The 171,297-nt window shown below is 71.8% G+C and carries 144 protein-coding genes, 2 tRNA genes and 2 pseudogenes (1 of these 148 only partly in view); 57 read left to right on the plus strand and 91 right to left on the minus strand.

Translation table 11 applies throughout. The features are described from left to right. On the minus strand, nucleotides 1-655 hold the 5' portion of the coding sequence (locus ACFYNP_RS08340) for a sirohydrochlorin chelatase (RefSeq protein ID WP_388783731.1). The gene continues 470 nt to the left of window position 1, outside the view; 655 of the gene's 1,125 nt are visible here — the first part of the coding sequence; it begins with the start codon at nucleotides 653-655; its stop codon lies beyond the left edge, outside the window. A gap of 430 nt (nucleotides 656-1,085) precedes the next feature. Here ACFYNP_RS08340 and ACFYNP_RS08345 point away from each other — a divergent pair, with 430 nt between their 5' ends. Together ACFYNP_RS08345 and ACFYNP_RS08350 are read left to right on the plus strand one after the other, a co-directional pair. Continuing rightward, on the plus strand, nucleotides 1,086-1,802 hold the full coding sequence (locus tag ACFYNP_RS08345; protein ID WP_388783734.1) for a hypothetical protein: 717 nt from the start codon (nucleotides 1,086-1,088) through the stop codon (nucleotides 1,800-1,802). A 150-nt stretch (nucleotides 1,803-1,952) separates the two neighbouring features. After that, nucleotides 1,953-2,636 (plus strand): vancomycin high temperature exclusion protein, encoded by a 684-nt coding sequence (locus ACFYNP_RS08350; protein WP_388783737.1) that lies wholly within the window; start codon nucleotides 1,953-1,955, stop codon nucleotides 2,634-2,636. An 18-nt stretch (nucleotides 2,637-2,654) separates the two neighbouring features. Here the strand turns inward: ACFYNP_RS08350 and ACFYNP_RS08355 are convergent, their stop codons facing one another. Next, nucleotides 2,655-3,113 carry a gamma-glutamylcyclotransferase family protein gene (locus ACFYNP_RS08355; protein WP_388783739.1) on the minus strand — a complete coding sequence of 153 codons (459 nt, stop codon included), beginning with the start codon at nucleotides 3,111-3,113 and terminating at the stop codon, nucleotides 2,655-2,657. After that, nucleotides 3,110-3,439 carry a divalent-cation tolerance protein CutA gene (gene cutA / locus ACFYNP_RS08360; RefSeq protein WP_388407742.1) on the minus strand — a complete coding sequence of 110 codons (330 nt, stop codon included), beginning with the start codon at nucleotides 3,437-3,439 and terminating at the stop codon, nucleotides 3,110-3,112. Before cutA ends, ACFYNP_RS08355 begins: the two co-directional genes overlap by 4 nt. Before the next feature lie 202 nt (nucleotides 3,440-3,641). Here cutA and ACFYNP_RS08365 point away from each other — a divergent pair, with 202 nt between their 5' ends. Further along, the gene (locus ACFYNP_RS08365) at nucleotides 3,642-4,382 is read left to right on the plus strand and encodes a hypothetical protein (RefSeq protein ID WP_388783742.1); all 741 of its coding nucleotides are present in this window, start codon (nucleotides 3,642-3,644) and stop codon (nucleotides 4,380-4,382) included. Further along, on the plus strand, nucleotides 4,379-5,791 hold the full coding sequence (locus ACFYNP_RS08370; protein ID WP_388783746.1) for an ATP-binding protein: 1,413 nt from the start codon (nucleotides 4,379-4,381) through the stop codon (nucleotides 5,789-5,791). The genes ACFYNP_RS08365 and ACFYNP_RS08370 overlap by 4 nt, the downstream gene beginning before the upstream one ends. Before the next feature lie 218 nt (nucleotides 5,792-6,009). Here the strand turns inward: ACFYNP_RS08370 and ACFYNP_RS08375 are convergent, their stop codons facing one another. Beyond that, complete coding sequence (locus tag ACFYNP_RS08375; RefSeq protein ID WP_388783749.1) at nucleotides 6,010-6,609, minus strand: NADPH-dependent FMN reductase; 600 nt, start codon at nucleotides 6,607-6,609, stop codon at nucleotides 6,010-6,012. 69 nt (nucleotides 6,610-6,678) lie between these two features. Between ACFYNP_RS08375 and ACFYNP_RS08380 the strand changes: the two genes are divergently transcribed. The 3 genes from ACFYNP_RS08380 to ACFYNP_RS08390 all read left to right on the plus strand — a co-directional run bounded on the left by ACFYNP_RS08380 (nucleotide 6,679) and on the right by ACFYNP_RS08390 (nucleotide 9,008). Then, nucleotides 6,679-7,467: an aminotransferase class IV gene (locus tag ACFYNP_RS08380; protein ID WP_388783752.1), complete on the plus strand. Its 789-nt coding sequence runs from the start codon at nucleotides 6,679-6,681 to the stop codon at nucleotides 7,465-7,467. 120 nt (nucleotides 7,468-7,587) lie between these two features. After that, complete coding sequence (locus ACFYNP_RS08385) at nucleotides 7,588-8,277, plus strand: hypothetical protein (RefSeq protein ID WP_388783754.1); 690 nt, start codon at nucleotides 7,588-7,590, stop codon at nucleotides 8,275-8,277. A 41-nt stretch (nucleotides 8,278-8,318) separates the two neighbouring features. Next, nucleotides 8,319-9,008 (plus strand): class F sortase, encoded by a 690-nt coding sequence (locus ACFYNP_RS08390; RefSeq protein WP_388783757.1) that lies wholly within the window; start codon nucleotides 8,319-8,321, stop codon nucleotides 9,006-9,008. A 15-nt stretch (nucleotides 9,009-9,023) separates the two neighbouring features. On the opposite strand, the gene ACFYNP_RS08395 is transcribed toward ACFYNP_RS08390, so the two are convergent. From ACFYNP_RS08395 to ACFYNP_RS08420, 6 genes are all read right to left on the minus strand, one after another. Next, the gene (locus ACFYNP_RS08395) at nucleotides 9,024-9,803 is read right to left on the minus strand and encodes a sulfite exporter TauE/SafE family protein (protein WP_388783760.1); all 780 of its coding nucleotides are present in this window, start codon (nucleotides 9,801-9,803) and stop codon (nucleotides 9,024-9,026) included. A gap of 37 nt (nucleotides 9,804-9,840) precedes the next feature. Next, nucleotides 9,841-10,032 carry a hypothetical protein gene (locus tag ACFYNP_RS08400; RefSeq protein ID WP_388407720.1) on the minus strand — a complete coding sequence of 64 codons (192 nt, stop codon included), beginning with the start codon at nucleotides 10,030-10,032 and terminating at the stop codon, nucleotides 9,841-9,843. Between the two features lie 181 nt (nucleotides 10,033-10,213). Then, nucleotides 10,214-11,974, minus strand: coding sequence for a ferric reductase-like transmembrane domain-containing protein (locus ACFYNP_RS08405; RefSeq protein WP_388783763.1), 1,761 nt, complete (start codon nucleotides 11,972-11,974; stop codon nucleotides 10,214-10,216). Nucleotides 11,975-12,138: 164 nt separating this feature from the next. Beyond that, nucleotides 12,139-12,792: a response regulator gene (locus tag ACFYNP_RS08410; protein WP_388783765.1), complete on the minus strand. Its 654-nt coding sequence runs from the start codon at nucleotides 12,790-12,792 to the stop codon at nucleotides 12,139-12,141. A 77-nt stretch (nucleotides 12,793-12,869) separates the two neighbouring features. Continuing rightward, nucleotides 12,870-14,168 (minus strand): sensor domain-containing protein, encoded by a 1,299-nt coding sequence (locus ACFYNP_RS08415; protein WP_388783768.1) that lies wholly within the window; start codon nucleotides 14,166-14,168, stop codon nucleotides 12,870-12,872. 26 nt (nucleotides 14,169-14,194) lie between these two features. Next, entirely contained in the window at nucleotides 14,195-14,932 is a 738-nt protein-coding gene (locus ACFYNP_RS08420; RefSeq protein WP_388783770.1) for a sensor domain-containing protein, read from the minus strand. Between the two features lie 646 nt (nucleotides 14,933-15,578). Here ACFYNP_RS08420 and nirB point away from each other — a divergent pair. From nirB to ACFYNP_RS08445, 5 genes are all read left to right on the plus strand, one after another. After that, the gene (gene nirB / locus ACFYNP_RS08425) at nucleotides 15,579-18,047 is read left to right on the plus strand and encodes a nitrite reductase large subunit NirB (RefSeq protein ID WP_388784297.1); all 2,469 of its coding nucleotides are present in this window, start codon (nucleotides 15,579-15,581) and stop codon (nucleotides 18,045-18,047) included. After that, entirely contained in the window at nucleotides 18,044-18,382 is a 339-nt protein-coding gene (nirD, locus tag ACFYNP_RS08430) for a nitrite reductase small subunit NirD (RefSeq protein WP_388407707.1), read from the plus strand. Before nirB ends, nirD begins: the two co-directional genes overlap by 4 nt. A gap of 9 nt (nucleotides 18,383-18,391) precedes the next feature. Continuing rightward, complete coding sequence (locus ACFYNP_RS08435; protein WP_388783773.1) at nucleotides 18,392-18,976, plus strand: TetR/AcrR family transcriptional regulator; 585 nt, start codon at nucleotides 18,392-18,394, stop codon at nucleotides 18,974-18,976. 152 nt (nucleotides 18,977-19,128) lie between these two features. Further along, nucleotides 19,129-19,893 carry an SDR family NAD(P)-dependent oxidoreductase gene (locus ACFYNP_RS08440; RefSeq protein WP_388783776.1) on the plus strand — a complete coding sequence of 255 codons (765 nt, stop codon included), beginning with the start codon at nucleotides 19,129-19,131 and terminating at the stop codon, nucleotides 19,891-19,893. Between the two features lie 59 nt (nucleotides 19,894-19,952). Further along, a complete protein-coding gene (locus ACFYNP_RS08445; RefSeq protein WP_388783779.1) occupies nucleotides 19,953-20,876 on the plus strand; it encodes an oxidoreductase in 924 nt (307 codons plus the stop codon). A gap of 54 nt (nucleotides 20,877-20,930) precedes the next feature. On the opposite strand, the gene ACFYNP_RS08450 is transcribed toward ACFYNP_RS08445, so the two are convergent. After that, nucleotides 20,931-21,335 carry a VOC family protein gene (locus tag ACFYNP_RS08450; protein WP_388407695.1) on the minus strand — a complete coding sequence of 135 codons (405 nt, stop codon included), beginning with the start codon at nucleotides 21,333-21,335 and terminating at the stop codon, nucleotides 20,931-20,933. A 376-nt stretch (nucleotides 21,336-21,711) separates the two neighbouring features. Here ACFYNP_RS08450 and ACFYNP_RS08455 point away from each other — a divergent pair, with 376 nt between their 5' ends. The 4 genes from ACFYNP_RS08455 to ACFYNP_RS08470 all read left to right on the plus strand — a co-directional run bounded on the left by ACFYNP_RS08455 (nucleotide 21,712) and on the right by ACFYNP_RS08470 (nucleotide 26,759). Beyond that, nucleotides 21,712-23,460, plus strand: a complete 1,749-nt coding sequence (locus ACFYNP_RS08455) for an APC family permease (RefSeq protein ID WP_388784301.1) — start codon at nucleotides 21,712-21,714, stop codon at nucleotides 23,458-23,460. Nucleotides 23,461-23,713: 253 nt separating this feature from the next. Continuing rightward, nucleotides 23,714-24,967 (plus strand): ABC transporter substrate-binding protein, encoded by a 1,254-nt coding sequence (locus ACFYNP_RS08460; RefSeq protein WP_388783781.1) that lies wholly within the window; start codon nucleotides 23,714-23,716, stop codon nucleotides 24,965-24,967. A 5-nt stretch (nucleotides 24,968-24,972) separates the two neighbouring features. Beyond that, the gene (locus ACFYNP_RS08465) at nucleotides 24,973-25,881 is read left to right on the plus strand and encodes a carbohydrate ABC transporter permease (protein WP_388407687.1); all 909 of its coding nucleotides are present in this window, start codon (nucleotides 24,973-24,975) and stop codon (nucleotides 25,879-25,881) included. Beyond that, complete coding sequence (locus ACFYNP_RS08470) at nucleotides 25,881-26,759, plus strand: carbohydrate ABC transporter permease (protein ID WP_388783784.1); 879 nt, start codon at nucleotides 25,881-25,883, stop codon at nucleotides 26,757-26,759. The genes ACFYNP_RS08465 and ACFYNP_RS08470 overlap by 1 nt, the downstream gene beginning before the upstream one ends. Here the strand turns inward: ACFYNP_RS08470 and ACFYNP_RS08475 are convergent. The 3 genes from ACFYNP_RS08475 to dusB form a co-directional block, all read right to left on the minus strand. Then, nucleotides 26,717-27,766: an ArsR/SmtB family transcription factor gene (locus ACFYNP_RS08475; protein WP_388783786.1), complete on the minus strand. Its 1,050-nt coding sequence runs from the start codon at nucleotides 27,764-27,766 to the stop codon at nucleotides 26,717-26,719. The genes ACFYNP_RS08470 and ACFYNP_RS08475 overlap by 43 nt on opposite strands. Before the next feature lie 556 nt (nucleotides 27,767-28,322). After that, on the minus strand, nucleotides 28,323-31,046 hold the full coding sequence (ppdK, locus tag ACFYNP_RS08480) for a pyruvate, phosphate dikinase (RefSeq protein ID WP_388783789.1): 2,724 nt from the start codon (nucleotides 31,044-31,046) through the stop codon (nucleotides 28,323-28,325). A gap of 420 nt (nucleotides 31,047-31,466) precedes the next feature. After that, nucleotides 31,467-32,612, minus strand: a complete 1,146-nt coding sequence (gene dusB, locus ACFYNP_RS08485) for a tRNA dihydrouridine synthase DusB (RefSeq protein ID WP_100578376.1) — start codon at nucleotides 32,610-32,612, stop codon at nucleotides 31,467-31,469. 126 nt (nucleotides 32,613-32,738) lie between these two features. Here dusB and ACFYNP_RS08490 point away from each other — a divergent pair, with 126 nt between their 5' ends. After that, nucleotides 32,739-34,199 (plus strand): MFS transporter, encoded by a 1,461-nt coding sequence (locus ACFYNP_RS08490; protein ID WP_388783792.1) that lies wholly within the window; start codon nucleotides 32,739-32,741, stop codon nucleotides 34,197-34,199. On the opposite strand, the gene ACFYNP_RS08495 is transcribed toward ACFYNP_RS08490, so the two are convergent. After that, a complete protein-coding gene (locus ACFYNP_RS08495; RefSeq protein WP_388407669.1) occupies nucleotides 34,172-35,047 on the minus strand; it encodes a helix-turn-helix domain-containing protein in 876 nt (291 codons plus the stop codon). The genes ACFYNP_RS08490 and ACFYNP_RS08495 overlap by 28 nt on opposite strands. A 111-nt stretch (nucleotides 35,048-35,158) precedes the next feature. Here ACFYNP_RS08495 and ACFYNP_RS08500 point away from each other — a divergent pair, with 111 nt between their 5' ends. Then, a complete protein-coding gene (locus ACFYNP_RS08500) occupies nucleotides 35,159-36,622 on the plus strand; it encodes an MFS transporter (RefSeq protein ID WP_388407667.1) in 1,464 nt (487 codons plus the stop codon). A gap of 92 nt (nucleotides 36,623-36,714) precedes the next feature. On the opposite strand, the gene ACFYNP_RS08505 is transcribed toward ACFYNP_RS08500, so the two are convergent. Next, complete coding sequence (locus ACFYNP_RS08505) at nucleotides 36,715-36,903, minus strand: DUF6243 family protein (RefSeq protein WP_100578326.1); 189 nt, start codon at nucleotides 36,901-36,903, stop codon at nucleotides 36,715-36,717. Nucleotides 36,904-37,110: 207 nt separating this feature from the next. Between ACFYNP_RS08505 and ACFYNP_RS08510 the strand changes: the two genes are divergently transcribed. Together ACFYNP_RS08510 and ACFYNP_RS08515 are read left to right on the plus strand one after the other, a co-directional pair. Further along, on the plus strand, nucleotides 37,111-38,127 hold the full coding sequence (locus ACFYNP_RS08510) for an aldo/keto reductase (protein ID WP_388407664.1): 1,017 nt from the start codon (nucleotides 37,111-37,113) through the stop codon (nucleotides 38,125-38,127). Nucleotides 38,128-38,326: 199 nt separating this feature from the next. Then, entirely contained in the window at nucleotides 38,327-38,920 is a 594-nt protein-coding gene (locus ACFYNP_RS08515) for a TetR/AcrR family transcriptional regulator (protein WP_388408478.1), read from the plus strand. 47 nt (nucleotides 38,921-38,967) lie between these two features. On the opposite strand, the gene ACFYNP_RS08520 is transcribed toward ACFYNP_RS08515, so the two are convergent. Genes ACFYNP_RS08520 through ACFYNP_RS08530 form a run of 3 tightly spaced genes read right to left on the minus strand, consistent with a single transcriptional unit; the run spans nucleotide 38,968 to nucleotide 41,839 of the window. Then, on the minus strand, nucleotides 38,968-39,951 hold the full coding sequence (locus ACFYNP_RS08520) for a DUF4097 domain-containing protein (protein WP_388783795.1): 984 nt from the start codon (nucleotides 39,949-39,951) through the stop codon (nucleotides 38,968-38,970). After that, nucleotides 39,948-40,604: a response regulator gene (locus tag ACFYNP_RS08525; RefSeq protein ID WP_388407658.1), complete on the minus strand. Its 657-nt coding sequence runs from the start codon at nucleotides 40,602-40,604 to the stop codon at nucleotides 39,948-39,950. Before ACFYNP_RS08525 ends, ACFYNP_RS08520 begins: the two co-directional genes overlap by 4 nt. After that, nucleotides 40,592-41,839, minus strand: a complete 1,248-nt coding sequence (locus tag ACFYNP_RS08530; RefSeq protein WP_388783798.1) for a histidine kinase — start codon at nucleotides 41,837-41,839, stop codon at nucleotides 40,592-40,594. Before ACFYNP_RS08530 ends, ACFYNP_RS08525 begins: the two co-directional genes overlap by 13 nt. 179 nt (nucleotides 41,840-42,018) lie before the next feature. Between ACFYNP_RS08530 and ACFYNP_RS08535 the strand changes: the two genes are divergently transcribed. Further along, complete coding sequence (locus tag ACFYNP_RS08535; protein ID WP_388783801.1) at nucleotides 42,019-42,450, plus strand: hypothetical protein; 432 nt, start codon at nucleotides 42,019-42,021, stop codon at nucleotides 42,448-42,450. A gap of 315 nt (nucleotides 42,451-42,765) precedes the next feature. On the opposite strand, the gene ACFYNP_RS08540 is transcribed toward ACFYNP_RS08535, so the two are convergent. After that, complete coding sequence (locus ACFYNP_RS08540) at nucleotides 42,766-44,148, minus strand: glycine--tRNA ligase (RefSeq protein ID WP_388407651.1); 1,383 nt, start codon at nucleotides 44,146-44,148, stop codon at nucleotides 42,766-42,768. A 166-nt stretch (nucleotides 44,149-44,314) separates the two neighbouring features. Between ACFYNP_RS08540 and ACFYNP_RS08545 the strand changes: the two genes are divergently transcribed. The 4 genes from ACFYNP_RS08545 to ACFYNP_RS08560 all read left to right on the plus strand — a co-directional run bounded on the left by ACFYNP_RS08545 (nucleotide 44,315) and on the right by ACFYNP_RS08560 (nucleotide 47,737). After that, a complete protein-coding gene (locus ACFYNP_RS08545) occupies nucleotides 44,315-45,310 on the plus strand; it encodes a metal ABC transporter substrate-binding protein (RefSeq protein WP_388783804.1) in 996 nt (331 codons plus the stop codon). 191 nt (nucleotides 45,311-45,501) lie between these two features. Next, a complete protein-coding gene (locus ACFYNP_RS08550) occupies nucleotides 45,502-46,260 on the plus strand; it encodes a metal ABC transporter ATP-binding protein (protein WP_388407645.1) in 759 nt (252 codons plus the stop codon). 5 nt (nucleotides 46,261-46,265) lie between these two features. Continuing rightward, nucleotides 46,266-47,228, plus strand: coding sequence for a metal ABC transporter permease (locus tag ACFYNP_RS08555; protein ID WP_388784304.1), 963 nt, complete (start codon nucleotides 46,266-46,268; stop codon nucleotides 47,226-47,228). Between the two features lie 71 nt (nucleotides 47,229-47,299). After that, nucleotides 47,300-47,737 carry a Fur family transcriptional regulator gene (locus ACFYNP_RS08560; protein ID WP_100578319.1) on the plus strand — a complete coding sequence of 146 codons (438 nt, stop codon included), beginning with the start codon at nucleotides 47,300-47,302 and terminating at the stop codon, nucleotides 47,735-47,737. A 521-nt stretch (nucleotides 47,738-48,258) separates the two neighbouring features. Here ACFYNP_RS08560 and ACFYNP_RS08565 read toward each other — a convergent pair. Together ACFYNP_RS08565 and recO are read right to left on the minus strand one after the other, a co-directional pair. Next, nucleotides 48,259-49,107, minus strand: a complete 849-nt coding sequence (locus ACFYNP_RS08565) for an isoprenyl transferase (protein ID WP_388783807.1) — start codon at nucleotides 49,105-49,107, stop codon at nucleotides 48,259-48,261. Between the two features lie 33 nt (nucleotides 49,108-49,140). After that, nucleotides 49,141-49,890: a DNA repair protein RecO gene (gene recO / locus ACFYNP_RS08570; protein ID WP_382593669.1), complete on the minus strand. Its 750-nt coding sequence runs from the start codon at nucleotides 49,888-49,890 to the stop codon at nucleotides 49,141-49,143. Nucleotides 49,891-50,072: 182 nt separating this feature from the next. On the opposite strand from recO, the gene ACFYNP_RS08575 reads away from it, so the two are divergent. The 3 genes from ACFYNP_RS08575 to ACFYNP_RS08585 all read left to right on the plus strand — a co-directional run bounded on the left by ACFYNP_RS08575 (nucleotide 50,073) and on the right by ACFYNP_RS08585 (nucleotide 52,072). After that, complete coding sequence (locus tag ACFYNP_RS08575; protein ID WP_388783810.1) at nucleotides 50,073-50,264, plus strand: hypothetical protein; 192 nt, start codon at nucleotides 50,073-50,075, stop codon at nucleotides 50,262-50,264. 11 nt (nucleotides 50,265-50,275) lie between these two features. Then, the gene (locus ACFYNP_RS08580; protein WP_388783812.1) at nucleotides 50,276-50,866 is read left to right on the plus strand and encodes a hypothetical protein; all 591 of its coding nucleotides are present in this window, start codon (nucleotides 50,276-50,278) and stop codon (nucleotides 50,864-50,866) included. Between the two features lie 492 nt (nucleotides 50,867-51,358). Next, nucleotides 51,359-52,072, plus strand: coding sequence for a hypothetical protein (locus ACFYNP_RS08585; RefSeq protein WP_388783815.1), 714 nt, complete (start codon nucleotides 51,359-51,361; stop codon nucleotides 52,070-52,072). A gap of 108 nt (nucleotides 52,073-52,180) precedes the next feature. On the opposite strand, the gene ACFYNP_RS08590 is transcribed toward ACFYNP_RS08585, so the two are convergent. The 4 genes from ACFYNP_RS08590 to ACFYNP_RS08605 all read right to left on the minus strand — a co-directional run bounded on the left by ACFYNP_RS08590 (nucleotide 52,181) and on the right by ACFYNP_RS08605 (nucleotide 57,034). Next, nucleotides 52,181-52,885 carry a response regulator gene (locus tag ACFYNP_RS08590; RefSeq protein ID WP_388783817.1) on the minus strand — a complete coding sequence of 235 codons (705 nt, stop codon included), beginning with the start codon at nucleotides 52,883-52,885 and terminating at the stop codon, nucleotides 52,181-52,183. Further along, nucleotides 52,882-54,222 (minus strand): histidine kinase, encoded by a 1,341-nt coding sequence (locus ACFYNP_RS08595; RefSeq protein WP_388783820.1) that lies wholly within the window; start codon nucleotides 54,220-54,222, stop codon nucleotides 52,882-52,884. Before ACFYNP_RS08595 ends, ACFYNP_RS08590 begins: the two co-directional genes overlap by 4 nt. 241 nt (nucleotides 54,223-54,463) lie before the next feature. After that, entirely contained in the window at nucleotides 54,464-56,584 is a 2,121-nt protein-coding gene (locus ACFYNP_RS08600; RefSeq protein ID WP_388783822.1) for an MMPL family transporter, read from the minus strand. Between the two features lie 228 nt (nucleotides 56,585-56,812). Continuing rightward, nucleotides 56,813-57,034, minus strand: a complete 222-nt coding sequence (locus ACFYNP_RS08605) for a hypothetical protein (protein WP_161244629.1) — start codon at nucleotides 57,032-57,034, stop codon at nucleotides 56,813-56,815. Nucleotides 57,035-57,360: 326 nt separating this feature from the next. On the opposite strand from ACFYNP_RS08605, the gene ACFYNP_RS08610 reads away from it, so the two are divergent. Both ACFYNP_RS08610 and ACFYNP_RS08615 read left to right on the plus strand, forming a co-directional pair. Next, nucleotides 57,361-58,218, plus strand: coding sequence for a helix-turn-helix domain-containing protein (locus ACFYNP_RS08610; protein ID WP_388783825.1), 858 nt, complete (start codon nucleotides 57,361-57,363; stop codon nucleotides 58,216-58,218). After that, entirely contained in the window at nucleotides 58,200-58,481 is a 282-nt protein-coding gene (locus tag ACFYNP_RS08615; RefSeq protein WP_388783827.1) for a DUF397 domain-containing protein, read from the plus strand. The genes ACFYNP_RS08610 and ACFYNP_RS08615 overlap by 19 nt, the downstream gene beginning before the upstream one ends. Nucleotides 58,482-58,544: 63 nt before the next feature. Here ACFYNP_RS08615 and ACFYNP_RS08620 read toward each other — a convergent pair whose 3' ends face one another. After that, nucleotides 58,545-59,282 (minus strand): TerB family tellurite resistance protein, encoded by a 738-nt coding sequence (locus ACFYNP_RS08620; protein WP_388783830.1) that lies wholly within the window; start codon nucleotides 59,280-59,282, stop codon nucleotides 58,545-58,547. 882 nt (nucleotides 59,283-60,164) lie between these two features. Here ACFYNP_RS08620 and ACFYNP_RS08625 point away from each other — a divergent pair. Continuing rightward, on the plus strand, nucleotides 60,165-61,676 hold the full coding sequence (locus tag ACFYNP_RS08625; protein ID WP_388783833.1) for an MFS transporter: 1,512 nt from the start codon (nucleotides 60,165-60,167) through the stop codon (nucleotides 61,674-61,676). Between the two features lie 106 nt (nucleotides 61,677-61,782). Here the strand turns inward: ACFYNP_RS08625 and leuA are convergent, their stop codons facing one another. The 3 genes and pseudogenes from leuA to ACFYNP_RS08640 form a co-directional block, all read right to left on the minus strand. Beyond that, nucleotides 61,783-63,540, minus strand: a complete 1,758-nt coding sequence (leuA, locus tag ACFYNP_RS08630; protein WP_161244634.1) for a 2-isopropylmalate synthase — start codon at nucleotides 63,538-63,540, stop codon at nucleotides 61,783-61,785. Nucleotides 63,541-63,910: 370 nt separating this feature from the next. Beyond that, a pseudogene (locus tag ACFYNP_RS08635) lies at nucleotides 63,911-64,324 on the minus strand (contact-dependent growth inhibition system immunity protein); the annotation flags it as partial. A gap of 123 nt (nucleotides 64,325-64,447) precedes the next feature. Next, nucleotides 64,448-65,101, minus strand: coding sequence for a hypothetical protein (locus ACFYNP_RS08640; RefSeq protein ID WP_388783836.1), 654 nt, complete (start codon nucleotides 65,099-65,101; stop codon nucleotides 64,448-64,450). Between the two features lie 433 nt (nucleotides 65,102-65,534). Here ACFYNP_RS08640 and ACFYNP_RS08645 point away from each other — a divergent pair, with 433 nt between their 5' ends. The 4 genes from ACFYNP_RS08645 to ACFYNP_RS08660 all read left to right on the plus strand — a co-directional run bounded on the left by ACFYNP_RS08645 (nucleotide 65,535) and on the right by ACFYNP_RS08660 (nucleotide 69,368). Continuing rightward, the gene (locus ACFYNP_RS08645; RefSeq protein WP_388783839.1) at nucleotides 65,535-66,599 is read left to right on the plus strand and encodes a M4 family metallopeptidase; all 1,065 of its coding nucleotides are present in this window, start codon (nucleotides 65,535-65,537) and stop codon (nucleotides 66,597-66,599) included. A gap of 45 nt (nucleotides 66,600-66,644) precedes the next feature. Further along, on the plus strand, nucleotides 66,645-66,911 hold the full coding sequence (locus ACFYNP_RS08650) for a protealysin inhibitor emfourin (RefSeq protein WP_388407597.1): 267 nt from the start codon (nucleotides 66,645-66,647) through the stop codon (nucleotides 66,909-66,911). A 64-nt stretch (nucleotides 66,912-66,975) separates the two neighbouring features. Next, nucleotides 66,976-67,788, plus strand: coding sequence for a GNAT family N-acetyltransferase (locus ACFYNP_RS08655; protein WP_388783842.1), 813 nt, complete (start codon nucleotides 66,976-66,978; stop codon nucleotides 67,786-67,788). Between the two features lie 125 nt (nucleotides 67,789-67,913). After that, complete coding sequence (locus tag ACFYNP_RS08660) at nucleotides 67,914-69,368, plus strand: serine hydrolase domain-containing protein (RefSeq protein ID WP_388407592.1); 1,455 nt, start codon at nucleotides 67,914-67,916, stop codon at nucleotides 69,366-69,368. A gap of 113 nt (nucleotides 69,369-69,481) precedes the next feature. Here the strand turns inward: ACFYNP_RS08660 and era are convergent, their stop codons facing one another. From era to ACFYNP_RS08695, 7 genes are all read right to left on the minus strand, one after another. Further along, nucleotides 69,482-70,435: a GTPase Era gene (era, locus tag ACFYNP_RS08665; RefSeq protein ID WP_388407589.1), complete on the minus strand. Its 954-nt coding sequence runs from the start codon at nucleotides 70,433-70,435 to the stop codon at nucleotides 69,482-69,484. 190 nt (nucleotides 70,436-70,625) lie between these two features. After that, nucleotides 70,626-71,594, minus strand: coding sequence for a WxL protein peptidoglycan domain-containing protein (locus tag ACFYNP_RS08670; RefSeq protein ID WP_388407586.1), 969 nt, complete (start codon nucleotides 71,592-71,594; stop codon nucleotides 70,626-70,628). A 61-nt stretch (nucleotides 71,595-71,655) separates the two neighbouring features. Continuing rightward, a complete protein-coding gene (locus ACFYNP_RS08675; RefSeq protein ID WP_388783845.1) occupies nucleotides 71,656-72,975 on the minus strand; it encodes a beta-xylosidase in 1,320 nt (439 codons plus the stop codon). A 283-nt stretch (nucleotides 72,976-73,258) separates the two neighbouring features. Next, a complete protein-coding gene (locus tag ACFYNP_RS08680; RefSeq protein WP_100578299.1) occupies nucleotides 73,259-73,741 on the minus strand; it encodes a hypothetical protein in 483 nt (160 codons plus the stop codon). A 1,047-nt stretch (nucleotides 73,742-74,788) separates the two neighbouring features. Further along, on the minus strand, nucleotides 74,789-75,133 hold the full coding sequence (locus tag ACFYNP_RS08685; RefSeq protein WP_388783848.1) for a cytidine deaminase: 345 nt from the start codon (nucleotides 75,131-75,133) through the stop codon (nucleotides 74,789-74,791). Between the two features lie 43 nt (nucleotides 75,134-75,176). Beyond that, on the minus strand, nucleotides 75,177-75,833 hold the full coding sequence (locus tag ACFYNP_RS08690; RefSeq protein WP_388783851.1) for a hypothetical protein: 657 nt from the start codon (nucleotides 75,831-75,833) through the stop codon (nucleotides 75,177-75,179). Nucleotides 75,834-75,855: 22 nt separating this feature from the next. Next, nucleotides 75,856-76,677 (minus strand): helix-turn-helix transcriptional regulator, encoded by an 822-nt coding sequence (locus ACFYNP_RS08695; RefSeq protein ID WP_388784307.1) that lies wholly within the window; start codon nucleotides 76,675-76,677, stop codon nucleotides 75,856-75,858. Between the two features lie 139 nt (nucleotides 76,678-76,816). On the opposite strand from ACFYNP_RS08695, the gene ACFYNP_RS08700 reads away from it, so the two are divergent. Further along, nucleotides 76,817-78,292 carry an MFS transporter gene (locus ACFYNP_RS08700; protein WP_388783854.1) on the plus strand — a complete coding sequence of 492 codons (1,476 nt, stop codon included), beginning with the start codon at nucleotides 76,817-76,819 and terminating at the stop codon, nucleotides 78,290-78,292. A gap of 86 nt (nucleotides 78,293-78,378) precedes the next feature. Here ACFYNP_RS08700 and ACFYNP_RS08705 read toward each other — a convergent pair whose 3' ends face one another. The 6 genes from ACFYNP_RS08705 to ACFYNP_RS08730 form a co-directional block, all read right to left on the minus strand. After that, nucleotides 78,379-78,732, minus strand: coding sequence for an MmcQ/YjbR family DNA-binding protein (locus tag ACFYNP_RS08705; RefSeq protein ID WP_388407574.1), 354 nt, complete (start codon nucleotides 78,730-78,732; stop codon nucleotides 78,379-78,381). Further along, on the minus strand, nucleotides 78,729-80,027 hold the full coding sequence (locus tag ACFYNP_RS08710) for a hemolysin family protein (protein ID WP_388407571.1): 1,299 nt from the start codon (nucleotides 80,025-80,027) through the stop codon (nucleotides 78,729-78,731). The genes ACFYNP_RS08705 and ACFYNP_RS08710 overlap by 4 nt, the downstream gene beginning before the upstream one ends. Next, a complete protein-coding gene (gene ybeY, locus ACFYNP_RS08715; RefSeq protein WP_100578292.1) occupies nucleotides 80,024-80,521 on the minus strand; it encodes an rRNA maturation RNase YbeY in 498 nt (165 codons plus the stop codon). Before ybeY ends, ACFYNP_RS08710 begins: the two co-directional genes overlap by 4 nt. A gap of 13 nt (nucleotides 80,522-80,534) precedes the next feature. Further along, nucleotides 80,535-81,596 carry a PhoH family protein gene (locus tag ACFYNP_RS08720; RefSeq protein WP_351689206.1) on the minus strand — a complete coding sequence of 354 codons (1,062 nt, stop codon included), beginning with the start codon at nucleotides 81,594-81,596 and terminating at the stop codon, nucleotides 80,535-80,537. A 281-nt stretch (nucleotides 81,597-81,877) separates the two neighbouring features. Further along, nucleotides 81,878-82,927 (minus strand): PfkB family carbohydrate kinase, encoded by a 1,050-nt coding sequence (locus ACFYNP_RS08725; protein ID WP_388408471.1) that lies wholly within the window; start codon nucleotides 82,925-82,927, stop codon nucleotides 81,878-81,880. Nucleotides 82,928-83,172: 245 nt separating this feature from the next. After that, nucleotides 83,173-84,486 carry a glucarate dehydratase family protein gene (locus tag ACFYNP_RS08730; protein ID WP_388783856.1) on the minus strand — a complete coding sequence of 438 codons (1,314 nt, stop codon included), beginning with the start codon at nucleotides 84,484-84,486 and terminating at the stop codon, nucleotides 83,173-83,175. 308 nt (nucleotides 84,487-84,794) lie between these two features. Between ACFYNP_RS08730 and ACFYNP_RS08735 the strand changes: the two genes are divergently transcribed. Further along, complete coding sequence (locus tag ACFYNP_RS08735) at nucleotides 84,795-86,105, plus strand: MFS transporter (protein ID WP_388783858.1); 1,311 nt, start codon at nucleotides 84,795-84,797, stop codon at nucleotides 86,103-86,105. Nucleotides 86,106-86,255: 150 nt separating this feature from the next. On the opposite strand, the gene ACFYNP_RS08740 is transcribed toward ACFYNP_RS08735, so the two are convergent. From ACFYNP_RS08740 to hrcA, 8 genes are all read right to left on the minus strand, one after another. After that, nucleotides 86,256-87,290: an adenosine deaminase gene (locus tag ACFYNP_RS08740; RefSeq protein WP_388407562.1), complete on the minus strand. Its 1,035-nt coding sequence runs from the start codon at nucleotides 87,288-87,290 to the stop codon at nucleotides 86,256-86,258. 34 nt (nucleotides 87,291-87,324) lie between these two features. After that, entirely contained in the window at nucleotides 87,325-88,236 is a 912-nt protein-coding gene (locus tag ACFYNP_RS08745; protein ID WP_388407560.1) for a ribonuclease Z, read from the minus strand. A 101-nt stretch (nucleotides 88,237-88,337) separates the two neighbouring features. Then, a complete protein-coding gene (locus ACFYNP_RS08750; protein WP_388407558.1) occupies nucleotides 88,338-88,697 on the minus strand; it encodes a histidine triad nucleotide-binding protein in 360 nt (119 codons plus the stop codon). Nucleotides 88,698-88,800: 103 nt separating this feature from the next. Continuing rightward, on the minus strand, nucleotides 88,801-89,367 hold the full coding sequence (locus tag ACFYNP_RS08755; RefSeq protein ID WP_388783861.1) for a hypothetical protein: 567 nt from the start codon (nucleotides 89,365-89,367) through the stop codon (nucleotides 88,801-88,803). Nucleotides 89,368-90,194: 827 nt separating this feature from the next. After that, nucleotides 90,195-90,938, minus strand: a complete 744-nt coding sequence (locus tag ACFYNP_RS08760) for a 16S rRNA (uracil(1498)-N(3))-methyltransferase (RefSeq protein ID WP_388783864.1) — start codon at nucleotides 90,936-90,938, stop codon at nucleotides 90,195-90,197. Beyond that, nucleotides 90,935-92,026 carry a nitronate monooxygenase gene (locus ACFYNP_RS08765; protein WP_388407551.1) on the minus strand — a complete coding sequence of 364 codons (1,092 nt, stop codon included), beginning with the start codon at nucleotides 92,024-92,026 and terminating at the stop codon, nucleotides 90,935-90,937. The genes ACFYNP_RS08760 and ACFYNP_RS08765 overlap by 4 nt, the downstream gene beginning before the upstream one ends. Before the next feature lie 168 nt (nucleotides 92,027-92,194). Further along, on the minus strand, nucleotides 92,195-93,331 hold the full coding sequence (gene dnaJ, locus ACFYNP_RS08770) for a molecular chaperone DnaJ (protein WP_161245711.1): 1,137 nt from the start codon (nucleotides 93,329-93,331) through the stop codon (nucleotides 92,195-92,197). Further along, nucleotides 93,332-94,351, minus strand: coding sequence for a heat-inducible transcriptional repressor HrcA (hrcA, locus tag ACFYNP_RS08775; RefSeq protein WP_100578282.1), 1,020 nt, complete (start codon nucleotides 94,349-94,351; stop codon nucleotides 93,332-93,334). 155 nt (nucleotides 94,352-94,506) lie between these two features. Here hrcA and ACFYNP_RS08780 point away from each other — a divergent pair, with 155 nt between their 5' ends. Beyond that, the gene (locus tag ACFYNP_RS08780) at nucleotides 94,507-95,229 is read left to right on the plus strand and encodes an MBL fold metallo-hydrolase (protein ID WP_388783866.1); all 723 of its coding nucleotides are present in this window, start codon (nucleotides 94,507-94,509) and stop codon (nucleotides 95,227-95,229) included. Nucleotides 95,230-95,291: 62 nt separating this feature from the next. Continuing rightward, on the plus strand, nucleotides 95,292-96,113 hold the full coding sequence (locus ACFYNP_RS08785) for a DUF3097 domain-containing protein (RefSeq protein WP_388407546.1): 822 nt from the start codon (nucleotides 95,292-95,294) through the stop codon (nucleotides 96,111-96,113). Nucleotides 96,114-96,631: 518 nt separating this feature from the next. Here ACFYNP_RS08785 and hemW read toward each other — a convergent pair. Both hemW and ACFYNP_RS08795 read right to left on the minus strand, forming a co-directional pair. Continuing rightward, nucleotides 96,632-97,864 carry a radical SAM family heme chaperone HemW gene (hemW, locus tag ACFYNP_RS08790; protein WP_388407543.1) on the minus strand — a complete coding sequence of 411 codons (1,233 nt, stop codon included), beginning with the start codon at nucleotides 97,862-97,864 and terminating at the stop codon, nucleotides 96,632-96,634. Nucleotides 97,865-97,936: 72 nt separating this feature from the next. Further along, the gene (locus tag ACFYNP_RS08795) at nucleotides 97,937-99,934 is read right to left on the minus strand and encodes a SpoIIE family protein phosphatase (RefSeq protein ID WP_388783869.1); all 1,998 of its coding nucleotides are present in this window, start codon (nucleotides 99,932-99,934) and stop codon (nucleotides 97,937-97,939) included. Between the two features lie 119 nt (nucleotides 99,935-100,053). On the opposite strand from ACFYNP_RS08795, the gene ACFYNP_RS08800 reads away from it, so the two are divergent. Both ACFYNP_RS08800 and ACFYNP_RS08805 read left to right on the plus strand, forming a co-directional pair. Next, on the plus strand, nucleotides 100,054-104,175 hold the full coding sequence (locus ACFYNP_RS08800; protein ID WP_388784310.1) for a HAMP domain-containing protein: 4,122 nt from the start codon (nucleotides 100,054-100,056) through the stop codon (nucleotides 104,173-104,175). 10 nt (nucleotides 104,176-104,185) lie between these two features. After that, on the plus strand, nucleotides 104,186-104,773 hold the full coding sequence (locus ACFYNP_RS08805; protein ID WP_388407535.1) for a two-component system response regulator: 588 nt from the start codon (nucleotides 104,186-104,188) through the stop codon (nucleotides 104,771-104,773). Between the two features lie 66 nt (nucleotides 104,774-104,839). On the opposite strand, the gene ACFYNP_RS08810 is transcribed toward ACFYNP_RS08805, so the two are convergent. Together ACFYNP_RS08810 and lepA are read right to left on the minus strand one after the other, a co-directional pair. After that, complete coding sequence (locus ACFYNP_RS08810) at nucleotides 104,840-106,723, minus strand: AMP-dependent synthetase/ligase (RefSeq protein ID WP_388783871.1); 1,884 nt, start codon at nucleotides 106,721-106,723, stop codon at nucleotides 104,840-104,842. A gap of 237 nt (nucleotides 106,724-106,960) precedes the next feature. Continuing rightward, entirely contained in the window at nucleotides 106,961-108,826 is a 1,866-nt protein-coding gene (gene lepA / locus ACFYNP_RS08815; protein WP_388407530.1) for a translation elongation factor 4, read from the minus strand. A 226-nt stretch (nucleotides 108,827-109,052) separates the two neighbouring features. Here lepA and rpsT point away from each other — a divergent pair, with 226 nt between their 5' ends. Beyond that, on the plus strand, nucleotides 109,053-109,319 hold the full coding sequence (gene rpsT / locus ACFYNP_RS08820) for a 30S ribosomal protein S20 (RefSeq protein ID WP_100578273.1): 267 nt from the start codon (nucleotides 109,053-109,055) through the stop codon (nucleotides 109,317-109,319). A gap of 458 nt (nucleotides 109,320-109,777) precedes the next feature. Beyond that, nucleotides 109,778-110,392 (plus strand): DNA-binding response regulator, encoded by a 615-nt coding sequence (locus ACFYNP_RS08825; RefSeq protein WP_388783874.1) that lies wholly within the window; start codon nucleotides 109,778-109,780, stop codon nucleotides 110,390-110,392. Between the two features lie 153 nt (nucleotides 110,393-110,545). Here ACFYNP_RS08825 and ACFYNP_RS08830 read toward each other — a convergent pair whose 3' ends face one another. The 4 genes from ACFYNP_RS08830 to ACFYNP_RS08845 all read right to left on the minus strand — a co-directional run bounded on the left by ACFYNP_RS08830 (nucleotide 110,546) and on the right by ACFYNP_RS08845 (nucleotide 114,782). Further along, a complete protein-coding gene (locus ACFYNP_RS08830) occupies nucleotides 110,546-112,981 on the minus strand; it encodes a sensor histidine kinase (RefSeq protein WP_388783876.1) in 2,436 nt (811 codons plus the stop codon). 100 nt (nucleotides 112,982-113,081) lie between these two features. After that, on the minus strand, nucleotides 113,082-113,489 hold the full coding sequence (locus ACFYNP_RS08835; protein ID WP_388783878.1) for a hypothetical protein: 408 nt from the start codon (nucleotides 113,487-113,489) through the stop codon (nucleotides 113,082-113,084). Then, nucleotides 113,486-113,815, minus strand: coding sequence for a hypothetical protein (locus ACFYNP_RS08840; RefSeq protein WP_388783880.1), 330 nt, complete (start codon nucleotides 113,813-113,815; stop codon nucleotides 113,486-113,488). Before ACFYNP_RS08840 ends, ACFYNP_RS08835 begins: the two co-directional genes overlap by 4 nt. Nucleotides 113,816-113,861: 46 nt before the next feature. Further along, on the minus strand, nucleotides 113,862-114,782 hold the full coding sequence (locus tag ACFYNP_RS08845) for a hypothetical protein (protein WP_388783883.1): 921 nt from the start codon (nucleotides 114,780-114,782) through the stop codon (nucleotides 113,862-113,864). A gap of 621 nt (nucleotides 114,783-115,403) precedes the next feature. On the opposite strand from ACFYNP_RS08845, the gene ACFYNP_RS08850 reads away from it, so the two are divergent. The 4 genes from ACFYNP_RS08850 (at nucleotide 115,404) to ACFYNP_RS08865 (ending at nucleotide 118,195) form a co-directional block, all read left to right on the plus strand. Next, complete coding sequence (locus ACFYNP_RS08850) at nucleotides 115,404-116,225, plus strand: BTAD domain-containing putative transcriptional regulator (protein ID WP_388783886.1); 822 nt, start codon at nucleotides 115,404-115,406, stop codon at nucleotides 116,223-116,225. A 113-nt stretch (nucleotides 116,226-116,338) separates the two neighbouring features. Continuing rightward, nucleotides 116,339-116,509: a hypothetical protein gene (locus ACFYNP_RS08855; RefSeq protein WP_388783889.1), complete on the plus strand. Its 171-nt coding sequence runs from the start codon at nucleotides 116,339-116,341 to the stop codon at nucleotides 116,507-116,509. A 43-nt stretch (nucleotides 116,510-116,552) separates the two neighbouring features. Further along, nucleotides 116,553-117,482, plus strand: a complete 930-nt coding sequence (locus tag ACFYNP_RS08860) for an ABC transporter ATP-binding protein (protein ID WP_388783892.1) — start codon at nucleotides 116,553-116,555, stop codon at nucleotides 117,480-117,482. Continuing rightward, nucleotides 117,482-118,195 carry an ABC transporter permease gene (locus tag ACFYNP_RS08865; protein WP_388783895.1) on the plus strand — a complete coding sequence of 238 codons (714 nt, stop codon included), beginning with the start codon at nucleotides 117,482-117,484 and terminating at the stop codon, nucleotides 118,193-118,195. The genes ACFYNP_RS08860 and ACFYNP_RS08865 overlap by 1 nt, the downstream gene beginning before the upstream one ends. Nucleotides 118,196-119,083: 888 nt before the next feature. On the opposite strand, the gene holA is transcribed toward ACFYNP_RS08865, so the two are convergent. After that, on the minus strand, nucleotides 119,084-120,070 hold the full coding sequence (gene holA, locus ACFYNP_RS08870; protein WP_388407501.1) for a DNA polymerase III subunit delta: 987 nt from the start codon (nucleotides 120,068-120,070) through the stop codon (nucleotides 119,084-119,086). Between the two features lie 74 nt (nucleotides 120,071-120,144). Here holA and ACFYNP_RS08875 point away from each other — a divergent pair, with 74 nt between their 5' ends. Further along, nucleotides 120,145-120,411 carry a hypothetical protein gene (locus tag ACFYNP_RS08875; RefSeq protein ID WP_376213059.1) on the plus strand — a complete coding sequence of 89 codons (267 nt, stop codon included), beginning with the start codon at nucleotides 120,145-120,147 and terminating at the stop codon, nucleotides 120,409-120,411. Nucleotides 120,412-120,569: 158 nt separating this feature from the next. Here ACFYNP_RS08875 and ACFYNP_RS08880 read toward each other — a convergent pair whose 3' ends face one another. Then, nucleotides 120,570-121,457, minus strand: coding sequence for a YceI family protein (locus tag ACFYNP_RS08880; protein WP_388783898.1), 888 nt, complete (start codon nucleotides 121,455-121,457; stop codon nucleotides 120,570-120,572). Nucleotides 121,458-121,766: 309 nt separating this feature from the next. On the opposite strand from ACFYNP_RS08880, the gene ACFYNP_RS08885 reads away from it, so the two are divergent. Further along, a complete protein-coding gene (locus tag ACFYNP_RS08885) occupies nucleotides 121,767-122,231 on the plus strand; it encodes a pyridoxamine 5'-phosphate oxidase family protein (RefSeq protein WP_388407496.1) in 465 nt (154 codons plus the stop codon). A 173-nt stretch (nucleotides 122,232-122,404) separates the two neighbouring features. On the opposite strand, the gene ACFYNP_RS08890 is transcribed toward ACFYNP_RS08885, so the two are convergent. The 5 genes from ACFYNP_RS08890 to leuS form a co-directional block, all read right to left on the minus strand. Then, nucleotides 122,405-125,023 (minus strand): ComEC/Rec2 family competence protein, encoded by a 2,619-nt coding sequence (locus ACFYNP_RS08890; protein WP_388783901.1) that lies wholly within the window; start codon nucleotides 125,021-125,023, stop codon nucleotides 122,405-122,407. Continuing rightward, the gene (locus ACFYNP_RS08895) at nucleotides 125,020-125,748 is read right to left on the minus strand and encodes a helix-hairpin-helix domain-containing protein (RefSeq protein ID WP_388783903.1); all 729 of its coding nucleotides are present in this window, start codon (nucleotides 125,746-125,748) and stop codon (nucleotides 125,020-125,022) included. The genes ACFYNP_RS08890 and ACFYNP_RS08895 overlap by 4 nt, the downstream gene beginning before the upstream one ends. Before the next feature lie 691 nt (nucleotides 125,749-126,439). Further along, nucleotides 126,440-127,285 (minus strand): DegV family protein, encoded by an 846-nt coding sequence (locus ACFYNP_RS08900; RefSeq protein WP_388407487.1) that lies wholly within the window; start codon nucleotides 127,283-127,285, stop codon nucleotides 126,440-126,442. A 323-nt stretch (nucleotides 127,286-127,608) separates the two neighbouring features. Then, entirely contained in the window at nucleotides 127,609-128,361 is a 753-nt protein-coding gene (locus tag ACFYNP_RS08905) for a hypothetical protein (RefSeq protein ID WP_388783906.1), read from the minus strand. A 119-nt stretch (nucleotides 128,362-128,480) separates the two neighbouring features. Next, a complete protein-coding gene (leuS, locus tag ACFYNP_RS08910) occupies nucleotides 128,481-131,354 on the minus strand; it encodes a leucine--tRNA ligase (protein ID WP_388783908.1) in 2,874 nt (957 codons plus the stop codon). Nucleotides 131,355-131,770: 416 nt separating this feature from the next. Between leuS and ACFYNP_RS08915 the strand changes: the two genes are divergently transcribed. Further along, the gene (locus ACFYNP_RS08915) at nucleotides 131,771-133,003 is read left to right on the plus strand and encodes a hypothetical protein (protein WP_388783911.1); all 1,233 of its coding nucleotides are present in this window, start codon (nucleotides 131,771-131,773) and stop codon (nucleotides 133,001-133,003) included. A gap of 28 nt (nucleotides 133,004-133,031) precedes the next feature. After that, nucleotides 133,032-134,591 carry a ferredoxin gene (locus ACFYNP_RS08920; protein WP_388783914.1) on the plus strand — a complete coding sequence of 520 codons (1,560 nt, stop codon included), beginning with the start codon at nucleotides 133,032-133,034 and terminating at the stop codon, nucleotides 134,589-134,591. Nucleotides 134,592-134,663: 72 nt separating this feature from the next. On the opposite strand, the gene ACFYNP_RS08925 is transcribed toward ACFYNP_RS08920, so the two are convergent. Next, nucleotides 134,664-134,736: transfer RNA gene (locus ACFYNP_RS08925), tRNA-Ala, on the minus strand. Between the two features lie 120 nt (nucleotides 134,737-134,856). Between ACFYNP_RS08925 and ACFYNP_RS08930 the strand changes: the two genes are divergently transcribed. Next, nucleotides 134,857-136,056 carry a glycosyltransferase 87 family protein gene (locus ACFYNP_RS08930; RefSeq protein WP_388783916.1) on the plus strand — a complete coding sequence of 400 codons (1,200 nt, stop codon included), beginning with the start codon at nucleotides 134,857-134,859 and terminating at the stop codon, nucleotides 136,054-136,056. Here the strand turns inward: ACFYNP_RS08930 and ACFYNP_RS08935 are convergent. From ACFYNP_RS08935 to ACFYNP_RS08975, 9 genes are all read right to left on the minus strand, one after another. Then, nucleotides 136,025-136,258 carry a hypothetical protein gene (locus ACFYNP_RS08935; RefSeq protein WP_053726163.1) on the minus strand — a complete coding sequence of 78 codons (234 nt, stop codon included), beginning with the start codon at nucleotides 136,256-136,258 and terminating at the stop codon, nucleotides 136,025-136,027. The two genes, ACFYNP_RS08930 and ACFYNP_RS08935, sit on opposite strands and share 32 nt — an antisense overlap. 2 nt (nucleotides 136,259-136,260) lie before the next feature. Beyond that, nucleotides 136,261-136,431 carry a hypothetical protein gene (locus ACFYNP_RS08940; protein ID WP_388407468.1) on the minus strand — a complete coding sequence of 57 codons (171 nt, stop codon included), beginning with the start codon at nucleotides 136,429-136,431 and terminating at the stop codon, nucleotides 136,261-136,263. 283 nt (nucleotides 136,432-136,714) lie between these two features. Beyond that, nucleotides 136,715-136,787: transfer RNA gene (locus ACFYNP_RS08945), tRNA-Ala, on the minus strand. A gap of 112 nt (nucleotides 136,788-136,899) precedes the next feature. Then, entirely contained in the window at nucleotides 136,900-137,553 is a 654-nt protein-coding gene (locus ACFYNP_RS08950; protein ID WP_388408465.1) for a histidine phosphatase family protein, read from the minus strand. Then, complete coding sequence (gene rsfS / locus ACFYNP_RS08955; protein WP_100578254.1) at nucleotides 137,550-137,987, minus strand: ribosome silencing factor; 438 nt, start codon at nucleotides 137,985-137,987, stop codon at nucleotides 137,550-137,552. Before rsfS ends, ACFYNP_RS08950 begins: the two co-directional genes overlap by 4 nt. 207 nt (nucleotides 137,988-138,194) lie before the next feature. After that, nucleotides 138,195-139,940 carry an LCP family protein gene (locus ACFYNP_RS08960; protein WP_388783919.1) on the minus strand — a complete coding sequence of 582 codons (1,746 nt, stop codon included), beginning with the start codon at nucleotides 139,938-139,940 and terminating at the stop codon, nucleotides 138,195-138,197. A gap of 46 nt (nucleotides 139,941-139,986) precedes the next feature. Then, on the minus strand, nucleotides 139,987-140,604 hold the full coding sequence (gene nadD / locus ACFYNP_RS08965) for a nicotinate-nucleotide adenylyltransferase (RefSeq protein WP_100578252.1): 618 nt from the start codon (nucleotides 140,602-140,604) through the stop codon (nucleotides 139,987-139,989). 37 nt (nucleotides 140,605-140,641) lie between these two features. Continuing rightward, complete coding sequence (locus ACFYNP_RS08970) at nucleotides 140,642-140,803, minus strand: hypothetical protein (protein ID WP_167153229.1); 162 nt, start codon at nucleotides 140,801-140,803, stop codon at nucleotides 140,642-140,644. 81 nt (nucleotides 140,804-140,884) lie between these two features. Next, complete coding sequence (locus ACFYNP_RS08975; protein ID WP_159030427.1) at nucleotides 140,885-141,058, minus strand: hypothetical protein; 174 nt, start codon at nucleotides 141,056-141,058, stop codon at nucleotides 140,885-140,887. Nucleotides 141,059-141,168: 110 nt separating this feature from the next. Between ACFYNP_RS08975 and ACFYNP_RS08980 the strand changes: the two genes are divergently transcribed. Continuing rightward, nucleotides 141,169-142,287, plus strand: a complete 1,119-nt coding sequence (locus tag ACFYNP_RS08980) for a M48 family metallopeptidase (protein ID WP_388783922.1) — start codon at nucleotides 141,169-141,171, stop codon at nucleotides 142,285-142,287. Nucleotides 142,288-142,491: 204 nt separating this feature from the next. Here the strand turns inward: ACFYNP_RS08980 and ACFYNP_RS08985 are convergent, their stop codons facing one another. The 5 genes and pseudogenes from ACFYNP_RS08985 to proB form a co-directional block, all read right to left on the minus strand. Beyond that, nucleotides 142,492-143,595: a hypothetical protein gene (locus ACFYNP_RS08985; RefSeq protein WP_388783925.1), complete on the minus strand. Its 1,104-nt coding sequence runs from the start codon at nucleotides 143,593-143,595 to the stop codon at nucleotides 142,492-142,494. A 265-nt stretch (nucleotides 143,596-143,860) separates the two neighbouring features. Further along, nucleotides 143,861-144,457, minus strand: a pseudogene (locus ACFYNP_RS08990) (hypothetical protein); the annotation flags it as partial. A gap of 78 nt (nucleotides 144,458-144,535) precedes the next feature. Then, a complete protein-coding gene (locus ACFYNP_RS08995; RefSeq protein WP_388407455.1) occupies nucleotides 144,536-145,828 on the minus strand; it encodes a glutamate-5-semialdehyde dehydrogenase in 1,293 nt (430 codons plus the stop codon). A gap of 74 nt (nucleotides 145,829-145,902) precedes the next feature. After that, the gene (locus ACFYNP_RS09000) at nucleotides 145,903-146,361 is read right to left on the minus strand and encodes a hypothetical protein (RefSeq protein ID WP_388407453.1); all 459 of its coding nucleotides are present in this window, start codon (nucleotides 146,359-146,361) and stop codon (nucleotides 145,903-145,905) included. 153 nt (nucleotides 146,362-146,514) lie between these two features. Further along, nucleotides 146,515-147,642, minus strand: coding sequence for a glutamate 5-kinase (gene proB / locus ACFYNP_RS09005; RefSeq protein WP_388407450.1), 1,128 nt, complete (start codon nucleotides 147,640-147,642; stop codon nucleotides 146,515-146,517). 419 nt (nucleotides 147,643-148,061) lie between these two features. On the opposite strand from proB, the gene ACFYNP_RS09010 reads away from it, so the two are divergent. Beyond that, nucleotides 148,062-150,170, plus strand: a complete 2,109-nt coding sequence (locus ACFYNP_RS09010) for a PIG-L family deacetylase (protein ID WP_388783929.1) — start codon at nucleotides 148,062-148,064, stop codon at nucleotides 150,168-150,170. Between the two features lie 71 nt (nucleotides 150,171-150,241). Here the strand turns inward: ACFYNP_RS09010 and ACFYNP_RS09015 are convergent, their stop codons facing one another. The 3 genes from ACFYNP_RS09015 to ACFYNP_RS09025 are packed head-to-tail and all read right to left on the minus strand — an operon-like array spanning nucleotide 150,242 to nucleotide 154,253. Next, on the minus strand, nucleotides 150,242-150,670 hold the full coding sequence (locus ACFYNP_RS09015) for a GtrA family protein (RefSeq protein WP_100578246.1): 429 nt from the start codon (nucleotides 150,668-150,670) through the stop codon (nucleotides 150,242-150,244). After that, complete coding sequence (locus tag ACFYNP_RS09020) at nucleotides 150,670-151,659, minus strand: glycosyltransferase family 2 protein (protein WP_100578366.1); 990 nt, start codon at nucleotides 151,657-151,659, stop codon at nucleotides 150,670-150,672. Before ACFYNP_RS09020 ends, ACFYNP_RS09015 begins: the two co-directional genes overlap by 1 nt. Before the next feature lie 2 nt (nucleotides 151,660-151,661). Further along, complete coding sequence (locus ACFYNP_RS09025) at nucleotides 151,662-154,253, minus strand: YfhO family protein (protein ID WP_388783931.1); 2,592 nt, start codon at nucleotides 154,251-154,253, stop codon at nucleotides 151,662-151,664. A 307-nt stretch (nucleotides 154,254-154,560) separates the two neighbouring features. Here ACFYNP_RS09025 and ACFYNP_RS09030 point away from each other — a divergent pair, with 307 nt between their 5' ends. The 3 genes from ACFYNP_RS09030 to ACFYNP_RS09040 all read left to right on the plus strand — a co-directional run bounded on the left by ACFYNP_RS09030 (nucleotide 154,561) and on the right by ACFYNP_RS09040 (nucleotide 160,709). Beyond that, nucleotides 154,561-157,431 carry a CDP-glycerol glycerophosphotransferase family protein gene (locus ACFYNP_RS09030; protein WP_388407442.1) on the plus strand — a complete coding sequence of 957 codons (2,871 nt, stop codon included), beginning with the start codon at nucleotides 154,561-154,563 and terminating at the stop codon, nucleotides 157,429-157,431. Beyond that, complete coding sequence (locus tag ACFYNP_RS09035; protein ID WP_388783934.1) at nucleotides 157,428-158,594, plus strand: glycosyltransferase; 1,167 nt, start codon at nucleotides 157,428-157,430, stop codon at nucleotides 158,592-158,594. Before ACFYNP_RS09030 ends, ACFYNP_RS09035 begins: the two co-directional genes overlap by 4 nt. A 237-nt stretch (nucleotides 158,595-158,831) precedes the next feature. After that, complete coding sequence (locus ACFYNP_RS09040; protein WP_388783937.1) at nucleotides 158,832-160,709, plus strand: glycosyltransferase family 2 protein; 1,878 nt, start codon at nucleotides 158,832-158,834, stop codon at nucleotides 160,707-160,709. A gap of 92 nt (nucleotides 160,710-160,801) precedes the next feature. Here the strand turns inward: ACFYNP_RS09040 and galE are convergent, their stop codons facing one another. The 7 genes from galE to ACFYNP_RS09075 all read right to left on the minus strand — a co-directional run. Next, the gene (gene galE, locus ACFYNP_RS09045) at nucleotides 160,802-161,782 is read right to left on the minus strand and encodes a UDP-glucose 4-epimerase GalE (RefSeq protein WP_388407436.1); all 981 of its coding nucleotides are present in this window, start codon (nucleotides 161,780-161,782) and stop codon (nucleotides 160,802-160,804) included. A gap of 16 nt (nucleotides 161,783-161,798) precedes the next feature. Then, on the minus strand, nucleotides 161,799-163,433 hold the full coding sequence (locus tag ACFYNP_RS09050) for a glycosyltransferase family 2 protein (RefSeq protein ID WP_388407434.1): 1,635 nt from the start codon (nucleotides 163,431-163,433) through the stop codon (nucleotides 161,799-161,801). Between the two features lie 753 nt (nucleotides 163,434-164,186). Continuing rightward, entirely contained in the window at nucleotides 164,187-165,626 is a 1,440-nt protein-coding gene (gene obgE, locus ACFYNP_RS09055; RefSeq protein WP_388407431.1) for a GTPase ObgE, read from the minus strand. A gap of 145 nt (nucleotides 165,627-165,771) precedes the next feature. Beyond that, nucleotides 165,772-166,026, minus strand: coding sequence for a 50S ribosomal protein L27 (gene rpmA, locus ACFYNP_RS09060; protein ID WP_100578238.1), 255 nt, complete (start codon nucleotides 166,024-166,026; stop codon nucleotides 165,772-165,774). Between the two features lie 14 nt (nucleotides 166,027-166,040). Then, on the minus strand, nucleotides 166,041-166,361 hold the full coding sequence (gene rplU, locus ACFYNP_RS09065; RefSeq protein WP_010062939.1) for a 50S ribosomal protein L21: 321 nt from the start codon (nucleotides 166,359-166,361) through the stop codon (nucleotides 166,041-166,043). A 169-nt stretch (nucleotides 166,362-166,530) separates the two neighbouring features. Next, nucleotides 166,531-167,403 (minus strand): UTP--glucose-1-phosphate uridylyltransferase GalU, encoded by an 873-nt coding sequence (galU, locus tag ACFYNP_RS09070; protein ID WP_388783939.1) that lies wholly within the window; start codon nucleotides 167,401-167,403, stop codon nucleotides 166,531-166,533. Nucleotides 167,404-167,651: 248 nt separating this feature from the next. Continuing rightward, nucleotides 167,652-171,297: ribonuclease E/G (locus ACFYNP_RS09075; protein WP_388783942.1), on the minus strand; the 3,646-nt coding region annotated here is incomplete at its 5' end.

Genomic DNA, 171,297 nt, shown 5'->3' on the forward strand with positions numbered 1-171,297 from the left:
AGTCCGGATCACGCGATCCGGCCGCCGCGAGGACGACTCCGGTGCCGCGCACACTGCGGGCGTCGAGCTGCCAGCCCGCTTCGACGAGCCGCCCGTACAGCGCCTCGACGAGCAGCGGGTGCGGGCCGAGCGGCGCCGCGACGCGGGCCCGCAGGTGCCGGCCCGCGGTGGCGAGGGTGCGGGGGATGTCGTGCTTGACGTGCTGGCCCCGGCCCAGGAGCAGCGGCACGAGGACGGCTTCTCCGCAGAGTCCGGCCAGGGTGTCGGTCAGGGGCGGCCGGTCGATCTCGATGTGCCCGAGCCGCACGTCGAGCCCCGGCCGCAGTTCGCGCACCCGCTCCAGGAGCGCGGTGACCGTCCGCAGCGCGCCGGGGTCGCGACTGCCGTGCGCGACGGCGACGAGGGCGGGGCGGGCGGTGGGCGTCATGGGGGTGCGGGTTCCGTCCAGTCGTACGCGGCTGAGCTGACTGCTCAGTTGGACCGTGATGCGGGTGACGAGCTGCGCGGTGCTGATGAGCTGCGCGGTGCTGTCGGGCTGCCCAGTGCTGATGTCGGGCTGCGCGGTGCTGTCGGGCGGAAGGGTGTGCTCCGGCGAGGGCGGCCGCGCCGCCCCCGGGCCTCGCGCAGTGGGCTGCCTCAACTCCGGCTCCGTCATGAACCGATCGTGCCGGGCGCACGTTGCCGGGCCGTTGCGCGGGGGTTGCGGATGCTTGCCGGGGGTTGCGGATGCTTGCCGGGGGGTGCGGATGCTTGCCGGGGGCTCACGGGTGGGTCGTCGTTCGGCGCGGGCGCGGTGCTGGGGGTTCGACGCGGGTGCGGTGCTGGGGGGGTCGGCGCGGGCGAGGTGTGGGGCTCGCGGGAGGGGCGGGTCGACAGCGGCGGGCGGGGGCACGGGTCGCTCGCGGGGCCGGCTGCTTGCGGCGCCGCCGAGGTGCGGACGCTGCGACCGCCCACCGTGCCTGGCTTGTCGCGCGGTTCCCCGCGCCCCGGGCGGGCGGGCGGCTTGGGGCGTGGTCGGCGTGGTCAGCCGTGCGGGACACTCTTCGGGGCGACTCGAAGTTCCCCACTCCGGGCGGAGGCAGCGCATGGATTCCCTGGACCCCGTTGTCCGTGGCACGTTCGCCGCCGCGCTTCTCGGCGCCCTGCGCAGCGGCTGCCCCGGCTCGGACGCCGGGCTGCGGGGTTCGCTGGCGCGAGGGACGGCGGACGCGTACAGCGACATCGACGTGGCCTGGACCGTGCCGGAAGCGGGGTTCGGCGCGGCCTTGGTGCGGGTCCCGGTGATTCTGGGCGGGATCCGGCCGCTTGCCTCGCTGCGGGTCGATCCCGAGCTCCGGGACGCGCCCGACCGGCGTCTGTTCTTCGCCTCCTTCACCGGGTTGCCCCTCTTCTGGCGGCTCGACCTGGAGGTGCGGGCGACATCCGTGACGGGCCTCGGCGAAGCGGCCCGGCCGTGCGCCGCGGCCCCCGACTCCGACTCCGACCCGGGCCCCGACCCCGACCCCGACTCCGACTCCGGCCCGGGCCCCGACCCCGACTCCGACTGGTCGCTCGCCGCGAGCGCCCTCGCCAACGGTGTGGCCGCGGTCAAGGCCGTACTGCGGGACCGCCCCGACACCGCCCGCGGCCTCCTTGAACGGGGCTTCGCCCGCGTCGGCGCGCCGGCGTCCCTCACCGGCCGCTGGCCCGACGACATCACCCGGCTCGCGGACGCGGCGGCCCGCGCGGAACCCGCCCAGCGCGCCCTGGCCGAGCAGGTGCGGGCCCTGGCGTACGAGCACCTCGCGGAAGGCGGCGGCTGAGCCGGCAGCGGTCGGGAGCCGGCGGCAGAGCCGGGACCGGTCGGGCAGCGCCGTGTCACAGAGCTGTACGCGAGCGCCCTGCGGCGAACCGGCGCGCACGCCCCCGCGTCCCTCCCCTCGTACACCGACGGAGCTCACCGGGGGGACCACGTGCCACGCATCCGAGGGAAGCGACCGCGTCTGCCGCGCACCCGCGCGGGCCGGCGGCGTCTGCTGCGGAGCCTCGTCGCCGCGTGTGTGCTCGCGCTCGCCCCCGCCACCTGGCTGTACACGAGCACCGGCGACCGCGTCGGCACGGTCGCCGACGCCCCCGCCGCCGGGGTCGCCGTGGTGTTCGGGGCCGGACTGCGGGACGGGCGGCCCTCCCCCTACCTCGCCGACCGCCTGGACGCGGCCGTGCGGCTGTACCGGGCGGGCAGGGTCAAGGCGATCCTGGTCACCGGCGACAACAGCCGCCCCACCTACGACGAGCCGGACGCGATGCGCGGCTACCTCGTCCGGCACGGCGTCCCGGACCGGAGCGTGGTCAGCGATTTCGCGGGGTTCGACACCTGGGACTCCTGCGTCCGGGCCAAGAAGGTCTTCGGCGTCGACCGGGCCGTCCTGGTCAGCCAGGGCTTCCACATCCGGCGCGCGGTGGCCCTGTGCGAGGCCGCGGGCGTGCGCTCCTACGGCGTCGGCGTCGACGCCCCGCACGACGCGACCTGGTACTACGGCGGCACCCGCGAGCTCTTCGCCGCGGGCAAGGCCCTGCTGGACGCCGTGTTCCGGCCGGCCCCCACCTTCCTCGGCCCGAAGGAGCCCGGGGTGGCCCGGGCCCTGGAAGGCTCCTGAGGTCACACCGGGCCGGCCTCAGGGCGGGGGCGGTACCGGTGGGGCGGCCGGGGTCCGCCGGGTGAGCCAGTCGCCGCCGGGGATCGGCGTGCCGCCCGCGAGCAGCTCGCGGGCGAGGCGGGGTGCGGCGAGGTAGACCCAGGACCGTACGGGCCTCCCGTCGACGAGCGCCTCGCGCACCAGCCGGTCGTAGAGGTTGCGGGGATGTCCGGGACCCACGTACTCCTCCAACTCGTCCAGTGCGGCGAGGAGTTCGGGGTGGACGGCGGGGTCGAGCCCGATGAGGGTGCCGGTGACCGTGCCGTCACCCGGTATCGCGTACGGGTAGCCGGGCCCGTCGTACAGCAGCGCGCCGGTGAGCAGCGCGGGCCGCTCGGAGCGCGTACGGCCGGCCAGGAAGCGCCGGTGGTAGCGCTCGCCGGGGCGGAGCGTGCCGTAGACGAAGAGGGGCAGCGGGGGCTCGGCGGCGCCGGTCATCGGGCGACCGTCTCGGCGGTGATCCAGGACAGGTAGTCGGGGCTTCCGGCCACCACCGGGGTCGCGATGATCTCGGGGGTCTCGTAGTCGTGCGCGGCCAGGAGGTGGCGTTCGAGGGCCTGGTAGCGGGCGGCGGTGGTCTTGAAGAGGACCTGCCACTCCTGGGTCGTCTCGATGCCGCCCGCCCAGTGGTAGACGGACAGGACCGGCCCCACGATCTGCGCGCACGCGGCCAGGCGCGCCTCCACGGCGCCGCGGGCGAGCGCCGCCGCCTTGTCGGCGCTGTCGGTCGTGGTCCGCACGGTCAGCGTTTCGGCCGATGCCACGGCGTCCTCCCTCGGTGATCCGGCCGGGTGCGGCCGGGATTCTCGGTGCCGTCCGGCAGGGTCCTACGTCCCGAACCCGCCGGCCGGTGGGGAGCGTACGCACGGCTGTTACCCGTTGTCCCGAATTCCGTGATGGTCCGCTCCTAGTGTCGACGGTCGCGGCCGGGGTCCCGGCCGCCTTCCCCGACCCCGGCACCCCACCATGATCCAGACCTTTCGGATGGTCCGCGCCGTAGCCGTCGCGGGCATCGCCGCCCTCGGCGTCGCCGCGGTGGTGTTCGCCCTGTCCGGGTGCGGTGAGCGCTCGGGCCTGGTGGAGGGCGACCGGGCGTCGCCGGTCGCCCTCCAGCCCGGGCCCCAGAAGCTGTGGCCCGCCTGGTACGAGAGCGAGTCGCGGCGCGAGGGCGTGCGGGCGTCCGGCCGCGGGGAGCCGCCGGTTCCGCTCGCCGACGCGCCGAAGGTTCCGGCGGACGGGCTGCGCGGCCTGGATCCGGCGGCGGTCCTGAAGGCGGACCCGCGCGCCCGGTCGCTCATCCGGCTCCCCCTGATCCACAGCCCCGGACGGCCGGGGATCCGGCCGCCGGTCTTCCACGACCTGACCGGCGACGGCGGCCCGCCCGAGATGATCGTCGCGGCGGACCTGGAGAGCCGGCGCACGGCGGTCATCGTCTACTCGGTCCGCGACGGCCGGATCGTCCCGATCCTCTACACGGTGGGCAGCCGGCTCGCGGTGGAGGCCGTCGGCACCGACCTCGTGACGCGCGGCGCCGCGGACGACGGTGCCGAACAGGTCGTCCGCTACCGCTGGGACGGGGTCCGGCTCACCCCGGTACGGGACGAGAAGACGTACAAGAACGCCTCTCCCAGGACTTCGGGAGGCGCGGGCGCCCCGGACTCCCGCTCCGCGCCCGGCCCCGCGAAGACCGCCGGGGGCGCCCCGTGACCGCCGGCCCGCGCCCGCGCCCGGAGGCGCGCCGCCATCTCGCCGCCCTGCGCCGCCACTTGGCCGCCCCTCGCCGCCGCTTGGCCGCCCCGCGCGGCCGGGCCGACGGGCTGCGCGGCCGGGCCGACGGGCTGCGCGGCCGGGCCGGCGGGCTGCGCCGGGGCCTGAGCCTGCGGGTCAAGATCTCCCTGCTGCTCGCGGCGGGCTGCGCCCTGGTGGCCGTCGCCATCGGACTGCTCATCCACCAGTCCCGGGCCGCCCAGATCGCCTCGACCGCCCGCGAGTCCGCGACCGCTCAACTCATCCGCGTACGGCAGCTGTACGAGCTGACCGGACAGGTGGACCACAACGACACGGAGGCCGCACTCGACCATCCCGCGCTCCCCGAGCCGCTGCGCGAGTCCGCCCGGAACGGCAGGCGCAGCACCTACCTGGACCTGGACGGCCCGCACCCGGCGGTGTGGGCCGCGCGGCCCGTCGGCAACCGGGTGCTCTCGGTACGCCGCCCCCTCGACACCGCGGCGGATCAACTACAGGAACTCGACAGCCAGTTGGTGGCCTGGGGCGCGGTCGTCGTGGGGCTCGCGGCGCTCGGCGGCGCCGGACTCGCCAGCAGGCTCAGCCGCCAGCTGCGGACCGCCGCGGCCACCGCACGCCGGATCAGCCTGGGCGACCTGGACGCCAGGATCGGCGGGACCCCGGCCGGGCGTCAGGACGAGGTGGCCGAACTCGCCTGCGCCGTCGACACGATGGCGGCCTCGTTGCAGAGCCGCCTGGAGGCCGAGCAGCGCTTCACCGCGGACGTGGCGCACGAGCTGCGCACCCCGCTGACCGGCCTGCACACGGCCGCCGAACTCCTCCCGCCGAGCCGTCCGACCGAGCTCGTACAGGACCGGGTCGCGGCCCTGCGCACCCTGACCGAGGACCTCCTGGAAGTCGCCCGGCTCGACGCGAACGCCGAGGAACCCCATCTGGAGGTGCTCCCGCTGGACCGCACCGTGGAGCAGATCCTCCAACGCTGCGGCCTAGCAGTCGAGTTGGGGCGGCACGAGGTCTCCCACGGGCCGGACCCCGACGGGACCGACACGCTCGTACGCACCGACGCCCGCCGCCTGGAGCGGATCGTCGCCAACCTCATCGCCAACGCGCGGCGGCACGGCGCCGAACCCGTCGAGGTGACGGTGGACGGCACCTCGGTCGCCATCCGCGACCACGGGCCCGGCTTCCCCGGACACCTCCTGAAGGACGGCCCCCGACGCTTCGTGACCGGCGCGAAGGAACGCGGCCAGGGCACGGGCCTCGGCCTGACCATCGCCCTCGGCCAGGCCCAGGTCGTCGGCGCACGGGTGACACTGAGCAACGCGGAGGACGGCGGAGCGCTCGCGGTGGTGAGCCTGCCCGCCGCGTGACGCGCCGCCCGGCCGGTGTCCCGGTCGGGGCGGTGGACGGGCGCCTCCCCGGGTACGGCTCCGGCTGCACCCGCGTACGTACGCTCCGGGCCAACCGGTTCGCGGGGGTCCGCGGCTCACCCCGCGTACGTACGCGCCGGGCCAACCGGCTCGCGTGGGTCCGCGGCTCAACCCGCGTACGGGCGCGCCGGGCCAACCGGCTCGCGTGGGTCCGCGGCTCAACCCGCGTACGGGCGCACCTCCTTGGCGTCGCGCAGCGCCCACGCCCACCACGCCACCTGGTCGAGCATCTTCTTCACGGCCGCGTCCGCCTGCGAGGGCTCGCGGTGCTCGCCGTCCTCGTCGAAGAGGCCGTGCACCTGCGGGAAGCTGACGGTGTCCCGCACGGTGACGGCGTGCAGCTCGGCGAAGACCTGCCGCAACTGCTCGACGGCCCGCAGCCCCCCGGAGATCCCACCGTAGGAGACGAACCCCACGGGCTTGGCCTGCCACTGCGCGAAGTGCCAGTCGATCAGGTTCTTCAGGGGCGCCGGGAAGGAGTGGTTGTACTCGGGGGTGATCACGACGAAGGCATCCGCATCCGCCAACTTGGGTGTGATGACGGCGAGTTGGGCCGCCACGGCGGGCGAGGGGTCGCGCGAGAGGGCGGTCGGCAGTTCGGTGTCGGCGAGGTCGAGCACCTCGATGTCGAGGCCGTGGTGTGCACGGGCCCGGGCGAGGAACCAGTCGGCGACGACCGGCGCGAACCGGCCCTCGCGGTTGGAGCCGATGACGACGGTGAGCTTCAGAGCGGCCTGCTCGGCCGTGACGATGTCCATGCCGAGAAGGATTCAACCTCAAGCAAGCTTGAGGTCAAGCCGGGCGGGCCCCGAACTATCTTGAGATCCATGACACTTCCGTACGTCGAGGTCGACGGCCGCCCCGCCAATGCCGAAAACCTGCTCGTCCCCGCCCTGACCGGCGGCTACGGCCACTTCACCGCCCTACAGGTGCGCGACGGACGGGTCCGCGGTCTCGCCCATCACCTGACCCGCCTCGACCGGGCGACCCGCGAGCTGTTCGGGCCCGGCCTGGACGGCGGACGGGTCCGCTCGCTGATCACGCGTGCCCTCGGCGCCTGCGGTGCGTCCGACGCGGCGGTGCGGGTCTATGTGTACGGTCCGGCCGACGCACCCACCCCGATGGTCGTCGTACGCGACCCCGTCGACATGCCGTCCACCGCGCAGTCGCTGCTCTCCGTGCCCTACGAGCGGCCGGTCGCCCACATCAAGCACCTCGGCGGCTTCGCGCAGGCCCACTACGGGCGGCTCGCCGAGCGCCAGGGCTTCACGGAGGCCCTGCTGACCGGTCCTGGCGGCGTCGTCGCGGAGGGCGCGATCACCAACATCGCCTTCTGGGACGGCACTTCGGTGGTGTGGCCGGACCGTCCCGCGCTGCCCGGCGTCACCAAGGCCATCCTGGAAGAACGGCTCGCGGGGTACGGCCTGGAGTCGGTCCACCGCGAGGTGACCCTGGCCGGCCTCGACGCGTACAGCGCGGCCTTCGTGACGAACTCGCGCGGGATCGCCCCGGTCGGCCGGATCGACGAGCGGGAGTTCGCGGTCGACGCGGAACTCATGAAAAGGGTGTGGCGGGCGTTCGAGGAGACCCCCTGGGACGTGATCGACCCGGCGTGACGGCTCACCCGTACGGCCCGCCCGCCGTCACTCGTTCGCCCCCCGCCGGGGGGCGCGACGGCCACCGGCCCTCTTAGGTCGAAGGCAGAAGCTCAGCTCTGCCGCGTCCCCGGAGGATCCATGCGTACAGCCCGACTCCTGACCAGTGCCCTGCTGGCGGCCGCCGCCACGCTGGGCCCGGCGGCGTCGCTCGCGTACGCCAACGGCGATCCGGCCGCGCCCGGGTCCCTCGAACTGTGGCCGGCCAGCGCGTCGCCGGGCGCCACCGTGACCGCGAACACCACGGCCTGCGGGGCGGCGGGGCGCGCCACGGGCGACGCGAACACGGTGGGCGCCGGCGACTTCCAGCTGACCGCGTCCACCCACAAGGAAGTGCTCGCCGGCCAGTTCCAGGTCGCCCCGCACACCAAGCCGGGCAGCTTCCGCATCAAGGTGAGCTGCGAGAACGGCAAGACCGTCGAGGCACAGCTCACCGTCGCGGCGGGCGGCGACCGTGAGCGCGAACGGTGGGGCAAGGACGGCCAGTGGAACAAGGACCGGGACCAGTGGTCCAAGGACAAGCCGTGGGACGGCGGCGGCCAGTGGACGAAGGACAAGTCCTGGGACGCGAGCGACCGGGGCGACCAGTGGGGCCGTGACAAGTCGTGGGAAGGCCACGACCCGCGCGGCCATGTGAAGACCGGCGTCGGCGGCAGCGTCCGCCCCGACACCCCCTTGATCGCGGCGGGCGCGGCGGTACTGACCGCGGCCGCCGTGGGCGGCACCTGGCTGCTGCGTCGCCGGGCGAGCGGCGCGCAGGGCCGGGGCTGACCCCCTTGTCTGCCCCTGCGCCGGCCCCTGTGTCGGCCCCTGTGGCACGGCGCAACGCGGCCTGGCTGATGGTGGTCGCCGCGTTCGCCGGCCTGTGGCTGGTGGAACGGGGCTTCGACTCCGTGGAGCCGCCGCGGCCGTCGTCGGCCGAGGCGTTCGCGGCGGGCCCGGGCGCCTCCCACCGCGGCGGGCCGGCCGCACGGGGTCCGGCAGCGCGGGGCCGGGCCGAACTCCCGCCTCCCTCCGGCCTGTTGGCCTCCGATCCCGTACGGATCCGGATTCCCTCGATCCGGGTGGACGCGCCCGTCATGCGGCTGGGGCTCGGCCCCGACCACAGCCTGGTGGCGCCGCCGCCGGGCAACACGAACATGGCCGGCTGGTACGAGGACGGCACTCCGCCCGGAGTCCGCGGCACCGCCGTCATGGCGGGCCACGTCGACGACGCCCGCGGCCCCGCCGTCTTCTACGCGCTGGGCGCCCTGAAGAAGGGCAGCCACGTCGAGGTGACCCGCAAGGACGGCGTGACCGCCATCTTCGACGTCGACGCGGTCGAGGTCTACGACAACGACGCGTTCCCCGACGCCAAGGTGTACGGCTCCGCCCCCCGCCCCGAACTACGCCTGATCACCTGCGGCGGCCCCTTCACCAAGGGCTCCGGCTACCAGGCCAACGTGGTCGCCTTCGCCCACCTGACAGGGGTACTCGCCCCAACTCCACCCCGCCCCCTCTGACCCCCGGCGCAGCGACTACGCGTTCCACTGGTCGAACGCGAGCTTGGCCACCAGCGAGAACACCACCACCAACAGCACCCCCCGCACGAACTCACTCCCCTTGCGCAGCGCCATGCGCGCCCCCAGCATGCCCCCCGCCAGGTTGAACACGGCCATGATCCCGGCCAGTTGCCACATCACATTGCCCTGGTAGGCGAACATCGCCAACGCCCCCGCGTTGGTGCAGACGTTCACGATCTTCGCCGTGGCACTCGCCGTCACCAGATCCAGGTGCAGCACGGCCGTGAGCGCGAGGATCAGGAACGTACCGGTGCCGGGCCCGAAGAGCCCGTCGTACAGCCCGATCCCGCCCCCGACCAGCACGATCGCGGTGACCGTACGGGCCCGGGTGACCGGCTCCCCACTGGCCCCCGTACCGAACGCGGGCCGGAACATGACGAACCCCGCGACGCCGAGCAGCACCACGAGGATCACCGGCCGCAGCACCGCGCTGCTGATGCCCGCCGCGAAGAACGCCCCCGTCATGGAGCCCGCGAGCGCCGCGAGCCCGATCCGCACCGCCGTCCCCACCCGCACCGGCGCCTTGCGCACATAGGTCACGGCGGCTCCCGACGTACCGACGATGGCGACGGCCTTGTTGGTGCCGAGGATGTGGGCCGCCGGCACGTGCGGCAGGCCCAGCAGGAGCGCGGGCAGCATAAGCAGCCCGCCACCGCCGACCACGGCGTCGATCCATCCGGCGGCCCCCGCGGCCAGGCACAGCACGATGAGCATGGTCAGCGATATGTCGGGCATGATCGCGACTTTAAGGAGCGGCGGCTCGGTGCGTCCATTACTTTCCGGATGCTTGAGCGAGATCTGAGCCGGCGGCCGCGGCCCGGTCGGGGGCGGGCGGCGCGGCCGGCGTGACGGCGCCGGCCAGGAAGGTCGCCGCAAGGGCACTGACGGCGGTGAGCCCCGCGGCGAGCCGGCGCCGGGCACGGTCGAGGGGGACGGGGGTGGCGCACTTGCGGTGACGGGCCATGGCTGGGCGATTCCTCGGGGCTCGGTCGGGCGGGGCTCGGCGGGTGGGGCTCGTACGAACGGGGCTCGATTGGGCGGGGCTCGTACGAACGGGCTCGGTTGGGTGGGGCTGGTGCGAACGGGCTCGGTGGGTGGGGCTGGTGCGAACGGGCTCGGTGGGTGGGGCTCAGTTGGACAAGGCTTCAGAAGCTGAACTGCTCGGTGTGGATGTGCTGTTCGGGCACCCCCGCCTTGATGAGCGAGGCGGTGGCCACCTCCGCCATCGGACCGGGCCCGCACAGATAGACATCGTGCTCGGCCAGACCGGGCACGAGCTCGCGCAGGGCCTGCGGCGCGAGCGGGTCGAAGGCCGCGTCGGAGGGGCCGAGCAGATAGTGCAGTGCGGCCCCACGCGCCACGGCGATGGCCTCCAGCTCGTCACGCAGCACCAACTGCGCGGCGTTGCTGGCCCGGTAGAGCAGGGTCAGGTCACCCGGCGCCGCGGGCAGCGTCTCGAACAGGACCCGCATCGGCGTGATGCCGACCCCGCCCGCCAGGAGCAGTACCTTGCGGCGGGTACGGCGGTGCGCGGTCATCGCACCGAAGGGTCCGGTGGCCAGGACCCTTGTGCCCGGACGCAGCCGGCGCATCCGCCGACTGTGCACACCGAGCGCCTTGACGGTGATCCGTACGGTGTCGTCCCTGACCGGCGCGGACAGCGAGAACGGCAGCGAGGTGTGCCACAGCCTGCGCTGCACGAACCGCCAGCGCAGGAACTGCCCCGGTTCGGCGCGCAGCGCGTCAAGCCCCGTGCCGCGCATGACGACCGAGACGACATCGGGGCTCTCGTCACGCACCTCGACCACCCGCAGACCGTGCCGCAGCGCCTGCCGCACGGGGACGACACCCCGGTACCAAACGATCAGCACCGCGACCGTGGCGTGCAGCATCGCCCAGGCCCACACGGTGAGCGGGCTGCCGGACACATCGGGGCCGACGAGCTGATGCGCGAAGGCGAGCGCGGCCCCAAGGTAGGTGAGGAAGTGCAGGGCACGCCAGGTCTCCTGGGAGATCCGCGCCCGCGCGGCCCGCACCGAACTGACCCCGGCGGCACCGAGCGCCAGCGTCCCGAACGCGGCCGCCACAATGCCTCCGTAGCCCAGCAGTTGAGCCGTCGCCCGCAGCACATCGGTACCGGTGTACGCGGCGTATCCGCACAGCGCGAGCACCACATGCGCACCGACGAGGCTCAGGACATAGCGCCCGCCGAGCGAGTGCCAGCGGGCGAGCCGGTCGGCCCCCACCCCGTGCTCGACCGCCGGAACACGGGCCATGAGCAGCAGCATCACCAGGATGCCGTAACCGGCGAGCAGCCCGGACAGATGGGCCGCGCCGGCGAACAGCGCGTCCAGCCGCGCGGACGGCTCGGCCTGACTGCCCCACAGCAGGCTCACCGCGCCGGCCCCCGCGACCATCCCGCGCCGCATGACCCGCGGCCGAATCCGAAGCGCCCGCCCCGGCACGACCCCGGCCCCGGCCCTGGGCTCCCGGCCCGGCACGACCCCGGCCCCGGCCGCCGGAGCCCGCCCCTCGAAAACCTCCCGGGCGGGCCCGCCGTGCTTCGGCCGCGGCTGCGCCGGCTCCCACCGCGGCGGCTGTTGCCTCGCGAAGGCCGACTCCGGCTGATCGGGGTGGGCCGGGACCGGGTGGGCCACGTGAGCCGGGTGGGTGGGGTGCGAGTGCGGGGGCGGTGGTTGATCCGAGTGGGGCGGTTGATCCGAGTGGGGCGGTTGAGCCGGGTGGGCCGGATAGGCCGGGTAGGCCGGGGGCGCCTGCCCGGTCCGCTCGGTCTGCCCGGCCTGCCCGGTGTCCCCGGTCTGCCCGGTCTGCTGGGACTGGTGCGCGAGATAGGCGGACAGCGCTGGGTAAGCGGCAAGCTGCGGGTCGGTGGCCTCGATCGTCACGCCCGGCAGCCTAGGTCGGCAGCACCATCGAAAGGCCCTGGTCAGAGCCGGATCCGGGATCCTTAAGGCCCCCTTGAGGATGGGCTGACCACCGATTAAGCCGAGCCCACTCCGGGACTGCCCCAGCCGGGTCCCGGCCCGGTCGCGGCGGCGACCGCCGAGGGTCAGCCGCCGGCCCGGTCCAGATACCGCAGGACCGCGAGCACCCGCCGGTGCCCCGACTCCGACGGCGGCAGGTCCAGCTTGCTGAAGATGTTGGCGATGTGCTTCTCCACCGCCCGCTCCGACACCCCGAACCCCTCCGCGATGGCGTGGTTGGTGCGGCCCTCCGCCATCAGTCCCAGCACTTCCCGCTCACGCGGCGTGAGTGCGTCGAGCGCGGCGGCCCGCCGACTGGCACCGAACAGCTGGGCCACCACCTCCGGATCCAGCGCGGTTCCGCCCGCCGCCACCCGCTCCAGAGCGTTCACGAACTCCCCGATGTCCACGACGCGTTCCTTCAGCAGATAGCCGACCCCCGCCCCGCCGTCCCCAACGAGCTGCTCCGCGTACTTGGTCTCCACGTACTGCGAGAAGATCAACACCCCGGTGCCCGGCGCCGTCCGACGGATCTCCACCGCCGCCCGCAGCCCCTCGTCCGTCTGCGTCGGCGGCAGCCGGATGTCCACCACCGCCGCGTCCGGACGGTGCTCGGCGACCGCGGCAAGCAGCGCCTCGGCATCCTGGACCGCGGCCGCCACTTCCACGCCCCGCATCTCCAGCAGCTGCACGAGCCCGTCGCGCAGGATCGAGGAGTCCTCGGCGATGACGACCCGCATGAATGACCCGCCCCGTTCTCGGTGTTCACCTGTTCTCGGCGTCCACACAACTCATCTGTTCTCGGCGTCCGCACAGCTCATCGCAAGGGCAGCAGCACACTCACCACCGTAGGCCCACCGGGCGGGCTGTCGCAGTTCAGTGAGCCGTCCACGGTACGCACCCGGTCCCGCAACCCGGCCAGTCCACTGCCCGCCCCCACCAGCGCTCCCCCGCGCCCGTCGTCCTCGACGGCGAGCAGCAGTGCCTTCGCGTCGCCGTACACCGTGACCCACACCTGCGAAGCCCCGCTGTGCTTGGCCGCGTTGGCCAGCAGTTCCGCCGTACAGAAGTAGGCGATGGACTCGATCGCCGGACTGGGCCTGCCCTCGATCCGGCAGTCCACCCGCACCGGCAGCGCACTGTCCGCCGCAAGCGTGGCGAGCGCGGTGTCCAGCCCCTGGTCGAGCACGGGTGGATGGATGCCCTTCACCAGATGGCGCAGATCGGCTACGGCCTGTTTGGCATTGCCCTGCGCCGTCTCGACGACCTTCAGGATCTTGTCCTGCTCGGCACCTCCCGCCACCAGCTCGCGGATCATCGTGAGATGCATGCCCAGACCCACCAGACGGGCCTGCGTCCCGTCGTGGAGGTCGCGTTCTATACGACGTAGGGTCGCCGCCGCGCCGTCCACGGCCTGGGCCCGGGTCTCCTCCAGGGTGCGGATGCGCTGGTCCGCCCGGTCCGGCCCGAGCAGCCCACCGAGCAGCAGCCGGTGCGGGACCAGCGCGTGGCGAAGCAGCCACGGCGCCGCGTACAGAAGCACAAGTCCCAAGGCGAAGGGCAGCAGCCACCGCGGCCAGCTGTCCAACTCCACTCCCCCCACCTCCAGTCCCACCCTCCGTACGGAACCGTCGGGCCCCGTGATCGTGAAATTGTTCCAGCGCTTGAGCAGGGGATGCAGGGTCAGCAGTACCCCGTTCACCCAGCCGATGTACAAGGCGGCGAGCGGCAGCAGGGCGGTCAGCGGGGCCGCCAGTGCGCAGCCCACCGCCCGCCAGCCGGTCCGCCCACCGAGCACCGAGCGCCGCCAGTCGAACACTCCGCTCGTCTCCGGCAGCGTCGGCGGGTCGATCTCCAGGCCCAACAGGCGCTTCGCCAGGGCTCGTTGGAGCTCTCCGAGGGCGAGGGCCGCTCGGACCGCCGCGGCGATGAGCCACAGTCCCAGCGCGGTCCACGACAGCACCGCTCCGATCAGCAGGACCGCGACGACCAGGACCAGGCCGGCCAGGGCGAGCGGCAGCGCGATGAGCGAGTAGAGCGCGGCCCGGGCGACCGGGCCGCGCCGGTCCCGTCGGTAGGGGAACTCCGGGGAGCCCGGAAGACGCAGGCGGTGCATGGGCTACAACCCTAGGGGCGAGCCGGTCAGAGCTGGTGGATCACGGGTATGGACAGGAGCGCGCAGAGCCCGGTCACGGCCAGCGCGATCCAGGTGGCCTTGAGCAGCCCGGCCCGGTCGCCTCCGAGGAAGCCCCTGACGAGGCGGGCCTGGAGCAGGGTGAACCCCTTCATCACCCAGGGTGTGATGAGCAGGAAGGACACGCCGCCGCCTATGCCGTGCACTGCCCATGCCCCGGCCATCGTGGGACCGCCCCATGCCTGGGTCGGGTCGCTGTCCGGCCGCAGCGGATAGGCCAGGTTGATGACGACGACTGTCCAGAAGTAGGCCGACACCGTGAGCGCCACCAGGTTGAGTGGCAGGCTGATCACGGCGTGGACCAGGGCGAGTGGGCCGGTGTGCCGGGGATCCGTCACCTCCACGCCGAGCAGCCGCCGGGCGAGCCCACGCTGGATCCGGCCGGCCGGGCCGCCGACCAGGGCTATCGGGATACACAGGATGCCCACGGGCAGGGCGAGCAGGAGGTAGGCGAGCCGCAGCCATGTCACGGCCCGGAACGGCTCCCGGAGTATCGCCTTCCAGCCCACGCGGCCGGCACCGCGGTGCCGGGCGTGCTGGTCCGTCCCGGCCGGGGTCGCGGCCGTGGCGACCGGGCCGGAAGCGGGGCCGGCCGGGCCCGTAGCGGGGGCGGGTGGGCGGCCCGGGCCCATGCCAGGGCGGGTCGGCGTGTGGTCGGAGGCGGGGTGTCGCTGCGCGAGGTCCATGCGTCAAGGCTCCCGCCCGGGGCCCGCCGTTTCGATCGTGCCAGCACGGATCTTCAGGGTTCGGTTTACCCCACCCCCCGACCACTCCCTTCCGGAGTCGCCCCGCCCGCCCCGAGCCCGGAGCACACCATCCCCGACCCGGATCACTCGCTTCCCGCCCCGCCCCGCCCCACGCCCAGCCCGGATCCGTCCGTCTCAGGCCCGCGTCACCCCACGCCCAGCCCGGATCCGGCCATCCCCGGCCCGCGTCACCCCACCCCGGGCCGCCCCACTTCGCGCCCACGCCCCACCTCGGACCCGCCCACGTCCCGACCTCCGCCCCACCGCCCCATGGGCCGGCCGGTCGCGAAGGGCGCCTCGGCGCCTCACACCCCGTTCCCCGCCCCGCTGAGCGCAAGGTTCCGCCGTGGAAATCGGCGGGATGCGGACGGGTAACAGCCGTCACGCACGCTCGACGCATGAGTACGGACACCCTGGCGAGCGGCGGTACGGCGGGTGACCTCCGGACCCGTCGGACCGGCCGGGCCCCGGCCCCCCCGCCCCGGTGACCGTCAGCGGCGAGGAGGCCCACGCCGTACCACCGACGACGGAGGTTCCTGACGTGCCCAACGAACGCCTTTCCACGATCGTGGTCGTCGGCCACGGCATGGTCGGCCAGCGTTTCCTGGAGGCACTCGCCGAGCGCGGCGCGACCGGCCGGACCCGGGTGGTCGTGCTGGGCGAGGAACCCCGTCCCGCTTACGACCGGGTGCGTCTCACCTCATACTTCGAGGGCAGCACACCCGACGAACTGAGCCTCGTTCCGGCTGACTTCATGCGTCGGCACGGGGTGGAGCTCCACGTCGGCGACCCCGCCGTGTCGGTCGACCGGGCGGCGCGCACCGTCACCGCCCGCTCGGGGCGCACCTTCGCGTACGACACGCTCGTCCTGGCCACCGGCTCGTTCCCCTTCGTGCCGCCGGTACCCGGCAAGGATCTCGCCGGCTGCTTCGTCTACCGGACGATCGAGGACCTGCTCTCCATCGAGGCGTACGCCAAGACCGCGACGACGGGCGCCGTGGTGGGGGGCGGGCTGCTCGGACTGGAGGCGGCCGGGGCGCTGAAAGGGCTCGGACTCACCACCCACATCGTGGAGTTCGCGCCCCGGCTGATGCCGGTACAGGTCGACGAGGGCGGCGGCGCGGCGCTGCTCCGCACCATCGAGAACATGGGCCTCACCGTGCACACGGGCGTCGGCACGCGGGAGATCACCGCCGACGGTTCGGGACGCGTCAATGGAATGACACTTTCTGACAGCTCTCATCTGTCGACCGACCTCGTGATCTTCTCCGCCGGCGTCCGCCCCCGCGACCGGCTGGCCCGCGACTGCGGCCTCGCGGTCGGCGAGCGCGGCGGCATCGTCATCGACGAGCGGTGCCGCACCGGAGATCCCGCGGTCTTCGCGATCGGCGAGTGCGCGCTGGCCGCCGACGGCCGGGTGTACGGCCTGGTCGCGCCGGGCTACGACATGGCCGAGACCGCGGCCGACACCATCGTCGGCGCCGCACGACGCACCTTCACCGGAGCCGACTTGTCGACGAAACTGAAGCTCCTCGGCGTGGACGTCGCCTCCTTCGGCGACGCGCACGGCTCGACCGAGGGCTGCCTGGACGTCGTCTACGCGGACTCCCGCTCGGGGGTCTACAAGAAGCTGGTCGTGTCCGGCGAGGGTGTGCTCCTCGGCGGCGTGCTGGTCGGCGACGCGGACGCCTACGGCATGCTGCGTCCGCTCACCGGGCACGTACCGCCGGTCGCCCCGGAGCAGCTGGTGCTGCCCGCCGGACTCGGTGCGCCGGCCGCGTTCGGCCCCGAGTCGCTGCCGGACGACGCCGTCATCTGTTCCTGCCACAACGTCACCAAGGGTGCGATCGGCGCCTGCCCCTCGCTGCCCGAGGCCAAGAAGCGCACCAAAGCCGGTACGGGGTGCGGGAGTTGTGTCCGGACCATGGGAAGGCTGTTGCCGGAGTCCGGGGACGTCGGCCTGTGCGGCTGCTTCCCCCAGAGCCGTCAGGAGCTGTATGAGATCGCGCTCGCGCTGCGCATCACCACGTTCACCGAACTCCTCGACGACCACGGCCGCGTGCGGGCGCGTGGAGGGGAGGGCTGCGAGATCTGCAAGCCCGCGGTCGCGTCGATCCTGGCGGGCCTCGGCAACGGGCACATCCTCGACGGCGAGCAGGCCGCGCTCCAGGACACCCATGACCACTTCCTCGCCAACTTGCAGCGCAACGGCTCCTATTCGATCGTGCCGCGCATCCCCAGCGGCGAGATCACGCCGGACCGACTCATCGTGATCGGCGAGGTGGCCCGGGACTTCGGCCTCTACACCAAAATCACCGGAGGCCAGCGCATCGACCTCTTCGGTGCTCGCGTCGACCAACTCCCGTCCATCTGGGCGAGGTTGGTGGCAGCCGGCTTCGAATCCGGGCACGCGTACGGAAGGTCGCTGCGTACGGTCAAGTCGTGCGTGGGGCAGACCTGGTGCCGCTACGGGGTGCAGGACTCGGTGCGGATGGCCATCGATCTGGAGCTGCGCTACCGCGGACTGCGCTCGCCGCACAAACTGAAGTCGGCGGTCTCGGGCTGCGCCCGGGAGTGCGCCGAAGCCCGGTCGAAGGACTTCGGAGTGATCGCCACGGCCAACGGCTGGAACCTGTACGTCGGCGGCAACGGCGGCGCGGTCCCGCGCCACGCGGACCTCCTCGCCCAGGACCTGACGGACAATCAACTCGTCCGTCTGATCGACAGGTTCCTGATGTTCTACATCCGTACCGCCGACCGCCTGGAGCGCACCTCGGTCTGGCTGGAGCGGATCGACGGGGGCCTAGCCCACGTCAGGGATGTGGTGGTGAACGACTCGCTCGGCATCTGCGCCGAGCTGGAAGCCCTGATGACCGCGCACGTGGCGGGCTACCGCGACGAGTGGGCCGAGACCCTGGACGACCCCGATCGGCTTTCCCGCTTCGTGTCCTTCGTGAACGCGCCCGGGGCCCCCGACCCCTCGGTCCGGTTCGTGCCCGAACGCGACCAGATCAAGCCCGAACTCCCCCTCCTCACCCTGGGAGCCACCCGATGACGACCATTCAACTCAAGCTGGACAGCGGCTGGTTCACGATCTGCGAGGCCGCCCGCCTGACCCCCGGACGCGGCGTCGCCGCCCTCCTTCCGGACGGCCGCCAAGCCGCCGTCTTCACCGACCGGCGCGGGCGAACGTACGCGATCGACAACCGCGACCCGTCCACCGGCGCCTGCGTTCTCTCCCGCGGGCTGCTCGGTTCCACACCGGAGGGCCGCCCCTATGTCGCATCGCCGCTCCTCAAGCACCGCTTCGACCTGGAGACCGGGGCCTGCCTCGACGACGAGGCGTTGACCGTCCAGACTTACTTGACCGAGCGTTCCAGTCAGTTCTAGTGTCTGGGTGTGGCCAGGACCAAGGAATTCGATCCGGACGCCGCGCTGCGTTCGGCCCTGGAGCTGTTCTGGCGGCGCGGATACGAGGCGACATCGATGGCGGACCTCGTCGAGCACCTCGGCATCGGCCGCGCCAGCATCTACGCGACGTTCGGCAACAAGCACGAGCTGTACCTCAAGGCTCTCGACCGCTACGCCGAACACCGAGACGCCGCTCTGCTCGCCGAGCTGTCCGCGCCCGGCCCCGCACTGCCCGCCGTGCGCGGCGTGGTGCGGCGCTTCGCCGCCGAATCGACGGCCGAGGACTCCCGCCTGGCCGGCTGTCTCGTCACCAACACCGCGGCCGAACTGGCCCCGCACGACCACGCCGCGGCCCGCCGGGTCGAGCTCAGCTGGGGACACATCGAGACCCTGCTGCACTCCGCGCTCGTCCGCGCCCAGGCGCAGGGCGAACTGCCCGCGCACCGTGATCCACGCGGCCTCGCGCGGCTACTGCTCGTCTTCTTCCAGGGAGCACGGGTCGTCGGCAAGGCCTCGGCAGATCCGGGCCGGGTACGGGACGCGGCCGAGCAGATGCTGACGTTGCTGGACTGACCATCGTCGGGCGATATCTGACATCGCGCTGACATTTTCCCCTTTTCCCTTTTCCACTTCCGATCCCCCACCCCCCACCCCTCCGCCTCCCGCCAGACCGCCCACCCGGTCTCCACCCGCATGTCCAAATAACAGAACGATTGGTCAAGAATATGTCTGCTCGTTTCGCCCACAAGTCCGTCCTCGTCACCGGCGCCGGATCCGGTCTGGGCCGGGCCGTTGCGCTCGCGTTCGCCGCCGAGGGGGCGCGGGTCGCCGTCGCCGGGCGTACGGCCGTGTCCCTCGACGAGACGGTCGCCCTGATCACGGAGGCGGGTGGTACGGCGGCCGCGTTCCTCGCCGATGTGTCCGACTCCCCCGCCGTGCGCGCCCTCGTGGCCGATGTCGTCGAGCGGTTCGGCTCCCTCGATGTCGCGGTCAACAACGCAGGGGTCTTCCGCGGCGGGGCACCCGTTGTCGAGCTGTCGGAAAGCGACTGGCAGACATTGATATCTGTCAACGTCACCGGCGTCTTCCACGCCCTCCAGGCCGAGATCGCCCACATGCGTACCCAGCAGTCGGGCGGCGCCATCGTCAACATCGCCTCCAACCTGGGGGCCCACCGCCGCGCCCCCGGCCTTGCCGCCTACATCGCGTCCAAGGCCGCCGTCAGCGCGCTGACCAGGGCCGCCGCGCTCGACCACATCCAGGATGGGGTCCGCATCAATGCGGTGAGCCCGGGCCCCCTCGCCACCAGCATGTCGCTGCGCCCCGGCGAGAGCGAGGCCGAACGGGCCGTGCGCATGAAGGAGGTGCAGCCGCTCGGCCGGGTCTCGACGACGGCGGAGGCCGCCGCGGCCGTCCTGTACCTGGCGTCCGACGACGCCGCGTCGGTCGTCGGCACCGACCTTGTCATCGACGGCGGCGCGTCCGCCTGACCTCCCGCACGCCCCCGCGCCCGTCCCCGCCCTCACATACCCGCCGGTACGGTGGGGGCATGACTCAGGGTTGGAATGCTCAGGACATCCCCGACCAGAGCGGCCGTACGGCCGTCGTGACCGGGGCCAACAGCGGCATCGGGCTCGTCACGGCGCGGGAGTTGGCCCGCCGGGGCGCACGGGTGGTGCTCGCCTGCCGCAGCGAGGCGCGCGGCCGGGCGGCCGAGGAGCGCATCCGGAGTGAAGTACCGGACGCGCAGGCCGAGTTCCGTCCGCTCGATCTGGCCGATCTCGCCTCGGTGCGGGACTTCGCGGCGAAGCTTCCGTACGAGCGGCTCGATCTGCTGATCAACAACGCGGGTGTGATGGCGCTCCCGTTCGGGCGGACGGCGGACGGGTTCGAGACGCAGTTCGGCGTCAACCACCTGGGGCATTTCGCGCTCACCGGGCTGCTGCTGCCGAGGCTGCGGGCGGCCGGGGCGGCGCGGGTGGTGAGTGTGTCCAGTGGGATGCACGCGCTGTCCAATATTGATATCCGTGATCTCAACAGTGAACGCCGTTACCGGCGTTGGATCGCCTACGGGCGGTCCAAGTCGGCGAACCTGTTGTTCATCCATGAGCTGGCGCGCCGGCTTCGGGCGGCGGGCTCGGACGTGGTCGCCGCCGCCGCGCATCCCGGTTATGCCGCGACGAACCTTCAGACGCAGGCGGTCCGGATGGAGGGACGGCGGCGTGCCGAGCGGATCGTGGAGCTCGGCAACCGGATCATGGCGCAGCCGGCCGAGGCCGGGGCGCTGCCGACGCTGTTCGCGGCGACGGCGCCCGGGGTGCGGCCGGATTCGTTCACGGGCCCGTCCCTGATGATGTGGCGCGGTTCGCCCGCCCCGTCCTGGCGGGCGGGCTGGACGCTGAACGATGGGGCCGGTGAGCGGCTCTGGTCGGCTTCGGAGCGGCTCACCGGCGTCGCGTACGAGGCCGTGTGACGTACGAGGGGTGCGGTGCCGGACGGGGAGGGCCGGGGGCCGCGTCCGCGGTGCTCAGGCGTTGACCGCGGCCGGGTCCATGTACATGACCTCCCAGTGGTGCCCGTCGGGGTCCAGGAAGGAGCGGCCGTACATGGGCCCCTGTTCCATGGTCTCCTGGGCGGGTGCGCCGCCGGAGGCGAGGGCGGTGTCGACGAGGCGGTCGACCTCGTCGCGGCTGTCGGCGCTGAGGCAGACGATCGACTCGACGGTGGTGGCGGTGTCGGCGATCTGCCGCTGGGTGAAGCCCTTGAAGAACGGCTCGGTGAGCAGCATGGCGTAGATGGTGTCGCTGATGACCAGGCAGCCCGCGTTGTCGTCGGTGAACTGGGGGTTGAAGGAGTAGCCCAGTTTTCCGAAGAAGGTCTTGGAGCGTTCCAGGTCCTTCACCGGCAGGTTGACGAAGATCATGGTGGGCATGTCGTGCTCCCTCGTGGGTGGTGGCCTTGCTGACGAGGGGTAGACGGCTGCGGTTCCGGAAACTCATCGTCGCGCGGGGTGCTGTTTTTCCCGGCCTGTGGCGCCACTCGTCTCCCCGGCCTGTGACGCCACTCGTCTTCCCCGCCTGTGGCGCGGCCCGTACCGCCCGCGTCAAGGGTGCGTATGGATGCGGGCGTCGTCCGACAAGGGGGCGCCAAGGGCGGCCGGATCGGGGCCCGCGGGGTCGCACGCTGGGCGCATGCTCACCACGTCGAAGGCCGTCGTCAGCGACGCCGCCCCCGAAGAACCTCCTGGAGTGGTCGACCGGCACCGGCTGACCGCGACGCAGGGTCTGGCCGCGCTCTCCCTCGATGCGATGGCGTCGGTGGCGTACGGACCGGAGGCGGTGGTTCTGGTCCTCGCGTCCGCCGGTGCGTACGGGCTCGGTTTCACGCTGCCGGTGACGCTGGCCATCGCCGGGTTGCTCGCGGTGCTGGTCGCCTCGTACCGGCAGGTGATCGCGGCTTTTCCGAACGGCGGCGGTTCGTATGCGGTGGCCCGGCGTCATCTGGGGGCGCGGGCGAGTCTGGTGGCGGCGGCGTCGCTGATCCTGGACTACGTCCTGAATGTGGCGGTGTCCGTGACGGCGGGGGTGGCTGCGCTGACGTCGGCGTTTCCGGGGCTCTACGGTGACCGCCTGGTGATCTGTCTCGGGGTGCTGGTTCTGGTCACGGCGGTCAATCTGCGGGGCATCGTCGATTCGGCGAAGGCGTTCATCGTGCCGACCGGGGTGTTCGTCGCGGCGATCCTGGCGATCGTGGTGGTCGGTCTGTTCCGTTCGGCGCCCGTGTCCACGCAGGCCGCCGACGGCCATGCCTCGGTGCTGGCGGGGAACGCGACGAGCGTGGGGGCGCTGTTGTTGCTCAAGGCCTTCGCGTCGGGCTGTTCGGCGCTGACGGGGGTCGAGGCCGTGGCGAACGCGGTGCCGTCGTTCCGTGCTCCGGCCGCGCGGCGTGCCCAGCGTACGGAGGTGGCGCTCGGCGGTCTGCTCGGGGTGATGCTGGTGGGGCTGGCGGTCCTGATCGGCCGGTTCCATCTCCAGCCGGTGGAGGGGGTCACGGTGCTGGCGCAGCTCGCGGATGCGTCGCTGGGTCACAACTGGGCTTTCTATGTGGTGCAGTTCGCGACGGTGGTGTTGCTGGCGCTGGCCGCGAACACGTCGTTCGGGGGGTTGCCGGTGCTGATGTCGCTGTTGGCCCGGGACAACTATCTGCCGCATGTCTTCGGTCTGAAGGCGGACCGTCAGGTGCACCGGCACGGGGTGCTCGCGCTGGCGGCGGTCTCGGCGGTGCTTCTGGTGTTCTCCGGCGGTGACACCAACACGCTGGTCCCGCTGTTCGCGATCGGTGTGTTCGTCGGGTTCACGATCTGCCAGACGGGGATGGTGATCCACTGGCGTGGGGAGGGTTCTCCGGGCCGGCACGGGAAGGCGCTCCTCAATGGTTTCGGCGCGGTGCTGACGGGTGTCGCGGCGGTGGTGGTCGCCGCGTCCAAGTTCGCCGAGGGTGCCTGGCTGATCGTTGTCGCGCTGCCGTTGCTCGTGCTCGTCTTCGAGGCGGTGCACCGGGCGTACGGGCGGATCGCCGAGCGGCTCGATCTGGGCCGGGTGCCCGAACCGCCGCGCCGGGACCGGTCGTTGGTGATCGTGCCGGTGTCGCATCTGTCGCGACTGACGTGTGAGGCGCTGAACGCGGCGGTGTCGCTCGGCGACGAGGTGCGGGCGGTGACGGTGAGCCATCCCGATGAGGAGGACCGGCGGGACACGGAGGCGCTGCGCCGCGACTGGGAGCTGTGGAATCCGGGTGTCGAGCTGGTCGAGCTGGCCTCGCCGCACCGCAGCCTGGGCCGTCCGGTCGCCGACTACGTGAGCCGGGTGCACACGTATCATCCGCGGACCCGGGTGACCGTGCTGATACCGGAGGTGGAGCCGGCGCACATCTGGCAGCGGGTGTTGCAGAACCAGCGCGGGGCGGTGCTGGCGCACGCGGTGCGCAAGGACACGGATGCGGTGATCTGCCGGCTGCGCTTCCGGCTGGCTCCGGCCTCGGCGCGGTACGAGGCCTGAGGCTCCGGGTACCGGCGCCCCGGGCGCGGGCGGACGTTTGTGGGCTCGTCGGGCTTGCGCGGCGGGCCGGACGGTGGGGTCGGGTGGACTTCCACGGCGGGCCGGACGGTGGCAGGTCGGGCGGGCTTGCACGGCGGGCCGGACGGTGGCGGGTCGGTCGGGCCGACACACCGCCGCAATACCCCTGTCGTAATCCCCCTGCATGGTTGATCGTTGAGCCGTACAGCGGGATGACGAACAGGGGGCGTACGCCATGACGATCAGCCGCCGGACACTGCTCGGCAGCGGGGCCGCACTGGGCCTGCTCACCGCATGTGGCTCCAACACCGGCCGTGACAAGGCCAGTTCGCCGGACGGGAAGGTCGCGCTCGGCCACTGGTACCACCAGTACGGCGAGCCGGGGACCGAGGCGGCCGTGCGCCGCTATGCGGCCGCGTACGACAAGGCGAAGGTCGACATCCAGTGGCGGCCGGGCAATTACGACCAGCAGACGGCGGCCGCGCTGCTCACGGACTCCGGTCCGGACGTCTTCGAGGTGAACGGGCCGACGCTGGACCAGATCCAGGGCGGTCAGGTCGTCGACCTCACCTCGCTGCTCGACGGGGTGAAGGACGACTTCAACCCGGCGGTGCTGGCGCCGAAGACGTACGACGGCAGGATCTGGGGCATCCCCCAGGTCGTCGACACGCAGTTCCTCTACTACCGCAAGAGCCTGCTCGCCGCGGCGGGTGTGCGGCCGCCCACCACGCTCGACCAACTGGTTGACGCGGCAAAGGCGTTGACGCGGAACAAGATCAAGGGGCTCTTCCTCGGCAATGACGGAGGGGCGGGTGTGCTGGGCGGTACGCCGCTGTACGCGGCCGGGCAGAGTCTGGTGACCGCCGACGGCGCGGTGGGTTTCGACGATCCGGCGGCCGCGCGCACGCTCGGCAAGCTCCACCGGTTCTACGCCGACAAGTCGCTGCTGCTCGGGGCCCCTTCGGACTGGTCGGATCCGGCCGCGTTCACGCAGGGCCTCACGGCGATGCAGTGGTCGGGGCTGTGGGCGCTGCCCGCGGTGCACAAGGCGCTCGGTGACGACTTCGGGGTGCTGCCGTTCCCGGGGGACGGGCCGGGCGGGAAGCCGTCGGTGCCGGTCGGGGCGTATGCCGCCGCGGTGTCGGCGCGTTCGAAGCATCAGGCGGAGGCGAAGGCGTATGTGAAGTGGCTGTGGGTCGAACGGGCCGATTTCCAGGAGGACTTCGCGCTGTCCTACGGCTTCCACATTCCGGCGCGGCTCTCGCTGGCCAGGAAGGCGGCGAAGCTGCGCGAGGGTGCGGCGGCCGATGTGGTGTCGTTCGTGACGGACCACGGGTACGCGCAGCCGTTGCTGTGGACGCCGGCGCTTCAGACGGCGTATCAGGACGCCTTGAACCGGATCATCAAGGACGGGGCGGGTGCGGACGGCGAGCTGAGGGCGGTCGTGCGCAAGGCGAAGGACGAGCTTCAGCGGGTGAAGAAGCACTGAGCGCCGTGCGACGTCGGGTTTCGGACAACACGCTGTGGTTCTGGGTCTTCGTCGGCCCCTTCGCCGCGGGTCTGGCCCTGTTCACGTATGTCCCGTTGCTGTGGAGCGTGTACCTCAGCTTCTTCGACGCCCACAACACGGTGTCGCCGACGGACTTCGTGGGGTTCGGCAACTACACGGCGATGCTGAGGGACGGCGCGTTCACGTCCAGTCTGGGGACGTTCGCGGTGTTCTCGCTGTTCATCGTGCCGGCGACGTACGCGCTGTCGCTGGGTCTGGCGCTGATGGTGCACCGGGTGCGCCGTTTTCAGGCGTTCTTCCGGTCGGTGTTCTTCCTGCCCGCGGCCTGTTCGTATGTGGTGGCGGCGCTGATCTGGAAGATGTCGCTGTTCAGCGGGGTGCGGTTCGGTCTGGTGAACACGGTGCTCGGCTGGTTCGGGGTGGATCAGACGGCGTGGCTGTCGACGACGCATCCGCCCTGGTACTGGCTGGTGATCGTGACGGTGCGGCTGTGGTTGCAGGCCGGGTTCTACATGGTCCTGTTCCTGGCCGGGTTGCAGCGGATCAGTCCGCGGCTGTACGAGGCGGCGGCGGTGGACGGGGCGCGGCCGGGCTGGCAGGTGTTCCGGCACATCACGTTCCCGCAGTTGCGGGCGACGTCGGTCGCGGTGGTGCTGTTGCTGGTGATCAACGCGTTCCAGGCGTTCGACGAGTTCTACAACCTGCTGTCGGACGCGCGTGGCTATCCGCCGTACGCCCGTCCGCCGCTGGTCTACCTGTACTACACAGCACTGGGGCAGGGGCAGAACCTGGGGATGGGCAGTGCAGGTGCGGTGATCCTGGCGTTGGTCATCGCGGTGGTGACGGTGTTCCAGGCCCGCTGGTTCGGCCTGGGCCGGAAGGAGGCCGACTGATGCGTGTGCCGCGAGCCGGTGGTGCCCCGCGCGGGAGGCGGCCCGAGGATCCTCTGCTGCGGGTGGGGCGGGCTCTTCGGTGGGTGATCCTGGTGGCGCTGGCGCTGCTGTTCCTGGTGCCGTTCTATCTGCTGGTGCGCAATGGCCTGTCGGCGGAGCGGGACATCACGTCGCCCTCCTGGACGTTCTTCCCTTCCAGCGTGCACTGGTCGAACGTGCGGGAGCTGTTCGACGATCCGGCGGTGCCGATGGCGCGGTCGTTGCTGAACTCGGCGCTGATCGCGGTGGCGACGACGGTGGGCACGCTGCTGCTGGCTTCGCTTGCGGGGTACGGGCTCGCGCGGATCCCGTACCGGTTCGCCAACCAGGTGTTCTACGCGGTGATCGGGACGTTGATGGTTCCCGCGGCGGTCACGTTCGTACCAAGTTTCGTTCTCGTTTCGTCCCTCGGCTGGGTGTCGAGCTTGCGCGGTCTGATCGTTCCGACGCTGTTCTCCGGGTTCGCGTGCTTCGTCTTTCGCCAGTTCTTCACGGGATTTCCACGAGAGTTGGAGGATGCGGCCCGGGTCGACGGGCTCGGATATTGGCGGACGTACTGGCGGATCGTCGTGCCCAATGCGCGTCCGGTCTTCGCGGCGGTCGGCACGATTGTGTTCATCGGTGCCTGGAATTCCTTTCTGTGGCCGCTGGTCATCGGCCAGGACCGGGACGCCTGGACGGTTCAGGTGGCGTTGTCCACCTTCACCACGGCCCAAGTGGTGAATCTGCACGAGCTGTTCGTGGCGGCGGCCGTGTCCATCGTCCCGCTGGTCCTGGTCTTTCTGCTGCTCCAGCGCTACATCGTGGCGGGTGTGGAGCGTTCCGGGATCGACGACTGAGGCGACGGGGACGGCCGGCGCGGCCGCGGCACGTGCGGGGTTCCGCCGCACAGCAGGGCGGAGCCGAGCGGGGTCAGCGTATGCAATACGGAGTTGCCGTGCCGCAGGGTGACCAGGAGGCCGGCGTCGCGCAGGACTGCTGCGTGCTGGCTGGCGGAGGCGAGCGATACGCCTGCCCTGCGGGCGAGTTCGCTGGTGGTGCAGCCGTTGCCGATGGCCATGAGCACGCTGGAGCGGGTGTGTCCGACGAGCCGGCCGAGCGAGGTGGTGCGGCCGGGTCCGGGCGGGGACTCGTAGGGCGCCTGGGTGTGGGTGACCGGGTAGACGAGGACGGGCGGCAGCTTCGGGTCGTGGAGGGCGACGGGGGTGCGGCGGCAGAAGAACGAGGGCTGGAGCAGCAACCCCCGTCCGTTCAGGTGGAGTTCGCGGTCCACCGGGTAGTCGGCCTCCAGGACGGGGGCGCGCCAGCGCAGCATCGGCGGCAGGGAGTCCAGGAGTTCGCTGGCGCCGCCGTCGAGCAGGGCCCGGCCGCGGGCGGCCCGGTCGGCGTCGACGCGGGCCTGTATGTGGGGCCAGTAGGGGGAGACGGCCGCCTGGTGGTAGGCGGCCAACGCGTCGGCGAGGCGGCCGAGTTGGGTGGTGCAGCCGTCGGCGAGGGCGGCGGCCCAGCCGGTGGTGGGGCGGCCGCCGGGGAGGCGGGAGAGTTCGGCGTCGAGGCGCTCGGGTCCGGTCTCGCGAATGCGCATCAGGCCGGCGTCGAGGGAATGCGGGCCGTGTGGTGGGGTGAGAAAGTCGGGGAAATATCCGCGGCACGGAACGACTGCGGAGAGCAATCGTGTTTCTCCGCTCAATCGGCCGCGGGTTTCCTGTCGCCATTCACCGAATACGGAGGCGCCCCGCCGGTCCCTTAAGCGGTGAAAGCTGAGAATCGTTTCCCACAGCGTGTCGGGACCCGGCGCCATACGGAGCCGGGCCAGATCCTCGCCGGTGAAATGAATGCGCAGCACCGAAACCCCACCTGTCCACTGTCTGCAACGTGTTGCCTTGTTGTTGCATCCGCAATTGATCCCCCGACCGACTCGACTGAGTATGCCTCCCGTCACTGCCCGTGACCACGGGCCTTTCAGCCACAGTTGAAAGGCCTCGCGGAAGGGGTGCCCGGGGCGAAAGGCTGTACCGCGTCGGGCACGACACCGAGCCGACCGGAAAGATTCTGCGAAGACCGTGGGGGGCTTCACAGTGTCTGGCGGCGGTGGGCGTAGGTGGCGGCTCCGTGCTCGGCGTGGTTGACAGAGTGCGGTTCACGGGTGGGGATCCGTGAACCGCACTCTGTATTTCCGGCCATGACGTCGTTAAATGTCCGCCCTTCAACAGGAATTAAGCGCTCGCACACCTGGAACGTGTAGCGCGTTGCCTGTGAGGCAAACGCTTACCGCGCCCGTGAGGGGCCGGGAAGGCAAAAGGGGCGGCACCCCCGCACAGGGTTGCCGCCCCTTCTTGGTGTTCCGGAGCCGCCGCCGGATCGGTGGTGAGGGTCGGGGACCCGGCGGCGGCTCCGGGGCTCTAGCGCGAGTCGCTGCCCTTCGACTCGGCTGCCGCGCGGCCCGCTTCGAGGCGGGCGACGGGGATGCGGAACGGTGAGCAGGACACGTAGTCCAGGCCCACCTCGTGGAAGAAGTGCACCGACTCGGGGTCGCCGCCGTGTTCGCCGCAGACGCCGAGCTTGAGGTCGGGGCGGGTGGCGCGGCCGGCCTCGACGGCGGAGCGCACGAGGGAGCCGACGCCGTCCTTGTCGATGGTCTCGAACGGGGAGACCCCGAAGATGCCCTTCTCCAGGTACGCGGTGAAGAAGCTGGCCTCGACGTCGTCGCGGGAGAAGCCCCAGACGGTCTGGGTCAGGTCGTTGGTGCCGAAGCTGAAGAACTGGGCGGCTTCGGCGATCTGACCGGCCGTCAGGGCGGCGCGGGGCAGCTCGATCATGGTGCCGATGGTGAGCTTGAGCTCGGTTTTGGTGGCGGCCTCGACCTCGGCGATGACGGCGTCGGCCTCCTCGCGGACGATCTCCAGCTCCTGGACGGTGCCGACCAGCGGGATCATGATCTCGGGGCGCGGGTCGCCCTTGGCGTTCTTGCGCTCGGCGGCCGCCTCGGCGATCGCCCGTACCTGCATGGCGAACAGGCCGGGGATGACCAGGCCGAGGCGGACGCCGCGCAGGCCCAGCATGGGGTTCTGCTCGTGCAGCTTGTGCACGGCCTGGAGCAGGCGCAGGTCGTTCTCGTTGGCGTCCTTGCGGGACTCGGCGAGTGCGACGCGGACCGACAACTCCGTGATGTCGGGGAGGAATTCGTGCAGCGGCGGGTCCAGCAGGCGCACGGTGACCGGGAGTCCGTCCATCGCCTCGAAGAGCTCGACGAAGTCCTTCTTCTGGAGCGGGAGCAGGGCACTGAGTGCCGTCTCGCGCTCGTCGTCGGTGTCGGCGAGGATCAGCTTCTCGACCATCTCGCGGCGCTCGCCGAGGAACATGTGCTCGGTGCGGCACAGGCCGATGCCCTGGGCGCCGAAGCGGCGGGCCCGCAGGGCGTCCTCGGCGTTGTCGGCGTTGGCCCGTACGCGCAGGCGGCGGACCCGGTCCGCGTACGCCATGACGCGGTGCACGGCGCCGACCAGTTCGTCGGCGTCGTCGGCGCCGGCGTGCATGCGGCCCTCGAAGTACTCGACGACCGGGGACGGCACGACGGGGACCTCGCCGAGGTAGACCTTGCCGGTGGAGCCGTCGATGGAGACGACGTCGCCCTCCTCGACGACGGTGCCGGCCGAGGTGGTCATGCGGCGGCGCTTGGTGTCGACCTCCAGTTCCTCGGCGCCGCAGACACAGGTCTTGCCCATGCCGCGGGCGACGACGGCGGCGTGCGAGGTCTTGCCGCCGCGCGAGGTCAGGATGCCTTCGGAGGCGATCATTCCGTCGAGGTCGTCGGGGTTGGTCTCGCGGCGGATCAGGATGACCTTCTCGCCGGAACGCGACCACTTGACGGCGGTGTAGGAGTCGAAGACGGCCTTGCCGACCGCGGCGCCGGGCGAGGCGGCGATGCCCCGGCCGATCAGGTCGCTCTTGGCGCCGTCGTCGAAGCGCGGGAACATCAGCTGGGCGAGCTGGGCGCCGTTGACGCGCTGGAGCGCCTCGGCCTCGTCGATGAGGCCCTGGTCCACGAGCTGGGTGGCGATGCGGAAGGCGGCGCCCGCGGTGCGCTTGCCGACCCGGGTCTGGAGCATCCAGAGCTGGCCGCGCTCGATGGTGAACTCGATGTCGCAGAGATCCTTGTAGTGGGTCTCCAGGGTCTCCATGATCTGCATGAGCTGGTCGTAGGACTTCTTGTCGATCCCCTCCAGCTCGGCGAGGGCCACGGTGTTGCGGATGCCGGCGACGACGTCCTCGCCCTGCGCGTTCTGGAGGTAGTCGCCGTAGACGCCCTGGTGGCCGGAGGCCGGGTCGCGGGTGAAGGCGACGCCGGTGCCGGAGTCGGGGCCGAGGTTGCCGAAGACCATCGAGCAGATGTTGACCGCGGTGCCGAGGTCGCCGGGGATGCGCTCCTGGCGGCGGTAGAGCTTGGCGCGGTCGGTGTTCCACGACTCGAAGACCGAGCGGATCGCGAGGTCCATCTGCTCGCGCGGGTCCTGCGGGAAGTCGCGCCCGGCCTCGGCCTTGACGATCTTCTTGAACTGCTTGACCAGCTTCTTCAGGTCGCCCGCGTCGAGGTCGGTGTCGACGGTGACCTTCTTGGCGGCCTTGGCGTCCTCCAGGGCCTCCTCGAAGAGCTCGCCGTCCACGCCGAGGACGGTCTTGCCGAACATCTGGATCAGGCGGCGGTAGGAGTCCCAGGCGAAGCGCTCGTCGCCGGCCTGGGCGGCGAGGCCGGCCACCGACTCGTCGGAGAGCCCGATGTTGAGGACGGTGTCCATCATGCCGGGCATCGAGAACTTGGCGCCGGAGCGTACGGAGACGAGCAGCGGGTCGTCGGCCTGGCCGAGCTTCTTGCCCATCGTCTGCTGGAGGGCGTCGAGGTGCGCGCTGACCTCGTCGCGCAGCTCGGCCGGCTCGTCGCCGCTGTCGAGGTAGACCTTGCACGCCTCGGTGGTGATCGTGAACCCGGGAGGGACCGGGAGACCGAGGTTGGTCATCTCGGCGAGGTTCGCGCCCTTTCCGCCGAGGAGGTCCTTGAGGTTCCTGTTCCCCTCGGTGAAGTCGTAGACGAACTTCTGGGTGTGCTGGAGGTCTTTGTCTTCCGACACGGGTCTCGACTCCTCGAATCCGCGGTGGCTGCCCTGACGGCGAGGAACATACCCAGATCGAAGGTGTCTGGGTACGTCCACTTGCGCGTCACGTGGTCGTAACCACTCGTCCGCCACCAGATCGAAAGTGACTGGCGCGTAAGAGACCCTCCCCCGGCGTCTTCATCACTTGAACGGAGTAGGTCAAGAGAGGGTTTAGATCCTCTCATGTGAGCGGGTGTTCGTTCAGGTGAGTTCATTACTTGAACGCGAAAGGGGTGGCACTGAGTGCCACCCCTTTCAGAGGTGCAGCCACCTGAAAAACGCTCATCTGAGCGCAACCCCTATCAGGGGTGGCGAGAATCACGCGCTCGATCGAGCGGGATTCCAGCCTTCGGACGGCTCTTTGGACGGATCCGGGCCCCTGAGGGGCGACGCGGATCAGCCGCCGGAGGTGTCCAGCTCGGCTTCCATGCTGATGCCGGAGCAGTCGTAGGGGTCCTTCAGCCAGCCGTCGGGCAGGACGACCCGGTTGTTTCCGGACGTTCTGCCGCGCGGGCCGTCCGCGCCGTCGGGCCACGACTGGTCCAGATCGAGCTCGCTCAACTGAGCGCCCAGTTCGTCCAGTGACGAGGTGACCGCCAGGCGCTTGCGCATCTCGGAACCGACCGCGAAGCCCTTCAGGTACCAGGCGACGTGCTTGCGGAAGTCGATCACACCGCGGGTCTCGTCGCCGATCCACTCGCCCAGCAGCGTCGCGTGCCGCAGCATCACCTCGGAGACCGTGCGCAGCGTGGGGCGCGCGAAGGAGTCGGTGCCCTCGAAGGCGGCCACCAGGTCGCCGAAGAGCCAGGGCCGCCCGAGGCAGCCGCGGCCGACCACGACGCCGTCGCAGCCGGTCTCCTTGACCATGCGCAGCGCGTCCTCGGCGGACCAGATGTCGCCGTTGCCGAGCACGGGGATCTCGGGGACGTGGTCCTTGAGGCGGGCGATGGCGTCCCAGTCGGCGGTGCCGCCGTAGTGCTGGGCGGCGGTGCGGCCGTGCAGGGCGATGGCGGTGACGCCCTCCTCGACGGCGATGCGGCCGGCGTCGAGGAAGGTGATGTGGTCGTCGTCGATGCCCTTGCGCATCTTCATGGTGACGGGCAGGTCCCCGGCGTTCGTGACGGCCTCGCGCAGGATCGCGCGCAGCAGCGGCCGCTTGTAGGGCAGGGCGGAGCCGCCGCCCTTGCGGGTCACCTTGGGCACGGGGCAGCCGAAGTTGAGGTCGATGTGGTCGGCCAGGTCCTCGGCGACGATCATGCGGACGGCCTTGCCGACGGTGACCGGGTCCACTCCGTAGAGCTGGATCGAGCGCGGGGTCTCGGTCTCGTCGAAGTGGATGAGCTGCATGGTCTTCTCGTTGCGCTCGACCAGCGCCCGCGTCGTGATCATCTCGCTGACGAACAGGCCCTTGCCGCCGCTGAACTCGCGGCACAGGGTGCGGAACGGAGCGTTGGTGATGCCGGCCATGGGTGCGAGCACCACGGGCGGCTGCACGGTGTGCGGGCCGATGGAGAGCGTGGTCATCTGTTCATTGTCGCGCATGCCGGCCGCGGCCCGCCGGGGGCTGTGGACAACCGGGGCGCGCGACCCCGGTGGCGCCGCTACCGGGACCGCCGGCACCCGGGTCGGGTGGACCGGGGTTCATTAGTTAGGCGTACTATCGAAGCCATGTCCGAGCCCACCCACCGCCGACGGATGCTCATCCTGGCGATCTGCTGCATGAGCCTGCTGATCGTCAGCCTCGACAACACCGTCCTCAATGTCGCCCTCCCCTCCATGCAGAAGGAACTGCACGCCGATGTCTCCGGCATGCAGTGGACGATCGACGCCTACACCCTGGTCCTCGCCTCGCTCCTGATGCTGTCGGGTTCGACCGCCGACCGGATCGGGCGCCGACGGGTCTTCAAGGCGGGCCTGATCCTGTTCACCATCGGCTCGGTGCTCTGCTCGCTCGCCCCCAATCTGGAATCCCTGGTGGTCTTCCGGATGGTGCAGGCGGTCGGCGGCTCGATGCTCAACCCCGTCGCGATGTCGATCATCACCAACACCTTCACCGACCCGCGCGAACGCGCCCGCGCCATCGGCGTCTGGGGCGGCGTCGTCGGCATCTCCATGGCCGCGGGCCCCATCGTCGGCGGCGTCCTCGTCGAGACGGTCGGCTGGCGCTCGATCTTCTGGCTCAACCTGCCCGTCGGCCTGCTCGCCCTCTTCCTGACCTGGCGCTACATCCCCGAGTCCCGCGCCCCCAAGCCGCGCCGCCCCGACCCGGTCGGCCAGCTCCTGATCATCGCGCTGCTCGGCTCGCTGACGTACGCGATCATCGAGGTGCCCAGCGCCGGATGGACCTCGCCGCAGATCCTCGGCTTCGGCGGGCTCGCCCTCGCCTCGCTCGCCGCTCTCCTGGTGTACGAGCCCCGGCGTGCCGAACCCCTCATCGACCTGCGGTTCTTCCGCAGCGTCCCGTTCAGCGGCGCCACCGTGATCGCGGTCTCCGCGTTCGCCGCGCTCAGCGGGTTCCTCTTCCTCAACACCCTGTACCTCCAGAACGCGCGGGGCCTGAGCGCCCTGAACGCCGGGCTCTACATGCTGCCGATGGCCGCGCTCACCTTCGTCTGCGCGCCGCTGTCGGGACGCCTCGTCGGCAGCCGCGGGCCGCGCCTTTCGCTGCTCGTCGCCGGAGTCGCGATGGCCGCGAGCGGGCTCCTGTTCGCGGTGTTCGACGCCGAACGGACCACGGCCCTGCTGTTCACCGGGTACGTCCTGTTCGGCCTCGGCTTCGGCATGGTGAACGCGCCCATCACCAACACCGCGGTCTCCGGGATGCCCCGCTCCCAGGCGGGGGTGGCGGCGGCCGTCGCCTCCACCAGCCGCCAGATCGGCCAGACCCTCGGGGTCGCGGTGATCGGCGCGGTGCTCGCGGGCGGCATGGCGGGCGTGGCCCCCGGCGCGTACGCCGACGGCTTCCCCGGGGCCGCCCGGCCCGCCTGGTGGATCATCGCGGGCTGCGGTCTGAGCGTGCTGTGCGTGGGGCTCGCCACCAGCGGGCGCCGGGCGCGGGAGTCGGCGCGGCGGACCGCGGAGCGCCTGGAGGCGCCCGCCGTTCAGACTCCGGCGGACGCCAACGCCTGACCGGACCCGGTGAGCGCCTGCAACCGCTCCAGACGCTCGCGCGTCTCCTCGTCGGCCGGTACGTACATGACCACGCGCGGGCCGGCCGACGGGCCGAGCCACAGATTGGTGTGCTCGACGCGCAGCAGGCCGACGTGGGCGTTGTCCAGGTACTTGGTCTTGCCGCCCTGGTTGACCACCTCGTGCCGGGCCCACACCTCGCGGAACTCCTCGGAGGCGCCCTCCAGCCGGGCGAGGAGCGCCTTCCAGGCCGGCTCGGTGAGGTGTTCGGCCATCGAGGCGCGGAACTTGGCGGCCATCACCCGGTTCATCTCGGCGACGTCCACCACCGAGGCCCGCCACTGGGGGTGGGTGAAGGCCAGCCACAGGCAGTTGCGGTCCTCCGGCGCCAGGGCGTCGAGGTCGCAGAGCAGCCGCCCGTACGTGGGGTTGTAGGCGAGGATGTCGTACCGGCTGTTCTGGATGCAGGCCGGGATCGGACCCAGCTGGTCGAGCATCGCGCGCAGCGCCGGGGTGATGCTCGGGCAGGTCGCGTTCGGCGCCGGGTCGAGGGCGCCGGCCAGCGCGAAGAGGTGGCTGCGCTCGCTGGGGTCGAGCAGCAGGGCGCGCGCGAGGGCGTCCAGGACCTGCGGGGAGACCTGGATGTCGCGGGCCTGCTCCAGCCAGGTGTACCAGGTGACTCCGACGGCGGAGAGCTGGGCCACCTCCTCGCGGCGCAGGCCCGGGGTGCGGCGGCGCCGGCCCGGAGGCAGGCCGACCTCTTCGGGGGTGATGCGTTCACGGCGGCTGCGCAGGAATTCGGCCAGCTCGTGACGGCGGACATCGCTCGCCGGTGCCACAGTGCTCATGGTCTCAGGGTGCCGTACCGGCCGGTGCTTGTCAGCCGGTTGCCAGGTAGTGCTTGTACCAGGATAAGGAGACTCTGGTACCAGGCTAAAAACGGGAGGATCGTCTTCTCCGTGAGCGAAACAACGGTACGGACGACCTCCACGCCCTCCCCCACTCCTTCCCTTTCCCCCACTGTCCCGGTCACCCACCACGGGGCGGTGATCGGGCCGCTCGGGCTGTTCACGGTACTGCTCGGCGCGGCACTCCCCCTGATCGACTTCTTCATCGTCAACGTCGCCCTGCCGTCCATGGACAGCGACCTCGCGGCGGGCCCGGCCCTCCTGGAACTCGTGGTCGCCGGATACGGCGTCGCCTACGCCGTACTGCTCGTGCTCGGCGGACGCCTCGGTGACATGGCGGGCCGGCGCCGGCTCTTCCTGACCGGCATGGCCGCCTTCGGCCTCACCTCGCTCGCCTGCGGCCTCGCCCCCACCGCCTGGACCCTGGTCGGCGCCCGGGTGGCACAGGGTGCCGCGGCCGCGCTGATGATGCCCCAGGTACTCGCCACCATCCAGGCCACCACGCAGGGCCCGCGCCGTGCCAAGGCGATGAGTCTGTACGGGGCGACCGCCGGCCTGTCCATGGTCGCCGGGCAGATCCTCGGCGGCGTCCTGGTCGCGGCCGATGTGGCCGGGTCCGGCTGGCGTTCGGTGTTCCTGGTGAACGTGCCGGTCGCCGTCGCCGGCCTGCTCCTCGCGGTCCGCACGGTGCCCGAGACCCGCTCGGACCGGCCGGCCGGCATCGACGTGGCCGGCACCCTGCTCCTGGCGCTCTCGCTGCTTTCGCTGCTGCTGCCGCTGACCGAGGGGCGGGCCGCGGGCTGGCCGCTGTGGACATGGGTCTCGCTCGGCGTCTTCCCGTTCGCGGCCGTCGCGTTCTTCCTGGTGGAGCGGCGTGCCGACCGGCAGGGGCGGACTCCGCTGGTGCCGCCGAGCCTGCTCGACATCCACTCGCTGCGGCGCGGCCTGGTGATGGTGGTGCCGTTCTCGATCGGGTTCAGCGGCTTCATGTTCGTGGTCGCCGTGGTGCTTCAGCAGGGCCTGCGCATGGGTCCGGTCGCGGCCGGTCTCGCCCTGGTGCCGATGGCGCTCGCGTTCTTCGCCGCCTCCCTCGCCGGGCCCCGGCTCATCGGCCGGTTCGGCACCCGTGTGGTGACGGCGGGCGGCGTGATCCAGGCGGTGGGCATCACCCTGCTCACCCTGACCGTGTGGCACGGCTGGTCCGGCCTGACCGTCGCCGAACTCGCGCCGGGCGTCGCCGTCGCCGGCCTCGGCCAGGGCCTCCAACTCCCGGTCCTCATGCGCCTGATGCTCTCCGACATCCCGGCCGACCGGGCCGGGGTGGGCGGCGGCGTGGTCGTCACCACCCAGCAGTCCGCGCTCGCCCTCGGCGTCGCCACCCTGGGCACGCTCTTCCTGGCGCTCGCCCCCTCGGCGGGCATGCGCGACGCGCTCGTGGTCACTCTGCTCGTACAGCTCGGCCTGGTCGTGGTGACGGCACTGCTGAGCCTGCGGCTGCCGCGTGTCATGCGGTGAGCGGCTGAGTCCGCCGACCGAACGGCGAAGGGCCCGGAACGTGTCTCACGTTCCGGGCCCTTCGCCGTTCGGTCCCTGCGGGACGCTCCGGATCAGCTCTCGCTCGGCTCCGGCACCGCGGGGTTGGCGCGCTCACGCATCTTGCGCAGCAGCTCCTCCTTCTTGTCCACGGCCGCCTTCCGGTCGGCCGCACTCCCCTGGACCGAGCCCTGGTCTCCGTTGCGGGACACCTTCTTGCGCTGTCCACCGACACCGAGCAGGTTGTTACGACTCTTAGCCATGAGGGCGACGGTACCCGGCCGGAGGGGGTGGCTCGTACCAGTTTTCGGCGCGTGCGGGGGTGTGGCGGCGCGGCACGGACGGCGGGGTGAGAGCTGACAGCTGACAGATATTGAAATCTGTCAGCTGTCATGCCATGGTGGAGGCACACCCCGATCCACCCCTCGGATCCCACCTCCCCCACCCCCAACCCCCCAGGGAGCCCCCTCATGCGAACCCTCACCCTCGGCACCAACGGCCCCCGGACCGCCGCGCTCGGCCTCGGCTGCATGGGCATGTCCGCGCTGTACGGAGAAGCCGACCGGGACGAGTCGATCGCCACCATCCACGCCGCGCTGGACGCCGGTGTCACCCTGCTCGACACCGGCGACTTCTACGCGATGGGCCACAACGAGATGCTGATCGGCGAGGCGCTGCGTTCCGCGCCCGCCGCGGCCCGCGAACAGGCCCTGACCAGCGTGAAGTTCGGGGCGCTCCGCGACCCGGACGGCGGCTGGTCCGGTTATGACGGGCGGCCCGGCGCGGTCAAGAACTTCGCGGCGTACTCGTTGCAGCGGCTGGGCGTCGACCACATCGACATTTACCGGATCGCCCGGATCGACCCGGACGTACCCATCGAGGAGACCGTCGGCGCCATCGCCGAACTGGTCCAGGCCGGGCACGTGCGGCACATCGGCCTGTCCGAGGTGGGCGCGGCCACGCTGCGCCGGGCGGCGGCCGTGGCCCCGATCTCGGACCTCCAGATCGAGTACTCGCTGATCTCGCGCGGCATCGAGGACGAGATCCTGCCGACCGCGAGCGAACTGGGCATCGGCATCACCGCGTACGGGGTGCTCTCGCGCGGTCTGATCAGCGGGCACTTCACGCGGGACCGGCAGTTGGCCGCGGGCGACTTCCGCGGGATGAGCCCGCGCTTCCAGGGCGAGAACCTCCAGCACAATCTGGACCTGGTGGACGCGCTGCGCAAGATCGCCGAGCAGAAGGGGGTCTCGGTCGCGCAGACCGCGATCGCCTGGGTGCTGGCGCAGGGCCCCCGGCACGGGGCGGACATCGTGCCGCTGGTCGGCGCGCGGCGCCGGGACCGGCTGACCGAGGCGCTGGGCGCGCTCGATGTGGAGCTGACGGCGGCGGACCTGGCCGCGATCGAGGCGGCGGTGCCGGCCGGTTCGGCCGCGGGCGACCGTTACCCGCAGGCGCAGATGGCCCACCTGGACAGCGAGCACTGAGTCACGGACGGGACCGTGCGCCCGGCATCACAGGCGGATCGTCGCCCGGCATCGCCGGCGGGACCGTGCGGCCGGCAGCACGGGCGGGACCGTGCGCCCGGCAGCACGGCCGGATCGTCGCCCGGCGTGGCCTGTGGACAAGCCCGTCACCCGGGTTGTCCACAGGCCGGCCGGGCCGTTTCGAGCGGCAGGTAACGTCATGGCCATGAGTACGGAACCACTGACCGCCGAGCGCATCCTCGTGGCGACCGAGGAGGTGCTGCGCCGCCACGGCCCGGCGAAGGCCACGGTCGTCGATGTGGCGCGCCAGCTCGGGGTGAGCCATGGCAGTGTCTACCGCCATTTCCGTACGAAGGCCGCGCTGCGCGAGGCGGTCACGGAGCGCTGGCTGAATCGTTCGACGGATCTGCTGCGGGGAATCGCGGCCCGCCAGGATCTGGAGTCGGGGGTGGTGCTGCGGCTGTGGCTGAGCGAGCTGTTCCTGGCCAAGATGGCCAAGGCGGGCGATGATCCGGAGCTGTTCCAGACGTACGAGGTGCTGCTGCGGGAGAACAGCCGGGTGGTGGAGGAGCACATCGGTGAGCTGGTGGGCCAGCTCACGGCGATCATTCAACTGGGCGTGGAGCGGGGCGAGTTCAGGATTCCCGATACGCCGGGCAGCGCGGCGCGCGCGGTGTTCGACGCGACGGGCCGCTTCCATGATCCGGTGTATGCGGCGGAGTGGTCCCGGCCGTCGATCCGGGACGATTTCGGCGCGGTGGCGGATCTGATCCTGAACGGGCTGAAGCGTTAGGGCCCGTCCGCCGAGTCCTGGCGTGCCGTTCCGGTCGCCGGCCGGGCTCAGTGGCCGGGGTAGCCGATGTTCACCGAGCCGGAGCCGGTGTTCGCGTCGATGACGCGGTCGGAGCCTTTGTCGATCAGGTCGTCCTGGACGCTGCGACTGCCCGAGCCGGACTGCCCGGTCACCCGGTAGCGGGCACCCTGGGGCACGGTGAGGTCGACGCTGCCGGACCCGGTGCGCGCCTTGAGGTACTGGGGCGCGGTGGCGAAGTCGGCTTCGATGGTGCCGGATCCGGCCTCCAACGAGGCGTTGGGGGAGGCGAGTTGGACGGCCCGGAGTTCGCCGGAGCCGACGCTCGCCTTGACCGGGCCCTTGAGTCCGTACAGTTTTATGCCGCCGGAGCCGCCGTGCAGGTCTACGGGGCCGGTCAGGTCGCGGACCGTGGTCTCGCCGGATCCGCTGTGCACGGTGAGGCCGACTCCTGCGGGGACGGCGAGGTCGAGGTCGACCTGGCAGTTCTGGAGGTAGCGGTCCACGAATCCGGTGCAGCGGGTCTTCAGCTTGAGGGTGTCGCCGTCCCAGGTCTGCTCGACGACGGGCCGTTTCATCGCCCAGGTGAGACGGCCGTTGACGGTGACGTGTCCGACGGGGCCGCTGGTGACGGTGATCGCGGAGACTCCGGCGTCCACTTCGACGGCCGTGACGGGGTGGGCACGGCCGTTGTCGGGGCTCGCGTACCGCTCCGTGCGGCTGATGGCACCGGCCACCGTGTAGACGACGCACGGCACCACGATGCCCAGGGCGCCGGCGATCGCCACGGCGATCCAGGCGCCGCGGTGACGCGGCCGCTCCCCCGCCCGGTTCGTGTCCCCCGTCCTTTTCGTCTTGTCCGTCGCGTCCGTGTCTCGCGGCGGGCGCGCCTGCTCGGGCCGGCTCGTGGCGCGCCGCCCGGCGGCGTCCTGCTGCCCGGTTGCGGTGCCGCGCTGCCCGGCGGAGGCGTCGTGCTGCTCGGCGGAGGCGTCGTGCTGCCCGGTGGCGGTCACGCGGGGCCGCCGTCCAGGAAGCGCAGGACCGCGAGGACGCGGCGGTGGTCGCCGTCGGCGACGGGCAGGTCGAGTTTGGCGAAGATGTTGTTGATGTGCTTGGCCACCGCGCTTTCGCTGACGACGAGTTCGGCGGCGATTCCCGCGTTGGAGCGCCCTTCGGCCATGAGGGCGAGGACTTCGCGTTCGCGCGGGGTGAGGCGTTCCAGCGGGTCGGGTCCGCCGCCTCGGCGCAGCAGCAGCTGGGCGACGACCTGCGGGTCGAGGGCGGTGCCTCCGGCGGCGACGCGTTTGAGGGCGTCGACGAACTCCTCGACGTCGGCGACGCGTTGCTTGAGGAGGTAGCCGATGCCGCCGGTCTGGGTGGCGAGCAGGTCGGCGGCGTAACGCTCCTCGACGTACTGGGAGAGGAGCAATACGGCGGTGTCCGGCCATTGCTGACGGATCATCAGAGCTGCGCGGACGCCTTCGTCGGTGAATCCGGGGGGCATCCGGACGTCGACGAGGGCGAGCCCGGGCCGGTGTTCTTCCACGGCCCGCAGCAGTCCTTCGGCGTCCTCGGTCTCGGCCGCGACGTCGAAGCCGGCCATTTCGAGGACTTTGACGAGTCCTATCCGCAGCAGTACCGAATCCTCGGCGATCACAGCCCGCACGGCAGCTCCACAGTGATGACGGTCGGGCCCCCGTGGGGGCTGTTGATCCGGATGGTTCCGTCGACCGACCCTACGCGCTTGCGCAGGCCGAGCAGTCCGGTGCCGCCGGCCGGGTCGGCGCCGCCCACGCCGTTGTCGCCGACGGTGATCGTCAGGAGCTGGGCGCGGCGGATGACCTGGACGGAACAGCGGGTGGCGCGGGCGTGCTTGGCGACGTTGGCGAGGGTTTCGGAGACGACGAAGTAGGCGACGGCCTCGACCGTGGGGGTGGGGCGCTGGGGGAGGTCGACGGTGAGTGCGACGGGGAAGGGGGCGCGGGCGGCGATGCCGGAGATCGCGGCGTCCAGGCCGCGGTCCTCCAGGACTGCGGGGTGCAGTCCGCGTACGAGGTTGCTGAGTTCCTCGATGGCTTCCTTGGCTTCGCGGTGGGCCTCGTCGATGACGGCCCGGGCTTCGGGCGGCAGGTCGGTGAGGGTGGCGCGGGCGATGCCGAGGTTCATGGCGAGGGAGACGAGGCGTTGTTGGGCGCCGTCGTGGAGGTCGCGTTCGATGCGGCGGCGCTCCAGGTCGGCGGCGTCGAGGATGTCGGCGCGGCTCTCGGCGAGGTCCTCGACGCGGCGTTCGAGTTCCTTGGCCCGGTTGGGGCCGAGCAGGACGGTGGCGGCCCGGTTGTCGAAGTGGGCGACGAGGGCCGCGATCCAGGGTGTCGCGATGAGCAGGACGACGCCGAGGACGGTGAAGGCGGTGTACTGCTCCGTCCAGCCGGGCGGCCGGTAGTCCTCGGGCAGTGCCCACACCCAGGAGTAGACAAGGGTGCAGCCGGCGCCCGCGGCCCAGCCGAGGACGACGAGAGCGCCGCCGAGTGCGGTGAGCGGGGAGACGAGCAGGTGGTAGCCGTACTGCCGCCAGGTCGACTCGGCGCGTAGCCGGGGCAGGATTCCGTGCGGGTGGTACCAGCGGTGGGCCCAGGGAATCTTCGGGATGTCGAGCCCGGCCAGCGACCAGAGGCGGCCGCGCTGGAGGGTGGTGAGCAGGGGGCGCAGCAGGAGGACGAAGCCGAGGGTCTTGAGGAGGTGCCCGAGGTTGGAGAACGTGTAGCCGAGGGCGAGCACCGCGGGGACCGCCACGGGTATGGACGCGGCCACGAGGGCGGTGTTGCGCCAGGCCCACGCCGACCACGGCGCGTGCGCGGCGGTCCAGTGGTACGCGCGCCGCAGCGGGCCGGGAGTTGCCATGCGCACAGGGTAGTTGGGCTGGTCAGGGCGTTGCCATCATGGTGGTGCCAGGTGGGGGGTATAGCTGGCACCACCCCGGGTTCGGACAGCCGCGTTACTGACCTGGGCGGCCCGGCGGGCGAGGGTTGTCACTGTGCTCGGGCGGAGGGTCCGCCGGGCCGGAGAAGGAGCCCGCCGCCATGACTCTCGTCGCCCCTCAGGTCCGTACGAGCCGTTCGCCCCGTGCCGTCGTGGGTGCCGCGGGGGCCTTGCGTCGTCCGCGCCTGGCGACGGTCCTGACGGGGGCCGGTCTTGCGCTGGTGCCGTGGATGGTGGTGCTGGCCAGGACGCTTCCGCAGACGACGCAGGTGTCCAACTGGTCGACGGCGTGGGTGGGTCTGGACGCGCTGCTCGCGGTGGGTCTGACCGGTACGGGGGTGCTGTTGCGGCGGAACGATCCGCGCGCCGCGCAGGTGGCCGCGGCGACGGCGGCGGTGCTGCTGGTCGACGCGTGGTTCGACGTGACAACTGCCGCGCCGGGCTCGGAACTTGCCACGGCCTTGACCCTGGCCCTGGCGGCGGAGCTGCCGATGGCGGTGACCTGCGCGGTGGTTGCGCTGCGGAAGCCCTGATGCCCGTGCCGGCCAAAGGGCCTGATGCCCGTGCCGGCCAAAGGGGCAGATGCCCGTGCCGGCCAAAGGGCCTGATGCCCGTGCCAGCCAAAGGGGCAGATGCCCGTGCCGGCCAAAGGGTCGGATGCCGTTACCGGCCAAGGGGGAAGCCCCGGGTTCCTGGTGGATCCCGGGGCTTCGCCGTTCCGCTGGGGCGCGCGGGGAGCTGCGCGGCCGGTCACGCACGGCCCGCGGCCGAAGTGCGGGGGTGCGGGGGTGCGGGGGTGCGGGGGTGCGGGGGTGCGGGGGCGGGAACCCCCGGCGCCCCAACTCCCTTCAGCAGCCGAGCAGTCGGCTGCCGAGGTACTGCTGGATCTGGTCCAGGGAGACCCGCTCCTGGGCCATGGTGTCGCGCTCGCGCACGGTCACCGCGTTGTCGTCGAGGGTGTCGAAGTCGACGGTGACGCAGAACGGGGTGCCGATCTCGTCCTGGCGGCGGTAGCGGCGCCCGATCGCACCGGCGTCGTCGAACTCGATGTTCCAGTTCTGCCGCAGGTCGGCCGCGAGGCCCTTGGCCTTCGGGGAGAGCTGGGCGTTGCGGGACAGCGGCAGGACGGCGACCTTGACCGGCGCCAGGCGCGGGTCGAGGCGCATCACGGCGCGCTTTTCCATGACGCCCTTGGCGTTGGGTGCCTCGTCCTCGCTGTAGGCGTCGAGCAGGAACGCCAGCATCGCGCGGCCGACACCGGCCGCGGGCTCGATGACGTACGGCGTCCAGCGCTCGCCGGCTTCCTGGTCGAAGTAGGCCAGGTCGTGGCCGGAGGCCTTGGAGTGGGCGTTGAGGTCGTAGTCGGTGCGGTTGGCGACGCCTTCGAGCTCGCCCCATTCGCTGCCGCCGAAGCTGAAGCGGTACTCGATGTCGGCGGTGCGCTTGGAGTAGTGGGAGAGCTTCTCCGCCGGGTGCTCGTACCAGCGCATGTTCTCTTCACGCAGGCCGAGACCGGTGTACCAGTTCCAGCGCTGCTCCATCCAGTATTCCTGCCACTGCTCGTCCTCGCCGGGCTTGACGAAGAACTCCATCTCCATCTGCTCGAACTCGCGGGTGCGGAAGATGAAGTTGCCGGGCGTGATCTCGTTGCGGAAGGACTTGCCCATCTGCGCGATGCCGAACGGCGGCTTCTTGCGGGACGTCTGAAGGACCTGGCCGAAGTTGGTGAAGATGCCCTGGGCGGTCTCGGGGCGCAGGTAGGCGACCGAGCCGGAGTCCTGGGTGGGGCCGAGGTGGGTGGAGAGCAGGCCGGAGAAGCTCTTGGGCTCGGTGAAGGTGCCCTTGTTGCCGCAGTTGGGGCAGTTGAGGTCGGCGAGGCCGTTGACGGGGGCCTTGCCGTGCTTCTCCTCGTACGCCTCTTCGAGGTGGTCCGCGCGGAAGCGCTTGTGGCAGGAGGTGCACTCGGTGAGCGGGTCGGTGAAGGTGGCGACGTGGCCGGAGGCCTCCCAGACCTCGGAGGCCAGGATCACCGACGAGTCGATGCCGACGACGTCCTCGCGCGAGGTGACCATGTAGCGCCACCACTGGCGCTTCAGGTTCTCCTTCAGCTCGACACCCAGCGGCCCGTAGTCCCAGGCGGCCCGCTGGCCTCCGTAGATCTCGCTGCACGGGTAGACGAAGCCACGGCGCTTGCTCAGGTTGACGATGGTGTCGATCTTGTCGGCGGCCACGGTGCTCTCTTCATTAACGACGACGTGAACGGGGGAACGGCGAATGCCTCAGATTACCGGCGGCCGCACCCCCTCTATCAAATCGGTTCCGGCCCGGGGCTCCGCGCAGGGGTCCACCCGTACTGATTATTGACAATCGTTTCCATCTTTGTTGAAAATGGATGTCATGAACGTACGACGCCTCATACCCACGGCCGCCTTGTCCTGCGCCGCCCTCCTCGGCCTCACCGCCCTCACCGCCTGCGGTTCGGGCTCCGCCACGGAGCGGAAGGACGGGAAGCTGGACGTGGTGGCGTCGTTCTATCCCCTGCAATTCCTGACCGAGCAGATCGGCGGCGACCACGTCGCGGTCACCGGCCTCACCAAGCCGGGCGTCGAGCCGCACGACCTGGAGATCAGCGCGCGCCAGACGGCGAAGCTCAACGACGCGGACGCGGTCGTCTACCTCAAGGGCCTCCAGCCGGCCGTGGACGCGGCCGTCCAGCAGGCCGACGTCAAGACGAAGGTCGACGCCTCGACGCTGACGGCGATGGAGAAGCACGGCAACGAGGTCGGCGGGCACGCGGCCGCCCACGACGACGCGGCCGGCTCGGCCGGCGAGGACGACCACGCCGGCCACGGCCACACCCACTCCGAGAGCGGCGACGACCCGCACATCTGGCTGGACCCGGTGAAGTACGCCGAGGTCGCCAAGGGCGTCGGCGCGGCCCTCGCCAAGGCCGACCCGGCCCACGCGGCGGACTACGCCAAGAACACCGACACCCTGGTCGGCAAGCTCGGCGGCCTCGACAAGGAGTACGCGGCCGCGCTGAAGAACACCAAGGCGAAGGTCTTCATCACCACCCACGCCGCCTTCGGCTACCTCGCCGAGCGCTACGGGCTGACCGAGGAGGCCATCAACGGCCTCGACCCGGACTCCGAGCCGAGCCCGGCGCGGATCAAGGACCTCCAGAAGATGGCGAAGGCCGACGGCGTCACGACCGTCTTCTACGAGACGCTGGTCAGCGACAAGACCGCCAAGACCCTGGCGTCGGACACCTCGCTCAGGACCGATGTGCTCGACCCCCTCGAAGGGATCACCGACCGGTCGAAGGGCACCGACTACTTCTCGGTGATGCGGTCCAACCTGACCGCCCTGACCACGGCGCTCGGCACCAAGTGACCACCGGACCAGGCGACTTGAGCGCCCGGCACCAAGTGCCCACCGAGCCGTCCGACTTGAGCGCCCGGTACCAAGTGACCACCGGAACAGCCGACTTGAGCGCTCGGCACCGAGTGGACGCCGGACCAGCCGACTTGAGCGCCCGGCACCCGCAACCGACCCCCCGCCCACCCGCTTTGGAGGCACCTGCCATGGAGCCCGTCATAACGCTCACCAAGGTGACGGCCGAGCTCGGATCGCGCCCCGTCCTGCGCGGCATCGACCTGGCCGTGCACCGCGGCGAGGTCGTCGCGCTGCTCGGCGCCAACGGCTCGGGCAAGTCCACCGCGATCCGCACGATCATCGGGCAGGTGCCGCCCAGCGGGGGCACGGTCGAGATCTTCGGCACCCCGCGGCGCCGCTTCCGCGCCTGGGGCCGGGTCGGGTACGTACCGCAGCGCACCACCGCCGCGGGCGGCGTCCCGGCCACGATCCGCGAGGTCGTCTCCTCCGGGCGCCTCTCACGCACCCGCTTCGGGATCCTGCGCAAGGCCGACCGCGAGGCCGTCGACCGGGCGATCGCGGCCGTCGGCCTCGCCGACCGGGCCAAGGACTCCGTGGACGCACTCTCCGGCGGCCAGCACCAACGCGTCCTGATCGCACGGGCGTTGGCGGCCGAGCCCGAACTCCTGATCATGGACGAGCCGATGGCGGGCGTCGACATCGAGAGCCAGGAGATCCTCGCGGCGACCCTGCGCGAGCAGGTCGCGGCCGGCGCCTCGGTGCTGCTCGTGCTGCACGAGCTCGGCCCGCTTGAGCCGCTGATCGACCGGGCGGTGGTGCTGCGCGACGGCTGCGTCGTGCACGACGGGCCACCGCCGAGGGCTGTCGGCCAGCACGCGCTGCCCGGCCACGACCACGTACATCCGCACACGGCCGCCGAGCCGGTACGCACGGGACTGCTGACCTGACCATGATGGAAATCCTGAACTCCCCTTTCATGCAACGGGCGTTGATCGCCGCGGTGCTCGTCGGGATCACCGCTCCCGCCGTCGGGATCTACCTCGTCCAGCGCCGCCAGGCCCTGATGGGCGACGGCATCGGCCACGTGGCGATGACCGGCGTCGGCCTCGGCTTCCTGCTCTCGACCTCGCCGGTGTGGATGGCCACGCTGATCTCCGTACTCGGCGCGGTCACGATGGAGCTGATCCGCTGGTACGGCAAGACGCGCGGCGACATCGCGCTGGCCATGCTCTTCTACGGCGGCATGGCGGGCGGGGTGCTCTTCATCAACCTCGCGCCGGGCGGCTCCACCGCCAACCTCAACTCCTACCTCTTCGGCTCCCTCTCCACCGTCTCGCAGTCCGACGTCTGGGCCATCGGCCTCCTGGCAGCCTTCGTCCTCGTCGTGACCGTCGGCCTGCGCCGCCAGCTGTTCGCGGTCAGCCAGGACGAGGAATTCGCCCGGGTGACGGGTCTGCCGGTGCGCGCCCTGAACCTCCTGACGGCGGTCACGGCGGCGGTCACGGTGACCGTGGCCATGCGGGTGGTCGGTCTGCTCCTGGTCTCCGCCCTGATGGTGGTGCCGGTCGCGGCCGCCCAGCAGCTGTCCCGCAGCTTCGCCCTGACCTTCGCGATCGCGGTGGCGATCGGCGTGACGGTGACGCTGAGCGGCACGGTCGTCACGTACTACGAGGACGTGCCGCCCGGCGCCGTCATCGTGCTCTTCACGATCGCGATCTTCATTGTCCTGACCGCGCTGGCCACCCCCCTGGCCAAACGGCGGGCCCGGGCCGGGGCGGCCGCGCCGGCCGAGGGCGAGTGCGGGCTGGACGTCCCCGCCCCGGCCTCCGCGGCCCCGGCCTCCGCCGCCCCCGCCACTGTCCCCGCCCCGGCCCCCGCCGCCGTCCCCGCCCCGGCAAAGCCTCAGGCCGGCTAGGTCACGGCCCGAGCGGGAGCTGGCACAATGGCCCGAGGAAGGTTTGTACGGGTCAAGGCTTGGAGGCACCTGTGACGACAGCGCCACTCGGCGGGTCGAATACCGCCCCCGTACGAGGCCGGTCGACCCGGCAGCGTGCCGCGGTGGCGGCGGCGCTCGACGAGGTGGACGAGTTCCGCAGCGCGCAGGAGTTGCACGACATGCTCAAGCACCGGGGCGACTCGGTGGGCCTGACCACCGTCTACCGCACGCTCCAGTCCCTCGCGGACGCGGGCGAGGTCGATGTGCTGCGCACCAGCGACGGGGAGTCGGTGTACCGGCGCTGCTCGTCGGGCGACCACCACCATCATCTGGTGTGCCGGGTGTGCGGCAAGGCGGTCGAGGTGGAGGGGCCGGCGGTCGAGAAGTGGGCGGAGTCGATCGCGTCGCAGCACGGGTATGTGAACGTGGCGCACACGGTGGAGATCTTCGGCACGTGCGAGTCCTGCGCTGCCTCTCCAGCGCCCTAGCGCCCAACCCGGGCCCCGCGTTTGCTGGGCCCTGCCCCGCTTCCCTTGGGGCCGCCCCACCCCTCCCGTTTGCCCGGGGCCAGCCCCAGCTCCTCGTTGGCCTGGGGGCCGCCCGCCTGGGGCCCGGCGCTGCGCGCGCGGGCCTCTCCTCTTTTGCCCGCGGCCCGTGCGTGGCTGGTCGCGCAGTTCCCCGCGCCCCTGACCCCGTTTTCATCCGTCCACCGTGCGTGGTTGCTCGCGCAGTTCCCCGCGCCCCTCGATGCCTCGGTGCTGGGGCACCTACAGCCCGTCATGGGGGTCCCCCCTGGCCCTTAAGGCCTTGGGGGAGATTGAGGACGAGCGCCGTTCAGGCACGAACGGGGGTGCGGGGGCGGAGCCCCCAGGGTCCCTTCCCCCCGGAGGGTTGCGGGAAGGGGCGGGGCGGGGCGACTCCCGGGGTCTGGGGCGGAGCCCCAGGGGCCTGAACCAGCCAACCCCGGGCAACGGGCGGGCGGGTGGGCAAACCCCCCGGAGCCCGGGGCTCACGGGCGGGGGAGGTCGCCCGACTTGTCCAGCGCGGCCAGCGCCTCGTTCGGGATGGCGCCGCCGAACCGCCGGTCGCGGGAGGCGAATTCGAGGCAGGCCCGCCACAGGTCACGCCGGTCGAAGTCGGGCCACAGCACGTCCTGGAAGACCATCTCGGCGTAACTGGACTGCCAGATCAGGTAGTTGGAGGTGCGCTGCTCGCCGCTGGGCCGCAGGAACAGGTCGACGTCCGGCATGTCGGGGTAGTACAGGTACTTCGCGAAGGTCTTCTCGTTGACCTTCGACGGGTCGAGCTTGCCCGCGGCGACATCGCGCGCGATGGCCTGCGCCGCGTCGGCGAGTTCGGCCCGGCCGCCGTAGTTGACGCAGAAGTACAGCGTCATCGCGTCGTTGTCGACGGTCTGCTCCTGGGCGACCTGGAGCTCCTGGACGACCGACTTCCACATCTTGGGCATGCGGCCCACCCAACGGATGCGGATGCCCAGGTCGTTCATCTCGTCGCGGCGGCGCCGGATGACGTCGCGGTTGAAGTTCATCAGGAAGCGGACCTCTTCGGGCGAGCGCTTCCAGTTCTCGGTGGAGAAGGCGTACAGGGAGAGGTTCTTGACGCCCATCTCCAGGCAGCCCTTGAGCACGTCGAGGACGACGCCCTCGCCGACCTTGTGGCCCTCGGTGCGGGGCAGCCCGCGCTCCTTGGCCCAGCGGCCGTTGCCGTCCATGACGCAGGCGACATGGTTCGGCACCAGCTCGGCCGGGATCTTCGGCGGCACCGCGCCCGAGGGGTGCGGCTCGGGGGTCTTGTAGTCGCGCCTCGACCGCCCGCCCAGGATTCCGCGTACTGCCATGTGGAGCTCTCTCCCTAGATGCTCTGGTGCTGCTCAGTTCTTCTCTACGTACCGCAAGGAGCGCAGGCCGCGCTCCAAGTGCCAGTGCAGATAGGCCGATACGAGCCCGCTGCCCTCCCGCACATGCCTCGGCTCGCTCGCGTCCGCGGTCTCCCAGTCCCCCGTGAGCAGCGCACTGAGCAGGCCGATGGCCTCCGCAGAGGGTACGACGCTGCCGGGGACGCGGCAGTCACCGCATATGACGCCGCCGCCCGCGACGGAGAAGAACCGGTTGGGGCCGTGGATGCCGCATTTCGCGCAGTCCTCGAAACTCGGGGCGTACCCGTTCACGGCGAGCGAGCGCAGCAGGAAGGCGTCGAGGATGAGGTGCGGGGCGTGCTCGGCGCGGGCGAGGGTGCGCAGGCCGCCGACGAGGAGCAGGTACTGCTGGACGGCCGGTTCGCCCTCGTTGTCGGTGAACCGCTCGGCCGTCTCCAGCATGGCGGTGCCGGCGGTGTAGCGGGCGTAGTCGCTGACGATGCCGCCACCGTACGGAGCGATGGTCTCACTCTGGGTGCACAACGGGAGCCCGCGGCCGACCAGTTCGCTGCCGCGCGCGAAGAACTGCACGTCGACGTGGCTGAACGGTTCGAGCCGCGCCCCGAACTTGGACTTGGTGCGCCGTACGCCGCGGGCCACGGCCCGTACCCGTCCGTGGTTGCGGGTGAGCAGCGTGATGATGCGGTCCGCCTCACCCAGCTTCTGGGTGCGCAGCACGATGCCGTCATCACGGAACAGACTCATGTGCCCATTGTCCTGCACGCCGCACGGGCCCCGGCGCACCCCCTGGGGACCCGGCCCGGGCTCCACGGCAATGTCCGGTCATGAGTAGCAGTACTCATGCCGACGAGCCTCCTGATCACTAATCTGTGGCGCTCACGGCATGGCGAATTCCAGGCCGGATGGCCAGGGGGTGGGACAACGGTATGTCGACGCCGATAGGCGGGACGCATGGGGCTTTGCGTTCACTGGCCGGCCTGGTGGAGGAGGATTTCGCCGCTCAGCAGGGCAGGCTCAAAGACGCGCTCGACCCGACCGACGGCGGCGATTCCCTGAGCAGCATCGCGAGCGTCGTCACCGGTCACGGCGACAAGGTCACGGCGGTGGCTCCGCGATGAGATGCAGGGCGGTGCGAGCGCTGGGTTGTGTGCTGGTGGCCGCGGTGCTCGCGGCGTGCGGGGGCGGCGGGGAGCAGGGCCGGGAGAAGGAGAAGAGGAGGCCTGCGGTGGACATGCAGCAGGCGGGCGAGCGGGCGGAGGCGATTCTGGACGGCACGATGGCGGCGATCCAGCCGGCCGTGACGTGGTCGTACGGGTACCCGATGAAAGAGGCCTGCACCAACGGGCTGAACCGCCCCACGGGGGCCACCAGCATCAACCGCACCCGGCACGTCCTCACAGTGATCTCCGCGCGGCGCCGCGGCAACCTGCTGGGGGCCGTCCAGCGCTACTGGGAGCAGCACGGCTTCACGATCCAGAGCGTGACACCCGATCCGGGCATGCCTGCGATCCGCGGCAGGAGCTCCGACGGCTTCACGGTGGCTCTGGCGGTCGGCACCATCGGGAACGTCCACGTCAGCGCCGGGTACAGCTGCGCCGAGGACGCGCCCATGACCTATCCCAAGGGCGCGCCTGGAGAGCCCGGCGGTCCGAAGGGGGAAGACCTGAAGCCGCGGGTGCGGTCCGACTTCTGGTCGTCGGAGCGCCCGGTCGCCCCGTAGTGGCGGGGCCCCTCCCTCTGCGCCCCCGGCCGCGTCTGAAGGGCGCTCGTCCTCAAGCTCCCAAGACCTTATGGGCCAGGGCTCCCAATCACGGGCCGGCATGCATCTCACGCGGGCCGGCACCGACCAGCCGGACGGGCTGAAGATGCTCGTCCTGGCCGGCGCCAGTACACCTGGGGGCGCGGGGAACTGCGCGAGCAGCGACGCGCGGTGCGAGGCCGAAGACAGGGGCGCGGGGAACTGTGCGAGAGCCACCCACGGTCCGGGGCCGAGCAACGCACCCCCGCCCCACCCCCGCGGAGCCACGTGGCAGGGATCACCCCGCCTCCCTCCCCCCTTGCTCCTCAAGTGCTCCACCCCTCCCCCACACCGCACGCACTCCTCATTCCCGGGGTACGCACAGAGGGATAGGGCACCATTGCGGCAGCAGGACCCTCTTGTCCTGTGGCAGGGCTTCGCCTGCCGATGACTTCGCCCCCTGGACGGACCGGAATGCCGCTGCCCACGCCCGCCCGCCACGCCCGCGCCGCGGGTTACGCGCTCGCCGTGCTGGCGCTCGCGGGGTGTTCGGCGGGCGAGGGGGTGCGGGACGACGGGCCCGCACCCACGCCTTCCGCTTCGGCGACCGCCTCCCCGCTCTGGCCCGACCACACCGCCGCCGTCACGCCCACCAAGCCCGGCCAGGGGTTCCGTGCGCGCGGGCCCGTGCCGGGGGTGACCGTGCCGGGCGGGGATCTGACGCAGGTGCAGGGGGTGCGGCTGCTGGCCGCGGACCCCGCCACGGACCGAACCGTGCAGAGCGGTCTGAAGGAGTGCCCCGACGGCCCCTCGTGCCGGCTGCGGCCACCCGCGTACGCCGATCTCACCGGCGACGGAAAGCGTGAACTGGTGCTGGCCTACGACGACTTGGGCCGCACCATCCTGTGGGTGTACACCGCCGTCGGGGAGCGTGCGCACGCCGTGCTTGAGTACGCGGGACGGCCCGGGACGAGTGCCGCGACGCTCGGCACGGATCTCGTGGTCACGGAACCGGCGGGTGGCCGCAACCGCGAGTCCGCCACGACCCTGCGCTGGAACGGCACCGAGCTCGCCCCGCTGCCGGCCGCCTCGGATCCGGCCAAGGGTGCCTCCAAGGCGCGGCCCTCGCGGCCCTCGGACGACTCCCTGATCCAGCCCGCCGGCACGGATGCCCCGGGGCGCGACTGACCCTCGGGCGTCCAGCACCCCGAGCCCCGGCCAACCCGTCAGGCCCCCGGCACCACCAGCCCCGGCCGACCCCTCAGGCCCCCGGCACCACCAGCCCCGGCCGACCCCTCAGGCCCCCGGCACCACCAGCCCCGATTCGTACGCGAGGATCACCAGCTGGGCCCGGTCGCGTACCCCGCACTTGCCCATGATCCGGCTCACGTGGGTCTTCGCGGTGAGCGGGCTCAGGGCGAGGGCGTCGGCGATCTCGGTGTTGTTGAGGCCCCGTGCCACCAGGGTGAGGACCTCTCGTTCCCGGTGGGAGAGGGAGGTGAGAGCGTCGAGCGTGGCCGGGCCGGCGCCCGTGGCGGGGCCGGGGGCACGCAGTACGCGGGCGATCAGGCTTGCCGTCGGGCCGGGCGAGAGCAGCGCCTCGCCGCCCGCCACCGTGCGGATCGCGTCGAGGAGTTCGGCCGGACGGGTGTCCTTGACCAGGAATCCGGAGGCCCCGGCCCGTAGCGCCGCCAGTACGTTCTCGTCGGTGTCGTACGTCGTCAGGACGAGCACCTTCACCCCGGCGAGGTCCTCGGCGGCGGCGATCCGGCGGGTCGCCTCGATGCCGTCGGTGCCGGGCATCCGCAGGTCCATGACGACGACGTCGGCCCGGGACGTATGGGCGAGCTCCACGGCGTGCGCACCGGTACCGGCCTCGCCGACGACGATCATGTCGGGCGCCGACTCGACCAGCATCGCGAAGGCCGAGCGTACGAGGGTCTGGTCGTCGGCGAGCAGCACCCGGATGGGGGCCTGCTCCGGCACGGCGGCGGCGGTCATGCGGTCCTCTCCACGGAGTGGCTCCCTACGGAGTGGCTCCCTGCGGGGCGGCTCCCTGCGGAGTGGCTCCCTGCGGGGCGGCTCCCGCCGGGGCAGTTCTCCCCTGTCCGGTCCCCGGCCGCCCGGCCGCCGGTGGCACCCGGCACGAGCGGCAGCTCCGCGGCGACCCGGAAGCCGCCGTCCGGGCGCGGCCCCGCCTCCAGGGTGCCGCCCACGCTGCGGGCCCGCTCACGCATCCCGAGGATGCCGAAGCCTCCCCCGGCCGGGCCGCCGCCCCGCCCGTCCCCACCGCGCCCGTCGTCGGTCACGGTGACCCGCACCGAGGGCCCCGCGCCCATCTCGACGCGGACCCGGACCGTGGCGTCGGGTCCCGCGTGACGGACCGCGTTGGTCAGGGACTCCTGGACGATCCGATAGGCCGCGGCCCCCACGGCGGGCGGCACATGCGTGTCCCCGGTGGCCACGGTCAGCTCGGCACCGGCGCTGCGGACCAGGTCGGGCAGCGCGTCGAGGTCGGGCAGCGGGCCGTGCTCGTCGGACAGGGGGCCGTGGTCGTCGGCGCGCAGCACGGTCAGGGTCGTGCGCAGTTCGGCGCGGGCCTCGCGGCAGGTGTCGGCGATGGAGTCCAGGGCGGCCGCGACCGCCGCCCGGTCGAGCCGGTCGGGGGACGCGGTCAGGACGTGGGCGGCGACCGAGGTGCGCACCCCGATCAGGGTGATGCTGTGGGCGAGGAGGTCGTGCAGGTCGCGGGCGATGCGCAGGCGTTCCTCGGTGAGTTCGCGTTCGGTCTCGCGGGCGGCGGCGGCCCGCTGTTCGGCGAGGTAGGCGCGGGAGTTGTGCACGGCGACGCCGAAGACGAGCGCGGCCACCAGCCAGCCGGAGGTGCGGAACAGGTCGAAGGCCCGGTGGATGCCGTTGAACGACATGCCGGTGACCGCGACGGCCACCACGCCCGCGCCGACGGTCGCGGTCCGCCGGACCGTGCCGGTCGCGGCGACCGTGTACAGGGCGGTCATCGCGATCGGCATGGTCCCCATGTGGGCGTTGTTGAGCAGTTGGTACGGGGCGATGCAGGCCACGATCGCGGCGAGCACCGCCATCGGGTGGCGGCGCCGCCAGACGAGGGCGAGCGTGGCCGCGGCGAACAGCGTCCAGCCGAGCGCACTGGGCCGCAGCGCGGTGTCGGCGTAGGCGATGGCCGCGCCGAGCAGACCGGCGCCGAAGGCGAGGGCCGCGTCCGCGCGCAGCGGGTGCGCGCTGTCCCCGGGGGCGCGGAGCAGCAGTGCCGCCGCGCGCTCCCCCAGGCCCGGCAGCCCCGGGCCGGTCGGTCGGTTCACGTCTGCCACCCTGCCATCCTCGCCCTTGCCGTGCTCACCCTTGTCCTGCTCGCCCTTGCCGTGCTCGCCCTCGCCCTGCTCACCCTTGCCGTGCTCGCCCTTGCCGTGCTCGCCCTCGCCCTGCTCACCCTTGCCGTGCTCGCTCCCGCCCTGCTCACCCTTGCCGTGCTCGCTCCCGCCCTGCTCGCCCCTGCCCTGCTCCCCCTTGCCATCCTCGCCCTCACCCTTGCCATCCTCGCCCTCACCGGCCGGTGCCGACCAGTTCCGGCGGCGGTTCGGCGGACGCCCGCGGGGTGCGCGAGAGGCGGCCCGGCCACCACACCAGACGGCCGAGCAGCAGGTTGGCGCTGGTCACCAGGTAGGTGCGGACGAAAAAGGTGTCCAGGAGCACTCCGACGGCGATGATCGTGCCGAGTTCGACGAACATGACGAGCGGCAGCGAGGCGAGCACCGCGAAGGTCGCGGCGAGCACGATGCCCGCGGAGGCGATCACGCCGCCGGTGGTCCGCAGCGCGGTCAGCGTGGCCTCGCGCGGCCCGGCGCCGCGCAGGGTCTCCTCGCGGGTGCGGTGCATCAGGAAGATGCCGTAGTCCACGCCGAGGGCGACGAGGAAGACGAACGTCAGCAGGGGAAGCCCCGGGTCGAGCCCGGCGAAGCCGAGGACCGGCCCGAAGACGAGGCCGCCGATGCCCATGGCCGCGCCCCACACCAACACGACCGCGGCCACGAGCAGCAGCGGGGCGACGAGGCTGCGCAGCAGCAGCGCGAGGACCAGCAGGACGCAGCCGAGGACGAGCGGGATGACGACGAGCCGGTCGTGGGAGTTGGTGTCGGCCAGGTCGAGGGCCTGGGCGCTGGCGCCGCCGACGTGGGCGCCGGGCAGCCGGTCGCGCAGCCGCTCGATGGTGGCGCTCTCGCCCGCCGATTCGGGGGCGGCCTGCGCGGTGACGGCGATCTCGGTCCAGCCGCCGCCGCTGCGGCCGCGTGCGGCGCTCGCGACGCCGTCGACGGCGCGGGCGTCGGCGAGCGCCTGGCCGGCGCGGCCGGTCGGGGTCATGACCTCGATGGGCCGGCTGCTGCGGTCGGGGAAGGCGGTGGCGAGGGTGCCCATGGCGACGGTCGAGTCGGGTTTGGTGGTGTAGCTGTCCTCCTGCTTGAGCGGGCCGGGCAGGTTGAACGTGCCGAGCGCGAGGGCGCCGAGCAGGACAACTCCCGTGAGCAGTACGGCAGTCGGGCGCTTGGCGGCCGAGCCACCCATGGCAGCGAACAGGTCCCGGCGACGCCGCTTCGGTTCGCTGCCGTACGCCGGGATCAACGGCCAGAACACGCGTCGGCCGAGCAGCACCAGGATCGCGGGCAGCAGGGTCAGCATCGCGACGAGCGCGCAGACCACCCCGACCGCGCCGACCGGTCCGAGCCCCCTGATGTTGTTGAGGTCGGCGGCGAGCAGGCAGATCAGACCGGCGACGACCGTGCCGGACGAGGCGAGCAGCGCGGGTCCGCAGCCGCGCAGCGCGGTACGCATCGCGTCGTACGGGAGCGGGGTGCGGCGCAGTTCGTCGCGGTAGCGGGCGACGAGGAGGAGCGCGTAGTCGGTGCCCGCGCCGAAGACCAGCACGGTCATGATCCCGGCGCTCTGGCTGGTGACGGTGATCCCGGTCCAGGACGCGAGCCCGTACACGGCGGCCCGCGCGCTCACCGCGCCCGCGCCGACCACGAGCAGCGGCACCAGCCACAGCACGGGGCTGCGGTAGGTGAGGATGAGGAGGAGTGCGACGACGAGGCCGGTGGCCAGCATCAGCGTCCCGTCGAGGGAGCCGAACACGCCGCGCGCGTCGACGGCGAGCGCGCCGTCCCCGCCGACCTTCACGCTCATGCCGTCCGTGTCGGCGGCCCGCTCGCGCACCGCCTCGACGAAAGCCTTCTTCGCGTCGTCGTCCTTGCCCGGCGCGGCCGTGGAGAGCGCGTACATGAGGGTGGCGCCGTCCCTGGAGGTGACGCCGGGCCCGTTGCGTACGGCTGCGAAGTCCTTGGGGTCGGTCGCCGCGCCGAGCTCGCCCACGGGCTTCGCGGCCGAAGTGCCGGGCGCGACGGTCACCGCGTCCACCTGCCGGGCGGCGGCGGCCCGGTCGGCGGCGCTCAGGCCGCCGTCGCGGTGGTAGACGAGGACGAGGCCGGTGATCTCGCCGCCGGGCAGTTTGTCCTGGAGCTTGGCCACCTGGGTGGAGTCGGCTCCGGCCGGCAGGTAGTCGGCGGTCTGGTCCCGCTGTACGTCACCGAGCCTGCCCGCGAACGACCCGGCGACGGCGAGCACGATGATCCAGAGCGCGAGCGCGCCCCACGGAACTGCCTTGCGGCGCAAGGTGGTTGACGTGCTGGTCGCTCCTGGTATCCCTGACCCCACGGCGGGCCCCCTCCGGCCGGACGTTTCGGAAGGGCCCCTGCGGCCTGCCCGGCTGCGTCCAGCGTCCCGCCGGAACGGGCGGGATCCGTCCCGCCCACGACCGAGATCGTCCGTACGCCCCCGGGTGTCCCGGCCGCCCCCGTTACTCCCCCGGGAGTAACGCCGCCACCCGGGGAGTGCCACGGCTCAGAGCACCTCGCCCCGGCTGCGCGCGTTGGCGTACGCCGTCGCCGCCCGCAGCCACTCCACGGTGGTGGCGGCCCGCACCACCTCCGGCAGACACTCCCACTCCCGGCCCCCGCCATAGGGCCGCAGCAACAGGTACGGGCCCGCCCGGCCCATGACCCGGCCCACCTTGCCGCTGCCCGTGTCGACGGCGTACGCACCCACGGGCAGGGAAAGGCTCACGGCTTTTCCGCCGCAGGGCCGGGCAGAACGGAAGCCAGCCGGCGGGCGGTGTCGGGGGTGCAGCGGCCCAGGTCGATCAATGGCCCGAGTTTCTCGTTCGTGCACGTAATGGGGTCCAGACCGAGCGACGGCAACGTAATTCCGGACCGGGCGAGCGCGCCCCTCAATTCCCTTACGCCCGACTCCGCTTCCGCGATTCTCCCGGGTACACCCATGGCCAAAGCCTCCCATTCCCTTTCCGTTCCGACGCCTCTACATTGACCTCTCGGACGGGGAGACCGACAGAGCGGGCCGACTACAACGGCAGCGCTGCGCAAGGGAGTTGCATGGTGGGCGATACAGGCAGGAGGCGGCGATCCGGACCACGGCAGGCCGCCTGGGAATTCTTCGGGGCGGAGCTGAAGAACCGCCGCGAGGAGGCCGATCTGACGCAGGCCGAGCTGGGTATGCGGGTGTTCGTGTCCGGCGGTTACATCGGCCAGTTCGAACAGGCGATTCGCAAGCCGCAGTTGGACGTGGCCCAGCGGATCGATCACATACTGCAAACCGATGGCTTTTTCGAGCGGATGTGGCGCAAGCTCATCAAGGACTCGCCGTATGCGGATTACTTCGCTGCGGCGGCCGAGCTTGAAGCGCTGGCGACCCAGATCTGCGAGTTCGCCCCGACGGTGGTTCCGGGCCTGCTTCAGACGGCCCCGTACGCCCGGGCCGTCACCATCGCGACCAATCCGCTCGCCGCGGACGAGTACGTGGAAAAAAAGGTCGCGGCGCGGCTGGAACGGGCACACATCCTCAAGGACGCTACAAGGCCCGTGTATTGGGCCATCCTGCACGAGGGAGTGCTCCGCCTTCCGGTGGGCGGACGGGCCACGATGGCCGAGCAGTTGGATCACATCGCCACCCTCATGCGCACCCGGAAGGCGCTGGTCCAAGTGCTGCCGAACGAGGAGGGAGCGCATGCGGCGCTGGGCGGAATGATCAAGCTCATGGAGTTCGAGGACGCGCCTCCAACTGCCTATACGGAGACGCAGTTCGCGGGGAATCTGGTCGACGACCCGGCAGTGGTGAAGCGAGCGGAGCGCGCCTACGATCTGATCAGGGCCGCCGCGTTGTCGCCGGAGGCGTCCCTCGCCCTGGTCGAATCGGCGGCTGAGGACTACAGACGATGCGCGAGTACGACCTGAGTTCGGTTCAGTGGCGCAAGAGCAGCTACAGCAACGGCGAGGGTGGCGATTGCGTCGAGGTCGGCCACGGCTTCATCGGTGCGGCGCGCTGGCGTAAGAGCACGTACAGCAACGGCGAAGGCGGTAGTTGCGTCGAGGTCGCCGACGGGTTCCCCGGCATCGTCCCCGTGCGGGACAGCAAGAACCCCGCCGGGCCCGCTCTCGTCGTCGCGGGCGGGGCGTGGCAGGGGTTCGTGAACGGGGTCAGGAGCGGCGCGCTCTAGCAGGCGTACGGGAGTTGGGTCGGCTGGGTTCGTCGGCACAACTCCCTTGCTCTGTTGGCTGGTTCAGGACGGTGTGCGCGCGGCCGCCGCGAGCAGGCGGGCGGTGTCGTCCGCGCAGAGCGACAGGGCGCCGCCCACCGTGCTGAGCACTTCGCGTTCGGCGGGGCTGTACGGGCCGTCCGCGAGGGCGATTCGCGCGCCCTGGAGCAGGATGGACTCGCGGCCGGCGGGGGCGAGGTGCGGGGCGAGCGGTTCGAGGGCCTCGTGGAGTTCGATGGCCAGGGCCGCGCCGCACGGGTCGGTGTCGTCCACGGGGTCGGCGAGGAAACGGCCGGTGTCGGCGGCGAGGGCCGCGATGAGGGCGACGAGTTGGTCCTCCGTACAGTCCTCGAACCCGGCGGCCCGGACGGCGGCGACTGCGGTGCCGGTGACCGTACGGGACGAGGTGCCGCCCGCGGCGAGGACGGCGAGGGCGACGGTGTGTACGGCGTCGCGCAGCATCGCGGAGAAGCGGGTGGTGGTGGGGTGGTCCAGAGTCTCGGTGCCGAAGTGGCCCAGACAGGCGGCGCATTCGACGACGGGGCCGGTGCTGCCGCGGGCGACCAGGGGGATGCCGAGGACCGCGAGGCGCCTGCGGCCGGTGCGGCGCTGGTAGTTGCGGTCGCCTCCGCAGTCGGGGCAGAAGAACTCGCCGTCTCCTACGGTGTGCCACTGGGTTCGGGTGGACCACAGGCGGGGGCGGAATCCGGGCTGCGGCCCGGTGCTGAGGTTTGTGCCGTTCTGTCCCCGTGCTGGCCGCACCGCGCACCTCCGTAACGCTCCGGCAACGTTGCCGCGTTGACGTGATGTTAGCCACATCGACGCGGTGGCGTCAGCTCCCCGGAAGGAGGAGGTGCCCGCGCTTGGCGAATTCCGGCCCCCTGGGGCTCCGCCGCCCCGGACCCCGGGGGGGTTTGCCCACCCTCCCCCAAGCTCTTAATGAGCAGGGGGCACCCCCATCCCGTATGCGCGGGGTTGGTTGGTTCCGGGTCCCCCTGGGGGCTCCGCCCCCAGACCCCCGTCGCGCCTTAAGGGCGCTCGTCCTCAATCGCCGGACGGGCTGTAGGTGCCCCAGCACCGCTACCGCCAGGGGCGCGGGGAACTGCGCGAGAAGCGACCACGGTGCGCGGACGAAAGCGGATTAGGGGGGGGCGAGGAACGGCGCGACCAGCCACCCCCGACGGACGGACGAAAACGGGGTTAAGGGGCGCGAGGAACGGCGCCACCAGCCACCCCCGACGGACGGACGAAAACGGGGTTAAGGGGCGCGAGGAACGGCGCCACCAGCCACCCACGGCCCGGGGCCGAAAGGGAGCCCAAGCGGCCGCGCATGGGCCGCGCCGAGGGGATGACGTACCGTGGAGGGGCCGTCGCTCCGGCAGTCGCGGCACGCATACTCCCCGTTCCATCTGTGGCGACTTCGAGGTGTTTTTATCCCCCAGGCCCGGTAGCGGTCCGCAGTTCCCCCACGTGCCGAGCGTTCGCACGTGTGCGGGGGCGGACTCGCGTTGGCTTGAGTTGCGTCGCCCATAAATTGGTCGTTCCCCGGGTGCAGCTCTGCCGTCCGCCCCGGGTGTGATGTGTGTCGGTCCCCGCGCGGCTGAGGGCAGGACTCCCCGGTTCCCTGGATCAGGAGTCCCTCCCGTGTCTTCCCACGCGCTCGGCAACGAGCCGCAGCACACCACCGAAACCCCGTCCCCGTCCCCCTCCCCGTCCCCGTCCCCCACTCCCTCTCCGTCGCGCCCACCGCAGAAGATGGCCCTGGTCGCCCGGATCGCGCTCGTGGTGCTCTTGGTCGCCGAGCTCATGGACATTCTCGATCAGTCAGTTGTCCTCACGGCCCTGCCCGCGATCCAGTCGTCGACCGGGGCCGGCCCGGCAGCGGTGCAGTGGCTGACCGCCGGCTACTCGTTGACGGTCGCCGTCGGTCTGATCACCGGGGGGCGCCTCGGCGACCTCCACGGCCGGCGCAGAATCCTGCTCATCGGTACCGTCGTGTTCCTCACGGCCTCGCTGCTGTGCGGCCTCGCCACCGGACCCGCGGTACTGATCGGCGCCCGTGTGCTCCAGGGCGTCGGCGTGGCTCTGATGATCCCGCAGGTCCTGGCCACCCTCCACGTCACCTTCGACGGCGAGAACCGCAGCAGGGCCTTCGGCCTCTACGGAGCGGTCCTCTCGCTCGCGAACGTGCTGGGCCCGGTCCTGGGGGGTCTGCTCACCGAGGCCGACCTGTTCGGCCTTTCGTGGCGGCCGATCTTCCTGATCAACGTTCCCGTCGGCCTTGCCGTGATCGTCCTGGGACGCAGGGTGATCCCCGAGTCGACCGCGGAGCGGGCCGACCGGCTCGACCTCACCGGCATGCTGCTGTCCGCGCCGGCCATCGTCCTGGTCCTCTTCCCACTCACCGAGGGCCACACCCATCACTGGCCGCTGTGGTGCTTCGCCATGCTCGGTGCCGGACTTCTCGTCCTCGGTGTCTTCCTCCGCCACCAGCGGCGCAAGCAGAACCGTGCCCCGCTGGTGCCGCTGTCGCTCTTCCGGGTCAGGCAGTTCTCCGGCGGGCTGTCCGCGCAGCTGACGCTCGGCCTGCTGTGCGGCCTGTTCTTCATGACCTGGACGCTCTACCTCCAGCGCGGTCTGGGCATGAGCCCCTTTCACGCGGCGCTGGCCTTCGTGCTGCTCTCCCTCGGAGAACTGGCCGGCGCGACGATCGCGGCGAAGAGCGCCGGGCGCTTCGCCCGTCGGCTGCCCCAGGCCGGAGCCTTGGTCGCGCTCGCCTCGATGACCGCGTACGGAGTCCAAATCGGCAGCCGCCAGGCCGACTTGACCCTGGGTGCGATGACCGGTCCGGTGGTGCTGATCGGCTTCGGCCTCGGCATGGTCGGCGGCCCGCTCGCCGACATGGCGCTCGCCGGCGTCCCGCACGAGAAGGCGGGTTCGGCCTCGGGGCTCTTCAACACGGCGATGCATCTGGGCATCGCCCTCGGGACCGCGCTGACCGCCGTCGTGTTCTTCGCCGCCACCGGCGGCTCGCCCGACGGCGCGGTCAACCGGGGCGCGTTCACCGGTGTGCTGTGGTGGGTCGGCGGCAGCCTCGTCCTGATGTGGGGCCTGATGTTCTGCCTGCCCCGGCGGACGACCGGGCGGAACGGCTGAAGCAACCGGGCCGCCGCCCCTGCCCTGAGGGCGGGGGCGGCGGCCGGGGATGCAACGGCGTTGGCGGGCGCGGCAGTTCACTGCGGGGCCCGGCGTCGCGACGGGGTCAGCGGGCCGCGCGGTTCACCGCGGAGATGACCGCCTTCAGCGACGCCCGCGTCGTGTTCGCGTCGATGCCGATGCCCCACAGCACGACACCGTCGATCGCGCACTCGATGTAGGACGCGGCCTGCGCGGACGCGCCCTCGCTCATCGTGTGCTCCTGGTAGTCCAGCAGCCGCGCGTCCACACCCGTCGCGGCCAGCGCCTCGAAGAAGGCGGAGATCGGACCGTTGCCGGTGCCGGTCAGGACCGTGTCCGTGCCGTCGACGACTGCCTCGACGGTCAGGGTGTCGCGGCCGTCCGTGTCGGTCGTCGTCTGGCCGGAGCGCAGCTGGATGCGGCCCCACGGGTTCTCGGGGTTGGGCAGGTACTCGTCCTGGAAGACCGACCAGATCGCGGTGGGGGTGACCTCGCCGCCCTCCGCGTCCGTCTTCTGCTGGATGATCTTCGAGAACTCGATCTGCATGCGGCGGGGCAGGTCCAGCTTGTGGTCGTTCTTCAGGACGTAGGCGATACCGCCCTTGCCGGACTGGGAGTTGACGCGGATGACGGCCTCGTAGGAGCGGCCGACGTCCTTGGGGTCGATCGGCAGGTACGGGACGGCCCACTCGATGTCGTCCACGGTCTTGCCCTGCGCCGCCGCGTCCGCCTCCATCGCGTCGAAGCCCTTCTTGATGGCGTCCTGGTGGGAGCCGGAGAAGGCGGTGTAGACCAGGTCGCCCGCGTAGGGGTGGCGCGGGTGGACCTCCATCTGGTTGCAGTACTCGGAGGTGCGGCGGATCTCGTCGATCTGGGAGAAGTCGATCTGCGGGTCGACGCCCTGGCTGAACAGGTTCATGCCCAGGGTCACCAGGTCGACGTTGCCGGTGCGCTCGCCCTGGCCGAACAGGCAGCCCTCGATGCGGTCCGCGCCGGCCATGATCGCCAGCTCGGCCGCCGCGACGGCGGTGCCGCGGTCGTTGTGGGGGTGCACGGACAGGCACACGTGCTCACGCCGGGTCAGGTTGCGGCTCATCCACTCGAAGCGGTCCGCGTGCGTGGAGGGGGTCGAACGCTCCACCGTGGCAGGCAGGTTGAGGATGATCTCGCGGCCCTCCTCGGGCTGCCAGACGTCACACACCGCCTCGCAGACCTCCAGGGCGAAGTCCAGCTCGGTGTCGGTGAAGATCTCCGGCGAGTACTGGTAGCCGAAGATCGTCTCGTCGCCCAGGATCTTGTCCGCGTACTCCATGACCAGCCGCGTGCCGTCGACGGCGATCTGCTTGACCTGTTCCTTGGTGCCGCGGAAGACGACCCGGCGGAAGGTGGGGGCGGTCGCGTTGTACAGGTGGACCGTGGCACGGTGGGCGCCGCGCAGGGACTCCACGGTGCGCTCGATCAGCTCTTCGCGGGCCTGGGTCAGGACGGAGATCGTCACGTCCTCGGGGATCGCGCCCTCTTCGATGATGGACCGCACGAAGTTGAAGTCGGTCTCGCCGGAGGAGGGGAAGCCGACCTCGATCTCCTTGTAGCCCATGCGCACCAGCAGGTCGAACATCTCGCGCTTGCGGGCCGGGCTCATCGGGTCGATCAGCGCCTGGTTGCCGTCGCGCAGATCGGTCGACAGCCAGCGGGGGGCCTGGGTGATGCGGCCGTCGGGCCAGGTGCGGTCGGGGATGTCCACGGCGTCGTACTGGCCGTACTTGTGGACCGGCATCCCGGACGGCTTCTGCATCCGGGTGGCGTTGGTGACGGGGGTCGGGCGACCAACGGGCTGGGACATGGCGTGCGGCTCCTCGGGCGGTGAGAGGGACGGCCGACTGTCGAGCGCAACACCAGATCCCGCGGGGAGGGGGTCGGCCTACGACTACAGGCCCTCGCCGCGGCAGCTAAGAAGAAGCAGCCCGATACGCATGATGCCGCAGCCTAGCCGAGGGCCGACGGGAGCGCCGGACCCGTATCAGTATGCGGGACGCCACGGCATACCAGGACAAAAAGTGACCAATGCCATGCGCGGGCCTTCACTCCGATCTGCACTTCTCTCGCTCGACCCGGCCCAGGCCCAGCAGGCATCCGCCCGCCCCGCGAGGCCTCACGGTCACCCTTGCTCCGGCTTGCGCACAGCGCCGGCGCCCGATCGCGGTGGAGATCCCTCACTCGTCGAGTCGTGACGTCCCGTAGTCGGCGCGGAACCCGCCGTCGACGAGCTGCTCCGCGGCTCGTGCCAGCCACCCGCTGGGTGAATACGGCGCGGGCGGGTCGACCTCCATACCCAGTTCCGCCCATGCGAGGGCGTAGCCGGACTCATCGAGGTTCAGTGCGAGCAGTTCGTGGAGCTCGCCGGCGAGGCGGGCCGTGAGCTGAAGATCCGTCGTGGCGATGTAATCGGCGACCGCCGCGTCATGGCCGTCGAACTCGTCCGGCATGTCCTGGGAGAACCAGCCGCCGAGGAATTGTGCGACTTCCGGGAAGCGTGCGTGCCACTCCCAGTGGGTCAAGGGAACGGAGGGCGGCGGGACTTCGCCTGCCTCGACGCTGCGCTTGATGTGGTCGGCCAGGACGCGTAGCCGAGCGAGCCGACTGGGCGAGCCAGCGATGGACATGCTGCTCGTTGGCAGTGACCACCTGCTGCGTGGCCCATTGCGCGGTTTCACGGTCGGGGTAGGAGGCGGAGTGATTCGGGCGGACGCTCATGAGTGCTCTCGCTGCATATGGTCGCTTACGGTGTCGATGAGTTCCACGAGCCTCTCCCTCGTCGCCCAGTGAAGACGCCCTCTGAGGCCGTCCTCACCCGGGAAAAGGATCATCGCACGCTGCGCCTCGGTGGTGTATGCGGAAGCCGGAGCACGACAGTACGGGTGTTCCGCCGTCACTACAGAGCGGACATGGTCAGAGAACTCCCTTCCTCCCTCGTCCATAAGAATGGCATCCAGTCCGAACAGATAAGGGAAGGCCAGACGGAACTCCCAACCAGACATGGGAAGTTCTTCGTAATCGAGCGGCACCTGGCGGTCTAGCATACGGACTATCTCGGCGAGCATCTCCAGGTACTCAGCAGGGTTCATGTCGCCGCACGCCCGCTCCAGCTTCCCCCGGAAGTCGGGTGGCAGATCGGATGGGCCGGAACTGGTCCTCACGAAGCCGGCCGCCAGCTCCAGGACTCCGGAGGCCGCATATACGGAACAGTTCCAGTCCGCAACCCAATCACTGTGGATAGTGCGGATGTACCGCTGAATCTCGGCGTCCAGGGAAAGCTCACCGCGGGATTCCTGCGCCCGGATCGCCACGTCGAGGATACGTAGCGCCGGACCGCCGGAAAACAGCGATGCGGGGAAGGGCTGCACGTCGACCTCTTTCTCAAGGAACCGTCGGTGAGACCGACATGCTTGTCGATGGGATGGCTGCCGTGAAGCCCTTACCGGCTCGCCAGGCCGAGGGGATAGAACATGTTCTCCGGATCCTGACCCGGAACCGTAAAATGATGCTTTCTGAAGTCGTTCAACGAGCGCACTCCGAACGCCTCCGCGCGCGCATCCTCTGCGGCGTACGTCGGTGCGCTTCGCCCAAAGGGACCCGGAGGGCGTCAAGTTGCGGCACGAGGGCGTTCCCGCGGCGGCCCCGCCTACGCCCGAGGGCTCTTTCGGTCGGCGGGGGCGCATGACGCACCCGCGCCTGATGCGCCCACGAGATCGGCTGGAACAGTCGTAGGGAAAGCACGCTTCACAATCATGGTGGCGACTAGTGACAGCACCATGACCCGGTGCCACATTTTCGGCCATGGACGCCACCACCAACCCGGTTTTCTGCACCATCGTCCCGCCCCACGTCTTCGACCGGCTCATCGAGGCCGAGGACCCCGCGCTCGCCCGGATCGCCCGACGGACCTTCGTCGCGGATGCCGCGCAGCGCACCGAACGCCGGCTGACCACCGTGCTCGGCGCCGAGCCGGCCGCCCCGACCGCGGGCGCCGCCGCCGACCAGCCGCAGCGCACCGTCTACGACGCCCAGCACTCCACCACGCTGCCCGGCCGCAGGGTGCGCGGCGAGGGCGAGCCGCCGGTGCAGGACGCGACCGTGAACCGCGCCTACTCCGGGCTCGGCGCCACCTTCGAGCTGTACCTCCAGGCGTACGGGCGGCACTCGATCGACGGCAACGGCATGCCGCTCGACGCGACGGTCCACTTCGACAACAGCTACAACAACGCCTTCTGGAACGGCACCCAGATGGTGTTCGGCGACGGTGACGGCCAGATCTTCCTGGACTTCACGCTGCCCGTCGACGTCATCGGCCACGAGCTCACGCACGGCGTCACCCAGCACTCCGCGAACCTGACCTACTTCGGCCAGCCGGGCGCCCTGAACGAGTCCATGTCGGACGTCTTCGGCTCCCTCGTCAAGCAGTACGCCCTCGACCAGGACGCCCACCAGGCGGACTGGCTGATCGGCGCGGGCCTGCTGGCGCCGGGGGTGCACGGGGACGCGCTGCGCTCGATGAAGGCGCCGGGCACGGCCTACGACGACGCCGTGCTCGGCAAGGACCCGCAGCCCGCCACGATGGACCAGTACGTCACGACGGGCCGCGACAACGGCGGTGTGCACATCAACTCCGGCATCCCCAACCACGCCTTCTACCTGGTCGCCGACGCGCTCGGCGGCAAGGCCTGGGAGCACGCGGGACAGATCTGGTACGACGTGCTCACCGGCGGCCGCCTCCGCAGTCAGGCGATGTTCAAGGACTTCGCCGGGCTGACGGTGATCGCGGCCAGGGACCGCTACGGCGACGGCGCCGAGACCCAGGCGGTCCTGAAAGCGTGGTCGCAGGTGGGGGTTCCGGCCTCCTGAGCCGTTCGTGCTGACGTACCGGAGTGCGGCTGCTAGACAGAGGCCATGCGTATCGAGGTTTCCCGCTCAGGAGGATTCGCCGGCATCGAGCGCCGGGCCGAGGTCGACACCACGGGCAGGCCCGACGCCGCGGAATGGCACGCCCTGGTGAAGGCGGCGCTCGACGAGGGGCACGCCGAACCGCCTCTCGGGGTCCCGGACGGCTTCCACTACACGATCACCGTGGACGGCCGGCCCGTCCACTGCGCCGATCCCCATCTGACGGAGGCTCAGCGCGAGCTGATCTCAAGGGTGTTGAAGGAGGGAGCCTGACGGGGGGCCGGCCGGCGGGAAAAGCCGGGTGCGTGGCGGGCGGGCCGCTGCTTGGATGCGCATCATGGAAACCCCTTCCCCCCTGGACGGTCTTGAGCGCTACTACGACGCGGCGCCCCGCGGCTCGGCGCGCGCCGAGGACTTCGGGCCGCTGACCCTGTTCGTGCGCGAGGGCGCGGGCTGGCCGTTCTACGCCCGGCCCACGCTCGGCCACTCCGGGCCGGTCACGGCCGCCGACGTGGACGCGGTGCGGGCCCGGCAGCGGGCGCTCGGGGCGCCCGAGGCGTTCGAGTGGGTGGCCGAGGTGAGCCCGGGGCTGCGGGCGGCGGTCGAGAAGTCGGGCCTCGTGGTGCACGAGCACCCCCTGATGGTGCTCGACCAAAAGGCACCCGCCGCCGATCCGCACCCCCTGGTACGGGTCCTCGACGCGGCCGACCCGCTGCTGCACGCCGCGCTCGTCGTGCCGCATCTCGCATTCGCCGCCCCCGGTACGGGAGTTGGGGCCGCGGGCCCGGACGAGCTGGCCGCCGAGATCATCGCCCGCGCCGGTGACGGCCGGGCCGAGCAGGTCGCCGAGCGCATCCGCGCCGGGCGCTCCGCGGTCGCGGCCGCCTTCGAGGACGGGCTTCCGCTCTGCTCCGGGATGCACAACCCGGTGGGCACGGTCACCGAGATCGTCGGGGTGGGCACCCTGCCTTCCGCGCGGCGCAGGGGGCTCGGTCGCGCGGTCACCGCCGCGCTGGTCGCCGACGCGCGGGCGGCCGGGGCGGCCACGGTGTTCCTGTCCGCGGGCGACACCGATGTGGCGCGGATGTACGCCACGCTCGGCTTCCGCCCGGCCGGCACCGCCCTGATCGCCGAACTACCCGGCTCCTGAGGACCGTTGGCCCCGCATACGGACATGGGCGCACGCTCTTGCGCCCCCGCGATCTTCGTGCGTACAGTGTGCGCAACGAGAGAACGTTGTACGCGCCAGTGGTGCGCACCAAGGGGGAGCGAGCGATGTCGAAGAACGTGAGCTGGGACGAGCGGGGCAACTGGCGGGCCGAGGGTGCGTGGGGGGCCGGTGACTCCAGCGGCACCCGGTTCGACCTGGACCGGTGGCAGGCCCGGCTCGACACCCTGCGCAAGACGCATCACGTGCCGGGCGCCACCCTCGCCGTGCTCAGCCACGACACGATCCACGAGCTGGCGAGCGGCGTGCTGCACACCGGCACCGGCGTCGAGGCGACCACCGACTCGGTGTTCCAGCTCGGCTCGCTCGCCAAGACCTACACCGCGACGCTGATCATGCGGCTGGCCGACACCGGCCGGCTGGACCTGGACGCGCCCGTCCGCACGGTGCTGCCCGACTTCACCGTTGCCGACGAAGCGGCGAGCCGCACCATCACGCCCCGGCAGCTGCTCTCCCACACCAGCGGCCTGACCTGCGACTTCACCTATGACTCGGGCCGGGGCGACGACTGTGTCGAGCGCTACGTCGACGCCGCGAAGGGCGTCGCGCTCGACTGCCCGTCCGGCAGCGCCTGCTCGTACAGCAGCCTCGGCTTCAATGTGCTGGGCCGGATCGTGGAGGTGCTGCACGGCACGACGTGGGACCAGGCTCTCAAGGACCTGCTGCTGACCCCCCTCGGCCTGACCGAGACGATGACGCTGCCCGAGGAGGCGCTCCGGTTCCGGGCCGCGATGGGACACCTCGGCGAGTACGGCAAGGACCCCGAGCCCGCCCCGGCCTGGGACCTCATGCCGCGCTCGGCCGGCCCGTACGGCCGGGTCATCGCCAGCGCGGGGGACGTGGCCCGGTTCGCGCGGATGCACCTCGCGGGCGGCACCGCCCCCGACGGGACCCGACTGCTCTCCCCGGCGGGCGTCGCCGCGATGCAGGCCCGCGAGGTCGACTCCCCCGACAAGTGGACCGTCCACGCGGACGGCTGGGGGCTCGGCTGGACGCTGTACGACTGGAACGGCGTGCAGGGCTTCGGCCACGACGGCGCGTCGATCGGGCAGTACGGCTTCCTGCGGGTGGTGCCGGGCGCGGGCCTCGCGCTCGTGCTGCTCACCAACGGCGGCGACGCGCGCCGCCTCTACGAGGAGCTCTTCACCGAACTGCTCGGCGAGCTGGCCGGCGTCCGCATGCCCGCCCCCTTCGAGCCGCCCGCCGAGCCGGTCGCGGTGGACTTCGCGCCGCTGACCGGGGCGTACGAGCGCGAGGGCGTCCGCATCACCGTCTCCGAGCAGCAGGACGGCAGGCCGCACCTGGTGTACGAGTTCGTCGGCGGCATGAAGGACTTCTCTCCGCCGCTGGAGATGGACCTGGTGGCGGTGACGGACACGGTGTTCGCGGGGGCCGGCTCGGGCGCGTACAGCGCGGACTGGATGCCGGTCGTGTTCGCCACCCTGCCGGACGGCACGCCCTGCTGCTACATCGGCATGCGCTGCGCCCCGAAGGTCTCCTGACCCCGACCCTGACCGTCGCCCGGCTCGTCCCGGCTCCGTATGCACCGACCCCCGCCGCGGGCTTCACACGGCGGGGGTCGGTGTGTGCGTACCGGGACCGGGACGCGCGGGGCTCAGAAGCCGAGCTTGCGCAGCTGCTTGGGGTCGCGCTGCCAGTCCTTGGCGACCTTGACGTGCAGGTCGAGGAAGACGGGCGTGCCGAGCAGTGCCTCGATGTGCTTGCGGGACTTCATGCCGACCTCCTTCAGGCGCTTGCCCTTGGGGCCGATGATGATGCCCTTCTGGCTGGGGCGCTCGATGTAGACGTTGGCGTGGATGTCCAGGAGCGGCTTGTCGGCGGGGCGGTCCTCGCGCGGGATCATCTCCTCCACGACGACGGCGATGGAGTGCGGCAGCTCGTCGCGTACGCCTTCCAGGGCGGCCTCGCGGATCAGCTCGGCGACCATGACCTGCTCGGGCTCGTCGGTCAGGTCGCCCTCGGGGTAGAGCGGGGGGCTCTCGGGGAGCAGCGGGATGATCAGGTCCGCCACGAGCTGGACCTGCTGGTCGCCGACCGCCGAGACCGGCACGATCTGCGCCCACTCGAAGCCGAGCTCCTTGGAGAGCTGGTCGACGGCGATGAGCTGCTCGGCCAGGGTCTTGGAGTCGACCAGGTCCGTCTTGGTGACGATCGCGATCTTGGGGGTCTTCTTGATCCCGGCGAGTTCCTTGGCGATGAACTTGTCACCGGGGCCGAGCTTCTGGTCGGCGGGCAGGCAGAAGCCGATCACGTCGACCTCGGCCCAGGTGGTGCGGACGACGTCGTTGAGGCGTTCGCCGAGCAGGGTGCGCGGCTTGTGGAGGCCCGGGGTGTCGACCAGGATCAGCTGGGCTTCCGGGCGGTGCACGATGCCGCGCACGGTGTGCCGGGTGGTCTGCGGGCGGTTGGAGGTGATGGCCACCTTCTGCCCGACCAGAGCGTTCGTGAGGGTGGACTTGCCCGCGTTGGGGCGGCCGACGAAGCAGGCGAAGCCGGCCCGGTGGGTGGGGGCTGCGGGGGTGTCGGCGGCAGGGGTACGAGCGCTCATGCCGCCATTCTCCCCGATCCTGCGCGCCGCGCCGCCCATGCCCCCGCCGGACGGGCTGTAGGTGCCCCCGTACCGGTACGGCCAGGGGTGCGGGGGACGGCGCGAGAAGCGGCACGGCGCGAGGCCGACGACGGGTTTCAGGGGCGCGGGGAACCGCGCGCACGGCCCGGTCCGGGCTGGGGGGGGGACCCTAGGGGTGGGCAGCCGCTCGGTGGCGCAGTACGCGGTGGGCCGTGAAGGTCAGGGCCGCCGCCAGCAGGATCGCCAGGGCCAGCCAGGGCAGGGCCAGGAACGACGCCCCGCCCGAGCCCGACGTCCCCTTCGCCGTCGCGGTCAACGTGACGTCGCCCCAGTCCAGTTGGGGCGAACCCCGCCACGCTTCGGTGAGCGTGACCCGCTGCCCGGGCAACAGCTCCGACGGCACCTTCGTCAGGCCCCGGCCGAGCAGCGTACGGCCGAAGAGCCCGGTCGCGCTCAGCCGGACCGCCGGGTTCAGGGTCACGTTGCCCCGGTTGTGCAGCGTGTACGTGATGTCCGTACGGCTCGCCCCCACGCCGGGCACCAGTGGCCGGTGCTGGGAGAGCGAGACGTTCTCGACGGCGAGCGCGGGCACGGTGGGCCCGCCGACCCGCAGATAGACCCGCGCGCCGACCGCCTGCTGGATGCCGACCGCGACCTTCCCGTCCGCGGCGGGCCCGGGCGCGACCCGGTCGTCGAGGGCGACGAGCGCCCCCACGTGATCGCCCGGCTCGGCGTCCGGCGGCACGGCGAGCGTGAAGGGCACGGTGACCGAGGACCGGGCCGGGACGGTGACCGAGGTCCGGGCCGGCTTCGTCCAGGCCCCCACCCCCGTCTGCCGCTCCTTCTCGGTGCGGACGGCGAAGCCCCCGTCGCGCTCGGTGTTGTACGCGTCGGCCCCGTACAGCCGGAAGGTCAGCGGCGCCGAGGTCTTGTTGGCGACGGTGACCTTGTCGTCCAGGGTGGTTCCGGGGTTGGCGGAGAGATAGAAGTACGGACGCTGGGCGCCCGTGCCCGAACTCGCGGGAAAAACGGACCAGTTGCCGTTGTCGGCGGCGTGCGCCACGGGCGCGGTGAGCGCGGCGAGCGGGATGAGCAGGGCGAGCACGACGGTCGGGAGGAGTGCGGACGGCTTGCGCACGGTGCGGGACCCCCGGGGACGGGTGGGCCGGCCGGGTGCGCGCCCGGCCCACGGGTGGACATCAGGTGAGGGTGAGGGTCAGTACGCCGCTGTAGGCGCCGGGCGCGGTGAACGCCGGCACGTCGAGCGAGAGCTTCGCGTCCACGGTGAACTCGCCGCCGGTGAGCGCGGCGTTCGGCGTGGAGGCGAGGGTCGCGCCCGCGCTGCCCACGCTGCCTGCCGAGCCGGGCGCGCAGACGGACGGGGAGCCCGCCTTGGCGGAGCAGGCCGGGGTCCAGCCGAGTCTGCCCGCGTCGATGGATCCGGCGGGTCCGGTGAAGTCGGTGACCTTGCCGGTGAGGGACCAACCCGCCGGGCCGCCGCGGAAGTCCTGGACCGTCACCGTCTGGAGATCGCCGGTGGAGGCACCGCCCTTGCCGAAGTCGACGGCCTGGAGGTCGACGCTGTCACCGGCCTGGGTCATCGCCAACGTACCCGCGTTCACCGAGGTGTTGAGCTTCTGGCTCGGCCCGGTGGGCGGGGGCCCGCTGTTGACCGTGTACGCCACCGGGCCCGCGCCGTTCGCCGGGTCCCAGGCCGCCCCTTCGTAGGCCACGATCCCGGTGGTCGCCGGGTCCGTGATCTTCGGCCGGGCGGTGAAATCGCCGTTGGCGTCCGCCTTGAAGGTGATCTTGTCGGCGGTGGTGGCGGTGCCGTTCCAGCCCGCGACGGTGACGTCCGCGTTCGGAGTGAACTTGGACCCGCTGACCGTCGTGCGGTCACCGGCGTTGCCGGAGGCCGGGTCGGCCGTGATGGCGCGCTGGTTGACCTGTCCGCCGCCGTCCGTGGCATTGACCGTCTCGGAGACGGGCGCGGGGGGATTGGTGACGGTGCAGGGGGTGTCCAGCTCCATGATGTAGCTGGTGTGGATGTTGTAGTCGCCGGGCGAGAGGGTGATCGCACCGGCCTTGGTGGCGGTGAAGCTGCCGCTCATGGAGAACGCCGGGAACGCGCCCTTGCCGGGCACCGGGGCGTTCTTCTTGGGGCCGGTCACGTCCACGGTGCCGGTCTGGGCGCCCGCGAGGACGACCTTGCCGGTCGGGGTCATGATGTCGGCGGGCAGGGCGATGTCGACGGGGTTGCTGGCGGCGGGCTTGTTCACCGTGTAGGTGACGGTGACCTTGTCGCCGACCTTGGGTGCCGCGTTGTCGACGGTGACGGTCGCGTTCGTGGTGCCGTCGATGGGCGGGATGCCGGCGATGGCCGGCGGGATGCAGTGCGTGGCGAAATCGACGGGCGTCGCGGCCAGTGCGCTCGCGGGTGCGGCGAGCGCGCCGGTCCCGGCGGCGAGTGCGACCGCCCCCAGCACGGCGGCCAGACGCCGTCTTCGACGTTCCGACATGGGCTTGCCCCCCTTCCTGAAGTGTTCCTGAAGTGGCACAGCGCGGCTCGGCTGCGCCGGCAGGGGCCATTGACGGCTCGGGGCGAAAAGAAGTCAATGGCATCCCGCCGCATTGACTGATGACCCATCAGATACTGTCAAGATCCTGGCGGAGAACGGCATTTCAGGTCTTGTGCCGATGTGCCGATGTGCCTATGTGCCGGGGCGCGCGGGAGCCGGCGCCGCCCGGGACGGCACCGGCTCGTCGCGCGTGAAGCGATATCTGGTGGTGAGCGGTGGCGGATCAGAAGACGAACGGGCCCGGCGACTGGGAGGTCGTCGCGTCGCAGTTCACCGTGACGCCGAAGATCACCATCTTCAGGGCGGTGCCGGCGAAGTACGAGTTGAGGCTGTCGCCGGCGGCGACGGTGCCGTTCAGCGGGCCGATCTTGACCGAACTGCCCGCGGGCAGGGCGGGGTTGGCCTTGCCGCTGAACACCCTGGTGCCGCCGCCGCCCTTGGCGAGGGTCAGGGTCGCGCTGATCTGATTGGCGCCGACGGCGACCGGGGTGGTGACGGCCGAGGTCAGCGTGATGGTCGCGGCGGTGCCGCTCTGGGTGGCGGTGAGGGTGGCGCCGCCCCCGCCCCAGGTTCCGCAGTCGTACGTGGCGGTCGCCGTGGTGGGGGTGACGGCGGCGGCGCTCGGCGCGAAGGCGAGGCCCGCCACGGCCACCGCCCCCACCGCGAGTGCGGCCCGCGCGACCGGCCTGCTGGTGCTCTTACGCATGATTCCCCTTCCCTTGACGGGAGTTGATCGTCTGCCGCGTCTCGACGTCATCGACGTCGTCGACACACGACCGCGCAGCGGCCCCCGCGGCCCACGCGCACGGGTGCGCGGGCGTGCGGGCATGGCTCTGCGGGGGCGGGGTGGTGTTGTGCGGTGCGGTGCGGTGCGGAGCGGTGCTGATGCTGGTGCGTTGTGCTTTCGCTTGCGCGGAGGGAGTGGGTCCGACTCCGGTGCGGGGCTGCGGCTCTGCACCCCGTGCCGGTCCGTCCCGCGTATCTGACGGGTCGTCGGATCGACTGTCGTCCATTGATGCGCGGGTGGCTTTGGATTACAAGGGCCGCCGCGTTGATTCTTAACGCCGGGTGGGTGGGGTGCGGTTGCCTGTAACGGGTTCCGCGCAGTTCCCCGCACCCCTGATCCGTCCGGCCTCGCACCGTGCGGGGTGCTCACGCAGTGCCCCGCGCCCCCACCCCGTTCTCGGCCTCGCACCGTGCGTGGCTCGTCGCGCAGTTCCCCGCGCCCCTCAACCCCGATCCCGTCCGCGGACCGCGGTCGCTTCTCGCGCAGTTCCCCGCGCCCCGTAACGCCGATCTCGTCCGCGGACCGTGCGTGGCTCGTCGCGCAGTTCCCCGCGCCCCTCAACCCCGATCTCGTCCGCGGACCGCGGTCGCCTCTCGCGCAGTTCCCCGCGCCCCTTAACCCCGTCCTCGTCCACAGGCCGCGGTCGCTTCTCGCGCAGTTCCCCGCGCCCCTAGCCATCCCGGTGCTGGCCCGCATCGGGCATCTTCAGCCCGTCCGGCGTTTGAGGACGAGCGCCCTTAAGGCGCGAACGGGGGTGCAGGGGGCGCAGCCCCCGCCCGGGGTTCGAGGGGCGGAGCCCCTCCAAGGGGGTCTGGGGCGCAGCCCCCGCCCGGGGTTCGAGGGGCGGAGCCCCTCCAAGGGGGTCTGGGGCGCAGCCCCAGGGGCTGAACCCATCAACCCGGCCGCACGGGTGGGTGGGTGGGCAAACCCCCCGGGGCCCGGGGCGGAGCCCCGAGGGGGCCAGCGTCAGGGGCGGGGGGGTTGCACGGAGCCGTCGGGGGCCGCGAGCAGGATGGGCGCGGCGGGACCCAGGTCCCGTACGGCCGCCACATCCGCCTCCGCCAAGACCCCCGCCTCCGTCACCACCGCCGCCGCCTCCAACGACTCCGCCCCGCTCGCCACCGCCATGGCCACCGCGGTCCGGAGCGCGGAAAGCTTCAGGGAGGGGAGCTCGACCGTACCGGCCACGTACGTGCGGCCCGTCTCGTCGCGTACGGCCGCGCCCTCGGGCACCCCGTTGCGGGCCCGCGCGCTGCGCGCGAGCGTGATGATCTTGCGGTCCTCGGGGTCGAGTGCGGTGCTCTCAGTCATGCCCCGAGCATAAGGACTGCCCGGGGCCGACGGATGCGGGGGCTCAGCCCTGGACCGCCTGGTCCAGCTTCTTGGCGACGGTGCCCGTGACGGCCTGGTCCTGCGCCGCCGGGATGCCGACCGCCTGCTTCCCCTTCGCGGTGAGCGCGCTCAGCGCGCCTCCCTTGCGGACCACGTAGTTGTGGAAGCCCATCTTGATCGGACCCATGTCCACGACCAGCTCGTAGCCGTGCGCCTCGGCCCCCGCCTTGTCCACCGGCAGCGGCTTCACGGTGACGGGGTACTTCTCGCCCTCCACGTCGACGGTGAAGGTGGCGCACTGGGTGAGGGTGGCCTCGAAGCCCTTGAGGTACCCGGCGGCCTTGTCGCCGTCGAAGCCGAAGACCTGCTGGAGGCCGTACTCGAAGTCGGCCGTCCGCCGGGTCGCGGCACCCATCGGGGCGGCCTCGCTCTGCATCAGCTGCATGAGCTTCTGGCACTCGGGCTTGGCGGCCTTGCCGAAGGTGAGGCCACCGGTGCCCGGGCCCGCCTTCCAGTCCGCCGGAACGTCCTTCTCGGTCAGCAGGGCCGCCTTGAGCTGGGCCTCGGTGACCGACCCCTTGGCGCCGCCCGAGGCACCCGAGGCACCCGAGGCACCCGAGGCACCCGAGGCGCCCGAGGCGCCCGGGGCCTGTGCCCGTCGACCGTATGTGACGGGCACCGGACCACTGCGGTCGCGTTCCTCAGCCGGCGATCGGATACATCGATCCCCGCCGCCCCTCCGGCGAGGTCAGCCATTCCAGTTTCTCCGCCGTGCCCGTGTCCGGGAGCGGGGTGTGCAGCACGATCACCAGGTCCGGGCGGGCCGGGACGCGCAGTTGGGTGGACTCGACGTGCAGGGCGCCCACGAGCGGGTGCTCCATCTCCTTGCGGAGCTGGCCGCCGGCCTGGACGTCGCGGCGCTCCCACAGCTCGACGAACTCGGGGCTGAGCTCCTTCGCCTGCTCGACCACCGCCTGGAAGCCCTCGTCGTCGGGGTGCTCGGAGCAGGCCGCGCGGAACTGCGCGACGACGTTGCAGGCGATCTCGTCCCAACGCCGGGCGCGGGCACGGTAGATGGGGTCGGTGAAGAACGCGATCAGGCAGTTCTGCACGATCTCGGGACGCATCCCGAGGACGAGCGCGGCCGACTCGTTGTACATGACCGTGTTCCAGTACGCGTCCATGATGTGCGCGGGGAACGGCATCCAGGCATCGATCAGACGCTGGAGCCCGTGGCACATGTCGGCGTTGGCCGGATCGACCTCCGGGGCGGGCGGGTTGAGCCCGGCGAGCACGTACAGGTGGCGGCGCTCGGCGCTGGTCAGCTGGAGCACCCGGCCGACCGCGTCCAGGACCTGCGGGGAGACCGTGATGTCGCGGCCCTGCTCCAGCCACTGGTACCAGGAGACCCCCACCCCCGCGAGCACCGCGACCTCCTCGCGGCGCAGTCCGGGCGTGCGGCGCCGGGCCCCGCCGTCGGGCAGTCCCGCCTGCGTCGGGGTGATCCGCGCGCGCCTGCTCATCAGGAACTCGCGCAGCTCACTGCGCCGGTGCCGGTCGATCGGTGTAGCCACGAAATCCCCCTGTCGGCTGCCTGGTGCTGCCACCAACAGGATAAGTTCCCACTCTCCACGGCCATTCCCGGACCACGAAGGTGTGGCCATGGCGATCGATACGACGACGACAACCACCGGCCCCGAGACGGCGGCCCCCACTCCCGGTCCGCGAGGAGATTCCGCACCCGGTTCCCCCGCGGCCGCCCGGCTCAGCGGCCGGGCCAAGCTGGTCCTCTTCGTGCTCTGCGCCGCCCAGTTCATGGTGGCGCTGGACTTCTCCGTACTGAACGTGGCGCTGCCCGCGCTCGGCAGGGACCTGGGGCTCGGCCAGTCGGCCCTGCAATGGGCGGTCACCGCGTTCGCGCTGCCCTCGGGCGGCTTCCTGCTCCTGTTCGGCCGCATCGCCGACCTCTTCGGCCGCAAGAAGCTGTTCCTGACCGGCCTCGCCCTGTTCGGCGCGGCCTCCCTGCTCGCCACCCTCGCCTGGGACCCGGCGTCCTTCCTGTCCGGGCGCGCCCTGCAAGGTCTCGGCGCGGCCGTCATCGTGCCGACCGGCATGTCCCTGCTGACCACGACGTTCCCCGAGGGCCCGCTGCGCGACAAGGCGCTCGGCATCTCCGGCACGCTGCTGTCGCTGGGCTTCACCATCGGCATGGTGCTCGGCGGCGTCATGACCGACACGCTCGGCTGGCGCTCGACGATGGGTCTGCTCGTGGCCTTCGCGATCGTCGTCCTGGCCCTGGCCCCCGGGCTGCTGCCCGAGTCCCGCACCCCCGAGCGGCCGCGCCTGGACGTGCCCGGTGCCGTCACCGTCACCGGTGGGCTGCTCGCGGTGATCTACGCCCTGTCGACGGCGGCCCAGCGCGGCTTCGGCGGCGCGGACGTGTGGGGCACCCTGCTCGTCGGCATCGCCCTGCTCGCCGCGTTCGTGGTCGTCGAGTCGAAGGCGTCGGCGCCGCTGGTCTCGTTGCCGATGCTGAAGCGCCGCACGGTGGCCTGGGGCAACCTGGGCGGTCTGGTCACCTTCTCGATGATGTCGACGGTCGTCTTCGTGCTGACCCTCTACCTCCAGGAGACCCTCGGCCTCTCGTCCTTCGAGACCGGCCTGGTCTTCGGGATCCAGGGCCTGGCGTCGGCCGTCGCCGGTACGTACGCGGCCCGGCTGATCGGGCGCTTCGGCTCCCGGCGCGTGCTGGCCGTCTCGCTGCTCGGCCAAGGGGCCTTCGTAGCAGCCCTGTTGGGGCTCGGCACCCACGCGGGCGCCCTGCTCGCCACCGTCGCCGTCTCGCTGGCCAGCATGTGCCACCTCGGCGCGATCATCTCGTACGGGGTGACCGTGACCAGCGGGGTGCCGGACGAGGAGCAGGGCCTGGCGACAGGTCTCGTCACCACCACTCAGCAGGTCGGCCTGACCGTCGGCATCCCGCTGCTCGGTGTGCTCGCCACCACGCAGGGCTCGCTGTTCGACGGGGTGCGCACGGTTCTCGCGATCGACGCGGTGATCGTGGTGGCGGCGGCCGCCCTGATCGCGGTCGGCCTCGGTCGCGGCCCCGGTCGCGGCCCCGGTCGCGGGAAGGCCTAGTGCCCCCGGCGGCCGGGCCGCGCCCGCTCCGGCCCGTTGATCCCGGGCCGGGCGGTTCAGGCCCGGGTGGCTCATGCCCGGGCGGTTCAGGCCCGGTCTAGCCGGAGGCGTTCGGCCTTCGGCAGGCCGGCGACCACCAGGTCGTACGAGTCCTCGATGAGTTCCCGGACCAGCCGGTCCGGGAGCTCGGCCGTGTTCACGGTGTTCCAGTGCCGCTTGTTCATGTGGTAGCCGGGCACGATCGCGGGGTGCTCCTCGCGGAGCCTGACCGCGTCGTCCGGGTCGCACTTGAGGTTGACCGTGAGCGGCTTCCCGTCGAGGGAGGTGAGCGCGAAGATCTTGCCGAGCACCTTGAAGACGGAGGTCTCCGGGTTGAACGGGAACTCCTCGGTCACGGCGTTGAACTCCAGGCAGAACGCCCGCAGTTGCTTCGGTGTCACGCCACGTCCTCCTCGTCCTCTTCGTCCTTGGTCGGCTCCACGAGCACCGTGACGATCTTGTTGCGGCGGCCGGCCGGGGACTCGGCGGTCAGCCGCAGCCTGCGGGCGTCGGGCAGTTCGACCACGGCCGTGGCCCCGGCGATCGGCACCCGGCCGAGCGATTTGGCGAGCAGCCCGCCGACGGTCTCCACGTCCTCGTCGTCGAACTCGTCGAAGCCGAACAGCTCGCCCAGGTCGCCGATGTCGAGCCGGGCGGTGACCCGGAAGCAGCCGTCCGCGAGCTCGGTGACGGGCGGCAGTTCGCGGTCGTACTCGTCGGTGATCTCGCCGACGATCTCCTCCAGGATGTCCTCGATGGTGACGATGCCGGCGGTGCCGCCGTACTCGTCGATGACGACCGCGACGTGGCTGCGCTGCTGCTGCATCTCGCGCAGCAGGTCGCCCGCGTTCTTGGTGTCGGGCACGAAGGCGGCGGGGCGCATCGCGGTGGAGACCAGGTCGGCCTCGGAGTCCCGGTTGATGTGCGTCTTGCGGACCAGGTCCTTCAGGTAGACGATGCCGACGATGTCGTCCTCGTTCTCGCCGGTCACCGGGATGCGCGAGAACCCCGAGCGCAGCGCGAGGGTGAGGGCCTGGCGGATCGTCTTGTAGCGCTCGATGCAGACGAGGTCGGTGCGCGGCACCATGACCTCGCGCACCAGGGTGTCCCCCAGCTCGAACACCGAGTGCACCATGCGGCGCTCGTCGTCCTCGATCAAGGACTCCGCCTCGGCGAGGTCGACCATGGCCCGCAGCTCGGCCTCGGAGGCGAACGGCCCCTTGCGGAAGCCCTTTCCGGGGGTGAGCGCGTTGCCGAGCAGGATCAGGAGCTGCGGGATCGGCCCCATGATCCTGGCCAGCGGCAGCAGCACGTACGCGGCGGCCGTCGCGGTGTTGAGCGGGTGCTGGCGGCCGATGGTGCGGGGCGAGACGCCGACGGCGACGTACGACACGAGGACCATCACGGCGATGGCCACGAGCAGCGCGGCCCACGTCTCGCCGAACTCCTCCAGGCACACGTACGTGACGAGGACGCCCGCCGCCATCTCGCAGGCGACCCGCACGAGCAGGGCGACGTTGAGGTAGCGGGTGGGGTCGGAGGCGATCTGGGCGAGCTTGGCGCTGCCGCGCCGGCCGGTGCGGACCGCTTCGGCCGCGCGGAAGGAGGAGATGCGGGCGAGGCCGGCCTCGGCGCAGGCCGCGAGCCAGGCCACGACGACCAGGGCGACGGCGCCCGCGATCAGCTGACCGGTCATGAGACGGTCGGCGCCGGGGAGGGACCGGTCAGGCCCTTCTCCGCACGCCAGCCGTCGACGATGGCCGCCTGGAGGCCGAACATCTCGGCCTTCTCGTCCGGCTCCTCGTGGTCGTAGCCGAGCAGGTGCAGCACGCCGTGGACGGTGAGGAGCTGGAGCTCCTCGTCCATGGAGTGCTGCGTCTCGGCGTCCTCGCCCTGCTTCTTGGCGACCTCGGGGCACAGCACGATGTCACCGAGGAGCCCCTGCGGGGGCTCCTCGTCGTCCTTCGACGGCGGACGCAGCTCGTCCATCGGGAAGGACATGACATCGGTCGGGCCCGGCAGGTCCATCCACTGGATGTGCAGCTGCTCCATGGCCTCGGCGTCCACGACGATCACCGAGAGTTCGGAGAGCGGGTGGATCCGCATCCGCGTGAGCGCGTAGCGGGCGATGTCGAGGATCGCCTGCTCGTCGACCTCGGTTCCGGACTCGTTGTTGACGTCGATCGACATGGTGCGCTCTGCTCTACTTCCCGTTTCGGCCGCCGCGACCTTCCTGGTCCTGGCGGCTGTCGTACTGCTCGTACGCGTCGACGATACGGCCGACGAGCTTGTGCCGTACGACATCCTGCGAGGTGAGCCGGGAGAAGTGCACGTCGTCGACGCCGTCCAGGATGTCCTGGACCTGGCGCAGACCGCTCTTCGTGCCGTTCGGCAGGTCGACCTGGGTGACGTCACCGGTGATGACGATCTTCGAGTCGAAGCCGAGCCTGGTCAGGAACATCTTCATCTGCTCGGCGCTGGTGTTCTGCGCCTCGTCGAGGATGATGAACGCGTCGTTGAGGGTGCGGCCGCGCATGTACGCCAGCGGGGCGACCTCGATCGTGCCCGCCGCCATCAGGCGCGGGATCGAGTCGGGGTCGAGCATGTCGTGCAGGGCGTCGTACAGCGGGCGCAGATACGGGTCGATCTTCTCGTAGAGCGTGCCGGGCAGGAAGCCGAGGCGCTCGCCGGCCTCCACCGCGGGCCGGGTCAGGATGATCCGGGTGACCTGCTTGGACTGGAGGGCCTGGACCGCCTTGGCCATGGCGAGGTAGGTCTTTCCGGTACCGGCGGGGCCGATACCGAAGACGATCGTGTGCTTGTCGATCGCGTCGACGTACCGCTTCTGGTTGAGGGTCTTGGGGCGGATGGTGCGGCCGCGGCTGGAGAGGATGTTCTGCGTGAGCACCTCGGCCGGCGTCTCGCCGTGTCCGTTGCCGTCGGCCTGGCTGCCGTTCGCCCTGCCGTTGCCGTTGCCGCTCGCACGGAGCATGGCGATCGAGCGTTCCACTGCGTCCTCCGTCATCGACTGCCCGGTGCGGAGCACCAGCATCATCTCGTCGAACAGTCGCTGGATGAGGGCGACTTCCGTCGCGTCCCCCACGGCGCTGATCACATTGCCCCGTACGTGGATGTCGGCCGACGGGAAGGCCTTCTCGATCACGCGCAGCAGGGAGTCGCTCGAACCCAGGACGGTCACCATGGGGTGCTTGGCCGGAATGGTGATCTGGGCGTGCGCCTGCGGTTGTGTGGGTGTCTGAGTCATGGGCCGGCTCTGGGGCCTGCACATACCTCCCGTTGCAGGGTCCTCGCTGTTCGAGAGCCTCTGGGATACCAAGCGTACGACTTGCCGTGCGGCGCGCCGAGAGGTTTTCCACCCCGCGTGGTTTTCGGGGGTGGCGCCCCGAGCCCCGGGGGGGCGGGCGCCCGCCCCCCGGGTCCTGGGTCCTGGGTGCCCTCAGCCCCTGGGTCCTGGGTGGCCCCGTCCCCCCTCCGTCTGCGGACGGCGTCCCCGGGGCGCCGCCCCTGGGACCCGCGCCGCAGGCGTTACGCCGGGTGGCGGAAGCCCAGGGTCGGGAGGGCTCGGCGCAGGGGCCAGGTGCGGGCCGCGCCGGGGAGCAGGGCGGAGAGGAAGGCGTAGCGGCGCAGGGCCGCCGGGTCCTGGTCGGGCAGGGTCCGTACGCGCTCCCACCAGCTGGCCACCTCCGCCCAGCCCGGCGCCGAGAGCGATCCCCCGAACTCCTGGACCGAGAGGGCCGCCGTCAGCCCCGCGAAGGCGAGGCGGTCGGCGAGCGGCCAGCCCGCCAGGGTGCCGGTGACGAAGCCGGCCACGAAGACGTCGCCGGCTCCGGTCGGGTCGAGGGCCTCCACCTCGATGGCCGGGACGTCCGCCGTCTCCCCCGTCGCGCCGTCCACCGCGTACGCCCCCTCGGAGCCCAGCGTCACGACCGCGAGCGGCACCTTCTCGGCCAGCGCGCGCGCCGCGGCCCGCGGGCAGTCGGTGCGGGTGTAGCGCATCGCCTCGGCGGCGTTGGGCAGGAACGCCTCGCAGTGTTCGAGCTCGGGCAGTCCCGCGAGGTCCCAGCGGCCGGTGTCGTCCCAGCCGACGTCCGCGAAGATCCGCGCACCCGAGCGCGCCGCGTCCTCGATCCAGCCCTCGCGCCGGCCCGGCACCAGCGAGGCGACGGCGGCGCGGGCCCGGGGCGGCCCGTTGGGCGCGGACAGTTCGTGGGGTGCCTCGTGCCCGTGGGTGACCATCGTGCGCTCGCCCTCGTACGCCATCGAGACGGTGACCGGGGAGTGCCAGCCGGACACGGTCCGCGACAGCGACAGATCGATGCCCTCGCCCTGTTCGAGCGCGTCCCAGCAGTACTCGCCGTAGTGGTCGTCGCCGAAGGCCGCGGCCAGCGAGGTGCGCAGGCCCAGGCGGGCGAGCGCGGTGGCCATGTTGGCGACGCCGCCGGGGCTCGAACCCATGCCGCGGGCCCAGGACTCGGTGCCGCGCACCGGTGCCGAGTCGAGCCCGGTGAAGATGATGTCGAGGAAGACCGTGCCGGTGAGGAAGACGTCGCAGGGCGGATCGCGCGGGTCGCGCAGCCCGTCGAGCGGGTCGACCCGTGAGGACCGTCGCGGCTCGGCGCCCGGGGCACGGCGATGCGGGTTCCACTCGGCGGGCTCGGGCACGGGCTCGGGCGCGTGTCCGGGGCCAGGCAGCCGGGGCTCGTGGTGCGGGTGGGACGGCTGCTCTCTGCTGTCTGGTGTCGTCACGGCGGGCTCTCCGTTCGCGTACAGATCTGGCAAGTCTGCCCGATGCGCACCGGAGAAGGGCCGCCGCGGTGCCGCTACCAGCGCGGAAGTGCCGGAGCCGTCCAGTCGGCGTACTCCGGTGCCCGCCGCATCGCGGCCGCGTCGTCGCGGTCGCGCAGGGCGCCGTCGTCGTCGAGCCAGCGCCGGTGCAGCCGGGCCAGTTCGGTGCGGTCGAGCTCGACGCCGAGGCCGGGGGCGTCGGACACCGCAAGGCGTCCGTCGCGGAACGCGTGCCGGACGGTGATCACGTCCTCCGTCTGCCACGGGTAGTGGCTGTCGCAGGCGTGGTTGAGGTTGGGGACGGTCGCCGCGACGTGGGTCATCGCGGCGAGGCTGATCCCCAGGTGGGTATTGGAGTGCATGGACAGGCCCACCCCGAACACCCGGCAGATCGCGGCGAGTTCACGCGTGTTGCGCAGACCGCCCCAGTAGTGGTGGTCGGACAGGACGACCTGCACGGCGTCGCTCAGGAAGGCCTCGCGGATCTCGGGGAACGTCGTCACGCACATGTTGGTGGCGAGCGGCACCGAGGCGCCCCGGGACACCTCGGCCATGGCGGCCGTGCCCGGCGCCGGGTCCTCCAGGTATTCGAGTACGTCGGCGAGTTCGGCGGCCACCCGCAGCGAGGTCTCCGGTGTCCAGCCGCCGTTGGGGTCGAGCCGGAGCGGGTGGCCGGGGAAGGCGGCGGCCAGGGCGCGGATCGCGGCGACCTCCTGCTCGGGCGGGAAGACGCCGCCCTTGAGCTTGAAGGAGCGGAAGCCGTACGCGCGCACGAAACGGCGGGCCTGCCCGACGATCCCCGCGGGGTCGAGCGCCGCGCCCCAGGAGTCCTTCTCGCCCGCGCCGCCCGGGTGTTCGGCCCAGCGGTAGAAGAGGTACGCGCTGTACTCCACGGCGTCGCGGACCTTGCCGCCGAGCAGGGTGTGCACGGGTACGCCGTGGATCCTGCCCAGCGCGTCCAGGCAGGCCACCTCGAAGGCGGAGACGACGGACAGGCGCAGCTTGTCGGCGGTCTGGGCGCCGCGCAGCCCGCCGACGCCCACCGAGGCATCGATCCGGGAGGCGTCGACCGCGATGTCGTCCATGGATGTGAACAGTCCGTTGAGGTCGGCGAGGTCATGGCCGACCAGCGCCTCGGCGTACGGGCGGGCCAGTTCGAGGTACTTGGTGTCGCCGTACGTCTCGCCGATGCCGGTCACCCCCGCGTCCGTGACGACCTCGACGATCAGACGGGGCGTGTAGGGCTGGTGCACGCCCTGGACGTTGAGGAGCGGGGGGTCGCTGACGAGGACGGGGGTGAGCCGCACCCCGGCGATCCGTCGCACACCTTCGGAGGCAGCTCGATCCATGGGGTCCCGTCCATCCGTCCGGCCGCTCACTCATCCATCAACGCAAATCGAGACTAGATATGTGAACGATCACCGTCAAGGGTCACGCTCTCCCGCCACCCGGCCCCAACTCCCCTCCCCCTCCGCGAAATTCGCTCTTCTACCCGGCGAATCCCAGGACAAACGAAACGTGACCCAGATCACTCCGTCCTGACTTTTCGTGTCCTCGGGACGCTTGATACAAATTGGCCTCGCGATCCCGTACAACACCGGGCGCATCCCCCCTCTTTGACCTCTCTGCCCCACGGGCACTGTTCCTTGGAACGCCCATGTCCGCACGCCCTCGTGCCGCCTGGCCCCTGGTCGCCGTCTTCACCGCCGGTTACCTCGCCGCCTACCTCCTCCCCACCGTCGTCGGCCGGCTCTCGGCCGGCCTCGGACTCTCCCCCGCCGAAGCCGGACTGGTCGGCTCCGCCCTCCTGTTGAGCTCGGCCACGGCCGGTTTCACCCTCGCCTCCAGAGTGGAACAGCACGGGCCGCGCCGCCTCGCCCGCTACGGCCTCGTCCTCGCCGTCACCGGGTACGGCGCCGCCGCCCTGACCACCCTGGTCCCGCTCGTCGTGGCGGGCGCGATGGTCGGCGGGCTCGGCTCCGGTACGGCCACGGCGGTCGCCGCGGCCGGCATCGCCGCCCAGCGCGACCCCCACCGGGCCTCCACGCTCGGCCTGCTCTCCGTGTCCGCGACGGCCGGCGTGCTCTATCTGACGATCCCTCACCTCGGCAGCGGCCACGCCACCCCGCTGGCCTCCATCGCCGCCGTGGCACTCCTGGTGTGGCCCGCCACACGATGGCTCCCGGACGCCTGCGGTTCGGCTCCGCAGGTGGAGACCGTCCAGGTCGCGGCGGGCGTACGGCTTCCCCACCGGCGCTCCGGCACGGTCCTGGCCGCGACCATGCTCTGCTGGTCCCTCGCGCAGAACGCGCTGTGGGGCGTGAGCGGGCGGATCGGCCTCACCCAGGCCGGGCTGACCGAGGTCACCGTCGGCATGGTCTTCGCGGCCGGGCTCGGCGCGGGACTGCTCGGGGTGCTCGGCGCGGGTGCGCTCGGCGCGCGGCTCGGCCGTGCGGTGCCGATCGGGGCGGGTACGGCGGTCATCGCGGCCTGCATCGTGGCGAGTTCGTCGGCACGGGGACTGCTGTCCTTCGCGACCGGAGAGATCCTCTGGAACGTCTTCTACCCGGTCGTCCTGTCCTATCTGATCGGCCTGTCCGCCTCGCTCGACCCGCGCGGACGCTGGGCGGTGCTCGCGGGCTCCGCGTCCTCGCTCGGGGTCGCCTGCGGGCCGCTCACCGGAAGTCTGCTCTCGGAGTACGCCGGGTACCGGGGCATGGGGCTCGTGCTGTGCGCGCTGCTGCTGCTCATCGCGGCGCCGATGACGGCGGTTGCCCTGCACACGTCCGGACGGCCGTTGGTGCCGGGGTCCATCCGGCGGCGGGGCGGCATGCCCGCGGCGGTGGTCGCGGGGCGGGGGGCCGCCTCCGCGGCGCTGCTCCCGCAGATCGGCGTGCCCGAGCAGGAGGTGGCCGAGATCCCGATCCGCTCGCGGGCGAGACGCCGCCGCAAGGTCCTGGCGTCCTGAGCCCTTCCCACCCCGCCCCTTCCCACCCCGCCCCTTGCCGCTGCGACGCTCTGGGGCTCCGCCGCGCGGCCTCCCGCGACCAGCCGCGCACGCCCCGCAGCCGAACCGGGGGGGCGGGGCGGAGCCCCAGGAAAGCGTGGTCACCCGGGGCTAGGACTCCGGGAAGTCGTAGGCCTCCACCTCCGCGAGGTACCGCGCACGACGCGGCTCGTCGTCATCGAGGAACGCCGCCTCGAAGGAGTTGCGGGCCAGCTCCCGGAGCCGCTCCGGGGAAAGCCCCAACGCCTCCCGCACCGCGCGGAAGTTGTCCTCCACGTACCCGCCGAAGTACGCGGGATCATCGGAGTTGACCGTGCACAACAGTCCCGCGTCCATCATCGCCGGCAGCGGATGCTCCGCGAGGACGTCGACCGCCCGCAGCCGCACGTTGGACAGCGGGCACAGCGTGAGCGGCACTCGGTCGCGGACCAGCCGGGCGACCAGGTCAGGGTCCTCCAGGGCGCGCAGGCCGTGGTCGATCCGCTCCACGCCGAGCAGATCCAGCGCCTCGGTGATGTACGCGGGCGGCCCCTCCTCCCCCGCGTGCGCGACCCGGCGCAGGCCGAGCGCGGCGGCCGCCTCGTACACCTCGCGGAACTTGGCCGGCGGATGCCCGACCTCCGCCGAGTCGAGGCCGATGCCGGTGATCCGGTCCAGGTACGGCCGGGCCGCCTCAAGGGTGAGCAGCGCGGACTCGGCCGGCTCGTCGCGCAGGAAGCACATGATGAGCCGGGTCGAGACGCCGTGGCGTTCCTCGCTCGTGGACAGGGCGCGCCACAGGCCCTCCACGACCGTGCCGATGGAGATGCCGCGCGCCGTGTGCGCCTGCGGGTCGAAGAAGATCTCGGCGTGCCGCACGCCCTGGGCCGCGGCGCGGGCCAGATACGCGTCGGCGAGCGCCGCGAAGTCGTCCTCGGTCCGCAGCACCGTCATCAGCGAGTAGTACAGGTTCAGGAAGGACTGGAGATCGTCGAAGAGGTACGCCTTGCGGAGTGCCTCGGTGTCGGCGTACGGCAGCTCGACGCCGTTGCGCGCGGCGAGTTCGAAGGCCAGCTCGGGTTCGAGGGTGCCTTCGATGTGGAGGTGGAGTTCGGCCTTGGGGAGGGGCGCGAGGAGCGGGGTGGGGAGCGGAGCGGGGAGGGGCATGGGGGCTTCCTAGGGTGGTGCTCGGTGCGGTGCTTCAGGTGGTGCGCTTGGGGACCGGGACCCTGATGAGGTCGGCGGCCACGGTCAGCTCGCCCTCGAATCCGGCGGCCCTGGCCTGCCGCTCGAACTCCTCCGGGTCGGAGTACCGCTGCGAGAAGTGGGTGAGGACCAGATGGCGTACGCCCGCGTCCCGGGCCACCGCCGCGGCCTGACCAGCCGTCAGATGCCCGTGGTCGACGGCCAGTTGCAGGTCCCCGTCCAGGAACGTCGACTCGATGACCAGCATGTCGCAGCCGTCCGCGAGCTCGTGGACGCCGTCGCACAGCCGGGTGTCCATGACGAACGCGAACCGCTGGCCGCGCCGGATCTCGCTGACGTCGTCGAGGGCGACGCCGTTCAGCTCGCCCTCGCGTTGGAGGCGGCCCACGTCGGGGCCCCTGATGCCGCGCTCGGCGAGCAGCTCGGGCAGTATCCGCCGCCCGTCGGGCTCGACGAGCCGGTAGCCGTACGACTCCACGGGGTGCGAGAGCCTGCGGGCCTCAAGGCGGTACGCGTCGGTCGTGGCCAGCACCGCGCCCTCCCCCGCGACCGGCTCCTGGCCGAGCGGGACGGACTCCCGGTAGGCGGTGGCGTACCGCAGCCGGTCGAAGAAGTGCTCGCCGCTGAGCGGGTAGTGCGCGGTGACCGGGTGCGGCACCCGGTCGAGGTTGATCCGCTGGATCACCCCGGCCAGGCCGAGCGAGTGGTCGCCGTGGAAGTGCGTGACGCAGATCCGGTTGATGTCGTGGGCGGCGACCCCGGCCCGCAGCATCTGGCGCTGGGTGCCCTCGCCCGGGTCGAAGAGGATGCCCTCGCCGTCCCAGCGCAGCAGGTAACCGTTGTGGTTGCGGTGCCGGGTGGGGACCTGGCTGGCGGTGCCGAGCACCACCAATTCACGTACGGACACGGTGAGTTGCCTTGCTGTGCGCACTGTTCGGGGTGGCAGTGGTGGGGGGCGGTCGGGACGGCCGGGGGTGGCCGGGGGTGGCCGGGGGTGGCCGGGGGTGGCTATCCGGGCGGCCACTGGAGGCCGCGGCCTCCGAGGACGTGGGCGTGCGCGTGGAAGACGGTCTGGCCGGCGCCGCTGCCCGTGTTGAACACGATCCGGTAGCCGGTGCCGTCGATCTTCTCCTCGCGGGCGACCTCCCCGGCCTCGCGCAGCACGTCCGCGGCGATGGCCGGCTCGGCGGCGGCGAGGGAGGCGCCGTCGGGGTGGTGGACCTTCGGGATGACCAGGACGTGGGTTGGCGCCTGGGGGTTGATGTCGCGGAAGGCCACGGTCGTGTCGGTCTCCCGCACGACGGTCGCCGGGACATCGCCCGAGACGATTTTGCAGAACAGGCAGTCCGCCTGCGGCTCTCCGGCCACGGTCCGGTCCTCCTTGGTCGCGTTGATCAGGTAACCGCATGCTACTCAACGCGTTCGGGCGGGGTGCGGAGCGCGGGGTGCGGTGGGCGTACCTGGGGCGGGCCTACTTGCCCTGGAAGGACGGCGTGACGGTGACGGTGGCGGTGACGGTCGTGGTCACCGTGACGGTGGGGCGGCCGCCGGGCGCGGGGGCCGTGGGACCCGTCGTCGGGGCGGGCGCGGTGCAGTTGCCCAGGACACTGGCGCGGAAGACCGTCCGGCCGGACACCTTGGCGGTCAGGTCGCCCTTCACACAGCGGCCCTCGACCTCCTGGGTGACCTTTCCCTTGACGCTGATCGGCTTGCCGTCCTTGGTCTCGCCCCGGCAGTCCACATCGGCGACCTGTTTGGTGGTGCCGGCCACCGAAGGGGTCGCGCTGGGGCCGGAGTTGAGGACGGCGTTGCAGGTGAGCCACTTGACGTCGACGTGCTCGTGCGCGAGGGCGGCCGTCGCGGTCTGCTCGGTGGTGACGGCGACGGCGGCGGAGTTGAGGCCGCCGATGGGGTCGCAGGCGGTTGCGCCGCCGATCGCCAGTGCGGCGAGCAGTGGGATGGGCAGCGCGCGGTATGCCGTGCGGTGTGCCGTGCGGCGCGGGTGGTGGTTCGAGTGGTTCGACCTCTGGGCCCCCATGAGCGCCAGGGTGCCACCGCGGCCCCCCGCGCGAAAGCCCCCCACCGGCCATCCCCCCTTTCGGGGCCCGCCCCGACCCCCAACCCCACGCCCCGGGGCTCCGCCCCGACCCCGGCGCCCCACGCGTCGCCCGTCCACCGTGCGTGGCTGGTCGCGCAGTTCCCCGCGCCCCTTAACCCCGTCCTCGTCCGCAGGCCGCGGTCACTTCTCGCTCAGTTCCCCGCGCCCCCAAACCCGTCCTCGTCCGCAGACCGTGCGTGGCTGGTCGCGCAGTTCCCCGCGCCCCTCAACCCCGATCCCGTCCGCGGATCGCGGTCGCTTCTCGCGCAGTTCCCCGCGCCCCCAAACCCCGATCCCGACCTCGGACCGTGCGTGGCTCGTCGCGCAGTTCCCCGCGCCCCTTAACGCCGATCTCGTCCGCGGACCGTGCGTGGCTCGTCGCGCAGTTCCCCGCGCCCCTGTAGGCGACCCTAGCCATCCCGGTGCTGGCCCGCATCGGGCATCTTCAGCCCGTCATGGGGGTCCCCCCTGGCCCTTAAGGCCTTGGGGGAGATTGAGGACGAGCGCCCTTCAGGCGCGAACGGGGTCCGGGGCGGAGCCCCGAACGGGGGTGCAGGGGGCGCAGCCCCCGCCCGGGGTCCGAGGGGCGCAGCCCCTCAAGGGGGTCTGGGGCGCAGCCCCAGGGGCTGGACCCATCAACCCGGCCGCACGGGTGGGTGGGTGGGCAGGCCCCCCGGGGTCCGGGGCGGAGCCCCGAGGGAGCCGGAACCCGCCAACCCCGGGCAACGGGCGGGCGGGCGGGCAAACCCCCCGGGGAGCGGAGACGCTCAGGACCAGCGGCCCGTCCGGGCCAACAGGACCGCGGCAGCCGCCGTACCCGCCGTCGACGTACGCAGCACACTCGCCCCCAGCCGGTACGGCCGCGCCCCCGCCTCGGCGAACACGGCCAGTTCCTCCGGGGAGACCCCGCCCTCGGGGCCCACGACGAGGACGATCTCCCCGGTCGCGGGCAGCTCCGCCGTGGCCAGCGCACCGGAGGGATGGTCGCGGTCCTCGTGGAGGACCATCGCGAGGTCGGCGCCGGCCAGGAGCGGCGCGAGCTGCTTGGTGGTCAGTGCCTCACGCACCTCGGGGAACCGCACCCGGCGGGACTGCTTGCCGGCCTCGCGGGCCGTACCGCGCCATTTCGCGAGGGACTTGGCGCCGCGCTCGCCCTTCCACTGGGTGATGCAGCGCGAAGCCTGCCAGGGCACGATCGCGTCCACCCCGGTCTCGGTCATCGTCTCCACGGCGACCTCGCCCCGGTCGCCCTTGGGCAGCGCCTGCACCACGGTGATCCGTACCGCGGGCTCCTCCTCGGCCGCGGCGGAGGTGACCCGTACGACCAGGCGGTCCTTGCCCTCGGCCGCCACGACCACCGCGTCCGCCCAGTGGCCCGCGCCGTCGGTGAGGGTCACCTGTTCGTCGGCGCGCAGCCGCTTGACGGAGACGGCGTGCCGGCCCTCCGCCCCGTCCAGGACGAACTCGCCGACGCCCGGCACCGTGTCGACGACGAAGACCGGGGCGGTCATGACGTACTCCTCTGGTTCTTCAGGTTCTGCAAGGTGGCGGTCAACTCGGCTGCCGCTTCGTCGAGTTCGGCCGCCAGGACCTCGACGAGCCGGCCCGCGGGAAGCTCCCGCGCCAGCCGGTGGCCCTGCCCCGCCCAGAGCGCCATGCCCTGGGGGTCGCCGGCCGCCGCCGCGGCCTTGCGCAGCCCGGAGGTGAGCTGGTGCACCTGGGGGTAGCCCGCGGGGGCGTACGGTCCGTGCTCGCGCATGAAACGGTTCATCAGGCCCCGTGCGGGCCGCCCGGAGAACGCGCGCGTCAACTCGGTGCGTACGAAGAGGGGGTTGGTGAGGGCCTGCTTGTGCAGCACGTTCGCGCCGGACTCGGGGCACACCAGGAACGCGGTGCCCAGCTGAGCGGCGGACGCGCCCGCCGCGAGCACCGCGGCGATCCCCGCGCCCCGCATCAGGCCGCCCGTCGCCACGATGGGCAGCTGCACCGCCTCGCGGACGAGGCCGATCAGGGTGAGCAGGCCGATGCCGGAGCCGCCGGCCTCCGGGTCGTCGCGGTGGGTGCCCTGGTGGCCGCCCGCCTCGACGCCCTGCACACACACCGCGTCCGCCCCCGACCACTGCGCGACCTGTGCCTCCTGGGGCGTGGTCACGGTGACGATCGTGTACGTGCCCGCTTTCGCGAAGGCGTCGAGGGTGGCCCGCTGGGGGCAGCCGAAGGTGAACGAGACGACCGGCACCGGGTCCTCGCGCAGGATGGCCAGCTTGGCCTCGTAGTTGTCGTCGCCGCCGGCGTCCGTGTCGCCCAGCGGGGTCTCGTACCAGGAGGCCTCGCCGGCGAGCTGGTGGCGGTAGACGTCGATGGCGGCGGGGTCGGTGTGCGGCTCCTGCGGCATGAACAGGTTGACGCCGAAGGGCTGGCTCGTCAGCCCGCGCACCTGCTTGATCTCCTGGTACATGCCGTCGGCGGTCTTGTATCCGGCCGCCAGGAAGCCGAGCCCTCCGGCCTCGGAGACGGCCGCGGCCAGAGCCGGACCGGAGGCGCCGCCCGCCATGGGCGCCTGCACGATCGGATACCGGCAGAGATCGGTCAAAGCCATGCCCGCATCGTGCCACGACGTAGCTCCCGTACCGAATCGTCTCTTCCGTCCGCGGTGGTGAGGCCGGTCACGTGTCCGGTACACGGACACCCCGGAGAACACGGAAGGGGCCACGGGGTGAATCCCGTGGCCCCTTCCGCACGGCCCGGCGGCCGTTCACTGCTCGGCCTAGCGGCCGTTGAACGCGTCCTTCAGGCGGGAGAACAGGCCCTGCTGGCCGGGCTGGAACTGGCCCGTGGGGCGCTCCTCGCCGCGGAGCTTGGCCAGCTGGCGCAGCAGGTCCTCCTGCTGCGGGTCCAGCTTGCTCGGGGTCAGGACCTCGACGTGCACGATGAGGTCGCCCCGGCCGCCGCCGCGCAGATGCGTGATGCCGCGGGTGTGCAGCGGGATGGACTGGCCGGACTGGGTGCCCGGGCGGATGTCCACCTCCTCCATGCCGTCCAGCGTCTGGAGCGGCACCTTGGTGCCGAGCGAGGCCGCCGTCATGGGGATGGTGACCGTGCAGTGCAGGTCGTCGCCGCGGCGCTGGAACACGTCGTGCGGCAGTTCGTGGATCTCCACGTACAGGTCGCCGGCGGGGCCGCCGCCGGGGCCGACCTCGCCCTCGCCCGCGAGCTGGATCCGGGTGCCGTTGTCGACGCCGGCCGGGATCTTCACGGTGAGCGTGCGCCGCGAGCGGATCCGGCCGTCGCCCGCGCACTCCGGGCACGGGGTGGGGACGACGGTGCCGAAGCCCTGGCACTGCGGGCAGGGCCGGGAGGTCATGACCTGGCCGAGGAAGGACCGGGTGACCTGGGACACCTCGCCGCGGCCGCGACACATGTCACAGGTCTGCGCGGAGGTGCCGGGGGCCGCGCCCTCGCCCGAACAGGTCGTGCACACCACGGCGGTGTCGACCTGGATCTCCTTGGTGGTGCCGAAGGCCGCCTCGTTGAGGTCGATCTCCAGGCGGATCATGGCGTCCTGGCCGCGGCGGGTCCGCGAGCGCGGGCCGCGCTGGGATGCCGTGCCGAAGAAGGCGTCCATGATGTCCGAGAAGTTGCCGAAGCCGCCCGCGCCGAAGCCGCCGGCCCCGCCGCCGCCCGACGACGACAGCGGGTCCCCGCCGAGGTCGTAGACCTGCTTCTTCTGCGGGTCCGACAGCACCTCGTACGCGGCGTTGATCTCCTTGAAGCGCTCCTGCGTCTTCGGGTCCGGATTCACATCCGGGTGGAGTTCGCGTGCGAGGCGCCGGAACGCCTTCTTGATCTCGTCCTGTGATGCGTCGCGGCGCACGCCGAGTACGGCGTAGTAGTCCGTGGCCACTTACGACTCCGCCAGGATCTGTCCGACGTAACGTGCCACTGCGCGTACCGCTCCCATCGTTCCGGGGTAATCCATGCGGGTCGGTCCGACCACGCCGAGTTTGGCGACCGCCTCGCCGCCGGAACCGTAGCCGACCGAGACGACGGACGTGGAGTTCAGTCCCTCGTGGGCGTTGTTCTCGTGCCCGATGCGTACGGTCATGCCCGATTCCTTGGCCTCGCCGAGCAGCTTGAGGAGCACGACCTGCTCCTCAAGTGCTTCCAGCACCGGCCTGATGGTCAGCGGGAAGTCGTGTCCGAAGCGGGTGAGATTGGCGGTGCCGCCGATCATCAACCGCTCCTCGGTCTCTTCGACCAGGGTTTCGAGGAGGGTGGCGAGGACCGTCGAAACGGTTCCCCTGTCCTCCGGTTCGAAGGACTCCGGCAGGTCCTGCACGAGCTGCGGCACGTCCGCGAAGCGGCGCCCCACGACTCTCGCGTTGAGCCGGGCCCGCAGGTCCGCGAGCGCGGCCTCGCCGAACGGCGCCGGGCAGTCGACCATCCGCTGCTCGACCCGTCCGGTGTCCGTGATCAGCACCAGCATGAGCCGGGCCGCGGCGAGTGAGAGAAGCTCCACATGCCGCACCGTGGACCGCGTCAGCGACGGGTACTGGACGACCGCGACCTGCCGGGTCAGCTGCGCGAGCAGCCGCACCGTACGGGCCACGACGTCGTCCAGGTCGACCGCGCTGTCCAGGAAGTTCTGGATCGCGCGGCGCTCCGGCGACGACAGGGGCTTGACGCCCGCGAGCCGGTCGACGAAGAGCCGGTAGCCCTTGTCCGTCGGGATGCGGCCGGCGCTGGTGTGGGGCTGGGCGATGAAGCCCTCCTCCTCCAGGACGGCCATGTCGTTGCGCACGGTCGCCGGGGAGACGCCGAGCGCGTGGCGCTCGGTGAGGGCCTTGGAGCCCACCGGTTCCTCGGTGCCGACGTAGTCCTGGACGATGGCGCGCAGCACCTCAAGCCTGCGTTCACTGAGCATCGCGCACACCTCCAGTTGCCGTCCGTTTGGCACTCACTGTGTACGAGTGCCAGCAATCCCCCGGCCAGTGTACGGCCGACCGGTACGCCCCTAGCAAGGGCGGCCGACCACGCTACCGTGCGACGTCGCCCCCTGATTGCGGATAGCGTCGCGTCATGGACGTCAGTTGGGAAGAGTTCGGCTGGGAGCGGCTCGGTGACGGCGTCGGGCGCAGACGGCTCCCTGGCTGGGACGCGACGGCCGCGCTGGTCGCCGGCGAGAGCTCGCTGCTCCTGTGCGACACCGGCGCGACGCTCCGCGAGGGCGCCGAACTCCGGGCCCGGGCCGAGGCCCTCTTCGGCCGCCGTGTGACCCACATCGCGCTCACCCACCCGCACTTCGACCACGTCCTGGGCACGGCCGCCTTCGCCGGGGCCGAGGTGTACGGGGCGGTCGGCATCGAGCGGGCCCTGCGGGGCGACGAGATGCGCTCGGACGCCGTGCGCCACGGAGTGCCCCCCGAGGAAGCGGCCGAGGCGGCCGATCTGCTGGTGCTTCCGCACCACGCGGTGAGCGGGGAGTGGACGCTCGACCTGGGCGGCCGTCAGGTGCTGCTCGCCAATGTGGGCCCCGGGCACAGCGGGCACGATCTCGTGGTCCTGGTTCCGGCGAGCGGCGGCGCTCCGGAGATCGTCTTCTGCGGCGACCTCGTCGAGGAGTCGGGCGAGCCGCAGGCGGGCCCCGACGCGGTGCCCTCGCGCTGGCCGGCCGCGCTCGACCGGCTGCTCTCGCTCGGCGGCGAGGGCGCGGTGTACGTGCCGGGGCACGGGGCGGTGGTGGACGCGGGGTTCGTACGGGCCCAGCGGGACCGGCTCGCCGCGCGCTTCGGGGTGTCGTAGCGCCGCCATGCCGATGTGTCCGGGGACGTCCGTCGGTCCCGGCCCCCCGGAATAATGAGGCCATGCGCAGCTACAGCCCTGATCTCACGCCCCCCTGGAAGAAGAAGCAGGCCCCTGTTCCCGAGGTGCCCGCCGAGACCGACCTCGTCGTGGAGGAGGTCTCCACGGGATTCTGCGGGGCCGTGATCCGCTGCGAGAAGACGGCCGAGGGGCCGACGGTCACCCTTGAGGACCGCTTCGGCAAGCACCGCGTCTTCCCGCTCGTGGCCCGCGGCTTCCTCCTGGAGGGCAAGGTCGTCACCCTCGTACGCCCCTCCGCCGCGGCCGCCCCGCAGCGTCCCGCACGTACCGCCTCCGGGTCGGTGGCCGTGCCCGGGGCGCGGGCGCGGGTGGCGCGGGCCGGGCGGATCTACGTCGAGGGGCGGCACGACGCGGAGCTCGTGGAGCGGGTGTGGGGTGACGATCTGCGCATCGAGGGCGTGGTCGTCGAGTACCTGGAGGGCATCGACGACCTGCCCGCGATCGTCGCCGAGTTCGCGCCGGGTCCGGACGCGCGCCTCGGGGTTCTGGTGGACCACCTGGTCCCGGGCTCGAAGGAGTCCCGTATCGCCGCGTCCGTGACGCATCCTGACGTGCTGGTCGTCGGGCACCCCTACATCGATGTGTGGGAGGCGGTGAAGCCGGCGTCCGTCGGGATCGCGGGGTGGCCGGTGGTGCCGCGGGGGCAGGACTGGAAGACGGGGGTGTGCCGGGCGTTGGGGTGGCCCGAGAACACGGGGGCTGCGTGGCAGCGGATCCTTTCGGGGGTGCGGTCGTACAAGGACCTGGATCCGTCCTTGCTCGGCTCGGTGGAGCACCTGATCGACTTCGTCACGGCCCCGTAGGCAGTCCCCGGCCCTGGGGGTGTTTGCCCACCCGCCGACCCGTTGCCCGGAGTTGGTCGGTTCCGGTCCCCCTGGGGCTCCGCCCCAGACCCCGTGTCGCGCCTGAACGGCGCTCGTCCTCAAACGCCGGACGGGCTGAAGGTGCTCCAGCACCGGTGCCGCTAAGGGGCGCGGGGCTGTGACATTGCGCGGCTTCCGCCGCGGTGGGCGCGACCAGGGGTCCGGGGTCACCTACAGGGGCGCGGGGAACTGCGCGAGAAGCGAGCACGGTCCGCGGATGACGGCGGGGTTGGGGGCGCGGGGAACGGCGCGACCAGCCACCCACGACGGACGGACGAGAACGGGGTTGGGGGCGCGGGGAACTGCGCAATCGGCACCCACGCCCCGAGGCCCGGACGCCCCGCACCCCGGCCCGGGCGAAGCCGGGCCCCCGGCCCGGGGGGCAAGCCGGGTCGGCCACCCGGGCCGGAGGCCAGACGCACCCCCGCCCCAAGCCCGGCCGCAAAGGCGGAACCCCCTCAGTCGACCAGGTCCCGGACCACCGCGTCGGCCAGCAGCCGACCCCGCAGGGTCAACACCGCTCGCCCCGCCGCGAAGGCGGCCGACTCCAGCAGGCCCCCCTCCACCGCGCCCCGCGCCGCCGTCAGGCCCGCCGGGTTGAGGAGGGTCAGGGGGCAGCCCTCGCGGAGGCGGAGTTCGAGGAGGATGCGTTCCACTCGGCGGTCCTCGGGGGACAGGAGTTCCCGGCCCGCGCCGGGAGAGCGGCCGGACGCCAGGGCCGCCGCGTACGCACCGGGGTGCTTGACGTTCCACCACCGCACCCCGCCCACGTGGCTGTGGGCCCCGGGACCGGCCCCCCACCAGTCCGCCCCGCGCCAGTACAGCTCGTTGTGCAGACAGCGGCCGGCCTGCGTGGTGGCCCAGTTCGAGACCTCGTACCAGGAGTACCCGGCCGCGCCGAGGACCTCGTCCGCGATCAGGTACCGGTCCGCGTGCTCGTCGTCGTCCGTCATCGGGACCTCGCCGCGCCGGATGCGGCGGGCGAGCTGGGTGCCCTCCTCGACGATCAGGGCGTACGCGCTGATGTGGTCGGGGCCCGCGCCGACGGCCGCGGTGAGCGAGGCCCGCCAGTCCTCGTCGCTCTCGCCGGGCGTGCCGTAGATCAGGTCCAGGTTGACGTGGTCGAAGCCCGCCGCACGGGCCTCGGCCACACACGCCTCCGGGCGGCCGGGCGTGTGCGTACGGTCGAGGACCTTCAGGACGTGCTGCCGGGCGCTCTGCATGCCGAAGGAGACCCGGTTGAATCCGCCGGCCCGCAGCTCCGCCAGGTACCCGGGGTTCACGGACTCCGGGTTCGCCTCGGTGGTGACCTCCGCGTCCTCGGCCAGGCCGAACTCGTCCCGTACCGCCGCCAGCATGCGTACCAGGTCGGCCGCCGCGAGCAGGGTCGGGGTGCCGCCGCCGACGAAGACGGTGCGCACCGGGCGCGGGTCGCCGTCGAGCACCTTGCGGGCGAGGCGGATCTCCTCGACGACCATGTCGGCGTAGTTGTCGCGGGAGGCCAGGACACCGCCCTTGCCGACCAGTTCGCTCGCCGTGTACGTGTTGAAGTCGCAGTAGCCGCAGCGCGTCGCACAGTACGGAACGTGCAGGTAGAACCCGAGCGGCCGGTCCCCCGCGCCCTCCAGGGCGTGGCGGGGCAGCGACCCGTCCTCGGGCATGGGCTCACCATCGGGCAGTACGGAAGGCATGCCCCCATTGTCCGGCACGCGCGGGCGTCCGATGCCGCCCGCCGGGTCGGCGGCTCGGGCAGCCGGAGCGGATCAGCCGACCCGGAGCACCAGCAGCGCCAGGTCGTCGGCGGGCGGGGTGTCGGCGAAGTCGTACACCGCCTGCTTGATGCGGCCGGCCACCGCGGACGCGGTCAGGCCGGTGCAGCCCGCCAGGACGGTGGCGAGCCCGTCGGCGTCGTCGAACATGCGCGGTCCCGAGCGCCGCTCGGTCACCCCGTCCGTGACGCACAGCAGGGTGTCGCCGGGCGTCAGGCGCAGGCTCTCGCTCTCGTAGCGCGCGCCTTCGACGACACCGAGCAGGATCTGCGGGGCGGCGGCCGGGCGCACCGAGCCGTCGGGCCGCAGCAGCAGGGGCAGCGGGTGGCCGGCGCTGGCGAGGGTGCAGTGCACCGAGCCGCCGTCGGCGTCCGGCACCAGCTCCCCGTAGAGGAGCGAAAGGAAGCGGGCCTGCCGGCCGTCCGCGGGGTCGAGGGGGGTGGTCGGCTCGACGGGGGGTTCGGCGGTGGCGAGGTGGACCGCCGCCTCGGCCGCCTCGGTGGCGTCGTCGACGAGCAGCTGGTTGAGGCGGTCGAGGACCTCGTGCACCGGGTGTCCCTCGCGGGCGAGCAGCCGCAGCCAGGGCCGGGCGAGGCCGGTGATCACGGCGGCCTCGGGGCCGCTGCCCTGGACGTCGCCGAGCGCGAAGCACCAGCGTCCCGCGGCGCCGGGGAAGACGTCGTAGAAGTCGCCGCCGGCCAGCGCCTCGTTGCTGGGCTGGTAGACGAAGGCGCTGTCGACGCCGGGGATCTCGGCGACCCGGCTGGGCAGCAGCCCGCGCTGGAGGATGCGGCTGATGGTGGCCTGCCGGGTGTACTGGCGGGCCGCGCCGATCGCGAGGGCGACGCGGCGCAGGAAGTCTTCGATCAGGCCGGTGATCTCGTCGGGGATGTGCGCCGGGCCGGCCCGGCCGAGGAGCAGGGCGCCCACCTCGCGGCCGCCCGCGACGAGCCGGTACGCGAGTGCCGCGCCGTCCGCGCCCAGTCCGGCGGCGCACGGCCAGGGCATCGGCACCGGGCCGCCGCGCGCGGCGGCGGGCAGCCGGGGCGGTTCCTTCTCGACGGCGGCCCGCAGCGGCGCGATGACGGCTTCCCGCGCGTGCCAGACCCGGGCCAGGCGGGGCGCGGCGAGCGGGCCGCCCGCGTCCTCGTCGAGCCAGATCGCGCACCAGTCGGCGAGCCGGGGCACCAGGAGCTGGCCCGCCAGGGCGGCGATCATGTCCTCGTCGAACTGGCCGGCCAGCAGGTCGGAGGCCTCGGCGAGGAAGGAGAGCGCGCCCCGGTTGATCCAGTCGCGGTCGGCCCCGCGCGGGGCGGGCTGCGGGGCCGGGGCGAGGATCTCGGCGGCGCGCAGGCCGCGCTGGAGCCGTTCGTCACGCGCTGGCCCGTGCCGCTCGGGCGGTTCGCCCGCGTCCAGGCACAACCGCGCCCAGACGGTCTTGAGTCCGGTGCGGTACGTGATCCCCCAGCGTGCGGCGAGGGCCGCGACGACGTGCAGACCGCGGCCGCACTCGTGCGCGGTGAGGTCGTCGCGGGTGCGCCGCGGCGCACCGCGTACCGTGCGCGCGGGGTGGTGGTCGGAGACCTCGATGACGAGGGCCGTGGGCTCCGTCGTGCTGCCGCGCTCCAGGCGGCACAGGAGGTCGACGGTGGTGCCGGCGTGGACGACCGCGTTGGTGACGAGTTCATTGACCAGGACGGCCGCCTCGTAGGCGAACTCGTCGGAGAAGACGGCCACTTGGTCGGCGTCGAGGGGGTCGCGCCCGGCCCAGTCGGCGAGCGCGGCGCGTATGAAGCGCCGGGCGGCGCCGGGGGCGAGCGGGTTGCCGGGGAGGCTGGTGCGGGCGGTGGGGCAGGCGGCGAAGGCGCTGTGGGGGCTCACCGGCGCTCCGGTGCGTGCCGGGGCCTCCCGCGCGTCCTCGCCGGACAGGGCTGCGGGGAATGGGAGTTGGGGGCGGTTCACACTGCCCCGTTGGGCTGGCAAGGGTCCCACGGTGCGGCTCCTGACGGGTTCTCGCAATGCGCCGCTCACGGCTTCGACAGAGTGACAGACTGAGCGGGCGCATGAGCACCGAGTCACCGAAGTGGGCCCGTATGAACAGAGACAGTGCTATGTCGCCGGACGAGGACGGCTGGGTCCGCGCCGCCGAGCTGCGTCCGCTCCTGGCCGCGCTGACGGCGCTGCGGGACGGCGACTTCCGGGTGCGGCTCCAGGAGGTCCACGAGGGCCTGCCGGCCGAGCTGGCGGCCCTGTTCAATCAAGTGGCCGCGCGCAACCAGCACTTCACCGACGAGCTGACGCGGGTGCGCCGCGAGGTGGTCCGGCACGGGCGGCTCGACGAACGGCTCGCGGCCAGCCCCGGGCAGGGCGCCTGGACCGCCGGCATCGGGCATGCGAACACGCTGCTCGACGCCCTGGTGGTGCCGGCGGCGAACGCGACGCGGGTCCTGGACGCGGTGGCGGGCGGCGACCTGACCCAGCGGGTCGATCTGCACGACGGCAGCCGGCAGCTGCGGGGGGACCTGCGCCGGCTCGGGCGGGCCGTCAACACGATGGTCGACCAGTTGTCGTTGTTCACCGGCGAGGTGACCCGGGTCGCCCGCGAGGTCGGCACCGAGGGGCGGCTCGGCGGCCGGGCCAAGGCGCAGGGGCTGAGCGGGAGTTGGCGCGCGGTGACGGAGGCCGTGAACACCATGGCCGCGCGGCTGACCGCGCAGGTCCGGGACATCGCGGCGGTGACCACGGCGGTGGCCCGGGGCGATCTGACCCGTACGGTCACGGTCGAGGCCACCGGTGAGCTGCTCGAACTGAAGCTGACCGTGAACACGATGGTGGACCAGCTGTCCGCCTTCGCCGACGAGGTCACCCGGGTCGCCCGCGAGGTCGGCACCGAGGGGCGGCTCGGCGGCCGGGCCCAGGTGCGGGGCGTGTCCGGGGTCTGGAAGGACCTCACCGACAACGTCAACTTCATGGCCTCGAACCTCACTTCGCAGGTCCGCAACATCGCGCAGGTCACCACCGCCGTCGCCAACGGCGACCTGTCGCAGAAGATCACCGTCGATGCCCAGGGCGAGATCCTGGAGCTCAAGTCCACCATCAACACCATGGTCGACCAGCTGTCCGCCTTCGCCGACGAGGTCACCCGGGTCGCCCGCGAGGTCGGCACCGAGGGCAACCTCGGCGGGCGGGCCCAGGTGCGCGGGGTGTCGGGCGTCTGGAAGGACCTGACCGAGAACGTCAACTTCATGGCGGACAACCTCACTTCACAGGTCCGCAACATCGCCCTGGTGTCGACGGCCGTGGCCCAGGGCGACCTCGGCAAGAAGATCACGGTGGAGGCGAAGGGCGAGATCCTGGAGCTCAAGTCCACCATCAACACCATGGTCGACCAGCTGTCCGCCTTCGCCGACGAGGTCACCCGGGTCGCCCGCGAGGTCGGCACCGAGGGCAACCTCGGCGGTCAGGCGCAGGTGCGGGGCGTGTCCGGGGTCTGGAAGGACCTCACCGACAACGTCAACTTCATGGCGTCCAACCTCACTTCACAGGTGCGCAACATCGCGCAGGTCACCACCGCCGTCGCCAACGGCGACCTGTCGAAGAAGATCACCGTGGACGCGCGGGGCGAGATCCTGGAGCTCAAGGACACCGTCAACACGATGGTGGAGCAGCTGCGTGCCTTCGCCGACGAGGTGACCCGGGTCGCCCGCGAGGTCGGCACGGACGGCCGGCTCGGCGGCCGGGCCCAGGTGCTCGGGGTGTCGGGCGTCTGGAAGGACCTCACCGACAACGTCAACTACATGGCGGACAACCTCACTTCACAGGTCCGCAACATCGCGCAGGTCGCCACGGCGGTGGCCCAGGGCGATCTGTCGAAGAAGATCGACGTGGACGCGCGCGGCGAGATCCTGGAGCTCAAGACCACCATCAACACGATGGTGGACACGCTGTCGTCGTTCTCCTCCGAGGTCACCCGGGTGGCCCGCGAGGTGGGTTCGGAGGGGCAGCTCGGCGGCCAGGCGCGGGTCGAGGCCGTGTACGGGACGTGGAAGCGGCTGACGACCAACGTCAACGAGCTCGCCCTGAACCTCACCACCCAGGTCCGCGCGATCGCCGAGGTCGCCTCCGCGGTGGCCCAGGGCGACATGTCGCGCTCGATCACGGTGGAGACCCGGGGCGAGGTGTCCGAGCTGAAGGACAACATCAATCTGATGGTGTCGAACCTGCGCGAGACGACCCGCGCCAAGGACTGGCTGGAGTCCAATCTGGCCCGGCTGGCCGGCCTCATGCAGGGCCACCGGGACCTGATGGAGGTCGCCGATCTGATCCTGCGCGAGCTGACCCCGCTGGTGAACGCGCAGTACGGCGCGTTCTTCCTGGCCGACCCCGACGGCGACGACACCCCCTCGCACACCACCAGCACCACCAAGGGGCTCGCCTTCATCGCCGGGTACGGCGCGGCGCAGGGCGCGACCGTGGACACCACCGGCATGCCGGGGCACGGCCTGGTGCGGCAGGCCGCCCTGGAGAAGAAGCGGATCCTGCTCGAAGAGGCCCCGCCGGACTACATCAAGATCAACTCCGGTCTGGGCGAGGCCGCGCCCGCCAGTGTCGTCATCATCCCGATCCTCTTCGAGGACAAGCTGCTCGGCGTGATCGAGCTGGCCTCGTTCTCCCGCTTCTCCGATGTCCACCTGGCCTTCTTCGACCAGTTCGTGAACACCATCGGGGTCGCGATCAACACGATCATCGCCAACTCCCGCACCGAGTCGCTGCTCAGCGAGTCCCAGCGGCTCGCCGTCCAGCTCCAGGAACGCTCGGACGAACTCCAGCGCCAGCAGGCCGAATTGCAGCGCTCCAATGCCGCCCTGGAGGAGAAGGCGGCGCTGCTCGCCACCAGCTCCCAGTACAAGTCGGAGTTCCTGGCCAACATGTCGCACGAGCTGCGCACCCCGCTCAACTCGCTGCTCATCCTCGCCCGGCTGCTCGCCGACAACCCGGACGCCCATCTGTCCGAGCAGGAGGTGCAGTTCGCCGCCACGATCCACCGCTCGGGCTCCGATCTGCTCCAGCTGATCAACGACATCCTGGACCTGTCGAAGATCGAGGCCGGCCGCATGGACGTACGGCCCGAACAGCTCCCGCTCATCAAGGTCCTCGACTACGTCCACGCCACCTTCCGCCCCGTCACCCTCGACCGCGGCCTCGCCTTCGAGCTGGCCGTGGGCGAGGACGTGCCGCGCGAGATGTACTGCGACGAACAGAGGCTCCAGCAGATCCTGCGCAACCTCCTCTCCAACGCCGTCAAGTTCACCTCGTCGGGCCGGGTGGAGCTGCGCGTCAACCGGTGCAAGGACACCCTCGACGGCCAGGACCTGGTCGCGTTCGTCGTCAAGGACACCGGGATCGGCATCGCGCACGAGAAGCTGCCGGTGATCTTCGAGGCGTTCCAGCAGGCCGACGGCACCACCAACCGCAAGTACGGCGGCACCGGCCTCGGCCTGTCCATCAGCCGGGAGATCGCCGGGCTGCTCGGCGGCCGGATCGTCGCCGAGAGCGAGCCGGGCCAGGGCTCCACCTTCACCCTGTACGTCCCCGTCCGCTACCCCGGGCACGTACTCGGCGAGCCGGAGCAGCCGGAACCCGCGCCCGTCTTCGACGGCCCGGGCCGGTTCTCCGGCGAGGACGTCCTGCTGCCCGAGCAGGAGGACGACTGGCCCACCACCAGCAGGCTGGAGGAGTGGCGGAGCGGCCGGCCCGGTCACGTCCTGCCCGGACGGCGGGTGTTGATCGTCGACGACGACATCCGCAACGTCTTCGCCCTCACCCATGTGCTCGGCCGGGTCGGCATGCCGGTCCTGTACGCGGAGAACGGGCGGGAGGGCATCGAGACCCTGGAGCGCGAGGCCGGGATCGAGCTGGTCCTGATGGACATCATGATGCCGGAGATGGACGGCTACGAGACGATCGAGGCGATCCGGCGCAGCCCGCGGTGGGCCGAGCTGCCGATCATCGCGCTCACCGCGAAGGCGATGCCCGGCGACCGGGAGCGGTCGATCGCGAAGGGCGCCAACGCCTACGTGCCCAAGCCCGTCGACGTGGACCGCCTCCTCGGCGTAGCCTGCGCCCTTCTGGACCCCGACGGCGCGGCCCGGGAGGAGGCCGGCCCGGCCCCCTCGGTCCCCGGGCAGCAGAGCGGCGCCGGGGAGACCGCAGCCCCATCACCGACTCCGTGAGGCGGCCGGCATGAGCGCACAGGCACCCCCGCAGGACGGCGCCGGCATCCTCCTCGTCGACGACATGGAGGACAACCTGATCGCCCTGGAGGCCATACTCGGATCGCTCAACGAGCCCTTGGTGCGCGCCCGTTCGGGCGAGGAGGCGATGAAGGCACTGCTGCGCCGGAGGTTCGCGGTGATCCTGCTCGATGTGCGGATGCCCGGCATGGACGGCTTCGAGACGGCCTCCCACATCAAACGCCTCGACCAGACCAAGGACGTGCCGATCATCTTCCTGACCGGCACCGACGGCGACGACGGCTATGCCTTCCGGGGCTATGCCACCGGCGCGGCCGACTTCCTCACCAAGCCCTTCGACCCCTGGGTGCTGCGCGCCAAGGTTCAGGTCTTCCTCGAACTGCACCGTAAGAACCGGCAGTTGGAGCGGATGCTGGCGGGCGACCGGGAACAGCTCGACGAGATCGGCGCGCGGCTCGGCGCGATCGAGGACGAGCTGGCCCGGGGCGGGCGCGGCGAGACGGCCGAGCTGCGCCGGCAGCTGGCCCGGCTGGAGGAGGCGCTGCGGGCCCTGAAGCGGGCCCGCGGCAATCCCTGACGGGCGGGGCGGCGGCCCCGGCCGCCATCCGTGACGGCCGGGCCCGCGGCGGTCCCCGACGGTTGCTCAGGCCTCGCGGGAGCCCGCGTACATCTCCTCGATCAAGGCCCGGTACTCGCGCTCGACGACGGGGCGCTTCAGCTTGAGGCTGGGCGTCAACTCGCCGTGCTCCACGTCGAGATCGCGGGGCAGCAGCCGGAACTTCTTGATGGTCTGCCAGCGCTGGAGGCCCTCGTTGAGGCGCTTGACGTAGCCGTCGACCAGCTCCAGTGTCCGCGGGGCCGCCACGACCTCGGCGTACCCGCCCTCGATGCCCTGCTCCTTGGCCCAGCCGAGGATCGTGGGCTCGTCGAGCGAGATGAGGGCGGTGCAGAAGTTCCGGTCGGCACCGTGCACCAGGATGTTGGAGACGAACGGGCAGACCGCCTTGAACTGGCCCTCGACCTCGGCGGGCGCGATGTACTTGCCGCCGGAGGTTTTGATGAGGTCCTTCTTGCGGTCGGTGATGCGCAGATAGCCGTCCACGGACAGCTCGCCGATGTCACCGGTGTGGAACCAGCCGTCGGACTCCAGGACCTCGGCGGTCTTCTCGGGCAGCCGGTGGTAGCCCTCCATGATGCCGGGGCCGCGCAGCAGGATCTCGCCGTCGTCCGCGATCCGCACCTCGGTGCCGGGCAGCGGCTTGCCGACGGTGCCGGTGCGGTAGGCCTCGCCCGGGTTCACGAAGGAGGCGGCCGAGGACTCGGTGAGGCCGTAGCCCTCCAGGATGTGGATGCCGGCGCCGGCGAAGAAGAAGCCGATGTCGGGCGCGAGCGCCGCCGAGCCGGAGACGCAGGCCCGCAGCCGGCCGCCGAACGCCTCGCGGATCTTGCTGTAGACGAGGGCGTCGGCGACCTTGTGCTTGGCCGCCAGGGCGAACGGTGCCCCGGGCCGGCCGGTGCGGCGGAAGTTGTCCTGGCTGACCTTCGCGTACTCGCGGGCCACCCCGGCCGCCCACTGGAAGACCTTGTACTTGGCGCCGCCGGCCTCACGGGCCCTGCTCGCGACGCCGTTGTAGACCTTCTCGAAGATGCGGGGCACGGCCGCCATGTAGGTGGGCTGGACCACCGGCAGGTTCTCGATGATCTTGTCGATCCGGCCGTCGACCGCCGTGACGTGCCCGACCTCGATCTGGCCAGAGGTCAGCACCTTGCCGAAGACGTGCGCGAGCGGCAGCCACAGGTACTGGACGTCGTCGGCGGTGATGAGACCGGTCGCCACGGTGGCCCGGGCCATGTACGACCAGTTGTCGTGCGGCAGCCGTACGCCCTTGGGGCGGCCGGTGGTGCCGGAGGTGTAGATGAGGGTGGCGAGCTGGTCGGCGGTGATGGCCGCGATCCGCTCCTTGACCGCCTCGGGGTTCTTCTCCAGGTGGGCCGCGCCGCGCGCCTCCAGGTCGGCGAGGGTGAGCACCCAGCCCTCCGGGTCGCCCTCGGCCGCCTCGGCCCCGGCCGGGTCGATGACGACGACGTGCCTCAGCTCCGGCAGCTCGGCGCGCCGCTCGCGGGCCTTGGCCAGCTGGGCCGCGTCCTCGGCGATCAGGACCCGGCTCTCGGAGTCGGCCAGGATGAACGCCGACTCCTCGGCGTTGGTGGAGGGGTAGATCGTGGTCGTGGCGGCCCCGGCGCACATCACCCCGAGGTCGGCCAGGATCCACTCGACGCGGGTGGAGGAGGCGAGCGCGACCCGCTCCTCGGCCCGCACCCCGAGATCGGCCAGGCCCGCGGCGATCGCGTAGACCCGCTCGGCGGCCTGGGCCCAGCTCAGCGACTTCCACTCGTCGGGGCTCTGGCCGCTGCCCGGTACGGGGTAGCGGTAGGCCTCCGCGTCCGGCGTGGCGTCCACGCGCTGGACGAAGAGGGTCGCCACGGACGGCGGCCGGTTCTCGATCAAGGTCTGTGTGTCGCTCACGACGTCCTCCGGGCTGGCCTGCGGCAAGGCTGCGCGACTGGTTTTGTTGTTCGAGTGCTCTGGCTGTCCGACCCTTGTTTAACTGGCGAGTAACCATCGGGCCGTGATCAGAGTAAGGCGCCACCGCCCGGCGCGTAAGGGGCAACGGAGAGTGGTTTCATAACGAACGGACCCCCGCGCGAAGGCACGGGGGTCCGTTGTGGCGGTGGTGCGAAGAGCCGGTGATCGCGGGGCGTACTACTTCTTCTTGCCGCCCGACTCGTCGCTGGAGAGCACCGCGATGAAGGCCTCCTGGGGGACCTCGACGGAGCCCACCATCTTCATCCGCTTCTTGCCCTCCTTCTGCTTCTCAAGGAGCTTGCGCTTACGGGAGATGTCACCGCCGTAGCACTTGGCGAGGACGTCCTTGCGGATGGCGCGGATGGTCTCACGGGCGATGACCCGGGAGCCGATCGCGGCCTGGACGGGCACCTCGAAGGCCTGCCGCGGGATGAGCTCGCGCAGCTTGGCGACCAGGCGCACGCCGTAGGCGTAGGCCGCGTCCTTGTGACAGACGGCGGAGAAGGCGTCGACCTTGTCGCCGTGCAGCAGGATGTCCACCTTGACCAGGCTGGCGGCCTGCTCGCCGGTGGGCTCGTAGTCGAGCGAGGCGTAGCCGCGGGTCTTGGACTTCAGCTGGTCGAAGAAGTCGAAGACGATCTCCGCGAGGGGCAGCGTGTAGCGGATCTCGACCCGGTCCTCGGAGAGGTAGTCCATGCCGAGCAGGGTGCCGCGCCGGGTCTGGCACAGCTCCATGATCGAGCCGATGAACTCGGACGGGGCGAGGATCGTGGCCCGGACGACCGGCTCGTACACGTCCGAGATCTTGCCCTCGGGGAACTCGCTCGGGTTGGTGACCGTGACCTCCTTGCCGTCCTCCAGGACGACCCGGTAGACCACGTTGGGCGCGGTCGCGATGAGGTCGAGGTTGAACTCGCGCTCCAGGCGCTCGCGGATCACGTCGAGGTGGAGCAGGCCGAGGAAGCCGACGCGGAAGCCGAAGCCGAGGGCCGCGGAGGTCTCCGGCTCGTACACCAGGGCGGCGTCGTTGAGCTGGAGCTTGTCGAGGGCCTCGCGCAGGTCCGGGTAGTCCGAGCCGTCCAGCGGATACAGACCGGAGAAGACCATCGGCTTCGGGTCCTTGTAGCCGCCGAGGGCTTCGGTGGCGCCGTTGTGCAGGCTGGTGATGGTGTCACCGACCTTGGACTGACGGACGTCCTTCACGCCGGTGATGATGTAGCCCACCTCGCCGACGCCGATGCCGTCGGCCGGGGTCATCTCGGGGGACGAGACGCCGATCTCAAGGAGCTCGTGGGTGGCGCCGGTCGACATCATGCGGATGCGCTCGCGCTTGTTGAGCTGGCCGTCGACGACACGGACATAGGTGACGACACCGCGGTAGGAGTCGTACACCGAGTCGAAGATCATCGCGCGGGCGGGCGCGTCGGCGACACCGACCGGGGCGGGCACGTCGCGGACCACGCGGTCCAGGAGCGCGTCCACGCCGACGCCGGTCTTCGCGGAGACCTTGAGTACGTCCTCGGGCTGGCAGCCGATGAGGTTCGCGAGCTCCTCGGAGAACTTCTCGGGCTGCGCGGCCGGCAGGTCGATCTTGTTGAGGACGGGAACGATGGTGAGGTCGTTCTCCATGGCCAGGTACAGGTTGGCCAGCGTCTGCGCCTCGATGCCCTGGGCGGCGTCGACGAGCAGGACGGTGCCCTCGCAGGCGGCGAGCGAGCGGGACACCTCGTACGTGAAGTCCACGTGGCCCGGGGTGTCGATCATGTTCAGGATGTGGGCCCGGCCCTGGCCGGGGCCCTCGCTGGGCGCCCACGGCAGACGGACCGCCTGGGACTTGATCGTGATGCCGCGCTCGCGCTCGATGTCCATGCGGTCGAGGTACTGGGCGCGCATCTGCCGCTGGTCGACCACACCGGTCAGCTGGAGCATCCGGTCGGCAAGCGTCGACTTGCCGTGGTCGATGTGGGCGATGATGCAGAAGTTGCGGATCAGCGCCGGGTCGGTACGGCTCGGCTCGGGCACGTTGGGAGGAGTCGCGGGCACGCAGGGTCCTGATTCTTGAGGCCCGCGGGTCTGATCGCGGCGCCTCGTCTCGGGTCGACGACGGTTCGATACGTAAGTAGCAGCCCCTATCGTCCCACGCCTGCGGGCCTGCGCCCGGTTTGGGCTGGTCGGGGGGCGGCTGGTAACGTGGACAGCTGTGTCTCGTCACCCTTGTGGCGGCGGGGCCGACCTAAGATCGAATCATCGAACCTGCAAAGGCTCTTTCGTGGCGAACATCAAGTCCCAGATCAAGCGGAACAAGACGAACGAGAAGGCGCGCCTGCGCAACAAGTCCGTCAAGTCCTCCCTGCGCACCTTCATCCGCAAGGCCAACGAGGCTGTCGCCGCCGGCGACGTCGAGAAGGCCACGGCCGCGTCCCGCGCCGCTTCGCGTCAGCTCGACAAGGCTGTCTCGAAGGGTGTCATCCACAAGAACGCCGCCGCCAACAAGAAGTCGGCGCTGGCGCACAAGGTGGCCGGCCTCCAGGGCTGAACACCCCGCTTCATCTGATCGACCCGCCCGACGGGACCCAGCGGCCCCTCTACCGCTCCCCGACGGCACCCCAGTGCCGCGCGCGGACGCGTTCGCCACGCGGGCGCGGCGCTAGTCATCGCGTGACACGAAGGCCCCGTGCCGTCCTTCCCCAGGACGGAACGGGGCCTTCGTGCTGTCCGCGTACGGGCTCGTACGGGCGCGTACGGGGCGGGCTCGCCACGCGGCGTGAGTCTCCCGCGCGCTCAGGGCGGCACGTGACGGCGGCCGGGGCAGTGCGGCGCGGCACGTGACGGCGGCCGGGGCGGCGCGGCGCGGCACATGGCGGCGGCCGGTGCGGTACGAGCCGAGTCCGGGCACCCCGTTCGGGAGGCCGTCAGGAGCGCGCGTTCCCGCCCGGCGGCCTATTGCATAATCCTTGGAAGACCGACCCATGATCCAGCACAACGGGGGGCACCATGGTGCGCGTTCTGATCGCCGAAGACATGCACATGCTGCGCAAGGCACTGGTGTCGCTCATCGAACTGGAGCCCGACCTGGAAGTGGTCGCCGAGCTGTCGTCCGGTACGGACATCGTGCCGACCGCGATGGCGATACGGCCGGACGTCGCCGTTCTCGACATCGACCTGCCCGGCACCGACGGGATCACCGCCGCCGCCGAACTGCACACCTCGGCCCCGGAGTGCCGCACGCTCATCCTGACCAGTCTGGGCCGACCGGGAAACCTCCGGCGGGCGCTGGCCGCCCATGTCTCCGGCTTCCTGCCGAAGGACTCCGATCCGGACAGCCTGTGCGCCGCGATCCGCCAGGTCGCGGCCGGCGAGCGCGTCATCGACCCACACCTCGCGCTCGCCACCCTCGACTCGGGCCCCTCGCCGCTCACGGACCGCGAGCGCGAGGTGCTCCACCTCGCCTCCGAGGGCATGGAGGCCGGCCACATCGCGTCCCGCCTCCACCTCTCCTCCGGCACCGTACGCAACTACCTGACCTCGGCCGTCAGCAAGCTCAACGCGCGCAACCGGGTCGACGCCATCCGGATCGCCCGTGATGCGGGCTGGCTGCACTCGGCCTGAGGCCCGCCCCGACCGCACCCGGCGGCTGCCGCGACAGCCCGTGCTCAACGGTCCCTCTCCCCGCCCGTCGATGGATACGAGGCCCGTCGATGGATACGAGCCTGACCTCCCCCTGACCCCCCTTTCGGGCCGGCCGGGACAGGATTGCGCCCCTCAGGCCGTGAGCAGGGCGACCTCGGCCCGCAGCTCGAATCGGCCCCCGGGGCGCGGACTCGCGGTGAGCCGCCCGTTGACCGCCTCGACCCGTGTCGTCAGGTTGCCGATCCCGCTGCCGCCGCCGGGGCGCGCGGCGAGCCCGGGGGCTCCGGCCCCGCCCACACCGTCGTTGACCAGGGTCAGCCGCACCCCCGCCGCCGTCCGCTCGGCGGTGATCTCGCAGTGCTCGGCCCTGCTGTGCCGCAGCATGTTCGTCAGGCCCTCGCGCAGCATCGTGGCCAGCACGGTGTCGACATCGCCCGGAAGCTCACCGCAGTCGGTGTCCACGGTCGCCCGTATCCCCACCCCCGCCAACATCGCGGTGGCGCTCGCCGCCTCCTCGGTCAGGCTCATCCGCTGCCGCCCCTCCGCCACCGTCCGCACATCGGCCAGCGCCTGCCGCACGATCCCCAGTACCTCGGTCAACTCCGCCCGCGCCACCACCGGCCGGACCGACGCGAGCCGCCGCACCAGCTCACACTTCAACGTGATCGCGGACAGACTGAAACCGAGCAGATCATGCAGATCACGGGCGAACCGGAGTCGCTCCGTGGTCACCGCCAGGCGGGCGATCTCCGTACGGGAGCGGTGCAGTTCGGAGGCCGACCGGGACAGCCGTGCCAGCCCGAACACGACCGCACCACAGATCGGGGTGTAGGCGCCGAAGTAGATGAGGTCCTGGAGGAGCGGGTCGATCAGATACAGCTGGACGTCGGCGCCCACGACGACCGCGGCGAACACCGGCCATGCCACCCGGCCCGGCAGGATCAGCAGCGCCGTCCCCGCGAGGAAGCCCGGCATGCCCATGTAGGTCGGCCCGATGAGGAAGGTCGGGACGATCTGGAACACGACCAGGGCCGCGCCCAACACGCCTTGGCGCACCGCGCGCGGTAGCCGCTCCGCCCGTCCGGGGGCCCATTGGAAGGACACCGCCAGCTGGACCAACAGCATGGCCAGCAGGGGGAGTTCAATGGACAGGATGCGCCCGGGAGTGGGCCCGAAGGAGATCGACAGCACGGAGTACGCCAGGAAGTAGCTCACCAGGACCGCGCAGTTGAACGCGGCGGCGGCCCGCGGCACCAGGTCCCGGTGGCCCAGGCCGTGCGGCTGCACCGCCGGCTGCTCGTCGTCGACGATCGCAGCGGCCGCCATGTGGCCGGCCTCGGCCCGGCCGTCGGAGTGGACCTCGGGATGGTCACCGGGGTGGGCGTCAGGATGACCGGCGAGCCGGCCGGTGAGGTGGCCGGCGACCGGTACGGCGGCCCGCAGGCAGAACCGGCCCGAGCCGTCCGGGCCGTAGGTCAGTGCGCCGCCGAGCGCGGCGATGCGGTCCGCGAGCGCGGCCAGGGTGCCGTCCGTCGCGGTCCTCGGCGACCGGCCGCGTCCCGCGCCGTCGTTGACCAGTGTCACCACCGCGGTCCCCGACCGCTGCTCGGCTCTGATCTCGCACTGTTCCGCCTTGCTGTGCCGCAACAGGTTCGTCAGGCCCTCGCGCAGCACGGTGGCGAGTGCCGCGTCCACCTCGTGCGGCAACGCGCTCCCGTCGATGTCCAGCGAGGTACGGATGCCGGCCGCGCCCAGCATCGACACCGCCGCGTGCGCCTCGCCCGACAGCGACATCTCCCGATAGCCGCGGCTGACCGCGCGTACGTCGGCGAGCGCCCCGCGCGAGGTCCTGAGCACCTCGCCGACCTCGGCCCGCGCCCGGTCGGGCGAGTCCGCGAGCAGCCGGTAGGCGAGCTCGCACTTGAGCGAGATGGCGGACAGGCTGAATCCGAGGACGTCGTGCAGATCGCGGGCGAAGCGCAGCCGCTCACCGGCCACGGCCAGGCGCGAGAGCTCCTCGCGCGAACGGTGCAGCTTCACGATCATGTCGGACATCCGGGAGAGCCCGATGACCGTCAGCGGGATCAGGGCCGATTCGACCAGCGCGTAGGTGGCGGAGTCCCAGCCCGTTCGGAAGTGGTAGAAGACGAGGGCCTCTCCGAGGTAGCCGAGGCAGAAGAGGCCCCAGCCGAGCGCCCCCGGGAACACCAGCACCGCGGAGGCCGTGAGGAACGCCGACATCCCGCCCCAGGCGATCCCGTACCTGAGGATCGGCAGATAGGCGAGCAGGCCCTGGAGTACCCACGTCCCGTAGCGGTGACGAGCGGACCAGGGGGCAAGGTCCGGGAACGAATGGGCGAGCTGCAACCCCAGCATGGCCGCGAAGCCGAGCACGACGGCGGCCAGCTCCCACAGCGGCGGATACTCGAACCACACATAGGAGCCGTCGATCACGAAGAAGCCGAACAGCACCCCGACGGTGATCGCGACCGCCGTACGCCTCGGCAGCGCCGGATCCGTCCCACTCGTCGTGTCCCCGCCCGTGCGGGCGACCGCATCGGTTCTCAACTCTCCCCCATGAGCTTGCACATCTTCGATCGCGGGCGCTGCCCGCGCTCCCTCTGGCCTGCGGCCCGCGTCCCGCCGGGCGGCGGTGGCGAGCTCTCCATCAGGCCGCGACCGCGGCGGCGAGGATCTCGACCTCCGCCGTCAACTCGAACCAGCCGTCCGCCCGCGCCCCCGCCACCAGACGCCCGTTCACCGCGTGCGCCCGGCTCGTCAGGTTACCGATGCCGCTGCCGCCGCTGATCTTCGAGTCGAGCCAGGCGTCCCCGCAGCCGTCCACCCCGTCCTTCACGAGTGTCAGCCGCACCCCGGCCGCGGTCCGTTCGGCGGTGATCTCGCGGTGCTCGGCCCTGCTGTGCCGCAGCACGTTGGTCACGCCCTCGCGCAGCATGGTGGCCCGCACCGTCTCCACGTCGCCGGGCAACTCGCCGCAGGCGGTGTCGACCGTGGCCCGGATCCCCGCCCCGGCCAGTATCGCGCCGGCGCTCTCGGCCTCGGCGGTCAGGCTCATCCGCTGCCGCCCGTCCGCGACCGCCCGCACATCGGCGAGTGCAGCCCGAGCCAGGCGTCGCGCAGGAACACCTGCATACCGCCCCACGCGTCCCCGACCAGCGGCATCGGAACGTAGGTGAGCAGCCCTTGGACCACCCAGGTCGCATGCCGGTACCGGCGCAGCCCCGGAAGGAACTCCGGGAAGGAGTGGCCGAGTTGCAGAACGAGAAGGGCGAGGAAGCCGAATACGGCGCCGACGCGTTCCCAGGCCGGCGGGTGCTCGACCCAGATGAAGGAGCCGTCGATCACGAAGAACCCCAGCAACACCACGGCCGTGATGACCATGGCCTTACGTGGCGGGCGGACCCGGCCCCCGGCCTCGGCTGCCCCCTCAGCTGCCGCCTCGGCTTCGGTCTTGGCTTCGGCCTCGGGGGAAGTCGTCTCCGCCCGATCGCCCCGTACTGCTGTCACCCGTCCCCCATGGCCCACTGTGCTCGGTCGGAAGCACGTCTCCGGTCCGGATCATAGGTAATCCGGACGCCGGATCTGTAGTGCTGGACCGGTTCTCCCGCTGCTCCCGGTGCTCCCGGCGCTCCCGCTGCTCCCGGCTGTTCCGCTGTTCCCGGTTGTTCCGCTGCTCCCGGCCGATGGCACCTGGGGGATCGGGATCCACCGGGGAGAGCATTCCGGCGGCGACCACGTACGCACGGGCCGCGCGGACGACGGTCTCCGGCAGCCTGCCGTCGACCGGTGGCCGAGAAGCGCCGTCGCCCAGCTGGAAATGGAGCAGCAGCTTCGGAGCATCCGGTCCGCGCAGTTCGACGCGGTGGTCACGTCCTTCGTACGAAAGCACCGGATCGCGCCCCGGCCGACCCGGCACCGCCTCCTCCAGCGGGCGGAAGCCGCCTCCGGGAGGGAACGGGTCCGGGTCCGGAGGCGGGTCCGAGGGCGGGTGGAAGGTGGCGTGCGGCGAGACGGGTATCACGCTCAGGAGCGGCGAGGCGCCGATGGCCAGGTGCCGCACGATCACGTGTTGCAGCGGGTCCAGGGCGTCGAGGAGTTCCCGCGAGGCATCGTTCCACTCGCTCTCGGGCACGTCGTACCCGGGAAAGCCGGGCACCACATTGGCGAGCGACACCGGGCCGAGCTGCATCCGGCGCAGCGCCTCGCACAGTAATGACCCCGGCCGATGGATGCACAGCTCCCCCCAGGGCGTACGCAGCACGGTGCGCCGGCCGAACCGCACCGTGACGTCCTCGCGCAGCGACCAGAACTCACCGAGTTCACGTGCCGCGAGGCGGTCGATACGCATGAGAGGGGGTCCTTCCACCGGCAGGGTGTGGTTCGCCCGCGCCGTGCGGGAGTTCGGGCGTGCGGGCGTGCGGGGGTGCGGGACGTCGGCTGTGCAGGCGCTGCGGGGGTTCGGCTGTGCGGGCGCTGCGGGACTGCGGGCTCGGTGGAACGGGGGGGAACAGGGGGCTGGGGGTTGGGGGGCTGAAGGACCGGGGGGACTGGTCGGACCCCGGGAGGACTGGCGGACCGGGGAGGGCCGGGGGGACTGGGGAGGGCCGGGGGGACTGGAGGACCGGGGCGCGGGCCTCGTACGCGGTCGGCGCGGTCGGCGCGGTCGGCGCGGTCGGGCTGATCCGGTCCGGGTTCCGGGCACGACCGGCTCGGCCGCGGGGGAGGCCGACGTCGGGCCGCTTCCGATCGGGCCGACCTCCAGCACTCTGCCGGGTCGCTCGGATCCGCCCAAGTGCCGCGGTCACGGGATGGACGTGAAACTTTCATACCCGCCCCCGGGACACTCACATGCCGGGTTCAGGAGCGCGGCACTGCCACAAGTCGGGCCCTGGTGACAGCTTTTGAGGGTGCTTGGAGCCGGGTCCGAAACCATCGGGGCATCCGGCAGATCCGACCCCGGAGGAATCCCATGGAGATCAAGGTTCTCGGTCCGCTCATGGCCGAGTCGGGCGGCACGTCGGTGGTCCCGAGCGCCGGCAAGCCGCGGCAGATACTGGCGCTGCTCTCGTTGTACGCCAACCAGGTCATGCCCGTGCCGACGCTGATGGAGGAGATCTGGGGCTCCGACATGCCCCGCAGCGCCCCGACCACCCTCCAGACGTACATCCTTCAGCTGCGTCGGCTGATCGCGGGGGCACTCGGCCCGGACGGTCCCCGCACCGCACGCGAGGTGTTGGCCACCCGGCACGGCGGCTACCTCCTCGAAGTGCCGCCGGGTGCGGTGGACGTGCACGCGTACGACCGTCTGGTGGCGGCCGCGCGGGGTGCCGCCGAGCGCGGCGACGACGAGCGCGCGGCCGCGCTGTACCGCGAGGCGCTCGGCGTGTGGCGCGGACCGGCCCTGGTGGACGTCCGTCTCGGACCGCTGCTTGAGATCGAGCTGGTCCGCCTGGAGGAGAGCCGGCTCGGTGTCCTTGAGCAGCGGATCGACTCCGATCTGCGACTCGGACGGCACAGGCAACTGCTCGCCGAACTGGCCTCTCTGACGGCTCGTCATCCGCTGCACGAGGGGCTGTACGCCCAGTGCATCGTGGCGCTCTACCGCTCCGGGCGGCGGTGGCAGGCGCTGGACGCGTTCCAGAACCTGCGCCGCGGGCTCGCCGACGAACTCGGGCTCGACCCCTCGGTGCGGCTCCAGCAACTGCACCGCGCGGTGCTCGCCGGTGACCCGGCGCTCGACTCACACCTGGCCGGGCGCCGCCCCGTGCTCGACCTCTTCGCCGCGGCCTGATCGGCGCGTGCGTGGCCCGAGCGCCGCTGGCGTCGGACGTGAGCAGCGCCGGACGACGACCGGCCGAGTGCGGATCAAGTCGCACTCAAGCGGGGCCGGTCACGCTCGTGGGCATGACCGGCGGTCGGGCCCCGGCAGACCCCGACCCGACGCTCGCCCGGGAGGCCCTCGTGGACCTCCTGGAGCACGAGCGACACCGCAAGGCCGCGCGGGACGTACGCGCGGAGACCGAACCCCTGCCAGGCCCCATCGAACCGGTCCAGACCTTGGAAGGGCTGATCTGACATGCGTCCACTCACACAGGAAAGGGAACAGGTGCCACCCCCCATGGCAGAACAGCACGGCCCGCCCGCGGTCGTCTTCGAGGGTGTCGTCAAGGAGTACGGAAGCGTCCGTGCCGTCGACGGGATCGATCTGACGATCCATCGAGGTGAGACGGTCGCCCTGCTCGGTCCCAACGGTGCCGGCAAGTCCACCACCATCAACATGCTCCTCGGGCTCTTCCCGCCGGACCAGGGCCGGATCGAGGTCTTCGGCAAGAAGCCCGAACTGGCCATGCGCGCCGGGCACTTGGGCGCGATGCTCCAGGAGGGGAAGATGATTCCCCGGGTGTCGGTGCGCGAGCTGGTGGACTTCGTCCGCCAGACCTACCGCAAGCCGCTGCCGCTCCAGGAGATCCTGGACCTCGCCGAGCTCTCCAAGATCGCGAACCGCAATGTGGACCGGCTCTCCGGCGGCCAGGCCCAGCGAGTGCGCTTCGCCCTCGCGCTGGCCGGCGACCCGGACCTGGTGGTCCTCGACGAGCCGACCGCCGCACTCGACGTGGAGTCGCGGCGCGAGCTGTGGGCCGCGATGCAGCGGTACGCGGAGCGCGGCAATACCGTGCTCTTCTCGACGCACTACCTCGAAGAGGCCGACGACAGCGCCGACCGCGTCGTCGTCATCGCCTCGGGCCGGGTGGTCGCCGACGGCACCACTTCGCAGATCAAGTCCATGATCGAGGGCCGTACGGTCAGTTTCGTACCGCGCGGCCGGCAGGAGGGCTTCGACCTGCTGCCGGGCGTCAACTCCGTGGAGTACCGCGGCGGCCGGGTCCACCTGCGCACCAGCGATTCCGACTCCACGGTGCACGCGCTGTCGCGCGCCGACGCCTTCACCGATCTGGAGGTGTCGGGCGTGGGCCTGGAAGAGGCCTTCATCGCGCTCACCCACCAGTCCCGCCACGCGGCGGCCGCTCCGGAAGGACGGACCACCTGATGCTCGGTTACATCCGCCTCGAAATCCTGCGGCTCGTCCGCAACGGCGGCTACCTCATGATGAGCCTCGTCATGCCGGTCGGCCTCTACGTCACGCTCGCGGGCGGCGGCCCCGACCAGGAGTCCCTGGTGCGGGCCATGGTCGGCGCGGCCGCGTTCGGCGCGCTCGGCGTGGTCATCACCAACGGCACCGGCATCGCCGAGGACCGGGCGCTCGGCTGGCTGCGCCAGCTGCGGCTCACCCCGCTCTCACCGGTGCAGGTCGTCGTCGCCCGCGGCGCCGTCGCCACCTGCCTCGGCATTCTGCCCATCGTGGTCATCGGCCTGATCGGCAAGTTCTACCGGGGCGTGGACCTGTCGCCCGGCACGTGGCTGGAGATCTTCCTGCTGCTCTGGGTCGGCATCGCCCCGCTCGCGATGCTCGGCATCGGCATCGGCTACCTCTTCAAGGCGCAGCTCGCCCAGATCGCCGGCACCGTCTCGTATCTGACGCTGACGTTGCTCGGCGGTCTGATGATGCCGACCGACACGCTGCCCAGCTGGCTCCAGCCGCTGTCGAAGGAGACCCCGGTCTACCGCTACGCCCAGCTGTCGTGGGACGCGGCCGCGAACTCCGCGCCGAGCAGGACCGGCCTCGCGGTGCTCGCCCTGTGGACGGCGCTGCTCGCGGCCTTCGCCGCCTTCGCCTACCGCAGGGGCGGCCGCCGCGCCTGACCCGCCCCCCGTACCCCAAGTGCCCGCAGGGTCTCCCCCTGCGGGCTCTTGGCTGTTGCCGGGGCCGGCGTTTGGGTTCGTGTCGGTGCTGGGGTTGGCGCACATGCGATGGAGGCATACGGAAGGCCCGCCGACCGGTGTGGTCGGCGGGCCTTCCGGTCCCGGCGTACCGCCTAGTCGCGGCGCTTCTTGAGGGCATCGCCACCGAACTTGACGACCAGACAGACGGCGACGGTGACAGCGAGGCCGATGATGAGGTGGCTCATGATGTCCTCCAAAGGACAGGCGTGGGTGGGGAGTTGGAGCTTGGAGGTTGAGTCTTGGGGCTTAAGGCTCTGAGGTTGAGGGTTGGAGCTTGGGGCTTGGGGCTTGGAGGTTGAGGGTTGGAGGTCGGGGTCGAGGATTGGTTGGTGCGGCGGAAACTCGCCGATGCGGGTCAGGCGGATACGGCCGAGCGCTGCCCGGTGCGGCCCCGTCCACAGCACGCCCGGGGTCACGGAGGCCGCCGGCCTCGCACTGCACTCGCCCCATGACAACGGGCATTACTAGCGCGGGACTTGAGCCGTACTGGAACGGCGCCGCCCGGACCGACCAGGTCCGAGTTCCGGTCCGGGCAGGTCCCCTGGCACCGCCGAGCGGCCCGCCGCGACGACGTCGGACGGGGACGGCCCAGCCCTGCAAGGGCGCGGGGAACCGTGCGACCAGCCCACGACAGGCCGCACCCCACGAACAGGGATCCCCCCGGGAGGGAAGGAGGCAGGGCACGCACAGCCCGAGCCCCGCGGGCCGCGCGGCCCGCGACGCGACCAGCCCACCACGACCCGCACCGGAGCCCCAACAACAAGGGGCGGGGTCGAAGCCCCTCTCAAGGGGGGGCGGGGTGTCGCCCTAGCGCCCCGATCGTGCCGCCCGCGCGATGGCGACGACGGCCTTCTCCAGGGCGTACTCGGGATCGTCCCCCCCGCCCTTCACCCCCGCATCCGCCTCGGCCACGGCCCGCAGGGCCAAGGAGACCCCGTCCGGCGTCCACCCCCGCATCTGCTGCCGCACCCGGTCGATCTTCCACGGCGGCATCCCGAGCTCCCGGGCGAGATCCGCCGGCCGCCCACCTCGCGCGGAGGACAGCTTCCCGATCGCCCGCACCCCCTGCGCCAGCGCGCTGGTGATCAGAACCGGCGCGACCCCCGTCGACAGCGACCACCGCAGCGCCTCCAGCGCCTCCGCGGCCCGCCCCTCCACCGCCCGGTCCGCGACGGTGAAGCTGGACGCCTCAGCCCGCCCCGTGTAGTAGCGCCCGACGATCGCCTCGTCGATCGTGCCCTCCACGTCCGCACACAGCTGCGACGCCGCGGACGCCAGCTCCCGCAGATCGCTGCCGATGGCGTCGACGAGCGCCTGGCACGCCTCGGGCGTGGCCGAACGTCCCAGCGCCCGGAACTCCTGCCGTACGAACGTGAGCCGCTCGGCCGGCTTCGTCGTCTTGGGGCACGCGACCTCCCGCGCCCCCGCCTTACGGGCCGCGTCGAGCAGCCCCTTGCCCTTGGCGCCGCCCGCGTGGAGAAGCACCAGGGTGATCTCTTCGGCGGGCGCTTCGAGGTACGCCTTCACGTCCTTGACCGTGTCCGCCGACAGGTCCTGCGCGTTGCGGACGACGACCACCTTCCGCTCGGCGAAGAGCGAGGGGCTGGTCAGCTCGGCCAGCGTGCCGGGCTGCAACTGGTCGGAGGTCAGGTCCCGCACATCGGTGTCGGAGTCGGCGGCCCGGGCGGCCGCCACCACCTGCTGCACGGCGCGGTCGAGCAGCAGGTCCTCCTGGCCCACGGCGAGCGTGACGGGGGCGAGCGGATCGTCGGTGGAATTCTTCCTGGTGGCCATCGCCGTCCAGCATCCCACGGGCCACTGACAGCGCCCGTCCGCCGGCTCCCCCAGCGCCCTCCACCCCGCCGGGCATGTCGGAGAATGGCCAGGTGAACGATGTGACCCGACACGTACTGGTGCTCCCGGACCGCGACGCCGCCGAGGAGGTGGCCACCGAGCTGACCGATCTGTTCGGCCTCGCCGAGGAACCCCAGCTGGTCCGCGACGCCCTGGCCGGCGAGGACGACGCGGAGGACGCGCAGTGGCTCGTCGTGCTGGAGGACCCCGACGCCCGCCTGGACCCGAAGGCCCTGGACACCTTGGTCGCCGAACACGACGGCTGGCTCGAATCTCCCTGACCCGCCCCGGGCCGCCCCTGGCCGCCCCTGGCCGCCACGCGACCGAAGTCGGCCCGGACGGCACCTGACCGAAGTCGGCCCGGACGCCCTGTCGCCGGGGTCGGCCCGGCCGTCCCCCGCACCGGGGTCGGTCAGCTCGCCCACCCGCCGGCCGGGGGTCAGGCCGCCTTCGGCACGACCTGGATGTCGAGGTCGATCGAGATCGACGACCCGATCGCCGCGATCCCCCGCGCCAGCATGGTCTGCCAGGTGAGCGTGAAGTCCTCGCGGTGCAGCTCGGTGCTGGCCCGGCAGGCGCCCCTGGTCTCGCCGCCGAGGCCCGTCCCCAGGCCCAGGTACTGCGTGTCCAGCGTCACCGTACGGCTCACACCGTGCAGCGTGAGGCCGCCGATGATCGCCCACCGGGCGCCGCCCCGGTGCACGAAGCGGTCGCTGTAGAACTCCATCGTCGGATAGCTCCCGACGTCCAGGAAGTCGCCCGAGCGCAGGTGGTCGTCACGCATGCCGACCCCGGTGTCGATGGACGCGGTGTCGATGATGACGTGCATCGCCGACCCCTCCATGCGCTCACCGATCCGGATGGCCCCGGCGAACGTGTTGAACCGGCCGTGGATCCGGGCCAGGCCGATGTGGCTCGCGGTGAAGCCGATCTGGGAGTGCGTCGGGTCGAGTTCCCACTCGCCCGGGTCCGGCAGCGAGGGCGGGGCGGCAACCTGGAGCGTGACGTCGCCGAGCGCGGCGAGTCCGCTCGCGGGGACACTGGCGCTGCCGTGGAAGGGGGTATAGCCGTCGGCCGTGACGGCCAGCCGGTACTCGCCTGCCGGAACCGTCGTGATGAGCGTGCCGAACGGGTCGGTCTCCCCGGCCACGACCTTGCGGCCCGAGGCGTCGCTGACCACGTACTCGGCCCGCTGGACGGGCTCGCTGACGGGGTCGAGCACACGACAGCTGAGCACGCCCGCGGTCGGCGGGACCGAGAGGCCGGCCAGGGGCCCGGAACGAAGGGGAGAACTGGTCGAGCTCTTGCCGAACCAGCGGCTGAACACTGTGCACGCACCCCCGTGCGAAGAAGTTGCTGCCGGGCCGCGCAGGGGGCAGACATCCTCGTCCGTCCTCGCCACAGCAGGACTGCGACCCCTTGACGAAGACGCATTCGATCACTGTTGTGCCGTTCGAGGCAAACGCGGCGCCTGGGCACTGCTGAGGCACCTGTCACCAGAGGCCCGAATTGGTCATTCCACTTGTGTGCGCCAAGCCGCCCCTGTTCCGGCCGTCCTCGGCTCCGGCCTGGACCGGTGGACCTAGGTCCGGCGCCCGAGGCACCAGCACACCAACACCCGCTAGCGTGAAGGGACATGACGACACATGAGCCGCCCCGCTCCCGGGGACAGCGCAAGCAGGACGTCCTGACCCGTCTCGAAAAGGACAAGGACGCCTGGGTCGCGACGGCCTCCACCTCGGGGGAGCCCCACCTCATGCCTCTCTCCTTCGTCTGGGAACACGACTCGCTCCTGATGTGCACCCGGAACACCAACCCCACCCTGCGCAACCTGGAGTCCGGCGACCGCCCGGTGCAGGTGACGCTCGGCCACACCCGGGACGTCGTCCACATCACCGGCACCGCGGCAGTCATCCCGTCCGGCGAACTGCCCACCGCGTCGGCGGACGCCTTCGCCGCCAAGCTCGTCTGGGATCCGCAGCGTGACAGCGGCCCCTCCTACAGCTACTTCCGTGTCGTCCCCCAGCGCATCCAGGCCTGGCGCGAGGCCGACGAGATCCCCGACCGCGACCTGATGAGCGAAGGAACCTGGCTCGTCTGACCCTCACCAAACGTCCTTGGCCGCAAGCAACTTGATCCCACGGCCCTTGACGTCCGGGGTCATGGGTCGCACCCCTTGACGTGGTGGCCCGTGCCGTCAGGCCACCCGATGGCAAGCCACTCGCTGCCGCGCCTGCGCCTGCGCCTTACGGGCCCTCCCCTCGATGTCATGCCTCACGGGCCCCTCCCCCGCGGCACGGCCCTCAGCGATTCGCCGACCCCCGCGACCGCGATCGCACCGTCCACGTCCGTACGCAGCACCGCCGCTCCCCGTGCCCGCAGTACGGCGACGGTGCCGGGCGCGGGGTGGCCGTAGCGGTTGCCCCGGCCCACCGAGATCAACGCCAGCCTCGGACGTACGGCTCTGAGCAGCGCGGGCTCCTGGTGCGCCGAACCATGATGCGCGACCTTGAGGACATCCACCCGCCCGAGCCCCGGGGTCCCCCGCAACAGGGCACGCTGGGAAGGCGGTTCGAGATCTCCCGGCAGCAGCAGGGTCAGCCCGGCGGCGGTGCGGACGAGCAGGGTCACACTGGCGTCGTTCGGCCCGTCCGGGGCCAGCACCGGTCTCGACCCCGGCATCGGCCCCGACCCCGGAGGGCCTGGTCCCGGCGTCGGCGGTGGCCACAGCACCTCCCAGGAGAGCCCGCCCAGCGCCCGCCGCTCGCCGTATCCGGCCGTCACCACCGGCACCCGGCCCGCAGCGGCGACGCGCCGGACGAACGCGGCCTGGTCGGGCGGCTCCGAGAACCCCGTCGTCTCGATCACCCCCACCGAACGGCCCCGCAACACCCCGGCGAGGCCCCCTACGTGATCGGCGTGGAAGTGGCTGAGCAGCAGTAACGGGATCCGGGTCACGCCGAGTTCGTGCAGACAGCGATCCACCGCCAGAGGCTCCGGCCCCGTATCGACCACCACCGCCGATCCCGCTCCGGCGGCAAGCACCGTGGCATCCCCCTGCCCCACATCGCACATGGCGTACGACCAGCCCGGCGGCGGCCACCCGGTGACCAGCCTGGTCAGCGGAGCGGGCCGCACCACGGCGAGCAGAACAAGAAGCGCGAGCGCGGCGGCCGCCCAGGGATGCCGGGGCAGCCGGCGGGCCATGAACACCGCGCCCCCGGTGACGAGCGCCAGCAGCAGTCCCCCGCGCCAGCCGCCGGGCCACTGCGACTGCGCCCCGGGCAGCCCCGCCCCGGTACGGGCCACCGATGCGATCCACCCGGTGGGCCAACCAGCACACCAGGCAAGGAACTTGGCGACCGGCATCGCGATCGGGGCCGCGGCCAGTGCGGCGAAGCCCGCGACCGTGGCCAGTGCCACGGCCGGTTCGGCCAGCAGATTGCAGGGCACGGCAACCAGACTCACCCGCTCCGCGAACACGGCCACCACCGGCGCACACACCGCCTGCGCCGCCCCCGCCGCGGCCAGCACCTCGGTGAGCCGGTCCGGCATCCCGCGCCGACGCAGTGCCGCGGCCCAGCCGGGCGCGATCGTGAGCAACGCCCCGGTCGCGAGGACCGACAGCAGAAACCCGTAACTGCGGGCCAGTTCGGGCGCGTACAGCACCAGGAGCAGTACGGCGGCGGCCAAGGCCGGGATCAGCGACCGGCGCCTGCCCGTGGCGATGGCCAGCAGGGTGACCAGTCCGCACGCCGCGGCGCGCAGCACGCTCGGCTCCGGGCGGCACACCACGACGAAGGCGAGCGTGAGCGCCCCGCCCAGCAGGGCGGTCGCCCGCAGGGAGATCCCGAGCCTCGGGGCGAGGCCGCCCCGCTCTGCGAGGAGGGCCCGCCCCGGCGCCCCGATCAACAGCGCCAGCATGATCGCCAGGTTGCTCCCGGACACGGCCATGAGGTGCGTGAGGTCGGTCGCCTCGAAGGCGGCCTTCAACTCGGGCGTCACCTTCGAGGTGTCACCGACGACCAGGCCGGGCAGCAGTGCCCGCGCATCCGGCGCGAGCCCATCGGCCGCAGCGCGCAACCCGGACCTCAGCCCACCGGCCAGCCGCTGAACGGCAGTTGGCGCCTCCGTGATGTGGGGCGGGCCGCCCGGCGCCTTCAGTACGGCGGCGACGGCTCCGTCCGCCGGTGCGAGCCGCCCGGTCACCCGCACCCTGGTCGACGGCAGCAGGCCCTGCCAACTCGCAGGCGCGATCACGAGGACCGGAGTGCGGACCAGCGCGGTCCTGGCGCCCGGCCCCAGGACCCGTTCGACCTCCGCGTCCACCGCGAACGAAGGCCCGCCCCACCCCGGTGAACGGGTCGCCCGCGGGTCGGCGCGCACCACCAACTCCACGGTGGCCCGGCGGTACTCGGCCGCGAGCCCGGGCAGCGGCCCCCGGCGCGCCTCGGCGGCATACAGCCCCCCGGCCAGGATCCCGGCCGCCGCACAGACCAGCACCCCGGCCACCGCACCCCGGTACCGCCAGATCCCTTGACCGGCCCGGCCCCCCGGGCCCCGCGCCCCGCCCCCGCCCCTGTCTCCGCCCCCACCTCCGTCCCCGTCCCCGTCCCCGTCCCCGTACGGCTCCCGTCGCGCCCCCGGCTTCATCTCCGCCAGCCGCCGCGCGAGCGCTCGCCCAGCCGTCGGCGCCACCAGCACTCCGGCCACCGCGAGGCACACGGCCACTCCCCAACCGGCCTCATCCGCCGCTGCGTTGACCGCCGCTGCCGTACCGGCCCACGCCCCGAGCGCGGGGCCGACCAGGCGCAGGTCCGTCGGGCCCTCCCGGAAGGGGTTGGCCGCGCCCAGCCGGTGGCCGGCCTCGGCGTGGACGTCGATGCGGTTCACAACCGCACCAGAGGCTGAAGGTCGTTGAACCTTCGCTCGCCGATCCCATTGACCTCGCGCAGTTCATCGACGGAGCGGAAGCCGCCGTGTTGGGCGCGGTAGTCCGCGATGTGCTGCGCGAGCACCGGGCCGACGCCGGGCAGCCCGTCCAACTGGTCCACCGAGGCGGAGTTGAGACTGACCGGCCCGCCGGCTCCGCCGACGGAGCCGCCGCTTCCGGCGCCGGAACCCGGTCCGGCCGGAGCCCCGCCCGGCATCCCGGCCAGCACCTGCTCGCCGTCCGCGAGTGGCCGCGCCCGGCTGAGGCCCGTCAGATCCGCGCCCTCGCGTACACCGCCCGCCGCCGCCAGCGCGTCGGCCACCCGGGACCCGCTGGGTAGCCGGTAGATCCCGGGCCGCCGCACCTTCCCGCCCACGTCCACCACGAGCACTCCCACCGGCGACGGCGCGGCGTTCGCCACCGGTCGGGGCGGCGCGTCGGCGCCCGCTGCTCCGCTCCCGGAGCCGTGGGCCGCCCGCTTTCCCCCGGCCGCAGGTGGAGACCCCGACGGCGTCGGCTCAGCCCCGTCGACCAGTTCGGGAGCGCGCACGGACTGCGGCCGCCCGGCCCAGAAGTGATGGACGGCGAACCCCGCCGCGACCACCAGCACCACGCACAGCGCGGCCAGGCTGCGCGGCGCGAGCCCGCATCTCGACTGGGCCCACAGCGGAAGCCTCTCCCGCACGGCCGCCCCGAGCCGTGCACGCACACCGGGGGCGGCGAGGGCGGCACTCGGGGGGAGGCCGGCCGACGTCTCGGACAGGACCGAAAGCGGGGCCGAGGATGGCGCGGATGACGGGGCCGGCGACAGGGTCGAAGCCGGGGCCGGGACCGGCGGCAGGGCCGAAGCCGGGGCCGGAGCCGGAGCTGGCGGCAGGGCCGAAGCGGCCGTCGGGCCCTCGGCCCCGCCAGGCAGGACGCGGTAGCCGTCGGGCATACGCGCCAACCGCCCAAGGGCCCGTGCCGTCCGCGCGGCGGGTTCGTGCGGCGGGGCTGCCGTGCCCGGCGGGGGCGGCAGGAAGAGCGCGTCCGCGCGCCTGCGTGCGGTCAGGACGGATGCGTGAGCCGGGGCGATGCGGCGCCGGCGGCCGTGACCGGGGCGGGTGCGGCCGTCCGAGCCGGCGGCCCGGCCCGGTCCGCTCGTGGCGGTGCGTGGTGATCGGATTGCCATGTCACGAGACGTTAGGCACCCGGGCCCCAGCCCGCTGCGCACCCTCAATTTCCGTGGAAAACCGGCCAGTTGTGGATAACTCGGCCACTCGTAGGAGGGAGTTGAGGAAGCTGAGGGAATTGACGGAGCTGAGGAGGGGACGCCCCCGGAGCGGGAGGAGAGGACTCTCCGGAGCGGGCGGCCCTCGTCCGGCTGGCGGGCCCGCTCAGCGCGGAGAGACGATGGCGCCCAGCAGCCCCGGTCCCGTATGCGCCCCGATCACCGCACCGACCTCGCTCATGTGCAGGTCGACCAGACCCGGCACCCGCGCCCGCAGCCGGTCGGCGAGCGCGGTGGCGCGGTCGGGTGCCGCGAGATGGTGCACGGCGATGTCGACCGGGCTGCTCCCGGCCCGCTCGACCACGATCTCCTCAAGGCGTGCGATGGCCTTCGAGGCGGTGCGCACCTTCTCCAGCATGTCGACCCGGCCGCCGTCGAGCTGGAGCAGCGGCTTGACCGCGAGGGCCGAGCCGAGCAGGGCCTGCGCGGCGCCGATCCGGCCGCCCCTGCGCAGGTAGTCCAGGGTGTCGACGTAGAAGAAGGCGGAGGTGGCGCCGGCCCGCTTCTCGGCGGCGGCCACCGCCTCGTCCAGCGTCCCGCCCGCCTCGGCGACCTCGGCCGCGGACAGCGCGCAGAAGCCGAGGGCCATCGCGACCATGCCGGTGTCGACGACCCGAACCGGCACCGGCGCGTCCTTGGCGGCCAGCACGGCGGCGTCGTAGGTGCCGGAGATCTCGGCCGACAGATGCAGGGAGACGATCGCGGTCGCCCCTGCTTCGGCGACCTTGCGGTAGGCGGCCGCGAATACCTCCGGGCTGGGCCGGGAAGTGGTGACGGGGCGTCGTTTCTGCAGGGCGAGCGCGAGGGAGCGGGCCGAGATCTCGGTGCCCTCCTCCAGCGCCTGGTCCCCCAGGACAACGGTCAGTGGCACTGCGGTGATGTGGTGCCGCTCCATCGTCTGCGGCGGCAGATAGGCCGTGGAATCGGTGACGATCGCGACATGGCGGGACATGAGCGGGAGGTTACCTGCCGAGGGCGTCGCGCGGCAGTCCGGCCCCTGGGCAATGATCAGTTCGGGTCAGCCGCTGGGGCCTGTTCCAGCGCCTTGACCTGCTGTTCGCCGAAGCGGCCCAGGGCTTCTGGACGGGCATCCACGGAGGCGTGATCAGCCCATCACGTCCGGACAGAGACTCACCGAGACGTGATCAGCTCACCGCACCGGGGCGGGCACCCGTCGAGACGTGATCAGCCCATCGCATCGGGACGGGCACCCACGGACGCGCCATCAGCTCGCTTCCTTCGAGGCCGGCGTGCTCGTCGGTCACGGGTGCTTGATCAGCTGGTCGCCTCGGGGCGGGGCGCCTTCTGCCAGGGGTAGGTCACCGGCTGCTGCTTCGGGCCTATCGCCTGCGGTGCCTGGACGTACGGTGTCTGGGCCTGCGGTGTCTGGGTGTGCGGTGTCTGGGCCTGCGGTGTCTGGGTGTGCGGTGCGGGGTGGCCCGGAGCGTCGTCCCTGGAGGGGCGTTCACCCGTCGTGGGGCCCTTGACCGACCAGTCCCGCAGGGCACCCGACTCCATCTCGATCTGCTGGCTGAGCGAGGAGAGGTCGTCGTCGGCGAACTGGCGTGCCCGGTCGCGGGCCGCCCAGCGCAGCGAGTCCGCGGAGTGCGTGATCCGCTCGGTGCGCTCGCGGAGCTCCGGCATCCGGTCCGCGATCTTGCGCTTGTCCGGCTCGCGCTCCAGGCGCCTCAGCTCGTCGTCCAGCTCGTGGCCGTGCCCGCTGAGCCGCTCGAACAGGGCGAGCGACTCCCTGAGGGACGCGTCCTCGGCCAGGCGCGCCTGCAGCGCCTCCTGGGTCGCCCGCATCGAGGTGCGCAGCGAGAGCCGCAACTGGGCGAGCTGGCCGGCGACGCCGGGCTGGCCCACGCTCCTGGCCCTCAGCGTGGTGTCCTCCACCGTCCGCCGCGCCTGGGTGACCGTGTGCTCCACACCGCGCTTGGCGGCGCCGACCACCTTGACCGTCACGTACACGCCGAGCGCCACGAAGGCGACGAACAGCAGCGCCATGATCAGGATCGCGGCTTCCATGAACGTCCCCTCGGTCGGTCGGCATCATCCCCTCCACCGTAAACGGAACGGGCAGGCGGTGGGTTCCCGCGGAACCCCCAACCTGCCCGCAGGGGAAAGCCCCCGGTGCCGTTTCGCCCTTAGGCGGGGACGATGTTCACCAGCTTCGGCGCGCGCACGATGACCTTGCGGATGCCCGCGCCGTCCAGTGCCGCGACGACGCCCTCGTCGGCAAGCGCCAGCTTCTCCAGCTCGTCGTCGGAGATGGTCGGCGGGACCTCCAGGCGGGCCTTGACCTTGCCCTTGATCTGGACGACGCAGGTCACGGCCTCGTCCACGACGTATGCCGGGTCGGCGACCGGGAAGTCGCGGTGCACCACGGAGTCGGTGTGGCCCAGCTTGCGCCAGAGCTCCTCGGCGATGTGCGGGGCCAGCGGGGCGATCAGCAGCACCAGCTGTTCGGCGACCGGTCGTGCCAGCGGGCCGCCCGCCTTGGTCAGGTGGTTGTTCAGCTCGGTGATCTTGGCGATGGCGGTGTTGAAGCGCAGCCCCGCCAGGTCGCCGCCGGCGCCGTCGATCGCCTTGTGCAGGGCGCGCAGCGTCGCCTCGTCGGGCTCGGCGTCGGTGACGGTGACCTCGCCGGTCGCCTCGTCGACGATGTTGCGCCACAGCCGCTGCAACAGCCGGTACTGGCCGACGACCGCGCGGGTGTCCCAGGGACGCGAGACGTCCAGCGGGCCCATCGCCATCTCGTACAGGCGCAGGGTGTCGGCGCCGTACTCGGTGCAGATCTCGTCCGGAGTGACCGCGTTCTTCAGGGACTTGCCCATCTTGCCCAGCTCGCGCTTGACGGGCTCGCCCGCGTGGAAGAACTTCCCGTCGCGCTCCTCGACCTCGGCGGCCGGCACCGGGAAGCCGCGGCCGTCCCGGTAGACGTACGCCTGGATCATGCCCTGGTTGTACAGCTTGTGGAACGGCTCGGCCGACGAGATGTGGCCCAGGTCGAACAGGACCTTGGACCAGAAGCGTGCGTACAGCAGGTGCAGTACGGCGTGCTCGGCACCGCCGACGTACAGGTCCACGCCGCCGGTGGGCATGCCCTCGCGGGGGCCCATCCAGTACTGCTCGATGGCCGGGTCGACCAGCTTGTCGCTGTTGTGCGGGTCCAGGTAGCGCAGCTCGTACCAGCAGGAACCCGCCCAGTTGGGCATGGTGTTGGTCTCGCGGCGGTACTTCTTGACGCCGTCGCCCAGGTCCAGCTCGACGTTCACCCAGTCCTCGTTGCGGGACAGCGGGGTCTCCGGCGAGGTGTCGGCGTCGTCGGGCTCGAAGGTGCGCGGCGAGTAGTCGTCGACCTCCGGCAGCTCCAGGGGCAGCATCGACTCGGGCAGCGAGTGGGCGATGCCGTCCTCGTCGTAGACGATCGGGAAGGGCTCGCCCCAGTAGCGCTGGCGGCTGAACAGCCAGTCGCGCAGCCGGAAGTTGACGGTGCCCTCGCCGATGCCGCGCTCGGTCAGCCAGTCGGTCATCTTCGCCTTGGCCTCGACGACGCCCAGGCCGTCCAGCGAGATGTCGGCGTTGGCGGAGTTGACCAGCTTCGCCTCGTAGGAGCCGAAGGCATCGTCCCACGTCGAGGGGTCGGTGCCGCGGTCGTCGTCGGGCTGCACGACGCAGCGCATGGGCAGCTCGAAGGCGCGCGCGAAGGCGAAGTCACGGGTGTCGTGCGCCGGGACGGCCATGATCGCGCCGGTGCCGTACCCCATCAGGACGTAGTCGGCGATGAAGACGGGAACCTTTTCGCCGCTCACCGGGTTGGTGGCGAACGCGCCGGTGAAGACGCCGGTCTTCTCCTTGGCGTCGGCCTGGCGCTCCACGTCCGACTTGGCCGCGGCGAACGCGCGGTACTTGGCGACGGCCTCGGCCGGGGAGGCGTGGCCGCCCGTCCACACGTCGTGGGTGCCCTCGGGCCAGGCGGCCGGGACGATCGCGTCGACCAGCTCGTGCTCGGGCGCCAGGACCATGTAGGTCGCGCCGAACAGGGTGTCCTGACGGGTCGTGAAGACGGTGATGGCGTCGGTGTCGGTGACCTTGAAGTCGACGCGGGCACCCTCGGAGCGGCCGATCCAGTTGCGCTGTTGCAGCTTGATGGCGTCCGGCCAGTCCAGCGCGTCCAGGTCGTCGATCAGACGGTCCGCGTAGGCGGTGATCCGCATGTTCCACTGGCGCAGCTTGGACTTGAAGACGGGGAAGTTGCCGCGCTCGGAGCGGCCGTCGGCGGTGACCTCCTCGTTGGCCAGGACGGTGCCCAGGCCCGGGCACCAGTTGACCGGCGCGTCGGAGGCGTACGCCAGGCGGTACCCGCCCAGGACATCGGCGCGCTCGGCCTCGCTCAGGGCGGCCCAGTCACGGCCGCCGGGGACCTCACGGCTGCCGTCCTCGAACGCGGCGACCAGCTCGGCGATCGGGCGGGCCTTCTGCGCGTCGGTGTCGTACCAGGAGTTGAAGATCTGCAGGAAGATCCACTGCGTCCACTTGTAGTACTCCGGGTCGATCGTCGCGATCGACCGGCGCTTGTCGTGGCCCAGGCCCAGCCGGCGCAGCTGGCGCTTCATGTTGTCCATGGCGGCCTCGGTCGACACCCGCGGGTGCGTGCCGGTGGCGACCGCGTGCTGCTCGGCGGGCAGGCCGAAGGCGTCGAAGCCCAGCGTGTGCAGCACGTTGTGGCCGGTCATGCGCTGGTGGCGGGCGTAGACGTCGGTGGCGATGTAGCCCAGCGGGTGGCCGACGTGCAGACCCGAGCCCGAGGGGTACGGGAACATGTCCATGATGAACTTCTTGGGCCGTGCGGCCACCGCCGGGTCACCGGCCAGGTCGCCCGTCGGGTTCGGCGCCGCGTAGGTGCCGTCGGCGTCCCAGAAGTCCTGCCAGCGTGCCTCGATGTCGGCGGCCATGGCCGCCGTGTAGCGGTGCGGCGCGGCCGTCTCTGCGGCGGCAGCGGTATTCGTCTCGCTCATGTCCTCAAAGCTCCATCGATCGTCTCTGCCAGCGGTTACGAGCGTTCGTCCGTCGATCCGCCATCGAATCGCCAAACGAAAAAACCCCTCGCACAGGAGGGGGCGCCGCGCCGAGTCCGACCGGATCTCTTCATCGGTCGGGAGTGTTCAGCGCGGCTCGCTAAGCAGAAGGCGTACGGCACGCATGGCGTCAGGGTACCGCAGGCCCCGCAAGGGCCGCACGGAGTACCCGTGGGGGGGTGCCGGCTGGGGTGCCCCTGGGCGCCGCACATGCCCCCGGGGGGTGCCCGGGGCGAGGTTACCCCGCGTACCGCCCTCTTCTGGGGCAACCGCTCAAACCCCGTACCGGCTGGTATGGGGCGACCTAGCATGCCGCCACGGGACCGCTTTGCCGAACCATTCGGAGTCGCCCCACCATGAAACCTCGCAATCCGCTCCATCCGCTCCGCCCGCGCCAGAACACCGCCCGGGGCCGTCCGGCCCGCAGGGGCGGGCTCTCCGCCGCCGCACTCGGCGTCGTCGCCCTGCTCATACCGCCGCTGGCACTCCTCTCGTCGGGCGCCCTGCGCGCCGCCCTGGACTTCACCTCCGGCGTCCTGTCCCTGGTCTCCCTGACCGCCTCCGTCGCCTGGGGCCTGCTGGCCACCGACCGCCTCTTCCTCACCCCACGCGACCGCCTCATGGCGCAGGCCGTCCACCGCGCGACCGCGGTCGCCTCCATCGGCTTCCTGCTGCTTCACGTCACCGTCAAGATCGCGCTCGGCCATGTCGGCCTGCTCGGCGCCGTGGTCCCGTTCGGGCTGGGCATGACCGGCGCGTCCGGCCTGATCGGCTTCGGGTCGCTCGCCGGTCTCCTGATGGTCCTCACGGCCGCGACGGGAGCGATGCGCAGCGCCTTCGCCACCCCGGGCCGCATCGCGAGCCGCTGGCGCGCGGTGCACATGCTGGCCTATCCGGCCTGGTGCTCGGCGCTGGTGCACGGCCTGTACGCGGGCCGCCCACCGGCCGGCTGGGTCGTCGCGATGTACGCCCTGAGCCTGGCGGGAGTCGCGGGCGCGCTGGCCGTACGCGCGCTCCCCCGCCCGGTCAAGCGCCGCATCGCCGCCCGGCTCGCCGCCATCCGCCCGCGCCCGGAGAGCGGGCGCCCGCAGGGCGAGCGGCCGGAGCCCGCCGTGCCGCCGCGGCCCACGACACCACCCTCGTTCGAGCCGTACGAGGCGCCGGGTTCGCCGAGTTCGACGGGTTACGGACAGTCGGCCTTCGAGCCGCCCTACGAACCCCTGGGCGCAACCTCTTATGAGGCGCGGCCGACGCAGCCGCTGCGAAGTGCGCAGCCCCCCGAGGAACTCCTCGAAGGGACACGGCAGTTCGAGCAGCCGCACGCCCTGTACGAGCCCCCGCACGAGGCCCCTCCCCGCTATCGTCCGGCCGCCGGGCAGCAGGTCCGCGGCCACGCGGGCACCGGCATCTCGGCGGGCTACCGCGCGGTCTCCCTGGCTCCCTCCACTCCCCCGCCCTCCCGCTGGCCCGCGCCCGCTCCGCGTCCCCCCGAGCCGCTGCCCGCCCCCGCGCCGTCCGCGCCCTACCAGCCGCCGGCCGCCGGCGAACCCTGGCATTCGCAGCCGGGTTCCTCGGGAGAACGCCCGTGACGGTGCCCGCAACCGCAGGAGTACGACCATGAACACGCCCCTCCCCGATGTTCCCGAAGTCCGCGTCGTCGGCCTGCCCCATCTGACCGCGGGCTTCGACCTCGTCGAGCGCCTGGCCCTGCCGATGCACCTCAAGGTGCACGGCCCGCTGAAGCCGGTCGACGGCGAACGCCTCGCCAAGCTCGCCGACGACATCGCGCTCAACGGCCGCGGCGGCGCCGGTTTCCCCTTCGGCCGCAAACTGCGGGCGGTGGCCTCCGCGGCGATCCGGCGCGGCATACGCCCGGTCGTCGTCGTCAACGCGAGCGAGGGAGAGCCCGCCTGCCGCAAGGACACCGTCCTGGTGTGCCGGGCCCCCCATCTCGTCCTGGACGGCGCCCTGCTGGCCGCCGAGGCCCTCGGTGCCCGCACGCTGGTGATCGCCGTCACCCGCGATTCAACCGAGGCCTCGGTGCGTGCCGCCCTCGATGAGCGCGGCCTGGCCGACAAGCGCAGCTCGCCCTTGCGCGCCCGCGTGGTCCGCACCCCCGAGCGCATGGTGTCCGGCGAGGCATCCGCCGTGATCCGGGCCGTGGACGGCGGGCCGGCCCTGCCGCCCGGCCGCCGCGAGCGGGCCGCCGAATCGGGTGTCGGCGGCGCCCCGACGCTGCTCTCCAACGCCGAGACCTTCGCGCAGCTCGCGGTGGCCGCCCGGCTCGGCCCGCGCCGCTTCCGCAACACCGGCGAGCCGGGCGAACCCGGCACCGTCCTCCTGACGTTGTCCGGGGCGGTCGCCCGCCCGATGGTGATCGAGGTCCCCACCGGAGTACCGCTGCGGTACGTCCTCCAACTGGCCGGGGCGCCCTCGCTGCCCCAGGGCGTGCTGACCGGCGGCTACCACGGCAGCTGGCTGAACTCGGTGGCCGCCCACGACGCGGCCGTCTCGCGCGCCTCGCTCTCGGCGCTCGGCGGGGCCCTCGGGGCCGGCGCCATCCTGCCGATCGGCCCGGGCACGTGTGCGCTCGGCGAGGCGCTTCGGGTGGCCGACTGGCTCGCGGCGGAGACGGCGGGCCAGTGCGGCCCGTGCAGGCTGGGCCTTCCGGCCGCGGCCGGCGGGCTCGCCGATGTGCTGAACGGCGGCGGGCCGGCCGCCCTGGAGGCGCTGCGCGAGGTGACGGGTGCGGTGAAGGGCCGCGGCGCCTGCAAGCACCCCGACGGCTCGGCCCGCTTCCTCGCATCCACGCTGGCCGCGTTCACGGACGACCTGGCGGCCCATGTGCTCGGCGGGGGCTGCGGCCGGCCCACGGTCGGTGTGCTGCCGCTGCCCGCGGCGGGCTATCGCGAAGAGGGCGTGCCGAGCGGCGAGAAGGTACTGGTCGACTGGACGCTCTGCGAGGGCCACGGACTCTGCGCGGACATCGTGCCGGAACTGATCCGGCTCGGCCCGGACGGCTACCCCCTGGTCGCCGACGCCACCGTGCCGATGCATCTGCGGGGGCGCGCCCAACGGGCCGTGCGCCGCTGCCCGGCGCTCGCGCTCCGGATCGAGCAGGCCCCGGCCGCGCTCCCCCAGGTCAGCCGCAAGGCCCTGGGCAGCGGCCGGAGTTGACCGTCTCCGATCACAAGCCAGGCACAACAAGAGGGCGGGCCATCCGATTCGGATGGCCCGCCCTCTTTACTGTGGAGCTAAGGAGAATTGAACTCCTGACCTCCTGCATGCCATGCAGGCGCTCTACCAACTGAGCTATAGCCCCTTGTTTACTTCTTTGTCGTCCGGTTTCCCGCGGCGACATCGAGAACATTACACGGTCACCCCGGTGCTTCACCAAATCGGTTTCCGTTCTGTACGGAGAAGGGCGGTAACGTCCACCTTCGTGACCGTGAAGGTACTGGCGCGCACCGCTGCCCGCTTCCCCTCCGCCCGCCGTCCCGTGCCGCTCGCGGCCGCCGTCTGCCTGCTGTCCTTCGCGGTGTTCTGGGCCGCTCAGCGGGCGGCCGGGGTCTCGATGATCGACCTGCTGGTCTACCGCGCCGAGGGCCAGACGGTGCGGGCCGGCGCCGACCTCTACGCGATGCGTGCCACCCGGGCGCAGCTGCCCACCACCTACCCGCCTTTCGCGGCCCTGCTGTTCACCCCGCTCACCCTGTTCGACGTCCCCGAGCTGCGGGCGCTGGCGACCGTCGCGAACCTGGGGCTGCTGGTCGCGCTGGCCGAGCTGTCGCTGCGGCTCGCGGGCCTGCGCCGGCCCGGGGCTGCGCTGTGGATCGCCGCGCTCGCCGTCTGGTGCGAGCCGGTGTGGACCACCTTGCGCTACGGCCAGATCAATCTGCTGCTCGCGGTCGCCGTGCTCTGGGACCTCACCCGTGAGCGGGGCGGCCGCTGGGCAGGCACCGGCATCGGCCTCGCCGCCGCGCTGAAGCTCACGCCCGCCCTGTTCGGACTCTTCCTGCTGATCACCGCCGTCATCCGAAGGAGGAGCGGCGCCGGGAACTTTCCGCTCGCCGTCACCATCAGGGCCACCGCCGTGTTCTGCGCGGCCACGGCGTCGGCCGCGGTGGCGCTCCCCCGTGACTCGGTGCGCTTCTGGACGTCGATGGTGTTCGAGGCCGGCCGGGTCGGTCACGCCGAGGACACCGCCAACCAGTCGCTGCGCGGGGTGCTGGCCCGGCTGTTGCACACCGGCGATCCCGGCCCGTGGTGGACGGCGGCCGCGGCCGTCACGGCGGTGCTCGGTCTCGCCGTCGCGGTACGCGCCGAACTGCTCGGGGAGCGGGCCTGGGCCGCGACGGCCTGCGCCGTGACGGCGCTTCTGGTGAGCCCGGTGTCCTGGTCGCACCACTGGGTGTGGTGCGTGCCGGTGGTGGTGCTGCTCGTGGCCGAGAGGTCGCGCTGGGCGCTGTTCGGGGCCGTCTTCTGCACGTACGCGCTCTGGTGGGTCCCGCATGGCACGAGCCGGCCCGAACTGGCCCAGAGCGGCGGCCAGATGGCGCTCTCGGCGCTCTATCCGCTGGCCGGGGCGGGTTTCCTCGTGCTGGCGGCGCTCAGGCCGTCGCGAAGGAGTAGAAGCGCTTGAGCGTGCAGTGCGCTTCGAGGAGACGGCCGTAGATCGGCTCGCCCTCAAGTTCCCGGTAGGTCTCGATCGGGTCGCCCTTTATGATCAGCGCCCGGGCGCATTCCTCGCACCAGTACTGATAGTCGGTGTTGACCGGATCCATGTCCCTGACGATGGGCGTACCACTGCCGCACCAGTCGCATTTCCGCCTGTGTGCACCCATGTTCAGCTCCAGCTGTGGCCGCAGGCCGTGCACACGTAGGACACTCCGCCGTTGTCGCCGAGCATCTGGGCGACGTGTGCGGAGCCGCAGGACGGGCAGCTCAGGGGGGCGCTGGAAGCCGAGGCACGCGGTCCGCCGGACGGCTGCGGGAATTCTTCGCGACTCGCGGGCATCGCGCGCTCCCTCCCGTTCGGTCCGTCGTCCCCCTCCGGCCGTCCCGATTCTGCCATGCCCTCGCAAGAAGGTCGGTGCCGTCACCGTACGAGATCGGACAGGCAGCCCAGGACGGACAGGACTGTCGGTGCGAAGGAGCGCTCCTGCGGCGCGCGGACCGATGCGCGCGCCCCCCCGTTCGCCGGAGGACAGGACTCCGCCGGACGACCGGTTCTGGCCGGACGACCGGTTCTGGCCGGACAACAAGAAGATCCCGCCCCCTGAGGGGCGGGATCTTGACTGTGGAGCTAAGGAGAATTGAACTCCTGACCTCCTGCATGCCATGCAGGCGCTCTACCAACTGAGCTATAGCCCCGCTGTTCGGCTCGTTCCCGCTTCTTCGGCGGTCCCTCGCTGCGAACAAGAAGAACTTTAGCCTGTGACCTGCCGGAAAGTGAAATCCGCCTGTCACCGCCTCTGAGCAGCGGTTAGTCGTCGTCGCCGAGGACCGGCTCGGGCAGCGTGCCGGCGTTGTGTTCCAGCAGGCGCCAGCCGCGCGCGCCCTCGCCGAGGACGGACCAGCAACAGTTGGTGAGGCCGCCGAGGCCTTCCCAGTGGTGCGCCTCCAGCCCGAGGAGGCGGCCGATGGTGGTGCGGATGGTGCCGCCGTGGCTGACGACGACGAGGGTGCCGCCGTCGGGCAGCTTGTCGGCATGGCGCAGCACGACCGGGGCGGCCCGGTCGGCGACCTCGGTCTCCAGCTCGCCGCCGCCCCGGCGCACCGGCTCGCCCCGCTTCCACGCGGCGTACTGCTCGCCGTACTGGCCGACGATCTCCTCGTGCGTGAGCCCCTGCCAGGCGCCCGCGTACGTCTCCCGCAGGCCCGAGTCGTGCTCGACCGGCAGCCCGGTCACGGCCGCCAGCTCGGCGGCGGTGGCGGCGGCCCGCTGAAGGTCGGACGCCACGATCGCGTCCGGCTTCAGCGCGGCCAGCAGGCGCGCGGCCCGATGCGCCTGGCCGATGCCCGTCTCGGTCAGCTCGATGTCCGTGGAGCCCTGGAAGCGGCGTTCCAGGTTCCAGGCCGTCTGGCCGTGCCTCCACAGGACTATGCGGCGGCCCCGGCCGCCCTTGGTGCCGTTCAGCTCAGCTCACCGTCCGTCTCGTCGGCGCCGGTCAGCGCGGCGTGCTCGGCCGCCTTGCCGCGGGTCTTCATGGCGTCGTCCGGGAGCGGCAGCTCGGGGCAGTCCTTCCACAGGCGCTCCAGGGCGTAGAAGACACGCTCCTCGCTGTGCTGGACGTGCACGACGATGTCGACGTAGTCGAGCAGGATCCAGCGGGCGTCGCGGTCGCCCTCGCGGCGCACCGGCTTGGCGCCGAGCTCCTTGTTGAGCCGCTCCTCGATCTCGTCGACGATCGACTTGACCTGGCGGTCGTTGGGCGCGGAGGCGAGCAGGAAGGCGTCGGTGATCGACAGCACATCACTAACGTCGTACGCGATGATGTCGTGCGCGAGCCGGTCGGCAGCCGCCTGAGCGGCGGCGGTGATGAGCTCGATGGAACGGTCCGTGGCGGTCACAAGCAGGCTTTCGTCGGCGGTCAGATCGGATCAGATCGGTTTCCAGGATCTCACGGACCGCCGACAGCCCCGAAAGCATTACTCCGGGGCCCTCACCCCGACGCCACGCGGCCCTTCACTTCAGCACCGCGCGGCCCTTCACTTCAGCACCGCGCGGCCCTTCACTTCAGCACCGCGCGGCCCTTCACTTCAGCGCCCTGCGGCCTTTCACTTCGGCGCCTTGTAGTCCTTGCCGATCACGACCGACACATCCGCGTTGGCGGCCGCGCCGCCCTGTTTGACGGCGCTGTCCGGCAGGCCGAGCGTCTTGGCGACCTCGACGGCGTTCGCCTTCTTCGCCGCGTCGCCGTACAGGACCTGCGAGGCGGCCTGCGAACCGGCGCTTCCGGCGTCGATGAAGGTGTAGCCACCATTGACGAGGGCGACCCGGGCGGCTTCGGCGGCCTTGCTGTTGCCGCTGGCGTTCTTCACGCCGACCCGAAGCGCGGAGCCCTGGTCCGCTCCGCCGCCGAGCTTGCCGCCGAGCACGTCCTTGACCACGCTGTCACTGGCCTGCTGGCTCAGGGTGCCGTCGGGCTGCACGGGCAGGAGCGCCGTCTTGTACGCGCCGATCTTGGCGTGCTCGGCGAGCTTGGCCAGGGAGGCGCCCAGGTCGCTCTCGGGCAGCGAGGGGTCGAGGATCTGCGCGAGCGTCTGGACGGTGATGGTGGCCGCCTTCGGATCGTCGGAGATCTTGCGCAGCACGCCGTACATCACCGTGCCGAACCGCTGGAGCTGCTTGGTCTCGGCCTCGCCGGGGCCACGGTAGGTGGCGTAGGCGACGGCCATCTGTCCGGTGAGGGTCTGGTCGTCGCCCTTCTTCACCAGCGGGTCGCCGCCCTGCTTGGCGCCGGGGACGTCGGTGTCCGTACTGATGTCGATGTTTCCGACGAGGTCGACGAGGTTCTCCAGGTACGGGGTGTCGAGCCGCCAGCTGCCGGTGATCTTGGCGCCGAGCAGGTTGGAGAGCGCGTCGCGGGTGCCCTGCGAGCCGTCGGAGTCCACCGACTTGCCCAGCGTGGTGCGATTGCCGTCGTCGTCGGTCACGGCGAGCGTGTTCGGCAGCAGCACGGTGGTGCCCTGCTTGGTGGTCACGTTGTTGACGAGAAGCGCCGTGGAGGTGCCGCCCGCCTTGGTGTTGTGCAGGTGGACGACGATGACGTCCCGCTTCTGCGCCCCGACCGGGGCGGCGCCGTCCTTCTTGGAATCCGAGGACGACGAGAGGCCGGGAAGCTTTCCGGCGAACCACAGATAACCGACGCCGCCCACCACGACCAGGACGAACGCCACGATGAGCGCCACGCCCCGCTTGCGTCCGCGGCGCTTGGCCTCCTCGCGGCGTTCGCTGCGGCTCTCGGTGAACTTGAGCCAGTCGATGACGTCCTCGGAGTCCTCGTCGGGCTCCTCTATGAACGCGAACTCCTCGGTACCGGGGCCGCGTTCACCTCCCGCGGCCTTCCCGTCCCTGCGCTGCTGGGGCACCACGGGCGCGCCCTGCGGCTCCGGGTCCGCCACGGGTTCCTGGACGGCGGACTGCTGGGCGGTGCCGTAGTCGTGCCCGTAGCCCTGCTGCGGAAACGCCTGGGTCTCCGTGAACTGCTGGGCCTGTTGGGGCCGTTGGGGCTGCTGCGCCTGCGAGGCCTGCTGAACCCGAGGGTCCGACGTCGGCTGCTGCGACTGCTGCCCTGCCTGCTGCTGCCCGTACGGGTCGTACGTGGACTGCTGCGGCACATAGGTCTGGTCGTACCCGTACCCCTGCTGCTGGGGCTGTTGCTGCTGGGGGTCCTGCGGCTGGGCGTACGGGTCGTACGCCTGCTGCTGCGGCGGGACCTGCTGGTACACCGGCCGGCCGTACTCGTCGTATCCGACCAGCTGCACCTGGGGCGCATACGGGTCGTACTGGCGGTCGTTCACCGGTGGCCTTCTCTCACTCGCCGACGTACAGGCGGTACAGCTGGACTCACTCGCCGCGATACAGCTGGCGCTTGTCGATGTAGCGGACCACACCATCCGGAACCAGATACCAGACGGGGTCGCCCTGCGCGACCCGTGCCCGGCAGTCCGTCGAGGAGATCGCCAGGGCCGGCACCTCCACCAGCGAGACACCGCCCTCGGGCAGCCCGTCGTCCGTCAGGACGTGGCCGGGCCGGGTCACACCGATGAAATGGGCCAGCGAGAACAGTTCCTCGGCGTCGCGCCAGGTGAGGATCTGGCCGAGCGCGTCGGCACCGGTGATGAAGAAGAGGTCCGCGTCGCTGTTGCGCTCGCGCAGATCCCGCAGTGTGTCGATGGTGTACGTCGCACCGCCGCGGTCGATGTCGATGCGGCTGACCGAGAACTGGGGGTTCGACGCGGTGGCGATGACCGTCATCAGATAGCGGTCCTCGGCCGGGGAGACCAGTTTGTGGCTCTTCTGCCACGGCTGCCCGGTCGGCACGAACACGACCTCGTCCAGGTGGAACTGCGAGGCCACCTCACTGGCGGCCACGAGGTGTCCGTGATGGATCGGATCGAACGTTCCGCCCATCACGCCGATGCGACGCTTCACCGGACCGGTAGGCACTTCCTGCTCTCCCATGCGTGCAGAGCCTACTGGCCCGGCTTTTCGGCCCGACTCAGCGGTCGCGGTTGAAGCGGGTGGTGATCCACAGCAGGAGGAGGAGGGCGAACAGCGCGCCGCCGCCCGTCAACCAGGGCTGGAGGCTTTCGTGGTTGCCACCGTGCTCGGCGCCTTCGGCGAGCGAGACCAGGTTGGCGGCGGTGCTGTGGAGGCTCATCTTCGGCAGGACCTATCCGGGAGTCGGGGCGGAGACTTCGCCCACATCGTATGCGGGCGGTCCGGGCACGCTCACGCCGACTCAGTCGTTCTTGTTGTCGTCGCCGCCGTTCGAGCGGTATCCGCGCAGCAGGAACCAGGCCAGGAGGGCCGCTCCGACCATCGAGCCGAGCAGCAGGATCCGCAGCAGCGCACCCGGCCCCTGGCCGGACGCTGAGGCGAGAGCGGTGACGACGTCCGGCATGGTGTCGGGCATGGCAGGTCTCCTCGAAGTTATCCACAGGCCCCCGGGCCACGGTATCGCCACCGCCTAATGTGGATGTCGTCAGGGGGACGAGCCGACGACTCGAACGACAGGGGGCACCCATGACCGAGGACATCAACGACAACGTGCCGAGCAGGCAGCGGCGCAGGTTCCCCGGGATCTCCTCCCGGGCCTACGAACACCCCGCGGACCGCTCGGCGCTGGTCGCGCTGCGCAAGCTGACCGGCTTCGACACCGTCTTCAAGGCGCTGAGCGGGCTGCTGCCCGAGCGGAGCCTGAGACTCATGTTCCTCTCGGATTCGGTACGGGTCGGCGACGCCCAGTTCACCCACCTCAACTCCATGCTGCGGGACGCCTGTTACATCCTGGACCTGGAGAAGGTCCCCCCGATGTACGTGACGCAGAACCCGCAGCCGAACGCGATGTGCATCGGCCTCGACGAGCCGATCATCGTAGTGACGACGGGCCTGGTCGAGCTGCTCGACGAGGAGGAGATGCGCGCGGTCGTCGGCCACGAGGTGGGGCACGCCCTCTCCGGCCACTCCGTCTACCGCACGATCCTGCTCTTCCTCACCAACCTCGCCCTGAAGGTCGCCTGGATCCCGCTGGGCAACGTGGCGATCATGGCGATCGTCACCGCGCTGCGCGAATGGTTCCGCAAGTCGGAGCTGTCCGCGGACCGGGCGGGTCTGCTGGTGGGCCAGGACCTGAAGGCCTCGATGCGGGGCCTGATGAAGATAGCGGGCGGCAACCACCTGCACGAGATGAACGTGGACGCGTTCCTGGAGCAGGCCGAGGAGTACGAGTCGGCGGGCGACCTGCGCGACTCGGTGCTGAAGATCCTCAATGTGCTGCCCCGCACCCACCCGTTCACCACGGTGCGCGCCGCCGAGCTGAAGAAGTGGGCCGAGACCCGCGACTACCAGCGGATCATGGACGGTCACTACCCGCGCCGCGACCAGGACAAGGACACCTCGGTGACCGACTCCTTCCGGGAGTCCGCGGCTTCCTACGCCGACTCGGTCAAGAGCAGCAAGGACCCGCTGATGAAGCTGGTCGGTGACATCGCGGGCGGCACGGCGGATCTGGGCGGCAAGCTGAGGGACAGGTTCACGGGTGCCGGGACACGGCCCTCGTCCTCGGCCTCCGGCAAGGAGCCCGGCCAGGACGACGGCCCGACGGACGGAAAGCCGGAGCAGAACGGGGACGGAAAGGGCTGAGACAGCGGGGCTGAGAGCCGAGAGCCGAGACGGAGGCCGAGACAGAAGCCGCTGAGGCGGACGGACGACGGGAACCGGTCAGCCAGTCGCCGGAAACGGGCCAGCCGGTCACCCGGGACGGGGCGGTCGGTCGCCCCGGGACGCGTCGGCCGGTCACCGGAGACGGGCCGGCCGGTCGCCGAGGACGGCTGAGCGGTGGACGGGTCAGCCGGTCGCCGAGGACGGCTGACCGGTCGCCGGGGAGGGCTGCGCGCCGGTGGCCAGGGTGCCGCAGAGCGCCTCGGGGGCGGGACCGGTCGCGTACGGATCGGTGCCGGCCGGGCCCTGCCCGCTCGCCCGCTCACCCGCCAGGAGCGGCCGCAGCCGGCTCGCCACCTCGGCCGAGCAGGCCTGAGGGCCGGCCTGCTCGGTGCTGGTCCGGATCTCCGTACGGTTCAGCCGCAGGTCCTCGCGGTCGAGCCGGAAGGTCAGCTCGCGGCGGACGGTGAAGAGCGAGGCGTCCTTGGTGTGCGGCCCGTTCCCGGCGGGGCGCAGGGCGTACACGAAGACGTAGTCGGTGGCGACGAGAAGGGCGTCCGGGTCGGACTCCGTGTAGCTCATCGCGCCCTGGACCCGGATCCGGGGATCGGCGAGGGCCACTTTGGCCGGATCGAAGCGGACCAGCCAGCCGGTGGCGGAGTGCCTGCCGTCGTCGGCCGGGGTGGCCAGGCTCCGGTCGAACTGGGCCATCAGATCGGGGTCGAGCAGCACCCGGATCTGATGGTCCGGGCCGCCGGCCAGGACATCGGGGTCCAGGGACGATTTGACCAGGTAGTCCTTGGCGATGGAGAGGGCGTTCATCACCTGGGCCTCGGAGAAGTGCGTGGTCCTGGTGGCCGACGGCAGGTTGATCCCGGAGCCGCCGGTGCGGAACTGGGCGGCGGGGCTGTGGGCGTAGAGCTGCTCGGCGTCGCCACCGGGCACCGCATTCTGGGGGGCCAGCGGGACCACGGACATCCGCAGCGGCTCGGGGTGGCCGGTCGGGGGCGGCTGGTAGGGGTGGCGGACGCCCATGTAGATGGCGGTGGTGAAGGCTATGAGGAGCAGCAGCACCAACGCGATGGCGGGTTTGGAGAAGGCCCGGGGGGACCAGCCCGGGCGGGAGCGCACGGCCCGCGCGTGCTCGCGCATCCGTTCCTGCGCGGAGAACTCCTGGAGGCGGGCGGCTCGGACGAACGATTCGTCGAAGACGACGGACCGGTACTCGTCGTCGCCACCGCCGGGGAGACCCTCCGGTGCTTCCTCGGGTGGCTCTCCAAGCCCTGCCATACCTTCAGGGTAGGTCTCGCGGGGGAAAGGTAAACGCGCTGGTGTGCGTCAACTTCCGACGAGTTCCCCCGCGACGGTTCAGGGGCTGCTCAGGGGGCGCTCAGCGCCGGCTCGAAGCCGATACCGCGGGTGTCCCGAAATCGGCCGAGGCCGAGGCCGAAGCAGAGGCCGAGGCCAATGCGGGAGCCGGGGCGGACGTGCCGGAAGCGGCTTGCGCGCCCGGTGCGGCGGACGAGGCCGTGGGCGAGGGGGCCGCCAGGCCTTCCGTGCCCGGGGCGGCGCCGATCACCGGCGGGCGGCCTTCGGTGGCCGCGGGCGGGGACTGGGCGGGGGCCGCCGCGTTCGACGGGTTGTCGACGTTGCTCGTGGCAGGCGGCGGCGGCGCCTTGTCCTCGCGGCCCGAGGAAGCGCCCCGGTAGACGGCGGAGAAGGCCAGGGCGACCATGCCGATCCCCATGATCACGGCCATCAGCCAGGCGATGGGCCGGTGCCAGCGGGCGCGGCCCCGGTAGGGGCGCAGCACCCCGCCGAAGCGGCCGTAGGGGCCCGCCTCGGCGCCGCCGGGCAGCCCTGGGCCGCCGAGGTCGTCCGGGTCGCGGGCCGAGCGGTAGGGGTCGTAGCCGTCGTCGTAGAGCTCGTCGTCGGGGGCCCCGGCGCCCGCGCGGGCTCGGGCCGCCTCCGCCTCGGCACGGGCCTGGGCGGCGGCGAGCAGACGCTCGACGGCACTCGGTTCGTGGATGGCGGCGGCTCTGACGAAGTCCTCGTCGAACACCACGGAGGCGAAGTCATCGTCCGCGCCCCCGCGGTCGTCGTCGGGCTCCCAGCCGTCCGGGAACGGCCTGCCCCCTACGTCGTCCGGCACGCGTTCAGCGTAGCCCGGGGCGGTCCGTTTGGGCAGCCGGTGAGCGAAGTCGCCCACCCGTACGGAGCGTCACATCGCTTACCGAATGTGACCGTCGCCGGTCACGATGTACTTCGTGGAGGTCAGTTCCGGCAGCCCCATGGGGCCGCGGGCGTGCAGCTTCTGGGTGGAGATGCCGATCTCCGCGCCGAAGCCGAACTGGCCGCCGTCCGTGAACCGGGTGGAGGCGTTGACGGCGACGGTCGTGGAGTCGACCAGTTGGGTGAAGCGGCGGGCCGCGGCCTGCGAGGTGGTGACGATGGCCTCGGTGTGCCCGGAGGTCCACAGCCGGATGTGGGCGACGGCGGCGTCCAGCGAGTCGACGACCGCGGCGGCGATGTCGTACGAGAGGTACTCGGTCTCCCAGTCCTCCACCGTGGCCTCGACGACGGTGGCCTTGGAGGCGTCGGCGTAGGCCCGTACGCGCTCGTCGGCGTGGACGGTGACGCCGGCCTCGGCCAGGGCGTCCAGGGCGCGCGGCAGGAAGGCGTCGGCGATGTCCCGGTGGACCAGGAGCGTCTCGGCGGAGTTGCAGACCGAGGGGCGCTGCGCCTTGGAGTTGATCAGGATGTCGACGGCCATGTCGAGGTCGGCCTCGGCGTCGACGTAGACGTGGCAGTTGCCGGTGCCGGTCTCGATGACGGGGACGGTGGATTCCTCGACGACGGTACGGATCAGGGAGGCGCCACCGCGCGGGATGAGGACGTCCACGAGGCCGCGGGCCCGCATCAACTCCCGTACGGAGTCGCGGGATTGGCCGGGGACGAGCTGGACCGCGTCCGCGGGCAGGCCCGCGCCGCCGACCGCGTCGCGCAGGACGCGGACCAGGGCGGTGTTGGAGGCGTAGGCGGACGACGAGCCCCGCAGCAGGACCGCGTTGCCGGACTTGAGGCAGAGGGCGGCGGCGTCCACGGTCACGTTGGGCCGGGCCTCGTAGATGATGCCGACGACGCCGAGCGGAACGCGGACCTGCCGCAGGTCGATGCCGTTGGGCAGGGTGGAGCCGCGCACGACCTCGCCGACCGGGTCGGGCAGGGCGGCCACGTCGCGCACGTCGGAGGCGATCGCGCGGATCCGCTCGGGGGTGAGCGTGAGCCGGTCGATGACGGTGTCGCTGGTGCCGGCCTCGCGGGCCGTGGCGACGTCGACGGCGTTGGCCTCGACGATCTCCGCGGTCCGCACTTCGAGGGCGTCGGCGATCGCGAGCAGCACCTCGTCCTTCACCGCGCGCGGAAGTGGCGCGATCTCGGCGGCGGCGGCGCGCGCCCGGTAGGCGGTCTGCGTGACCGGGGACATGTCGTCGTACGGGGTGGGCGAGGTCTGCGAAGCCATGTCCGCAGACTAATGGGCGGCGGGCGGCCGTTTCGCCCCGGTTCCACTCCCCGAGACGGACCCGGGGAGCGGGGTCAGAAAGGGTGGACGCCCACGGGGGCGGCCGGCGGCGGTCCGTAGCCCTCGGCGAGCCGCTGGTGGTAGGTGCCGCGGTCGATGACTTCGAGGCCGACGATCTCCCAGGGCGGGAGCTTGGCGGTGGAGCGGTGTTCGCCCCACAGCCGCAGGGCGACGGCGGCCGCGTCGTGCAGGTCGCGGGCCTCCTCCCAGTAGCGGATCTCCGCGTGGTCGTTGGCATAGCGGCTGGTCAGCAGGAACGGGTGGTCGTGGGCGAGCTGTTCGAGGCCGCGGCGGACCTCTTTCAGCGGTGCCTCGGCTCCCGAGACACTGAGCGTGATGTGCCACAGCCTGGGGGTGTCCCCGGGCTCCTCGACTGCCTCGCTCCGTTCGACGTCGGCCCCCGTCCCCACACTGGTCAGGGTCCGCTCAGCCGTCGTCCCTCGGGGCGCCGCCCCGGGGCGCGCTCGTCTCACCGGCGGCCTCCTGTGCTGCTGTGTGCGATGCGGTGCGGTACTGCGCGAATTGCCGGTCCGCGTGTACCTCCGTCTCAAAGTTGACCAGCCCGAGGCCGGGCGCGGGGCGGTTTTCCTGAAGGTGTCTGTCTTATGGCTGGACTTTCAGCCGTTTCAGGGGTGCAGGACGACCAGATCGTCCCTGTGTACGACTTCCCGCTCGTAGCCGGGGCCGAGTTCGCGCGCGAGGTCGTGGGTGGAACGCCCGAGGAGCTGCGGGATCTCCTTGGCGTCGAAGTTGACCAGGCCGCGGGCGACGGCACGGCCCCGGAGGTCGCGCAGCTCGACCGGGTCGCCGGCCGCGAACTCGCCCTCGACGGAGGCGATTCCGGCGGGCAGCAGCGACTTGTGGCCCTCGACGACGGCCCGTACGGCCCCGTCGTCGAGGACCAGGGCGCCCTGCGGGGTGGAGGCGTGGGCCAGCCACAGGAGACGGTCGGCGGAGCGGCGGCCGGTGCGGTGGAAGTGGGTGCCGGTGGCGCGCCCGGCGAGGGCGTCGGCGGCCTGGCTCGCGGAGGTCAGGACGACGGGGATGCCGGCGGCGGCCGCGATACGGGCGGCCTCGACCTTGGTGACCATGCCGCCGGTGCCGACCCCGGCCTTGCCGGCGCTGCCGATCTGGACGTGGGCGATGTCCTCGGGGCCGCGGACCTCGTCTATACGTGAGGTGCCGGGCTTGGCGGGGTCGCCGTCGTAGAGGCCGTCGACGTCGGAGAGCAGCACGAGCAGGTCGGCGCGGACGAGGTGGGCGACGAGGGCGGCGAGGCGGTCGTTGTCGCCGAAGCGGATCTCGTCGGTGGCCACGGTGTCGTTCTCGTTGACGACGGGCAGCGCGCCCATGGCCAGGAGCTGGTCCAGGGTGCGGTAGGCGTTGCGGTAGTGGGCGCGGCGGCTGGTGTCGTCGGTGGTGAGCAGGACCTGGCCGACACGTACGCCGTAGCGGGCGAAGGAGGCGGTGTAGCGGGCGACGAGGAGGCCCTGGCCGACGCTGGCGGCGGCCTGCTGGCGGGCCAGGTCGGTGGGACGGCGGCGCAGCCCGAGTGGGGCGAGGCCGGCGGCGATGGCGCCGGAGGAGACCAGGACGATGTCCTTCTCGCCGCCGCCGCGCGCCTTGGCGAGCACGTCGACGAGGGCGTCGACCCGGTCCGCGTCGAGGCCACCGGAGGCGGTGGTGAGTGAGGACGAACCGATCTTGACTACAATTCTGCGGGCCTGTGCCACCTGCTGCCTTGCCACTGTCACACGGTGAAATCTATGCCAGGACGGGCCGGGGGCGCTTGGAAGTTCCAATCGGCGGACAGCCTCACCGGGGCCGCACAGAGGACCTTTAAGCTCGAAAAAGTGCGAAAACTGGGGAACTGATGGGCCGATGGGGTGCTGAAGCCCACATGTCCCTGGCGTGCGGCTCTGTACCGGCCAGGCAAATTTAGCGTCAGAAGTGAAACCTCAGGAGCTGCTACGCCCTCCCTCCTGATGACTGTTCGAACAACTCCATGGCGGACGCCCGGGGGACTCGGGGCGCATGGATGCAACAAGGAGTGTGCCGAATGCCGTCGTCACCATCTCGCCGACGTCTGCTACAGGTCGCCGGGGGCGGCCTCGTGGCGGCGCCTCTCGCCTATGGCGGATGGCAGTGGCTGGCACCTCGCGGCGGGGCGGGCGTGGACAGTCCTTCGACGGGGACCACGACGGGCAAGCCGGCCTCGGACTCGGCCAACCAGGCGTATCTGCACGTGATCGCGCACGCCGACGACAGCATCTACTTCATGAACCCGGACCTGGAGCAGTCGATACGCAGCGGCGCCCTTTCGGTGACGGTGTGCATGACGAGCGGTGAGTCCGACGGGCGCAACGCGCCCGGCAAGTCCCCTCAGTTCAAGTCGATGCGGACGGACCGGCCGGGCTTCGCACGGGCGCGGATAAACGGTCTGCGGGCCGCCAACGCCCTGATGGCGACGGGCGACGACAACAGTCCCTGGTCGGTGGAGCCGGTGGAGCTGCTGCCCGGCTTCCGGTCGGAGCTGCACTACCTCCAGGCCGCCCCGCACGTCCAGCTGATCTACATGGGCCTGTGCGAGGCGCGTTATGTGAGCGTGCCGCGTCCGGTGAGCATGCGGGGACTGTGGCTGGGCGCGATCAAGGAGCTGCCGACGCTGCCGGGCACGGGCAGCCCGGTGCGGATGCCGCGCGCCTACACGCGGGACCAGATCATCGACGCGCTCGCCGCGACGATCGCGCGGGTCAACCCGACGGTGATAAGGACGCTGGACCCGACTCCCATGCACGCGCCGCGCGAGACGGTGGCGATGATGAGCGCGCCGACGATACTGCGCGGTCTGAGCTATCTGGACCATCAGGACCACACCTCGTCGGCGCAGTTCATGCAGGCCGCCATGGAGCGCTACTGGGGCGGCGGCAGGGGGCGCCCGGCGTCGGTGTCCAACTACATCGGCTATCCGACGAACTACACGCCGCCGTCCCTGGACGCGGCGGCCACCCGGCGCAACTCCCAGCTCCTGAACGCCTACGGCTGGGCGGACCACCGCGACTGCGGGGACGCGGCGGGCTGCGGCGACCTCAAGGTGGGCCCGAACGGCCTGAAGGGCGGCGGGGCCGGCTGGGCGCGCGGCACCCGCACCCGTACCCCGGGCACCGCACGCTGGCTCGCGCCGCTCAAGGACGGCCGGCTCGCGGCGTTCGCGGTGCTCAACGGGTCGGTGCGCTGCTGGGTGGAGCGCGAGGCCGGCAAGGGGCCGTGGGCCGGGCCGTTCGACGCGGTGGGCAGCGCGGGCGGCCCGCTCGACCCGCAGGTGGAGGTCGTGCGGCTGCCTGACGGAACGCTTCAGCTGTTCGGCACCCGTACGGTTCTGCCGTTCAAGGGGCAGAAGCACCACAAGGAGCTGGTGTGCGTGTCGCAGACCGGCGTGGGCGCCGACGGGGTGCCCAAGTTCGGCGCGTGGACCTCGCTCGGCGCCCCGGACGCCGCTCCGGAGAAGTCCCTGGAGACGGGCTATCCGGCGACCGCGGTCGCCCCGGACGGCACCGTGCACGTACTGGTCCGCAACTGGGCCGGTGACATCGCGATGCGCAGCGGCAAGGGCGGCAAGGCGTGGCAGCCCTGGCAGTTGCTCGACCACCCCGAGGGCAAGCCGCCGCCGCACCCGCTGGTGGTGGAGGGGATCGACGCGCTGGTCGACCCGTCGGGGCGGATCCATGTGGCGGCCCCGACCGCCAAGACGGTGCTGCACTGGGTGTCCCCCGCCCCCGGCGAGTTGCCGAAGCTCTCGACGCCGACGGGTCTGCCGCCGTCGGGCAGCGCGGTGAGCCTGGTCGCGGACGGCAAGGGCGGCGCGCTCGCCGTCTACCGGGGTGCGGGCACCGCCCAGGTGACGGTGGCCTCCCCCAATGGCTCTTCGGGTGCCGCGGAGGCCGCGTGGAAGGTGGCCCGGCGCACCCCGGCGGGCGGCTACGGGCGGGTCTCGGCGTACCGCCTGAACGGGGGCGGGGCCTCGCTGCTGGTCATCGCGGCCCGGGACGACCAGGGCCGGGTGGTGCCGGCGTCCGACGGCTCGGCCCGGCAGACGGCCTGGGAGACGCCGGGCGTGCAGTTCGTGGGGATCCCCGGAGTGGCGCAGGACTCCTCGGGCCGGGGGGTGCTCGTGGTGCTCGGCACCGACGGCCAGCTGTACACGGCGCGCCAGACCCGGCCCGGGGCCAGGTTCGGCGAGTGGGGGGCGGCGGCCCAGGAGAGCGCGGGCAGCCGCGTCTAGCGGGCGCGCGCAGAGGGGCGGCCACCAATCCGGTGGCCGCCCCTCGGTCCGTTCCCCGCGGTGTCCGTGCGCTACTTGACCGGGATCTTCGGCTCGACCGGGTCCGGCGCGACCGCCTCCTGGCTGCCCGGCACCAGGATCCGGCGGGACAGCACATAGGTGAACGGGATCGCCACCACGGCGGCGACCAGCGGGGCGATCGTCTTGTTCATCCCGACCCAGTGCACCAGGGCGAAGAGACCGGCGCTCTGCACCACGAAGTTGGTGACGTTGGTGAGCGGGAAGAGCAGGAACTTCTTCCAGCTCGGCTTGGTGCGGTAGGTGAAGTAGGTGTTGAGGAAGAACGAACCGACCATGCTGAGCAGGAAGGCGATGGTGTACGCGACGAAGTACGGCAGTTTCGCCAGGTGCAGCAGCGGCCAGTAGAAGGCGTAGAAGGTGCAGGTGTTGACTCCGCCGACGAAGCCGAACCTGATCACCTGTCCGAGCTGACTGGGCATCAGACCGCCCTGCGCTGGGGCTCGTTGACGTACACCTCGCGGCGCTCGACGCCCTCGGGCTCGCCCGGGAAGCCGTGGGCCTCCTTGACCAGGAAGTGCGGGCGGCGCTTGGTCTCGTAGTAGATGCGGCCGATGTACTCGCCGATCAGGCCCAGCATCACCATCTGGACTCCGCCGAGGCCGACGATGATCGCGACGAGGGTGACGTAGCCGGGGGTGCTCACGCCGTAGGCGATGGCGGCGACGGTGATCCACAGGGCGTAGGCCGCGCCGACGCCGGCGAGCAGGACGCCGAGCCAGATCGCCAGGCGCAGCGGCTTGTTGTTGAACGAGATCAGGCCGTCCATGCCGTAGTTCAGCAGCGAGCCGAACTTCCACTTGGTCTCGCCGGCCTCGCGCTGCGCGTTCTGGTAGTCGAAGGTGACGGTGTCGAAGCCGATCCAGGAGAACAGGCCCTTGGAGAAGCGGTTGTACTCGCCGAGCGAGAGCAGCGCGTCCACGGCCGGGCGCGAGAGCATGCGGAAGTCGCCCACGCCGTCGGTGAGTTCGACGTCGACCCACTTGTTGACCGCGCGGTAGTAGATGCGGCTCAGGGCGGAGCGGACCTTCTTGTCGCCCTCGCGGGTGCGGCGGGCGATGATCTGGTCGTGGCCGAGCTGGTAGAGGTCCAGCATCTGCCCGATGAGCTCCGGCGGGTGCTGGAGGTCGGCGTCCATGATGACCACGGCGTCCCCGGTGGCCTCGCGCAGACCGGCGAGCATGCCGGCCTCCTTGCCGAAGTTGCGGCTGAAGGAGACGTAACGGGTGGCGTCGGGGTGCCGGTCGGCCAGGGCTCGCAGGTGCAGGAGCGTCTTGTCCCGGCTGCCGTCGTCCACGTAGCAGATCTCGTACTCGATCGGGAGGGTGTCGAGCACGCTGCGGGTCTTGGCGTCGAATTGGTCGATGACCGCTTCTTCGTTGTAACAGGGGACGACGACCGACAGCTTCATCATCAGTGCTTTCCGTTGGCAGAAGACGGGGAGGGAGTGCGGGAGGACCTGGTGCGGGTGCGGACCGCACCGCCGACTCCGACGGCGAGCAGGGCCACCAGGGCCAGTCCGCTCGCCAGGAGTCCGGGCTTGAGTCCGGGGGTCTGGAAGGAGCACGAGAGGCGGGATCCGCCGTTGCCGAGGTTCACGGCCATCAGCCCGCCCAGCGTACCGGGCGCGCGTGACGGGCCGCCGTCGACCGAGCACTGCCAGCCGTCGGTGGCCGGGGTGGAGATCACGGCGGTGCCGGTGGTGCCCTTGGGGAAGGTGGCGGCGATGCTGTGACCGCCGGCCGTGATCTTCTGGGGGGCGGTGGCCTTGAGGTGGTCGACCGCGCCCTTGAGCTTGGCACGGCTGAGGCAGCCGACGGGGAACTCCGGGATGTCCTGGGCGTCGGTGGTGCCCAACGCGATGGTGAACCTGCCGCTCGCCGGGACGGTGCCGAGCAATTGCAGGGTGTTGCTGGTCATGTTGTCGCTGCCCTGCTGGGAGCTGTTCCGGTCGAAGGCCTGGATGCCGCCCGGGTACCAGGGCGCGTACCAGTAGGCCTGGGTGCCGGGGGTGCAGCGGGCGCTGAACGTCGTCCACTTGGACCCGGTCTCGTTGCCGGGCAGGTGCCAGTCGCCGTTGGGGCCCGCGGTCGGCGTCGGGCCGCCGGCGGGCGTGAGGGCGGGCACGTCGTAGACGGGGGTGCCGAGCACGCGCTCCTGGCGGGCGAAGACCGAGGCGTCGTGGGCCGCGGAGTCGCTCGCGTCGCCCGGGCGCAGGGTCACGACGGGCGGCGCGGCGACCGAGTGCTGGGTGAAGCCGCGGCCGTTGCGCGCCCAGTCCAGGTAGCTGCCGATGCCCATGATCGCGCGGCCGACCGGGTCGGTGAAGCTCAGCGTGTGGCGGCCCTGGATGTACCAGCCGGCCCCGAGCCCGTGCAGGGCCTCGGCGGTCTTCGCGGGGACGTAGCTGCTGTAGTACGAGCCGCCCTGGCCGCCGAGGAGCAGCGGGTCGTTGTTGGCGAACTCGTGCGGGCCGGGGTCGCTGCGCGTGACCGGCCACTTGTCGTGGGCCTGGACGGCGTCGTGGGCGGCGAGCGAGCGGGCGTCCAGGGTCCGCTTGGGCTGCCACCAGTCGCTGCTGTCGCGGATCGCGGTGACCGACAGGACCGTGTACGCGGTGGACAGGAACACCGTGCAGGCGAGGGCCCCGGTGAGGGCGACGCGCATCGGGCGCTGCCCGCGGAAGCGGTACAGGAGGAGCAGCAGGACCAGGGCGAGCAGTCCGCCGCCGACGGTCAGGATCCAGGTGCCGTGCGAGACGTAGGAGCTGCGGGCGGACACCGCCACGACGACGGCGGTGACCGCGGCGCCGTACAGGAGCTCCTTGGGGCGCGGGCGCCGGGACAGCGCCAGCCACGAGACGATCACCAGCATCGCGGTGAGCGCGATGGAGGCCCGGTAGGGGCTGCCGTTGGGCATGGCCAGGCCGTGCCAGAGCAGGATCGTCGGCGCCCAGATGTAGGAGAGGGCGACCAGGACGAGCAGCACGCACCAGGCGACGCGCTCCTTGCCGGGCACCCGGCGCATGAAGGGGAAGGCGAGCACGAGGAGCAGCGGGAGCAGGCCGACCGAGATCTGCGGCGCGTTGCCGTGCAGGCCGCCGGGCAGCAGGTGCGCGAGGTAGTCGGCGGCGCCGGGCGGGCCCTTGTAGGTGGCGTCCGGGGCGGGCTGCGAGAGCTTGCTGGCCTTGAGGCCGACGGTGAGGACCGGGGCCGCGAGCAGCAGGCCGGTGGCGGTCATCGTGGCGGCCCGTACGAGCGCGTTCAGGCGCTCGCGGACCGGGGTGTCCTCCAGGATCAGACGGACGACGAGGACCAGGCCCATCCCGATGGTGGCCATCGCGGCGATGTAGAAGTTGCCGGCCCAGGCGGCGAAGACGAGCAGCGCGCCGGGAATCCAGTGGCGGCCGCGCAGGCACCAGTCGGAGGCGATGCCGAGCATCGGGAAGGCGGCCAGGCCCCACATCCACATGGGGTCGGAGAACCCGTCGGAGATCATCCAGGCGCTGACCGCGTAGCCGACCGAGAGCAGCCCGCGCAGCCAGGGCGAGCCGGGGCGCAGCCGGCCGAGGAAGACGGTCATCAGGAACGCGGCGAGGCCGACGCTGAGCAGCGTGACCAGGAAGACCGGTATCTCCACCTGGTCGCGCGGGAACAGCCCGACGAGCCAGGAGAAGGGGTTCATGAGGTAGGTGAAGAAGTCCCCGAGGAAGGGGACGCCGAAGCCGCTGCCCCAGTTGAAGACGAGGTCGCCGGAGGTGTTGCCGTGCATGAGGTCCCACAGGTGCGCGTGGAACGGCACGAACTGGTTGCCGAGGTCGTTGACGGCCCGCGAGCGCGATCCGAAGGGGTAGGTGCCGTGCACGGCCATCGCCACGCAGTAGGCGCCCATGGAGATCACGGCCGAAAGGGTGGCTGCGGCCGTCTGCGCTCCGAGGATCTTCGGGCGGGACCGGCTGCTCCGTTCGGTCGTCGCCGCCTGTTCCGCGGGGGAGGTTTTCAGCACCGTGCCTTCTCGTTCACTCGCTCTGCGTCCGCTTCGCCCGGGATGTCCGGCCGTGGCGGCCATGGACGGGGTCAAGGAGAAGTATGACGTTCCCGGCGGAGGTGCGCGCCTGGCACCACCTTCTCCGGAGATGGCCCCCGGCCCTCATTGGTTGCCCGGTCTTCTTTCACAGTTGCGTAACGAAGCAAGGGGAGGGGGCGGTGTGCACGCCCCGCGAACGGGCGACGGCGGCCCCCGGGCGGCTGCCGGGAGGGCGGTGGATACCAGGTAGCGTTGAACCGCATGCCATTAGCACAAATGGATTGAGGTGCCAGTGCCTGACGTCTCCGTGATCGTCATCGTCTACAACGATGCCGATCGACTGCCGACGGCCGTCCAGTCTGTCTTGGACCAGACCCACAAGAGTGTCGAGGTCCTGATCGTCGACGACTGCAGCAAGGACCGCTCCTACGAGATCGCCCAGGAGCTCCAGGCCGCGAACCCGGGACGGGTGCGGGCATTCCAGCTGCCGCAGAACAGCGGTGGCTGCGGGGCACCCCGCAACCACGGCATCTCCGAGGCGCTTGGCACGTACGTGATATTCCTCGACAGCGACGACGTCCTGGAGGAGAACGCCTGCCGGAACATGGTCGCCGCGGCCGAGCGCACCGGCGCCGACCTCGTGTCCGGCATGTGTGTGCGGGTCTACGTGGACAGCCGGCACGGCAAGACCGTCGACTGGTACCCCTGGATCTACTCGACGAGCCGCACGCTCGAATCGATCACGGAGATGCCGGACCTGCTGGTCTTCGACACCCTCTCCACCAACAAGTGCTACCGGCGTGCGTTCCTGCTCGAACAGGGTCTGTCCTTCCCGGTCGGCATCCACTACGAGGACCTGCTGTTCTCCGCGCAGGCCTACGTCGCCGCCCGGCGCATCGCGCTGATCCCCAACCGCGTCTACTCGTGGAACGTCGTGGAGAACTCCTCGGCGAAGTCGATCAGCAACCGGCGCCACGAGATCGCCAACTTCGTGCACCGCATGGAGATCCACCGGCGGGTCGACGAGCTCCTGGAGGAGAAGGGCTACGAGGACCTGAAGTTCCGCAAGGACGTCAAGTTCCTCAAGCACGACCTGGTGCTCCATCTGCGGGATCTTCCGCTGCTCGACAACGACTACCGGCACGAGTTCGCGGAGCTCGCCAACAGCTATCTGGCGACGATCTCCCCGCAGGCCTACGCCGAGGTCCAGCCCATCCAGGCGATCTGCGCCTACCTCCTGGGCAAGGAGGACTGGAAGAACCTGATGCCGGCGGCCGACGCCCTCATCACCCCCGGCAAGCTGACCGCGCCGCTGGTGGAGAAGGACGGCCGGATCTACTGGTGCGCCGAGCACCTGGACGACCCGGACGGCGCCCGCATCCTGGACGTCACCGCGGCCGGCTACCACACCCGCCCGCTGAACAAGCTGTCGCTGGGCAACCGCCTCACCTCCTACGCCGACGACGGCCAGGGCAAGGTGCGCCTCGGCGGATCGGTGGTCAACCCGCTGGGCCGGGTCAAGGCCGACGCCGAGCTGACCGGCACCCTGGAGTTCCGGGCCCGCCGCACCAGCCTCCAGTCCTTTCGCTTCCCGCTGACCTCGCTGACCCACACGGGCCGCACGCTGGACTGGAAGGCCGAGGCGGACATCGCCCGCAAGCTGCGCCCGCTCGGCATCATCGACGTGGTGTGGGACGTCTGGCTCCACCTGGACATCGACGGAGACGCGGTCTCCACCCGCGTCTCGGCCGGCAGCATCGACGTGAACTCCGGCCACCCGCTGCACGTCCGCCCCCGTCTGACCCGTCTGGTCTCCGACCGCATCGAGCCGTCGGTCTCCAAGAAGGGCAATCTGAGCTACGTCCTGACCGCGTCGGGCGCCGCGACCGTGCGCACCCAGGGCCTGATCGAGGAGGCCCTGCGCAGCAAGGCCGCCGGGGTCGCCAAGAAGAGCCTGCGCAAGGCCCGCCGGATGAAGAAGGACCTCAACTCGGGCGAGACCAAGGTCCGCGTCTACCACGAGGTCCTCTCCAAGCTGCCGATCCGCAAGGGTCTGGTGGTCTTCGAGAGCCACATGGGCAAGCAGTTCAGCGACAGCCCGAAGGCGATCTACGACGAACTGCGCCGCCAGGGCGTCGACTTCGAGCCCGTCTGGTCCTACGAGGGCGCCAAGCCCACCGGCTTCCCCAAGGACGCCACGCTGGTCAGACGCTGGAGCTACGCCTATCTGCGGGCCCTGGCCCAGGCCGAGTTCTGGATCGACAACCAGGGCTTCCCGGCCTCCTTGACCAAGCGCCCCGGCACCACCTACATCCAGACCTGGCACGGCAGCGCCCTCAAGCGGATGGGCTTCGACCTGCCGCAGATGAAGGTGCTCGGCCGCCCCGAGCGGGAGCGCCTCCAGCGGGGCCTGGACCGCTTCGACCACTTCCTGGTCCGCTCCGAGCACGATGTGCGCACCCTCGCCCGCGGCTTCCGGCTGCGCGAGGACCGGCTGCTGCGCGCCGGCTACCCGCGCAACGACGAGCTGGTCAAGGCGCGCGAGCAGGAGGGCGAGTCGGGTGCGCGCGAGCGCGGGCCGCTCGCCGCCGAGCTGAAGATCGATCCGGCGAAGAAGGTCCTGCTGTACGCGCCGACGTTCCGGGCCACGCCGCAGGGCGCGGTGCGCCGCTTCGAGCTGCCCTTCGACGTCGAGGCGTTCGCGGAGCGCTTCGGCGACGAGTACACGCTGCTGATCCGCTCGCACTACCTCAACCAGGTCGTGCTGCCGCCGTCGGTGCGCGGCAAGGTCATCGACGTCTCCAGCGGCTACGACATCTCGCCGCTGCTCGTCCTGGCGGACGCGCTGATCACCGACTACTCGTCGCTGATGTTCGACTACACGCTCCTCGACCGGCCGATGATCTTCTTCACGTACGACTACGAGGAGTACGCGGGCGAGAGCCGCGGCACCTACTTCGACCTGCGCGAGAAGGCGCCGGGGCCGGTCGTGGGCACCGAGGCCGCGCTGTTCGCGGCGGTGGCGGAGCTCAAGTCGGCGGACACCGAGTACGCCGGGGCGCGGGAGCGCTTCGCGGCCGAGTTCGGTGAGTACGACCGGGGCACCGCCGCCCAGCAGATCGTCGCCAAGTTCTTCACCTCCGGGAGCGGCAAGTGACCGAGCAGACCGTCCAGGGCGGCGGCCGTGACATCTTCTTCGTCTCCAACGCCGTCAACGAGCTCGGCGGCGTGGCGACCTGGTCGCACCAGATGGCCCGGCTCTTCGCCGACCGCGGCAACCTGGTGCACATGGTCGGCATCACCCCGCCGAGCCACCCCTTCGAGCTGGGCCCCGACCTGCCGTACGGCACCACGACGCTGTACGACGCGCATCCGCCGTCGGTGCCCGGCGCGCACGGCATCAAGGGCAAGCTGAACCTGGCGGACCGCCGCCGGCGCACCGCCCGCGCGGAGGGGATGCGGGAGCAGGCCGCCAAGCTCACCCGGATGTTCCGCCAGGCGCGGCCCGGCGCGGTCGTCATCGTCACCCAGGTGTGGGCGATGGAGTGGGTGGCGCTGGCCGACACGTCCTCGGTCACGGTCATCGGCATGACCCACGAGTCGTTCGAGGCGTGCCGCAGGTCCTCCCGGTTCGGGCGGGTCAAGCGCTACTACAAGGACGTCGACCGGCTGCTCGCGCTGACCCGCGAGGACGCCGACCTGTGGGCCCAACAGAGGCTCGACAACGTCGACTTCATGCCCAATCCGCTGCCGTTCCTGCCCGCGGAACCCTCGCAGCGGACCTCCAAGCACGTGGTGAGCATCGGCCGCCTGCACGAGGAGAAGGGCACCGATCTGCTCCTGGACGCCTGGTCCGAGGTCGCCCCGCGCCACCCCGGCTGGACGCTGCGGATCTACGGCACGGGCTCGGACGAGGAGGCGCTGCGCCGCCAGTGCACCGAGCTCGGCCTGGACGGCTCCGTGGAGTGGATGGGCCGCACCGACGACCCGGAGGGTGCCCTGCGCGACGGCGCGGTCTTCACGCTCGCCTCGCGCGGCGAGGGCTTCCCGCTCTCGCTCCTGGAGGCCATGGCGACCGGCGTGCCGTGTGTGGCCTTCGACGTCGCGCCCGGTATCCGCGAGATCATCCGGGACGGCGAGGACGGCCTGCTGGCGCCGCCCGGCAACACCCTCGTCTTCGCGCGCCGCCTGGAGTCCCTGCTCGCCGACCAGGAGCTGCGCGACCGGCTCGGGAACGCGGCCCGCGAGAACATCCAGCGCTACCGGACGGACGAGATCGTCCGGCGCTGGGAGGACCTCTTCACGTTCCTGGAGCGCTGATCCACCCCGCGTTCCCCCAGCACCCGTGACGAACGGAAGGCCCCGGCACCCAGCACCTGCCGGGGCCTTTCGCACACCGTCCCACCTGCGGGTGACCGCACAGAAGTCGCATACCCGCACCCCTTTGACACAGGGCCCCTACAGGGCCTCCAATAAATAAGAAAAGCTGTGCTAGCGTCCGCGCGCGAGAGTCACCGACCACCCTTGCAGCCGTGCCCCATTCGAGGATGTGTGCCGATGGACCCCGTTGTTACCGTGATCGTCCCGGTGCACAACACCCTGCGGTACCTGGAGCGCTGCTTCGGGTCCGTCGAAGCGCAGACCATCGGACGGCGCAAGCTCGAAGTGATCGCGGTGGACGACGGCTCGTCGGACGGCAGCGGCGCCTGGCTCGACGCGTGGGCGCGCGAGCGCGACAACATCCAGGTGATCCACCAGGAGCCCTCGGGCGGCGCCGGAAAGCCCCGCAACGTGGGCATCGAGCGGGCCCGCGGCACCTACCTCTTCTTCCTCGACTCCGACGACTACCTCGGCACCGACGCGCTGCGGCGCATGGTCGCGATGGCCGACGGCGAGGAGTCCGACATCGTGTACGGCCGGATCGTGGGCGTGGGGCGGGACGCCCCGGTGGACTTCCGCACCACCAGCGCCGAGGTCGACCTGTACGACTCCCCCGTGTACTGGACGCTGGCGCCCTACAAGCTGTGGCGCCGGGCCCTGATCGAGGAGCACGGGCTCCGGTTCGCGGAGGGCCGGCTCCTCAACGAGGACGTGGCGTTCGCCGTCCCCGCGGTGCTGCGCGCCAAGAAGATCTCGGTGGTCGCCGACCACGACTGCTACTACCTGGAGGGCCGCGGCGACGGCACCAACGCCAGCCGCCAGGATGTCGACTGGGTCGACCAGCTCGCCTTCGTCGGCGAAATCCTGCGCGGCCTGGGCGAGTTGGTGCCCGCCGGCCGCGAGCGCGACAAGCTGATGGAGCGTCACTTCCACGGCGAGATCCTGAGCATGTTCGGGGAGCCCTACCTGGCCCGTGACGAGGCCGGCCGCAAGGACATGGCCGCCGCCGCCAAGGTGCTGCTCGACGAGTGGACCACCGAGCCGGTCATGGCGGCCCTGCCGCCCCGGCTGCGGCTGCGGGTGCACTGCCTGCGCCACGGCCTGGTGGACGAGCTCACCGAGATCGTCCGCGCCGACACCGGGAACACCCCGGGCCCCGCCCACCAGGACGGCGAGCGCGTCTACGCCGCCTATCCCTACTTCCGCGACGCCGAGCGGGGCGTCCCCGACTCCGCCTACGACATCACCTCCCGGGTCCGTCTGGTCCAGCGGGTCGACTCCTACGCCTGGGAGGGCCCGGTGCTGCGGGTCACGGGCTCGGCCCGGCTCAGCGAGCTCGACCCGGCGGGCCGCGGGGTGGGCGTGCTGCTGCGCCGCCAGGGATACACCTACTGGGTGCCCGCCGAGACCGCCGACGACGGCACCTACACCCTCCGCCTCGACATCGGCCGGGCCGCCGACGGGGAGCCGCTGCCGGAGGGGATATGGAGCATGCGGATCGTCGTCACCTCGGGCGAGCTCAGCAAGGAGGCCTGGCTCGCCCGCCCCTCGGACCGCCTGTACGACGTGTCGCCCGAGCCCCGGATCGTCGACCGCGGCGAGGCCGGACCGTGCGCCGCGGGCCTCTTCCACTCGGCGGCCCACCAGCATCTCAACCTCGACATCGGCGACACCCGCCGGCTGCTCGCCACCTCGGCCCGGGGCACCGTCGCCCGCACCCGCCTCGGCCGGGTCGAGGCCACGGCCCGGGTGACCGTACCGGGCTGGCCGGCCGCCGGGCGGGGCGAGGCCCGGCTGCTCCTGGTATCCGGCGAGAAGACGCTCACCGCTCCGACCGCCACCGAGGTGGACGCCAACGGCCGCGTCTCGGCGCGGGCCACCGCCGACGGAGTCGCTCCCGGCGTCTGGGAGCTCCAACTCCGGCTCCTGGCAGGCTCGTTCAACCGGGACGTACCGGTGATCGAGCCCTCCGGCGAACCCCTGCGCCTGACCGTGCCGGTGCCGCTGGTGCGCCAGGTGCGCCGCAAGGCGGCCCGCGTGGTGCGCGGCCGCTGACCCAGCCGCCCGCTCCACGGAGAGAACGAGAAGGCCCCGCCGGTTTCGGCGGGGCCTTCTCCTCACGTGCCGGGCGCGTGTGCGGGGCGGGATCAGCCGTCGCGGTGGTGGCGCCAGCCGGCCCACGCCGAGGAGATCATCGAGCGCACGTCGTGGTGCGCCTTCCAGCCGAGCTCGGCGGCGATGCGGTCGGCGGAGGCGACCACGCGCGCCGGGTCGCCCGCGCGGCGCGCGTGCACCTCGGGGGCGATGCCGCGGCCGCTGATCTCGTTGATGAGGTCGACCATCTCGCGCACCGAAACGCCTTCGCCCCGGCCGATGTTGACGGTCAGATCGCCGTACTCGCCGCCCTGCGCGGACTCGGCGAGCTTGCGGGCGGCGGCCAGGTGGGCGTCGGCGAGGTCCTCGACGTGGATGTAGTCGCGGACGCAGGTGCCGTCGGGGGTCTCGTAGTCGTCACCGAAGATGCGCGGCGGCTGCCCGTCCTCCAGCTTCTCGAAGACCATCGGCACGAGGTTGAAGATGCCGGTGTCGCCGAGCTCGGGGGTGGCCGCGCCCGCCACGTTGAAGTAGCGCAGGCAGCCGGTGGCGATGCCGTGCGCCTTTCCGGCGGCGCGCACCAGCCACTCGCCGGCCAGCTTGGTCTCGCCGTACGGGCTCATCGGCAGGCACGGGGTGTCCTCGGTGACGAGGTCGACGTCCGGCATGCCGTACACGGAGGCGGAGGAGGAGAACAGGAAGGTGCGCACGCCGGCCGCGGCGACCGCCTCCAGGAGCACGGTCAGGCCGAACACGTTCTCCCGGTAGTAGTGCAGCGGGATCTCGACGGACTCGCCGACCTGCTTCTTGCCCGCGAGGTGGACGACGCCGGTCACGGAGTGCTCGGCGAGGGTGCGGTCCAGGAGCTCGCGGTCCAGGACGGAGCCGACCACCAGCGGCACTCCCTGCGGCAGCCGCTTCGCGTCACCGGTGGACAGGTCGTCGAGCACGACGACGCGCTCCCCCGCCGCCGTCATGGCCCTCACGACATGAGAGCCGATGTATCCGGCGCCGCCCGTGATCAGAAAAGTCATGTGTGCGTCCACGCTCTCATCGTCGCCTTGATCGAGCCGTCCGGGCCAGTCTGCGCAGCTTCCCGCCGACCACCCCGAGGGCCCCCTGTACTCCAGGGGCGAGCCGCACCGCGAGCGATCCGCTCGACGTCCGGTACGGCTGCACCAGCAGAACACCGTACCGGCTGGCGGGGACCGCCGTGCGCCGCAGCCCGGCGGCCCGGGCCCGGAGGGTGGTGTGCGCGCCGGGGCCCGCCGCGCTGTTCAGGCGGACCCGCAGGTCCCAGATCTGGGTGCCGCGGCCGCCCGCCGCCGCGAGAGCGGTCAGCATCACAGGGGCCTGGCCGGTGTAACCGTCGCCGCCCGCTCGCAGCGGGGCGGTCACGGTCAGGGCGCTCTCGCCGCCGCCCCTGGGCACGAACTCGATGTCGGCGCTGGTGGGGGCCCCGGTCGCCGCGAGGCGCCCGTACAGCTCGTGCACGCGCAGCTTGACGATGCCGCGCCGCCCGGCGAGCAGGGTCGCGTCGACGGTGACGGGCAGCCGGTCGGCGGGCAGCGCCGCCAGGCCGTCCAGGGCCACGTCCGCGAGGTCGTCCGCCCACACCGGTCCCCCGGCGGCGCTCGCGTACGGCGGGATCAGCCGGGCCGGGTCGGCGGCGAGCTGGGAGAGCCGGTCCAGGTCGCGGGGGGCCTCGGCGGCCAGGACCACCTGGGCGAGCCAGCGTGCGGGCGGGGCGGCCGCCGCGAGCTCGGCGGGGGCGAAATCGGCGAGGTAGGCGCGGGTGAGCCGCCACCACTGGTCGCGGTAGCCGGCGTCCCGCACGCGCAGCTCGCGCAGGTACAGGCACAGGTCGTAGTCGACGAACTTGGTGCGGCAGGCGGCGGCGAGCGCCTTGCGGCCGGCCGCGCCGAAGGCCTCGACGGCCTGGGCGTGGGCGGCGATGCGGGCCTGCCAGTTGGCGACGTCCTTGCGGGCGAGCGAGATGGACACCTGGGCCGCGGCGCGGCGCACGTGCCAGACGTAGACGAGCTGGGGCACGACGGCGACGCGGGGGCCCGCGGCGTACACGCGGGCCGTGAAGACGAAGTCTTCGTACGTGAACCTGCCGTCGGGAAAACGGAGTTGATGCTCCGTCAGGAAGTCGCGGCGATAGAGCTTGTTGACACACAGCGTGTCGTGGAGCAGACGCGGCTCGGCCTCCGGCGACTCGTACACGGCCGCCTCCCGGTACAGGCCCGGCTGCCACGGGACGTCCCGTCCGTCCGGCAGTTCGCGGCGCACCGCGCGGCCGACCGTGACGTCGGTGCCGTGCTCGCGGGCCGCGTCGAGCAGCGCCGGGACGGCGCCGGGGGGCAGCACGTCGTCGCTGTCGAGGAACAGGACGTACGGTGCCGTGGCCGCGGCGATTCCGTCGTTGCGGGGGGTTCCGCAGCCGCCGCTGTTGTCCGCGCGGCGCAGCACGCGCAGCCGGGGCTCGGTGGTGGCCAGCTGGTCCAGTACGGCGGCCGTGCCGTCGCTGGAGCAGTCGTCGACGGCCACGACCTCGGTGACGGCCGGGCCCTGCGCGAGTGCCGACCGTACGGCGTCGGTGACCAGCTCGGCGTCGTTGTAGGCGATGACGACGACGCTGACGCCCGGGGGGCCGTCCGGGGAGGCAGGGCTCTGGCTCATCCGTGAATCCTACGGCGCGCTCCGTGCCGGTCGCGCCCTGGCCCCTTGGGGTTGGTGGGTTCCGGGCCCCTTGGGGCTCCGCCCCAGACCCCGGGCACCTTCGCCCACCCGCCCGCCCGTGCGGCCGAACTGAACAGCCCGGGCCCCTGGGGCTCCGCCCCAGACCCCGGGGGGTTGCCCACCCGCCCGCCCGTTGCCCGGGGTTGGTTGGTTCCGACCCCTGGGGCTGTGCCCCAGACCCCCTTCGAGGGGCTGCGCCCCTCGGACCCCCGGTTCGGGGTTCCGCCCCGGACCCCGTATCGCGCCTTAAGGGCGCTCGTCCTCAATCGCCGGACGGGCTGAAGTGCCCGATGCGGGCCAGCACCGATCAGCCGGACGGGCTGAAGACACCCAGGCCCACCAGCACCGAGGCATTCGGGGCCACCTACAGGGGCGCGGGGAACTGCGCGACAAGCCACCCGCGGCCCGCAGACGAAAACGGGTTCCCAGGGGCGCGAGGAACTGCGCAAACAACCCCGCACGGCCCGCAGACGAAGACAGGCCTCCAGGGGCGCGGGGAACTGCGCGAACAACCACCCACGGCCCGCGGACGTAAACGCACCCAGGGGCGCGGGGAACTGCGCGAACCGCCCCCGCGGCCCGTGGATGTGACCCCGTACCCCGTACCCCGTACCCCGACCTCCGGGCCCGGCCCGAGGGACGGGGCCGGGGGACGGGCCCGAGCAAGAAGGACCCGAGCAAGAAGGGCCCGGGCTAGAAGGGCCCGAACTCCTTGTACTCCTGCTCCGCCTCGTCCCGCTCCGCATCCCGGTCGCGGCGCCGCTGCGCAGCAGGCCGGGGGGCTTCGAGGCGGTGGTCCTCGCCACGGCGGCCCAGCATCTCCGCGCCCGCCATCATCGTCGGCTCCCAGTCGAAGACGACCGCGTTCTCCTCGGGGCCGATGGCCACGCCGTCACCCGTGCGGGCACCGGCCTTCATCAGGGCGTCCTCGACGCCGAGGCGGTTGAGGCGGTCCGCGAGGTAGCCGACGGCCTCGTCGTTGTTGAAGTCGGTCTGGCGGATCCAGCGCTCCGGCTTCTCGCCGCGCACGCGGTAGACCTCGTTCGCCTCGTCGAAGGTGACGGTGAAGCCGGCGTCGTCCACGGCCTTGGGGCGGATGACGATACGGGTCGCCTCCTCCTTGGGCTTGGCGGCACGCGACTCCGCGACGATCCCGGCAAGCGCGAAGGACAGCTCCTTCAGGCCCGTACGGGCGACGGCGGAGACCTCGAAGACCTGGTAGCCGCGCTCTTCGAGCTCCGGCCGGATCATGTCCGCGAGGTCCTGCCCGTCCGGGATGTCGATCTTGTTGAGGACGACGATGCGCGGCCGGTCGTCGAGCCCGCCGTACTGCTTGAGCTCCTCCTCGATGATGTCGAGGTCGGAGACCGGGTCCCGGTCGGATTCGAGCGTCGCGGTGTCCAGGACGTGCACGAGCACCGAGCAGCGCTCCACGTGCCGCAGGAACTCCAGGCCCAGGCCCTTGCCCTGGCTGGCGCCGGGGATCAGACCGGGGACGTCCGCGATGGTGTAGACGGTCGAGCCGGCGGTCACCACGCCGAGGTTGGGGACCAGGGTGGTGAACGGGTAGTCCGCGATCTTCGGCTTGGCCGCCGAGAGCACCGAGATCAGCGAGGACTTGCCGGCGCTCGGGTAGCCCACCAGGGCCACGTCGGCGACGGTCTTGAGCTCAAGGATGATGTCGGCGGACTCACCGGGCACGCCGAGCAGCGCGAAGCCGGGGGCCTTGCGGCGGGCCGAGGCGAGCGCCGCGTTGCCGAGGCCGCCGCGGCCGCCCTGGCCCGCGATGTAGGTGGTGCCCTCGCCGACGAGGTCGGCGAGCACATTGCCCTGCTTGTCGAGGACGACCGTGCCGTCGGGCACGGGCAGGACCAGGTCCTGGCCGTCCTTGCCGGAGCGGTTGTCACCGGCGCCGGGCTGGCCGTTGGTGGCCTTGCGGTGCGGCGAGTGGTGGTATTCGAGAAGGGTCGTCACGGACTGGTCGACGACCAGGGTGACGTCGCCGCCACGGCCGCCGTTGCCGCCGTCCGGGCCGCCGAGCGGCTTGAACTTCTCACGGTGGACGGAGGCGCAGCCGTGGCCTCCGTTACCCGCGGCGACGTGCAGCTCGACGCGGTCCACGAAGGTGGTCATGGGATGTGCCTCCTGAGGGCCCCCGGCCAGCGGTCGAGGGAAAGTACGGGAATGTCTATCTAGTAACACGCGAAAGGCGGACCCGCTTCCCGTAGGGGAAGTGAGGTCCGCCTCCGCTGAAACCGCTCTACGGCTGCCTAAGTGATCAGGCGGCCGGAACGATGTTCACGACCTTGCGGCCACGGTGGGTGCCGAACTGCACCGCGCCGGGCAGCAGCGCGAACAGGGTGTCGTCGCCACCGCGACCGACGCCCGCACCCGGGTGGAAGTGGGTGCCGCGCTGGCGGACCAGGATCTCACCGGCGAGCACGGTCTGACCGCCGAAGCGCTTCACACCGAGCCGCTGAGCGTTGGAGTCGCGACCGTTCCGGGTGGACGATGCGCCCTTCTTGTGTGCCATGTCTCCTCAGTCCCTTACTTCGCAGCCGTGGGGATGCCGGTGACCTTGATCGCCGTGTACTGCTGGCGGTGGCCCTGGCGACGGCGGTAACCGGTCTTGTTCTTGTACCGAAGGATGTCGATCTTGGCACCCTTGTGGTGGTCCACGATCTCAGCGGTGACCTTGATGCCGTCGAGCACCCACGGGTCGCTGGTCACGGCGTCGCCGTCGACAACGAGCAGGGTCGAGAGCTCGACCGTGTCGCCAACCTTGGCAGTGGAAATCTTGTCAACCTCAACGATGTCGCCGACAGCAACCTTGTGCTGGCGACCACCGCTGCGCACGATGGCGTACACGCGGATCTCTCTCTCGCTCGATACGGAACCCTTGAAGCCAGCCATCCCGCGGAAAACAGGGGGCCTCCCCCGGCGGACCGGGAGGTGAGGTGCTCAGGGGCAGGCGCGTATATAAACACGCCGAGGGTCAAGGCTACGGGGCCGGGCGTGGTGGGTCAAACCAGCGTCATTACCCGCACTCCTCGGCGACGAAACCGCGCAACCAGGCCCGGAAGTCCGGGCCGAGGTCCGCCCGCTCGCTGGCCAGGCGCACGATGGCGCGCAGGTAGTCCGCCCGGTCGCCGGTGTCGTACCGGCGCCCCTTGAAGACGACGCCGTGCACGGTGTCGAGCCGGTTGAGGGCGTCGGTGAGCTGGATCTCGCCGCCGCGCCCCGGCCCGGTGCGGCGCAGTACGCCGAAGACCTCCGGGTCCAGGACGTAGCGTCCGATCACCGCGAGGTTCGAGGGCGCGGCGGACCGCTCGGGCTTCTCCACCAGGCCCGTCACGCGCACGACGTCGCTCTCGCCGGTCGGCTCGACGGCCGCGCAGCCGTACTGGTGGATCTGCTCGGGCGTCACCTCCATCAGCGCGACGACACTGCCGCCGAGGCGCTCGCGCACCTCCACCATGCGCGCGAGCAGCGGGTCGCGGGCATCGATGAGGTCGTCGCCGAGCAGCACCGCGAAGGGCTCGTCACCGACGTGCGGGGCCGCGCACAGGACCGCGTGCCCGAGGCCCTTGGGGTCGCCCTGGCGCACGTAGTGGACGGTGGCCAGGTCGCTGGACTCGCGCACCTTGGCGAGCCGGTCGGCGTCGCCCTTGCGGGTCAGCGCGGACTCCAGCTCGTGGTTGCGGTCGAAGTGGTCCTCCAGGGCACGCTTGTTGCGTCCGGTGATCATGAGGACGTCCGAGAGCCCCGCCGCGACCGCCTCCTCCACCACGTACTGGATCGCCGGTTTGTCGACCACCGGCAGCATCTCCTTGGGGGTGGCCTTGGTGGCCGGCAGGAAACGCGTGCCGAGCCCGGCGGCGGGGATGACGGCTTTGCTGATCGCACTCATGCGGGGGCGGTCTCTCCTTCGTACGACGGAGCCCGCCCCCGGTGTTCCGGGGACGGGCTCCTGGGCCGTGCGTCAGTCAACTACCGCCGGGTGTACGCCGGCTGAGCGGGGGCTGTCCGCCACCTGTCGGCCGCGAACCGGCCGCCCCCCGGCCCTGGGGTCGGGGGGCGGGCGCTGAGGCGGCAACGGTCATCGTCTGATATCTGTCAGCCGTTGACCGTCAGCCGTCACCTGCCGGCCGTCACCTGTCAGCTGTCCGTCGACGCCGAGACCGACGACGACTGCTGCTGCTCGGCCGCCGCGGTCTTCTTGGCCGTGGCCTTCTTGGCGGTCGTCTTCTTCGCCGCGGTCTTCTTGGCCGCCGTCTTCTTCGGCGTGGCGGCCTTCTTCGCGGCGGCCTTCTTCGCCGTCTTGCGGGCCGCCTTCTTGGCCGGGGCGGCCTCCTCGGCGGGCTCCGCGGGCTCGGCCGTTTCGGCTGCCGGGGTGGAGACCACCACGACGACCGCCGCGTCCTCGGCACCCGACGGCGAACCGGCCGGGGCCGTGGCCTTGCGGGTCGCGCGGCGGCGGGCCCGCGGCGGGGCGGCGGCGGGCGCCTCCTCGGCAACGGGCTCCGTGGCAGCGGGCTCGACGACCGGCTGGGCCGCCGGCTCCCGTACCTCGGGCTCCTCCGCCTTCGGCTCGGGCTCGGTGACGACCACCACGGGCTCGGCGGTCGCCGTAGCCGGGGCGCCCGCCGGGGCGGTCGCCTTGCGGGTGGCGCGGCGACGGGTGCGGCCGCGCGGCGCGTCGTCCTCGATGAACGAGGCGACGGTCACCGCGGCCGGGGCCTGCACGGTCTCCGGCTCCTCGGCCTGGGCGGCCGGGGTCTCGACGGCTGCGGTGCGGGGCGCACCGGCCGGGGCCGAGGCTTTGCGGGTCGCGCGGCGGCGGGACCGGCCGCCACGGGCCGCGGCCTCCGCCTCGGCGACGCTGCTGTAGAGCTCCTCGTCGGGCACGAACTCGGGTTCGGCGAGCGCCACCGGCGTCGCGATCTCGGCCGCGACCTCGGCCTCGGACTCGATGTGCTCGGCGGCCTCGGTGTCCGGGGCGTCGTGCTCGTGGTCGTGCTCGTGGGTGTGCTGGTCGTGCTGGTCGCTCTCGGCGCCGCCGCGGCCGCGCTTCTTGGCGCGCTTGCCGGCACCGCCGCCGGACACGGCCGGCTGCTCCATGTGCACGATCACGCCGCGCCCGTTGCAGTGGACGCAGGTCTCCGAGAACGACTCCAACAGGCCCTGGCCGACCCGCTTGCGGGTCATCTGGACCAGGCCGAGCGAGGTGACCTCGGCCACCTGGTGCTTGGTGCGGTCGCGGCCCAGGCATTCGAGCAGCCGGCGCAGCACGAGGTCGCGGTTGGACTCCAGGACCATGTCGATGAAGTCGATGACGACGATGCCGCCCAGGTCGCGCAGCCGCAGCTGGCGCACGATCTCCTCGGCCGCTTCGAGGTTGTTCCTCGTCACGGTCTCTTCGAGGTTGCCGCCCTGGCCGGTGAACTTGCCGGTGTTGACGTCGACGACGATCATCGCCTCGGTCTTGTCGATCACCAGCGAACCGCCGGACGGCAGCCAGACCTTGCGGTCCAGGGCCTTGGCGAGCTGCTCGTCGATCCGGTAGGTCGCGAAGACGTCGACCTCGCTGGTCCAGCGCGTGAGGCGCTCGGTGAGGTCCGGGGCGACGTGCGCGACGTAGCCGTGGATGGTCTCCCACGCCTCGTCACCGCTGACGATGACCTTCGAGAAGTCCTCGTTGAAGATGTCGCGGACGACGCGGACGGTCATGTCCGGCTCGCCGTAGAGCAGCGACGGCGAGGACGTCGAGATCTGGTTGGCCTTCTTCTGGATGTCGGCCCACTGCGCCTGGAGGCGCTCGACGTCACGGCGCAGCTCGTCCTCGCTCGCGCCTTCGGCGGCGGTGCGCACGATGACGCCCGCGTCCTCGGGGACGATCTTCTTGAGGATGGTCTTCAGACGCGCGCGCTCGGTGTCGGGCAGCTTGCGGCTGATGCCGGTCATCGAGCCTTCGGGCACGTACACCAGGTAGCGGCCGGGCAGCGAGACCTGGCTGGTCAGGCGGGCGCCCTTGTGGCCGATGGGGTCCTTGGTGACCTGGACGAGCACCGACTGGCCGGACTTGAGGGCGGCCTCGATGCGGCGCGGGCCGTTGCCCATGCCGAGCGACTCGAAGTTGACCTCACCGGCGTACAGGACGGCGTTGCGGCCCTTGCCGATGTCGACGAACGCGGCCTCCATGGACGGCAGCACGTTCTGGACCTTGCCCAGGTAGACGTTGCCGACGTACGAGGTGGCCTGCTCCTTGTTGACGTAGTGCTCGACGAGCACGTTGTCTTCCAGGACGCCGATCTGGGTGCGCTCGCCGCTCTGGCGGACGACCATGACGCGCTCGACGGCCTCGCGGCGGGCCAGGAACTCGGCCTCGGTGATGATCGGGACGCGGCGGCGGCCCTGCTCGCGGCCTTCGCGGCGGCGCTGCTTCTTGGCTTCCAGGCGCGTCGAGCCCTTGATGGACTGGACCTCGTCGGAGGAGGTGGAGCCGGTGGCGGAATCGATGCGCTCGCGGGTCGTGCGGGGCTCGCGGACCTTGACGACGGTGCGCTCGGGGTCGTCGGAGCCCTGCTCGGCCTCGGGGCCCGCGTCGCCGGAGCGGCGACGGCGGCGGCGCCGGCGACGGCTGCTGCTGGTTCCGGCGGCGGACGGGGTGCCGTCCTCGTCCTCGTCGTCCTCTTCGTCGGACTCGGCGGGGGCGTCGTTGCCGTGGGTCTGCTCGGCCTGGTCGGCCTGCTCGTACGTCTCGTCCGGGGCGTCCTCGGCCTCGGCGGGCTCGCCACGGCGACGGCGACGGCCACCGCGGCGGCGACGGCGCGAGGGGCGGTCGTCGTCGGAGTCGTCGGACTCCGCGTCGGCCTCGGCCTCGGCGGCCTCCTCGGCGTGCTCGTCGGCCGGCTCCTCGACGGCCTTGTCCTGGACGGGCTCGGGGGCCTCGCCACGACGGCGTCGGCGGCGCGAGCGGCCCTGCGGCTCGGCGGTGGGCTCGGCGGCCTCGACGACGGTCTCGTCCGACTCGGCGGCCTCGGGCTCCTCGACGCGGGCGGCGGCAGCGGCGGCCGCGGCCGTCTCCGGCGTCTGGAACATGGGCTCGGTGAAGACGGGCGCCTGGAACACGGCGACGGCGGGGCGCGTGGCGCGGCGGCGGGACCTGCCGGTGGCGGGCTCCTCCGGCTGCGCGGCGGGCTGCGGCTCGACCGGCGTGAACTGCGGGCTGGAGGCGGGGCGGGCGGCCCGGCGGCGGGTGCGGCCACCGCGGGGGGCCTCGTCGTCGGCGGCGGCCTCGGCGGGCACGTTCGACTTCTCGGGGGTCTCCGCGGGCTGCTCGGCGGCGGCCTGCGGCGCGCCGGCCGGGGCGGTGGCCTGGCGGGTCGCGCGGCGGCGGGTGCGGGGCGCGGGGGCCTCGGCGGCCGGGGTCTGCGCGACCGGGGCCTCGGCGGTGACCTGCGCGGTCTCCTCGGCGTCCTCGGCCTCTTCGTCCTCGACGGCCTCGGCGACGGCCGGGTCCACGACGGTGGTCTGCGGCGCGGTCGCCTTGCGGGTGGCGCGGCGGCGGGTGCGCGGCGCCGGGGCCTCGGCGGCCTCCTCGGCAGCCTCGGGCACCTCGGCGACGGCGGCCGGAGCGGCCTCGACGATCTCCTCGGCGGCCTGCGGCGCACCGGCCGGAGCCGTCGCCTTGCGGGTCGCACGGCGACGGGTGCGCGGCGCCGGGGCCTCGGCGGCCTCCTCGGCAGCCTCGGGCACCTCGGCGACGGCGGCCGGAGCGGCCTCGACGATCTCCTCGGCGGCC

Source organism: Streptomyces sp. NPDC006691 (genome assembly GCF_042869955.1).
Taxonomy (GTDB): Bacteria; Actinomycetota; Actinomycetes; order Streptomycetales; family Streptomycetaceae; genus Streptomyces.

What these genes read in the sequence shown, in the direction of transcription:
- ACFYNP_RS08885 (WP_388407496.1), top strand. Translation starts at nt 121,767, where the DNA reads ATGACGACACATGAGCCGCCCCGCTCCCGGGGACAGCGCAAGCAGGAC.
- hrcA (WP_100578282.1), bottom strand. Translation starts at nt 94,351, where the DNA reads ATGCTCAGTGAACGCAGGCTTGAGGTGCTGCGCGCCATCGTCCAGGAC.
- ACFYNP_RS08765 (WP_388407551.1), bottom strand. Translation starts at nt 92,026, where the DNA reads ATGGCTTTGACCGATCTCTGCCGGTATCCGATCGTGCAGGCGCCCATG.
- ACFYNP_RS08740 (WP_388407562.1), bottom strand. Translation starts at nt 87,290, where the DNA reads ATGCCCCTCCCCGCTCCGCTCCCCACCCCGCTCCTCGCGCCCCTCCCC.
- ACFYNP_RS08710 (WP_388407571.1), bottom strand. Translation starts at nt 80,027, where the DNA reads ATGACCGGTCAGCTGATCGCGGGCGCCGTCGCCCTGGTCGTCGTGGCC.
- ACFYNP_RS08450 (WP_388407695.1), bottom strand. Translation starts at nt 21,335, where the DNA reads ATGCCCACCATGATCTTCGTCAACCTGCCGGTGAAGGACCTGGAACGC.
- ACFYNP_RS08550 (WP_388407645.1), top strand. Translation starts at nt 45,502, where the DNA reads ATGGAGCCCGTCATAACGCTCACCAAGGTGACGGCCGAGCTCGGATCG.
- ACFYNP_RS08675 (WP_388783845.1), bottom strand. Translation starts at nt 72,975, where the DNA reads ATGTCGGAACGTCGAAGACGGCGTCTGGCCGCCGTGCTGGGGGCGGTC.
- ybeY (WP_100578292.1), bottom strand. Translation starts at nt 80,521, where the DNA reads ATGTCGATCGACGTCAACAACGAGTCCGGAACCGAGGTCGACGAGCAG.
- galU (WP_388783939.1), bottom strand. Translation starts at nt 167,403, where the DNA reads ATGAGTGCGATCAGCAAAGCCGTCATCCCCGCCGCCGGGCTCGGCACG.
- ACFYNP_RS08505 (WP_100578326.1), bottom strand. Translation starts at nt 36,903, where the DNA reads ATGGCTAAGAGTCGTAACAACCTGCTCGGTGTCGGTGGACAGCGCAAG.
- ACFYNP_RS08980 (WP_388783922.1), top strand. Translation starts at nt 141,169, where the DNA reads ATGACCGAGGACATCAACGACAACGTGCCGAGCAGGCAGCGGCGCAGG.
- ACFYNP_RS08490 (WP_388783792.1), top strand. Translation starts at nt 32,739, where the DNA reads ATGTCCGAGCCCACCCACCGCCGACGGATGCTCATCCTGGCGATCTGC.
- ACFYNP_RS08900 (WP_388407487.1), bottom strand. Translation starts at nt 127,285, where the DNA reads ATGTCCCGCCATGTCGCGATCGTCACCGATTCCACGGCCTATCTGCCG.
- ACFYNP_RS08730 (WP_388783856.1), bottom strand. Translation starts at nt 84,486, where the DNA reads ATGGATCGAGCTGCCTCCGAAGGTGTGCGACGGATCGCCGGGGTGCGG.
- ACFYNP_RS08860 (WP_388783892.1), top strand. Translation starts at nt 116,553, where the DNA reads ATGGCAGAACAGCACGGCCCGCCCGCGGTCGTCTTCGAGGGTGTCGTC.
- ACFYNP_RS08385 (WP_388783754.1), top strand. Translation starts at nt 7,588, where the DNA reads ATGCGTACAGCCCGACTCCTGACCAGTGCCCTGCTGGCGGCCGCCGCC.
- ACFYNP_RS08375 (WP_388783749.1), bottom strand. Translation starts at nt 6,609, where the DNA reads ATGGACATCGTCACGGCCGAGCAGGCCGCTCTGAAGCTCACCGTCGTC.
- ACFYNP_RS08615 (WP_388783827.1), top strand. Translation starts at nt 58,200, where the DNA reads ATGCGCGAGTACGACCTGAGTTCGGTTCAGTGGCGCAAGAGCAGCTAC.
- holA (WP_388407501.1), bottom strand. Translation starts at nt 120,070, where the DNA reads ATGGCCACCAGGAAGAATTCCACCGACGATCCGCTCGCCCCCGTCACG.
- ACFYNP_RS08805 (WP_388407535.1), top strand. Translation starts at nt 104,186, where the DNA reads ATGAGCGCACAGGCACCCCCGCAGGACGGCGCCGGCATCCTCCTCGTC.
- galE (WP_388407436.1), bottom strand. Translation starts at nt 161,782, where the DNA reads ATGACTTTTCTGATCACGGGCGGCGCCGGATACATCGGCTCTCATGTC.
- era (WP_388407589.1), bottom strand. Translation starts at nt 70,435, where the DNA reads ATGAGCGCTCGTACCCCTGCCGCCGACACCCCCGCAGCCCCCACCCAC.
- ACFYNP_RS08985 (WP_388783925.1), bottom strand. Translation starts at nt 143,595, where the DNA reads ATGGCAGGGCTTGGAGAGCCACCCGAGGAAGCACCGGAGGGTCTCCCC.
- hemW (WP_388407543.1), bottom strand. Translation starts at nt 97,864, where the DNA reads ATGCCTTCCGTACTGCCCGATGGTGAGCCCATGCCCGAGGACGGGTCG.
- ACFYNP_RS08365 (WP_388783742.1), top strand. Translation starts at nt 3,642, where the DNA reads ATGATCCAGACCTTTCGGATGGTCCGCGCCGTAGCCGTCGCGGGCATC.
- ACFYNP_RS09040 (WP_388783937.1), top strand. Translation starts at nt 158,832, where the DNA reads ATGGACCCCGTTGTTACCGTGATCGTCCCGGTGCACAACACCCTGCGG.
- ACFYNP_RS08695 (WP_388784307.1), bottom strand. Translation starts at nt 76,677, where the DNA reads ATGAGCAGGCGCGCGCGGATCACCCCGACGCAGGCGGGACTGCCCGAC.
- ACFYNP_RS08800 (WP_388784310.1), top strand. Translation starts at nt 100,054, where the DNA reads ATGTCGCCGGACGAGGACGGCTGGGTCCGCGCCGCCGAGCTGCGTCCG.
- ACFYNP_RS08875 (WP_376213059.1), top strand. Translation starts at nt 120,145, where the DNA reads ATGTCGGAGAATGGCCAGGTGAACGATGTGACCCGACACGTACTGGTG.
- ACFYNP_RS08755 (WP_388783861.1), bottom strand. Translation starts at nt 89,367, where the DNA reads ATGGGGGCCCAGAGGTCGAACCACTCGAACCACCACCCGCGCCGCACG.
- ACFYNP_RS08935 (WP_053726163.1), bottom strand. Translation starts at nt 136,258, where the DNA reads ATGGGTGCACACAGGCGGAAATGCGACTGGTGCGGCAGTGGTACGCCC.
- ACFYNP_RS08700 (WP_388783854.1), top strand. Translation starts at nt 76,817, where the DNA reads ATGGCGATCGATACGACGACGACAACCACCGGCCCCGAGACGGCGGCC.
- ACFYNP_RS08975 (WP_159030427.1), bottom strand. Translation starts at nt 141,058, where the DNA reads ATGCCCGACACCATGCCGGACGTCGTCACCGCTCTCGCCTCAGCGTCC.
- ACFYNP_RS08400 (WP_388407720.1), bottom strand. Translation starts at nt 10,032, where the DNA reads ATGGCCCGTCACCGCAAGTGCGCCACCCCCGTCCCCCTCGACCGTGCC.
- ACFYNP_RS09015 (WP_100578246.1), bottom strand. Translation starts at nt 150,670, where the DNA reads ATGCCCAGTCAGCTCGGACAGGTGATCAGGTTCGGCTTCGTCGGCGGA.
- ACFYNP_RS08850 (WP_388783886.1), top strand. Translation starts at nt 115,404, where the DNA reads ATGGAGATCAAGGTTCTCGGTCCGCTCATGGCCGAGTCGGGCGGCACG.
- ACFYNP_RS08970 (WP_167153229.1), bottom strand. Translation starts at nt 140,803, where the DNA reads ATGAGCCTCCACAGCACCGCCGCCAACCTGGTCTCGCTCGCCGAAGGC.
- ACFYNP_RS08920 (WP_388783914.1), top strand. Translation starts at nt 133,032, where the DNA reads ATGAACACGCCCCTCCCCGATGTTCCCGAAGTCCGCGTCGTCGGCCTG.
- ACFYNP_RS08655 (WP_388783842.1), top strand. Translation starts at nt 66,976, where the DNA reads ATGGAAACCCCTTCCCCCCTGGACGGTCTTGAGCGCTACTACGACGCG.
- ACFYNP_RS08995 (WP_388407455.1), bottom strand. Translation starts at nt 145,828, where the DNA reads ATGGCTTCGCAGACCTCGCCCACCCCGTACGACGACATGTCCCCGGTC.
- ACFYNP_RS08905 (WP_388783906.1), bottom strand. Translation starts at nt 128,361, where the DNA reads ATGGAAGCCGCGATCCTGATCATGGCGCTGCTGTTCGTCGCCTTCGTG.
- ACFYNP_RS08455 (WP_388784301.1), top strand. Translation starts at nt 21,712, where the DNA reads ATGGCGTCGGTGGCGTACGGACCGGAGGCGGTGGTTCTGGTCCTCGCG.
- ACFYNP_RS08845 (WP_388783883.1), bottom strand. Translation starts at nt 114,782, where the DNA reads ATGCGTATCGACCGCCTCGCGGCACGTGAACTCGGTGAGTTCTGGTCG.
- ACFYNP_RS08720 (WP_351689206.1), bottom strand. Translation starts at nt 81,596, where the DNA reads ATGACTCAGACACCCACACAACCGCAGGCGCACGCCCAGATCACCATT.
- ACFYNP_RS08685 (WP_388783848.1), bottom strand. Translation starts at nt 75,133, where the DNA reads ATGACTGAGAGCACCGCACTCGACCCCGAGGACCGCAAGATCATCACG.
- ACFYNP_RS08460 (WP_388783781.1), top strand. Translation starts at nt 23,714, where the DNA reads ATGACGATCAGCCGCCGGACACTGCTCGGCAGCGGGGCCGCACTGGGC.
- ACFYNP_RS08940 (WP_388407468.1), bottom strand. Translation starts at nt 136,431, where the DNA reads ATGCCCGCGAGTCGCGAAGAATTCCCGCAGCCGTCCGGCGGACCGCGT.
- ACFYNP_RS08470 (WP_388783784.1), top strand. Translation starts at nt 25,881, where the DNA reads ATGCGTGTGCCGCGAGCCGGTGGTGCCCCGCGCGGGAGGCGGCCCGAG.
- ACFYNP_RS08395 (WP_388783760.1), bottom strand. Translation starts at nt 9,803, where the DNA reads ATGCCCGACATATCGCTGACCATGCTCATCGTGCTGTGCCTGGCCGCG.
- ACFYNP_RS08445 (WP_388783779.1), top strand. Translation starts at nt 19,953, where the DNA reads ATGACTCAGGGTTGGAATGCTCAGGACATCCCCGACCAGAGCGGCCGT.
- ACFYNP_RS08660 (WP_388407592.1), top strand. Translation starts at nt 67,914, where the DNA reads ATGTCGAAGAACGTGAGCTGGGACGAGCGGGGCAACTGGCGGGCCGAG.
- ACFYNP_RS08825 (WP_388783874.1), top strand. Translation starts at nt 109,778, where the DNA reads ATGGTGCGCGTTCTGATCGCCGAAGACATGCACATGCTGCGCAAGGCA.
- ACFYNP_RS08355 (WP_388783739.1), bottom strand. Translation starts at nt 3,113, where the DNA reads ATGACCGGCGCCGCCGAGCCCCCGCTGCCCCTCTTCGTCTACGGCACG.
- ACFYNP_RS08545 (WP_388783804.1), top strand. Translation starts at nt 44,315, where the DNA reads ATGAACGTACGACGCCTCATACCCACGGCCGCCTTGTCCTGCGCCGCC.
- ACFYNP_RS08380 (WP_388783752.1), top strand. Translation starts at nt 6,679, where the DNA reads ATGACACTTCCGTACGTCGAGGTCGACGGCCGCCCCGCCAATGCCGAA.
- ACFYNP_RS08650 (WP_388407597.1), top strand. Translation starts at nt 66,645, where the DNA reads ATGCGTATCGAGGTTTCCCGCTCAGGAGGATTCGCCGGCATCGAGCGC.
- nadD (WP_100578252.1), bottom strand. Translation starts at nt 140,604, where the DNA reads ATGGGAGAGCAGGAAGTGCCTACCGGTCCGGTGAAGCGTCGCATCGGC.
- ACFYNP_RS08645 (WP_388783839.1), top strand. Translation starts at nt 65,535, where the DNA reads ATGGACGCCACCACCAACCCGGTTTTCTGCACCATCGTCCCGCCCCAC.
- ACFYNP_RS08735 (WP_388783858.1), top strand. Translation starts at nt 84,795, where the DNA reads ATGTCCGCACGCCCTCGTGCCGCCTGGCCCCTGGTCGCCGTCTTCACC.
- ACFYNP_RS08680 (WP_100578299.1), bottom strand. Translation starts at nt 73,741, where the DNA reads ATGCGTAAGAGCACCAGCAGGCCGGTCGCGCGGGCCGCACTCGCGGTG.
- ACFYNP_RS08420 (WP_388783770.1), bottom strand. Translation starts at nt 14,932, where the DNA reads ATGGACCTCGCGCAGCGACACCCCGCCTCCGACCACACGCCGACCCGC.
- ACFYNP_RS08590 (WP_388783817.1), bottom strand. Translation starts at nt 52,885, where the DNA reads ATGACCGCCGCCGCCGTGCCGGAGCAGGCCCCCATCCGGGTGCTGCTC.
- nirD (WP_388407707.1), top strand. Translation starts at nt 18,044, where the DNA reads ATGACGACCATTCAACTCAAGCTGGACAGCGGCTGGTTCACGATCTGC.
- ACFYNP_RS08915 (WP_388783911.1), top strand. Translation starts at nt 131,771, where the DNA reads ATGAAACCTCGCAATCCGCTCCATCCGCTCCGCCCGCGCCAGAACACC.
- ACFYNP_RS09020 (WP_100578366.1), bottom strand. Translation starts at nt 151,659, where the DNA reads ATGAAGCTGTCGGTCGTCGTCCCCTGTTACAACGAAGAAGCGGTCATC.
- ACFYNP_RS08855 (WP_388783889.1), top strand. Translation starts at nt 116,339, where the DNA reads ATGACCGGCGGTCGGGCCCCGGCAGACCCCGACCCGACGCTCGCCCGG.
- ACFYNP_RS08865 (WP_388783895.1), top strand. Translation starts at nt 117,482, where the DNA reads ATGCTCGGTTACATCCGCCTCGAAATCCTGCGGCTCGTCCGCAACGGC.
- ACFYNP_RS08760 (WP_388783864.1), bottom strand. Translation starts at nt 90,938, where the DNA reads ATGACCGCCCCGGTCTTCGTCGTCGACACGGTGCCGGGCGTCGGCGAG.
- ACFYNP_RS08535 (WP_388783801.1), top strand. Translation starts at nt 42,019, where the DNA reads ATGACTCTCGTCGCCCCTCAGGTCCGTACGAGCCGTTCGCCCCGTGCC.
- ACFYNP_RS08785 (WP_388407546.1), top strand. Translation starts at nt 95,292, where the DNA reads ATGCGCAGCTACAGCCCTGATCTCACGCCCCCCTGGAAGAAGAAGCAG.
- ACFYNP_RS08345 (WP_388783734.1), top strand. Translation starts at nt 1,086, where the DNA reads ATGGATTCCCTGGACCCCGTTGTCCGTGGCACGTTCGCCGCCGCGCTT.
- ACFYNP_RS08585 (WP_388783815.1), top strand. Translation starts at nt 51,359, where the DNA reads ATGCCGCTGCCCACGCCCGCCCGCCACGCCCGCGCCGCGGGTTACGCG.
- ACFYNP_RS08510 (WP_388407664.1), top strand. Translation starts at nt 37,111, where the DNA reads ATGCGAACCCTCACCCTCGGCACCAACGGCCCCCGGACCGCCGCGCTC.
- ACFYNP_RS08440 (WP_388783776.1), top strand. Translation starts at nt 19,129, where the DNA reads ATGTCTGCTCGTTTCGCCCACAAGTCCGTCCTCGTCACCGGCGCCGGA.
- ACFYNP_RS08565 (WP_388783807.1), bottom strand. Translation starts at nt 49,107, where the DNA reads ATGGCAGTACGCGGAATCCTGGGCGGGCGGTCGAGGCGCGACTACAAG.
- obgE (WP_388407431.1), bottom strand. Translation starts at nt 165,626, where the DNA reads ATGACCACCTTCGTGGACCGCGTCGAGCTGCACGTCGCCGCGGGTAAC.
- ACFYNP_RS08415 (WP_388783768.1), bottom strand. Translation starts at nt 14,168, where the DNA reads ATGCACCGCCTGCGTCTTCCGGGCTCCCCGGAGTTCCCCTACCGACGG.
- ACFYNP_RS08575 (WP_388783810.1), top strand. Translation starts at nt 50,073, where the DNA reads ATGTCGACGCCGATAGGCGGGACGCATGGGGCTTTGCGTTCACTGGCC.
- ACFYNP_RS08780 (WP_388783866.1), top strand. Translation starts at nt 94,507, where the DNA reads ATGGACGTCAGTTGGGAAGAGTTCGGCTGGGAGCGGCTCGGTGACGGC.
- recO (WP_382593669.1), bottom strand. Translation starts at nt 49,890, where the DNA reads ATGAGTCTGTTCCGTGATGACGGCATCGTGCTGCGCACCCAGAAGCTG.
- ACFYNP_RS08835 (WP_388783878.1), bottom strand. Translation starts at nt 113,489, where the DNA reads ATGAGCCTGACCGCCGAGGCCGAGAGCGCCGGCGCGATACTGGCCGGG.
- leuA (WP_161244634.1), bottom strand. Translation starts at nt 63,540, where the DNA reads ATGTCCCAGCCCGTTGGTCGCCCGACCCCCGTCACCAACGCCACCCGG.
- ACFYNP_RS08495 (WP_388407669.1), bottom strand. Translation starts at nt 35,047, where the DNA reads ATGAGCACTGTGGCACCGGCGAGCGATGTCCGCCGTCACGAGCTGGCC.
- ACFYNP_RS08840 (WP_388783880.1), bottom strand. Translation starts at nt 113,815, where the DNA reads ATGGTCATCACGGCCGTGGTGTTGCTGGGGTTCTTCGTGATCGACGGC.
- rpmA (WP_100578238.1), bottom strand. Translation starts at nt 166,026, where the DNA reads ATGGCACACAAGAAGGGCGCATCGTCCACCCGGAACGGTCGCGACTCC.
- ACFYNP_RS09050 (WP_388407434.1), bottom strand. Translation starts at nt 163,433, where the DNA reads ATGAGCCAGAGCCCTGCCTCCCCGGACGGCCCCCCGGGCGTCAGCGTC.
- dusB (WP_100578376.1), bottom strand. Translation starts at nt 32,612, where the DNA reads ATGCGCGACAATGAACAGATGACCACGCTCTCCATCGGCCCGCACACC.
- ACFYNP_RS08555 (WP_388784304.1), top strand. Translation starts at nt 46,266, where the DNA reads ATGGAAATCCTGAACTCCCCTTTCATGCAACGGGCGTTGATCGCCGCG.
- leuS (WP_388783908.1), bottom strand. Translation starts at nt 131,354, where the DNA reads ATGAGCGAGACGAATACCGCTGCCGCCGCAGAGACGGCCGCGCCGCAC.
- ACFYNP_RS08530 (WP_388783798.1), bottom strand. Translation starts at nt 41,839, where the DNA reads ATGGCAACTCCCGGCCCGCTGCGGCGCGCGTACCACTGGACCGCCGCG.
- ACFYNP_RS08610 (WP_388783825.1), top strand. Translation starts at nt 57,361, where the DNA reads ATGGTGGGCGATACAGGCAGGAGGCGGCGATCCGGACCACGGCAGGCC.
- ACFYNP_RS08515 (WP_388408478.1), top strand. Translation starts at nt 38,327, where the DNA reads ATGGCCATGAGTACGGAACCACTGACCGCCGAGCGCATCCTCGTGGCG.
- nirB (WP_388784297.1), top strand. Translation starts at nt 15,579, where the DNA reads ATGGTCGGCCAGCGTTTCCTGGAGGCACTCGCCGAGCGCGGCGCGACC.
- ACFYNP_RS08410 (WP_388783765.1), bottom strand. Translation starts at nt 12,792, where the DNA reads ATGCGGGTCGTCATCGCCGAGGACTCCTCGATCCTGCGCGACGGGCTC.